Source organism: Streptomyces griseomycini (assembly GCF_014203535.1).
GTDB lineage: Bacteria > Actinomycetota > Actinomycetes > Streptomycetales > Streptomycetaceae > Streptomyces > Streptomyces griseomycini.
This window is the reverse complement of record NZ_JACHJI010000013.1, coordinates 1-201,340: the sequence shown is the minus strand read 5'-3', so window position 1 is coordinate 201,340 and position 201,340 is coordinate 1. Positions and strand designations below refer to the sequence as shown.

At 72.9% G+C, this 201,340-nt stretch carries 161 protein-coding genes and 8 pseudogenes; 97 read left to right on the top strand and 72 right to left on the bottom strand.

Going from position 1 to position 201,340, the window contains the following annotated elements; translation table 11 throughout:
• The 4 genes from FHS37_RS30205 to dpgC form a co-directional block, all read left to right on the top strand.
• Positions 1-3,119 (top strand): non-ribosomal peptide synthetase (locus tag FHS37_RS30205; RefSeq protein ID WP_184827020.1); only part of this gene is annotated, 3,119 nt, incomplete at its 5' end.
• A gap of 43 nt (positions 3,120-3,162) precedes the next feature.
• Entirely contained in the window at positions 3,163-4,269 is a 1,107-nt protein-coding gene (gene dpgA / locus FHS37_RS30200) for a 3,5-dihydroxyphenylacetyl-CoA synthase DpgA (protein ID WP_184827018.1), read from the top strand.
• Between the two features lie 22 nt (positions 4,270-4,291).
• Positions 4,292-4,963: an enoyl-CoA-hydratase DpgB gene (dpgB, locus tag FHS37_RS30195; RefSeq protein WP_184827016.1), complete on the top strand. Its 672-nt coding sequence runs from the start codon at positions 4,292-4,294 to the stop codon at positions 4,961-4,963.
• Positions 4,960-6,282 (top strand): (3,5-dihydroxyphenyl)acetyl-CoA 1,2-dioxygenase DpgC, encoded by a 1,323-nt coding sequence (gene dpgC, locus FHS37_RS30190; protein WP_184827014.1) that lies wholly within the window; start codon positions 4,960-4,962, stop codon positions 6,280-6,282. Before dpgB ends, dpgC begins: the two co-directional genes overlap by 4 nt.
• Before the next feature lie 549 nt (positions 6,283-6,831).
• Here the strand turns inward: dpgC and FHS37_RS30185 are convergent.
• The 19 genes and pseudogenes from FHS37_RS30185 to FHS37_RS30100 form a co-directional block, all read right to left on the bottom strand.
• Complete coding sequence (locus tag FHS37_RS30185; RefSeq protein ID WP_184827012.1) at positions 6,832-7,866, bottom strand: hypothetical protein; 1,035 nt, start codon at positions 7,864-7,866, stop codon at positions 6,832-6,834.
• A 421-nt stretch (positions 7,867-8,287) separates the two neighbouring features.
• Complete coding sequence (locus FHS37_RS30180; RefSeq protein WP_184827010.1) at positions 8,288-11,254, bottom strand: carbohydrate binding domain-containing protein; 2,967 nt, start codon at positions 11,252-11,254, stop codon at positions 8,288-8,290.
• A gap of 231 nt (positions 11,255-11,485) precedes the next feature.
• Positions 11,486-12,433: an aldo/keto reductase gene (locus tag FHS37_RS30175; protein ID WP_229890295.1), complete on the bottom strand. Its 948-nt coding sequence runs from the start codon at positions 12,431-12,433 to the stop codon at positions 11,486-11,488.
• Between the two features lie 159 nt (positions 12,434-12,592).
• Positions 12,593-14,098 (bottom strand): GMC family oxidoreductase, encoded by a 1,506-nt coding sequence (locus tag FHS37_RS30170; RefSeq protein WP_184827008.1) that lies wholly within the window; start codon positions 14,096-14,098, stop codon positions 12,593-12,595.
• Positions 14,099-14,275: 177 nt separating this feature from the next.
• A complete protein-coding gene (locus FHS37_RS30165) occupies positions 14,276-15,199 on the bottom strand; it encodes an SDR family oxidoreductase (protein ID WP_184827006.1) in 924 nt (307 codons plus the stop codon).
• Entirely contained in the window at positions 15,196-16,284 is a 1,089-nt protein-coding gene (locus tag FHS37_RS30160) for an ROK family protein (protein ID WP_229890296.1), read from the bottom strand. The genes FHS37_RS30165 and FHS37_RS30160 overlap by 4 nt, the downstream gene beginning before the upstream one ends.
• The gene (locus tag FHS37_RS30155) at positions 16,265-16,639 is read right to left on the bottom strand and encodes a cupin domain-containing protein (protein ID WP_077796411.1); all 375 of its coding nucleotides are present in this window, start codon (positions 16,637-16,639) and stop codon (positions 16,265-16,267) included. Before FHS37_RS30155 ends, FHS37_RS30160 begins: the two co-directional genes overlap by 20 nt.
• On the bottom strand, positions 16,636-17,802 hold the full coding sequence (locus FHS37_RS30150) for a sedoheptulose 7-phosphate cyclase (protein WP_184827004.1): 1,167 nt from the start codon (positions 17,800-17,802) through the stop codon (positions 16,636-16,638). The genes FHS37_RS30155 and FHS37_RS30150 overlap by 4 nt, the downstream gene beginning before the upstream one ends.
• Positions 17,783-19,876 carry a 4-alpha-glucanotransferase gene (malQ, locus tag FHS37_RS30145; protein ID WP_184827002.1) on the bottom strand — a complete coding sequence of 698 codons (2,094 nt, stop codon included), beginning with the start codon at positions 19,874-19,876 and terminating at the stop codon, positions 17,783-17,785. The genes FHS37_RS30150 and malQ overlap by 20 nt, the downstream gene beginning before the upstream one ends.
• A complete protein-coding gene (locus FHS37_RS41345; RefSeq protein ID WP_229890298.1) occupies positions 19,873-20,736 on the bottom strand; it encodes an HAD family hydrolase in 864 nt (287 codons plus the stop codon). The genes malQ and FHS37_RS41345 overlap by 4 nt, the downstream gene beginning before the upstream one ends.
• 1,023 nt (positions 20,737-21,759) lie before the next feature.
• A pseudogene (locus FHS37_RS41340) lies at positions 21,760-23,133 on the bottom strand (glycosyltransferase); the annotation flags it as partial.
• A gap of 13 nt (positions 23,134-23,146) precedes the next feature.
• A complete protein-coding gene (locus tag FHS37_RS30135; RefSeq protein WP_184826998.1) occupies positions 23,147-24,070 on the bottom strand; it encodes a carbohydrate kinase family protein in 924 nt (307 codons plus the stop codon).
• Positions 24,067-25,200 carry a sugar phosphate nucleotidyltransferase gene (locus FHS37_RS30130; protein ID WP_184826996.1) on the bottom strand — a complete coding sequence of 378 codons (1,134 nt, stop codon included), beginning with the start codon at positions 25,198-25,200 and terminating at the stop codon, positions 24,067-24,069. The genes FHS37_RS30135 and FHS37_RS30130 overlap by 4 nt, the downstream gene beginning before the upstream one ends.
• The gene (locus FHS37_RS30125; RefSeq protein ID WP_229890299.1) at positions 25,193-27,286 is read right to left on the bottom strand and encodes a glycogen/starch synthase; all 2,094 of its coding nucleotides are present in this window, start codon (positions 27,284-27,286) and stop codon (positions 25,193-25,195) included. Before FHS37_RS30125 ends, FHS37_RS30130 begins: the two co-directional genes overlap by 8 nt.
• A 2-nt stretch (positions 27,287-27,288) precedes the next feature.
• Positions 27,289-28,755, bottom strand: a complete 1,467-nt coding sequence (locus tag FHS37_RS30120) for a phosphotransferase (RefSeq protein ID WP_184826994.1) — start codon at positions 28,753-28,755, stop codon at positions 27,289-27,291.
• Between the two features lie 10 nt (positions 28,756-28,765).
• Entirely contained in the window at positions 28,766-29,566 is an 801-nt protein-coding gene (locus FHS37_RS30115; RefSeq protein WP_221500493.1) for an ABC transporter permease, read from the bottom strand.
• Positions 29,563-30,372, bottom strand: coding sequence for an ABC transporter permease (locus FHS37_RS30110; RefSeq protein WP_184826992.1), 810 nt, complete (start codon positions 30,370-30,372; stop codon positions 29,563-29,565). The genes FHS37_RS30115 and FHS37_RS30110 overlap by 4 nt, the downstream gene beginning before the upstream one ends.
• Entirely contained in the window at positions 30,369-31,415 is a 1,047-nt protein-coding gene (locus FHS37_RS30105) for an ABC transporter ATP-binding protein (RefSeq protein WP_184826990.1), read from the bottom strand. The genes FHS37_RS30110 and FHS37_RS30105 overlap by 4 nt, the downstream gene beginning before the upstream one ends.
• Positions 31,412-32,704, bottom strand: a complete 1,293-nt coding sequence (locus tag FHS37_RS30100; protein ID WP_184826988.1) for an aspartate aminotransferase family protein — start codon at positions 32,702-32,704, stop codon at positions 31,412-31,414. Before FHS37_RS30100 ends, FHS37_RS30105 begins: the two co-directional genes overlap by 4 nt.
• A 259-nt stretch (positions 32,705-32,963) precedes the next feature.
• Here FHS37_RS30100 and FHS37_RS30095 point away from each other — a divergent pair, with 259 nt between their 5' ends.
• Both FHS37_RS30095 and rfbB read left to right on the top strand, forming a co-directional pair.
• Positions 32,964-34,031 carry a glucose-1-phosphate thymidylyltransferase gene (locus FHS37_RS30095; protein ID WP_184826986.1) on the top strand — a complete coding sequence of 356 codons (1,068 nt, stop codon included), beginning with the start codon at positions 32,964-32,966 and terminating at the stop codon, positions 34,029-34,031.
• Positions 34,028-35,007: pseudogene (gene rfbB, locus FHS37_RS30090) on the top strand (dTDP-glucose 4,6-dehydratase). The gene FHS37_RS30095 and the pseudogene rfbB overlap by 4 nt, the downstream one beginning before the upstream one ends.
• 70 nt (positions 35,008-35,077) lie before the next feature.
• On the opposite strand, the gene FHS37_RS30085 reads toward rfbB, so the two are convergent.
• Positions 35,078-36,115, bottom strand: a complete 1,038-nt coding sequence (locus FHS37_RS30085) for a LacI family DNA-binding transcriptional regulator (protein WP_184826984.1) — start codon at positions 36,113-36,115, stop codon at positions 35,078-35,080.
• 243 nt (positions 36,116-36,358) lie between these two features.
• Between FHS37_RS30085 and FHS37_RS30080 the strand changes: the two genes are divergently transcribed.
• The 9 genes from FHS37_RS30080 to FHS37_RS30040 all read left to right on the top strand — a co-directional run bounded on the left by FHS37_RS30080 (position 36,359) and on the right by FHS37_RS30040 (position 53,880).
• A complete protein-coding gene (locus tag FHS37_RS30080; RefSeq protein WP_184826982.1) occupies positions 36,359-37,633 on the top strand; it encodes an extracellular solute-binding protein in 1,275 nt (424 codons plus the stop codon).
• A gap of 26 nt (positions 37,634-37,659) precedes the next feature.
• Positions 37,660-38,682 carry a carbohydrate ABC transporter permease gene (locus tag FHS37_RS30075; protein ID WP_184826980.1) on the top strand — a complete coding sequence of 341 codons (1,023 nt, stop codon included), beginning with the start codon at positions 37,660-37,662 and terminating at the stop codon, positions 38,680-38,682.
• Entirely contained in the window at positions 38,679-39,563 is an 885-nt protein-coding gene (locus FHS37_RS30070) for a sugar ABC transporter permease (RefSeq protein ID WP_184826978.1), read from the top strand. The genes FHS37_RS30075 and FHS37_RS30070 overlap by 4 nt, the downstream gene beginning before the upstream one ends.
• 26 nt (positions 39,564-39,589) lie before the next feature.
• Positions 39,590-41,275: a glycoside hydrolase family 13 protein gene (locus FHS37_RS30065; RefSeq protein ID WP_184826976.1), complete on the top strand. Its 1,686-nt coding sequence runs from the start codon at positions 39,590-39,592 to the stop codon at positions 41,273-41,275.
• The gene (locus tag FHS37_RS30060) at positions 41,263-42,321 is read left to right on the top strand and encodes a LacI family DNA-binding transcriptional regulator (RefSeq protein WP_184826974.1); all 1,059 of its coding nucleotides are present in this window, start codon (positions 41,263-41,265) and stop codon (positions 42,319-42,321) included. Before FHS37_RS30065 ends, FHS37_RS30060 begins: the two co-directional genes overlap by 13 nt.
• A 413-nt stretch (positions 42,322-42,734) precedes the next feature.
• On the top strand, positions 42,735-44,432 hold the full coding sequence (locus FHS37_RS30055) for a carbohydrate-binding module family 20 domain-containing protein (protein ID WP_184826972.1): 1,698 nt from the start codon (positions 42,735-42,737) through the stop codon (positions 44,430-44,432).
• A gap of 151 nt (positions 44,433-44,583) precedes the next feature.
• Positions 44,584-47,724: an alpha-amylase family glycosyl hydrolase gene (locus FHS37_RS30050; protein WP_184826970.1), complete on the top strand. Its 3,141-nt coding sequence runs from the start codon at positions 44,584-44,586 to the stop codon at positions 47,722-47,724.
• 101 nt (positions 47,725-47,825) lie between these two features.
• The gene (pulA, locus tag FHS37_RS30045; protein ID WP_184826968.1) at positions 47,826-53,129 is read left to right on the top strand and encodes a pullulanase-type alpha-1,6-glucosidase; all 5,304 of its coding nucleotides are present in this window, start codon (positions 47,826-47,828) and stop codon (positions 53,127-53,129) included.
• Positions 53,130-53,589: 460 nt separating this feature from the next.
• Positions 53,590-53,880 carry an alpha-amylase inhibitor gene (locus FHS37_RS30040; protein WP_221500491.1) on the top strand — a complete coding sequence of 97 codons (291 nt, stop codon included), beginning with the start codon at positions 53,590-53,592 and terminating at the stop codon, positions 53,878-53,880.
• Between the two features lie 559 nt (positions 53,881-54,439).
• Here FHS37_RS30040 and FHS37_RS30035 read toward each other — a convergent pair.
• The 3 genes from FHS37_RS30035 to FHS37_RS30025 form a co-directional block, all read right to left on the bottom strand.
• Entirely contained in the window at positions 54,440-54,640 is a 201-nt protein-coding gene (locus tag FHS37_RS30035; RefSeq protein ID WP_184826964.1) for a DUF397 domain-containing protein, read from the bottom strand.
• Positions 54,637-55,509, bottom strand: a complete 873-nt coding sequence (locus tag FHS37_RS30030; RefSeq protein WP_184826962.1) for a helix-turn-helix domain-containing protein — start codon at positions 55,507-55,509, stop codon at positions 54,637-54,639. The genes FHS37_RS30035 and FHS37_RS30030 overlap by 4 nt, the downstream gene beginning before the upstream one ends.
• Before the next feature lie 167 nt (positions 55,510-55,676).
• Positions 55,677-55,919 carry a hypothetical protein gene (locus FHS37_RS30025; protein WP_184826961.1) on the bottom strand — a complete coding sequence of 81 codons (243 nt, stop codon included), beginning with the start codon at positions 55,917-55,919 and terminating at the stop codon, positions 55,677-55,679.
• Positions 55,920-56,444: 525 nt separating this feature from the next.
• On the opposite strand from FHS37_RS30025, the gene FHS37_RS40880 reads away from it, so the two are divergent.
• From FHS37_RS40880 to FHS37_RS30005, 4 genes are all read left to right on the top strand, one after another.
• Complete coding sequence (locus tag FHS37_RS40880; RefSeq protein WP_229890085.1) at positions 56,445-57,296, top strand: MrfA Zn-binding domain-containing protein; 852 nt, start codon at positions 56,445-56,447, stop codon at positions 57,294-57,296.
• A 222-nt stretch (positions 57,297-57,518) separates the two neighbouring features.
• Positions 57,519-57,941, top strand: a complete 423-nt coding sequence (gene panD / locus FHS37_RS30015; protein WP_184826959.1) for an aspartate 1-decarboxylase — start codon at positions 57,519-57,521, stop codon at positions 57,939-57,941.
• 28 nt (positions 57,942-57,969) lie between these two features.
• Positions 57,970-58,320: a GNAT family N-acetyltransferase gene (locus FHS37_RS30010; protein WP_375372326.1), complete on the top strand. Its 351-nt coding sequence runs from the start codon at positions 57,970-57,972 to the stop codon at positions 58,318-58,320.
• A gap of 15 nt (positions 58,321-58,335) precedes the next feature.
• Positions 58,336-58,974 (top strand): aspartate/glutamate racemase family protein, encoded by a 639-nt coding sequence (locus FHS37_RS30005; protein ID WP_184826957.1) that lies wholly within the window; start codon positions 58,336-58,338, stop codon positions 58,972-58,974.
• Positions 58,975-59,549: 575 nt separating this feature from the next.
• Here FHS37_RS30005 and gnd read toward each other — a convergent pair.
• Entirely contained in the window at positions 59,550-60,989 is a 1,440-nt protein-coding gene (gene gnd / locus FHS37_RS30000; protein WP_184826955.1) for an NADP-dependent phosphogluconate dehydrogenase, read from the bottom strand.
• Positions 60,990-61,353: 364 nt separating this feature from the next.
• Here gnd and FHS37_RS29995 point away from each other — a divergent pair, with 364 nt between their 5' ends.
• Positions 61,354-62,625 carry a transglycosylase family protein gene (locus tag FHS37_RS29995; RefSeq protein WP_184826954.1) on the top strand — a complete coding sequence of 424 codons (1,272 nt, stop codon included), beginning with the start codon at positions 61,354-61,356 and terminating at the stop codon, positions 62,623-62,625.
• On the opposite strand, the gene FHS37_RS29990 is transcribed toward FHS37_RS29995, so the two are convergent.
• Positions 62,615-63,772, bottom strand: coding sequence for a DMT family transporter (locus FHS37_RS29990; protein WP_184826952.1), 1,158 nt, complete (start codon positions 63,770-63,772; stop codon positions 62,615-62,617). The two genes, FHS37_RS29995 and FHS37_RS29990, sit on opposite strands and share 11 nt — an antisense overlap.
• Positions 63,773-63,982: 210 nt before the next feature.
• On the opposite strand from FHS37_RS29990, the gene FHS37_RS29985 reads away from it, so the two are divergent.
• The 6 genes from FHS37_RS29985 to FHS37_RS29960 all read left to right on the top strand — a co-directional run bounded on the left by FHS37_RS29985 (position 63,983) and on the right by FHS37_RS29960 (position 73,308).
• Entirely contained in the window at positions 63,983-64,750 is a 768-nt protein-coding gene (locus FHS37_RS29985; protein WP_184826950.1) for a (2Fe-2S)-binding protein, read from the top strand.
• Between the two features lie 38 nt (positions 64,751-64,788).
• Positions 64,789-65,940: a glycogen synthase gene (gene glgA, locus FHS37_RS29980; protein WP_184826948.1), complete on the top strand. Its 1,152-nt coding sequence runs from the start codon at positions 64,789-64,791 to the stop codon at positions 65,938-65,940.
• 51 nt (positions 65,941-65,991) lie between these two features.
• Positions 65,992-67,212: a glucose-1-phosphate adenylyltransferase gene (gene glgC, locus FHS37_RS29975; RefSeq protein WP_184826946.1), complete on the top strand. Its 1,221-nt coding sequence runs from the start codon at positions 65,992-65,994 to the stop codon at positions 67,210-67,212.
• A gap of 199 nt (positions 67,213-67,411) precedes the next feature.
• Entirely contained in the window at positions 67,412-70,042 is a 2,631-nt protein-coding gene (locus FHS37_RS29970; protein ID WP_184826944.1) for a PA14 domain-containing protein, read from the top strand.
• Between the two features lie 231 nt (positions 70,043-70,273).
• On the top strand, positions 70,274-71,704 hold the full coding sequence (locus FHS37_RS29965; RefSeq protein WP_184826942.1) for a wax ester/triacylglycerol synthase family O-acyltransferase: 1,431 nt from the start codon (positions 70,274-70,276) through the stop codon (positions 71,702-71,704).
• Positions 71,705-71,814: 110 nt separating this feature from the next.
• On the top strand, positions 71,815-73,308 hold the full coding sequence (locus tag FHS37_RS29960) for an SDR family NAD(P)-dependent oxidoreductase (RefSeq protein ID WP_184826940.1): 1,494 nt from the start codon (positions 71,815-71,817) through the stop codon (positions 73,306-73,308).
• A gap of 27 nt (positions 73,309-73,335) precedes the next feature.
• On the opposite strand, the gene FHS37_RS29955 is transcribed toward FHS37_RS29960, so the two are convergent.
• Complete coding sequence (locus FHS37_RS29955; protein WP_184827043.1) at positions 73,336-73,785, bottom strand: hypothetical protein; 450 nt, start codon at positions 73,783-73,785, stop codon at positions 73,336-73,338.
• A gap of 474 nt (positions 73,786-74,259) precedes the next feature.
• Between FHS37_RS29955 and FHS37_RS29950 the strand changes: the two genes are divergently transcribed.
• Both FHS37_RS29950 and FHS37_RS29945 read left to right on the top strand, forming a co-directional pair.
• The gene (locus FHS37_RS29950) at positions 74,260-74,433 is read left to right on the top strand and encodes a hypothetical protein (protein WP_184826938.1); all 174 of its coding nucleotides are present in this window, start codon (positions 74,260-74,262) and stop codon (positions 74,431-74,433) included.
• Positions 74,434-74,486: 53 nt separating this feature from the next.
• On the top strand, positions 74,487-74,969 hold the full coding sequence (locus tag FHS37_RS29945; protein WP_184826936.1) for a GNAT family N-acetyltransferase: 483 nt from the start codon (positions 74,487-74,489) through the stop codon (positions 74,967-74,969).
• A gap of 14 nt (positions 74,970-74,983) precedes the next feature.
• Here FHS37_RS29945 and FHS37_RS29940 read toward each other — a convergent pair whose 3' ends face one another.
• Both FHS37_RS29940 and FHS37_RS29935 read right to left on the bottom strand, forming a co-directional pair.
• Complete coding sequence (locus FHS37_RS29940; protein WP_184827041.1) at positions 74,984-75,409, bottom strand: VOC family protein; 426 nt, start codon at positions 75,407-75,409, stop codon at positions 74,984-74,986.
• Between the two features lie 253 nt (positions 75,410-75,662).
• The gene (locus FHS37_RS29935; protein ID WP_184826934.1) at positions 75,663-77,006 is read right to left on the bottom strand and encodes an amidase; all 1,344 of its coding nucleotides are present in this window, start codon (positions 77,004-77,006) and stop codon (positions 75,663-75,665) included.
• A gap of 250 nt (positions 77,007-77,256) precedes the next feature.
• Between FHS37_RS29935 and FHS37_RS29930 the strand changes: the two genes are divergently transcribed.
• Positions 77,257-80,277: an alpha-mannosidase gene (locus FHS37_RS29930; RefSeq protein WP_184826932.1), complete on the top strand. Its 3,021-nt coding sequence runs from the start codon at positions 77,257-77,259 to the stop codon at positions 80,275-80,277.
• Between the two features lie 10 nt (positions 80,278-80,287).
• Here FHS37_RS29930 and FHS37_RS29925 read toward each other — a convergent pair whose 3' ends face one another.
• Entirely contained in the window at positions 80,288-80,989 is a 702-nt protein-coding gene (locus FHS37_RS29925; protein ID WP_184826930.1) for a FadR/GntR family transcriptional regulator, read from the bottom strand.
• 155 nt (positions 80,990-81,144) lie between these two features.
• Here FHS37_RS29925 and FHS37_RS29920 point away from each other — a divergent pair, with 155 nt between their 5' ends.
• From FHS37_RS29920 to FHS37_RS29905, 4 genes are read left to right on the top strand one after another with little or no spacing between them, the layout of a single operon-like run.
• The gene (locus FHS37_RS29920; RefSeq protein ID WP_229890084.1) at positions 81,145-82,491 is read left to right on the top strand and encodes an enolase C-terminal domain-like protein; all 1,347 of its coding nucleotides are present in this window, start codon (positions 81,145-81,147) and stop codon (positions 82,489-82,491) included.
• Positions 82,488-83,252, top strand: coding sequence for an SDR family NAD(P)-dependent oxidoreductase (locus FHS37_RS29915; RefSeq protein WP_184826926.1), 765 nt, complete (start codon positions 82,488-82,490; stop codon positions 83,250-83,252). Before FHS37_RS29920 ends, FHS37_RS29915 begins: the two co-directional genes overlap by 4 nt.
• Positions 83,249-84,241, top strand: a complete 993-nt coding sequence (locus FHS37_RS29910) for an aldo/keto reductase (RefSeq protein WP_184826924.1) — start codon at positions 83,249-83,251, stop codon at positions 84,239-84,241. The genes FHS37_RS29915 and FHS37_RS29910 overlap by 4 nt, the downstream gene beginning before the upstream one ends.
• Complete coding sequence (locus tag FHS37_RS29905; protein WP_184826922.1) at positions 84,238-85,077, top strand: amidohydrolase family protein; 840 nt, start codon at positions 84,238-84,240, stop codon at positions 85,075-85,077. Before FHS37_RS29910 ends, FHS37_RS29905 begins: the two co-directional genes overlap by 4 nt.
• On the opposite strand, the gene FHS37_RS29900 is transcribed toward FHS37_RS29905, so the two are convergent.
• Positions 85,065-86,486, bottom strand: a complete 1,422-nt coding sequence (locus FHS37_RS29900; RefSeq protein ID WP_184826920.1) for a lipase maturation factor family protein — start codon at positions 86,484-86,486, stop codon at positions 85,065-85,067. The two genes, FHS37_RS29905 and FHS37_RS29900, sit on opposite strands and share 13 nt — an antisense overlap.
• 267 nt (positions 86,487-86,753) lie before the next feature.
• Between FHS37_RS29900 and FHS37_RS29895 the strand changes: the two genes are divergently transcribed.
• Positions 86,754-88,868, top strand: coding sequence for a SpoIIE family protein phosphatase (locus FHS37_RS29895; protein WP_184826918.1), 2,115 nt, complete (start codon positions 86,754-86,756; stop codon positions 88,866-88,868).
• A gap of 218 nt (positions 88,869-89,086) precedes the next feature.
• Here FHS37_RS29895 and FHS37_RS29890 read toward each other — a convergent pair whose 3' ends face one another.
• The 3 genes from FHS37_RS29890 to FHS37_RS29880 form a co-directional block, all read right to left on the bottom strand.
• A complete protein-coding gene (locus FHS37_RS29890) occupies positions 89,087-89,740 on the bottom strand; it encodes an anti-sigma factor family protein (protein WP_184826916.1) in 654 nt (217 codons plus the stop codon).
• 160 nt (positions 89,741-89,900) lie between these two features.
• Positions 89,901-90,407, bottom strand: a complete 507-nt coding sequence (locus FHS37_RS29885) for a hypothetical protein (RefSeq protein ID WP_184826914.1) — start codon at positions 90,405-90,407, stop codon at positions 89,901-89,903.
• 136 nt (positions 90,408-90,543) lie between these two features.
• Positions 90,544-91,089, bottom strand: coding sequence for a sigma-70 family RNA polymerase sigma factor (locus FHS37_RS29880; RefSeq protein ID WP_184826912.1), 546 nt, complete (start codon positions 91,087-91,089; stop codon positions 90,544-90,546).
• 211 nt (positions 91,090-91,300) lie between these two features.
• On the opposite strand from FHS37_RS29880, the gene FHS37_RS29875 reads away from it, so the two are divergent.
• Positions 91,301-92,446, top strand: coding sequence for a CapA family protein (locus FHS37_RS29875; RefSeq protein ID WP_184826910.1), 1,146 nt, complete (start codon positions 91,301-91,303; stop codon positions 92,444-92,446).
• A gap of 26 nt (positions 92,447-92,472) precedes the next feature.
• On the opposite strand, the gene FHS37_RS29870 is transcribed toward FHS37_RS29875, so the two are convergent.
• Together FHS37_RS29870 and FHS37_RS29865 are read right to left on the bottom strand one after the other, a co-directional pair.
• Entirely contained in the window at positions 92,473-93,888 is a 1,416-nt protein-coding gene (locus FHS37_RS29870; RefSeq protein ID WP_184826908.1) for an amino acid permease, read from the bottom strand.
• Positions 93,889-93,994: 106 nt separating this feature from the next.
• Positions 93,995-94,456: a universal stress protein gene (locus FHS37_RS29865; protein ID WP_184826906.1), complete on the bottom strand. Its 462-nt coding sequence runs from the start codon at positions 94,454-94,456 to the stop codon at positions 93,995-93,997.
• A 166-nt stretch (positions 94,457-94,622) separates the two neighbouring features.
• On the opposite strand from FHS37_RS29865, the gene FHS37_RS29860 reads away from it, so the two are divergent.
• On the top strand, positions 94,623-95,462 hold the full coding sequence (locus FHS37_RS29860) for a polysaccharide deacetylase family protein (protein WP_184826904.1): 840 nt from the start codon (positions 94,623-94,625) through the stop codon (positions 95,460-95,462).
• A gap of 29 nt (positions 95,463-95,491) precedes the next feature.
• On the opposite strand, the gene FHS37_RS29855 is transcribed toward FHS37_RS29860, so the two are convergent.
• Positions 95,492-96,160 carry a class F sortase gene (locus FHS37_RS29855; RefSeq protein WP_184826902.1) on the bottom strand — a complete coding sequence of 223 codons (669 nt, stop codon included), beginning with the start codon at positions 96,158-96,160 and terminating at the stop codon, positions 95,492-95,494.
• A gap of 332 nt (positions 96,161-96,492) precedes the next feature.
• Between FHS37_RS29855 and FHS37_RS29850 the strand changes: the two genes are divergently transcribed.
• Positions 96,493-96,990, top strand: a complete 498-nt coding sequence (locus FHS37_RS29850) for a hypothetical protein (RefSeq protein ID WP_184826900.1) — start codon at positions 96,493-96,495, stop codon at positions 96,988-96,990.
• Between the two features lie 149 nt (positions 96,991-97,139).
• Here the strand turns inward: FHS37_RS29850 and FHS37_RS29845 are convergent, their stop codons facing one another.
• A complete protein-coding gene (locus tag FHS37_RS29845; RefSeq protein ID WP_229890083.1) occupies positions 97,140-97,904 on the bottom strand; it encodes a bestrophin-like domain in 765 nt (254 codons plus the stop codon).
• Positions 97,905-97,929: 25 nt separating this feature from the next.
• Positions 97,930-98,058: a hypothetical protein gene (locus FHS37_RS40620; protein WP_268254601.1), complete on the bottom strand. Its 129-nt coding sequence runs from the start codon at positions 98,056-98,058 to the stop codon at positions 97,930-97,932.
• 711 nt (positions 98,059-98,769) lie between these two features.
• On the opposite strand from FHS37_RS40620, the gene FHS37_RS29840 reads away from it, so the two are divergent.
• From FHS37_RS29840 to FHS37_RS29825, 4 genes are all read left to right on the top strand, one after another.
• Positions 98,770-99,705 (top strand): SCO0930 family lipoprotein, encoded by a 936-nt coding sequence (locus FHS37_RS29840; protein WP_184827036.1) that lies wholly within the window; start codon positions 98,770-98,772, stop codon positions 99,703-99,705.
• A gap of 341 nt (positions 99,706-100,046) precedes the next feature.
• On the top strand, positions 100,047-100,859 hold the full coding sequence (locus tag FHS37_RS29835; protein ID WP_184826898.1) for an SAM-dependent methyltransferase: 813 nt from the start codon (positions 100,047-100,049) through the stop codon (positions 100,857-100,859).
• Positions 100,856-103,000, top strand: coding sequence for a putative bifunctional diguanylate cyclase/phosphodiesterase (locus FHS37_RS29830; RefSeq protein ID WP_184826896.1), 2,145 nt, complete (start codon positions 100,856-100,858; stop codon positions 102,998-103,000). Before FHS37_RS29835 ends, FHS37_RS29830 begins: the two co-directional genes overlap by 4 nt.
• Before the next feature lie 51 nt (positions 103,001-103,051).
• Positions 103,052-103,498 carry a nuclear transport factor 2 family protein gene (locus FHS37_RS29825; RefSeq protein WP_184826895.1) on the top strand — a complete coding sequence of 149 codons (447 nt, stop codon included), beginning with the start codon at positions 103,052-103,054 and terminating at the stop codon, positions 103,496-103,498.
• Positions 103,499-103,640: 142 nt separating this feature from the next.
• On the opposite strand, the gene FHS37_RS29820 is transcribed toward FHS37_RS29825, so the two are convergent.
• Positions 103,641-104,525 (bottom strand): LysR family transcriptional regulator, encoded by an 885-nt coding sequence (locus FHS37_RS29820; protein WP_184826893.1) that lies wholly within the window; start codon positions 104,523-104,525, stop codon positions 103,641-103,643.
• A 119-nt stretch (positions 104,526-104,644) separates the two neighbouring features.
• Between FHS37_RS29820 and FHS37_RS29815 the strand changes: the two genes are divergently transcribed.
• The 7 genes from FHS37_RS29815 to FHS37_RS29785 all read left to right on the top strand — a co-directional run bounded on the left by FHS37_RS29815 (position 104,645) and on the right by FHS37_RS29785 (position 111,952).
• A complete protein-coding gene (locus FHS37_RS29815; RefSeq protein ID WP_184827034.1) occupies positions 104,645-105,316 on the top strand; it encodes a succinate dehydrogenase in 672 nt (223 codons plus the stop codon).
• Between the two features lie 2 nt (positions 105,317-105,318).
• On the top strand, positions 105,319-107,268 hold the full coding sequence (locus tag FHS37_RS29810) for a fumarate reductase/succinate dehydrogenase flavoprotein subunit (RefSeq protein ID WP_184826891.1): 1,950 nt from the start codon (positions 105,319-105,321) through the stop codon (positions 107,266-107,268).
• On the top strand, positions 107,265-108,014 hold the full coding sequence (locus FHS37_RS29805) for a succinate dehydrogenase/fumarate reductase iron-sulfur subunit (protein ID WP_184826889.1): 750 nt from the start codon (positions 107,265-107,267) through the stop codon (positions 108,012-108,014). Before FHS37_RS29810 ends, FHS37_RS29805 begins: the two co-directional genes overlap by 4 nt.
• 133 nt (positions 108,015-108,147) lie before the next feature.
• On the top strand, positions 108,148-109,173 hold the full coding sequence (locus tag FHS37_RS29800; RefSeq protein ID WP_184826887.1) for a hypothetical protein: 1,026 nt from the start codon (positions 108,148-108,150) through the stop codon (positions 109,171-109,173).
• Positions 109,174-109,358: 185 nt separating this feature from the next.
• Complete coding sequence (locus FHS37_RS29795) at positions 109,359-110,132, top strand: GNAT family N-acetyltransferase (protein WP_184826885.1); 774 nt, start codon at positions 109,359-109,361, stop codon at positions 110,130-110,132.
• Positions 110,129-110,965, top strand: a complete 837-nt coding sequence (locus FHS37_RS29790; RefSeq protein WP_184826884.1) for a lysophospholipid acyltransferase family protein — start codon at positions 110,129-110,131, stop codon at positions 110,963-110,965. The genes FHS37_RS29795 and FHS37_RS29790 overlap by 4 nt, the downstream gene beginning before the upstream one ends.
• Before the next feature lie 84 nt (positions 110,966-111,049).
• On the top strand, positions 111,050-111,952 hold the full coding sequence (locus FHS37_RS29785) for a DUF2382 domain-containing protein (protein WP_184826881.1): 903 nt from the start codon (positions 111,050-111,052) through the stop codon (positions 111,950-111,952).
• 45 nt (positions 111,953-111,997) lie between these two features.
• Here the strand turns inward: FHS37_RS29785 and FHS37_RS29780 are convergent, their stop codons facing one another.
• Positions 111,998-113,017 carry an LLM class flavin-dependent oxidoreductase gene (locus FHS37_RS29780; RefSeq protein ID WP_184826879.1) on the bottom strand — a complete coding sequence of 340 codons (1,020 nt, stop codon included), beginning with the start codon at positions 113,015-113,017 and terminating at the stop codon, positions 111,998-112,000.
• Between the two features lie 61 nt (positions 113,018-113,078).
• Here FHS37_RS29780 and FHS37_RS29775 point away from each other — a divergent pair, with 61 nt between their 5' ends.
• Positions 113,079-113,570: a phosphatase domain-containing protein gene (locus tag FHS37_RS29775; RefSeq protein ID WP_184826878.1), complete on the top strand. Its 492-nt coding sequence runs from the start codon at positions 113,079-113,081 to the stop codon at positions 113,568-113,570.
• Between the two features lie 41 nt (positions 113,571-113,611).
• Here FHS37_RS29775 and FHS37_RS29770 read toward each other — a convergent pair whose 3' ends face one another.
• Positions 113,612-113,827 carry a dodecin gene (locus tag FHS37_RS29770; protein ID WP_184826876.1) on the bottom strand — a complete coding sequence of 72 codons (216 nt, stop codon included), beginning with the start codon at positions 113,825-113,827 and terminating at the stop codon, positions 113,612-113,614.
• Positions 113,828-114,055: 228 nt separating this feature from the next.
• Between FHS37_RS29770 and FHS37_RS29765 the strand changes: the two genes are divergently transcribed.
• The gene (locus FHS37_RS29765) at positions 114,056-115,369 is read left to right on the top strand and encodes an extracellular solute-binding protein (protein ID WP_184826874.1); all 1,314 of its coding nucleotides are present in this window, start codon (positions 114,056-114,058) and stop codon (positions 115,367-115,369) included.
• Positions 115,370-115,433: 64 nt separating this feature from the next.
• On the opposite strand, the gene egtD is transcribed toward FHS37_RS29765, so the two are convergent.
• From egtD to egtA, 4 genes are read right to left on the bottom strand one after another with little or no spacing between them, the layout of a single operon-like run.
• Positions 115,434-116,396: an L-histidine N(alpha)-methyltransferase gene (egtD, locus tag FHS37_RS29760; protein ID WP_184826872.1), complete on the bottom strand. Its 963-nt coding sequence runs from the start codon at positions 116,394-116,396 to the stop codon at positions 115,434-115,436.
• On the bottom strand, positions 116,393-117,196 hold the full coding sequence (egtC, locus tag FHS37_RS29755) for an ergothioneine biosynthesis protein EgtC (RefSeq protein WP_184826870.1): 804 nt from the start codon (positions 117,194-117,196) through the stop codon (positions 116,393-116,395). Before egtC ends, egtD begins: the two co-directional genes overlap by 4 nt.
• Entirely contained in the window at positions 117,196-118,512 is a 1,317-nt protein-coding gene (gene egtB / locus FHS37_RS29750; RefSeq protein WP_184826868.1) for an ergothioneine biosynthesis protein EgtB, read from the bottom strand. Before egtB ends, egtC begins: the two co-directional genes overlap by 1 nt.
• A complete protein-coding gene (gene egtA / locus FHS37_RS29745) occupies positions 118,509-119,882 on the bottom strand; it encodes an ergothioneine biosynthesis glutamate--cysteine ligase EgtA (protein ID WP_184826866.1) in 1,374 nt (457 codons plus the stop codon). Before egtA ends, egtB begins: the two co-directional genes overlap by 4 nt.
• A 297-nt stretch (positions 119,883-120,179) precedes the next feature.
• On the opposite strand from egtA, the gene FHS37_RS29740 reads away from it, so the two are divergent.
• Positions 120,180-121,079, top strand: coding sequence for a TIGR02452 family protein (locus FHS37_RS29740; RefSeq protein WP_184826864.1), 900 nt, complete (start codon positions 120,180-120,182; stop codon positions 121,077-121,079).
• Here FHS37_RS29740 and FHS37_RS29735 read toward each other — a convergent pair.
• The gene (locus FHS37_RS29735) at positions 121,033-121,476 is read right to left on the bottom strand and encodes a type II toxin-antitoxin system PemK/MazF family toxin (RefSeq protein ID WP_184826862.1); all 444 of its coding nucleotides are present in this window, start codon (positions 121,474-121,476) and stop codon (positions 121,033-121,035) included. The two genes, FHS37_RS29740 and FHS37_RS29735, sit on opposite strands and share 47 nt — an antisense overlap.
• Positions 121,477-121,728: 252 nt before the next feature.
• Here FHS37_RS29735 and FHS37_RS29730 point away from each other — a divergent pair, with 252 nt between their 5' ends.
• Entirely contained in the window at positions 121,729-122,550 is an 822-nt protein-coding gene (locus tag FHS37_RS29730) for an aminoglycoside adenylyltransferase domain-containing protein (RefSeq protein ID WP_184826859.1), read from the top strand.
• Positions 122,551-122,610: 60 nt separating this feature from the next.
• Here FHS37_RS29730 and FHS37_RS29725 read toward each other — a convergent pair whose 3' ends face one another.
• The gene (locus tag FHS37_RS29725) at positions 122,611-122,814 is read right to left on the bottom strand and encodes a hypothetical protein (protein WP_184826857.1); all 204 of its coding nucleotides are present in this window, start codon (positions 122,812-122,814) and stop codon (positions 122,611-122,613) included.
• A 311-nt stretch (positions 122,815-123,125) separates the two neighbouring features.
• On the opposite strand from FHS37_RS29725, the gene FHS37_RS29720 reads away from it, so the two are divergent.
• Together FHS37_RS29720 and FHS37_RS29715 are read left to right on the top strand one after the other, a co-directional pair.
• A complete protein-coding gene (locus tag FHS37_RS29720) occupies positions 123,126-123,554 on the top strand; it encodes a VOC family protein (protein ID WP_184826855.1) in 429 nt (142 codons plus the stop codon).
• A gap of 137 nt (positions 123,555-123,691) precedes the next feature.
• Entirely contained in the window at positions 123,692-124,117 is a 426-nt protein-coding gene (locus FHS37_RS29715) for a CBS domain-containing protein (RefSeq protein ID WP_184826853.1), read from the top strand.
• A gap of 48 nt (positions 124,118-124,165) precedes the next feature.
• Here the strand turns inward: FHS37_RS29715 and FHS37_RS29710 are convergent, their stop codons facing one another.
• Both FHS37_RS29710 and FHS37_RS29705 read right to left on the bottom strand, forming a co-directional pair.
• Complete coding sequence (locus FHS37_RS29710; protein WP_184826851.1) at positions 124,166-124,618, bottom strand: YbhB/YbcL family Raf kinase inhibitor-like protein; 453 nt, start codon at positions 124,616-124,618, stop codon at positions 124,166-124,168.
• Positions 124,619-124,683: 65 nt separating this feature from the next.
• Positions 124,684-125,139, bottom strand: a complete 456-nt coding sequence (locus tag FHS37_RS29705; RefSeq protein WP_184826849.1) for an archease — start codon at positions 125,137-125,139, stop codon at positions 124,684-124,686.
• A 140-nt stretch (positions 125,140-125,279) separates the two neighbouring features.
• On the opposite strand from FHS37_RS29705, the gene FHS37_RS29700 reads away from it, so the two are divergent.
• Positions 125,280-125,927 carry a phosphoribosyltransferase gene (locus tag FHS37_RS29700; protein ID WP_184826847.1) on the top strand — a complete coding sequence of 216 codons (648 nt, stop codon included), beginning with the start codon at positions 125,280-125,282 and terminating at the stop codon, positions 125,925-125,927.
• 26 nt (positions 125,928-125,953) lie between these two features.
• On the opposite strand, the gene FHS37_RS29695 is transcribed toward FHS37_RS29700, so the two are convergent.
• A complete protein-coding gene (locus FHS37_RS29695) occupies positions 125,954-127,144 on the bottom strand; it encodes a CaiB/BaiF CoA transferase family protein (RefSeq protein WP_184826845.1) in 1,191 nt (396 codons plus the stop codon).
• 79 nt (positions 127,145-127,223) lie between these two features.
• Positions 127,224-127,460: a hypothetical protein gene (locus tag FHS37_RS29690; RefSeq protein WP_184826843.1), complete on the bottom strand. Its 237-nt coding sequence runs from the start codon at positions 127,458-127,460 to the stop codon at positions 127,224-127,226.
• 146 nt (positions 127,461-127,606) lie between these two features.
• Between FHS37_RS29690 and FHS37_RS29685 the strand changes: the two genes are divergently transcribed.
• Complete coding sequence (locus FHS37_RS29685; RefSeq protein ID WP_184826841.1) at positions 127,607-128,512, top strand: LysR family transcriptional regulator; 906 nt, start codon at positions 127,607-127,609, stop codon at positions 128,510-128,512.
• Positions 128,513-128,537: 25 nt separating this feature from the next.
• Here the strand turns inward: FHS37_RS29685 and FHS37_RS29680 are convergent, their stop codons facing one another.
• Positions 128,538-129,116: a TetR/AcrR family transcriptional regulator gene (locus FHS37_RS29680; RefSeq protein ID WP_184826839.1), complete on the bottom strand. Its 579-nt coding sequence runs from the start codon at positions 129,114-129,116 to the stop codon at positions 128,538-128,540.
• Between the two features lie 321 nt (positions 129,117-129,437).
• On the opposite strand from FHS37_RS29680, the gene FHS37_RS29675 reads away from it, so the two are divergent.
• Genes FHS37_RS29675 through FHS37_RS29660 form a run of 4 tightly spaced genes read left to right on the top strand, consistent with a single transcriptional unit; the run spans position 129,438 to position 134,275 of the window.
• Positions 129,438-129,995: a 2Fe-2S iron-sulfur cluster-binding protein gene (locus FHS37_RS29675; protein WP_184826837.1), complete on the top strand. Its 558-nt coding sequence runs from the start codon at positions 129,438-129,440 to the stop codon at positions 129,993-129,995.
• Entirely contained in the window at positions 129,992-130,984 is a 993-nt protein-coding gene (locus FHS37_RS29670) for an FAD binding domain-containing protein (protein ID WP_184826835.1), read from the top strand. The genes FHS37_RS29675 and FHS37_RS29670 overlap by 4 nt, the downstream gene beginning before the upstream one ends.
• A complete protein-coding gene (locus FHS37_RS29665) occupies positions 130,981-133,116 on the top strand; it encodes a xanthine dehydrogenase family protein molybdopterin-binding subunit (protein ID WP_184826833.1) in 2,136 nt (711 codons plus the stop codon). Before FHS37_RS29670 ends, FHS37_RS29665 begins: the two co-directional genes overlap by 4 nt.
• Positions 133,109-134,275: an XdhC family protein gene (locus FHS37_RS29660; protein ID WP_184826831.1), complete on the top strand. Its 1,167-nt coding sequence runs from the start codon at positions 133,109-133,111 to the stop codon at positions 134,273-134,275. The genes FHS37_RS29665 and FHS37_RS29660 overlap by 8 nt, the downstream gene beginning before the upstream one ends.
• A gap of 79 nt (positions 134,276-134,354) precedes the next feature.
• Here FHS37_RS29660 and FHS37_RS29655 read toward each other — a convergent pair whose 3' ends face one another.
• Positions 134,355-134,918, bottom strand: a complete 564-nt coding sequence (locus FHS37_RS29655; protein ID WP_184826829.1) for an NAD(P)H-dependent oxidoreductase — start codon at positions 134,916-134,918, stop codon at positions 134,355-134,357.
• A 121-nt stretch (positions 134,919-135,039) separates the two neighbouring features.
• Here FHS37_RS29655 and FHS37_RS29650 point away from each other — a divergent pair, with 121 nt between their 5' ends.
• Positions 135,040-135,702 carry a TetR/AcrR family transcriptional regulator gene (locus FHS37_RS29650; protein ID WP_184826827.1) on the top strand — a complete coding sequence of 221 codons (663 nt, stop codon included), beginning with the start codon at positions 135,040-135,042 and terminating at the stop codon, positions 135,700-135,702.
• A gap of 89 nt (positions 135,703-135,791) precedes the next feature.
• Positions 135,792-136,829 carry a LacI family DNA-binding transcriptional regulator gene (locus FHS37_RS29645; protein ID WP_184826825.1) on the top strand — a complete coding sequence of 346 codons (1,038 nt, stop codon included), beginning with the start codon at positions 135,792-135,794 and terminating at the stop codon, positions 136,827-136,829.
• A 246-nt stretch (positions 136,830-137,075) separates the two neighbouring features.
• On the opposite strand, the gene trxA is transcribed toward FHS37_RS29645, so the two are convergent.
• Complete coding sequence (gene trxA / locus FHS37_RS29640; RefSeq protein ID WP_184826823.1) at positions 137,076-137,471, bottom strand: thioredoxin; 396 nt, start codon at positions 137,469-137,471, stop codon at positions 137,076-137,078.
• A gap of 118 nt (positions 137,472-137,589) precedes the next feature.
• Here trxA and FHS37_RS29635 point away from each other — a divergent pair, with 118 nt between their 5' ends.
• Positions 137,590-139,035, top strand: coding sequence for a dihydrolipoyl dehydrogenase family protein (locus FHS37_RS29635; protein ID WP_184826821.1), 1,446 nt, complete (start codon positions 137,590-137,592; stop codon positions 139,033-139,035).
• 314 nt (positions 139,036-139,349) lie between these two features.
• Here FHS37_RS29635 and FHS37_RS29630 read toward each other — a convergent pair whose 3' ends face one another.
• Positions 139,350-140,225 carry an SGNH/GDSL hydrolase family protein gene (locus FHS37_RS29630; protein WP_229890081.1) on the bottom strand — a complete coding sequence of 292 codons (876 nt, stop codon included), beginning with the start codon at positions 140,223-140,225 and terminating at the stop codon, positions 139,350-139,352.
• Between the two features lie 168 nt (positions 140,226-140,393).
• Entirely contained in the window at positions 140,394-143,522 is a 3,129-nt protein-coding gene (locus FHS37_RS29625; RefSeq protein WP_184826819.1) for an amidohydrolase family protein, read from the bottom strand.
• A gap of 177 nt (positions 143,523-143,699) precedes the next feature.
• Between FHS37_RS29625 and FHS37_RS40875 the strand changes: the two are divergent.
• From FHS37_RS40875 to FHS37_RS40615, 3 genes and pseudogenes are all read left to right on the top strand, one after another.
• Positions 143,700-144,032 (top strand): annotated as a pseudogene (locus tag FHS37_RS40875) (hypothetical protein); the annotation flags it as partial.
• Positions 144,033-144,061: 29 nt separating this feature from the next.
• The gene (locus FHS37_RS29615) at positions 144,062-144,295 is read left to right on the top strand and encodes a hypothetical protein (protein ID WP_229890088.1); all 234 of its coding nucleotides are present in this window, start codon (positions 144,062-144,064) and stop codon (positions 144,293-144,295) included.
• 265 nt (positions 144,296-144,560) lie between these two features.
• Positions 144,561-144,683, top strand: coding sequence for a hypothetical protein (locus tag FHS37_RS40615; protein ID WP_268254600.1), 123 nt, complete (start codon positions 144,561-144,563; stop codon positions 144,681-144,683).
• A gap of 225 nt (positions 144,684-144,908) precedes the next feature.
• On the opposite strand, the gene FHS37_RS29605 is transcribed toward FHS37_RS40615, so the two are convergent.
• The 5 genes from FHS37_RS29605 to FHS37_RS29585 form a co-directional block, all read right to left on the bottom strand.
• Entirely contained in the window at positions 144,909-145,550 is a 642-nt protein-coding gene (locus FHS37_RS29605) for a carbonic anhydrase (protein WP_184826813.1), read from the bottom strand.
• A 563-nt stretch (positions 145,551-146,113) separates the two neighbouring features.
• The gene (locus FHS37_RS29600) at positions 146,114-146,758 is read right to left on the bottom strand and encodes a peptide deformylase (RefSeq protein ID WP_184826811.1); all 645 of its coding nucleotides are present in this window, start codon (positions 146,756-146,758) and stop codon (positions 146,114-146,116) included.
• A 152-nt stretch (positions 146,759-146,910) separates the two neighbouring features.
• Positions 146,911-147,258, bottom strand: a complete 348-nt coding sequence (locus tag FHS37_RS29595) for a tetratricopeptide repeat protein (RefSeq protein ID WP_184826809.1) — start codon at positions 147,256-147,258, stop codon at positions 146,911-146,913.
• Positions 147,259-147,299: 41 nt separating this feature from the next.
• Positions 147,300-147,791 carry a MarR family winged helix-turn-helix transcriptional regulator gene (locus FHS37_RS29590; protein ID WP_184826807.1) on the bottom strand — a complete coding sequence of 164 codons (492 nt, stop codon included), beginning with the start codon at positions 147,789-147,791 and terminating at the stop codon, positions 147,300-147,302.
• Positions 147,788-148,294 carry a MarR family winged helix-turn-helix transcriptional regulator gene (locus tag FHS37_RS29585; protein WP_184826805.1) on the bottom strand — a complete coding sequence of 169 codons (507 nt, stop codon included), beginning with the start codon at positions 148,292-148,294 and terminating at the stop codon, positions 147,788-147,790. The genes FHS37_RS29590 and FHS37_RS29585 overlap by 4 nt, the downstream gene beginning before the upstream one ends.
• Positions 148,295-148,428: 134 nt before the next feature.
• On the opposite strand from FHS37_RS29585, the gene FHS37_RS29580 reads away from it, so the two are divergent.
• Entirely contained in the window at positions 148,429-149,394 is a 966-nt protein-coding gene (locus tag FHS37_RS29580) for a pirin family protein (RefSeq protein ID WP_184826803.1), read from the top strand.
• A 171-nt stretch (positions 149,395-149,565) separates the two neighbouring features.
• Here the strand turns inward: FHS37_RS29580 and FHS37_RS29575 are convergent, their stop codons facing one another.
• Together FHS37_RS29575 and FHS37_RS29570 are read right to left on the bottom strand one after the other, a co-directional pair.
• Positions 149,566-150,144, bottom strand: coding sequence for a hypothetical protein (locus FHS37_RS29575; protein WP_229890080.1), 579 nt, complete (start codon positions 150,142-150,144; stop codon positions 149,566-149,568).
• A gap of 4 nt (positions 150,145-150,148) precedes the next feature.
• On the bottom strand, positions 150,149-150,712 hold the full coding sequence (locus FHS37_RS29570; RefSeq protein WP_184826801.1) for a hypothetical protein: 564 nt from the start codon (positions 150,710-150,712) through the stop codon (positions 150,149-150,151).
• Positions 150,713-151,108: 396 nt separating this feature from the next.
• Here FHS37_RS29570 and FHS37_RS29565 point away from each other — a divergent pair, with 396 nt between their 5' ends.
• Together FHS37_RS29565 and FHS37_RS29560 are read left to right on the top strand one after the other, a co-directional pair.
• Positions 151,109-151,660 (top strand): carboxymuconolactone decarboxylase family protein, encoded by a 552-nt coding sequence (locus FHS37_RS29565; RefSeq protein ID WP_184826799.1) that lies wholly within the window; start codon positions 151,109-151,111, stop codon positions 151,658-151,660.
• A gap of 146 nt (positions 151,661-151,806) precedes the next feature.
• Positions 151,807-152,541 carry a maleylpyruvate isomerase family mycothiol-dependent enzyme gene (locus tag FHS37_RS29560; protein WP_184826797.1) on the top strand — a complete coding sequence of 245 codons (735 nt, stop codon included), beginning with the start codon at positions 151,807-151,809 and terminating at the stop codon, positions 152,539-152,541.
• Positions 152,542-152,616: 75 nt separating this feature from the next.
• On the opposite strand, the gene FHS37_RS29555 is transcribed toward FHS37_RS29560, so the two are convergent.
• A complete protein-coding gene (locus FHS37_RS29555; protein ID WP_184826795.1) occupies positions 152,617-153,960 on the bottom strand; it encodes an ABC1 kinase family protein in 1,344 nt (447 codons plus the stop codon).
• A gap of 146 nt (positions 153,961-154,106) precedes the next feature.
• Here FHS37_RS29555 and FHS37_RS29550 point away from each other — a divergent pair, with 146 nt between their 5' ends.
• Entirely contained in the window at positions 154,107-155,303 is a 1,197-nt protein-coding gene (locus FHS37_RS29550) for a HEAT repeat domain-containing protein (protein WP_184826793.1), read from the top strand.
• Positions 155,304-155,414: 111 nt separating this feature from the next.
• Here FHS37_RS29550 and FHS37_RS29545 read toward each other — a convergent pair whose 3' ends face one another.
• A complete protein-coding gene (locus FHS37_RS29545) occupies positions 155,415-156,059 on the bottom strand; it encodes a winged helix-turn-helix transcriptional regulator (RefSeq protein WP_229890079.1) in 645 nt (214 codons plus the stop codon).
• 491 nt (positions 156,060-156,550) lie between these two features.
• On the opposite strand from FHS37_RS29545, the gene FHS37_RS29540 reads away from it, so the two are divergent.
• From FHS37_RS29540 to FHS37_RS29510, 7 genes are all read left to right on the top strand, one after another.
• Entirely contained in the window at positions 156,551-156,997 is a 447-nt protein-coding gene (locus FHS37_RS29540) for a DUF1428 family protein (protein ID WP_229890078.1), read from the top strand.
• Positions 156,994-158,271: an MFS transporter gene (locus tag FHS37_RS29535; RefSeq protein ID WP_229890077.1), complete on the top strand. Its 1,278-nt coding sequence runs from the start codon at positions 156,994-156,996 to the stop codon at positions 158,269-158,271. Before FHS37_RS29540 ends, FHS37_RS29535 begins: the two co-directional genes overlap by 4 nt.
• Before the next feature lie 94 nt (positions 158,272-158,365).
• Positions 158,366-158,872, top strand: coding sequence for an SRPBCC family protein (locus FHS37_RS29530; protein ID WP_184826787.1), 507 nt, complete (start codon positions 158,366-158,368; stop codon positions 158,870-158,872).
• 32 nt (positions 158,873-158,904) lie between these two features.
• Entirely contained in the window at positions 158,905-159,375 is a 471-nt protein-coding gene (locus tag FHS37_RS29525) for an SRPBCC family protein (protein WP_184826785.1), read from the top strand.
• Between the two features lie 37 nt (positions 159,376-159,412).
• Positions 159,413-160,147: an SDR family NAD(P)-dependent oxidoreductase gene (locus FHS37_RS29520; protein WP_184826783.1), complete on the top strand. Its 735-nt coding sequence runs from the start codon at positions 159,413-159,415 to the stop codon at positions 160,145-160,147.
• The gene (locus tag FHS37_RS29515) at positions 160,144-160,941 is read left to right on the top strand and encodes a class I SAM-dependent DNA methyltransferase (protein ID WP_184826781.1); all 798 of its coding nucleotides are present in this window, start codon (positions 160,144-160,146) and stop codon (positions 160,939-160,941) included. Before FHS37_RS29520 ends, FHS37_RS29515 begins: the two co-directional genes overlap by 4 nt.
• Before the next feature lie 16 nt (positions 160,942-160,957).
• Entirely contained in the window at positions 160,958-162,049 is a 1,092-nt protein-coding gene (locus FHS37_RS29510) for a ScyD/ScyE family protein (RefSeq protein WP_184826779.1), read from the top strand.
• A gap of 58 nt (positions 162,050-162,107) precedes the next feature.
• On the opposite strand, the gene FHS37_RS29505 is transcribed toward FHS37_RS29510, so the two are convergent.
• On the bottom strand, positions 162,108-162,860 hold the full coding sequence (locus FHS37_RS29505; protein WP_184826777.1) for a DUF899 domain-containing protein: 753 nt from the start codon (positions 162,858-162,860) through the stop codon (positions 162,108-162,110).
• A 258-nt stretch (positions 162,861-163,118) separates the two neighbouring features.
• Between FHS37_RS29505 and FHS37_RS29500 the strand changes: the two genes are divergently transcribed.
• The 6 genes from FHS37_RS29500 to FHS37_RS29475 all read left to right on the top strand — a co-directional run bounded on the left by FHS37_RS29500 (position 163,119) and on the right by FHS37_RS29475 (position 173,947).
• Positions 163,119-164,090 (top strand): DUF1702 family protein, encoded by a 972-nt coding sequence (locus FHS37_RS29500; RefSeq protein ID WP_184826774.1) that lies wholly within the window; start codon positions 163,119-163,121, stop codon positions 164,088-164,090.
• 64 nt (positions 164,091-164,154) lie between these two features.
• Positions 164,155-166,002: a CRTAC1 family protein gene (locus FHS37_RS29495; RefSeq protein ID WP_184827028.1), complete on the top strand. Its 1,848-nt coding sequence runs from the start codon at positions 164,155-164,157 to the stop codon at positions 166,000-166,002.
• A 5-nt stretch (positions 166,003-166,007) separates the two neighbouring features.
• Positions 166,008-166,979 (top strand): enediyne biosynthesis protein, encoded by a 972-nt coding sequence (locus FHS37_RS29490; protein WP_221500486.1) that lies wholly within the window; start codon positions 166,008-166,010, stop codon positions 166,977-166,979.
• Positions 166,976-172,831 carry a type I polyketide synthase gene (locus FHS37_RS29485; RefSeq protein WP_184826770.1) on the top strand — a complete coding sequence of 1,952 codons (5,856 nt, stop codon included), beginning with the start codon at positions 166,976-166,978 and terminating at the stop codon, positions 172,829-172,831. Before FHS37_RS29490 ends, FHS37_RS29485 begins: the two co-directional genes overlap by 4 nt.
• A gap of 76 nt (positions 172,832-172,907) precedes the next feature.
• Complete coding sequence (locus FHS37_RS29480) at positions 172,908-173,366, top strand: acyl-CoA thioesterase (protein ID WP_184826768.1); 459 nt, start codon at positions 172,908-172,910, stop codon at positions 173,364-173,366.
• Positions 173,363-173,947, top strand: a complete 585-nt coding sequence (locus tag FHS37_RS29475; protein ID WP_184826766.1) for a flavin reductase family protein — start codon at positions 173,363-173,365, stop codon at positions 173,945-173,947. The genes FHS37_RS29480 and FHS37_RS29475 overlap by 4 nt, the downstream gene beginning before the upstream one ends.
• Positions 173,948-173,970: 23 nt before the next feature.
• Here the strand turns inward: FHS37_RS29475 and FHS37_RS29470 are convergent, their stop codons facing one another.
• Positions 173,971-174,696, bottom strand: a complete 726-nt coding sequence (locus tag FHS37_RS29470) for a helix-turn-helix transcriptional regulator (RefSeq protein ID WP_184826764.1) — start codon at positions 174,694-174,696, stop codon at positions 173,971-173,973.
• A 949-nt stretch (positions 174,697-175,645) separates the two neighbouring features.
• Between FHS37_RS29470 and FHS37_RS29465 the strand changes: the two are divergent.
• Positions 175,646-175,816, top strand: a pseudogene (locus FHS37_RS29465) (pirin family protein); the annotation flags it as partial.
• 752 nt (positions 175,817-176,568) lie between these two features.
• Here the strand turns inward: FHS37_RS29465 and FHS37_RS29460 are convergent.
• Positions 176,569-177,174, bottom strand: a complete 606-nt coding sequence (locus FHS37_RS29460) for a histidine phosphatase family protein (RefSeq protein WP_184826762.1) — start codon at positions 177,172-177,174, stop codon at positions 176,569-176,571.
• 296 nt (positions 177,175-177,470) lie between these two features.
• Between FHS37_RS29460 and FHS37_RS29455 the strand changes: the two genes are divergently transcribed.
• The 4 genes from FHS37_RS29455 (at position 177,471) to FHS37_RS40870 (ending at position 182,157) form a co-directional block, all read left to right on the top strand.
• On the top strand, positions 177,471-178,136 hold the full coding sequence (locus FHS37_RS29455) for a response regulator (protein ID WP_184827024.1): 666 nt from the start codon (positions 177,471-177,473) through the stop codon (positions 178,134-178,136).
• Entirely contained in the window at positions 178,133-179,266 is a 1,134-nt protein-coding gene (locus FHS37_RS29450) for a sensor histidine kinase (protein ID WP_184826760.1), read from the top strand. Before FHS37_RS29455 ends, FHS37_RS29450 begins: the two co-directional genes overlap by 4 nt.
• 825 nt (positions 179,267-180,091) lie before the next feature.
• Positions 180,092-181,312, top strand: a complete 1,221-nt coding sequence (gene glgC, locus FHS37_RS29445; protein ID WP_184826758.1) for a glucose-1-phosphate adenylyltransferase — start codon at positions 180,092-180,094, stop codon at positions 181,310-181,312.
• 14 nt (positions 181,313-181,326) lie between these two features.
• Positions 181,327-182,157, top strand: a complete 831-nt coding sequence (locus tag FHS37_RS40870; RefSeq protein WP_308439502.1) for a DUF6086 family protein — start codon at positions 181,327-181,329, stop codon at positions 182,155-182,157.
• Positions 182,158-182,207: 50 nt separating this feature from the next.
• On the opposite strand, the pseudogene FHS37_RS41335 reads toward FHS37_RS40870, so the two are convergent.
• Positions 182,208-182,819 (bottom strand): annotated as a pseudogene (locus FHS37_RS41335) (transposase family protein); the annotation flags it as partial.
• Positions 182,820-183,202: 383 nt separating this feature from the next.
• Between FHS37_RS41335 and FHS37_RS29435 the strand changes: the two are divergent.
• The 5 genes and pseudogenes from FHS37_RS29435 to FHS37_RS29415 all read left to right on the top strand — a co-directional run bounded on the left by FHS37_RS29435 (position 183,203) and on the right by FHS37_RS29415 (position 189,660).
• On the top strand, positions 183,203-183,799 hold the full coding sequence (locus FHS37_RS29435) for a hypothetical protein (RefSeq protein WP_184826754.1): 597 nt from the start codon (positions 183,203-183,205) through the stop codon (positions 183,797-183,799).
• A 25-nt stretch (positions 183,800-183,824) separates the two neighbouring features.
• Positions 183,825-184,160: pseudogene (locus FHS37_RS29430) on the top strand (transposase); the annotation flags it as partial.
• A gap of 533 nt (positions 184,161-184,693) precedes the next feature.
• Complete coding sequence (locus FHS37_RS29425; RefSeq protein ID WP_184826752.1) at positions 184,694-186,361, top strand: multicopper oxidase family protein; 1,668 nt, start codon at positions 184,694-184,696, stop codon at positions 186,359-186,361.
• A 60-nt stretch (positions 186,362-186,421) separates the two neighbouring features.
• Positions 186,422-187,207, top strand: a pseudogene (locus FHS37_RS29420) (universal stress protein); the annotation flags it as partial.
• A 233-nt stretch (positions 187,208-187,440) separates the two neighbouring features.
• Positions 187,441-189,660, top strand: coding sequence for an MMPL family transporter (locus FHS37_RS29415; protein ID WP_184826750.1), 2,220 nt, complete (start codon positions 187,441-187,443; stop codon positions 189,658-189,660).
• 268 nt (positions 189,661-189,928) lie between these two features.
• Here FHS37_RS29415 and FHS37_RS29410 read toward each other — a convergent pair whose 3' ends face one another.
• The 3 genes from FHS37_RS29410 to FHS37_RS40610 all read right to left on the bottom strand — a co-directional run bounded on the left by FHS37_RS29410 (position 189,929) and on the right by FHS37_RS40610 (position 196,594).
• Positions 189,929-192,754, bottom strand: a complete 2,826-nt coding sequence (locus FHS37_RS29410) for a SpoIIE family protein phosphatase (protein ID WP_184826748.1) — start codon at positions 192,752-192,754, stop codon at positions 189,929-189,931.
• 194 nt (positions 192,755-192,948) lie between these two features.
• The gene (locus FHS37_RS29405; RefSeq protein ID WP_184826746.1) at positions 192,949-194,691 is read right to left on the bottom strand and encodes a VanW family protein; all 1,743 of its coding nucleotides are present in this window, start codon (positions 194,689-194,691) and stop codon (positions 192,949-192,951) included.
• Between the two features lie 688 nt (positions 194,692-195,379).
• The gene (locus FHS37_RS40610; RefSeq protein WP_184826744.1) at positions 195,380-196,594 is read right to left on the bottom strand and encodes a bifunctional class I SAM-dependent methyltransferase/NUDIX hydrolase; all 1,215 of its coding nucleotides are present in this window, start codon (positions 196,592-196,594) and stop codon (positions 195,380-195,382) included.
• Positions 196,595-196,955: 361 nt separating this feature from the next.
• On the opposite strand from FHS37_RS40610, the gene FHS37_RS29395 reads away from it, so the two are divergent.
• The 4 genes and pseudogenes from FHS37_RS29395 to FHS37_RS29380 form a co-directional block, all read left to right on the top strand.
• A complete protein-coding gene (locus FHS37_RS29395) occupies positions 196,956-198,137 on the top strand; it encodes an ROK family transcriptional regulator (RefSeq protein WP_184826742.1) in 1,182 nt (393 codons plus the stop codon).
• A 322-nt stretch (positions 198,138-198,459) separates the two neighbouring features.
• A complete protein-coding gene (locus FHS37_RS29390) occupies positions 198,460-199,983 on the top strand; it encodes a sugar ABC transporter ATP-binding protein (protein ID WP_184826740.1) in 1,524 nt (507 codons plus the stop codon).
• Entirely contained in the window at positions 199,980-201,014 is a 1,035-nt protein-coding gene (locus tag FHS37_RS29385; RefSeq protein ID WP_184826738.1) for an ABC transporter permease, read from the top strand. The genes FHS37_RS29390 and FHS37_RS29385 overlap by 4 nt, the downstream gene beginning before the upstream one ends.
• A gap of 102 nt (positions 201,015-201,116) precedes the next feature.
• A pseudogene (locus FHS37_RS29380) lies at positions 201,117-201,340 on the top strand (sugar ABC transporter substrate-binding protein); the annotation flags it as partial.

The window sequence follows — 201,340 nt, the reverse complement described above, 5'->3', positions numbered from 1 at the left end:
CCTTCGCGCACCAGGATCTGCCCTTCGAGCAGGTGGTGGAGGCCCTCAACCCGGTCCGCTCGCCGGCCCGGCACCCCCTGTTCCAGGTCATGCTCACCCTGCAGAACACAGCCCGTGACGCCCTCGAGCTGCCTGGTCTGCGGGTCGAGCCGGTGGCGCCCGGGGCGACCGCCGCGAAGTTCGACCTCTCCTTCGACTTCACCGAACGGTTCACGGCCGACGGCGCCCCGGCCGGTGTCGGGGGCGGCATCACCTACGCCGCCGACCTGTTCGACCGCACCACCGCCGAGGCCGTCGCCGACCGCCTCACCCGGCTCCTCGACGCGGTCGGCCACGATCCCGGCCTGCGGGTGGCGGGCGTGGAGCTGCTCACCGAAGACGAACGCGCCCGGCTGACGTCCGACGGCGACGGCGGAACCCTCCGGGTGCCGGCGGCCGACCGGGGCGTCGCGGAGCTGTTCGAGGAGCAAGTGGCCCGGACCCCACGGGCCACCGCCGTCATCGGCGAGCACGTCACCCTGACCTACGCGCAGCTCAATGCCGAGGCCAACCGGCTCGCACACCGCCTCATCGCCCACGGGGCGGGGCCCGAGGACGTGGTGGCGGTCGTCATGGAGCGCTCGGCGGAGCTCCTCGTCACGCTGCTCGGCGTGCTCAAGGCGGGCGCCGCGTTCCTCACCGTGGAGCCCCACCTGCCCGCCGAACGGATCGCGTTCATGCTCGCCGACGCCCGCCCGGTCTGCGGGGTGACCGGTCCCCCGGCGGCCGCAGCCGTGCCGGAGACCGGGCTGCCGTGCCTCGTCCTGGACGACCTTCCGCGCGGCGCTGACCGCGACCCGCTGGACGCGGGCCTGGCCCAGGACCCGGGCGACCCCACCGACGCGGCGCGCGTGAGGCCGCTGCGCCCCGCCCACCCGGCGTACGTGATCTACACCTCCGGCTCGACCGGCCGCCCCAAGGGCGTGCTGGTCCCGCAACGCGGCATCGTCAACCGTCTGTGCTGGATGCGGGAGCGGGCCCCGCTGGACGGCGCCGACCGCGCCCTGGTGAAGACACCGGCGAGTTTCGACGCGTTCGTGCCGGAGTTCCTCGGGCCGCTGATCGACGGGGCCGCCCTCGTGGTGGCGCGGCCGGAAGCGCACCGGGACCCGGAGCACCTGGCCCGGCTGACGCGGGACCGCGCGGTGACGACGGCGACCTTCGTGCCGTCGATGCTCCAGGCCTTCCTGGAGACGCGCGAGGCCGCCGAGTGCACCGCGCTGCGCCGGGTCCTCAGCGGCGGCGAACCCCTCGCGCACCGGACGGTCACCGCGTTCACCGACACGCTCGACGCGACCCTGACCAACTGTTACGGGCCCGCCGAGACGACCGTGGACGTGGTGGTCGGGGACTGCCACGGAACGTCGCACCGGAAGCGGGGCGGTGTGCCCCTCGGGAACCCCGTGCCGCACACCCGGGTGTACCTCCTCGACCGGCGCCTCGGCCTCGTACCGCCCGGCGTGGCGGGCGAGCTGTACGTGGCGGGCGCGCAGCTCGCGCGCGGCTACGTGCGGCGGCCCGGCCTGACGGCGGAACGCTTCGTGGCGGACCCGTTCGCGGCGGCGCACGGGCTGTCCGGTGAGCGCATGTACCGCACCGGCGACCTGGCACGCCGGACACCCGACGGGCGGCTGGAGTACGTCGGGCGCGCCGACGACCAGGTGAAGGTGCGCGGCTTCCGCATCGAGCCGGGCGAGATCGAGGCGGCCCTGCTCGGCCATCCGGACGTGGCGCACGCGGCGGTCGTCGTCCGCGAGGACACCCCGGGCGACGCCCGGCTCGTGGGCTACGTCGTGCCCGCGCCCGGCGCGCGGTGCGAGGCCGCCGAGCTCAGGGACCAGGTACGGGCCACCCTCCCGGAGCACATGGTGCCCGGCGTCGTCGTCACCCTCGACCGACTGCCCCGCACGGACGGCGGGAAGCTCGACCGCCGCCGCCTGCCCGCGCCCGGCCACGCCGCCTCCCCGGCGGGCCGCGGCCCGCGCACCGCACGTGAGCAGGCGCTGTGCGGCCTCTTCGCCGAAACCCTCGGCCTGCAAAGCGTCACGATCGACGACGGCTTCTTCGACCTCGGCGGACACTCCCTGCTGGCCGCGCGGCTCGTCGGCCGCCTGCGTGCCGTCCTCGGAGCCGAGGCGGACGTGCGGACCCTCTTCGAGGCGCCCACGGTCGAAGCCCTCGCCCGGCGCCTCGCCGGCTCGCCCCCGGCACGGGACGCCCTCGACGTACTGCTGCCGCTGCGCGCACCGGAGGCCGGCACACGAGCGGCGGGCGAGGCACCGCTGTTCTGCGTGCACCCCGGTGCCGGGCTCAGCTGGTGCTACGCGGGGCTGTTGCGGCACCTCGGACCCGAGGTGCCCGTCTACGGACTGCAGGCCCGCATGCTGTCGGAGGGCGGCGGGGCCCCGGCCTCCCTCGCGGACATGGCCGACGACTATGTCCGGCGCATCCGCGACGTGCAGGAGTCGGGACCGTACCGGCTGCTCGGCTGGTCCATGGGCGGCACACTCGCGCACGCCATGGCGACCCGGCTCCAGACGGACGGCGAGGAGGTGGAGCTGCTCGCGCTGCTCGACGCCAGGCTCCCGGACGACGCACCGCGGCCGACGGAACCCGGGCCGGGGGACGGCATCCGGGCGGCACTGCGCGAGGGACTGCGCGAACTCGGCCATGCCGTCGACGCGGGGACACCCGAGGTCGCGGCGGCAACCCAGGGCATCGCCGAGGCGGCCCGCTTCCTCATCCGCAACGACCCGGAGTTCGCCGGGATGCGGGAGGACACCGCCCGGGCGATGGTCGAGCTGACACTCGCCGGGAAACGGCTCGCACGCGAGCACCGTCCCGACGTGTTCCACGGCGACGTCCTCTTCTTCGAGCCCCTGGCCGACCTCGCCCAGAACCCCGCGCTGTCACCGGCGCAGGACTTCGCCCCCTACGTGGACGGGCGGATGACGACGTACCGGACGGACTGCGCCCACAAGGAGATGACACAGCCCGAACCGCTGCGCGCCATCGCGGCGCGAATCTCGCACCACCTGGGCGGCAGCGGAACGCCTCCGGAAGACGGAGCCGCCAAGTGAAGGGAAGGACCCACAAGTTGCTGTCCGACACGGTGGGCACGCGGTGAAGGCCGCCGAAGCACCCACAGGACTGCTGGCCGGAACACGGCCCCGCATACTCGACCTGGCCACCGCCACACCACCCCTGTCCTACTCCCAGTCCGAGGTGCTCGACCTCTACGGCATCTCGGACCCCCGGATCCGGTCGCTCTTCACCAACAGTGCGATAGACCGGCGCCACCTGACCCTGCCGCCGGTCGACCCGGACACCGGCAGGCCCCGCCCGGAGAGCCAGGGCGAACTCCTCGCCAAACACCGGGAGACCGGCGTCGCCATGGGCTCGGCCGCCCTGCAGGGCTGCCTGAAGAGGCTCGGCGCGTCCGTCGACGACGTCGGCTGTCTGATGTGCGTGACCAGCACGGGACTCCTCACCCCGGGACTCTCCGCGCGGATCATCCGCGAGACGGGGCTGCCGAGGACCTGCGCGCGCGCCGACATCGTCGGCATGGGCTGCAACGCCGGGCTCAACGCGCTGACCGCCGTGGCCGGTTGGACCGCGACCCACCCCGGGCAGCTCGCCGTCATGCTCTGCGTCGAGGCGTGCTCGGCCGCGTACGTCTTCGACGACACGATGCGCAGCGCCGTGGTCAACAGCCTGTTCGGCGACGGCGCCGCCGCCCTCGCGGTGCGGGCCGACGACAGCGGCCACCCGTCGGACGAAGCCGGCGGCGGTGCGCAGATCCTGAAGTTCGCCGGACTGCTCATCACCGAGGCGCTGGAGGCGATGCGCTACGACTGGGACGAAGAACAGGGGAAGTTCAGCTTCTTCCTCGACCGCGATGTCCCGTACGTCGTCGGAGCCCACGCCGAACAGGCCGTCGACGCACTGCTCGCCGGCACCGGGGTGCGGCGCGGCGACATCGCGCACTGGGTCGTGCACTCCGGCGGGAAGAAGGTCATCGACTCCGTCATGGTGAACCTCGGCCTGACGCGACACGACCTGCGGCACACCGTGAGCGTGCTGCGCGACCACGGAAACCTCTCCAGCGGTTCCTTTCTCTTCTCCTACCGGCGGCTCCTGGACGAGGACGTGGTGCGCCCCGGCGACCTCGGCGTCCTGATGAGCATGGGGCCCGGCTCGACCATCGAGACCGCGCTGGTGCGGTGGTGACACGGATGGATGTGAACAGACGATGACGACGCTGCGCACACGGCTCGACTCCGCGCCGGGCATGGCACGACTGACCAGGACGATCACCGCGTTCCGTGAGCGGGCCGAGGACGAGCGGGCCGCGGCGGCGGTGATCGAACTCGGCCCCGGCCACACGGACTGGCCGGGCTCCGTCGACGTCCACACGGTGAACAAGTGGGAGCGGGCCCTGCGGCAGTGGGAACGCCTGGACGCCGTCACCCTCGTGACCGCCTCCGGGGCGTGCGGCGGGCCCGCGTTCGACCTGCTCATGGCCACGGACATCCGGATCGCCACGCCCGACCTGCGGATCGCCCTGCCCACCGCGGCCGGCGGATTCTGGCCCGGCATGGCCGTCCACCGGCTCACCCACCGCATCGGCGTCTCCCGCGCCCGCAGGCTCACCCTGTGCATGTCGGGCGCGGGAGTGCTGGAGTCCTACCAGGCGCTCGATCTCGGCGTCGTCGACGAGATCACCGACACGCCCGACGACCGCGTGGCCGAGGCCCTGGCGGGCAGCCCTTCCGGCGTCGGGGCCCGACTGCTGCGCGGCCTGATCCTCGACGCCTCCGGGACCTCCTTCGAGGACGCCCTCGGCACCCATCTCGCCGCATGCGACCGGGCGCTGCGCGCCGCGGCCGGGGCCGCGACCCCGGCGACGGGGGACGAACGATGACCGCCGCTCTGACCGCGGCCTGGCGGGACCCCCGCGCCCTGGCCGTGCACGCCGAGGAAGTCCTGGCCGGCCTGCCGCACAAGGCCGATCGCACCCCCGGGCAGCGGGCACGCCTGGACGCCGCGACGGACGACGCGCGGCGCGGGCGCACCGCGTTCCTGGCCGAGCACGGTCAGGCCGTGTACGACGCCCTGACCGGGAACCGCACCCGTTACCTCTGGCTGGACGAACTCCTCGACGCAGCAGCCGAGTTGCTCGACGGGCTGGTGCCCACCCGCGAGCAGATGGCGGCCGAGGCCGGGCGCGCGCAGGCCGACAAGGAGGGGCGGGAGATCGACCAGGCCGTCTTCTTCTCCGGCGTGCTGCGGCACGAACGGGCCGGCCTCCACCTGATGGAGTCGCTGCTGCGGCCCACGGACCGAGCCCTGGCACTGCTGCCGGAGTTCACCGAGCGCGGCAGCGTCGATCTCGGCCGGCTGCACGTCGAACGCGTCGGCGACGCGGCCCACCTGACGGTCACCAATCCGGACGCCCTCAACGCCGAGGACAACGACCTGATCGCCGCCATGGACGTCGGTGTCGACCTGGCGCTCCTCGACGACCGCGTCAAGGTCGGGGTGCTGCGCGGAGGCGAGATGACGCATCCGCGCCACCGGGGCCGCCGCGTCTTCAGCGCCGGCGTCAACCTCCGCCACCTCGACGCGGGCCGGATCTCGTACACGGACTTCCTGCTGCGACGCGAGCTGGGCTACCTCAGCAAGCTGCAGCGCGGCCTGCTCCCGGTCGACGCGAGCGGCGACCCCGTCACGAGCCGGAAGGCGCACTGGTCCGCGCCGACCGTGCAGAAACCGTGGATCGCCGCCGTCGACAGCTTCGCCATCGGCGGCGGCATGCAGCTCCTCTTCGCCTTCGACCGGGTGATCGCCGCGTCCGACGCCTACCTCAGCCTGCCCGCCGCACAGGAAGGCATCATCCCGGGCGTGGCCAACCTGCGCCTGCCGCGGATCGCGGGCAGCCGCCTCGCGCGCCAGGTCATCCTCTCCGGGCGGCGCATCCACGCCACCGAGCCGGAGGCACGGCTGATCTGCGACACCGTCGTCGACGCCGCCGACCCCGCCGCCCTCGACACGGCGGTCGCGGCCGCCGTCGAAGAGCTGGCGGCCCCCGCGGTGCTCGCGAACCGGCGGATGCTGGGCCTCGCCGAGGAGCCGCCGTCCGTGCTGCGCGCGTATCTGGCGGAGTTCGCACTCCACCAGGGCCTGCGCCTGTACGCGCCGGACGTCCTGGCGAAGACGACGAAGTTCAGCGGGACGTCTTGATGCCCTCCTCCCGGAGCGCTCGAGGCCGCCAGTGGCCGGCCGCGAGGGCGGGGAGGAAGCACCGTTCACCGCCACCGCGCCAACCCGGACCGGGTACGGGGAGGGAGGCCGGGATCGCCCAGGCGTACGGCCGTACTGCCTCCGGCGGCGCCGGCAGCGGAGGGGCGGTGGCAGGACACGTTCGAGGACCGGGCCGAACACGACTGCGACGGCGGAACCCGGTAACGGCCGGCTCGAGGAATCGGTCGAAAGGCTTCCGGCCGGATCCATTGACCACCGGTGCTGACAGCATCGGCTCGGGACCGGTGCTGTCCCGGCGGCAGACGTCTGCCGGCAGAAGCGACATCATCCGGCCGTGGTAGTGCACCCCGTGCTCCGGTGCCACGGCCTCGCTCAGCGCCTTGTAGGTGTCGGTCCGGCCCTCCCGGGCCCACCCCTTCAGAATCGCTACCACGGCGTCCCGGGCAGCCATGTGGTCCGCATCTCCATCAGGTGTTTTGGCCGTCCGCCCAGAGGCCGTCCGGACGGACCTGTCGTCTCAGAGGCGCGTCAGCGAGACGAGCACGCGCAGGGTTCCTCGTTCTGCCCCGGCAGCAGTCGCAGGGCGAAGACGGAGCCGTCGGCGTGGACGGAGACGGGACCGCCCCAGTTCTTGTCGAAGGTGAGGCGGGGGCGGACGCCGCGGCTCGCGTGGACGAGGGCGCGGTACTCCCCGACATCGCCTCTGGCGAGAAGTCGGAAGACTTCCTTGTCCACGCCGGAGAACGCCTCGACGCGGGGGCCGTTCAGGCGGAAGACGTGGTCGGTGCCGACGTACTCGCTGCCGAAGAGGGTGTGGGCAGCATCTCGGACGCTCATGTCGGCCGCGTGTTCGGGGCCGGTGAAGCGCTTGCGGCCCTGCCGGTCGGTCAGGTGGCGGGCGGTGGCGCGGCCGGAGCCGGTGAAGGCCATGAGGCCCGCCGCCGTGGTGTGGGCCAGGGACTCCTGGAACCAGGCGAAGTCCTTCGGCTGCACGTGGCAGCCCCGTACAGGCTCCGGTGCCACCGGGCCCTCGGCGGGCGGGTGGATGTCCGGCATCACGTTCGCCTGGAACGGTGGGGCGTTCAGGTTCGGCTCACGGCCTTCCGCCGGGGACGGCCGGCCTCCGCTGCCGGGTGCCTGGAGGGCGTGGACGGTCATCGTGCCGCCGTCCGTCGGGATTTGTGTGCTGAACAGCAGGCCGGGGGTCTCGTTCCACGCGCCGATGTGGAAGGAGTCGTGACCGCCGGCCAGGGCCTGGGTGTACTTGAGTGAGCCCCAGTGCTCCGCCAGCCCCCGGCCCGCACCGCGCCACGACAGGGCAGTGGCCCGGGCGAGGGTGTGGAGCACGTTCCAGAGGGTCACTTCGAACTGCCGGGGCAGCTCCGTCTGCGGGATCGGGACGAGGATGGGCTTCCGGCGGAGCGGCTCGTCCTCGTTCTCCTTCCGTTTCTTGTCGTCCGCCGCGATGGCGGCCTTCACCTTCCCGACGAGCGCGTCGTCGGAGTGGACGGAGACGTTCGAGGGCTGGGTCAGGACCTGGAGCACTTCCTCGGTCGGCTTCAACAACTCTCCTTCACGGTGTGCGAGGGCGGTTCCTCATCGGCTGGACCGTACGGAAGGGGGGGAGCGGTGCACGCAAGTGCGCAGGGGCGCGTGACCTGGACTTCGGTCTGGCGGGCCGGTGTCGGCGCCCTGGCCCCGCCTCGCTCGCGCGTTCCACGCTGCTGAGGAGCCTCGGGCGGGCGGTGGTGCGTGGACGCACGTCGTCCGTATGCAGAGGGGGCTCCTGCACATTTGATGACCCACCAGGCAATTCGGCATCCGGTCGGCATGAGTCGCCGGGCGTCCCCGGAGGATTACCTGAACAGGTTGTCGGCGTCGGCGCGAAAGCCCAGGGAGGAAGCCGTCTCGCCTGACCGGAGCGATGTTCCCCGGTGGTTGAGGCGGCTCCGCCCGGTGATCCGTCGGCGTGAGCGGGATGTCGCTACTTCAGATAGGGGCCGTCCTTCCCGATCTTCCCGGTGCCGTTGAGGACGTAGACGCGGAGGTTGGCCTTACCGGGCGCCCCGACGGTGAGCCTGCCGTCGGAGACGATGCGGGTGTCACCGGTGACGGCGTCCCGGTAGGTGCCGTCGGGAATCCCCGTGTACGTGGCGGAGCCGGACACGGTGACGAGCGCGAAGCTGTCGGTGCCGCCGTCGGTGTACCGCCGCTTGAAGGCCATGCCGCCGGAGATGCCCTCCGTGGAGTACTGACCCATTTGGAGGGCCGGAACCGCCCGGCGGATCTGGTTCAGCCGCTGCAGGTGCTTCACCAGCGGTTGGTCCAGGGTGGTGGCGACCTCGCCGCTCGCGGACTCCACCGTGCCGAAGCCGGAGGCCGTGACAGAGCCGGCCAGGTGGTCGCCGTAGTAGGCGCGTCCCGTCGTGGCGAGGGGGCAGGTGGGGCCGCAGTCGATCTTCTTGCCCTTCTGGAACTCGATCTCCGACCCGTAGTAGAGGGTGGGGATGCCGCGGAAGGTCCACATCAGGGACATGTTCTCGGCCCAGACGTCGGTGCCGCCGGTGTAGCGCTCATTGCTCTTGTTGGGCCCGTAGTCGTGGCTGTCGACGTAGACGACGTTGTAGGTGGCGTCGTTGACGCTGTCGTCGGAGTCCTTGCCGTTACCGAAGGCGTTGTACGCGTCACCGAAGTTCATGTGCATGCGCATGTCGATGATGTTCATGCCGGAGAACTTGCTGTGGTCGGGCGCGTGGTAGGTGTTGCCGTTCAGGAAGGCGTTGTTCGAGGTCGGCTGGTTGCCCGTGCCCTGGCCGTTCTCGTAATCGTACTGTTCGAGCGCCGCCTTCCCGTCGTCGGCGCTGTACTCCTTGCGCTCCTTCCAGGTGTAGAACTGCGCCGAGTGGTTGACCGAGCCCCGGTTCCACTTGTCGTTGACGAAGGCGGCGACCTCGGCGAAGACGAAGAAGTTCTTCGCGGCCTCGGCCCCGAACTTCTGGGTGACGCGCTCCTGGACGGCCGGCAGGAAGTGGCGGTTCCAGGTGACGCGGGGGATGTGGACGGCCGTGTCGACGCGGAAGCCGTCGACACCCATGTCGATGTACTTGTTGTAGGCGCCGATCAGGTAGTTCTGCACGGGTACCGACTCGGTGCTGAAGTCGGCGAGGTCGTCGTGCAGCCAGCAGGAGCGGGAGTCCTCGCCCTCCCAGTTGCCGATCCAGCAGTTGTGGTAGTACGCCTTGGGGAACATGCCCGATGTGGGGTTCGGCCACTGGCAGTTGTAGATCGTGTAGCCCTCGGGGCTCTTGGCCCCGGTGGGTCTGCCCCAGTTCAGGCAGGTGTTGCCGGTCGGTTCGGCGGTCGACCAGAGGTCGCCGTTGTAGTACGACTTGCCGGACTTGGTCTCGACGGTCAGACCGTCGTACTCGAAGCCCGCGTTCTTCTCGTCGTAGAGCCAGCTCCACTGGTTGTCCCGCACGCCGTACACGGTCGGCGTGAACAGTCCCTTGGCGCCCCAGCGGGAGCTGTGGTTGTAGACGACGTCCTGGTAGATCTTCATGCCCTTGGCGTGGGCCGCGTCGATCAGGTCCTGGTAGGTCGCGCCGGCCGACTCCAGCCGGGCGTCGACCTCGTAGAAGTCGTAGCCGTGGTAACCGTGGAAGTCGTAGTCCGAGCGGTTGAGGACGACCGGGGTGATCCACACGGCGGAGAAACCGAGCGCCTTGATGTAGTCGAGCCGCTCGACCAGGCCCTTGAAGTCGCCGCGGAACATGGGGTCGTTGTTGGCGGCGTTGCCCGACTTCACGTGCTGGCTGCCGCCGCGGTTGTTGGAACTGTCGCCGTCGTTGAAGCGGGCGGTCATGACGAAGTAGATCGGGTCCTTGCGCGGGTCCGTCCCCAGCGGTGCGCCCGTGGGGGGCGCCGGCGGCTTCTTCCCGGTGGTGGCCGAGGCCGGGGCGGAGGCGGCCGAGGCGTTGCCGGCCGCGTCCACGGCCTTGACCGTGTAGGTGTAGGTGGTGTTCTCCTCCAGGCCGGTGTCGGAGAGCACGGTGGAGGTCACGTCGGTGACCGTGGTGCCCTCGGTGCCGCCGGTGCGGGTGACCTGGTACCTGGTCACGCCGGTGTCGTCGGTGGCGGCGTTCCAGGACAGGACCACGGAGGTGTCGGTCGCGCTCGCCCTGACACCGGACGGGGCGGTGGGCGCCTCGGTGTCGGGTTCCTCGGCGGCGCACGGGTCCTTCGCGTTCGCGGTGACGGTGTTGTTCTTCACCGTGCTGGTCCCGGAGGCCAGGGTGTAGTCCGAGCCGTTGTTGTTGTCCCAGACCCCGTTGCCGTTGTTGAAGGCCGCTTTCAGCGAGGTCGCGGAGCCCAGGCCGACCGTCCGCTTCCACCAGCCGGCGCAGGCGGCCTCCATGCCCACGCCGGGCACGGCGGTCCAGGAGCCGCCGGCGGGCTGGTGGTGCAGGTTGGCGGTGGTCCAGCCGAGGGTCTGGGTCGAGTAGTAGACGGTCGCCTCGTTGCCGGATCCTCCGGACCCGGCGCAGGGGTCGCTGTGCGCCACCGCGCCGTCCTTGACCGTGATGTTCCCGGTGCCCAGGGCGTAGTCCCGGCCGCCGTTGTTGTCCCAGACGCTCTTGCCGTTGTTGAAGGTGGCCTTCAGCCCGGCGGCGGATCCCAGGTCGACGGTGAGCTTCACCCAGTCCGTGCAGGCGGCTTCCATGCGCGTGCCGGGGGCGGTCGTCCAGCTTCCGCCGTCGGGGGCGTAGTGGAGGTAGTGGTCCGTCCAGTTCTTCGTCTTCGTGTAGTAGAAGACGGTGGCCGAGGCGGCGGTCGGGGAGGCCGGCGCTGCGGCGGCCTCGGGCGCGGTGGGAGTGGTCAGGGGCAGGACGAGGGTGCCTGCGGCGAGAGCTCCGGCCGCCCAGGGGCGGGCGAGGGAGCGGCGGCGTCTCATGCGCGTCTCCAGGATGCGGTGGGGGAGGGCCGGCTGCCGTGCGGACGCCGGCGGAGACCTTGACGCGCCTCGAGGCCTCCTGCGTCCGTGCCCGCGATGCGCCACCTGTCGGAAACTTGCAGCAACATCTTGCAGGCATCCAGAGATTACTCGCGCATGACAAGCGCGTAAAGAGTGCGGGCACTCTTTCGCTGCCCGGGCCGCTCACCGCCATCCGCCGGCGGGCGCCTCTCAGGGCAGCGGCGCGCCCCGCGCGGCGACCCACAGCTCGTACCACTCCTCATGGGACAGGTCGGGCGCCCGGTGCACAGCGTCACGGCAGGCCAGAATGCGCCCGGGCCGGGTGGTGCCCACGACCGGGACGACAGCGGCCGGATGGCGCTGGAGCCACCACAGCAGGACGGTTTCGGGGGTCGTCCCCTTGCGGAGCGCCAGGTCCGCGACCAGCCGGGCGGCCGGGGAGTCCGCCCCGCTCGTGAAGCGGCCCCGCGCCAGCGCCCCCCAGGCCTGCACCTGGATGCCGTGGGTCACGCAGTGCTCCACGGTCCCGTGCGGGAAACCGCCCGCCGCCCCGTCCGGGATGTTCAGCAGGACGCCCGACTCCACCCACTCGTGCCGGGCCAGGCTCATCTCCAACTGGTCGACCACCAGCGGCACATCCAGGTGCTTCTGCAGGAAGGTGATCTGCGCGGCGCTCATGTTGGACACCCCGAACTGCCGCACCGTCCCCTGCCCGTGCAGGGTGCGGAAGGCCTCAGCGATCTGCTCGGGGCGGGCCAGGGGGTCGGGCCGGTGCAGGAGCAGGACGTCGATGACGTCGGTGCGCAGCCGCGTCAGACTCTCCTCGACTCGCCGGAGGATCGTGCGCCCGCTCAGGTCGTAGGAGCCCACGCGGTCTCCGTCCGGCAGGGTGATGCCGCACTTGGTCTGCACGAGGATGCGCTCACGCAGCCCGGAGGACCGCGCCAGGATCTCCCCGAAGACCTCCTCCGACTTGCCGTGTCGGTAGATGTCGGCGTGGTCGAACGCCGTGATGCCCGCCTCCAGCGCGGCCTCGACGGCCGCTTCGGCGTGGCCGAGATCCGCCGCCGTCCACCGCTGCCGGTCCCAGCCCCCTCCCAGTCCCATGCAGCCGTACAGCAGCCGGACATCGCGTACGTCCGTGTGCGGGGTCGTCATGTGCCGTCGTCCTCTCGTGGGGTCGGCCCGGGCCGGGGCGCCCCGGCCCCGCGGGCCTGTCGTCCGTCGCGGGCGGCCCCGATCCGCGCGGCCGGCGCACCTCGGTGCGGAGACGCCTCGGCCGGGTGCCGTCCGCTGCCGTCGTGATGCCGCGTCGTCTCAGCGCCCGCCCGCCTCGGCCCGTATCGCGTCCGCCAGGAGTTCGGCTACGGCGAGGACCGGCAACTGGGTGTTGGCCGCCGGCACCGTCGGCAGCACGGAGGCGTCGGCGACCCGCAGGTTGGACAACCCGTGCACCCGGCCCGTCCCGTCGACCACGGCGTACGGATCGTCCGCGGGCCCCATGGCGCAGGTCCCCACCGGGTGCCAGTAGGTGCCCGTGCGGGCCTTGATCTCCTCGTCGGTGAGAGCGGCGGGGCGGCTGCCGAGCGGCTGGACCAGCTTTCCGAGCGCGGCCGTCGCCGCCATCCCGGCGACGAGGCCGAGCCCCCACCGGACCACGGACAGGTCGTGGCCCTCCGGGTCCGAGAAGAACCCGGGTCGGATGTCGAGAGCCTCGGTGGGGTCTGCCGAGCGCAGGGCGACCCGGCCCCGGGAGGCCGGTTTCATGAGGAAGGAGGAGATACCCGCCTCGTACCGGCCCGGCGGCAGGCTGCCGAAGAGCGGAGGGCCCGCCACGGGGAGGATGTGCAGGTCCCAGGAGCCGGGCGGGCACCGGTCGCTGGCGGCCCTGACCAGCATGCGGCTGACGTAGAGGTCGCCCGCCGCCTCCTTGCCGGCCAGCGCGGCCTCGAGTGCCTCGGTGGGTGCCAGCGGTACGAACACACCCGGCTGGTCCGACAGGTTGGCTCCGACGCCGCGCAGCTCGACCTCGGGCCGGATGCCGTGTCCCCGCAGGTGGTCCGCCGGCCCGAGGCCACTGCGCAGGAGCACGGCGGGAGACCCGTACGTCCCGCACGCGACGATGTAGTCGTCGGCGGCCAGGGTGGTCCGCTTCCCGCCGCGGACGATGTCGGCGCCCCGCACCCGGCCGCGCACGACGTGCAGCCGGTCGACGAGCGCCGCGTCGACGATCGTCGGATTCGGGCGCTCCCGCACCGGGTCGAGGTAGGCGAACGCCGCGTTCCAGCGCAGACCGTCGAAGGAGTTGATGAGCGGAGTGCCGTAACCGGGGGCGCCCGAGGTGCCCATGTCGACCGGCGGGTAGCCGAGTTCGCCGGCCGCATCGAGTGCTGCGCTGCTCCAGACGGAGAACTCGCTCTCCGGAACCGGCCGCAGCCCCATATGGTCCACCGCGGCCCGGCGGAAGGGTTCCATGGCCCGCGCCGACCACCGCTCGCCCCCCGCCCGTTCCCAGTCCGTGTGGTCCGCGTGGGCGCCCCAGGTGTTCCAGCACCCGTTGACGCACGAGGAGCCGCCGATGATCCGGGCCCGGACGCGGTGCGCGGCCGCGTGCCGCTCCCACACGTGGTCGCGCGGCAGGCGCCGCGCGTCGAGCACCGTGCGCGGCCATCCGTCGCCCTGCGGCCCGTAGTCCCGGCCGGCCTCGACCAGACAGACCGACCGGTCCGGGTCCTCGCTCAGCCGGGCGGCGAGTACGCACCCGGCCACACCTCCGCCGAGTACGACGACGTCGTAGCTCTTCACCGATCCTGTACGTGACATACGTCTGCTCCACCGTCTCGCCGCCGGACGGCGGCGGTCGTACGGGCCGGGCGGCGGCGGTCCGCCGCCCGGGCGGGGGTGACGCGCGCGGCCGCACGGTGTGCGGGGGCCGCGCGCGGGCCGGGTGTCCCGGCACGCTGTCGGACGTGCGGTCACCCGCGGCGCCGGGCGGGGTGTTCAGCGTGCCGTCGTGAACGCCGGGGCCAGGGACCGGGCGCCCTCCCGCACGCCCCGGACGGTGATCGCCCCGGTGGCCGGCAACCGGGCGAGACGGGAGCCGGTCAGGCACGCGTTCTCCGGCCGGGAGGCGTACCGCGTGGCCGCCCGCGGCACCGGCACGACCAGGTGCGCGGGCGCCCCCAGCGTCTCGGCGACGACCGAGGCCCAGGCGGCACGGCCCACGCGGTCCGGCCCGCCCAGATGGAGGACCGGCGGCAGGGGCGCGCCGGCGCCCAGCAGGGCCGCCGTCACCTCCGCGACGTCGTCCACCAGCACCGGGGTCGTCCACTGGTCCCGCGGCACCCTGACCTGCTCGCCGCGCCGCAGCCGGTGCGCGCACGCGGCGAAGAAGTTGAGCCATTTGCCGGCGTCCGCGGGCTCGTGCCCGTAGACCAGGCTGACCCGCAGCACCACCGCGTCCGCCGCCGCGTCGAGCACGGTCCGTTCCGCCTGCAGTTTCGCGCGGCCGTAGGCGTTGGCCGGGGAGACCGGGGCGTCCTCGGGGTTGTCGGGCCGGGATCCGTCGAAGACGTTGTCGGTGGAGATCATCAGCAGCCTCGCGTCCCCGGCCAGCGCGGCGAAGTGGGCGGCCGCGGCGGTGTGCGCCGCGACGGCCAGGTCCGGGTGCTCCTCGCACCACGTGACGTCGGACGGGCCGTGCACGAGGACGATGCGCCGCGGGTCCAGCCGGGCCACGAGCCGGCCGCACGCCGCGGAATCGGTGGCGTCCAGTGCGTGCCACCGGAACCCCGGGAGGTCCGGAAGGTGCTCCGGGCGGTGACGCGAGGTGACGGTGACCGGCTCACCGGCCGCCGCCAGCCGTCGCGCGATGCCCATGCCGACGAAACCGCTGCCGACGACGAGGGTGCCCCCGGCGCTCACCGGGCACCCGCCGGGGACGGCCGGGACATCCGGTCGGCCAGCAGTCTGCCGGCACCGATCAGGCCGTGGTCGTCGTCCGGTTCGCCGAGCGACACCATGGAGTCGACCGCGTCCGCGTCCAGACCGAAACACCCCAGTCTCACCAACTCGCCCACCAGCAGCTCCCGGTAGCGTTCGCCTACCGCCAGTGCGAAGCCGCCCATCACGATGTACCGGCACACCCCGACGGAGGTGAAGACGGCCCCGATCGCCTGCGCGAGATGCGTGAGGGTGCCGCGCAGCACCTGCGTGGTGAACTCGTCGCCCTCCCGCACCGAGGCCGCGACGGCCGGGTTGTCGATGCCGGGCACGCGGCCGCCGCAGCGCGCGGCCAGCCGGGACCGGGCGAAACCGGCCGGGTCGGCGTCCGCCGCACGGCGGACCGCGGCGAGCACCCCCCGCCCGGAGGCGACAGCACCGAGATGGCCGCGCGCACCGCAGTCGCACAGCGGTGCCCCCGGGGACGGATCGCACACCCAGTGCCCGAGTTCGCCCCCGTGCCCGTCCGCGTCCAGCAGCACCTCCCCGCCCCGGAAGACCTTGTTGCCGATGCCGGAACTGACGGTGATCAGACAGAACGGCTCGGTCTCGGTCGCCGCGTAGCGCCAGGCGGCGGCGGTCAGGTCGTTGACCACCACGACCGGTACGCCGGTCCGCTCCGTCAGGAGCTGCCCCAGCGGCAGCGGGTCACCGCGCCGCCCCCACACCGTGGGAGCGGCCAGCACCAGACCGCCGGCGGAGATCGGCCCGGCGAAGGCCACGCCGACGGCGCGCGGCGCCGTCCCCGCGGTGTGCCGGCCGACCTCGTGGACGATCTGGTCCACGACGCGGCGCTGCAGACCGGCCACCGAGTCCTCCGGATGACGGGCCATGCCCTCGACCGGCACCCGGCGCACGCGGGAGACGGCCGCCGTCACCGGGTCGTAGCTCCCGGTCCGCAGCGTCGTGCCTCCCACGTCGAGCACGGTGAAGACGTCGTGGGGCCGCCAGGAGTCCGCGCGGTGCGCCGGACCGGCGGGGGGACGGTCAGACCGCGGGATGGTCACGAAGCTCCTCCTCGAAGACCAGAAGCCACAGATCGGCGGCCGAGTCGTTGACGAGGCCGTGCTCGCCGTACGGGCGGTTGACGACGACGTCCCCGGCGCCGACGCGGAACTCGGCTCCGTCCCGGTACATCAGCCCGCTGCCGCTGAGCACGACGTACGTCTCACGGTCCAGGGCGTGCCGGTGGCGCCCTATGGACGTGCCGGGCGGCAGCACGGCGATGTCGACGAACTCCGCTCCCACGCCGCCTTCGGCGCGGGCGAACAGGCGGTGCGCGAGGATCGTGCCCAGCCCGCCGTGGTCGTGCTCCTTGCCGCGCAGGAGCGTGTCGAGGTTCACCACGTCGCGGGCGGTCACTCCGTGCCCCCGTCGCGCGCCAGCGCTTCCAGGGCGGCCCGCAGCACGTCGGCAGGCAGGTCCTCCAGCCGCTCCACGAAGTCCGCCTTGCCGATGCCGGTCGGCACGACGAGGTGCAGCTTGCGTCCCCGTCGCTGCCAGGAGGCGTGCAGGGCCTGCGTCATCAGCTCCGGCGTGCAGGTGGCCGGGTCGAACACGGGGAGACCGATGCGGCGCAGCAGCGTCACCACGCGCGCGCAGCTCTCCGCGTCGACGAGCCCCAGCAGCCGGGCCACATGTGCCGACAGGGCCATGTCGACGGCGACCGCCTCACCGTGTTCCAGGCGGTGGCCGCCGGCCGTCTCGATCACCGGGCTGAAGGTGTGCCCGAAGTCGACGAGCCGGGCGAGGTCGTGCTCGCGGAGGTTGGGGCAGAGCTCCTCCATCATCAGCCGCATCGAGGTGCGCAGCACGTACGTCTCCAGCGCGCCGTCGGAGGAACGCAGGAAGGCGTCCGGGTGCTCCTCCAGCGCCCGGAAGAGGTCGGAGTCGAGGATCACGGCCATCTTCACGATCTCCGCGAGGCCGCAGCGGATCTCCCGGACCGGCAGGGTGGCCAGCAGGGCCGGGTCGTTGAGCGAGGCGTGCGCGGGGTGGTAGGCGCCGAACATGTTCTTGGAGTCCAGGGCGTTGACGCCGGTCTTCACCCCGACGCCCACGTCCACCTGTCCCACCAGGGTGGTGTTGACCTTGATGTAGCGGATGCCGCGGGCGTACATCGAGGCCGCGAAGCCCACGACGTCCGCGACGATCCCGCCGCCCACGGCGAGCATCACCCCGTGCCGGTCCAGGCCGGACGCCTTGGCGACGGCGCACACCCGCTCCACCGACGTGAGGGTCTTGTTCCGTTCACCGCTGTCGATGGTGTGGACGCTCCAGCTGCCCGGCTCCAGCCGGGCGTCGAGGTAGGCGCGCAGCCGGTCGCCGTAGAGACGGTCCACCGTGGGGCCGACGAAGGCCACCACACGCCGTCCCGCCACGTAGCCCGCGAGGAGCGGGTTGCGGGGGTCGAACACCCCGTCGGTGACGTCCACACGGTAGCGCGTGCCGTCCGGCGCCAGCAGGTCGAAGCCTCCGGAGTCCTCGCGGACCCCCTCGAGCCGATCAAGGGCCTGGCCTGACATCTCTCTCCTCGGTCTTCGTTCCGTGCGGTTCACCGTCGGCGAACACGCGGGCGACGGCCTGTACACGGGGATGGCCGGGCAGGTCCTCCAAGGGCACCGGCCGGCCCTGCCCGTCCGCCACCGGCAGCCTCCAGTTGGGGTGCACGTCAGCGGTACCGGGCAGGTTCTGGGGCCTGCGGTCGCCGGTGGCGTCCGGCAGCCAGACCCCGAGCAGGGTGGACGGGGTGCGGGTCAGGAAACGGTGCAGGGCGACCAGCTCGCCGTCGGCGTCGGGCAGCAGGCCCTGCCGGCGCAGTTCCGCCAGCCAGCCGTCCCGCTCGGCCGCCGCCTGCGCCCTCTCCTCCGGTTCCGGGCGGGTCAGCAGCCCCAGCCGGGCCCGCAGGTCGACGTGTTCGCCGCTCAGCCATGCGGTGGTCGTCGGCAGGTCGTGGGTGGTCAGCGTGGCCAGGCAGTTCCTGCGCCACTGCCGCGGAGGCAGCGGACCGTGCCGTCCCTCGGAACCGCCCAGGTACTCGAAGCGCTGCACCGACGTGCCGAGCACGCCGCGCGCGGCCAGCTCCTCGCGGACACCGCGCTCCACCGTGCCGAGGTCCTCGCCGACCACCGCCGCCCCGGCCCGGTGGGCCTCCAGGAGCAGCACGCCGAGCATGGCCTCGGCGTCGTAACGGACGTAGGTCCCCTCGGACGGGGGCCGGCCCTCGGGCACCCACCACAACCGGAACAGCCCCATGACGTGGTCGACCCGCAGGGCTCCCGCGTGCCGCATGCCGGCGCGCAGCAGCCCGGCCAGCGGCCGGTACCCCTCGGCGGCCAGCGCGTCCGGCCGCCAGGGCGGCTGGCCCCAGTCCTGACCGAGCGGATTGAAGTCGTCCGGTGGGGCCCCGACGCTCATCCCGCCGGCCAGGCAGTGCTGCAGCGTCCAGGCGTCGGCCCCCTCGGGGGCGACGCCCACCGCCAGGTCGTGCACCAGGCCGATGTCCATGCCCGCTTCCTTCGCCACGCGCTGCGCGGCGGCGAGCTGCTCGTCGGTGATCCACGCCAGCCAGCGGTGGAACGCGACGGCTTCCGCCAGTTCCTCGCGGGCCTCGGCCACCCGCGGCGACCGCGGGTCGCGCAACCCCTCGGGCCAGGACCGCCAGGCGCCGCCGTGCACCTCGGCCAGCGCGGACCAGGTGGCGAAGTCCGTCAGGTCCCCGCCCTCGCGGGCGGTGAACGCCTCCAGGGCCGCACGGCGGCCGGGCGGGGCCGGCACCCGGTACACATGGCGCAGCGCCTCGAACTTGAGGGCGCGCACCACCTCCCGGTCGATCAGCGTCCCACCGCTCAGCACGCGCTCGTTGAGGGCCCGTGCCCGGGCGGCGCAGGAGTCCACCGCGCGGCGGGCCTCCCGGTCCAGGTACCGGTACTCCGGCACCTCCTCCACCCGGACGTGCATCGGGTCCGCGAACCGCCGCGAACTCGGCCGGTACGGCGACGGATCGGGCAGCGGACCCGGCTCCACCGCGTGCAGCGGCCCCAGCTGGAGGAAGCCGGCGCCCAGCGCGCGGCCGGACCAGGAGGCCAGCTCCGCGAGGTCGGCCAGGTCGCCCATGCCCCAGGACCTGCGGGAGAGCACCGAGTACAGCTGGACCAGGAAGCCCCAGCCGCGCCGCTCGGGCACGGGGATGCGCTCGGGCACCGACAGCAGCGGAGCGGACGCCCGCCGCCGGCCCGCCACGGCGTGCAGGACGTGCGCGCCCGGCGGCAGCGGGTCCTCGGGAGTTTTCTCGCCACCGTCCTCCAGGGCGACGCGGGCCTCGGCGCCGGGCGGCAGCCGCAGCCCCGCGGCCGATCCGGCACGGACGACCACGCAGGGCGGAAGCAGCCTGTCCGCGTCCGCCGCACGCCGGGCGGCCAGGGCCCGCCGGGCGGCGTCCGGGGTGCTCGCGTCCACGCCGCACGCGGCCAGGACCGCGACCAGGGTGTCCGCGGCGACGGTGACGCGGTCACCGCGGTCGGTGACGTACTCGGTGCTCACGCCGTGCGCGCGGGCCAGGTCCCGCAGGGACGAGCCGGGCGCGGTGGGGCGGGTCACGGACGGCCCCCTTCCGGCGCGAAGAGACGCTCGAGGACGGCGGCGACCCCGTCCTCGTCGTTGCCCGGGGCGACCTCGTCGGCCATGGCCCGCAGATCGTGGTGGGCATTGGCGACCGCCACGCCGTGAGCGGCCCAGGCCAGCAGCGGGATGTCGTTGGGCATGTCGCCGAAGGCGACGGTGTCGGCGCCGGTGAAGCCCAGCAGTTCGGCGGCCCGGGCCACACCGGCGCCCTTGTCGGTGCCCGCGGGCAGGACCTCCACCATGCCCTTGACCGAGTGCACGACGGTCACCTCACCGTCCGTCAGCCGTTGTGCGACGGCGGCCAGCCGGTCCTCGTCGACGTGCGGGTGGTGCAGGATCAGTTTGTCGATGGGCGCCGCCCACAGCCGGCCCGGGTCGGTGGTCACGTCCCAGCCGTGGCGGACCCGTTCCCCGAAGCCGGGGGTCACCTTGAACCGGCTCTCCGGCGGCGAGGTGACGACGCCGAGCTCGACCCGGCCCAGTTCGGCCTCGACCTTCGCGACGACGCCGCGGGCGAGATCACGGTCCAGGGACACCGAGGACAGCAGGCGGTCCGCACCGGCGTCGTACAGTTGCGCGCCCTGGCCGCAGACGGCCAGCCCTCGGTAGCCGAGGGCGTTCAGGAGCTGCCTGCAGGCCACCGCGGGGCGTCCGGTGACCACCAGGTGGTGGGCGCCGGAGGCGGCGGCCCGTTCCAGCGCCCGGCGGGTGCGCGCCGACACGGTCAGGTCGCTGCGCAGCAGCGTACCGTCGAGATCGGTCGCCACCAGCCGGAACGCGGGTGCGCGGGTCGGCACGGTGTCCCAGACCACCCGGCCGGAGCGCAGGGTCACCATGGCGACGGCGTGACCTCCGACGGGCGGCCCGTCCAGTGTCCCCGTGAACACGCCGTCGCCGTCGGCGGCGAGCGGCCGCAGTACGGCACCGCCGGAGGCGGGAGCCGGCTCGTCGGAGGCGAGGGCCTCGGTGACCGACTCCAGCGGGGGACGCGGGACGCCGGCTCCCGGCGCTTCACTGTCCGCGGCATCTGCGTCTGGGGAGGCGATGTCCGCGGAGCCCGTGTCCACAGCAGCCACGTCCGAGTGGGCCGTGCCGGCGGCAGCCGTGACCGCGGCGGTCATGACCGCGGGTGCCGCGGACGCGGTGGCCGTGCTCGGGGCCGGGGCGGCGGGTGCGGCGGGTGCGACGGGGGTGGTGGCCGTCGGGGCCCGGCCGGGGGCCGTGCCCGTCGTCGCGGATGCCTCGACCACCAGCTCGACCCGTTCCGCCTCGGCGTGCGCGTACCGCACGCGCCACGTGCCGTCCGGAGCGGCGGTGAGCCGGAAGCGGTCCGCCTGCCGGGCCCACAGGTCCGGTCGGCCCGCCCGCCGGGCCAGTTCGGCACAGCGGGTGAAGTCCCCCCGGCGGTGGGCCGAGGTGAACAACCGTTCCCAGTCGTCCGCTCCGAGGTCGTCGACGCCGCGCCCGAGAGCGCGGGCGAGGGCGGTGGCGTCACCGCGTTCCGTCGCCGCCCGCGCGATCAGCTCACGATGCTCGGTGCGGTCGGCGGGCGACAGCGCCTCCAGCCAGCCCCGCCCGACCAGTTCGCCGGCCGACGGCTGCGCGCGCTCGCCGCGCAGCAGACGTTCGTAGGCGGCCAGACGCAGGTCCGCGCTGCGGGCCCAGGTGAACGAGCGGCCCAGGCGCCGGGCGTTGCCCGAGAGCCGGGCGTAGGTGTCGGGTGCCGTGCGGAAGACCGTCACGGCCTCGCGTATTCGCCCGGCGAGGGCCCGGGCCAGCCCCGGGTCGTCGTCGCGGAAGGAACCGGGCACGGAGAAGCCCGTCGCGTCCGGGTCGTCGAGGGGCCGCCCGTGCCCGAAGTGGGAGGTCACCCGCTGGGCGGTGGCGATCGGCACCGCCCCGCAGGCCATCGCCTCGGCCTGGGCGATGAGGAAACCGTCCAGTTCGAACTTGGACGGATACACGCAGAAGTCGGCGCTCGCCGCCTGCTCGAACAACGTGTCCTCGTCGGCGAGCCGCCACTCCAGGCGGAGTTGTCCCGGAAAGCGGTCGGCGAGCCGCTGGAACGCGGCGTTCGCGACCGCCGCCGGCGCGTCACCGCCGCCCCCGGTCGAGCAGCGGATCACGAAACCCACCTCCGGATCTGCGGCCAGCACCTCCTCCACGGCCCGCATCAGCTCCAGTTGGCCCTTGTGGTGCACCGCGTAGCGGGCGGCGTGGTAGAAGACCGGACCGGTGCCCGTCAGACCGAGCGACCGGCGCACCGCGGCCCGGTCCACGGCCTCCGGGTCGCGCGCCAGCCAGCTGTCCGCGATGCCGCAGCCGCCGGCCAGCAGCCGGTCCGGCCGTTCCCGCAGCCGCCGCGCCACGGGCAGCGACCGGAACAGGGATTCGAACGGCGTGTCCTGCCAGGTGACGTAGTGGTCGCGCTGACCGGGGGACACGAAGTCGATCAGATCCGCGCGGTCGGCGATCAGCGGGAACACACCCACGTGGTCCGGCCCGTACTCGACGTGCATACGGGTGCCGGCCAGCGCCCGGGCCATGGTGGCCAGGGGGGAGTCCTCGGCGGGCGGTGGCCCGTCCAGGGCGTCGAGGTCCGGTCCGCGGACCCCGAAGAGCTCCAGCAGCCGTTCCACCTGCGGCCGGTACACCTTCTGCGTGACGGGGGCGTTCGCGGCGACCGTGCTCACCGTCCGGTACCGGTCGTCGTCGGCGAGGACCGCGGGCAGCAGGTAGTGGTAGGAGGGCTCGAAGCCGTGCACGACCGCCGGGCCGTCCGCCAGGTGGCGCTGGACGAAGCGCAGGCCGCCGACCTGGAAGACCAGCGGCTTGAGGTACGCCAGGTCCCGGCCCTCGAGGGCCGGAGGCGGGTAGAGCCGGTCCGGCAGCAGGTCCAGGAAGGCGTCGGACAGCAGGTAGACGTCCACGCCGTCCAGGCGTAACAGGTGGGCGCGGGTGTCGAGGGCGAGACCGGTCTCGGCGGGCCGGCCGGGCCACACCTTGGGGTCGAGCACCAGCGGCACCGTGTGCTCGTCGCGGTGGTCGAGCTCCCGGACGTCGAACCGCTCCCGCAGGGCCTGAAGGTGACCGTGCGCGGGTGTGACCAGCGAGACGCGGTGGCCGCGTGCGGCGTACTCACGGGACAGGTTCCACACGAGCGGGGACAGCCCGCCGCGCATCAGCCGGTTGTCGAAGCCGCCGCACTCGAAGGAGAAGGTGACGATGTGCACGCGCGGGGCTCCTTCACTCCGCCGCGGCCTGCGCGCGGGCGCAGGCCGCGCGCAGGCCGGGCAGGTCGATGAACTCGGTGTGGGTGCCGGCGGCACCGCAGGCGAAGGCCCCGGACACCGATCCGGCCAGGACGCACTCCTCCACCGGCCGCCCTTCGAAGTGGGCGTGGAGGAACGCGGTGACGAACGCGTCGCCGGCCCCGTTGGAATCGACGACGGGCCGCTCCGGCCGCACGGCCGGGAAGTGGCGCACCCCGGCCTCGCCCCGTACGAGCACGTGGCAGCCGTCCGCTCCGTCGGTGGCCACGACGAAGCGGGCCCGGCCCTCGTCGACGATGCCGTGCAGGACCTCCGGAAGCCGGTCGTGGACGGCCGCGGCGCTCATGAAGACGTAGTCGGAGGAGAGGGCGTAGGTGAGGTGGTGGGGGTCGACGCCGTCCCAGTCGTGCAGGTCGGTGGAGCTGGTCACCCCGAGCCGGTGGACGTCCTCGTACAGGTCGCGGTTGTGCCCCACGATGGAGAGGTGGACGTGGCGCGCCCGCTCCAGGTGGGGCAGGTAGAAGGCGCGGGGCAGCCGGAGGTCCGCGGGGTGCCGGGAGTCGTAGAAGGAGAACCGGCGGCCCCGCGCGTCGACCAGGTTGACGCCGCGCGGGGTGCCGTGCGGGGACACCAGGTGGCTGAAGTCCAGACCGTGCCCGGCGTACGCGGCGAGCACCGCGTGACCCTGGGGATCGTCGCCGAGGAAGTCGATGAACTTGGTGGTGAGGCCCAGGGCGTGCCAGCCGAGCGCCACGCCGTTGCCGGTGTGCGCGACGTAGTCGTACACCGGAGGCACGTGCAGCGAGTCGCCCGGGGGGACCTCCAGTTTCTCGACGCGGACGACGGTGTCCACGCCGGCTCCGCCGACCACCAGGACGTCGTAAGGGGACGGGCTCATGTACGGGCTCCTTCCGCGACGGCCGCGGGGTCCTCGACCCGCTGCACCTGTCCGTTCTCCAGGACCACCGCCGAGTCGATGTCCTGACCGGGGCCGACCGTGGCACCGGGCAGCAGTACGCTGCGCCGGACCCGGGCGCCCGCCCCGACGGTGACTCCGGGGAAGAGCACGCTGTGCTCCACCCGGCCCTCGTTGACGAGGTCCGCCGGGACCAACGAGGCGACCACGCCCAGGGAGTCGGCCACCCAGCCCCGGTCCACCCCGGGCCGGACGGTCCTAGGCATCCGTTCGACCGGGAGCCCGGCCCGCGGCCCGCCGGCCGCGAGCATCAGGTGCGCCCGGTGGTAGCGCTCGACGGTGCCGATGTCCTCCCAGTGGCCGGCTACCTCGTGGCCGCGGATGTCCTCGCCGCCCGCGAGCATCGCGGGGATGACGTCCCGGCTGATGTCGTGCTGCCAGTCGGTGCCGTCCAGCTTCTCCAGGTAGCGGTGCAGCACCGAGGCGTCGAAGACGCAGAACGCGGCGAACACCAGGTCGCTGGTCGGTTCGGCCGGCTTCTCCACGAACTCGGTGAGCCGGCCCGCCCGGTCGAAGCGGACCATCCCGAACAGGTGGACCCAGCGCCGCTCGATCCGCTGGTAGGCGACGGTCAGGGCGGCGCCGGAGGCCCGGTGCTCCGCGATCAGCGGCCGGTAGTCGAAGCGGTAGACGTGGTCCGCGTGCAGCACCAGGACCTGCTCGCGGTCACCGCCGAAGACGTGCCCGGCCTTGCGGATCAGGGCGTCCGCGGTACCGCGCTCGGCCGGCCAGGTACGTGCGGGCAGCTCGCGGGGGAGCCCGGCGCCCGCGGCCCGGTAGGCGTCGTCGTACGGCCCGAAGTGCACTCGGAAGCCCGGGTCGCGGTTCCACACCCGGTACAGGTCGTCCATCAGCCGGCGTTCCTCGTACTGGGACAGCAGCAGTACTTCCCCCAGTCCCGAGTCGCGCGCGTTGGCGAGGCTGAAGTCGATCAGGCGGCAGGCGCCTCCGTACGGGACGAGCGGCTTCAGGCGCCCCGCGCCCAGCGGCCCCATGCGCCGTCCCTCGCCGCCCGCCAGCAGCACCGCGCGCACCCCTCCCCGCTCAGCCATGACGGGCTTCGTCCCAGGTGACCCGGCCGGAGGACAGCGTCAGCAGCAGCCGCGCCCCCGGCCGCGGCGGCGGTCCCTCGAACACGCCGGGCGCGGTGCGGCGCAGCTCCCGCACCTCGGGCAGCGCCCGGACCGCCGGGCCGCGCGGGGCCGGGATCACCAGCTCCACCCGCTCGGCGTGCGGCAGCCGGTACACCAGCCCGCCGTCGCCGCCGACCGAGCACCGCTCCCGCAGGGCGCGCACCTCCTCGGCGGTCACCGCGGCCGGGTGGCGGTCCACGATCCGTTCGCATGTACTGAAGTCGGCCCGCTCCCAGGCCGCGTGGAAGAACCGACGGGCGACCGGGGCGTCGACGGGGGCGCGGCGCGCGTACGCCGCCGGGTCGCCGTGGGCGAGGGCCGCCTCCTCGGTGATCTCCTCGTCCTTCAGCAGGTCGAACCAGCCGTGCCGCAGGGCGCGTTCGGCGGGCAGCTCGGCCGGCTCGCCCCGCCACAGGCGGCCGAACGCGGCGAGATGCAGGTCCGCGCAGTGTTCCCAGGTGAACTGCCGGGCGACCGCCGCCGCGCGCCGGGACAGCTCGCGGTAGCGGGCCGGGTCGTCGGACCACAGGGCCACCGCCTCCCGGATGCGCGCGGCGAGCGCGGCGGTGAGCAGAGGGTCGTCCTCGGCGAAGGAGCGGTTGACGGCGAGGCCGGTGGTCTCCGGCTCGGGTCGGGCGTGCCGGAAGTGCGCCATGCCCTCCTGCGCCGTCGCGATGGGCACCGCCCCGCACACCATCGCCTCGCCCTGGGCGATGAGGAAGGTGTCCATCTCGAACTTGGAGGGGAACAGGCAGAAGTCGGCGGCCGACGCGTACTCGAACACCCGCCGCTCGTCCACCCGCTCCGACTCCAGGTGCAGCCGGCCCCGGTGCCGCTCGGCGACCTCGCGGAAGTAGGGGTCGTCGAGCGGGGCGCCGGAGATGCAGCGCACGACGAAGTTCGCGGCCAGGCCGTCGCCCAGCACCCGGTCGACGGCGCGCATCAGCTCCAGCTGGCCCTTGTGGTGCAGGGCGTAGCGGGCGTTGTGGAAGAACGTCGGCAGCGCGGGATCCAGTCCCAGCCCTTCGAGCACCGCCGACCGGTCCACCTCGCCCGGGTCCCAGGCGAGCCACCGGTCGGATATGGCGCAGCCCCCGACGAACATCTTGTGCGCGTTCTCCTTCACGGCCTGCGCCAGGGGCAGGTGCGCGAAGAGCGCCTCGAAGGGCGTGTCCCGGAAGGAGGCGTAGAAGTCGAGCTGGCCGGGCGAGAGGAAGTCGATCAGGTCGGCGTTCTCCAGGACCAACCGGTAGACGGCCACGTGGTCCGGCGGGTACTCGTAGTGCAGATGGGTCAGTTGCTGGTACTGGCGCACCGCTTCGAGGTCCGGCCCGGCCTGCGGGTGCTCCTGCGGCAGGCCGTCCGGTGTGCCCAGGAGCTCGAGCAGGCGCCGGACCTCGGGCGCGTAGACCTTCTTGGTGATCGGCATGTTGCTCTGCACCGTGCTGACGACGTGCTTCGTCGGGTCGTCGCGCAGCGCGGCCGGCAGCAGGTAGTGGTAGAAGGGCTCGTGGGCGTGGACGATCGCCCGCTCCCCGTCGAACCAGTGACGCAGGAAGCGCACGCTGTCCACCTGGAAGACCAGCGGCTTGAAGAAGACCAGGTCCCGGCCCTTGGCGGAGTACGGCGGGTAGAAGGTGTCCGGGAGCCGGTCGAGGTGCTCGTTGGACAGGAAGTACAGGTCCACGCCGTCGAGGCGGATGCGGTGCGCGGTGGTGCGCACGGGCAGTCCGGTCTCGGTGGGGAAGCCGTGCCACACCTCCGGGTCGAGGACCAGCGGCAGCACGTACTCGTCCGCGTAGCCGAGGTCCTCCACCTCGTACCTGCCGCGCAGGTCGTCGAGTCTGCCGTGTGCGGGGGTGACGAGGGAGACCCGGTGCCCGCGGGCGGCGAACTCCCGGGAGAGGTTCCACAGGTACACCGAGGTGCCGCCCTGCAGGAAGGTGTGGTCGAAGCCGCAGCATTCGAAGTAGGTCTCGATGATGTGCATCGGGGGCTCGGTCACGTTCACGTCCTTGCTGGGAGGGTCGGGGCCGGGGTGCGGGCGCCGAGCGCGAGGGCGTGGCGCAGGTCGATCGCGGCGTGGTAGGGGCGGGCGTGGTCGGTGTTGTAGGCGAGTTCGTGCAGCAGCCGGTCCAGGTACAGCAGCCGGCGCAGGGGGTCGTCCACCGTGCGTCCGAGGAGCAGCCGCAGCACGTGCGCCCGCCAGACGTCGGCGGCGTGGAAGACCGGGCGCAGTACGGAGCGCTGCCCGGGCGGCCGGTCGCCGGCGCCGTCCAGCGCGTCCCGCATCGTCTCCATGGAGTCGACGCCGAGGCGCCGTGCGCTCTCGAAGGCCGCCTCGTCGGCGGTGAAGTACTCCAGGGCGCGCTGGACGGCGACCAGGTCCTGGACCGGCGACTGCGCGGCCCAGCCCGCCTCGCCGGGGCCGAGGGCGGGGGTGGACATGTCGATGACGTTCATCGACCAGCCTCCGTCGTCGCGCGGCCGGCACAGCAGGTGGGACAGGTGCAGGTCGCCGTGGCACGGCCCCGAGGGGAACCCCGCCGGGGCGGCGTCGAAGGCGCTCCGCAGCGCGGCGGTCTCCTGCCGCAGGGCCGTGAAGGCGGCGGTGCGCGGGGCCTCGGGCAGGTCGATGTCCGCCGAGGCCAGTGCGTCCGTGCGGGCGGTGGCCCGGGCCAGCATCTCCCGTACCGGGTACGGCGGCACGGGACCCCGGCCGAGCCGGCCGGCCAGGTCGCGGTGGAAGCCGGCCAGGAAGCGCCCGGCGTCGCGCAGGTTGTCCGCGAGCGGGCGCAGGTGTGCCCGCACGACGTCGTCGAGTGAGCCGGGGGCCCGTCCGCCGGTCACCTTCGGCCACAGGGACCGCATGCTGTGTCTCAGCGGCAGGTCGATCCCGTCTCCGGGGGCGTACCGGTAGAACACGCCCAGCGGGCGGTGGGTGCCGTCCGCCGGGTCGACGTAGGCGTAGTCGCCCGCCCAGTCGGGGGTGCGGCCGGTCCCGTTCATCAGCCGCAGGAGTTCCGGCTCCCGGACGGTCTCGTCCAGCCGCCGGTAGGTCTTGTGGACGTAGGCAGTCCCGTCGTTCTCCACCAGGGACAGCACGTTGGAGGACCAGCCCCGCTCGAACGGCAGCCGGCGCACCGAGTGCGCGGTGAGTCCCGCACCGCGGAAGAGCACCCGGCCGCCGCGGGCGGTGGGCAGCCGGCGTCCGGCGCAGACCGCGTCCAGCACGGCGGAGTCGAACTCGACGCTTCCGTGCGCCTCTTCGGCGCCGTGCCCCGTGGGTGCGGACCGCACCGGCACGAAGTAGCGCCGTCCCGACGCCGGCCCGCCGACGGCGGCCACGACCAGCAGGCGGGCGGTGGCGCCGAGGTCCGCGTGGTCGACGCACTCGAAGCGCTCGGCCCGCCGACCGTCCTCGGGCATCCACGGGGCGGTGCGCAGTAAGGGGCCCAGATCGTCGTTTCTCATCATGTCAGGCTCAACTTCCGGTCATTTCGTAGCGGTTGACGCCGCGGCGCCAGACCGTCAGCGCGAGGGCCAGGGCGCCGGCGGTCACCACGGGCAGCCAGCCGAGCAGGCCGGTCCCGCCGCTCAGCAGGTAGACGCAGGGCACGTAGGCGGTGAAGGCGAAGGGCAGGACCCAGGTGAGCAGGGCCTTCAGCGAGGGGTGGTAGATGTCCAGGGGGTAGGCGGAGAACTCCGACACCTGGTTGGCCGCGTACATCGCGGGCATGCTCGTCACCGTCCAGAAGGACAGGGAGGCGAAGAGCAGCTTCACCGAGGTGTGCAGCAGCGCCCCGCACAGCACCAGCACGGGCGCCAGCACCCACTGCACGGGGCTGAGCGACAGGCCGAGCTCGCTCCCCGCGTATCCCACCAGGACGGCGCCGACGACGAGTTCGCCGAGCCCGTCGGGGTGGAAGAAGCGCTCCGACAGCAAGGAGAACAGCGGGTCGACCGGCCGGACGAGGTAGCGGTAGAACTCCCCGCGCTGGACCAGTTTGCGGCCCAGTTCCCACAACTGGTCGGTGAAGAGGTGGTCGAGCCCGCGCGGCAGCAGGGAGAACCCCAGCAGGAACAGCACCTCGTGGTACGACCAGCCGCCCACGGCGGGGACCTGCCGGAAGACGAGGCCGACGACCGCCGTCTGGATGCCGACCCGCACCAGGAAGGCGCCCGCGCCGAGCACGAAGTCCATGCGGTACGCGGCCAGCCGGTGCAGGCCCACCCCGCCCAGGAACCAGGCCAGCCGCAGGTACCGCATCATGGTGCGCGTCATCCGCCGAGCACCTCCAGCCGTCCCAGGGCGGCGCGCCACAGCGCGGCGCACAGCAGCGACAGCCCGGCCGCCCAGGCCGCCTGCTGGACGAGCACCCCGGCGGCGTCCGTCCAGCCGTCGTAGCGGCCGAGCAGCAGGGTCAGCGGACCGTCGACCATGCCGCGGAAGGGCAGGACCTTCGCGAGCGCGGCCAGCGGGCCCGGCATCAGCGCGAGCGGCACGAGCTGTCCGGCGAAGAAGGCGACGACGCTCTGCTTGACCATCCGCACGCCCCAGGTGTTGGTGGTGAGGAAACCGGTCATGCCGGTCAGCAGGTTCACACAGAACGCCAGCAGCACCGACAGGGCGGTGGAGACGGTGAACAGCAGCAGGTCCGCCGGCCGGGGCGCGGTGAGCGGGACGAGCAGCGCGAACAGGCCGAGGACCGGCAGGCCGACCAGGACGGCGTTGGCCCCCACCACGGGCAGGCAGGCGAAGAACCGCATCACCGGGTAGCTGACGGGGCGCACCAGCATGACCGCGACGTCACCCCGGTACACCTCGGCCGCGACCTCGTCGTCCACCCGGTTGGTGTGCAGCACCTGCAGGATCTGGGCCACCAGCAGGTAGGTGGTGATGTCCTCCACGGTGAAGCCGCCGGGTCCGCGGCCGGGTGTGCCCGCGTACACGGCGCGCCACAGGAAGACGGTCACCGCCGCGCCGGCGGCCGCGGTCATCGCGGTCATCGCGAACATCGAGCGGTACTGCAGCAGGGACTGCAGGCCGCTGGTGGCGAACGGCGTGTAGCGGCGCAGGCGGGCGGTCATGCGGCACCGTCAGGTGTACGGCCGGCCCCGTCGGGTGTGTCGCCGGGAACGCGTGCGCGGCCGTAGATCTTGCGGAGCACGTCCTCCAGGCCGGGTTCGGGGGCGTACCAGTCGGCGAGGTCGAAGTGGTCCAGGAGGAAGGTGAGGACCTGCCGGGAGGTGTAGCGGCCGGCCGGGTAGTCGACGCGGATGCGGCCGCCGTCGTCCGGTGTGGCGCGCACGCCCGGCAGACCGGCCTCGATGCGGGCGCGGACGGTACCGGCCGCGGTGCCGTCCCGGTGGTCGAAGACGACCGAGCGGTGGTCGGCGGTGCGCAGCAGGTCCTTCAGGGTCCCCTGGTGGACGACCCGGCCGTGGTCGACGACCAGGGCGCTGTCGCAGATCGCGCCGATGTCGGCGATGTCGTGGCTGGTGAGCACCACGGTGGTGCCCAGCTCCCGGTGGGCGCGGTTGACCAGGTGGCGCACCGCGTCCTTGAGCACCATGTCGAGGCCGATGGTGGGCTCGTCCCAGAACAGGACGGCGGGGTCGTGCAGCAGGCTCGCCGCGATCTCGGCGCGCATGCGCTGGCCGAGGCTCAGCTGCCGTACGGGGGTCGGACCCAGCGCGTCGATGTCGAGGAGCTCGCGGAACAGGTCGAGGTTGCGCCGGTAGACCGGCTCGGGGATGTCGTAGACGCGGCGCAGGATGCGGAAGGAGTCCGGCACCGACAGGTCCCACCACAGCTGGCTGCGCTGGCCGAAGACGACGCCGATGGTGCGGGCGTTGCGCTGCCGGTGCCGGTACGGCTCCAGGCCGGCGACCGTGCAGCGGCCGGAGGTGGGGGTCATGATGCCGGTCAGCATCTTGATCGTGGTCGACTTGCCGGCCCCGTTGGCGCCGATGTAGGCCGTCTTGGTGCCGGCCGGTATCTCGAAGGAGACGTCGTCGACCGCGCGCACCACGCGGTGGCGGCGGGTGAGGAGGGTGGAGAGGCTGCCGAGCAGGCCGGGTTTGCGTTCGGCCAGCCGGAACTCCTTGACGAGGCGCTCCGCCACGATCACGCGATCACCCGTTCGAGGGCCTTCTCCAACAGCCGCAGACCCTCCTCGAGCAGCGCCTCGTCGAGTGTGAACGGCGGGGCCAGGCGCAGGATGTGGCCTCCGAGGGAGGTGCGCAGTCCCAGGTCCAGGGCCGTGGTGTAGACGGCCCGGGCCGTCTCCGGCGCGGGTGTGCGGGCGGCGGGATCGGTGACGAACTCCAGGCCCCACAGCAGTCCGAGGCCGCGCACCTGGCCCAGCCGGTCGAAGCGGGACTCCAGGACGCGCAGCCGGTCCTCCATGATCTCGCCGAGGACGCGTACGCGGTCGATCAGCCGGTCGCGCTCGACGACCTCGAGCGTGGCGCGGGCGGCGGCGATGCCCAGCGGGTTGCTCGCGTACGTCGAGGCGTACGCCCCCGAGATGGCCGCTTCCGGCCTGCGCAGCAGCTCCGCACGGCCGGCGAGAACGGCGAAGGGGAACCCGCTCGCGGTGCCCTTGGACAGCATCGCCAGGTCCGGTTCGACGCCGAAGAGGTCACTGGCGAGGAAGGCCCCCGTGCGTCCGCCGCCGGTGAGCACCTCGTCCGCGACGAGCAGGACGCCGCCCTCCCGGCAGGCGTCCGCGATGCGTTCCCAGTAACCCGGCGGCGGCACGACGACCCCCGCCGCGCCGAGGACGGGTTCGAAGACCAGCGCGGAGACGTTGGGCTTCTCGGCGATGTGCCGGCGCACCAGCGTCGCGCAGCGCACGTCGCACGACGGGTACTCCAGCCCCAGGGGGCAGCGGTAGCAGTAAGGGCTGTAGCCCAGCACGCTGTTGCCGCTGAACGCCTGGTGGCCGATGTCCCAGTGCACGAGCATCCTGGCCCCCATGGTCTTGCCGTGGAAGCCGTGCCGCAGGGCGCCGATCCGGTTGCGTCCCGGCGGCGCGGTCGCCTGGACGACCCGCAGTGCGGCCTCGACCACCTCCGCGCCGGTGGAGAAGAACGCGTAGGTGTCGAGCCGTTCGGGCAGCAGCCTGGCGAGCAGGTCCAGCAGGCCGGCGCGGTCCGGAGTGGCGCTGTCGTGGACGTTCCACAGACGGCGGGCCTGGGCGGTGAGCGCCTCGACCACCTCCGGGTGCCCGTGGCCCAGGGACTGGGTGAGGGTGCCGGCGGCGAAGTCGAGGTACTGGTTGCCGTCGAGGTCGGTCAGCACGGGACCGTGCCCCTCGGCGAACACCCGGCGTCCGTGAACGGCTTCCTCGGAAGCGCCCGGCGCCAGATGCCGGGCCTCCCGTGCCAGGTGCTGGGTCTGCCGTAAACCTGTCATCGCTGTCCCTGCTCGTCGGACCGGCTGTACGCGATCACCGGCGAACTGCGGTGTGACACACCACGGTTGGCTGTTCGACTTGAGTCAAACACTTGAACACAGACGGCTGCAAGACTTTGCGGATCGTTTCAGAAAATTGTTGCGAGGGGGCGCGGCAGTCTGCTTGAGTCGATGTGCCCACGGCGACGCCACGCCTCTCATGCGAGGAGAGACCTGTGAGAAAACGCCCCCCGACCGGTCCGCCCCCGCGGAGGCCGAGGTGAAGGCCCTGGTCCTGGCAGGTGGAACCGGCAGCAGACTGAGGCCGTTCACGCACACCGGCGCCAAGCAGCTGCTCCCCGTCGCCAACAGACCCGTGCTGTTCTACGCGCTGGACTCCCTCGTCGCGGCGGGCATCCGGGAAGTCGGCGTCGTCGTGGGGTCGCACGGCCGCGAGATCCGCGAACTGGCCGGTGACGGTGCAGAGTTCGGGTTACGCATCACCTACCTGCAACAGTCCCGCCCGCTCGGCCTCGCGCACGCGGTGCGCATCGCCCGCGACTTCCTCGGCGACGACGACTTCCTGCTGTACCTGGGCGACAACTACCTCCCGCAGGGGGTCACCGACTTCGTGCGTCTTGCCGCCGCCGACGCCGCGGCGGCCCGGCTGCTGCTGACCCCCGTAGCGGACCCCTCCGCGTTCGGAGTCGCGGAGGTCGACGCCGAAGGGAACGTGCTGCGCCTGGAGGAGAAGCCCGACACTCCGCGCAGCGCGCTCGCCCTCATCGGCGTGTACGCCTTCAGCCCGGCCGTGCACGAGGCGGTGCGCGCCATCGCCCCCTCGGCACGCGGCGAGCTGGAGATCACCCACGCCGTGCAGTGGATGGTCGACCAAGGGCTGTGCGTGCGCGCCGAGACCACCACCCGGCCCTGGCGCGACACCGGCAGCGCGGAGGACATGCTGGAGGTCAACCGCCACGTCCTCGACGGGCTGGAGGGCCGGATCGAGGGCAAGGTCGACGCGCACAGCACGCTGATCGGCCGGGTCCGGGTGGCCGAGGGCGCGGTGGTGCGCGGGTCACGCGTCGTCGGCCCGGTGGTCATCGGCGCGGGCGCCGTCGTCAGCAACTCCAGCGTCGGCCCGTACACCTCCATCGGGGAGGACTGCCGGGTCGAGGACAGTGCCGTCGAGTACTCCGTCCTGCTGCGCGGCGCGCAGGTCGAGGGGGCGTCCCGCATCGAGGCGTCCCTCATCGGCCGCGGCGCCGTCGTGGGCCCGGCCCCCCGTCTTCCGCAAGCTCACCGTCTGGTGATCGGCGACCACAGCAAGGTGTACCTCACCCCATGAACGCAGCGATCCTCGTCACCGGCGGGGCGGGCTTCATCGGCTCCGCCTACGTACGCCACCTCCTGTCGCCCCGAGGACCCGGGGGCACGGCGGTGACCGTCCTCGACAAACTCACCTACGCCGGCAGCCTCGCACACCTCCACGCGGTGCGCGACCACCCCGACCTCACCTTCGTCCAGGGCGACGTGTGCGACGCGTCCCTGGTGGACGCGCTGGCCCGACGCCACGACCAGATCGTGCACTTCGCCGCCGAGTCGCACGTCGACCGTTCCATCGCCGACGGCGGCGCCTTCACCCGCACCAATGTGCTGGGCACCCAGGTGCTGCTCGACGCCGCGCTCCGCCACGGCGTGCGCACCTTCGTGCACGTCTCCACCGACGAGGTGTACGGCTCCCTCCCCCCGGGGGGGCCGCCAAGGAGAGCGATCCCCTGCGGCCCACCTCGCCGTACGCGGCGTCGAAGGCGGCCTCGGACCTGATCGCCCTGGCCCATCACCGCACGCACGGACCGGACGTCCGGGTGACCCGCTGCTCGAACGACTTCGGGCCCCACCAGCACCCGGAGAAGCTCATCCCGCACTTCCTGGCCCGCCTGCTGTCCGGCGGCACCGTCCCGCTCTACGGCGACGGACGGTACGAGCGCGACTGGCTGTACGTCGACGACCACGTCCGGGCCGTCGAACTCGTCCGCGTGTCGGGCCGGCCGGGGGAGGTCTACAACATCGGGGGCGGCACCCCGCTGTCCAACCTGGAGCTCACACACCGGCTGCTCGCCCTGTGCGGCGCGGGCCCGGAGCGGATCGAACACGTCGAGGACCGCAAGGGGCACGACCGGCGCTACGCGGTCGACCACGGCAAGATCACCGCCGAACTCGGATACCGGCCCCGCACCGACTTCGCGGCCGCCCTGGCCGAGACCGCCCAGTGGTACGAGCGCCACGCGGACTGGTGGCGTCCGCTGCTCGCGTCCGCGTGACGCCGGGCCGGACCGGGACCACGGGACCTCGGCCGCTCCGGGGTGTCGTGTCCGGGTGGTGGCCGGCGGGTCAGTGCCGGCCCGGCGGGCGCCGGCCGTCCCGCGGAGCGGCGGCGGTGGACCCCCGGACCACCAGTTCCGGCATGAGGACGAACTCGGTGCGCGGCGGCGGCGTTCCGGACATCTCCTCCAGCAGCGCGTCCACGGCGATCTGCCCCATCGCCTTGACGGGCTGTCTGATCGTGGTCAGCGGAGGGTCGGTGAAGGCGATGAGCGGCGAGTCGTCGAAGCCGACGACCGAGAGGTCGCCGGGAACCGCAAGGCCCCTCTGGCGCGCGGCCCGGACAGCGCCGAGGGCCATCATGTCGCTGGCGCACACGACAGCCGTGCACCCCCTGTCGATCAGCGCGGACGCCGCTGCCTGGCCCCCTTCCAGAGAGAACAGCGAGTGCTGGATCAGTTCCCCGGCCTCCTGCGCAGACAGTCCCAGGTGCTCGTGCATACCGACGCGGAAGCCCTCGATCTTGCGCTGGACCGGCACGAAGCGCTCCGGCCCGAGCGCGAGCCCGATGCGCTCGTGTCCCAGCTCGGCCAGATGCGCCACGGCCAGACGCATGGCGGCCCGGTCGTCCGGGGAGACGAAGGGCGCCTCGATCCGGGGGGAGAACCCGTTGACGAGCACGAAGGGCACCCGCTGCCGGTGCAGCCGGTCATAGCGTCCGGTGTCTGCGGTGGTGTCGGCGTGCAGCCCGGAGACGAAGACGATGCCGGCTACCCCGCGGCCCACGAGCATCTCGGTGAGTTCGTCCTCGGTCGAACCCCCCGGCGTCTGCGTGGCCAGGACGGGCGTGTACCCCCGGCGCGTGAGCGCCTGCCCCATCACTTCGGCCAGCGCGGGGAAGACGGGATTGTCCAGCTCCGGTGTGATCAGACCGACCAGCTCCGCACGCCGCTGCCGTGACGGGTACTCGTACCCCAGCGTGTCGAGTGCGGCGAGCACGGAGTCGCGGGTGTCCGTGGCCACACCGCGCGCGCCGTTGAGCACGCGGCTGACCGTGGCCTTGCTGACGCCCGCCTGGGCTGCGATGTCGGCGAGCCGCATGGTCATGGCAGGGCACTTTACCCGCCGGCCGCCGCTGTGCCCACTGCGTGGGGAAAACGACGGGGCTGCGCAGTACGCCTGTCCGCCGCCCGCACAATGGCTGAAAAAACTTGCAGCAAATTGCCGCAACATCTTTCGGCGTCCTTTCGTCCCTGTTACGTTCCTGGCAACCCCGGCGCCGCGCAGGAGCGGTTGGCGTGAGGCCTCGATGCCTCCGCCCAATTCCGGGAAGAAACAGGGGAGTTCACAATGCGGCGTGGCATTGCGGCCACCGCGCTGGTCGCGGCTCTGGCCATGACGGCTTCGGCATGTGGCGGGGACGACGACGGCCGGAACGGTGCCGGCGGGGGCAGCGGGGAGCTGTCGGGAACCGTCACCTTCTGGGACACCTCCAACGAGGCGGAGAAGGCGACGTACCAGGCCCTCGCGGAACGTTTCGAGAAGGAACACCCGAAGGTCGACGTCAAGTACGTCAACGTGCCGTTCGGCGAGGCGAACGCCAAGTTCAAGAACGCGGCGGGCGGCAACTCCGGTGCCCCGGACGTGATGCGCACGGAGGTGGCCTGGGTCGCGGACTTCGCCAGCATCGGCTACCTCGCCCCGCTCGACGGCACGGCCGCCCTCGACGACGCGTCGGACCACCTCCCGCAGGCCGCGGCCAGCACGAAGTACGAGGGGAAGACCTACGCGGTCCCGCAGGTGATCGACACCCTGGCGCTCTTCTACAACAAGGAGTTGCTGAAGAAGGCCGGCGTCCAGGCACCCGCCTCCGTCACCGAGCTGAAGACGGCCGCCGCCAGGATCAAGGAGAAGACCGGCGCGACCGGCCTCTACCTGCGGGGCGACGACCCGTACTGGTTCCTGCCCTACCTCTACGGCGAGGGCGGCGACCTGGTCGACGAGAAGAACAAGACCGTCACCATCGACGACGAGCCCGGCGTGGAGGCGTACCGGATCCTCAAGGACCTGGTGGACAGCGAAGCGGCCATCACGGACGCGTCCGACGGCTGGAACAACATGCAGAACGCCTTCAAGTCGGGCAAGGTCGCCATGATGCTCAACGGCCCGTGGGCCATCGAGGACGTCAAGGCGGGCGACCGGTTCAAGGATCCCGCCAACCTCGGAGTGGCCCCCGTCCCGGCCGGCAGCGCCGGCCAGGGATCACCTCAGGGCGGGTGGAACCTGTCGGTGTACGCCGGCTCGAAGAACCTCGACGCCTCCTACGCCTTCGTGAAGTACATGAGCTCCGCCGAGGTGCAGCAGGAGACCACCGAGAAGCTGAGCCTGCTCCCCACCCGCACCTCCGTCTACGAGGTGCCGGCCGTCGCGGACAACGAGATGGTGAAGTTCTTCAAGCCGGCGGTCGACAAGGCCGTGGAGCGGCCGTGGATCGCCCAGGGCAACGCCCTCTTCGAGCCGATCCGGCTGCAGATGGCCAACGTGCTGGCCGGCAAGACCAGCCCGGACGAGGCGGCGTCGAGCACCGGCGACGCCTACCGCAAGCTGCTCAAGGACTACAAGTAGGCCACGGGAAGGCGGACCGACGACCCATGGCTGTCGAGACCGGCCGGCCGGTGACGAAGGCCGCGGGCACACAGGGTGCCCGCGGCCGGGCCCACCGCACCGGCCACAAGAACCCCAGGACCCCGGGGCGGCTGCGCAGGGCCCTGGCCACCCACTGGTACGCCTGGAGCATGGTCGCCCCCGTGGTGATCGTGATCGGCGTGATCATCGGATACCCCCTCGCGCGCGGCGTCTGGCTGTCCTTCACCGACGCCAACGAGGCCAACGTCGAGCGCACCATCGGGGTCAACCACATCCCCGCGACGTACGAGCATGTCGGACTCGCCAACTACCGGGCGATCCTCAACGACGGCGTCTTCTGGGACCGGCTCGGCTGGACCGTGGTGTGGACGGTCAGCTGCGTGGCGCTCTCCTTCGCCCTCGGGCTGGCCCTGGCCGTCATGCTCAACCGCACCTTCAAGGGCCGCACCCTGTACCGCACGGCCCTGGTCCTGCCCTGGGCGGTGCCGGCGTTCGTCTCCGTGTTCACCTGGCGCCTGCTGTTCAACGAACGCAGCGGTCTGTTCAACGAACTGCTCACCGGCGCCGGGTTCGACCGGATCTCCTGGCTGAACGACCCCACCTGGGCGAAGATCTCCGTCATCGCGGTGAACGTCTGGGTGGGCGTGCCGTTCATGCTCATCGCCCTCCTCGGCGGCCTGCAGTCCATCCCCGGAGAGCTCTACGAGGCCGCGGAGATGGACGGGGCGGGCCCCTGGCAGCGCTTCCGCCACATCACCCTGCCCGGGCTGCGGTCCGTCTCGAGCACGGTCGTCCTGCTCAGCACCATCTGGACCTTCAACATGTTCCCGGTGATCTTCCTGCTGACCCGGGGCGGCCCGGGTGACGCCACCGAGATCCTGGTGACGTACGCCTACCGCCTGTCCTTCGTCATCAGCCCGCGGGACTACTCCACGTCCGCCGCCTGGGGCGTGCTGATCCTGCTGCTCCTGGCACTCGTCACCGCGGCCTACCGCCGCGCACTGCGCAAGCAGGGAGAGACCTGGTGACCGACACGATCACGCGCACCCCCGGGCGCACCGAGCCGCCGGCCTCCGCGCGCAAGCGCGGCGAGCGCGGCCCGCTGGCTTCGCTCGGACTGCACCTGACCCTGCTGACCGCCTCCGTCGTCGCGGTCTTCCCCCCGCTGTGGCTGCTGGCCACCTCCTTCAAACCGAAGACCGACGCGTTCGACACCTCACTCGTCAAGGACTTCACGCTCGGCAACTACAGCCACGTCGTACGCGACACCGACTTCCTGTCCTGGCTGCAGAACTCGCTGGTCGTCGTCGGGCTGACCACGCTGATCGGCGTCTTCATCTCCGCCACCACCGGCTACGCGGTGAGCCGTTTCCGCTTCCCCGGCATGCGCCCCCTGATGTGGATGCTCCTGCTCACCCAGATGTTCCCGGTGGCGGTGCTCATCGTGCCGCTGTACAACCTGCTCGCCGGCCTCGGGCTGCTCAACCAGCCGATCGGACTGGTCGTCACCTATCTCACCGTCGCCGTGCCGTTCTGCGCCTGGATGATGAAGGGCTACTTCGACGGCATCCCGGTCGAGATCGACGAAGCCGGCCGGGTCGACGGACTCACCCCGTTCGGCACGTTCTGGCGGCTGGTGCTGCCCCTGGCCAAGCCGGGGCTCGCCGTCACCGCCTTCTACACCTTCATCACCGGCTGGGGCGAAGTGGCCTACGCGTCCGCCTTCATGACCGGCGAGGAGAACCTCACGCTCGCCGGAGGCCTCCAGACGTTCGTCAACCAGTACACGAGCGACTGGGGCGCGCTGACCGCGGCCGCCGTGATCATCGCGGTCCCCGCCGCGATCGTCTTCGGACTCGTCCAGCGGCACCTCGTCTCCGGTCTGACCGCAGGCGCCACCAAGTCCTGACCGCCCCCGACGCAGGCAGGAGAACCATGACCCAGCACCTTGCCGAACCCGGCACCCGTACCCGACCCTCCGGCCCCGGCGAGCGCCCGGGCTGGTGGCGGGACGCCGTGATCTACCAGGTCTATCCCCGCAGCTTCGCCGACAGCGACGGCGACGGGGTGGGCGACCTCCAGGGCATCCGCTCCCGGCTGCCGTACCTGAGGGACCTCGGCGTCGACGCCGTCTGGCTCAGCCCCTTCTACGTCTCGCCTCAGGCCGACGGCGGCTACGACGTCGCCGACTACCGGGCCGTCGACCCCGTGTTCGGCACGCTGCTCGACGCGGACGAACTGATCCGCGACGCGCACGCCCTGGGGCTGCGCGTGATCGTCGACGTGGTCCCCAACCACTGCTCGGACCAGCACGACTGGTTCCGGCGCGCCCTGCGCGAGGGCCCCGGCTCCCCGCTGCGCGACCGCTTCCACTTCCGGCCGGGACGCGGGCCCGGGGGAGAGGAGCCCCCCAACGACTGGGAGTCCGTCTTCGGCGGCCCCGCCTGGACCCGCACGAAGAACCCCGACGGCACCCCGGGGGAGTGGTACCTCCACCTCTTCGCCCCCGAGCAACCCGACTTCAACTGGGAGCACCCGGCCGTGCGGGACGAGTTCCGCTCCGTGCTGCGGTACTGGCTCGACATGGGCGTCGACGGTTTCCGGATCGACGTCGCCCACGGCCTGGTCAAGGCCGCCGGACTGCCCGACACGGGCCGCACGGGGCAGTTGCGGCTGCTCGGCACCCAGTCACTGCCCTTCTTCGACCAGGACGGCGTGCACGAGATCTACCGGTCCTGGCGCAGGATCCTGGACGAGTACCCGGGAGAGCGCATCGGCGTCGCCGAGGCGTGGACGCCGAGCGCCGAGCGCACGGCCAACTACCTGCGGGCGGACGAACTGCACCAGGCGTTCAACTTCCACTACCTGGGCGCCGGCTGGGACGCCGGCGCCCTGCGCCGGGCCATCGACGACTGCCTCGACGCCATGCGCCCGGTGGGCGCCCCGAGCACCTGGGTGCTGTCCAACCACGACGTCGTCCGGCACACCACCCGCCTCGCCGCGGACGGTCCCGAGCAGGGGGTGCGCCGGGCCCGCGCGGCGACGCTGCTGATGCTGGCCCTGCCCGGGTCCGCCTACCTCTACCAGGGCGAGGAACTCGGCCTGCCGGAGGTGACCGACCTGCCGGACGAGGTGCGGCAGGACCCCTCGTTCTTCCGGGACAACGGGCAGGACGGGCTGCGGGACGGCTGCCGGGTACCGATCCCGTGGTCGGGGACCGAGGCGCCGTACGGCTTCGGACCCGTCGCGGGCGGACCGAGCTGGCTGCCGCAGCCGGAGAGCTGGAGGCACCTGTCGGTCGAGGCGCAGACCGGTGACCCCGGCTCGACGCTGGAGCTCTACCGCAGTGCCCTGGCACTGCGCCGGAAGCACCCCGCCCTCGGTGCCGGCGACGGCGTCGAGTGGCTGGAGGCCCCTGAGGGCGTCCTCGCTTTCCGCCGCACCGCACGGGGCCCGGGCGACCAGGCTCGGGACGGCGACCTGGTCTGCACCGTGAACCTGACCGGTGCGCCGGTGCGCTGGACCCCGCAGGGGCGGCCGCTGCTCAGCAGCTGCGAGCCGGTGATCGGGGGCGACGCGGCCGGACTTCCCGCGGACAGCACCGTCTGGTGGGCGGTGTGACCCTCTCCCTGACGCGGGGTGCCGAGCACGGCACCCCGCGGCTCACCGACATCGCTGCGCAGGCCGGGGTGAGTGAAGCCACGGCGAGCCGCGTGCTCAACGGGAAACCCGGCGTCGCCCCCGCCACCCGGCGGCGGGTGGTGGCCGCACTCGACGTACTCGGCTACGAGCGGCCCGTACGGCTGCGCCAGCGCAGCGCCGGCCTGATCGGGTTGGTGATCCCGGAGCTCACGAACCCGATTTTCCCGGCTTTCGCCCAGGTCATCGAGCAGGTGCTGGCCGGGCACGGATACACGCCCGTGCTGTGCACGCAGATGCCCGGCGGGTCCACCGAGGACGAACTGGTGGAGCAGATGGAGGACCGGGGCGTCACGGGCATCGTCTTCCTGTCCGGGCTGCACGCGGACACGACGGCCGACCCGGTCCGGTACCACAGACTCGCCTCCCGCCGCATGCCGTTCGTCCTGGTGAACGGCTACAACGAGCGCATCACGGCGTCCTTCGTGTCGTCCGACGACCGGTCCGCGGTACGGATGGCGGTGCGGCACCTGGCCGACCTGGGGCACACGAGGGTCGGACTGGCCGTCGGCCCCACCCGTTTCGTGCCGTCGCGGCGCAAGGCCGAGGGTTTCCTCGCGGCCGTGCGTTCCTTCTGCGGGATGCGGGCGGACGAGGCCGAGGCGCACATCGAGCGCACCCTGTTCACGGTGGAGGGCGGCCACGCGGCCGCGACGGCGCTGCTGGACAGGGGGTGCACCGGCCTGGTCTGCGGCAGCGACCTGATGGCCCTGGGAGCGATCCGCGCGGTGCGCGAACGAGGCCTGTCGGTTCCGCACGACGTCTCGGTGATCGGTTTCGACGACTCACCGCTGATCCCGTTCACCGACCCACCGCTCACCACCGTGCGCCAGCCGGTGCAGGCGATGGCGACCGCGGCGGTGGGGGCGCTGCTGGAGGAGGTCGGCGGAACCCCCGTGCAGCGGACCGAGTTCGTCTTCCAGCCGGAGTTGGTCGTGCGCGGTTCCACGGCGCGGCGCGGCGGGTGAGTGCACCGGCCCGGGGAGAGGCTCCGCAGCCGGCCCTGTGGTCGGGGCTGCGGGGCGGCATGAAGGCTGCGGAGCCCCGGCTGGAGCCCGGCCCGGCGGGCCGGGCGCGTGGGCTCCGACAGTTGCCGAGGCCTCCGGACCGCCGGGCCGGACGGTGTTTGAACGTAACACCTCTGAAACGCTTGCGAAACCCCTTGCAGAGAATCGATCGGCGCTCGAGTCAATGGCGTTGAGGTTCTCCGAGGGAAGTCCAGGAGTCCCGTCGTGAAGGGTTGACCGATGGTTGAGGGGCTCGTACGGTCTCGATCGCAACTACTTGCTGAGTGTTTCAGCAAGCCCCTCACAGGCCTGTCGGGCAAGGCGCGTTGCTGCGTGGAGGCCTCTCATCCGCATCAGGTGGATCAGGAGGAACTATGGCCAACAAGACCGTGGCCACTGCACTCGCCCTCGTGGCGGGAGCCGCTGTGGTCGTCACGGCACCCGGAACCGCGCAGGCGGACCCGCCCGGCGACAAGGACGTCACCGCCGTGATGTTCGAGTGGAACTTCGACTCCGTCGCCAAGGCCTGTACCGACGACCTCGGGCCGGCCGGGTACGGGTACGTGCAGGTGTCGCCGCCGAACGAGCGGGTCCAGGGCCCGCAGTGGTGGACCGCGTACCAGCCCGTCAGCTACAGGATCGGCACGAGACTGGGCGACCGCACCGCCTTCAAGAACATGGTCGACACGTGCCACGCCGCCGGCGTCAAGGTCGTCGTGGACACGGTGATCAACCACATGGCCAACAGCGCCGGCACCGGGACCGCGGGCTCCCCCTACAGCAAGTACGACTACCCCGGCCTGTACTCCAGGTCCGACATGGACGACTGCACGAGGGACATCGACAACTACGGGGAGAGCTGGAACGTCCACCACTGCGAACTGTCCGGCTTGCCCGACCTGGACACCGGCGAGGAGTACGTCCGCAGGACCATCGCCGGGTACATGAACGACCTGCTGTCCCTCGGCGTGGACGGCTTCCGCATCGACGCGGCCAAGCACATCCCGCCGGGGGACCTCGCCGACATCAAGGGCCGGCTCAGCGACCCGGGTGCCTACTGGAAGCAGGAGACCATCGGGGCGCCCGGCGAAGCCGTGCAGCCCGGTCAGTACACCGGTACCGGTGACGTCCAGGAATTCTCCTTCGCCAAGGACCTGAAGCGCGTCTTCTCCGGCGAGAAGCTGGCGTACCTCAAGAACATCGGCGAGGCCTGGGGGTACGTCCCCAGCGGCAAGGCCGCCACCTTCGTGGCCAACCACGACACCGAGCGCCACGACACGACGCTGACCTACAAGAACGGCTCCGCCTACACCCTCGCCCACGTCTTCATGCTGGCCTGGCCCTACGGATCACCGGACGTGCACTCCGGCTACGAGTTCAGCAACGACGCGGGCGGCCCCAACAACGGCCAGGTCGACGCCTGTTACACCGACGGGTGGAAGTGCCAGCACGCCTGGCGCGAGATCGCCGGCATGGTCGCGTTCCGCAACACCGCCGGCAGCGCCGGAGTGACCGACTGGTGGGACAACGGCAACAACGCCATCGCCTTCGGCCGCGGCAGCAAGGCCTACGTCGCGATCAACCACGAGTCCGGCTCGCTGACCCGCACCTTCCAGACGTCGCTGCCCTCCGGCACCTACTGCGACGTCCAGAGCGGCAAGGCCGTCACCGTGAACGGATCCGGGCAGTTCACCGCGACCCTCGGCGCCCACACGGCCCTCGCCCTGCACACGGGGGCGACCAGCTGCGACCCCGGCCCGGACCCGGACCCCGAGGTCGAGGCCGGCGCCTCGTTCAGCGTCGACGCCACCACCACCTGGGGCGAGAACGTCTACGTCACCGGCGACAACGCCGCGCTCGGCAACTGGAACCCCGCCGCCGCGCTCAAGCTCGACCCGGCGGCCTACCCCGTGTGGAAGCTCGACGTCGCCCTCCCGGCCGGCACCTCCTTCGCGTACAAGTACCTCCGCAAGGACGCCTCCGGCAAGGTCACCTGGGAGAGCGGCGCCAACCGTACCGCCACCGTCCCGACCAGCGGCAAGAAGCTGCTGAGCGACACCTGGCGCAGCTGAACCAGGGAAGCGCTCCGTCTCGCCGACCGAAGGACCGCCCGGTTCGCCCCCCCGAGGGCGCACCGGGCGGCCCGCCCCATCCGCGCCGGCTTCCCGCCGCCGCGGGCCGGGCGGACTGTCCCGTTCGACCGGTGAGGAGAAGAAAGGCCCCATGACCGGTTTACCGTCCCGACGCAGAACCGCCCGATTGTCGGCCGTCGCACTGATCCTGTCCGTGCTGTCGGCCCTCCCGTCCACCACCCCGTCCGCGGACGCCGCGCCCCCGCGACCGCCGTCCGATCACGCGCTCGCCCGCACACCGGCGCGCCCCGCCCCGTCGCGCGAGCAGTTCTACCTGGTGCTGCCCGACCGCTTCGCCAACGGGACCACCTCCAACGACGGGGGAGGCATGACCGGCGGCCGCTCGCAGACCGGCCACGACCCGACCGACAAGCACTTCTACCAGGGCGGTGACCTGAGGGGCCTGATCGAGAAGCTCGACTACATCAAGGACCTGGGCACCACCGCCCTCTGGATGGCGCCGGTCTTCAAGAACCGGCCCGTGCAGACCATGAGCGGCACCGAGATGGCCAGCTACCACGGCTACTCCATCACCGACTTCACCCGGGTCGACCCGCACTTCGGCACCAACGCCGAACTGGCGGAACTCGTCGACAAGGCCCACGCCAAGGGCATGAAGGTCTTCTTCGACGTCATCACCAACCACACCGCCGACACCGTCGACTACGCGGAGAAGACGTACCGCTACCGCTCCAAGGGAGCGTTCCCCTACCTGGACGCCGAGGGCCGCCCCTTCGACGACAGCTCCGGCATGCGCGAGGTCGACGAGGACGGCTTCCCGTACACGCCGCGCCCCCGCCCCGGCGAACACGACACCAAGGTGCCGGCGTGGCTCAACGACCCCACGATGTACCACAACCGGGGCGACTCCACCTTCGCCGGTGAGAGCGCCCTGTACGGCGACTTCAAGGGCAACGACGACCTGTGGACCGAACGGCCCGAGGTCGTCGAGGGCATGCGGCGGATCTACGAGACGTGGGTCAAGGACTTCGGCATCGACGGCTTTCGCGTCGACACGGCGAAGAACGTCAACATGGCCTTCTGGACCCAGTGGGCCACGGCGCTGGACGCCTACGCGGCCCAGCAGGGGAAGCGGGACTTCTTCATCTTTGCGGAGGCCTTCTCGGCCGACCCCGTCGTCATGGCGCCCTACCTGACCGAGGGCAGGCTCGACGCCACGCTCGATTTCCCGCTGCAGGCCGCGCTCCGCAACTACGCGTCGCGCGGCGGTCCCACGCGCGACCTCGCGCACGTCCTGGCCCAGGACCACCGCTACATCACGGACAAGGCCAACGCCTACGGCGAGGTGACCTTCCTCGGCAGTCACGACATGGGGCGCATCGGCAGTTTCATCAGCCAGGACAACCCGGGCGCGGGCGATGCCGAGCTGCTGCGCCGTGACCGGTTCGCGCACGAGTTGATGTTCCTGTCCCGGGGCAATCCGGTGATCTACGCGGGTGACGAGCAGGGCTTCACCGGATCGGCGGACGATGTGTACGCCCGGCAGACGCTGTTCGCGTCGAAGGTCCCGGAGTATCTGGACGACGACCAGATCGGCACGGAGCGTACGCATGCCTCGGACGCGTACGACCCGGCGCATCCGCTGTACCGGTCGATCGCGAAGCTGTCGGAGCTGACGAAGCGGCATCCGGCGTTGCGTGACGGTGTGCAGGAGGAGCGGTACGCCGACGACGGCCCGGGTGTGTATGCGTTCTCGCGCACGGATGCGGGGCAGCGGGTCGAGTACGTCGTCGCGGTGAACAACGCGGACGAGGACCGGACGGTCGGGGTGCCGACGTACTCGGCGGGGATGGACTTCCGTGGGGTGTACGGGTCGTCGGCGCGGGTGCGCAGTGGTACGGACCGGAAGGTGCGGGTGGAGGTTCCGCCGCTGTCCGCGGTGGTACTGAAGGCGGCCGGGCCGCCGGCCACTTCGGCCACCGGGCCGTCGGTGTCGGTGCGGGCTCCGGCGGCCGGTGCGACCGGTGACGTGGAGGTCTCCGCGGAGGTGGACGGTGGCGGGCTGAACCGGGTGGTGTTCGCCGCCCAGGTCGGCAACGGGCCCTGGCGCACTCTGGGTTCCGCCGACCACGCCCCGTACAAGGTGACCCAGCACCTGCCGGACACGGTGCGTGCCGGGACGCCGCTGCGCTACAAGGCCGTCGTCGTCGACCATGCGGGACACACCGCGAGCGACACCGCCGCCACCACCGCAGGACAACCCCCCGCCCCCGAGAAACCGACCGCGAAGCGACACCACGCGGTCGTCCACCACCGGCGCGCGGACGGCGACTACGACGGCCTGCTGCTGCGGACCGCCGACGGTACGACGGCCCGGTTCACCGGCCGCGACGCCTACGGGGCCTTCGCGTGGATCACCCCCGGCTCCGGTACCGGCGCCATCCGGTTCACCATCGAGAAGGACGGAGTCCCCGACGGACCCGAGCGCGTCCTCGACGTCGCCGTATCCGGCGAGGTGTGGACCGAACAGAACAACACGACGGTCCTGAAGGCCAGACCCAAGTCCGCCTACCCGCCCCAGGACGGCACCAAGGCCGTGCTGCACTACCACCGGCCCGACGGCGACTACGAGGGATGGGGCCTGCACACCTGGACGGGGTCCGCCGACCCGCCCGAGTGGAACGACCCCATCCTGCCGGTGCGCGAGGACCCCTTCGGGCTCGTCTTCGAGGTGCCGCTGAACGACGGAGCCGCCTCCCTCAGCTACATCCTGCACAAGGGGCAGGAGAAGGACATCCCCGACGACGAGGCCCTCGACTTCTCCCTCCACGGGCACGAGGTCTGGCGCGTGGCGGGCGACCCCACCTACCTGACGCCCTCTCCCGGTGGCGCCTTCGGCCTCGACCTGCGCGCGGCGGAGGCCACCTGGATCGGTGACGACACCGTCGTGTGGGCGGGTGAGGGCAGCGGCGTGGCCAGTCAGCAACTGGTGTACACCACCGAGGGCGACCTCACGATCGAGAACGGCGCACTGACCGACGAGGGACAGTGGCTGCGGCTCGTACCGACCGAGCTGACCGAGGCCCAGAGGTCCCGCTACCCCCAGTACACACAGGCCTCGGCGTTCCGCGTGGACCCGCGGGACCGCGACCGCGTCGGCCAGGCACTCCGCGCCCGGCTGATCGCCACCCAACGCGCCGACAACGGGGCCCTGCTGGGCGCCACCGGCGTGCGCATCGAAGACACCCGACCGGAAGGAACCGGCAAGTGATCGGCTCGCTCCCAGACCGAAGAGACCGAAGAAGACGAAGAGGCCGTCCCGGCGGCACGAACCACGGAACCGTGCCGGGACCCACGGCCGGCCCTACGACCATGGCCGCCGCGGTCGTCGTGGCCGCACTGCTCGCCACGGCGCTGGGCACACCCCAGCAGGCAGCCGCGGCACCGCGGCCTCCCGGTCCGCCGTCCGACGCCCGGCTCGCCGCCGAGCCGGCCCGCCACGATCTGACCCGGGAACAGGCGTACTTCCTGTTGCCCGACCGGTTCGCCAACGGATCCCGTGCCAACGACCGCGGAGGGCTCGGCGGCGACCGGACCGCGACGGGATTCGACCCGACGGACAAGGGCTTCTACCAGGGGGGCGACCTGAGGGGCCTGATCGAGAAGCTCGACTACATCAAGGGCCTGGGCACCACCGCGATCTGGATGGCGCCGATCTTCAAGAACAAGCCGGTGCAGGGCGGTGGCGAGTCCGCCGGCTACCACGGCTACTGGATCACCGACTTCACCCAGGTCGACCCGCACTTCGGCACCAACGCCGAGCTCGCTGAACTCATCGACAAGGCCCACGCCAAGGGCATGAAGGTCTTCTTCGACGTCATCACCAACCACACCGCCGACACCGTCACGAACGTCGAGAAGAAGTACGGCTACCGCTCCAAGGGTTCCTATCCCTACCTCGACACCCAAGGACGTCCGTTCAACGACAGCTCCGGTATGGGCAAGGTCGACCGGGACAGCTTCCCCTACACGCCCGTGGTGAACGAGGACGAGGCCGACGCCAAAGTCCCGGCATGGCTGAACGACCCCACGATGTACCACAACCGGGGTGACTCGACGTTCGTCGGCGAGAGCGGCCTCTACGGCGACCACACCGGTCTCGACGACCTGTGGACCGAACGGCCCGAGGTGGTCGAGGGCCTGGAGAAGATCTACCAGAGGTGGGTCAGGGACTTCGACGTGGACGGTTTCCGCGTCGACACGGTCCGCAACGTCGACATGCCGTTCTGGACGCAGTGGGCGACCGCGATCGACGCCTACGCCGCGAAGAGGGGACGCGAAGACTTCTTCGTCTTCGGCGAGACCCTCTCCTCCGACCCGGCCGTCACGGCGCCCTACGTGACCGAGGGCAGACTCGACGCCACGCTCGACTTCCCGCTGCAGAACGCCATCCGCGGCTACGCCTCCCAGGACAAGCCGGCGAGCACCCTCTCCGGCGTCCTGGCCCAGGACCACCGCTACACCAGCGACAAGGCCAACGCCTACGAGCAGGTGACCTTCCTCGGCAACCACGACATGGGCCGCATCGGCAGTTTCATCAGCCAGGACAACCCGGGTGCGGGCGATGCCGAGCTGCTGCGCCGGGACCGGTTCGCGCACGAGTTGATGTTCCTGTCGCGGGGCAATCCGGTGATCTACGCGGGTGACGAGCAGGGCTTCACCGGACCGGGCGGGGACAAGGGTGCCCGGCAGACGCTGTTCGCGTCGAAGGTCCCGGACTATCTGGACGACGACCAGATCGGCACGGAGCGCACGCACGCCTCGGACGCGTACGACCCGGCGCATCCGCTGTACAAGGCGATCGCTTCCCTTTCACAGCTGACGAAGCGGCATCCGGCGTTGCGTGACGGTGTGCAGGAGGAGCGGTACGCGGACGACGGTCCGGGGGTGTACGCGTTCTCGCGCACGGATGCGGGGCAGCGGGTCGAGTACGTCGTCGCGGTGAACAACGCGGACGAGGACCGGACGGTGGAGGTGCCGACGTACTCGGCGGGGATGGACTTCCGTGGGGTGTACGGGGCGTCGGCGCGGGTGCGCAGTGGTACGGACCGGAAGGTGCGGGTGGAGGTTCCGCCGCTGTCCGCGGTGGTGCTGAAGGCGGCGAAGCCGCTGGCCACTCCGGCCACCGGGCCGTCGGTGTCGGTGCGGGCTCCGGCGGCCGGTGCGACCGGTGACGTGGAGGTCTCCGCGGAGGTGGACGGTGGCGGGCTGAACCGGGTGGTGTTCGCCGCCCAGGTCGGCGACGGGCCCTGGCGTACTCTGGGTTCCGCCGACCACGCCCCGTACAAGGTGACCCAGCACCTGCCGGACACGGTGCGTGCCGGGACGCCGCTGCGCTACAAGGCCGTCGTGGTCGACCGTGCGGGACGCACCGCGAGCGACACCGCCGCCACCACCGCGGGACAACCCCCCGCCCCCGAGAAACCGACCGCAGTGGACCGACCCTACGCCGTGGTGCACTACCGGCGGACGGACGGCGACTACGACGGCTGGCAGCTCAAGTCGTCCGCCGGAACCGCGGACTTCACCGGCCGCGACGCCTACGGAGCCTTCGCCTGGGTGAAGCTGGACGACGGTGCCGGCGACGTGACCTACACCGTCGAGAAGGACGGCGACGCGGACGGTCCGCGGCGCACGCTCGAGGTGGCGAAGACGGGTGAGGTCTGGATCGAGCAGGGCGAGGACGGACAGGCGGTGACCGCACCCGAGGGCGCCTACCCGCCGCAGGACGAGAAGAAGGCCGTCCTGCACTACCACCGCGCCGACGGCGACTACGACGGCTGGGGCCTGCACACCTGGACCGGTGCGGCGAACCCGACGGACTGGTCGAAGCCGCTGCAGCCGGTCGGCAGGGACAGCTTCGGTGTGACCTTCGAGGTACCCCTCGCCGACGGCGCCACGTCCCTCAGCTACATCATCCACAAGGGTGACGAGAAGGACATCGCCAGCGATCGGTCTCTGGACTTCGCCACCTACGGCAAGGACGTCTGGCTGATCGGCGGAACCGCCGACCACCTGCTGCCGACCGTGGGCTCGGCCCCCGACCTCGACCTGGGCGCCTCGAAGGCCCAGTGGATCGACGCGGACACGGTGGTGTGGAACGTCAAGGCCACCGACGCCACCAGCCAGCAGCTCGTGTACGCCCCCAAGGGCGACATCACCGTCAAGGACGGCGCCCTCTCCCACGAGGGGCACTGGCTGCGTCTGGTGCCGACGACCCTCAGCGACGCCCAGAAGGCGAAGTTCCGGCACCTGAAGGACGGCACCGCCTGGTCCGTCGACCCGCGTGACCGGGACCGGGTGCGGGAGGCGCTGCGCGGCCAGCTCATCGCCACGCAGCGGGCCGCCGACGGCGCGCTGCTCGCGGCGACGGGTGTCCAGATCCCCGGCGTGCTGGACGACCTCTACGGCGCGGCGCGCAAGGCCCGCCTCGGGCCCGTCTTCGACCACCGGGGCAGGCCCACCCTGTCCGTCTGGGCCCCGACCGCCAAGAGCGTGTCCCTCGAGCTGGACGGCCGGCGCGTACCCATGCGCCGGGACAGCGACACGGGTGTCTGGTCGGTGACCGGATCCCGCGCCTGGAAGGGCAAGCCGTACCGGTACGCCGTCACGGTGTGGGCCCCGACGGTCCGCAGGACCGTCACCAACAAGGTCACCGACCCGTACTCCGTGGCACTGACGGCCGACTCCGCACGCAGTCTCGTCGTCGATCTGAAGGACAGGTCCCTGGCGCCCGCGGGATGGTCCGGGCTGGACAAACCCCCGGCCGTTCCGCTCAAGGACGCGCAGATCCAGGAACTGCACGTACGTGACCACTCCGTGGGTGACTCGACCGTCCCGGCGGCTGAGCGGGGCACGTACACCGCCTTCACCGAGAAGAACTCGGCGGGCAGCAGGCACCTCCGTGCTCTGGCCGAGGCCGGCACCTCGTACGTGCACCTGCTCCCGGTCTTCGACTTCTCGACCGTTCCGGAGAAGGCCGCCGACCGGGCCGCCCCCGGATGCGACCTGGCCTCCTACCCGGCCGACTCCGCCGAGCAGCAGGAGTGCGTGGCGAAGGCCGCCGCCAAGGACGCCTACAACTGGGGCTACGACCCCTACCACTTCACCGTCCCCGAGGGCTCCTACTCCAGCGACCCGGACGGGACGCGGCGCACGGTCGAGTTCCGCAGGATGGTCAAGGCGCTCAACGAGGACGGTCTGCGGGTCGTGATGGACGTGGTCTACAACCACACCGTCGCGAGCGGCCAGGCCGAGACGTCCGTCCTGGACCGGATCGTGCCCGGCTACTACCAGCGGCTGCTCGCCGACGGCTCGGTCGCCACTTCGACCTGCTGCGCCAACACGGCTCCCGAGAACGCCATGATGGGCAAGCTGGTCGTCGACTCGGTCGTCACCTGGGCCAAGGAGTACAAGGTCGACGGGTTCCGCTTCGACCTCATGGGCCACCACCCGAAGGCCAGCATCCTCGCCGTGCGCAAGGCCCTCGACGAGCTGACCCTCACGAAGGACGGCGTCGACGGCAAGAAGATCATCCTGTACGGCGAGGGCTGGAACTTCGGCGAGGTGGCCGACGACGCCCGCTTCGAGCAGGCCACGCAGGAGAACATGGCCGGCACCGGCATCGCCACCTTCTCCGACCGGGCCCGCGACGCCGTGCGCGGCGGCTCGCCCTTCGACGCCGACCCCGGCGTGCAGGGCTTCGCCTCCGGCCTCCACACCGACCCCAACTCCTCGGAGAACAACGGCACCGAGGCCGAGCAGAAGGCCCGCCTGCTGCACTACCAGGACCTGATCAAGGTGGGGCTGACGGGCAATCTCCGGCAGTACCGTTTCATCGACTCCAGCGGCAAGGAGGTCACCGGCTCCCAGGTCGACTACGACGGCGCTCCCGCCGGATACGCCGACGCCCCGGGCGACGCCCTCGCCTACGCCGACGCGCACGACAACGAGACCCTGTTCGACGCGCTCGCGTACAAGCTCCCGGCGGACACGTCCGCCGACGACCGGGCCCGGATGCAGGTCCTCGCCATGGCCACGGCCACCCTCTCGCAGGGCCCGACGCTCTCCCAGGCGGGCACCGACCTGCTGCGTTCGAAATCCCTGGACCGCAACTCCTTCGAGAGTGGTGACTGGTTCAACGCGATCCACTGGAACTGCGCGGACGGCAACGGCTTCGGCCGCGGGCTGCCGTCGGCCGCCGACAACGAGGCCAAGTGGCCCTACGCCAAGCCCCTGCTCGGTGCGGTGAAGGTCGGCTGCCCGCAGATCCAGGGCGCCTCGGCCGCCTACCGGGACCTGCTGAGGATCCGTACCACGGAGAGTGCCTTCTCCCTGGACACGGCCGCCCAGGTGCAGTCGGCGCTCTCCTTCCCACTCTCGGGCAAGGACCAGACACCCGGCGTGATCACCATGAGACTGGGTGACCTGGTCGTCGTCTTCAACGCCACGCCCGACCGGCAGTCCCAGCGGCTGACGGAACCGGGCGGAGGCACCTACCGGCTGCATCCGGTGCAGGCCGCCGGTGCTGACCGCGTGGTCAGGACGGCCACCTACACAAAGAGCACCAGCACCTTCGAGGTGCCGGGCCGCACCGTGGCGGTCTTCACGCGCTGACAGGAAATGGCCCACGAAGTGCCCGTACCGGCAGCCCGGTACGGGCACTTCCATGTGGGGGCCGGCACCCGGAACGGGGGAGGGACGACAGCTTTCGGTCTTGTCGCGGCTGCCTCACTGAGCGCGGCCATGTGTTCGTTTGTCGACGGCAACGCGGCCTGATGGCAGGAGTAAGACGTGCCGCTTCATCCGGCAGTAACCTCACTGGCTTCGCGGATTCATCCGTCCGGCTGTGTCCTGTCATCCTGCGGTGTGATGCCGGCTCTGGCCGCTGAGCTGCGTGTTCATGAGGAGCCGCGTCTCCCGGGTTCATTGAAACCGGCACCGCAAGTTGCTGGAACCTGCCGCAATGTTTTTCATGCCCCTGCCGGGCCCTCGTACTCTGAGGGCGTCCGTTCAGCAAGTGAAGGGGAGCACGCTGATGAAGCGGTTTGTGCGTTCAACTTTCGTGACGTGCGCGATGGCTCTGGCCCTGGGGACGCCCGCCACGGTGGCCCACGCCGAGTCCCAGGAGAGTGCGGGGACCCAGACCCCCGCGCCCGCGTGCCTGACGTACAGCCCGGGATGGCGCTACACGTTCGTGAGCAACGACTGCTCGACCGCCCACAGGGTGAAGGTCCTGTACGGCGACGGAATGGACGTCCCCTGCCAGGAGGTGGCCCCGCGGAACTGGTTCACCTTCCCGGGCTACGGAACCGAGGGGAACACGATCGAGGGCATCGTCCTGTGCGACCACGCCGACGGTGCCTGACCGCGCGGCGGCAAGGGCGAGCGCTCCCGGCCGGCCGGGAGCGCTCGCCCTTGCAGGGTGGTGCCGACGGTGTGTCAGGTGTCCGGAAGGTGTTCAGGAGCTGCCGGACCGGACGCCTGTCACTTGAGGCGGTAGGCGTGCATGACGCTCCGCGTGATGCTGCTGCCCGCGGAGTCACCGGCGGCGGTGCGCAGAGACACGAAGCCGGAAACCCTCCGGGCGTCGTACCAGGGTGGTCCAGCCCTGGTCGGCGGAGGACGTCCGGGCGGAGCGCCAGGTCGTGCCGTCGGCGCAGGGACTTCAACCGAGGGCTCCTTGATCCTCCCGCCGCCGGTCGACCTTGACTGGTGGTCCATCGCGAAGAGGAGCGTGAACGCCTTGAGTTCCTCATGGTTCTCAAAGGGGGCGGGGGTCCCATCCCGCTCATGAGCGTGCGAAAAGGCCCTCGGCCTGGAAAGAGGGAAAGCGAGGTGGCCGGTGGCGGGCCGGAGGGTGCCGGGCCGCCACCGGAGGGGAGGCCATGACAGAAGCGGAGCGTCACGGCCCCGGGCACGGCGGGTCAGGTCCGGTCCCGCTCCAGGCTCGCGACGAACCCGGACCATGCGTTCCGCGTGAACGCGAGCCGAGGGCCGCCGCGCTCCTTGGAGTCCCGTACGTGTATCGCGGCGACGTCGGCGGCGATCTCGACGCACTCGCCTCCTTCGTCACCGCTGTAGCTGCTCTTGAACCAGTTGAGCTGTGCGGACTGTTCGGTGTTCATAGGTCTCCCGGCATCTTCTCGAGCAGGTGCAAGGACTCGCGTGGGGTGAGTGCCTGCCCTCGGATGCTGCCATGCTTCGCGGCCAGGACACGCACCTCTTCCGGGTCGGTGATGAGGCGACTGAAGTGCTGGACCTCCAGATAGGCGACCTGCGGTTTGCCCTTCGGGGTGAGCAGTGTGAACGGGCCTCCCATGCCCGCATGTTCCTCGCTCATGGTCGGCATGACCTGGATTTCGACGTGACGTAACTGACCGATACGGAGGAACTGTTCCAACTGGCCGCGCCGTACGGCTGGGCCGCCGAACGGCTGACGCAGAATGGTCTCCTGGACGACGGCGCTCACGGTCGGCGGCGGCCACCGGGTCATCAACTCCTGCCGAGTCATCCTCGCAGCCACACGTTCCTCGATGGTTTCCTCGTCGAAGAAGGGCTGTCGACTGGCGAACACGGCACGTGCGTACTCCCGGGTCTGGAACAAGCCCGGCACCGCCTGATTGGCGAAGTGACGGAGCTCAACCGCCTCCGCCTCCAACCGCGCGTAGTCCCGGAACCACTCCGGATGCCGCACCCTGCGCCGGGTCTTCGCCCGTTCCACGTCCTCCGCGGCCGACGCCAGCAGGCCGCCGCAGTCCAGCAACCGGTCGACCGCGACCAGCAGTTCGGGCTGGGGCGTCCGCCGGGCCCGCTCGACCGACGAGATCGTCTCCTCGCCGTACCCGATCCGGTCACCCAGCTCCTTCTGGCTCAGCCCGGCCCGCTCCCGGGCGACCTTGATCTGCCGCCCCAGGGCCCGGAACAGGTCCGCGACCTCGTCCGTACCGTCCGCCCCGCCGCCCGTGGGGACCCCCGTGCCCGACTGTGCTGCCATGCCGTACCACCACCCTGTTCCCTGTACCGAGGACGAACCGGCGAGGGCCCGGCCGGGTCACGGCCGGACGCCCGTACACCACACCGTCCGCACCGGGACAGTCACCCTGCGTACCGCCCGGACCGCTCCTCACGGTAGGACGACTCGGTCACCCTCGGTGATGTGAATCAGGAAACCGTCACCGCACCCGGTGAACCGATCGTCGGCGCGGCCCATCCCTGTGCGCGCTGCTGCTCACGGCGCCGCTGCTGGCGTGCCTGTCCGGCGACCCGGCCTACGAGATCGACGAGTTGTACCCGGAGGAGAAGCAACTCCTCGATGAGATGGGGCAGTTCCTGGGAGGTGCCGGTACGGCGATCCTGGCCGGACACGAGGACCCCAGCGGCGCGGTTGGCCGGTTCGACGCCCACGTCCGCGTCCTCGACGAACTCCCCGAGATCCGGCAACAGGCCGTGTGGCGCACGGCGGGTGTCATACGAACTCGGCGTCGACGTGGGCGAACTTGCAGGCCGTCGTCCTGCGCAACATGCCGCCCTCCACCGCCAACTACGTCCAACGGGCCGGACGCGCCGGCAGGCGCGCGGACTCCGCCGCCCTCGTCCTCACCTACGCCCAGCGACGCCCCCACGACCCCGCACGGTTCGCCGAACCGCAGCGGATGATTGCCGGAGAGGTCCGGGCCCCGATCGTCCCCGTCGACAACGTCCGCATCGACCGCCGCCACGCCCACTCCATCGCCCTCGCCGCGTTCTTCCGCGCCATGAAGGAGGAACGGGGCCGTATCTGGCGTACGGCGGGCGAATTCTTCCTGCCCGACGACACCACCGGCGAGACCGCGGCCCACCTCGTGCGCGACTGGCTCAAGCCCGTCCCGGAGAGCGTGGAGGCCTCGATCCGCCGAGTGCTTCCCCCCGAGCGTCCAGGACGAGATCGAGGTGGAGTCGGGCGTCTGGGTCGACGAGCTGGACCGACTCCTGCGGGCTGCGGGGCAGATCCTCGAGCAGGACGTCACGGCTTACGGCGAACGCCGCGACCAGGCGGTGGCCGCCCGCAAGTACTGGCTGGCGGACACGTACCAGAAGGTCATCCGCAACCTGACGCAGCGCGAACTCCTCGGAGTCCTGGCCAACCGCAACGTCCTGCCCAAGTACGGCTTCCCCGTGGACACCGTCGAACTGCGCATCCCGCAGGACGGCGGCGGGGTGGCGGGCCAGCTCGAACTCACCCGCGACCTCAGCGCCGCCGTCCACGAGTACGCGCCGGGAGCCGAGATCGTGGCGGGCGGCCACCTGTGGGCGTCCGCCGGGGTCTACCGCCTGCCCGACCGTGAACTGGTCAGCCGCCACTACACCGTGTGTGGCACCTGCGGCCGCTACCGCGAGGCCACCGAGCCCGTCGATCCCACCTGCACCGCCTGCGGAGCGACGTCCACCGCAGCACCGCGCCGCTACGTCGAGCCGGTCTACGGCTTCGTCGCCGCACGCGGACCCCAGCGTCGGCCGGGGCGGACCCCGCCGCGCCGCTCCTGGTCAGGAGCCGACGGCATGCCCTCGCTGCTGCTCTTCGACACCACACCGGGCGGGGCGGGGAACGTGATCCGGATCGGCGAGCACCTCGAACCGGTCGTCGAGGCCGCCCTCGCACGCGTGGGCGGATGCGAGTGCGGACCGGAGAGCAGCTGCCACGCATGCCTGCGCACCTTCCGCAACGAGCGCTTCCACGAGTTGCTGAGCCGCGGTGAGGCCGTCGTACTGCTCGATGCCCTGGCGGGCAGAAGCACGAGCTGAACGGCAGGCACTTGCCTTGTGCCCTCCTCCTGTGCTCGGAACCGAGTGAGTGGAGCAGCCCGGTCCTCACCTGGTCATTCGTCAGGAAGGTCGGCAACGGGTCGGTGTGAGTCCTGAAACACCTGGCGACAGCTGACCGGACATGTGAGTGGTTGTACCCTGCGGAGACCGCCCTTGACCTGCAAGAAGCAGGCAGGGAGCAGACGAATCGGGAGTTTCTCCATGCTGCGCACCATGTTCAAGTCCAAGATCCACCGCGCCACCGTCACCCAGGCCGACCTGCACTACGTGGGATCGGTGACCATCGACGCCGATCTGCTCGACGCCGCCGACCTGCTGCCCGGCGAGCTCGTGCACATCGTCGACATCACCAACGGGGCCCGGCTGGAGACGTACGTCATCGAGGGCGAGCGGGGCTCCGGTGTCGTCGGGATCAACGGGGCGGCGGCCCACCTCGTCCACCCCGGTGACCTGGTGATCATCATCAGCTACGCTCAGGTCACCGACGCCGAGGCGCGGGCGCTGGAACCCCGGATCGTGCACGTGGACCGCGACAACCGCATCGTGGCCCTGGGCGCGGACCCGTCCGAGCCGGTGCCGGGATCGGACCAGGAGCGCAGCCCGCAGGCCGTCCCCACGGCCTGACCGGCGCAGACCGAGGCAGGAGCGTGACGTGGCCATGGGTGACACCGAGATCCGCGACGACCGGGCGGCCGGCCGGCTCGAGGCGGTGACGGGCGGCGAGGTCGTCGGCCGGATCGAGTACTTCGTCCTCGACACCCCCGAGCGCGCGCTCGTGCCGGTCCACACCGTCGTGGAGCCCGCCCACGAGGGCAAGGGCATCGCCGGCGGCCTCGCGCGCGAGCTGTACGCCGTCGCCGCGCGCGAGGACGGCGCGGTCGCCCCGCTCTGCCCGTACGTCGCCAAGTGGGCCGAACGCCACCCCGACCGGGCCCCGGCGGCCGGCCCGGAGCTGATCCGGGCGGCGAAGGAGTGGCTGGCGGCCCACCCCGGGCGCTTCTGACCCCCGGCCGCCCGCGTGCTCGCCCTCCTGCACACCTCACCCGTCCACGTCCCCGTCTTCGACGCGCTGCGCGACGAGGACCACCCCGGCCTGGAACTGCGGCACCTCGTCGCCGAGGACCTGCTGCACCGGGCCCGCCCCGACGGTCCCGCGGCGGTCGCCGAGGACGTACGGGCGAGGGTGCGGGAGGCCGTCGACGGCGGGGCCCGGGCCGTGCTGTGCACCTGCTCGACCATCGGCGGCGTCGCGGAGGCGGCGGCCGCCGGGGCGGGCGTTCCCGTGCTGCGCGTCGACCGGCCGATGGCGGGCGCGGCCGTGGCCGCCGGTCCGCGCGTCGTCGTCCTCGCCGCCCTGGAGAGCACCGTGCGGCCCACGGTGGCGCTCCTCGAGGAGGAGGCGCGGCGCGCCGGCCGCACCGTCGAGGTGCGCACCGTGCTGGTCGAGGGCGCCTGGACCCGCTTCGAGACGGGCGACCGGGAAGGGTACGTGCGCCGGGTCGCGGACGCGGCCGACGAGGTCACCGGCGCCGACGTGATCGTCCTCGCCCAGGCCTCCATGGCGCCGGCCGAGCGGCTCCGCACGACCACCGTCCCGGTGCTGTCCAGCCCGCGGCCCGGACTCGCGGCGGGCGCGGCGGCGGCGGGCGTCCGGTAGCACCGCCCGCGGCGGGGCGGGCGTTCCGCGGCGGCACCCGGAGTCCGTCGCCCCCTCCGCCGGGTGGGCCGTCCGGACCCCTCACCGTCCTGCGGGCGGGTGACTGAGGGCGCGGCCCCCGGGTAGGCGGGGGAGTAGTCCAGAGCCGACGTCGACCGACTGGCCGGAGGACACCCGCCATGACCGAGCCGTACCCGGACCCCGTCCAGCCGGGCCCCACTCCGGGGCCCGCCCCTGGCCCGGACCCCCAGCCCCACCCGGTCCCGCCCCCGGAGCCGCCTCCGGGCCCCGAGCCGCCTCCGGGCCCCACGCCTCCGCCTCCCCACCCCACTCCGCCGCACCCGGGCCCGCCCGAGCCCTCCCCCTCACCGATCCCGCCGGGGCCCGAGCCGGTGCCCAACCCGGAGCCCGGGCCGCCGCTGAGCTGAACGGCCCGCGCGCACGGGACGCGCACGGAAGAGCGGTGCACGACGAGGGCGGTGCACGACGAGGGCGGCGGACGACCGCCGGGGCCGTCCACCGCCCTTCGTCCTGCACCGTGCGGTGCGCCGCTCAGCGCACCCCACCGCGGTCCGTCACGCGGTCACCTCCGACCGGTCCCCGCCCCACAGCGTGTGGAACGAGCCCTCGCGGTCGGTGCGCCGGTAGGTGTGCGCGCCGAAGTAGTCCCGCTGGCCCTGGGTGAGCGCGGCCGGCAGGCGCTCCGCGCGCAGGGCGTCGTAGTAGGCGAGGGCCGCGGCGAAACCGGGGGTGGGCACGCCCTGGCGGGTCGCGGCGATCAGCACCTCGCGCCAGTCGTCCTGCGCGTCGGCGATCTCCCGCGCGAACGTCTCGTCGGACAGCAGGCTCGGCAGGTCGGGCCGCGCGTCGTAGGCGGCGCGGATGCGGTCCAGGAAGGCCGCCCGGATGATGCAGCCGCCGCGCCAGATCGCGGAGACCGCGCCGAGGTCGATGTCCCAGCCGTACTCCTCGCTGCCCGCGGCGATCTCGTGGAAGCCCTGCGTGTACGACACGATCTTCGACGCGTACAGCGCCTGCTCCACCCGGTCGGCGAACGCCGCCGCCTCCGCCTCGCCCAGCGGCGCGGCCTTCGGACCGGCCAGGCCGCGCGAGGCCTCGCGCAGCGCCGCGTGGCCGGAGAGGGAGCGCGCGAAGACGGCCTCGGCGATGCCGGACACCGGCACGCCCAGGTCGAGCGCGATCTGCACGGTCCAGCGGCCCGTGCCCTTCTGCTCCGCCTGGTCCACCACCACGTCCACGAACGGCTTGCCCGTGGCCGCGTCCACGTGGGAGAGCACCTCGGCCGTGATCTCGATCAGGTACGAGTCCAGCCGGCCGGTGTTCCAGGTGCGGAAGATCTCCGCGATCTGCGCGGGGGAGTACCCGGCGACGTCGCGCAGCAGCTGGTACGCCTCACCGATCAGCTGCATGTCGGCGTACTCGATGCCGTTGTGGACCATCTTCACGAAGTGTCCGGCGCCGTCGGGGCCGACGTGGGTGACGCAGGGCGCGCCGTCGGCCGCCTTGGCGGAGATCTTCTCCAGCATCGGGCCGAGCGAGTCGTACGACTCCTTCGGCCCGCCCGGCATGATGCTCGGCCCGTGCAGCGCCCCCTCCTCACCTCCGGAGACACCCATACCGACGAAGTGGATCCCCTTCTCGCGCAGCTCGCGCTCCCGGCGCCGGGTGTCGGCGAAATGGGCGTTGCCGCCGTCGATGATCATGTCGCCGGGCTCCAGCAGCGGGGCGAACTCCTCGATCACGGCGTCCGTCGGCTCACCGGCCTTCACCATGACGACCAGCCGCCGCGGCCGCTCCAGCGCCGCCACGAACTCCTTGGCCGTCTCGGCCGCCACGAAGTCGCCCTCGTTCCCGAACTCCTCCACCAGCGCGTGCGTGCGCGCCGCCGTCCGGTTGTGCACCGCGACCGTGTAGCCGTTGCGGGCGAAGTTGCGCGCGAGGTTGCGGCCCATGACCGCGAGCCCCGTGACGCCGATCTGCGCTGAACTGCTCATAGGGTTGGCTCCTAGTGACCTTGGTACCGGTACTGCCGGGGCGTCGGTGCTGCCGGTCGGTGCCCGTCAGCCCTGCCACCGACCATCCTGACGCCCCGCACTTCCGTCCGCACGCGCGGGTCGTACGACTCCGCGCAGGCACATACGCGCACGAGCCCCCGACGCACTCAGTCCGCGCACGCGGCCGCACGCCCGCGGAGGGACGCACTCGCCCGCGCGCACGGTGCACGGCGCGGCAGACGAGGCGCAACTGAGGGAAAGTTACCGGCCACTTGGCGCAACCGTGCGGCCGATACGCCTCTTGTCCCGGACAGTTCGCAACGCTTACTTTTGCCCCTCCTGACGCGTTGTCGAGGGGGATTCCATGGCCGTGCGCGGCCGGCACCGCCGGTACCAGCCGAACAGGATCAACCGCGCCTCACTCACCGTCACCGCGGGCGGTGCCGGAATGGCGCTCCCGCTGATGGGGACCGGCGCCGCCCAGGCCGCCGACGTGGAGACCTGGGACAAGGTCGCCGCGTGCGAATCCAGCAACGACTGGGACATCAACACGGGCAACGGCTTCTACGGCGGGCTGCAGTTCACCCAGTCCACGTGGGAGGCGTTCGGCGGCACCCGGTACGCGCCGCGCGCGGACCTCGCCACGAAGGACCAGCAGATCGCCGTCGCGGAGAAGGTCCTCGACGGGCAGGGGCCCGGCGCCTGGCCGGTGTGCTCGGGACGGGCCGGACTGACGCGGGGCGGCGACACCCCCGACATCCGGCCGGCGGCCGACAAGTCCGGCGGGGAGGGCAAGAAGGCCGACGGCAGGAAGACCGACCGGAAGAAGGCCGACGGCAGGAAGACCGGCCGGCCCTCCGTCGAGGACGTGAAGCCGCACACCACACCCCAGTCCCGCGCGGGCCGCGCCGAGATGTACACCGTGATCCGCGGCGACACGCTCTCCGGCATCGCGGCGGACGAACGGGTCCGGAACGGCTGGCGGGGCCTGTACGAGGCCAACCGCTCGACCATCGGCGCCGACCCCGACCTCATCGTGCCCGGCCAGCGGCTCGCCCTGCCCGAACCGTCGGACACGGCGGCGAAGGCACCGGCCCGGAAGCCGTCCGAGGCACCGCAGAAGCCGTCGAAGCGGGCCGGGTCGCCGGCCGAGCCGTCGGCCAAGTCGCCGGAGAAGAAGACCGCTTCACAGCGCACCGAGGACCGCGCCGACCGCGCGGACAAGACCGGCGGCACCCTGGTCGCCCCGGTCAGCGCCGCCCTCGGCACGCCGTACCACAAGGCCGGGTCCGCCTGGTCGAAGGGCTACCACACCGGGATCGACTTCCCCGTGCCCACCGGCACGTCCGTGAAGTCGGTCGCGGCGGGCCGCGTCGTCAGCGCGGGCTGGGAGGGCTCGTTCGGCTACCAGGTGGTCGTCCGGCACGCCGACGGCCGCTACAGCCAGTACGCGCACCTGTCGGCGATCTCCGTGAAGGACGGCCAGTCGGTCGTCGCGGGCCAGCGCATCGGCCGCTCCGGTTCGACCGGCAACAGTTCGGGCCCGCACCTGCACTTCGAGGTGCGGACGGGGCCCGGTTTCGGCTCGGACGTCGACCCGGTCGCCTACCTGCGGGCGGGCGGCGTCAGGATCTGACGCCCGTCCGGTGCCGGTCCACCACCGGCACCGGCACGTACGGACCGCCGTAGAAGGGCCCGTACGACACCAGCGGCACCGGGACGGGCTCCGTCCCGTCCGGCGTCCCGGGGGAGGGCACCGGGAGCGGTACGCGCACGTCCTCGGGGAGTTCGAGGCCGGCCAGCAGCCGCTCGGCGGGGTCGTCCTCCGGCTCCGCGGCCGGCACGGGCCGGGCGGCGGGGACCGCCTCGGGCACGGAGGGCGGTACGAAGGCGGGAGCGGCCGTGCCGGACGGGGTGCCCCCGTCCGGCACGGCCGCCGTCCGCCGCTGCTCGCGCGCCAGCCGTTCCGTCGTCAGCAGGATCAGCCCGCCGGCCGCGACCACGCCACAGCCCAGCGCGAGCACCGTGCCCGCCGTGCCGTGGCGGAAGGTCTCGCCGAACATCGTGATGCCGACCGCCGCCGCCACCACCGGGTTCACCACCGTCAGCGTCGCCAGCGGCGCCGCGAGTCCGGCACCCCGGTAGGAGGCCTGGGACAGGAGCATGCCGGCCGTGGCCAGGACGCCGATCACCGCCAGGGACGGCAGGTCCGCCGCCGAGATCCCGCCGGTCCAGTCGACCGCGACGGTCTTCGTGAAGACGGAGGACATGCCGAACGCGATGCCGGACGCGACGGCCAGCAGGATGCTGCGCACCGCGGGATGCCGGTGCACGGCCCGCGCCGCGATCATCAGCGCCACCACCGCGGCGGCCGTGGCCAGCGCCGCGGCCACCCGCTGGGCGGTGTCCAGCGACTGCGCGTCGGACGCGCCGACCAGGGAGAGCAGGCCGGCGAGACCCACGGTCGCCATGACGGCGCCGCGCCACGCGGTCGCCCCGGCCCTGCGGCCGACGAACAGCGCGGCCATGGGCAGCGCGAACACGATGGTCAGGGCGCCCAGCGGCTGAACGAGGCTCAGCGGGCCGTAGGCCAGCGCCACCACGTGCAGCAGCCCGCCGAGGCCGTTGAGCGCGACCGCCGCCCACCAGCCCGGCCTGCGCAGCGGTGCGTACTGCTGCGCACCGGGTGAGGACACCGCGACCTGCTCCTGCACGATCGCCCCGCCGGCGTACGCCACGGCGGACACGAACGACAGCAGCACGGACAACGCGAGGGCGCTCATCGGCTGCTCCTCTGCGTGGGGCCGGAGCCCGGGGCCCGGCGCGGCGATCGGTCGGCTTTCATGACCAACACGATGCCGTCCCGGGCTGTTCCCGTCGTCGTCCCTGAGCACTCAATGAGTCCTACTGCCGATGGAGTACGGCGACGGCCCCGTCATCCCCAGGGTGGGTGCGCCGAGGCGGCGGGCCCCTGATGGCTTCCCCTAGGGGACTTGGTACTACTGCACTTCGTGGACCTCGACCCTCGTCTCGACCCCCGTCTCGCCGCTCTCCGCCCGCTCGGCGGATTCTTCGTCCTGCGCGCGGCCGGGACAGCCGACCGGCCCCTGCCCACCCTCGCACAGGCATACGGCCCGGTGCGCCCGGATGTTCACGACGACCCCCTGGACGCCCGTGTCCGCAGGGTCGCCCACGCCCTGCGCACCCCCGAGGCGCGGGTCGCGGCATCCGTCGCCCAGCAGGGACTCGCCGCCCGCCTCTGGTCGGTCGCGCTCGGCTGCGCCGCACTCCACGGCTCGGTCCCGGACCTCGCTCCGGGCCTGCTGCGCTGGGACCCCGACGGCAGCGCCCCCGACGACCTGTGGCTGACCGAGGTGCGGCCGCGCGGGGCGGACGCCACGACGATCGCGGACCTGGTGCTGCACGGCCACCTCGAGCCCCTCGCCGTCGCCCTGCGCTCCCGCCACCGCCTCGCGCCCGGTCTGCTGCGCGGCAACGCCGCCTCCGCGCTCGCGGGCGCCGCCCGGGAACTGGACCGCTGGGGACGCGGCCACGGCCGTACGGACGTCGGCGCCCGGGCCGTCGGCCTGGCCGCCGAACTCCTTACGCACCCCCTGCTCGCCGGCGCCGGGACCCTCACCGGCACCGCGTTCCGGCGCCGCAGCTGCTGCCTGTACTACCGGGTCCCCGGCGGGGGCGTCTGCGGCGACTGCTGCTTCCCGCGACCGCCCCGCTCTTCCCCACGCGCCCCGTCTGGGTGACCATGAGGGGGACGTCCGCTCAGACAGGGGGTTCACGGGTGCGAGTGGGACTGCTGACCCGGGAGTACCCCCCGGACGTGTACGGCGGCGCGGGGGTCCACGTGGAGTTCCTCGCCCGGGAGCTGAGGCCCCTGGTGGACCTGGAGGTGCACTGCTGGGGCGAGGGCCGCGCGGACGGGGTGCTGCGCCACCGGCCCTGGACCGCGCTCGACGGCGCCAACGACGCGCTGCGCACCTTCTCCGTGGACCTCGCCATGGCCGCCGCCCTGCGGGACCGCGAACTCGTCCACTCCCACACCTGGTACGCCAACCTCGGCGGCCACCTCGCCAAGCTGCTGCACGGCGTCCCGCACGTGGTGACCGCCCACTCCCTGGAGCCGCTGCGCCCCTGGAAGGCCGAGCAGCTCGGCGGCGGCTACGCCCTGTCGAGCTGGGCCGAGCGCACCGCCGTGGAGGCCGCCGACGCGGTGATCGCCGTGTCCGGTGCCATGCGCGAGGACATCCTCGGCTGCTACCCGGCCCTCGACCCGGGCCGGGTGCACGTCGTGCACAACGGCATCGACACCGCCCTGTACCGCCCCGACACCGGCACCGGGGCCCTGGACCGGATCGGCCTGGACCGCTCCCGCCCCTACGTGCTGTTCGTCGGCCGGATCACCCGGCAGAAGGGGGTGCCCCAGCTGCTGCGGGCGGTGCGCGGCATCGACCCGGCCGCGCAGGTCGTGCTGTGCGCCGGGGCCCCGGACACGCCGGAGATCGACCGGGAGTTCCGCGAGCTGTACGAGGAGCTGAGCCGGGTCCGCGAGGGGGTGCACTGGATCCCGCAGATGCTGCCGCGCCCGGAGGTGATCCAGCTGCTGACGCATGCCGCCGTGTTCGCGTGCCCCTCGGTGTACGAGCCGCTCGGCATCGTCAACCTGGAGGCCATGGCGTGCGGCACCGCGGTGGTCGCCTCCCGCGTCGGCGGCATCCCGGAGGTCGTGGCGGACGGCTCGACGGGGGTGCTCGTGGACGCGGACGACGACTTCGAGGAAGGCCTCGCGCGGGCTCTCGACTCGGTCCTCGGCGACCCGGCCACGGCGCGGCGGATGGGCGAGGCGGGGCGGGAACGCGCGGTCGCGGAGTTCGGCTGGGACGCGGTGGCCCGGCGCACGGTCCTCCTCTACGAGGAGATCCTCGAACAGGCTTAGTCCCGCCCGTCCGGGGCAGTCTTGGGGAAATTCGGCGTGAGGGGAGCGGCCATGCGTCGTGGGGGTCCTTCGGTCCTGGGAATCGTGCTGGCGGGCGGCGAGGGCAAGCGCCTGATGCCCCTCACGGCGGACCGTGCCAAACCGGCGGTCACCTTCGGCGGCACGTACCGCCTGGTCGACTTCGTCCTGTCCAACCTCGTCAACGGCGACATCCTGCGCATCTGCGTGCTCACGCAGTACAAGTCGCACTCGCTGGACCGGCACGTCACCACCACCTGGCGGATGTCCAGCCTGCTCGGCAACTACGTCACGCCGGTCCCCGCCCAACAGCGCCTCGGCCCGCGCTGGTACCTGGGCAGCGCCGACGCGATCCTGCAGTCGCTGAACCTGATCCACGACGAACAGCCGGAGTACGTGGCGGTGTTCGGCGCCGACCACGTGTACCGCATGGACCCGCGCCAGATGCTGGCCCAGCACATCGAGAGCGGCGCCGGGGTCACGGTGGCCGGGATCCGGGTGCCGCGCTCGGAGTCCTCCGCCTTCGGCGTGATCACACCGGGTTCGGACGGGCAGACCGTGGAGCGCTTCCTGGAGAAGCCCACCGACCCGCCCGGACTCGCCGACGACCCCGAGTGCGTGTTCGCCTCCATGGGCAACTACCTCTTCACCACCAAGGCCCTCGTCGAGGCGCTCCAGCGGGACGCCGAGGACGGGAACTCGGTGCACGACATGGGCGGTTCGATCCTGCCCCAGCTCACCGACCGGGGCGAGGCCGCGCTGTACGACTTCAGCGCCAACCACGTGCCCGGCGAGACCAGCCGGGACCAGGGCTACTGGCGGGACGTGGGCACGCTGGACGCGTACTATGACGCGCACATGGACCTGATCGCCGAGCGTCCCGCCTTCAACCTCTACAACCGGCAGTGGCCCATCTACACGCACTCCGGACAGCTCTCCCCGGCCCGCTTCAACGCCGGCGGCATGGCGAGCGAGTCCATCATCAGCGCCGGCTGTCTGATCCGGGGCCAGGTCACGCGGTCGGTGCTGTCGCCGGGCGTGGTGGTCGACCCGGGGGCCGTGGTGCAGGGTTCGGTGCTGCACGACAACGTCCACGTCGGGCGGGGCGCGGTGGTGCGCGGGGCGGTGCTCGACAAGAACGTCGAGGTGCCGCCGGGCGCGACGATCGGCGTCAACCCGGAACGGGACGCGGAGCTGTACACGGTGTCCAAGGGCGGGGTGATCGCCCTGGGGAAGGGACAGCGGGTGCCGTAACCGTACGGCTGAGGGGCCCCGGGCGGTCGTCGTGACCACCGGGGCCTTTGTCATGTCCCTGGACGAGTGACGGAATCCGTGCTGTTATGACAAGTACTGTTCATGACAACGTTGTGCGGGCACATCCACCGCACACAACAGAACACGGGACGCACGTCAGTCAGCGAGAGCCGTCACCTTCCTCACCGACGGAGGATCCGTGCGCATCAGACGACTCAGAGACCGTTTCACGCTTCTGCTGGCCGCCGCGCTGGGAGTCACCGGACTCACCGCGGCCGGTCCGGCGGCGACCGCGGCGGAGGACGACCCGGTGGAGATCCACGGACTGAAGGGCGAGTACTACACCCAGTCCGCCCCCGGCGCCTTCGACTTCCACGAGCTCAGGACCACCGCCTTCGACCCGCACCTCGACTTCGACAACCTGGAGCCGCGCCTGAACGTCACCACCGGCCGGTCGGACGACGTCAGCGTCCGCTGGACCGGGAAGATCGTCCCGGAGAGGACCGGCGCCCACACCTTCTCGATCATCGGCGACAACGGCTTCCGCCTGTGGGTCGACGGCCGGCTCGCCATCGACCACTGGGTCGACGACTGGGACCGCGAACAGACCGCCGCGCCGATCGAGCTGACCGCCGGCCGGGCCCACGACATCAAGGTCGAGTACTTCGAGCACTACGGCGGCTCCAACCTCCACCTGCGCTGGACGGAACCCGGCGGGACCAAGGAACCCGTTCCGCAGTCGGCGTTCCGCCTCCCGGACGGCTTCGACTACGACGGCGCCCTCGCCGCCACCGTCCTCGCCTCCGGGCGCACCCTGAAGCTCGACTTCCCCCGGCCGCTCGCCACGCCCCCGGCCGGTCTCACCGACCACATCGACGCGGTGATCGGCGGCGCCGAGTGGCCCCTGAAGTCGGCGGAGCCGGACCCGGCCGACCCCAGGGCGCTGCTCGTCACGCTCGCCGAACCCGTCGTGGGCAACAGGACCGGCACCGCCCGCGGCACCGCCGACGTCCGCTACGACGGACGGGGCGGCCTGACCGCCGCCGGCGGCGACCCCGTGGACGCCTTCCTGAGCAGCGGCCCCAACCGCTCCACCCACGAACTGCGCACCCGGTGGGCCGACGAGGTGGGCCCGGACAACGCCCTCCCCGAGTACCCGCGCCCGCAGCTCACCCGCGAGAAGTGGCGCAACCTCAACGGCCGCTGGCAGTTCGCCGCCGCCGAGGAGGGCGAGCGGCCGCCCGTCGGCAAGACGCTGAAGGAGCGCATCCTCGTCCCCTACCCGGTGGAGTCCCGGCTCTCCGGGATCCAGCGGCACGAGGACCGCATGTGGTACCGCCGCACCTTCACCGTCCCCCGCGACTGGCGCATCGGCTCCGACCGGCGGCTGCGGCTGAACTTCGGCGCCGTCGACTGGCGCTCCGAGGTGTACGTCAACGGCACGAGGGTCGCCGCGCACGAGGGCGGCTACGACAAGTTCAGCGCCGACGTCACCGACGCCCTGAGGCCCGGCCGCACCCAGGAGCTCATCGTCGGCGTGTACGACCCCACCGACGCGGCGAACGGCGAGAACCCGCCGCTCGGCAAGCAGCGGCTGGACCCCAGCGGCATCTGGTACACGCCCAGCTCCGGCATCTGGCAGACGGTCTGGATGGAGCCGGTCGCCCGCGACCACGTCGACTCGCTCAAGCTGATCCCCGACGTCCCGGGCGAGCGGCTCACCGTGGAGGCGAAGGGCGTCCGGGACGGCGTACCGATCACGGCCACCGCGTACGACGGGCGGCGCGAGGTCGCCAAGGCCTCCGGCCGCACCGGCGGACCGCTGACCCTGGAGATCGAGGACCCGCACCTGTGGTCGCCCGACGACCCGTTCCTGTACCGGCTGAAGGTCACCGTCGGCGCCGACCGCGTCGGCAGCTACTTCGGGATGCGCTCCATCGCCGTCGAGCGGATCGACGGCGTGCCGCGCACGGTCCTCAACGGCGAGCCCGTCTTCCTGATGGCCACCCTCGACCAGGGCTTCTGGCCGGACGGCCTGCACACCGCGCCCACCGACGCGGCCCTCGCGTACGACCTGCGCATGCACAAGGAGCTCGGCTTCAACTCCGTGCGCAAGCACATCAAGGTCGAGCCGGACCGCTGGTTCTACTGGGCCGACCGGCTGGGGCTCCTGGTGTGGCAGGACATGCCGTCCATGACGGCCGGGGTGAACCCGAGCCCCGAGGCCCGCGCCCGCTACGAGCGCGAGATGAAGCAGATGATCGACGAGCACGTCAGCAGCCCGTCGATCGTCATGTGGGTCACCTTCAACGAGGGCTGGGGCCAGTACGACGTCGGCCGGATCGCCGAGCAGGCCAAGGCCTGGGACCCCACCCGCCTGGTCAACAACCAGTCGGGGCTCAACCTCGGCGCCGACGGGGGCGCCGGCGACATCATGGACGAGCACGGCTATCCCAGCCCGGCCCTCCCGCCCCGGCCGGACGGGAAGCGCGCCCTGGTCAGCGGCGAGTACGGCGGCCTCGGCCTCGCGGTGCCCGGACACGCCTGGCCGGTCCAGCAGTCGTACGTCGACGTCGACCCGGCGACCTACACCGACGACTACCTCACCAAGCTCGACGAGGTGCGCGCGCTGATGTGCCGGGGCGGCAACGGCGCCGTCTACACCCAGATCGCGGACGTCGAGGGCGAGCTGAACGGTCTGCTCACCTACGACCGGCGCGTCGTGAAGCCGGACGTGGCCCGGGTGAAGGCCGCGCACGAGGCCCTGATCCGGGACGCGTCCCGGGCGCGGCCCGCGGGCTGTCCGGCCGCGGAGGGCACCGCACGATGAGCGGCCCCCCCGGCGGCCCGCGCCCGTACGGGTGGCGTATGTCACCCGTGGAGGTGCCGACCGCGACGCTGTGACCCCGTCAGTCCCATGAGTCCCGCCCCTCCCGCCGTCCCGGTGGGAGGGGCGCAGTCGTAATCTGCTATTAACTATGCGTAGCCGGATCGTACTTGACCGTAATCGGCCGGGGCGGTTGACTGCTGGTCCGTCCCGTCGTCGATGCGAGGCAAGCCCTTGAACGCAGACCACCTGCTCGCACCCCTCGATCTGGCGTTCTGGAACATCGAGTCCGCCGATCACCCGATGCACCTCGCGGCGCTCGGCGTCTTCGCGGCCCGTTCCCCCGCCGCCGGCGCCCACGCGGCCGATCTGCTGGCCGCACGGGCCGCCGCCGTGCCCGGCCTGCGCATGCGGATCCGGGACGTGTGGCAGCCGCCCGCCCTGCGGCGGTCACTGGGGGCGCTGACCCGGCCGTGGCCGGCCGTCGGCCGGCCGCCGGCCTCCGCGCTGCGGGAACCGTTCGCCTCGGCCGTGCGCCGGTCGCTCGCCTTCGGCGGCGCCGCCCGCGAACCCGACCCCCGCTTCGACCCGCTGGACCACGTCCGGCTGCACGCCCCGGCCGCCGACTTCCACGCCGCGGCCGGCCGGCTCATGGAGCGCCCGCTGGAGCGCACCCGGCCGCCGTGGGAGGCCCATGTGCTGCCGGGGGAGGACGGCGTCTCCTTCGCCGTGCTGTTCAAGTTCCACCACGCCCTCGCCGACGGGCTGCGCGCGCTGACCCTCGCCGCCGCGCTGATGGATCCCATGGACCTGCCCACGCCGCGGCCCCGCCCGGACGAACCCCCGCGCGGACTGCTCCCGGACGTGCGCAGGGTGCCCGAGCTCGTCCGCGGCGCCCTGTCGGACGCGGGCCGGGCCCTGGACATCGGCGCCTCCGTCGCCCTCTCCACCCTCGACGTGCGCTCCTCACCCGCGCTCACCTGCCGGCCCAGCGGCACCCGCCGCACCGCCGGGGTGGTCGCCGACCTCGACGACGTGCACCGGATCCGCAAGAGCGTCGGCGGCACCGTCAACGACGTCCTGATCGCGGTCGTCGCCGGCGCCCTGCGCCGCTGGCTCGACGAACGCGGCGACGGCAGCGAGGGCGTCGCGCCCCGGGCCCTCATCCCCGTGTCCCGGCGCCGGCCGCGCACCGCCCACCCGCAGGGCAACCGGCTCTCCGGCTACTTGATGCGGCTCCCCGTCGGCGAGCACGACCCGCTCGTCCGCCTCGGCCTGGTCCGCTCCGCCATGGACCGCAACAAGGACGCGGGACCGAACCGCGGCGCGGGCGCGGTCGCCCTGCTCGCCGACCACGTGCCGCCGCTCGGCCACCGGCTCGGCGGACCCCTGGTCGGCCGGGCCGCCCGCCTCTGGTTCGACGTGCTGGTCACCAGCGTGCCGCTGCCCGGCTTCGGCCTGAGGCTCGGCGGCGACCCGCTCGGCGCGGTCTTCCCGCTCGCGCCGCTGGCTCCCGGGCACTCCCTGGCGGTCGCCGTCTCCACCTACCGGGGACGCGTCCACTACGGCCTGGTCGCCGACGGCACGGCGGTCCCGGACCTCGACCGGCTCGCCCGGGCCGTCTCCGAGGAGGTGGAGACGCTGATCGCGGCCTGTGATCCCTGACCGCCGCACGGCCCGGGTTTGGTGCCGGGGCCCGGCGCTCCGTAAAATCCCCCGTTCGAAAGCGGGCGCGAACGGAGCGCCGGGACGGCACACCAGGAGCGGCAGCGGCGATGACGGTGACAGAGGACGGCCCCCGGGCCACGGACGCGGTGGCACACGGGCCCGGCATCGACCCGGAGCGGCTCGCCGTCTGCCTCAGCGTGCTCGAGGAACTCGACAAGCTCGACGTCGACCACCCGGACGCGATCCTGGTCCGCCGGGCCACCTCGCACATCTACCGCTCCGTCAAGCAGCGCCGCCGCCAGGAGCGCCGGGCCGCCAAGACCGCCCACGACCGCGCGGTCACCGAGGCCACCGCCACCGGCTCCGCCGAGCGCATCGACGACGAGACGGAGGGCATCCTGCCGTCCTCCCGGGTCGAACCCGGCCGGATCGCGGGGATACTCCAGCGCCCGCGCTCCTGCTACGTCTGCAAGACCCGCTACGTCGAGGTCGACTACTTCTACCACCAGCTCTGCCAGAAGTGCGCCGCCGAGAACCGGGCCCGGCGCGACGCCCGCACCGACCTCACCGGCAAGCGGGCCCTGCTCACCGGCGGCCGTGCCAAGATCGGCATGTACATCGCGCTGCGGCTGCTGCGCGACGGCGCCCACACCACGATCACCACGCGCTTCCCCAAGGACGCCATCCGCCGCTTCAAGGCCATGGACGACGCCGCGGACTGGATCCACCGTCTGGAGGTCGTCGGCATCGACCTGCGCGACCCGGCACAGGCCGTCGCGCTGGCCGACCAGGTCGCCGAGCAGGGCCCGCTCGACATCCTGATCAACAACGCCACCCAGACCGTACGCCGCCTGCCGTCCGCGTACGCCGCGCTCGTCGAGGGCGAGAGCGCTCCCCTGCCGGCCGGTGAGCTGCCCGCCCACCACGTCATCGGAGCCTTCAACTCCGGCGCGGTCGACGGACTGGCCGCGCTGCCCGTCGGCGCCAGCGGACTCGACGCGCAGAAGGTGGCCGACCTCGCCCTGGTCGCGGGCAACGCCAGCGTGGTCCGGCACCGTGAGGGCACCGCCATCGACGCGGGCGGCCTGCTCCCCGACGTCGTCGACACCAACACCTGGGTGCAGACCATCGAGCAGATCTCCCCGGTGGAGCTGCTGGAGACCCAGCTGTGCAACTACACGGCGCCGTTCATCCTGATCAGCAAGTTGCGGCCGGCGATGGCCGAGGCCGCGCGCCGGGCGTCGGCCGGGCGCGCCTACGTCGTCAACGTCTCCGCGATGGAGGGCGTGTTCGCCCGCGGCTACAAGGGCGCGGGCCACCCCAACACCAACGCGGCCAAGGCGGCCATGAACATGGTGACGCGGACCAGTGCGCAGGAGATGTTCGACACCGACCGCATCCTGATGACCTCGGTCGACACCGGCTGGATCACCGACGAGCGCCCCCACTTCGACAAGCTGCGCCTCGCCGAGGCCGGCTTCCACGCCCCGCTCGACCTGGTCGACGGCGCGGCCCGCGTCTACGACCCCATCGTGCGCGGCGAGGCGGGCGAGGACCTGTACGGCGTCTTCCTGAAGGACTACGCGCCCGGCAAGTGGTGACGACGGCGGACGCGGTCCGGAGGCTCGTCAGTCGACCGCGCCCAGCCGCGCGTTGCGCGCCGCCAGCAGCTCCAGCACGGTGCGCCAGTCCTCCAGGACCCCGGCGTCGAAGCAGACGGTGCGGGCCTCCTCGTCCGCCGCGCGCAGGGTGAGCAGGTCGTCGTCGGCGGGGAGGTCGCTCCGGGGGTGGCGGCGGACCAGACCGGCGACCCGCTCGCCGAGCAGGGCCCGTACCGCGTCCGCCGCACGGTCGGCGCGTCCCGCCGGTTCGCCCGGCCACAGCAGCCGGCCGACGGGCCGCACCAGGCCCGCCACCTGGAGCTCCTTGTCCGCGGGCCGGCCGCGGCGCAGCAGCGCGGCGGTCCGCAGCGCGTGGTCGTGGGCGTCCACCGGAGCGCCGCCCCGGCCCGGTGCCTCCCGGGTGCCCCGGCACGCGTACAGCAGGTCCATCAGCTCCTCGACGGTGCGCAGCTCCATGCGCCGGTCCTCCCGGGGGACAGCCGTTGTCGTGCGGCAGCAGACCATGGTGAGCTTGCGCGTCGGCCAACGGGACCTGAACTTCGTCATGACCACGCGGTCTTCTCGAAAACGTCGACGCCGTGTAGTCCGAATGAGTGACCGGAGCTGAGCGTGCCGATCGCTAAATAACGGCATATGGAGGGGCGTTGAGCGCTGCTCGACGCATGATTGTCACCCCCGGTCCCGAGCCCCATCGAGCGGAGGGCCGCTCATTTGGTTACCCTGATGCGGACGGACAGCAGCAAAGGGTCCTACCCACACCCACGGTCCGTCATGGGACAAGCCGCTTCACAACGGCCTGCTCTCCCTCGAGTTACCGGCGCCACCGCGTCCGAACCGCTTTCGACCCAGGCCCGGGCGGACGTCGGGCGCACGGCGCGGCAGGACCGGCGCGGCACGTCCCTAGGGTGACCGACACATAAGGAGTGCGCGGTGACACCGGAGAAGACGAATCGCGAGCAGCGCCCCAAGGAACGCCCGGAGCGCGCGGGCCGACGGCCCGGGGAACTCGGCAGCCTGGACGTGTGGGCCCGGTCGGCCCCGATCCGCCTCGCGGGCTACGAGGACGACCTCGCCGAGCCCCACATCCTCCCCAGCGTCGACTGACGTCCGCCGCCCCTTCGCGATCTCCGGCCGCCCGGCGTGCCAGACTCGCACCCATGCTGATCAGGGAAGCGACCCCGGACGACTGGCCGCGCATCTGGCCGTTCTGGCACCGCATCGTCGCCGCCGGCGAGACCTACGCGTGGGACCCGGGCACCTCCGAGGAGGGCGCCCGGGCCCTGTGGATGAACCCGGCGAAACAGGTCTACGTCGTCGAGGACGACACCGGAGCCGTCGTGGCCTCCGCCTACCTCACCCCCAACTACGGCGGTCCGGCCGCCCGGATCGCCAACGCCGGCTTCATGGTCGATCCCGACCGCGCCGGGCGGGGCACCGGCCGGGCCCTCGCCGAGCACGTCCTGGCCGAGGCCCGGGCGGCCGGCTACCGGGGCATGGTGTTCAACGCCGTCGTCGAGACCAACCCGGCCGTGAAGCTGTGGACGTCCCTGGGGTTCGAGATCCTCGGGACGGTCCCCGAGGCGTACGAGCACCCCCGGCACGGCCGGGTCGGGCTGCACATCATGTACCGGGCGCTGTGACCGGGGCCCCGTCCCTACGGCCGGACGCGGGGACGGGTCATGATCTCCATGGTGTGGCCGTCCGGATCGTCGAAGTAGGCGCCGCGACCGCCGAACAGGTCGTTGACCCGGCCGGGCCCGGTGTGGCCGGGATCGGCGTAGTAGGTGACCCCGACCGCCTCCAGGCGGGCGATCATCGCGTCGAACCGCTCCTCGGGCACGAGGAACGCGTAGTGCTGCGGCTGGATCGGTTCGTCGCGCTTCTCGTAGCAGTCGAGCGTCACGCCGTTGCCGAGGCCGATGGGCAGGAACGGCCCGAACGGGGCGCCGACCCGCAGGCCCAGGACCGCGGCGAGGAACTCCGCCGACAGCCGCCGGTCGTGGGCGTGGACGACCGTGTGGTCCAACTGGACGGCCGTGGCGGGCGGTTCGGTCGTGCAGGAGTGCTGTGCTTCGGGCAGGGCCGGATTCGTCTCCGGGTGTCGTCTCCGTCGGGAACGCCGCGCGGGGGGCGCGGCGGAAGGAACGCGGAGAAGAGGGCGGAGCGCGTGCCCTTTCCGGCGCCCGGCTCCGTCCGGGCGGGGAGCACCCCGCCGGCCTCACACCGAGGCCGGGAGCGCCTTACGTGTACGGCCCATGACCGACCCGGCAGTCACCCGGCCGACCCCGGACGCCGGCCGAGGACCACGGCAACGTCGTTCTCCGGCCGGACCGCTACTCCAGGGGCGCGGTCCGCCGCCACGGGTGCCGCTGTTCCAACTGCCCGGCGACCTCCAGCAGATCGGCCTCGGACCCCGGACGGCCCACCAGCTGCACCGCGCAGGGCGCGCCGGACGGCAGGGTGCCGAACGGAACGGACATCGCGGGCCAGCCCGTCAGGTTCCAGGGCGGGGTCAGCGGCGAGTACGCCGAGTTGGCGGCCACGTTCCACAGCCAGCCCCGCTCGTGCCAGGGCGCGGCCTTGGGGGAGCGGCGGGCCAGCGCCGGGGTGAGCAGGACGTCGTACTCGGCGAAGAACGGCTCCAGCCGCCGCCTCAGCCGCTCCCGGCCGGTACCGGAGCGCACGGTGTGCTCGCAGCGCCGGCCGATCGCCGCGTGCACCCGGGTGCGCCGCGTCAGCAGGCGGGCGTCGACACCGCGTGCGTCCACGGCCGTTCCCGCCGTCCAGTGGGCCAGCGCGGTCGCGCCCAGCGACACCGGATACGGCGGATCGGCCCGCCGCACCTGGTGCCCCGCCTTCATCAGCACCCCGGCGGCCTCCCGGACGGCCGCCGTGTACGGCCGGGTCACGGTGACGCCGGCCAGCGGGCTGCGCAGGGACACGGCGATCCTGCGGGTGCCGGTTCCGGGACGGGGCGCGGTCCCGGTTCCGGCGAGGACCGCGAGCATCAGCCGGGCGTCCTCGACCGTCGTGGCGAGCGGCCCGTTCTCCGACATCCCGAACCAGTCGCCGTCCCCGATCCCCGCGGGCACGACCTCGCGGCCCGGTTTGATGGTGACCAGGCCGCAGTTGGCGGCCGGTATGCGCAGCGAGCCCATCCCGTCGTTGCCGAGGGCGATCGGCACCATCCCGGCGGCGACGGCCGCCGCGCTGCCCCCGGACGAACCGCCCGCGGTGCGCGCCGGGTCCCAGGGATTGCGCGCGGTGCCGTGGACGCCCTCGGTGGTGCCGAAGACGCACAGCTCCGGCACGTTCGTCAGCCCCACGACCACCGCGCCCGCCGCCCGCAGCCGGGCCACCGTCTCGTGGTCCCGCTCGGCCGGTGCGTCCGGGGTCGCGGCGGACCCGACGCGCATGCTCTCACCGCGCACGGCGAGGTTGTCCTTGACGGCCACGGGCACTCCGGCCAGGGGCAGTTCGTCCAGACCGGCGCGCGCGGCCACCTCGTCGGCCTCGGCGAGCGCGGCCCCGGCCCGTACCGTGCGGAAGGCCCCGACACGTCCGTCGAGCCGCTCGATCCGCGCGAGATGCTCCGCGACCACCTCCCGCGGCGTGACCCGCTTCTCCCGTACGGCGGCGGCGATCTCGACGGCGGTCCGGCCGACCCAACTGGTCACCTTCGGCTCCTCGTGGCGAGGGGACAGGACAGTGCGTACCGGCGAGTACGCAGGGAGAACTGTGCCCTGGCCGGGGCCGCGCGTCGAGAGCCCGTGCACCGGCCCGGACCGGGGGAGGCCGGACGTGGTTCGAACCGCGCGCGGCGGGGGAGCTGTACACCACGTCCGGACCCGTGACCCCGCGCCCACCTGTGACCACCGCCCTGAGCGGCCGACCCGCCCGCACCCGCCACCGCTACGGAGCACCCGCATGCATGACGACCGCACCCTGGTCGAAGCCCGCCTCAGGCGTGTCCTCGACGAGCGCGTCCGCCCCGCCGTGTACCCCGAGTCCGTCCCCCTCGAGGTCGCGGTGTGGCACGCCCCCGGAGAACCCGTCCCGGTCGCCGAGGGCCTCGCGGCCGAGCCCGAGCCCGTCGAGGTGGGCACCCGCTGGGGCGCCCCCTGGGGCACCAGCTGGTTCCGGGTCACCGGGACCGTCCCCGAGGCGTGGGCCGGGAGGACCGTCGAGGCGGTCCTCGACCTCGGCTTCGACGAGAACATGCCCGGGTTCCAGTGCGAGGGCCTGGTCTACCGGCCGGACGGCACCCCGGTGAAGGGCCTGAACCCGCGCAACCAGTGGGTGCGGATCGCCGCCCCCGCCGAGGGCGGCGAGGAGGTGCGCCTGCACATCGAGGCCGCCTCCAACCCCGTCATCCTCGGCCACCACCCCTTCCGGCCCACACCGCTCGGCGACAAGGACACCGCCGGCGGCGAACCGCAGTACACGCTCGCCCGGATGGACCTCGCCGTCCTCGACGAGCACGTCTGGCAGCTGGTGATCGACCTGGAGGTGCTCGGCGAGCTGATGGCCGAGCTGCCGGTGGAGTCGCCGCGCCGCTGGGAGATCCTGCGCGCGGTGGAGCGGGCCCTCGACGCGATCGACCTCCAGGACGTCAACGGAACGGCGCAGCAAGCCCGTTCACAGCTCACCGGCGCCCTCGCCGCGCCTGCCGTGCCCTCCGCCCACCGCATCAGCGCCGTCGGACACGCGCACATCGACTCGGCGTGGCTGTGGCCGCTGCGCGAGACCGTGCGCAAGGTCGCCCGCACGACGGCCAACATGACCGCGCTGCTCGACGACGCGCCGGAGTTCGTCTTCGCCATGTCGCAGGCCCAGCAGTGGGCGTGGGTGAAGGAGCACCGGCCCGAGGTGTGGGCCCGGGTCAAGAAGGCCGTGGCCGACGGGCGGTTCGTGCCGGCCGGCGGCATGTGGGTGGAGTCGGACACCAACATGCCCGGCTCGGAGGCGATGGCCCGGCAGTTCGTGCACGGGAAGCGGTTCTTCCTCGACGAGTTCGGCGTCGAGAACGAAGAGGCGTGGCTCCCGGACACCTTCGGCTTCGCCGCCGGACTGCCCCAGATCATCAGGGCGGCGGGCTCCAGGTACCTGCTGACGCAGAAGATCTCCTGGTCGCGGACGAACAGGTTCCCGCACCACACCTTCCGGTGGGAGGGCATCGACGGCACCCGGATCTTCACCCACTTCCCGCCCGTCGACACCTACAACTGCTCGATGAGGGGCGGCGAGATCGCCCACGCGGTCCGCAACTTCCAGGACAAGGGCGTCGCCCGGCGCTCGCTGGCGCCCACCGGCTGGGGTGACGGGGGCGGCGGCACCACCCGGGAGATGGTCGCCAAGGCGGCCCGGCTGCGGGACCTCGAGGGCTCGGCGACCGTGACCTGGGAGACGCCGGCCGCGTTCTTCGCGAAGGCCGAGGCCGAGTACCCCGAACCACCCGTCTGGGTCGGCGAGCTCTACCTCGAACTGCACCGCGCCACCCTCACCAGCCAGGCGAGGACCAAGCAGGGCAACCGGCGCGCCGAGCACCTCCTGCGCGAGGCCGAACTGTGGGCGGCCACGGCGGCCGTGCGGACCGGCTTCCCCTACCCCTACGGGGAGCTGGACCGGATCTGGAAGACGGTGCTGCTGCACCAGTTCCACGACATCCTGCCCGGCTCCTCCATCGCCTGGGTGCACCGCGAGGCCCGCGCGACCTACGACCGGATCGCCGGCGAGCTGAACGGCATCGTCGGGGCCGCCCAGCGCGCCCTGGCCGGCGAGGGCGCCGTCCCGCTCCTCTTCAACGCCGCCCCGCACCCCCGCGCGGGCGTCCCGGCGGGCGGTGCGCGCACCCCCGCGGAACAGGGGCGCGCGGAGCTGTCGGACCGTGCCGGCGGCGGGTACGTCCTGGCCAACGGGATCCTGCGGGTCGAGATCGACGCCCGCGGCCTGGTGGTCTCCGCCCACGACATCGAGGCCGACCGGGAGGCCATCGCCCCCGGGCAGGCCGGCAACCTCCTCCAACTGCACCCGGACTTCCCGAACATGTGGGACGCCTGGGACGTCGACGCGTTCTACCGCAACACGGTCACCGACCTGACCGACGCGGACGAGGTCGCCGCCGGGGCGGACGGCGCGTCGGTGCGGATCGTGCGCTCCTTCGGCGCCTCCCGGGTCACCCAGGCGCTGTCGCTCGCGCCGGGGGAGCGGCGGCTCGTGGTGGACACCGAGGTCGACTGGCACGAGACGGAGAAGTTCCTCAAACTCGCCTTCCCGCTCGACCTGCACGCCGAACGGTACGCGTCCGAGACCCAGTTCGGGCACGTCCACCGGCCCACGCACACCAACACCTCGTGGGAGGCGGCCAGGTTCGAGGCGTGCAACCACCGCTTCGTCCACCTGGAGGAACCGGGCTGGGGCGTCGCGGTCGTCAACGACTCGACGTACGGCCACGACGTGACCCGCACCGTCCGCACCGACGGCGACCGCGGGACGACCACCACCGTCCGGGTCTCCCTCCTGCGCGCCCCGCGCTTCCCCGACCCCGAGACCGACCAGGGCGTGCACCGCTTCCGGCACGCGCTGGTGCCCGGCGCGGGGATCGGCGACGCGGTGCGCGAGGGCTGGCGGATCAACCTGCCCCAGCGACGGCTCACCGGTGCCGGCGAGGTCGCCCCGCTGGTGACGGTCGACCGGGAGGCCGTGGTGGTCACGGCGGTCAAGCTGGCCGACGACGGCAGCGGCGACGTCGTCGTCCGCTTCCACGAGGCCCACGGGGGCCGTGCCCGCGCCACGCTCACCACCGGGTTCGCGGCCACGGACGTCCAGGTGACCGACCTGCTGGAACGCCCGCTGGCGGACCCGGCGCCACCGGCCCTCGACGGCGACCGGATCTCCGTACGGCTGCGTCCCTTCGAGCTGATGACGCTGCGGCTGAAGCGGGCCTGACGCCCGCCCGTCACGCCCCCGGCCGTGTGCGCAGCCACTCCTCCACCGCGCCCACGTGCGCGGCCGCCGCCGCCCGTGCCGCCTCCGGGTCGCGGGCGGCCAGGGCGCGGTGGATCGCGGCGTGCTCGCGCCGGGTGCGGTCGAGGGCGCCCTCCTCCTGGTGGCCGCGCCGGACCCGGGCCCGGAAGGTGCGCGAGGACAGGCCCTCCAGGATCGCGGCCATCGCCTCGTTGCCCGCCGCGGCGGCGATCTCGCGGTGGAACGCCAGGTCGTGGGCGAGGATCTCCTCCGGGTCGTCGGTGGCGTCCATCGCCGCCAGGTGCCTCGCGACCTCGGCCAGCCGCTCCGGCGTGATCCGCGCGGCGGCCAGCGCGGTCGCCGCCGACTCCAGGACGCGGCGCACCTCCAGCAGTTCCACCAGGCGCGGCCCGCGCGACAGACAGGCCACGACCCCGAAGGTCTCCAGCAGGTCCCCGGCCTCCAGCCGGGTGACGTAGACGCCCGAGCCGTGCCGGGCCTCCAGCACGCCCAGCACCGTGAGCGCGCGGATCGCCTCCCGCATCGAGCTGCGGGAGATGCCCAGTCGCGCGGCCAGGTCCCGCTCGGTGGGCAGCCGCTGGCCGGGCTCCAGCAGGCCCTCGCGGACCATCGCCGTGACCCGCTCGATGGCGCGCTGCGTCACCGTGCCCTTCCGCGGGGCCGTCTCCTCCACGCCACTCCTCCACTCACCGGATGCGCCGCAGTCTAACGACGGAAGTGGTCGGACCACTGTGGAGCGCATTCGGGGAAATCCCCGTCCGACGGGTGTTCTTCTCATCGAGTGGTCTGATAAGTATGCGGTCACCGTCACCCGGCGAAAGGCCCTCCGTGCCCCCGCACCCCGTCCGCGTCACCGCCGTCGACACGTACGACGTCCGCTTCCCCACCTCGCGCGGACTCGACGGGTCCGACGCGATGAACCCCGATCCCGACTACTCGGCCGCCTACGTCGTCCTGCGCACCGACGCCGCCGACGGCCACGAGGGGCACGGGTTCGCGTTCACCATCGGGCGGGGCAACGACGTCCAGGTCGCCGCCATCGAGGCGCTCCGCGGCCACCTGGTCGGACGGTCCGCCGACGAGCTGTGCGCCGACCCCTCCGTCCTGAACCGCGACCTGGTCGGCGACAGCCAGCTGCGCTGGCTCGGGCCCGAGAAGGGCGTGATGCACATGGCGATCGGCGCGGTCGTCAACGCCCTGTGGGACCTGGCCGCCAAACGCGCGGACAAGCCGCTGTGGCGGCTGCTCGCCGAGGCCGACCCCGCGTGGCTCGTCCGCCAGGTCGACTTCCGCTACCTCACCGACGCCCTCACCCCCGAGGAGGCCCTGGCCCTCCTGCGCCGCGGCCGGGAGGGCGCCGGGGAGCGCACGGCCCGGCTGCTGGAGCACGGCTACCCCGCGTACACCACCTCGCCCGGCTGGCTCGGCTACGACGACGACAAACTGGCCCGGCTCGCCGCGCGGGCGGTCGCCGACGGCTTCCGGCAGATCAAGCTCAAGGTCGGGGCCGACCTGGAGGACGACGTCCGGCGCTGCCGGGTCGCCCGCGCGGCCGTCGGACCCCACGTGCGCATCGCGCTCGACGCCAACCAGCGCTGGGACGTGGCCGAGGCGATCCGCTGGACCGGGGCGCTCGCCGCGTTCGACCCGTACTGGATCGAGGAACCCACCAGCCCCGACGACGTCCTCGGCCACGCGGCCGTCCGCCGGGCCGTCGCCCCGGTGCGGGTGGCCACCGGCGAGCACGTGCAGAACCGGGTCGTCTTCAAGCAGCTCCTCCAGGCCGGCGCCCTCGACGTCGTCCAGATCGACGCGGCCCGCGTCGGCGGCGTCCCCGAGAACCTGGCCGTCCTGCTGCTCGCCGCCAAGTTCGGCGTACCGGTGTGCCCGCACGCCGGCGGGGTCGGCCTGTGCGAGCTCGTCCAGCACCTGTCGATGTTCGACTACGTGGCCCTGACCGGCACCACCGAGGACCGCGTCATCGAGTACGTCGACCACCTGCACGACCACTTCCTCGACCCCGTGGTGATCCGCGACGGCCGCTACACGGCCCCGCGCGCACCGGGCTTCTCGGCCGCCATGCGACCGGAGTCCCTCGCCCGGTTCACCTACCCCGACGGCGCCTTCTGGGCCGCCGACCCGGACACGCAGAAGGAGAAGGAGCAGGCGGCATGAGCGACTTCGAGGGCCTGACGGCCCTGGTCACCGGCGGAGCCTCCGGCATCGGCCGGGCCGCGGCGGACCTCCTGGCGGAGCGCGGCGCCCGGGTGGCCGTCCTCGACCTGGACCCCTCGTCCGTCGGCGCGCCCCTCACCGGGTACCGCGCCGACGTCTCCGACGACGCCTCGGTGCGCGCGGCGGTGGCCGCCGCCGTGGACGGCCTCGGGGGCCACGGCGTCCTCGACGTACTGGTCAACAACGCCGGCGTCGGCGCGCGGGGCACCGTGGAGACCAACTCCGACGACGAATGGCACCGCGTCTTCGACGTCAACGTCCTCGGCATGGTCCGCACCGCCCGCGCCTGCCTTCCGCACCTGCGCGCCTCCGCGCACGCGGCGATCGTCAACACCTGCTCCGTCGCCGCCACCGCCGGCCTGCCGCAGCGGGCCCTGTACAGCGCCACCAAGGGCGCCGTGTACTCCCTCACCCTCGCCATGGCCGCCGACCACGTCCACGAGGGCATCCGCGTCACCTGCGTCAACCCGGGCACGGTCGACACCCCCTGGGTCGGCCGGCTGCTCGACGCGGCCGACGACCCGGCCGCCGAACGCGCCGCCCTCGAGGCCCGCCAGCCCACCGGCCGCCTGGTCTCGGCCGCCGAGGTCGCCGGTGCCATCGCCTACCTCGCGAGCCCCCTGTCCGGCGCCACCACCGGCACCGCCCTCGCGGTCGACGGCGGCATGCAGGGCCTGCGGCCGCGCCCGGCGGGCCGGTGAACCGGCGGCGGCTCGGCCGCAGCGGCGTCGAGGTCACCGGCCTGGCCTTCGGCAGCTCCGGGATCGGCAACCTGTACTCCGAGGTCGGCGAGGAGGAGGCGCACGAGGCGGTGCGGGCCGCCTGGCGGCGCGGCATCCGCTACTTCGACACCGCCCCGCACTACGGCATCGGCCTGGCCGAACGCCGCCTCGGCGCGGCCCTGCGCGAGCACCCGCGCGAGCGGTACACCGTGTCCACCAAGGTGGGCCGCCGCCTCGAACCCGCCCGTACCGGCGGCGACGACCTCGCCCACGGCTTCGCCGTGCCCGCCACCCACCGCCGGGTCTGGGACTTCAGCGCCGACGGCGTACGGCGCACCCTGGAGGCGAGCCTGGAACGCCTCGGCCTGGACCGCGTCGACGTCGTCTACCTCCACGATCCCGACGACCACGCCGAACAGGCCTTCCGGGAGGGTTACCCGGCCCTGGAGGAGCTCCGCTCCCAGGGCGTCGTCGGGGCGATCGGCGCCGGCATGAACCAGACCGCGATGCTCACCCGCTTCGTCCGCGACACCGACGTCGACGTCGTCCTGTGCGCCGGCCGCCACACCCTGCTCGACCAGAGCGCCCTGACCGCGCTGTTGCCCGCCGCCCGGGAACACGGCACGTCCGTCGTCGTCGGCGGCGCCTTCAACTCCGGTCTGCTCGCGGACCCCCGGCCGGGCGCCACGTACGACTACGCGCCCGCCCCCGCCGCGCTGCTGGACCGCGCCCTGCGCATCGGGGAAGCCGCCGCACGCCACGGCACCACCCTGCGCGCCGCCGCCCTGGCCTTCTGCGCCGCCCACCCGGCGGTCGCGAGCGTGCTGGTCGGCGCCCGCTCGGCGGCCGAGGTCCACGACTGCGCCGACCAGTTCGCCACCCCGGTGCCCGCCGCCTTCTGGCAGGAGCTGCGCGACACCGGCCTGCTGCCGCCCGACGCCCCCGTCCCCGCCGAGGAGCCGCCGTGACCGTCGACGCGCACCACCACGTCTGGGACCTGTCCGTCCGCGACCAGGACTGGATCACCGGCCCCGGACTCCGGCCCCTGCGCCGGAACTTCACCCCGGCCGACCTCGCGTCCGAGGCGAGGGCGGCCGGGGTCGAACGCACCGTCCTCGTCCAGACGGTCACCGTCCCGGAGGAGACCCCGGAGCTCCTGGCCCTCGCCGACGCGCACGAGCTGATCGCCGGCGTCGTCGGCTGGACGGACCTCACCCGCCCCGACGTCACGGACGAACTGGCCCGGCTGCGCGCACTGCCCGGCGGACGGTGTCTGAAGGGCATCCGCCACCAGGTCCAGGGGGAGCCCGACCCCGAGTGGCTGCTGCGACCGGACGTACGGCGCGGGCTCGCCGCCGTGGCCGACGCGGGGCTCGTGTACGACCTGGTGGTGCGGCCGCACCAGCTTCCGGCGTGCGTCCGGGCGGCCGCGGCACTGCCGCGGCTCACCTTCGTCCTCGACCACGCGGGCAAGCCCCCCGTCGCCTCGGGCACGCTCGAACCCTGGGCGTCCGGCGTCCGCGCCCTGGCCGCCCTGCCCAACACGGTGTGCAAGCTCTCCGGCCTGGTCACCGAGGCCGACCCGGCCTCCTGGCGCACCGACGACCTGCGCCCGTACGCCGACGTCGTGCTGGACGCCTTCGGACCCGGCCGGCTGATGTTCGGCTCGGACTGGCCGGTGTGCACCCTGGCGGCGGCGTACGGCGACGTCCTCGCCACCGCGCGGGCGCTGACCCGGGACCTCGGCGACACCGGGCGCCGACAGTTCTTCGCGACCACCGCCACCCGCGTCTACGGCCTCTGAGCCGCCTGGGCCAGCCGGGTCGGCGGCAGGAACTCCCGCACGTACGTCCGCTCCCAGCACGCGCCCGTCTCCCGCAGCTCCCGCCAGGTCGTGTACCGGTAGCGGAACAGGCGGGCGCGGACGTACCGGGGCGGCGCGTCCGGCGGGAAGGGGGAGCGGCGCAGCAGTCTCAGCGTGTCGCGGTCGTTCTCCAGCAGGCGCTCCACCAGCGCGCCGAACCACGGCCCGGCGTACGCGGGCGACAGCGCGGCGAACCACATCAGCCAGTCGAGCCGCAGGTGGTACGGGGCGAACTGGCGCGGCCAGCGCCGCGGATCGCCCGGCTTGCCCTTGAACTCGTACTCCCGCCAGTCGCCGTCCTCCCGGGCCGTCTCGTCCGCCGTGCCCTCGATCACCACCTCGTACCGGACCCGGCTGACGCTGCCGAACGCCCCGTAGGTGTTGACCAGGTGCAGCGGGTCGAAGGAGCGGTTCATCACCTGGCGGCGGGAGAGCATGTTGCGCACCGGCCGGTACGAGAGGCCGAGCAGCAGCGCGGACACCGCGAGGACGACCACCACGTACCACAGCGGCGCGCCGGGCACGTCCGGCGGATCGGCCGGGAACGCGATCGCCGACAGGGCCAGCACGATCGTGATCCAGTTCAGCCAGGCGAAGTTGCCCGACAGCACCAGCCACAGCTGGGTGACGATCATCAGCGCGGCGGCGGCCGTGGCGACCGGCTGCGGCGCGAACAGCAGGAACGGCACGACGAGCTGGGTGACGTGGTTCGCGGCCACCTCCACCCGGTGCAGCGGCTTCGGCAGGTGGTGGAAGAACCAGCTCAGCGGCCCCGGCATCGGCTGCGTCTCGTGATGGTGGTCCAGGCAGGTCAGCTTCCGCCAGCACGCGTCGCCGCGCATCTTGATCAGCCCCGCGCCGAACTCGACGCGGAACAGGATCCACCGCAGCAGGAACAGCACCACGACCGGCGGGCCCACCTCGTCGTTGCCGAGGAGGACGGCGAGGAAGCCGACCTCCAGCAGCAGCGACTCCCAGCCGAACGAGTACCAGGTCTGCCCGACGTTGACGATCGACAGGTACAGCGCCCACGGCACCAGCCACAGCAGCATCCCGCCCCACAGCGGAAGCAACGAGTCCAGCCCCGCGAGCAGCGCCGCCGACACCGCACAGCCGGCCCACGCGCACAGCGCGAAGAACCGGTCCGAGTAGTGCAGGTGGAACAGGCTCGGCGACCGGCGCGCCGGCACCCGCGCCGTGAAGCGCGGCACCGGCAGCATGCCGCGCTCCCCGATCAGCGCACGGAACTGCAGCGCCGCCGCCAGGAACGCGACCAGGTACAGCCCGGCCAGCGACCGCTGGAAGACCAGCCGGGCCAGCCAGTAGTCGGACGCGACGAACCACTCCACGGCACTGCGCTCCTTCCTCCATTGTCCCCCCGGACCCTCCGCGGACCCCGTGACCCTCCGTATACCACCGTGCGGCCCGTGCGACCCGCGTGGAGGAAGCGCGCAGAAGTGGCGCAGGAGTCGCACAGATCCCCGAAGGCCGTGACGGCGGGCCGCATCCTCGGAAGCCTCCGCGACGTCTTCCCTCACGGACGGCGGCCGTGCCGGGCACCCCGCTCTTTCGGCGCAGCGGTCGAGGAATCGGACGAATCCTGGCAAGGTGGGCCCATGGCTGATCGGGGAGCGAGCGCCCTGTCACTCCCGGACGACTGGCCGGACCACCCGGATCCGATCCTGGCGCTCAACCGCATGGGGAGCTTCGACTGGGACCTGGACACCGGGGTGATGCAGATGGACGCCCAGGCGCACGAGATCTTCGACGTGCGCCCCGACGAGTACGACGACCGCCCCGAGAGCCTGGGGAAGCGGGTGCCGCCGGGCGAGGCCCGGCGTCTGGACACCGCCGTGTCGCAGGCGCTGAAGGACGGCAGCGAGAACTACGGCGCCTACTTCCGGGTCCGCTGCCGCGACGGCTCCCTGCGCTGGACCCACACCCAGGGCTACATCCGCCGTGACGAGACCGGACGGCCCCGCCGCATCATCGGCATCGTCCGGGACGCCACCCGGGAACTCGGCGACAGCGAGGCCAGGCGCGAGCAGGCCGCCCAGGCGGACGCCCGCCGCCGGCAGACGAACGTCGTCCAGCTCACCACCGCCGCCCTCGCCCACGCCCGTACCGTGCAGGACGTCATCGACGTCCTCAAGGACACCCACGGGCTCACCCACCTGGGTGCCACCAGCCTGGTCATGGGCCTGGTCGAGGCCGGCCGGATCCGGCTCGTCGCGGACGGACCCGAAGGCAGCCACGTGCCGGGCACCGAGATCACCCGGATCGACGAGCCGTACCCGATGAGCGAGGCGGTGCGCACCCTCAGCCCGCGCTTCATCGAGTCCCCGGAGGAGTTCGCCGAGCACTACCCGCAGCTGTGGCAGGGCATCACCGGGCTGAACATCACCTCCGCGGCCTACCTGCCGCTCATCGTCCAGGCCCGCCCCATCGGCGGCGTGGGCCTGCTCTACAGCGACCGGCGCGGCTTCTCCGCCGAGGAGCGCAACATCCTGGTCGCCCTGGGCAGCAGCATCGCCCAGAGCCTGCAGCGCGCGATGTTCTACGAGCAGGAGATGGACCTCGCCCGGGGCCTGCAGCAGGCCATGCTGCCGCGCACCATACCCAGCGTGCCCGGCGCCGACGTCGCCGTGCGCTACCGGGCCGCCACCATCGGCGGCTCCGTCGGCCGGGACATCGGCGGTGACTGGTACGACCTGATCCCGCTGCCCGGGGGCACCCCCTCCGGGGGAGGCCGGGTCGGCGCCGTCATCGGCGACGTCCAGGGCCACGACACCCACGCCGCCGCCGTCATGGGGCAGCTGCGCATCGTGCTGCGCGCCTACGCCGCCGAGGGGCACCCGCCGGCCACCGTGATGGCCCGTGCCTCCGTCTTCCTGCACGAGCTCGACACCGACCGCTCCGCGACCTGCCTCTACGCCGAGGCCGACCTGTCCACCGGAGTGCTCCAGGTGGTCCGGGCCGGCCACATCGACCCGCTGGTACGGCGCACCGACGGCTCCTGCCACCGCGTCTCCGTCCCCGGCGGGCTGCCGCTCGGCCTGTCCGCCGAGTTCGGGCAGCTCGACTACCCGGTCGCCACCATGGAGCTCGACCCCGGCGACACCCTGCTGCTGTGCACCGACGGGCTGGTCGAGCAGCCCGGCGCCGACCTCGACGACGGCATGGAGACCCTCGCCGCGCTCATCACCGCCGGCCCCGGCGACGTGCGCGAGCTCGCCGACCGGCTCATCGACGTGGCCGAGGAACGCCGCGGCGACGACGACGTGGCCCTGCTCCTGCTGCGCCGCCGCGCCCTGGACAGCCCGCGCTCCGGCGGCCGGCTCCAGCAGCACGTGGCGCCCGGTGACCCCGAGGCCCTCTCCGAGGCCCGGCGCATGATCCGTACGGCGGTCGGCTCCTGGGGCGCGCAGGACCGCGCCGACGAGGTCGAACTGGTCGCCGACGAGATGATCACCAACGCCCTGATGCACACCGAGGGCGCCGCGGTCGTCACCCTCAGGGCCCTCACCGGCAGCGAGCGGAGGCTGCGCGTGGAGGTCGAGGACTCCTCCAGCGCCCTGCCGCGCCGCCGCGAGGCGGGGGAGTCGGGCGTCTCCGGCCGGGGCCTGCTCCTGGTCGAGACGCTCACGGACGTGTGGGGAGTGGAGGCGCGCGGCGGCGGCAAGTGCGTGTGGTGCGAGTTCGTCGTCGCCGAGGAGCCCGACCCGGCCTGACCGGGGTGGCCCGCCCCGCCCGGGCGGGGGCCCGTCACGCCGCGCGCGGTGTCAGGGGACCGGCGCGGGCTGCGGTCCGGCGACGGGCCCGGAAGCGGCACGCGGCGTACGCCGCGGCCGGCCCCGCGGGGGTCGCGGGCGCCGCCCGGCCCGCCCCGGATCCGCCGTCGGGCCACGGGACGTCCCGGCCGCCGGAGCGGGGGCGCACCGGTCCCGGTTCACCGGGGCCGCAGGGTCACCAGGTGCTCGCCGTTCGCCGTGCGGACCTCGTAGCGGGCGATCTCCTCGGGGTGCAGGGCGGAACCGCCCAGCATCGTGTTGGGCCGGGCGTCGTGACGGGGCACGCTCCAGCTGGCCGCGGTCTCCTCGGAGCCGTCGCGGCCGATCACCACCAGGCGGCAGGCACGGGGACCCGCCCCGTCCTTGACCTTCAGCTCCACCTGGCTGCCCCAGGCCTCGTCCTCCGTCGTGACCTGGGCCCACACCCCGGACCGCTCGTCGGTCGCCGCGATGCTCACGGCGGCCCCGTCGCCGTCGTCCGTCACCATCGCGATCGCCGGCGCGGACACCGTGCAGACCACCGAGGCGGCCAGGGCGAGCAGCATCCTGCGGCGTCCCGCCCGGTTCCGGGCCGCCACCTGGGACAGCAGCCGGTCCAGCATCCCCGGACCCGGCTCGGCCAGCGGGTGCACCAGCCGCGGCGTCGAACGCCGGTACAGCATCAGCTGCCGTGCGGTCGGGCCGAACTCGGTCACCTGGGCAGCGCAGCTGGGGCACTCCATGAGGTGGTCCTCGAAGCGGAACGCCTCCGCCTCGTCCAGCACGCCGAGCGCGTAGGCGCCGACGTCGCGATGCCTCTCCAGGGACCTCATGCCGAATCCTCGTACCGTTGGGTGCGGGTGGGGTTACTCCTTGCTCCCACCGGTACGCACCAGGCGGCCGAATCACTCAAGCGGCGTGCCGAATCGTAACCAAGGCATTCGGAGCCCTCCGGCCCGCGGATTGGTCGGATTCCCCGGTTTCCCGAGGGATCTAGAAGAGGTGGATGGCGAGGTGGCCGAGCGGCAGCCCCAGCTGCCAGGCCGGCGTCCACACCTTGGGCCCCTCGTCCTCACCGGCCACCGTGCCGCCGCCCGGCACCGCGTTCAGATCGGGCGCGAGCAGCTCCGTCTCCTGCAGCCAGCGCCAGGCCTCCCGGGCCAGCGCCAGGTCCGCTCCGGGCGCGGCGGCGTCCGCGGTCAGGCCGGCCAGGCGCTCCTCGACCCACTCCTGCCACGGCTGGTCGTACGCGGTCAGCGACAGCCAGGTCTCCAGCTGGGTGATCACCCGGATGCCGGACAGCTCGCCGTCGGCGTCGGACAGGAAGACGGTCAGCGCCAGCGCGTCCCGGCCGGCCCGGAACTCGAAGGACGTCGGCGGCATGAGATCGCCGCCGCGCAGCAGTTCGTCGGCGATGTACTCGGCGTACAACCAGGCCATGGGGACGGTCAGTTCACCGTCGCCGGAGCCGTCCGTGCTCTCTTGACCTCTGTGCAGCATCCCTTCCTGCCTTCCTCCGGTACGTGCGCGTCGCCCGACCCCGGCCCCCCGGTCCGGAACACGGATGAGGACAGCCGATTACTCAACCGGGGTCATAGGCAAGGCGCTTTACGGAGGTTTGACCCGACGTCCGGTTTCACCGCAGGTCGGCGGCGTATCCCGGAAGCACCCGGCGCAGGGCACGCAGCGCGTAGTACGCGCGGGACTTCACGGTACCGGGCGGGATCCCCAGGGCCGCCGCGGCTTCCGCCACACTCGCCCCTTGGAAGTACACGAGCACCAGTACTTCACGGTGCTCCGGAGTGAGTGTCTTCACAGCCTCGCGGACGTCGAGCATGGCCGCGGCCCGCTCGGCGTGGTCGGAGATCACCCGTGCGTTCTCCAGCACGGCGTCCCCGACCTCGGCCGGCCGCGCCTGCCGGGCCCGGCGGGCGTCGATCGCGAGCCGCCGCGCCACCGTGAGCAGCCAGGGCCGCACGGAGTCGAAGTTCTCGGCGCGCAGGGCCTCGGGATGCTGCCAGGCGCGCACCAGGGTCTCCTGGACCAGGTCCTCCGCGCGCTGCCGGTCTCCGTCGCAGAGCCGGAGCAGCAGCGCGAAGAGGGGCCGGCCGTGCTCGCGCTGCAGTGCGGCGAGCTCGTGCTCGGCGGTGGTCCCGTTCGGGAGTGTGGTTCCGGCCGTCATGGCCGTATGGCAGCGCACGGCGTCCCGCGGGGACAGGGCGCGTGCAGGGATGTGCGGCGGACGGTCGATCGCGTCGACGAACGGTTCGACGAACGGTCGGGGCGGCGGTTCCCGCACGCCGGACGGCCTAATGAGCGTGTCGGAGCATCGGCGACCCGCAGTCGGATTCTTACCTGTTTAGCGGTAAATACGACTACAGCGGGATGAAGTGATGATCACACGCAGTCGACAGGTGGCCGTGGTCCTGACCGTCGTCCTCACCGCGGGCGCCGCCTGCCAGGCCCGGGACCACCGACCACCGGAATCCGCCCGTCCGGCCCCCTCCGCCCGAGGCTTCACCCTGGTCGCCTCGGGGGACGTGCTGCCGCACGACTCGGTCATCGAGCGCGCCCGCTTCGACGCGGGCGGCACCGGTCACGACTTCCGGCCGATGCTCTCCGGCATCCGCTCCGTCGTCGCCGGCGCCGATGTGGCGCTGTGCCACATGGAGACCGTGTACGGCGTGGATGGTGACTACACCGGCCACCCCGTCTTCAAGTCGCCGCCCGAGGTGGCCCAGGCCCTCGCCGCCACCGGCTACGACGGCTGCTCCACCGCCTCCGAGCACACCCTGGACGACGGTCCGGAGGGCATCCGCCGCACCCTGGACGCCCTCGACGGCGCGGGCCTGAGACACGCCGGATCGGCGCGCACCGAGCAGGAGGCCCGCACGGCGGCCGTCCTGCGCGCGGGCTCGGCGCGCGTCGCCCACCTCGCCTACACCCACGGCACCGACGGCCTTCCGCTGCCGCCGGACCGCCCCTGGGCGGTGAACCTCGTCGACGAGGCGCGGATCATCGCCGACGCCCGGGCCGCCCGGAAGGCCGGAGCCGATGTGGTCGTCGTCTCCCTGCACTGGGGCACCGAGTGGCAGGAGGCCCCCGACGAGCAGCAGATCACCCTGGCCCGCTCGCTCACCGCCTCCCGCACCGGGGACCGCCCCGACATCGACCTGATCCTCGGGACGCACGCGCACGTCCCGCAGGCGTACGAGAAGGTCAACGGCACCTGGGTGGTCTACGGGATGGGCGACCAGATCGCCGGTGAGATGTTCAACCACGAGGGAGTCCAGGACCCGCGCGGCAACCGGTCCACGCTCGGCCGCTTCACCTTCGCCCCGCCCGCCCGGCCCGGCGAGCGGTGGCGGGTGACGAAGGCCGAGTTCGTCCCCCAGTGGTTCGACGTGGACGCCGGCCGGGTGGTCGACCTCAACCGCGCGCTGGACGAGGGCGCGGAGGTGGGCTCCGTGCGGGACCGCATCCGCGACGTGGTGCTCAGCCGCGGCGCGGCGCAGGACGGGCTGGTCATGGGGGAGTAGGCGGGACCCCCCTCCTCCCGGGCGCCCTACGGACGCCGCGCCAGTTCCGAACGCCGGTAGGAGTACGCGAAGTAGATCACCAGGCCCAGCGCGAACCACACGGCGAACCGCGCCCAGGTCTGCCACTGCAGGAACGTGATCAGCCAGATCGAGAAGACCACACCCACCGCCGGCACCACCGGCATCCACGGCGTGCGGAAGGTGCGCGGCAGGTCGGGCTGCCGGTAGCGCAGCACGATCACCGCCGTGCACACCACCACGAACGCCAGCAGGATCCCGATGTTGGTCAGCTCGGCCGCCTCGCCGATCGGCAGGAACCCGGCGATGGCGGCCGACCCCACCCCGACGATCCAGGTGACCCGCGTGGGCACGTGCCGCGTCGGGTGGGTCTTGGCGAACCAACGGGGCAGCAGCCCGTCCCGCGACATGGCGAACCAGACACGCGTCACACCCAGCATGAACGTGAACATCACCGTGAGGATGCCGATGATGGCGCCCACCGCGATCACGTCCGCGAGCCCGCTCAGCCCCACCGACTCGAACGCCGTGGAGAAGCCGCTCTCGGGATCGATGTCCTTGTAGTCCTGCATGCCCGTCAGCACCAGGCAGGCCGCCACGTACAGGACCATCGAGATCACCAGCGAGTAGATGATCGCCTTCGGCATGTGCCGCTGCGCGTCCTTGGACTCCTCGGCCGCCGTCGACATCGCGTCGTAGCCGAACACCGCGAAGAACACCGTCGCCGCACCGGTGAACGCGCCGCCCACCCCGTACGGGAAGAACGGGTTGTAGTTGGCCGTGTCGATGTGGAAGACGCCGACCGCGATCACCAGCAGCACGACCAGCACCTTCAGCACCACGACCACCGTCTCGAACCGGGCCGCGTTCTTGATGCCCTGGTTCAGCAGGAAGGCGATGAGCAGGCACAGCAGCGCCGCGAACAGGTCGACGCGGTGACCGTCGCCGGTGCCGGGCGCGCCCAGCATCCAGTTCGGCAGGTCCGCGCCCATCGAGTCCACCAGGAAGCTGAAGTAGCCGGAGATGCCGATCGCGACCACCGCCACGATCGCGGTGTACTCCAGCAGCAGGTCCCATCCGATGAACCAGCCCGCGAGCTCGCCCAGCACCGCGTACCCGTAGGTGTACGCCGAGCCCGCCTTCGGGATCAGGCCCGCGAACTCCGCGTACGACAGCGCGGCGGCCGCGCTGGCCACACCGGCGATGAGGAAGGAGATCAGCACCGCGGGCCCGGCCGTGCCGTTGGCCACGGTTCCCGCGAGCGTGAAGATGCCGGCGCCGATGATGCCGCCCACGCCGATCGCGGTCAGCTGCCCCAGGCCCAGGCTGCGCTCCAGCCGCGTGCCCTCGCCGACTTCCGTCTCCTCGATGTGTTCGATGGGTTTGCGGCGGAGAACGCCCTCGCCCATCCGGAGCCCGGCCATGCGCCTCACCTCTTCACGATCGGCAAACGGCTGACGGCGGATCATGATGCCCCCGCCGGGCCGCCGACGGAAGACGCCACGCACGTCCCCGGGCACGCTTCGAAAACTACGGCACCACCGTCACCGGCCACCGCCCCGCCTTCACCAGCCGGATCGCGACCGACCCGACGAGCCGGTGGCCCGCCCGTTCGGAGGCGCCCACCACCACCGCGTCCGCCTTGAGGTCGTCCGCCGCCTTCACCAGGCCGTTGTAGGGATCGCCGCGGAACGTGTGGAACCGCCAGCGGATGTCGGACAGCCCCCTGAGCCGCTCGGCCGCGTCCCTGATCTGTGCCGCCAGGTCCTCGGCGATCTCCTGGGTCGCGTCGGCGACCGGCGCCCCGAGCGCGACGCCCGCGGCCATCACCGGCCGCACGTACACCGCCGCGAGCAGCGCGCCCTGGCGCCGGGCCAGTCCGGCGGCGTACGCCGCCGCGCGCAGCGAGGAGTCGGAGCCGTCCACCCCGACGACGATCACCTTGGGACCGTCCGTGCCCCGCTCGAACCGAGGGGAGGGCTGTTGCGTCACACCGTCGAGGCTATCGGACACCACCGCACCGACCGGTGCGCGCCCGGGTCGCGGCGGCCCGTCCCCGCCGGCACCGCGGCCGATCGGTGGGCCGGGCGGGTGGAATCGTGCCGCCGCCCCGGTACCGCTGGGGTGCGGCGGTCCTCGACGGGGCGACTGATGAGTCATGCAGATGGATCAGTTGCTCACACGGCGCAGGGCGTTGATCGCCGGCGCCGCCGCCATGGGCGCGGCCGGTGCGGCCGGAGTGTTCGCGTCCGTCACCGGGGACCGGGCCGCCCGCCCGGCCGCGCCCGCCGCCGGCGCCCGGGCCGCCCGCCGCCCGCTCAGGCCCTCCGCGTACCGCCTCCAGCCCCTGACCGGCTACGGTCCGCCGCCCACCGTGGCCGGCCGGATCCCGGTGCGCGCCGAACCCCTGCTGCGCGTGTCCGGGCGCGGCCGCGTCATGGTGCTGACCTTCGACGACGGCCCCGACCCCCGCTACACCCCGGACATCCTGGACACGCTGGCCCGGTACGAGGTGCGGGCGATGTTCTTCGTGTGCGGGGAGATGGTGGTCCACAACGGGGACCTGCTGGCCCGGATGGCCGACGAGGGGCACGTCGTCGGCAACCACACCTGGTCCCACCCCCTGCTCACCAGCCTGGGCCGCGGCCGGATCCGCTCGGAGATGGAACGCACCTGCGACGTCATCGAGACGGCCTGCGGCGAACGCCCCGAATGGTTCCGCGCGCCGTACGGGGCCTGGAACCGCGCCGCCTTCCAGATCGGCGCCGAACTGGGTATGGAGCCCCTGGCCTGGACGGTCGACACCCTCGACTGGACCGAGCCCGGCACCCGCACCATCGTCGACCGGGTGGAGGACGGCGCCGCCCCCGGCGTCGTGGTGCTCTCGCACGACGCCGGGGGCGACCGCTCCCAGAGCGTGCGGGCCCTGCGCACCTATCTGCCCGAACTGCTGGACTCCGGGTACCACGTCACCGTGCCCCGCCGGCAGTACGTCTGAGCGGCCCCGCCCGCCCGGAGGGGGACCGCTCAGCGCACCTCGACCAGGCGGGCGAAGGCGACGACGTTCCCGTCGTAGCCGTTCTGCTCGGAGAAGGCACCGCCGCAGGTGATGACCCGCAGTTCCGCGGTTCCCTTGGAGGCGTAGACCCGGTCGCCGGGAAAGTTGTTCTTCGCGAAGACCTCGATGCCGTAGACCTCGAACACGGCCGTCTTCGCGTCCTTGCGGGCGACCTCGACGAGCTGTCCCTTCTTCAGCGCTCCGAGTCCGTAGAACACGGCCGGCCCCTGGTGGTTGTCGACGTGGCCGACGACGACCGCCGTGCCCTTCTCGCCGGGCGCGACGGCACCGGTGAACCAACCCGCCAGATTCGGGTCCTGGGGCGGGGGTGCGTCCACCCAGCCCTCCGCGTCCAGCCCCACCGGCATGATCGGCGCGTCGACCTGGATCGCCGGGATCCTGACCCGGTCCGGCACCGCGTACGGCAGTGGCTGGACCGCACCGGCCGCGGTGCTGTCGGGCGCATGGCTGTCGGCGGCGGCCGCGCTGGCCGGCTGCGGCGGACCCACGTCGAATTCCCCCGAACCGTTCCGGATGAGCGCGAGGCCGGTGAGCAGAACCAGCGCTATCACGCCCCAGGGGGCGCGCTTTTTCCGCGGCGCCTCCTCCTCGGCTTCGGCCGGCCAGAAAGCAGACATTCGCCTTCCCCTCTCGACACGGCCGTCACCGCGTCGCTCGCGCATATCAGAACGCTAAGCGCCGCGCGCGGAACCGGCGACGGGGTGGTGGCGAACGGGTGGCCGCGGCGGCGCCGGGTGCGCCATCCGAGGCGGCACCGGACGAAGATTTTCTGACGGCCCGTGACCTGCGGCGATATCCGCCTCCCGCGATTTTCCGCGGCCGCGGTCTCACCGGGACGGACCATTCCCGAAATGCGGGGCCGGGCACCGCAACTGAGGGTCTTTCCGGGAGACGCTTTCTCGCCGATCGACCGGGTACGGGACCCGGGGCGTCTTCCGCGGAGGATCACATGCGCAACTCACGTGCCCTGGCGGCCGCGGGCGCCGCGGTCGCCGTCCTCGGGGTCGCCGCCCCGGCGGCCGTCGCGGACGCCGGGCGGGTTCCCAGTCCGTCCAACATCGTCGCCCTGCCCAGCGTCATCGCCCGCGGCGGCCAGCTGACCATCACGGTCGACGGCTGCCCCAACGGCGGCACGGCGACCTCCAACGCGTTCCCGAGGACCAACCTGACGCCCATCCGCGGTGGCAACGACACCGCGAAGGGCACCGCCACCATCGACGACAACGCCCGCGCCGGGTCGTACGACATCACGGTCCACTGCTCCGGCAGGAGCCTGACCCGGCCGGCCGCCTTCACCGTCCTCGGCGGTGTCCGCGGGGGCATCGGCGGCAGCGTCACCAGCGGGGCGACGCCGACGGACATCGCCATCGGCGGCGGGCTGGTGGCGGCGGCGGTCCTCGGGGGTGGTGTCTTCTGGATGCGCCGTCGCGCCGAGAAGCACATCTGAGCCCCCGTTCCGCTCCGGGCGGCCGTTTCCCGCGTGACGAGAGGACCTCGCCCCGGATTCCCGCCGGATCCGGGGCGAAGTGCCGCGCCGCGCGGTGGTCCGGCGACCGGCGGCGGACGCCCCGGCCACCGGTCCCCGGCCGTCGGCGCTCAGTCCCCGACGTGCGGGAAGAGCCGCAGGAACGGGTCCGTCGACGCGGCGATGCCCCGGCCGTAGGGCGCGTCGAAGTCCCAGATGAGGAAGAGCAGGAAGGCGATCAGCGCGGAGAACAGCCCGGCGAGGACCAGCTCGCGGGAGGTGCGCCGGATCTGCAGCGCGAAGATCATCCCGATGGTGACGACGGCCCCGGAGATCAGGCCGAACCACACCACGCCCGGCATGGTCTCCCCGGTCGACTCGGCCCGAGCGCTGCGGGCCTGGTCGGCGGCGGCGACCTGGTCCACGAGCGGCTGGTAGGCCTGCGCCTCGAAGTCCGTCCGCGGCTGGTAGTCGGTGACGTCCCGGCGGACGCGGTCGAGCAGTTCGGTGCCGCGCTCGGTGATCCGGCCGTCGTCCGCCATGGTCCGCCACTCGGTGGTGACGACGTGTCCGACATAGGCGTTGACATCGTCCCGGATGCGGTCGCGCACCTCGGCGGGGTAGACCCGCACCCGTTCCGAGATCTCGTGCAGCGCCACCGCCTCCGCCCGTACGTGCTCCTGGGCGGCGCTGCGCCCCTCCCAGACACCGGCGATGGCGAGGCCCAGGACGATGGCGTAGACCACACCGATCCACATCGTCATGTACTCGATGACGTCCGGGGTCTCGGTGGGATCCTCGTCGTCGGCCGCCCGGCGGTGCCGCACGAGGGTGATGATGACCACGACGACACAGGCGGCCAGCATCAAAAGGGTGAGAACAAGCCATTCCGGCAAGAGGTGCCTCCAGAAGCAGTCGGGTTCAGCGAGGGCGCAGCGCGGCGACGGCGACCACCGCGGGCACCGTGATGAGCAGGACGAAGGTGAGCGGCGACGTGGCGCCGCCGGAGGGCTGCCGGACCGGGGCCGGCCGGTACCGCGGGTAGTGCACGGGCGTCGCGGACGGACGCGGCTCGGGCGTGGCCGAGGGGGCAGGAGGTGGCGAGGGGCGCGACGGTGGGGGAGCGGGCGCCGGCCGGGCGGGGGGCGGCGCCGGGCGGGCCGCCGGCGGGGACGACGGGGGCGGCGGCTCGGGCTCCGCGGTGGGGCGGGGCCTCGGCGGCGGGGCCGGATCCGGTGGCGGGGTCGGCGTCGGCGTCGGCTCCGGCGGGGGTGGGGGCGGCGGTGCCGGAGTGGGCGTGGGACCGGGCGGAGGGCTGGGGGTGGGCGTCGGCTCCGGCGCGGGTGGGGGCGGTGCGCAGGGCGGGGGCAGCGGCCAGGCGGCGCTTCCCGCGACCGCGACCGCCTCCGTGCCGCCCGGCCCCGTCGAGGCGTAGGCGCAGGCGTCGGCCACCGCCGCGCCGGATGCTCCGGCGAGTGACCAGATCAGCGACGTCACGGCCAACACGCGGGCGGCGAAGCGGGATTGGGTCGGTACGAGTGCTTGCACGACGAGGATCATGAGGCGCGATCCGCAGGGGCACGCCCGGGGGCCGGATGATTACCCCGAAGGAGTTACCTCCGGCGGATTCCGGTGGAATCGCAGATTCCGGAAAGAAATCCGGGCCGCCGTTGAACACCACCGGTGCTCCCGTGCGTACCCATCGTCGAGCGGCGGCACAGCAGGGCGCTGCAACACCCTTGCGATGATGTGGAGTTGACGATGAAGACCACCTGGCGGACCGCCTCGCTCGTGGCGAGCGCCGCGGCGGTGCTGGCCCTGACGACGGCGTGCGGTCAGGACGCTCCTCCGCAGGCGAGCAGCCAGAACGTCGGCGCCACGGCGGGAGCCGGGGACTACGCCGGCATCGGCGCCGGGGCCGACAAGGCGGGCGGCGGCGCCCAGTCCTCGCAGAGCCCGTCCGGCACGGCGGGCGAACTGGCCGTCTCCACCAACGCCGAACTCGGCGAACTGGTGACCGACAGTCTCGGTCTGACCCTGTACCGCTTCGACCAGGACACCGCGGAGCCGCCCAAGTCCAACTGCGACGGCGACTGCGCCAAGACCTGGCCGCCGGTGCCCGCCGACGACGCCACGGCGGGCGAGGGGATCGACGAGTCGCTGCTCGGCGAGGTCGTCCGGGCCGACGGCACCAAGCAGCTCACCATCGGCGGCTGGCCGGCCTACCGCTACGTCAAGGACGTCAACGCCGGTGACGTCAAGGGCCAGGGCGTGGGCGGCAAGTGGTACGCGCTGAACCCCGAGGGCAAGAAGGCGCAGGCGGCCGAGCGGCTCGGCCTGTCCACCCGCGAGGACCCGAAGCTCGGGGAGATCGTCGTCGACGAGAACGGCATGACCGTCTACCGCTTCATGAAGGACGAGGCGTGGCCGAAGCCCGTGTCGGCCTGCACCGGCGCCTGCCTGGAGAAGTGGCCGGTGGTGTCACCGGTCGACTTCGCGGACACCAAGGGCATCCAGGAGAAGGGCTACATGACCTTCACCCGCCCGGACGGCGCCGAGCAGCAGACGATCAACTGCTGGCCCATCTACACCTTCGCCGGTGACAAGGCCCCCGGCGACACCAACGGTCAGGGCGTCGGCGGCACCTGGTACGCCGTGCGGCCCGACGGAAAACCGGTCGGCGCGCCGGAGAAGTAACAACCTCCCCAGGGTGTCGTCCGCTCCGGCGCGCCGACCCGGGTCCGCCCCTCCGCAGCCCGCGGAGGGGCGGACCGTTTTGCCGTGGTTCACCGGAACTCGTGGAATTATCGGCGCTCTTCTCCTCGTACCGCCGGGTGCTCCCGGGTAATCCCGGGCGTGCCGGAACTCTCCGGAATGCCACGGGCACTTTTCGTGGGCATCCGCCGAGGGGCCAATTCGGCACGTGCCACTGGCAGTGACCGGGAACGGACGGTCAATTTCCGGTTGGGGTCGCTCCCTTGGCGGGCGGTCAGTAGCCTCTCCTCGAACACCGGACCGCCTACGCCTCGGAGAGATACATGGAACGTCCCGCCTGGGCCCCACGGAGCATCGACATCTCGGTGCCGAGCGTTTCCCGGATGTACGACTACTACCTGGGCGGTTCGCACAACTTCGAGGTCGACCGGGAAGCGGCCCGCAAGGCCATGGAGTTCATGCCGGGACTGCCCAAGATCATGCAGGCGAACCGTGCCTTCATGCGGCGGGCGGTGCGCTTCGCGGTCGACGAGGGCGTCACCCAGTTCCTGGACATCGGCTCCGGCATCCCGACCTTCGGCAACGTCCACGAGGTGGCCCGGGCGGCCGACCCGGGCGCGCGCGTCGTGTACGTCGACCACGACCCGGTGGCAGTGGCGCACAGCCGGGCCGTCCTGGAGGGCGACGACGGCACGGACGTCGTGGCCGCGGACCTCCGCAAGCCCCGGGAGATCCTGGACAGTCCCGAAGTGCGGCGGCTGATCGACCTGAATCGGCCAGTGGCGCTGCTCCTCGTTGCCATACTTCACTTCGTGGAAGACGCGGACGACCCGTACGCGGCGGTGACCGAACTGCGCGAGGCCCTCGCGCCCGGCAGCCTGCTCGTGCTCACCCACGCCTCGTACGAGGGGATCCCGCTGCCGCCGGACCGGGCCGAGGGCGCGGTGGACGTGTACAAGGACATCCGCAACCCGCTGATCATGCGCTCGCGCGAGGAGATCGCGCGGTTCTTCGAGGGGTACGACATGGTGGAACCCGGACTGGTGCCGATGCCGCAGTGGCGGCCGGACACCGCACCGGAGGACGAGGATCCCTACGCCTTCTCCGGCTTCGCGGGCGTGGGGCGTACGGCGTGAGCGCGGAACCGGACGGGCCGGAGGACAGACTGCGCCGGTTCGCGACGATCTGGAGCCGGGCGGTCTTCCCGGTGACCTCGACGTCGTCGACCCGGCCGGAGTTCGAGGCGCGGCTGCTGCCGCTGGCCCGGCTGCTGAGCGAGGCGCTGCGGGCCCGGTCCTTCGACCCGGGCGCGGGCAGGGCGGTCGGCGCCGCGCTGGTGGAGGAGCACTGCACCGACCCCGAGGCGCTCAGCCGGACCCTGGACTGCGTGGACGCCTACCTGGTGCTGTACTGCGGCGGGGACGGCGACCGCGAGGACCTGCGGGCGCGCTCCGCCAGGCTCCAGCACGCCATGGCCGCCGGGTACGCGCAGGCGCTGCGGCAACGGACCCTGGCCGAGCAGGAGTCCATCGCCCGGGCCGCGCTGCAGGCGCAGGGAGTGGTGGCGCAGGCGCTGCACGCCACCGAGGCCAGGTTCCGCGCGGTCTTCGAGGGCGCGGCCATAGGGATCGGCATCGCCGACCTGGACGGCAACGTCCTGCAGGTCAACGGCGCGCTGCGGCGCATGTTCGGGCTGTCCGAGCAGACCCTGCGCGGCCGCAACGTCACGGAGTGGACCCACGCCGACGACGCCCCGCAGACCTGGAAGCTCTACGAGGAGCTGGTGCGCGGCGAGCGCGAGCACTACCACCTGGAAAAAGCGTTCAACCGTCCCGACGGAACGGTCCTGTGGACCAACCTGACGGTGTCCCTGCTGCGCGACGCCGACGGCGCCCCGCAGTACCAGCTCGCCCTCATGGAGGACACCACCGAGCGGCGGCTGCTCAACCTCCGGCTGCGCTACGAGGCCACCCACGACGCGCTGACCGGGCTGCCCAACCGCACGTTCTTCTTCGAGCGCCTGGAGAAGGCGCTGAACGCCGGCGAGGGCCAGCGGTTCGGCCTGTGCTACCTCGACCTGGACGGCTTCAAGACCGTCAACGACAGCCTCGGGCACGCGGCCGGGGACCGGCTGCTCGTCGAGGTCGCCGACCGGCTCCAGTCCTGCGCCACGGCGCCCGGGGAGATGGTGGCCCGGCTCGGCGGCGACGAGTTCGTGGCGCTGACCACCGGCCCCGACACCCGGCGCACGGTCGACGAGCTCGCCGCCCGCATCATGAACGCGCTGCTCGCCCCCATCAGCGTCGACGGCCGGGAACTGACCGTGCGCGGCAGCATCGGCATCGTCGAGGGACCGGCCGGGGAGCGCAGCGCGGCGGAGGTGCTGCGCAGCGCCGACATCACCATGTACCGGGCCAAGTCGGCGGGCGGCAACCGGTTCGAACTGGCCGACCCGGAGGCCGACGCCCGCGCCATCACCCGGCACGGGCTCACCACCTCGCTCCCGACGGCCCTGGACCGGGGCGAGTTCTTCATCGAGTACCAGCCGCTGGTGCACCTCGGCGACGGGAGCGTCCGCGGCGCCGAGGCGCTGGTGCGCTGGCTGCACCCGCAGCACGGCGTGCTGTCCCCGGACCGGTTCATCCCGCTCGCCGAGCACACCGGGCTGATCGTCCCGCTGGGGCGCTGGGTGCTCGAGCAGTCGGTGCGGCAGGCCCGCGCGTGGCGGGAACGGCACGGCGGCGAGGAGGCCGTGGGGTCCCTGCGCATCAACGTCAACCTCTCGCCCTGCCAGCTCACCCACCCCGGGCTGGTCCAGGACACCGTGGACATCCTGGAGCGCACCGGTGTGGAACCCGACGCGCTGTGCCTCGAGGTGACCGAGTCGGCGCTGATCGGAGCCGACGACGACCTGCTGAAGCCGCTGCGCCGGCTCGCCGAGATGGGCGTCGACATCGCCCTGGACGACTTCGGCACCGGCTACTCCAACCTCGCCAACCTGCGCCGGCTCCCGGTGAGCGTGCTCAAGCTGGACCGTTCGTTCACCCAGAGCATGCAGCGGTTCCCGGCCGACCCCGTCGACCTCAAGATCGTCGAGGGGATCGTCGCGCTGGCCCACAGCCTCGACCTGGCGGTGACGGTGGAGGGCGTGGAGACGGGAGCCCAGGCGGAGCAGCTGCGCATCCTCGGCTGCGACACGGCCCAGGGCTGGTACTACGCCCGCCCGGGACCGCCGGAGCGGCTGCACGAACTGGCCCTGGTGGACGCGACGGGGTGAGGACCGCAACCCGGTTGCGGGGGTGGCGGGGGCACGGGCGACCATGTGCGGATGAGTCATGAAGCAGAAGCGGTGAGGGCGGCGATCGAGGGCGAACTGAGCCTCCTGGACCCCGCCGTGCGCTCCTCCCGCACCGAGGCCGTGCGCCTGCTGGACCCCGAGTTCACCGAGGTGGGCGCCTCGGGCCGGCGCTACACGTACGAGGACACGGTCGCGGGGCTGCCCGACAAGCCGGGCAGCTCGACGGACGGCCCGGTGTACGAGCCGTCGGAGATCACCGGCGTCCTCCTCGCGCCCGGTCTGGTGCACCTCACGTACGAGACCCGCTTCGACGGCCGCCACGCCCGCCGCAGCTCCCTGTGGCGCAAGCGCGACGAGAAGACGGGCTGGCGCATGTACTACCACCAAGGCACCCCGGTGCCGCCGGAGGCCGACCAGGGGGCGTCGCCCGGACCGGGACCGGAAGCGGGGCGCGGGGGACCGCGGCCCGCGGCGTGACCCGGACGGCGGTCCCCACGCCCCGTCCCGGGCGGCGTCGGCCACCGCCGTCGCCGCCCGCACGAGCGCCGCGGTCGTGGTGGAACGGGACCGCCGCGCCCGCGCGCGGTGGCCGCTCACCGCGCCCGCGCACGGCGTCCGCTCACCGTTCCAGCAGCATCCGCTGCAGTTCCCGGGCCGCGCGGGGCGGAGCCACGTCGCTGCGGTGGGCCAGGGCGATGGCACGGTGCAGGCCGGGACGGGCGAGGGGGGTCACCCGCAGCCCGTGCCCGGACCGCGCGGCCACCATGCGGGGGACGACGGCGACGCCCAGTCCCGCCCGCACGAAACCCAGCACCGCGTCCATCTCACCGCCCTCCACCGCGAACTCCGGCTCGAAGCCCTCCGCCCGGCACGCCGCCACGGTCAGCTCGCGCAGGTCGTAGCCGTGCCGGAACATCACCAGGCGTTCCCCCTCCAGGTCGGCGATGCGCACGGCGCGCCGCCCCCGTCCCGGTTCCGGGACGTCCGGGGAGGACACCACCACCAGGTCCTCGCGCAACAGCTCCACCGTGGTGAGCGCGGGGGAGGGCGTCGGCAGGGGCAGGACGACCAGGGCCAGGTCCAGGGCACCGCGGGCCAGCTCCCGCACCAGATCGTGGGAGCCGCCCTCCTCGACCAGCAGCCGGACGCCCGGGTAGCGGTCGTGGAAGGCGCGCAGCACGTCCGGCAGCAGGCCGGTGCACAGGCTCGGGGTCGCGCCCAGCCGCACCCGGCCGCTGCGCAGCTGCGCCACCTCCTGCACCTCGTGCCGGGCGGTGTCCGCGTCGGCCAGGATCCGCCGGGCCAGCGGCAGCAGCGCCTCGCCCGCGTCGGTCAGCGTGATGTTCCCGCGCGCCCGGCGGAACAGATCCGCCCCCAGCTCCCGCTCCAGCGCCTTGATCTGCTGCGACAGTGACGGCTGCGCGACATGGACGGTCTCCGCCGCCCGGGTGAAGTGCCGGGTCTCGGCCACGGCCACGAAGTACTGGAGCTGCTGGAACTGCATGCCCCCACCATAGGGCTTCCCTATCGAAACCAGCCGCACCATGTCTTGGACCGATGGGGCCTTCCGGCCCTAGCGTCTGAAGCATGGCTCTGGCAACGCGGACGGACCGACGGCCGTCCATGGCGCGCACCGTGTGGGACTCGACCGTCGGCAAGAAGACAGTGATGGCGGTCAGCGGCCTGATCATGCTGCTGTACCTGGTCGTCCACATGATCGGAAACCTGAAGATCTTCTTCGGAGCCGGTGAGTTCAACCACTACGCGCACTGGCTGCGCACCGTGGGTGAGCCGTTCATGCACTACGAGTGGACGCTCTGGCTGGTCCGCGTCGTGCTGGTCGTCGCGGTCGTCGCCCACGCCGTCTCCGCGTACCAGCTCAGCCGCCGCGACATCAGGGCGCGGCCCAGCAAGTACGTGCACAAGAAGCCGCGGGCCAGTTACGCCACGCGCACCATGCGCTGGGGCGGGATCATCCTCGGCCTGTTCATCGTCTGGCACGTCCTCGACCTGACCACCGGCCATGTGCACTCCGGCGGCTTCGAGACGGGCAAGCCCTACCAGAACGTCGTGGACACCTTCTCCACCTGGTACGGCAACGTGATCTACATCGTCGCGATGCTCGCCGTCGGACTGCACATCCGGCACGGCTTCTGGAGCGCCGCCCAGACCCTCGGCGTCGGCAGCCGCACCCGCGACCGCGCCCTGAAGACCACCGCCAATGCCCTCGCGCTGCTGCTCACGGCCGGTTTCCTCGCCGTGCCCGTGGGCGTCATGACCGGAGTGGTGAGCTGACCATGACTTCCTACACCGAGTACGCGACCGGTGCGCCGGTCGTCGACACCAAGGCCCCCGCCGGCCCGATCCACGAGCGCTGGGACAAGCGCCGCTTCGAGGCCAGGCTGGTCAACCCGGCCAACCGGCGCAAGCACACCGTCATCGTCGTCGGCACCGGTCTGGCGGGCGGTTCCGCCGGGGCCACGCTCGCCGAACAGGGCTACCACGTCGTCCAGTTCTGCTACCAGGACTCTCCGCGCCGGGCCCACTCCATCGCCGCGCAGGGCGGCATCAACGCGGCGAAGAACTACCGCAACGACGGCGACTCCGTCCACCGCCTGTTCTACGACACGGTCAAGGGCGGCGACTTCCGCGCCCGCGAGTCCAACGTGCACCGCCTCGCGCAGATCTCGGTGGAGATCATCGACCAGTGCGTGGCGCAGGGGGTGCCGTTCGCCCGCGAGTACGGGGGACTGCTGGACACCCGCTCCTTCGGCGGCGTCCAGGTCTCCCGCACCTTCTACGCCCGCGGCCAGACGGGCCAGCAGCTCCTGCTGGGCGCCTACCAGGCGCTGTCCCGGCAGATCGCCGCCGGCAACGTCGAGATGCACCCGCGCACCGAGATGCTCGACCTGGTCGTCGTCGACGGGCGGGCGCGCGGCATCGTCGCCCGGGACCTGATCACCGGGAAGATCGACACGTACTTCGCGGACGCGGTGGTCCTGGCGAGCGGCGGCTACGGCAACGTCTTCTACCTGTCGACGAACGCCATGAACTCCAACGCGACCGCCGTGTGGCGGGCGCACCGGCGCGGCGCCTACTTCGCCAACCCCTGCTTCACGCAGATCCACCCGACCTGCATCCCGCGCACCGGCGACCACCAGTCCAAGCTGACGCTGATGAGCGAGTCGCTGCGCAACGACGGCCGCATCTGGGTGCCCAAGGCCAAGGGCGACGACCGTCCGCCGCACCGGATCCCCGAGGACGAGCGCGACTACTACCTGGAGCGCATCTACCCCTCCTTCGGCAACCTCGTGCCGCGCGACATCGCCTCCCGCGCCGCGAAGAACGTGTGCGACGAGGGCCGGGGCGTGGGCCCCGGCGGCCAGGGCGTCTACCTCGACTTCGCGGACGCCATCAAGCGCATGGGGCGCAAGGCCGTCGAGGCCAAGTACGGCAACCTCTTCGACATGTACCAGCGGATCACCGACGAGGATCCGTACGAGGTGCCGATGCGGATCTACCCGGCCGTGCACTACACGATGGGCGGCCTGTGGGTCGACTACGACCTGCAGACCACCGTCCCGGGCCTGTTCGCGATCGGCGAGGCCAACTTCTCCGACCACGGAGCCAACCGCCTCGGCGCCTCCGCGCTGATGCAGGGCCTGGCCGACGGCTACTTCGTCCTGCCGGCCACCATCAACGACTACCTGGCCCGCCACCCGCACCAGGGCGAGGTCGCCCCCGACCACCCGGCGGTGCAGGAGGTGCTGGCCGAGACCGAGGACCGGCTCAACCTGCTGCTGTCCGTCGACGGCGACCGCACCCCGGACTCCTTCCACCGCGAACTGGGCGAGCTGATGTGGGAGTTCTGCGGCATGGCCCGCTCCGACTCCGGCCTGCGCAAGGCGCTGGAGCGCATCCCGCAGATCCGCGAGGAGTTCTGGCGGCGCATCAAGGTGCCCGGCACCGGCGAGGAGTTCAACCAGTCGCTGGAGAAGGCCAACCGCATCGTCGACTACCTCGAGCTCGCCGAGCTGATGTGCCTCGACGCGCTGCACCGCACCGAGTCCTGCGGCGGCCACTTCCGCGAGGAGTCCCAGACTCCCGACGGCGAGGCCGCCCGCAAGGACGAGGAGTTCTCCTACGCGGCCGCCTGGGAGTTCACCGGCACCGGCGAGGCTCCCGTCCTGCACAAGGAAGACCTGGTCTTCGAGTACGTCCACCCCACCCAGCGGAGCTACGCATGAAGCTCACCCTGCGCGTCTGGCGGCAGAAGAACGCCGACGCCGACGGCGCCATGTCCACGTACGAGGTGGACAACATCTCACCCGACATGTCCTTCCTCGAGATGCTCGACACCCTCAACGAGGAGCTCATCCTCAAGGGCGAGGAGCCGGTCGCCTTCGACCACGACTGCCGCGAGGGCATCTGCGGCGCCTGCTCGCTCGTCATCAACGGCGACGCCCACGGCCCCGAGCGCACCACGACCTGCCAGCTGCACATGCGGTCCTTCGAGGACGGCGACACCATCGACGTCGAGCCGTGGCGGGCCGCCGCCTTCCCGGTGATCAAGGACCTGGTGGTCGACCGGTCCGCCTTCGACCGGATCATCCAGGCCGGCGGCTACGTCACCGCCCCCACCGGCTCCGCGCCCGAGGCCCACGCCACGCCCGTGCCGAAGCCGGACGCCGACTTCGCCTTCGAGCACGCCGAGTGCATCGGCTGCGGCGCCTGCGTCGCGGCCTGCCCCAACGGCGCGGCGATGCTGTTCACCTCCGCCAAGATCAACCACCTCAACGTGCTGCCCCAGGGCGCCCCCGAGCGCGAGACCCGGGTGCTGGACATGGTGGCGCAGATGGACGAGGAGGGCTTCGGCGGCTGCACCCTCACCGGCGAGTGCGCGACGGCATGCCCCAAGGGCATCCCGCTCATGTCCATCACCGGCATGAACAAGGAGTGGCTGCGGGCCACCCGGAAGGCCGCGAGGAAGTAGCGGCGGTCCGTCCAGGAGAAGCGTTCGCCGACAGTGGGCGGACGGGCGGGGCCGGGAGTGGTGCTCATCCCCGGCCCCGCCTCGCGTCCCCGGGGGCGACCGGTTGTCGCACCCCGTCGGTGGTCTTCGCCGCATGATCTTCGAACGTAAGGGGAGGGAGCGGTTCCTCGACGCCGTCGCCGGTTTCGAGACCGCTGTGCGCGAGCGGGACGGTGACCGCTCGACGCGCGCATTCCAGGACATCCACCGGCACTTCGGCTCCGCGTCGGACCACGACGTCGCCGAGGGCGGGCCGCGCCTCGCGGCGCTGCTGCCCGAGGTGCCCGCGGGCCCGCGCGGCGTGCTCGCCGTGGTGGTCGGCGCCTGTGTGGAACGGGGTGCCGACGCGGCCCGCTGCGCACCGCGCGTCTTCGACGGACTCGCCGAAGCGCTCGACGGCGCGCGGGAGTTCGCCGGCCGCTGGGCGGCCACCGGCGGCGCGGAGTTCCCCGATCCGGACGCCGGCGACCCGGACCCCGCGGTCCTCGAACGCACCGGGCCCGACGCGGCCGCGGCCTGGTGGTCGCTGCCCCAGTGGGAGACGGCCTCCGTCGCGATGCTGAACCACCCCGAGGTGCGCACCTCCCTCGCCGACGACCGGCGGGCCGGGCTGCTGCGCGCGCTGGCGGCGGTGCGTGAGGCGTCCGGCCACGACTTCAAGTGCCTCGCCTACGTCCTGCTGGTGCTGGACGACGAACCGCTGGTCGCCCTGCACCGCCCGAGCGGCACCGGTTACGCGTTGCGCATGTCCGGCATCGGCGACAGCTTCCAGCTGCACACCCTGCTCGCCGACGTCCTGGTCGGCGGCGGGCACATAGCGGGCAGGGCCCCCTCCGCCGAGGAGGCGGCGGTGTGCCGCGACGCACCGGGCCAGGTGCCGACCACCGGCTCCTTCAACCTCGTCACCCCCGGCGGGGCATGGGTGTGGAACGAGGGGACGCCCACCGACATCCCCGTCGTCGACGGCGTACGGCTGCTCGTCCTCGACCCGCCGCCGTACGAGCGCGGCTGGCCCGCGGGCCGGTTCTTCCCCGGGATGCGGGGCGATCTGGTGCTGGAGCGGGTGCTCGGCGCGGAGGAGACCCGGCAGTGGCTGGCGAGGTGCGCACCGGCGGAGTGACCGCGGTGCGCCCGGCCCGCGGACCGGCCGCGCCCCGGGCGCACGTCGTTCAACATCCTCACATCCGCGCTCCCGGCACAGGTCACGCGGGCGCCAACCGGCATCGGAAGAACAGGAGCGGCGGGCCGCACGTCCCCCGGTCCGCCTCCGCTGCGCCGAACCCGGCCCGTGCCCAGGAGTCAGCCATGACCGGCGTCACCACCCTCCACCGCCCCCCGCAGCCCCCGGCCCCCACCCGCTACACCGTCGCCCTCGCCCGTGACGAGGAGGACGTGCGCGCCGCCCAGCGGCTGCGGCACGACGTCTTCGCGGGGGAGATGGGCGCCCTGCTGTCCACCCCGCAGCCGGGGCTGGACATCGACCCCTTCGACGCGTACTGCGACCACCTGCTGGTGCGCGAGGAGGTGAGCGGGCAGGTCGTCGGGACGTACCGGCTGCTGCCGCCGGAGCGCGCCGGGATCGCCGGGCGGCTGTACGCGGAGGGCGAGTTCGACCTCTCGGCGCTCGACGCGATACGTCCGGACCTCGTCGAGGTGGGCCGTTCCTGCGTGCACCCCGACCACCGCGACGGCGCGGTCATCGGGCTCATCTGGGCCGGTATCGCCCGCTACATGACCGACCACGGCCACGCCTGGCTGGCCGGCTGCTGCTCCGTCCCCCTCGCCGACGGGGGTGCGCTCGCCTCCGCCACCTGGGACCGGGTGCGGGCGAAGCACCTGGCGCCCGAGGAGTACCGCGTGCGCCCGCTGCTGCCCTGGCGGCCGAAGAGCGCGGGACCCGCCGCTCCCGCGGGGCTGCCCGCCCTCCTGCGCGGCTACCTCCGCCTCGGCGCCTGGGTCTGCGGGGAGCCCGCGCACGACGTGGACTTCGGCGTCGCCGACCTCTACGTGCTGCTGCCGATGCACCGGGTCGACCCCCGCTACCTGCGGCACTTCCTCTCCCTCGTCCCGGCCCGATGAGCCCCTGGCTGCCCGGCGCGCCCTGCACCCCGCGGGACTGCGTGGAGCCGACGGCGACCGCGGCGGTCGTGCCACGGGCGGTGCGGGCGGTGCGGGCGGTGGTACGGCTGACCGCGGTCGGTCTGCTGGTCCTCGCCGGGATCGCGCTGCTGCCGTTCGGGCGGTGGATCCCCGCCCGCCCGGTGCGCCGGTGGTGCCGCTGGATCGTGCGGGCCGCCGGTGTCCGGGTCCGCGTCGTCGGGGCCGCCGCGCCCACGGGCGGGCTGCTGCTCGTCGCCAACCACGTCTCCTGGCTGGACGTGCCCCTGCTGGCCGCGGTCCGTCCCGCCCGCATGCTGGCCAAGTCCGAGATACGGCGCTGGCCCGTGGCGGGGCCGCTGGCCGCGCGCGCCGGCGTCCTCTTCATCGACCGGGACCGGCTGCGCGCCCTGCCGGACACGGTCGCCCGGATCGCCGGGACCCTGCGCGGGGGCGCGGCGGTCGCGGCCTTCCCGGAGGGCAGCACCTGGTGCGGCCGGGCCCGGGGACGCTTCCACAGCGCGGTCTTCCAGGCCGCGCTGGACGCGGCGGTTCCGGTTCAGCCGGTCCGCATCCGCTACCGGACCGCGCGAGGGGCCCCGGTGACCGCGGTGGCCTTCGTCGGCGACGACACCCTGCTCGCCTCGCTGTGGCGCGTGGCCTCGGCCCGCGGAGTGATCGCCGAGGTCGAGGTACGGGCCCCGATCCCGCCGGAGGGCCCCGCCGACCGCCGTGCCCTGGCCGCCGCCGCCCAGCCGGAGGTCGGCCCGGAGTACGGGGGCGGTGTCCACGAGCGAGCACTGTGGACAAAATAGTGCTTTTTGTACCCCATGCACCGTTTTTGGTCGATCGGTGCGGAGAACCGGAGAGGAGCGACCCCGAAGGGAGAGTGATGCAAGATGATCACCCGCGAAGAGATTGCGACCCTGCTGGACCACCCCGTGTACGACGGGGACGGCAACAAGATCGGTGACGCGAAGCACGTCTTCCTCGACGACGTGAGCGGACGGCCCGAGTGGGTGGCCGTCAGGACGGGTCTGTTCGGCTCCAACGAGTCGTTCGTCCCCATCCGCGACGCCTCCCTGGTGCAGGATCACCTCGAGGTCCCGTACCGCAAGGACAAGGTCAAGGGCGCGCCCAACGTCGACGTCGACGCGGGCGGCCACCTGTCGGCGGACGAGGAGCACCGCCTCTACGACTACTACGGCATCGACTGGGACAGCGTGCTGGCGGAGCCGGACCGGCCGGGCGGCCGTGACGGGACCACCGGCACGGGCACGGCGGGAACGACGGGCACGGCGGGAACGACGGGCACGGCAGGAACAGCGGGTGCGGCCGGAGCGGCGGGTGCCGCCGGCCGGCGCGGCGAGGCGCGCACGGGTGCGCGCGGCGACGACGCCATGACCCGCTCCGAGGAGCAGATGCACGTCGGCGTCGAGCGCCACCCGACCGGACGGGCCAGGCTGCGCAAGTACGTGGTCACGGAGGAGGTCCAGCAGACCGTGCCGGTGCGCCACGAGGAAGTGCGCGTGGAGCGGGAGCCGATCACGGACGCCAACCGCGGCGAGGCCATGTCCGGCCCGGACATCACCGAGGCGGAGCACGAGGTCACGCTGCACGCGGAGCGTCCCGTCACGGAGACCGAGGCGGTACCGGTGGAACGGGTACGGCTCACCACGGAGGAGCAGGCCGCGAACGAGACCGTGCGCGGTCAGGTCCGCAAGGAACGCATCGAGGCCGAGGCCGAGGCCGAGGACGACACCCGGCCGGGCCGCGACGTCCCGAAGCGGGGCCGGGAGTAGCCCGCGCAGGCCACCTCCCCGTCCACAGCGCGCCGGTGCGCGTCGTCACCGGCGCGTCGTCCTGCCGTCGAGCCCCGCGAGCGCGGCGAGCCGCCGGTAGGAGTCCAGCAGGGCTTCCCGGTCGTGGGTGCTGGTGGTGACGAGCACCTCCTGGGCGCCCGTCTCCTTCAGCACCGACTCCAGCGCGTGCGCCACCTGCTCCTCGGTGCCCGCCAACTGGCCGGTGAGCCCGGACTCGTAGAGGCCGCGCTCCCTGGCGGTCATCGCGAGCGACTCGACGCGCTCGGCGGGCGGCAGCGGGGGGAAGGTGCCGTGCGTGCGGGAGTGCGCCATCGACCAGGCCTCCGGTACCAGCAGCCGCCGGGCCTCCTCGGGCGTGGCGGCCACGGCGACCGTGCCCGAGACGACGACGTACGGCTCGCTCGCCCAGACCGAGGGGCGGAAGCGGTCGCGGTAGTGGTCGATGCCGCGTCGCATCCGGTCGCGGTCGCGGAGGTCGCCGATGACCATGGGCAGACCCGCGCGGGCGGCGATCGCGGCGCCCTCTCCCATGGCCAGCACGAACGGCGGCACGGTCAGTCCCTCGGCCGGACGGGCGTGCACCCCGGTCGGGGAGGTGCCGCGGAACCAGCCGAGCAGTTCCTCGAGCTGGGCCGCGAAGTCCTCCGCGTCGCCCTTGTCGCGCCCCAGCGCCCTGCGCACCCCGTCGGTGAAGCCGACCGAGCGGCCCAGACCCATGTCGACGCGTCCCGGGAAGAGCGACTCGAGCACCCCGAACTGCTCGGCCACCACCAGCGGCCGGTGGTTGGGCAGCATGACCCCGCCGGTGCCCACGCGGATGGTCCGGGTCGCCCCGGCGACGGCGGCCGCCAGTACGGTCGGCGCCGAACCGGCGACCCCCGGTACCCCGTGGTGCTCCGAGACCCAGAACCGGTGGTAGCCGAGCCGTTCCGCCTCCCGCGCCAGGCGCACGGTGTCGCGCAGCGCCTCGGGGCCGGTGTGCCCCTCGCGGATGCGGGAGCGGTCGAGGACGGAGAAGCGGGCCGAGGCGATCAGGGAGCTCATACCCGGTACAACACCCGGCGGGCCACAGGATTCCGCGCGACCGGTGTCTAGGCTGGGTCGGGTGACCGACAGCGACAAGCGCCCCGTGGCCGTGTTCGACCTCGACAACACCCTCGCCGACACGGCGCACCGGCAGCGGTTCCTGGAGCGCAGGCCGCGCGACTGGGACGCCTTCTTCGCCGCGGCGCCGGAGGACCCGCCGCTCGCCGAGGGCATCGCCATGCTGCGGGAGAGCGCGCGGGAGTGCGAGATCGTCTACCTCACCGGGCGGCCCGAGCGCTGTCGGCGCGACACGCTGGACTGGCTCGCCGCCCAGGGACTGCCCGAGGGGAGCGTGTACATGCGCGGCAACGCCGACCGCCGGCCCGCGCGCCGCACCAAGCTGGAGATCCTCCGGCGCCTCGCCCGCACCCGGGACGTCCGCGTCCTCGTGGACGACGACGAGCTGGTCTGCGAGGACGCCCGGCGGGCGGGCTTCACCGTGGTCCGGGCCCGCTGGACGGCCCCGTCCGGTGAGCTGGAGGCGGCGCAGGAGCGGGAGGGGCGGACCTGACGTCCGGTGCGCCCCGGTCCTGACCGGCGGGCGGCGCGGACTCAGTCCGCGTCCTCCAGGCGGAAGCCGACCTTCAGTCCCACCTGCCAGTGCGCGATCCGCCCGTCCTCGATCTGGCCCCGCACCTGGGTCACCTCGAACCAGTCCAGATTGCGCAGGGTCTGCGAGGCGCGCTCGATGCCGTTGCGCACGGCCCGGTCGACGCCGTCGGGCGAGGTGCCGACGATCTCCGTGACCCGGTAGGTGTGGTTCGACATGCGGGTGCTCCTCTCCCTGGCGGCGCCCGCCCGCACCGGGCGGCGCCTGTGTCGCACGTCACTCCACCGTGCCCCACGTGACGGCCGCGCGCGAGGCGTCGGCACCGTTCGCCTGACCCCCTTGACCTCCGCATTGGTCCATACCAAGATGCAGGGACCCGTAGGAGCTCCCGCTCTCCCCCCACGTCGGGCCCCGCCCCTGTTGGTCGGACAGAAACAGGACCCCTCGTGAAACGCCGCCTGCTCGCCCTCGTCTGCGTATCCGCCTCCCTCCTCACCGGCTGCGGCCTGATGCCCGGCAGCGGGACCGAACGGCACACGGTCACCGTGTGGCTGATGCGCAACAGCGCCTCCCAGGAGTTCCTGGACCGGTTCACCGAGGACTTCGAGCGCACCCACCCCGACCTCGACGTCGACATCCGCATCCAGGAGTGGACCGGGATCGGCGAGAAGGTGCAGGCGGCCCTGGAGACCGCGAGGAAGGACGGCACCGACGGCACCGACGGCACCGACGGCACCGACGGCACCGACGGCACCGACGGCCCGGACGTCATCGAGGTCGGCAACACCCAGGTCGCCCAGTACGCGGAGGGCGGTGAACTGCTCGACCTCACCCTGGAGTCGATGCGCGACTGGGGCCGCGACGACTGGCTGCCCGGCCTCGCCGAACCGGGGAAGTGGGGGACCCAGCAGTACGGCATCCCCTGGTACGCCGCCAACCGCGTCGTCATCTACCGCAAGGACCTCTTCCGGCAGGCCGGCATCACCGCCCCGCCGAAGACCCGGGAGGAGTGGCTCTCCGCCACCGAGAAGCTCGACACCGGCGGGAACCAGGGCATCTACCTGGCCGGGCAGGACTGGTACACGCTCGCCGGATTCATCTGGGAGGAGGGCGGGGACCTCGCCAGGGAGCGGAACGGCGTCTGGCGGGGCACCCTGGACAGCCCCGAGGCGCTGCGCGGGATGGACTTCTACCGCCGGCTGCAGGCCCTCGGCGACGGACCGGTCGACGCCGACGAGGAACACCCGCCCCAGGCGGAGGTGTTCGCCGAGGGCCGGGTCGCGCAGATCGTGGCCGTTCCCGGGCAGGCGCGGGCCATCGTCAAGCAGAACCCGGACCTCGCGGACGAGCTGGGCTACTTCTCCATCCCCGGCAGGACCGCGGACAGGCCCGGTGCCGTCTTCACGGGCGGCTCCGACCTCGTCGTCCCGGTGAACACCGACAACAGGGAGGGCGCCGTCGAGGTCGTCGCCGCGCTCACCGGCGCCCGGTGGAACACCGACCTGGCCCGCACCATGAACTACGTCCCCAACAAGGCGGAGCTCGCCCACTCGGTGAAGGGGGAGGAGGGGGTCGCGGCCATGGCGGCCGGAGCCGCACAGGGCCGGGCGACCCCCATCACGCCCGAGTGGGGCGCGGTCGAGGCGGACAACCCGATCAAGGAGTACATGACCAGGGTGCTCACCGGGGCCGACCCGGCGACGGAGGCCGAGCGCGCCTCACGGCGCATCACCGAGGCCCTCGACTTCGAGCCGGGGTGAGGGCCTCCGGGCGAGGCCGCCGTCAGCGCACGACGCCCGGCGTGCGTCGCCCGGCGTGCGTCGCTCAGCGCACGACGCTCAGCGACAGCGCGAACCGCCCCGCGTCGTCCGTCCACCACCGGGCCAGCTCCAGCCCCGCGGCCGCCAGTTCGGCGCGCACCCCCTCCTTCCGGAACTTCGCCGACACCTCGGTGCGCAGCTCCTCGCCCGCCGCGAAGTCGACGGCGAGGTCGAGGGCGGGGACCTTCACCGTCTGCGCGGGACGGGAGCGCAGCCGCATCTCGATCCACTCGTGCCGGGCGTCCCACAGGGCCACGTGGTCGAAGGAAGCGGGGTCGAAGTCGGCGCCCAGCTCCCGGTTGAGCACGGTCAGGACGTTCTTGTTGAAGGCGGCCGTCACCCCGGCCGCGTCGTCGTACGCCCGCACCAGCACCCGCTCGTCCTTCACCAGGTCCGTGCCCAGCAGCAGGGCGTCACCCGGCGCGAGCAGGCCACGGACCGAGGAGAGGAAGGCGGCGCGCTCGGCGGGCAGCAGATTGCCGATCGTGCCGCCGAGGAACGCCACCAGCCGCGGACCCGGGGTCCTCGGCAGCGTCAGGCGGGCGGTGAAGTCGGCGACCAGCGCGTGCACGTCCAGCCCCGGCCGCTCGGCGACGAGCGCCTGCCCGGCCCGGGTGAGGGCGCTCTCGCTGACGTCGACGGGCACGTAGGTGCGCAGATCGGTGAGGGCGTCGATCAGGTACCGCGTCTTCTCCGAGGAACCGGAGCCCAGTTCGACCAGGGTGCGGGCGCCGGCGGCCGCGGCGATCTCGCCCGAGCGGGCGACGAGGATCTCGCGTTCGGCGCGCGTCGGGTAGTACTCGGGCAGCGCGGTGATCCGCTCGAACAACTCGCTGCCGTGCGCGTCGTAGAACCACTTCGGCGGCAGCGTCCTGGGGCTGCCGGTCAGGCCCTCGAGGACGTCGGCGCGCAGCGCGGCGCCGGCGGCGTCCTCGGGCAGCGTGCGGGTGAGGAGGAACGGACTCACGTGAGGGGCTCCTTCGCGGGTGCGGGTGCGTCGACGGACGTCACGGCGCCGCCGGGTTCCCCGATCGGGGTCAGCAGCACGTCCGTGCGGCTCGCCGTCAGCAGGGTGCGGTCGGGGACCTCGCACCAGTGCGGATCGTCGTCGTACGGCTCGGAGGCCACGACGGTGCCGCCGCCGGGCCGGGAGAGGTGCCACAGCGTGTCGCCCCAGGCCGTCGCGGTGACGGTGTCGCCGTCGGTGAGCAGCAGGTTGAGCCGGGAGCCGGGGGCCGCCACGGCGACCTCCAGGACCGTGCCGGCCAGCGCCCGCTCCTGCGGGACACCGGCGCGCAGGCGGGCGAGCACGAGGGCCCACACGAACGCCGAGTCGTTGCGGGCCTCCAGCGACAGCACGTCCTCGGCGGCCAGGGCCGGCACGAGGGGCGCGAGCGAGCCGGGCCACCCCGGTACCGCCCCGTTGTGGCTGAACAGCCACGTCCCCGCGGCGAACGGCGCCGCCGCGGCCTCCGCGTCCGCGCCCGACAGCGTCGCGTCCCGTACGGCGGCGAGCAGCGCCCGGGTCCGGACCACCCGGGCGAGATCGGCGAACGACAGGTCCGCCCAGACCGGCCCGGCCCTGCGGTACCGGGCGGGCACCGGATCGCCCGGCGCGTACCAGCCCACGCCGAAGCCGTCGGCGTTGACCGTCCCGTGCCGCTGCCGCCGGGGGGCCCAGGACTGGCGGTAGAGGCCGTGGGCCGGCTCCACGAGCAGTCTGCCGAGCGGCTCCTCCGGCCCCACGTACGCCACGTGACGGCACATCAGGCGTCCTCCGAGCGCGCCGTGCGGAACCCGGAGAAGATCTGCCGCCGGACCGGCAGGTCCCAGTTGCGGAACGTGCCCCGGCAGGCCACCGGGTCCACCGCGAACGAACCGCCGCGCAGCACCTTGTACCCGGGCCCGAAGAACACCTCCGAGTACTCCTTGTACGGGAACGCCCGGAACCCCGGGTACGGCAGGAAGTCGCTCGCCGTCCACTCCCACACGTCGCCGATCAGCTGCCGCACGCCGAGCGGCGACTCACCGGCCGGATAGCTCCCGGCGGGCGCGGGGCGCAGGTGCCGCTGGCCGAGGTTGGCGTGCTCGGGCCCGGGGTCGGCGTCCCCCCAGGGGTAGCGCGTCGAACGGTCGCCGGCCGGGTCGTACCGGGCCGCCTTCTCCCACTCGGCCTCGGTGGGCAGCCGCCGTCCGGCCCAGCGGGCGTAGGCGTCGGCCTCGTACCAGCACACGTGCAGCACCGGCTCGTCGGGCGGCACGACCTCGGTGACACCGAACCGGCGGCGCAGCCACTGCCGGCCGTCGCGGCGCCAGAACAACGGCGCGGTGAGGGAGTTGCGGCGGACGTGGGCCCAGCCCCGTGCCGTCCACCAGCGCGGGTCGTCGTAGCCGCCGTCCTCGACGAACGCCTGGTAGGCGGCGTTCGTCACCGGGGTGGTGTCGATGAAGAAGGGCGGCACCTCGCGCCGGTGCGCGGGGCGTTCGTTGTCCAGCGCCCACGGTTCGGCCGAGGTGCCCATGGTGAACGGGCCGCCCGGAACGAGGACTTCGGACGGGCCGGTGAACAGCGGCACCGGGTCCGGGTCGGGAGCGGTCAGGGCCTGCGGCCCCTTGCGCAGCTGATGGGTGATCAGCATGGTCTCGTCGTGCTGCTGTTCGTGCTGCGCGATCATCCCGAAGACGAAACCCGCCTCCGTCAGCCGCGTCCCGCGGAACGCGGTGCTCTCCAGGACGTCCAGCGCCCGGCCCCGCACGTCCGCGGCGTACCGGCGGGCCTCGTCCGGCGGCAGCAGCGGCAGCTTCGGGCGTTCGGCGCGCGGGTGCTCGAAGGCGTCGTAGAGGCTGTCGATCTCGGGCCGTATCGCCTCCTGGCCGGCGACGGCCCGCAGCAGCCACTGCTCCTCCTGGTTGCCGATGTGCGCGAGGTCCCACACCAGCGGTGACATCAGCGGCGAGTGCTGCGCGGTCAGGTCGGGCTCGTCCACGCAGCCGGTCAGCAACGTGGTGCGGTCCCGCGCGGTGACCAGCGAGGCGACCGCACGCCCGCGCAGGGCTTCGGCGTCGAGGGCGAGGTCGGTCATGAGCGGGTGTCCTTCCCGTGCGGGTGCGTGCCGTGCGGATGCCGGGCAGGTGCGGGGGCGCCGTCGGTGCCGCGGGCCGCCTCGTGCGGACGGCCGTCGAACAGGCCGTCGCGCAGGCCGTCGAGCAGGTCGTCCGCCGGACAGCGGCCCCGGGCGACGTAGCGGTCGTGGTACGCCGCGACCGCGTCCGTGACGGCGGTGGTGGCGCCGAGCCGGGGCAGGGCCCGCAGCGCCGCCCCGAAACAGGTGGCGGCCACCTCGCGCAGCTCCGGGTCGGCCAGCCCGGAACGGGCCGCGTCCCGCCACAGCGGATTGTGCGGCGCGGGCATGCCGTGGGTCCGCTCGGCCAGTGGTTTCACCGCCCGGTAGGCGGTCTCGGTGGCCTCCGGGTCGTCGAACAGCGCCGCCGTCACGGCCAGCGGCACGATCCAGCCGTCGTCACCGGGCTGCGCGTCGATCATGCGCAGCTCCAGGTGACCGCGCGGCCTGACCGGCGGGAACAGCGTCGTGACGTGGTAGTCGAGGTCCTCCCGGGTCGGCGGCCTGGGCACGCCGGACCTGACCCACTCCCGGAAGGTCAGCCCCTCCGGTACGTCCCACGGCCCGCCGTCCCGCCGTACGCACATCACCGGCGCGTCCAGGACGTGCCGGGCCCAGGCGCCGCGCGGGTCGGTGTCCAGTGCGGGGCCGCCCGCCCGGCCGGCGCCGATCTGCGCCCAGCGCAGCTGCCGCGTGGACAGCCACCCGGTCGGCCGGTGACCGGCGATCGGGGAGTTGGCGAACACGGCCACCAGGACCGCGCCCAGCTGGTGCGCCAGCCACCAGCGCCGTACGTGACCGAGGGGACCGGGCTCCTCGTGCCCGGCGTCCAGGCACACCTGCACGGAGGCGGAGGTGCACATCATCGCGCGGCCGGCGGGGCCGGTGCGGTCGAGGCAGGTCTCCATGGCGTCGTAGCGCGCCTCGCGCAGGAACCGGCGCGGCGCCTGCCAGGGGTCGTGACCGAGGCCGACGAGCACCAGGCCGTCCTCGCGCAGCACCGCACGGGCGGCGTCGAGGTCGGCGGAGACGGTGCCGATGCACTCCATCAGCGAGGCGGCGGGCGGCGAGCTCAGTTCCAGCTGGCCGCCGGGCTCGACGGTGAGCGCCGACCTCAGGGGCACGGTCCGCAGAGCGGCGTAGGCCGCTGCGAGCCGTTCGGGTGACACGGGGAGCCGCGGGTCGCGCAGCTCGTGGACCAGCCACTCCACCTCGACCCCGAGGCGGCGCGGCGGTCCGGTCTTGAAGCAGATGCCCCGTACCAGGGCTTCCGCATCGGTTTCCGTGACGGCGGTCCGTGGCTGGAGGCAGCCACCTGCCGGATCGGACATGTCGGGATCCTCCTGAGATTCCACCATGTCGCCGGCCCGGAGCGCGGTGATCCGGGCCGGCCCAACGCGTCCACCCAAAGCCCTCACGGCGCTCGGCACAAGGGCGCCTGGCGGCGCGTTCCGGACGGACGATTTCTCCGTTGCGCCCGTTCCCCAGGGCTTTTCCGCCCGTTCTCCGGGACCCCGGACGGAGAAAACTCCGTTGCGCCGCCTCACCAGCATCGCTCACGATGCCTGCATGAGCACGACGGGGGAGATCGCGCGACGCGCGGTCACGACGCGTACGGGGGTCGCGGCGTGAGCGCGCGCCTGCGGGGCATCGCCCGCGAGACCGAGCGGATCGTGGCGGAGGGCGGCTACCGCGCGCCGGACGGGCGCGAGGTGTCCCTCCTGGCGGCGATCGAGGCCGCGCGGGACGGTACGCGGACGTACGGGCCGGATCCGGTCCCGTTCCCGGAGTTCCGGCCGGTGGACACCCGGATCGAGGTCACCGGCGAGAGCAGTCTGGAAGCCGCGCGACGGCTCGCGGACGGGCCGTCCGCCCCCGGCGGCGGACCCGCCGTGCTGAACTTCGCCTCCGCCCGGAACCCCGGCGGCGGCTACCTCAACGGCGCCCAGGCCCAGGAGGAGGCCCTGTGCCGCGCCTCCGCGCTGTACACCTGTCTGCTGCGGGCCCAGGTCCCCTACTACGACCACCACCGCGCGCACCGCGACCCGTTCTACACGGACCGGGTCGTCCACTCGCCCGCCGTGCCCGTCTTCCGCGACGACCGCGGCCGTCTCCTGGACGAGCCGTTCACGGCCGGCTTCCTCACCTCGCCCGCGCCCAACGCGGGGGTCGTCCTGCGGACGGCGCCGGAGCGCGCGGGAGAACTGCCCCGGGCCCTGGCCGTACGCGCCGAGCGCGTGCTGGAGACCGCCGTGGCCCACGGCTACCGGCGGCTGGTGCTCGGCGCGTGGGGCTGCGGGGTCTTCCGCAACGACCCGGCCCGGGTGGCGGCGGCGTTCCGCTCGCTGCTGGAGCCCGGCGCGCGCTTCGCGGGCGCCTTCGAGCACGTGGTCTTCGGGATCCTGGACCGCACCCGCGGGAGCGCGGTCCGCGCCGCGTTCGAGCGGACGTTCGCCGACCTCGTGCCGGAGGCTGCGGGGGTCAGCTCCAGCCGTACCGCTCCCGCAGCCGCTGACGCACGAGGTTGAACCGCATCCGGTCCAGGGCGCACGCCTCCCGGCGCATGCCCTCCTCGTGCAGCCGCAGCACCCGGTCGACGGCGACCCACGACTCCCGGCCCGACCGGTCCCACGGCCCGCTGCCGATCGGCACCCGGTCCCGCCCGTCGCGCCGCTTGCTGGTCAACTGCACGGCGAGGACGGTCCCGGCCGGCTCGCGGGCGACGACGAGCACCGGACGGTCCTTGCCCCGGCCGTCGTTCTCCTCGTAGGGCACCCAGGTCCAGACGATCTCCCCGGGATCGGGGTCGCCGTCGTGGGCGGGCGAGTACTCGGTGCGCACCCGGCCCACCGTGCGGGGTGCGGCCTCGGCGGTGGCGAAGGGGCCGTGGCGGCCCGGGGCGTCCTCGGGGCTGTAGGCGGTCACGGGCGTACCGTACGGGACGCCCGTGGCGCCTCCGCCGGCCGCCCCGGACGCCGGGGGACCGGGAGCGGCCCACGCGGCCGGGCCGTGGGACGCCGGCGCCGCCGCGGTCACCCGTGAGGAGAGGAGGACGGCACGCGGAAGCCGCCGACGCGGAGCGCCACAGGGGCCGGACAGGCCGCTGCCGACTGCATCCGCCCCGCCGAGGGGGCGCGACACGGGCGCGCAGGTGCGCGACGGGACGACACTGGCCCCATGAACCCTGCTGCCGCCCCGCCCCGCGAGGTCCGCGCCTACCTGGACGAGCTGGCCCACCGCACCCGTGCCGTCTGCGGCCCCCACCTGGTGAGCGTCCTCGCCGTCGGCTCCCTCGCGCTCGGCGACTACCGGCACGGACGCAGCGACGTCGACGTGACGACGGTGGTGGACCGCTCCCTTCCCCGGCGGGCGCTGCCCGAACTGGCCGGGGCACTGGCCCACCCCGCCCTGCCCTGCCCCGCGGCCGGGCTGGAACTGGTCGTGTACCCGGCCGACTTCACCGCCCGCCCGTCCGGGGAGGCGGGGTACCTGATGGACCTCAACACCGGCCCGTCCCTGCCCGAGCGGGTCAGCTACGACCCGGGGGAGTCACCGGCGTTCTGGTACGTCCTCGACCGCTCCATCGCCCACCAGAGCGGTCTTCCGCTGTTCGGCAGACCGGTGCGGGAGGTGATCGCCGCACCGGAGCGGCCCGCCGTGCTCGCCGCACTCCGGGCCTCCGTGCGGGAACACGCCGCCGGCGAGGGGCACGTCGCCGACAACCGCGTGCTCAACGGCTGCCGTTCCGTGGTGTACTGCCGCACGGGACACTGGTTCGCCAAGCGCAGGGCGGCCGAGGCGGTCGCCGCCTCCGAGGAGGCGTTCCGGCCGCTCGTCGAGGCCGCGCTGCGCAGTTTCGAGCGGCCCCGGGAGTCCGCGCTCCCGCTGCCCGCGGCACGGGTGCGGGAGTTCCTGGCCTGGGCGGCCGAACGCGTCGACGAGGCCGTCGGGGCCGTCGGATCCGCCGAGCCCGAAGGCGGGCACACCGGTTCACGGTGACGCCGGGCGAGGGCGGTGCCCCGTCCGTGTGCCGGCCCGGGTGCCGACCGCCGTGCCGGATCAGGCGGCGTGCCGGCCCCGATGGGCGTGGCGCCCGCTCGTCGACGAGGACCTGGCGGACGGACCGCCCCCGCCCCCCGGCAGAACGCGCAGGCGGGGCGGACGGGGCGAGTCGTCCCTCCCCAGCAGACGGTCCTCGACGTGTGTCATGAGCATCAGCAGCAGGCCCAGCCCGGGCAGCAGCAGGAACGCGACGGTGAGCACGGTGTCCCTCCCCTGAGGCGGTGTGCCGTTCGGGTGCCCCGGAGAACGGGAACCAGCCCCATCGCGTCAGGGCCCGGTGACCGACGGAACCCGCCCCTACGATTTCTGCGACCCACCGGGGGAGCCACCGTGGAAACGATCGTCGTCCGGTTGCCGGGACCCGTCCGGCCGCCCGTGGACGCGGCGGCGCCGGGAAACCGGTCGACGGGTGCCGGGGAGGCCGCCTAGGCTCCGGTGTGCGGCATCGCGTGTCGGTCACCGGCCGGGTGAGGCATGGAGGTGCCGCGGATGCCCCCGGAGGCATTGACACCATGTCAGTCGAGTTCAACCACACCATCGTTCTCACCCGTGACCGCGAGAAGTCCGCCCGTTTCCTCGCGGAGGTCCTGGGACTGGAGGTCGGGGAACCGGCCGGGATGTTCCTGCCGGTGACGACCGCCAACGGCGTCACCCTGGACTTCGCGACCGTCGACGCAGACATCCCCGTGCAGCACTACGCGTTCCTCGTCTCCGAGGACGAGTTCGACGCGATCCTCGCCCGGCTCGTGGACGCCGGGGTCCCCCTCCAGGCCGATCCGCACGGACGGCACCCCCGTCGGATCAACCGCAACGACGGCGGACGCGGCGTGTACTTCCGGGACCCGGCCGGGCACGGCCTCGAGGCCATCACACGGCCGTACGGCAGTGATCCGGCCTCGCCGCTGAACGGCACGACGGAGGAGGTCCCCGGGGCGGTGTAGGGCGGACCCGGTCGGCCTCCGTCCGCCCGCCGGGGCGGGCGGACGGAGGCCGACCGGCGACCGGTTTACGCACCGCGCTGCGGGCTACGCGGCGGACACGGAGGAAGACCCGTCCGACCAGTTCCCCGGAGGTGCCCATGACCCGGCGGATACGGGACGTGATGTCACCGGACACCGCGTCCGTGGAGCCCATGACCACGGTGGCGCGGGCGGCGCGCCTGATGCGCGAGCGGGACGTCGGCGACGTGCTGGTGGCGTACGACTGCGATCTCTTCGGCGTGCTCACCGACCGCGACATCGTGCTGCGGGCCGTCGCCGAGGGACACGACCCGGAGACCACGACGGTCGGTTCCCTGTGCACGCGCCCGCCCCTGGTGACCCTCGCCCCCGAGGACACCACCGATCACGCCGTCGAGCTGATGCGGCGGTACGCCGTGCGCCGGCTCCCGGTCGTCGAACGCGGCGGATGCCCCGTCGGCGTGGTCAGCCTCGGCGACCTCGCCGCCACCGAGGACCCGCACTCCGCGCTGGCGGACATCAGCAGGGCGGCCCCGACCCACTGACGCACGCCCCCGCCGCCGCCCTTTCCGGGGCGGCGGCGGGGGCGTGCGTCAGCGCTGGTAGAGGCCCACCAGCGTGCCGCTGGCGAGCTGCGCCCGGTCGACCGCCTCGTGCACCTGCTCCGCCCGGGGCGCGTCGGGCAGGACGCACGGCTCGGAGAGGGCGTAGAGCCGGAAGAAGTAGTGGTGCGCGTCGTCCCCCGGGGGAGGGTGCGGCCCGCCCCAGCCGCGCTCGCCGTAGCCGTTGACGAGTTCGGTCCCCCGCGGGGGACTCTGCCCCGCCGGGACCCCGTCGCTGCGGGGGTCGATCCCCACCACGATCCAGTGCACGAAGGTGCCCGACGGCGCGTCGGGGTCCTCGCACAGCAGCACCAGCTCCGCCGCGTCGTCCGGTACCCCGCTCCAGGTCAGCGAAGGAGAGACATTGGCTCCCTCGTACGCGTACCGGCGTGCGATGAAGGCGTGGTCGTTGAAGGCGTCACTGCCGATGTCGATGCCGCTCATGCGCCCCGGAGTACCCCGGCGCCCCCGGGGGCATGCGACGCGCGCCGGGGCACCGGCGCCGTCGCTCAGCCGTCCACCGTGACCACACAGGACCAGCCGTACGGTCCCGGCCCGATCCGCGACTCCTCCCAGACCACGGCCGTCGGCAGGGCCCCGGTGACCCGCACGTCCGCCAGCCCGGCGACCGCCAGCCGCACGTCCAGCCCGCCCTCGGCCTCGTCCGCCTCCACGTCCACCGGAACCTGCCCGTGCGCCTGGAGCCGGTAGAGGATCTCGTCCAGCAGCGCGGTCAGCAGGTCGTCGTCACTGGCCTCGCCCAGCCGGATGCGGCCCACGCCGGTCGGGCGCACCCCGGAGACGTCGGCGAAGCACTCCACCACCGCCGCCACGGCCTCCGCCAGACAGTTCTCCCGGCTCCCCGCCCACGCCTCGATGCGGACGTCGTCCTCCTGCGGCACCGCCCGGTGCCCGCTGTCACCCGGCTGCCGCACCTGCCCGTAGTCGCCCGTGTCACCGACCATGCATCTCGCCTGCCCGACGGCCGCCCACCCATGCAGGGCCGCCCCGGCGAACGGCGGACGTGCGCGCTTCGGTCGCCCGGGAGCGGGGTACGCGGGTGCCGGACCAGGTGCCGTCCCCGTGCGGAGGGAGGCCATCCGCCATGCGGTTCCGTGATCGCCGGCAAGCCGGCCGCGAACTGGCCGAACGGCTGCGGACGCGTCAGGACGAGGGGGCCCTGCCCGACCCCGTCGTACTGGCCCTGCCCCGCGGCGGCGTCGCCGTGGCACAGGAGGTCGCCCGGGCGCTGGACGCCCCGCTCGACGTCCTCGTCGTCCGGAAGGTCGGCGCGCCCCACCACGAGGAGTTCGGCGTCGGCGCGATGGCCGGCGACGGGGTGCCGCTGTTCGACGCGGACTCCCTGCGCCGACTGGGTCTGAGCGAGGCCGACCTCGCCCCCGTCGTCGAGCGCGAGCGCACCGAACTGCGCCGCCGCGAACGGCTCTACCGTCAGGACCGGCCCGCTCCCGACCTCCGGGGACGGACCGTGGTCGTCGTCGACGACGGACTGGCGACCGGCTCCACGGCCCGCGCCGCCCTGCGCTCCCTGCGGCGGCGGGACCCCGCCCGGGTCGTGCTGGCCGCCCCGGTCTGCTCACCGGAGGGCGCCGCGCTCATGCGCGCCGAGGCCGACGAGGTGGTCTGCCTGCACGAACCGGCCGCGTTCATGGCCGTGGGGCAGTGGTACGACGACTTCGGGCAACTGACGGACGAGGACGTGCTGGCGGCGCTGCACCAGCGGCAGGGGTAGGGACCTCCGTCCGGACCGGGGCCGGCTCAGACGACGGAGTCCGCGCGCAGCGCCTCGATGTCCCCGGGGGAGTGGCCCAGCTCCGTCAGGATCGCCTCCGTGTGCTCGCCGACGGCCGGTACCGGGTCCATGCGCGCCGGCAGACCGGCGAGGTCGGCGGGCGGCAGCAGCGCCTGGACGGTCGCGCCCGGCACCCCGACCTCGCGCCAGCGGTCGCGGGCGGCGAGGACCGGGTGGTCGAGGAACGCGGCGACGTCGTTGACCCCGGCGCAGGCGATGCCGATCGCCTCCAGGTCCGCGAGCAGCTCCTCGGCGTCGGAGCGGGCGAAGCGCTCGGCGACGATCGCGTTCAGCTCCTCCCGGTGGGCCACCCGGTCGGAGCCCGTGGCGAAGCGCGGATCGCGGGTCAGTTCGGGCCGGCCGAGGAACTCGGCGCACAGGGCCGCCCATTCGCGATCGTTCTGGACGGAGAACAGCACCTCGCGGCCGTCGGCGGCCCGGTAGGTCCCGTACGGGGCGATGGTGGCGTGCTGGGTGCCCAGGCGCGGGGGCTGGCTGCCGCCGTAGCGGGTGTAGTAGGCGGGCTGGCCCATCCACTCGGCCAGCGCCTCGAACAGCGACACCTCCACCGGATGGGCCGTGCCGGTGGTCGCGCGGGCGTACAGGGCGGTGAGCACGCCGCTGTACGCGTACATCCCGGCGGCGATGTCGGCGACGGAGATGCCGGTGCGCGCGGTCCCGTCCGCCGTCCCGGTCAGCGACACCAGACCCGTCTGGCACTGCATCAGCAGGTCGTACGCCTTGCGGTCCGCCCAGGGCCCGGTCGTGCCGTAGCCGGAGATCGTGCACGGGATCAGCCGCGGGTAGCGGCGGGTGAGCTCCTCGGCTCCCAGGCCGAGGCGGGCGGCGGCGCCCGGCGCGAGGTTCTGCACGAACACGTCGGCGTCCGCGAGGAGCCGGTGCAGGATCGCGCGGCCCCGCGGATCCTTCAGGTCCAGGGTGAGGGACTCCTTGGAGCGGTTGATCCACACGAAGTAGCTGGAGTGGCCGTGGACGGTCGTGTCGTAGCGGCGGGCGAAGTCGCCCTCGCCCGGCCGCTCCACCTTGATCACCCGGGCGCCGAGATCGGCCAGCTGCCGGGTGGCGTAGGGCGCGGCCACCGCCTGCTCCAGGCTGACCACCGTGATCCCGGACAAGGGATGTCTCTGCACGTCCACGCCTCCTGCCGGGCCCGGGGATCACCGGCCTCGATTAGTACGACCGGGGCGGGCCGCCTGTCAACGGCCGCCCGCCCGGTCACCGGCCCGCCCGGCTCCACGGAAGGCCGGCGGGCCTGCTGCGGGACACGATGCGCACGCCGCGGTCGTCGACGGCACGGACCTGGAGCGAACCGCAGCCGCACCGGGTCCACACGGTGCTGCCCGTCGCGGTGCCGTGCCGGGAGACCACCTGGAACGGCTCGGCGTCGTCCGGCCACCCGCAGTACGGGCAGACGGCTCCGGTCGTACCCGTGGTGCCGGTCGTGCTGGTCATGGTGACTCCTCGCTCCCTCGTGGCTTCCCCGTGCGCTTCCCCGCGCGCCGGGTGCTCGTCGACCGCCGCGACACAGCAAGGGTGCGACGGAACGTCCGTACACGTCCAGGTTGACTTTCCGCACGCCAACGTGAAGCGTGGGCTTCATGATTGACCTGCGCCGACTGCACGTCCTGCGGGCGGTCGCCCACTACGGCACGGTCACCGCGGCCGCCCGCGCCCTGCACTTCACCCCGTCCGCCGCCTCGCAGCAGATCCGCCAGCTCGCCCGCGACCTGGACGTCGAACTGCTGGAACCGCAGGGGCGCGGGGTACGGCTCACCCCGGCCGCCGAGAGCCTGCTCGCGCACGCAGACGCCATACAGGCGCGTTGGGAGCAGGCGGAACTGGACCTGCGGGCCGACCACGGCGCCCCGGCCGGGCCGCTGCGCGTGACCGGGTTCCCGGTGGCGGTCTCGGTGCTGCTGGCGCCCATGGCCGCCCGGCTGGGCGAGCGACACCCGAAGCTGTCGGTGCGGATCGCCGAGGCCGGGGTACCGCAGAGCTTCGACCTGCTCTTCGAGGGGGCCGCCGACCTGGCCGTCGTGGAGTCCACCCCGCACAACCCGCCGCTGGGCGACACGCGGTTCGACCAGCAACCGCTGCTGGACGACCCGTTCGACCTGGTGGTCCCCCGGGGGCACCCCCTGGCCCGGCGCGAGCGGATCGACCTCGCCGAGGCGGCGCGCGAGGCGTGGATCGCGCCGGTGCCGGAGAGCCCCTGCCGGCTGCACGTGATGTCCGCGTGCGGCGCGGCCGGATTCGCCCCGGACGTCGTCCACCACGCCCTCGACTGGAACGTCACCGCCCACCTCGTCGCCCACGGACTCGGCGTCGCCCTGATCCCGCGCCTGGCCCAGCTGACCCCGCACCTGCCGATCACCCGCGTCCGCTGCGCCGGCGACCCGCACCGCAAGCTGCTGACCTGCACGCGCGGCGGCGGCCACGTCCGGCCGGCGGTTCAGGCCGCGCTGCGGGAACTGCGGGAGCTGGCGCCGACGGCGGTCGCCTGAGGGGCGGGGGAGCCGGCGGGGGAAGCTACCGCCCGCGCGCCCCCGCGCGCAGCCCGTCCATGACGATGTCCAGCAGCCGGGTGGCGCGCGGCTGCCAGTCCCCGTCCGGGTCGATCTGCCAGAGGCCGGCGATGGCGAGGTAGAAGTCGTCCGCGGTCACCCCCGGGCGGATGGCGCCGGCCTCCTCGCAGGCGCGCAGCAGGAGTTCGGCCGCCTCGGTCACCGCGTTGTGTCCCGGCTTCGCCGGGCTCCCCGGCCCGCTGGTGGCCTGCCGGATGGCGTCGGCCAGCCCGGCCTTGGCCATGGCGAACCGGGCCAGCCGGTCCATCCACTCGCGCAGGGCCCGGTCGGGCTCCCGGGCCGCCAGCAACCGGGCCGCGCTCTCGGCGACCTGCCGCATCTCGTGCCGGTAGACCTCCAGGACGAGCGCCTCGCGGCTGGGGAAGTTCCGGTAGAACGTGCCCTGTCCGACGCCCGCCTTCCTGGCGATCACGCTCAGCGGGGCGTCCGCCGAGCGCGTGAGTTCGGCCAGGGCCACGTCCAGGATGCGCTCGCGGTTGCGCTGCGCGTCCGCACGCAGGGGTGCGTCCTTCTTCTCCCGCACGCGTGACTCCTCCCGGGCCGTGGCCGAAACCCGTTCTTGTTGACCGGACAGCTGTCCACTAACTTCTTCCGGTAGCGGACAGCTGTCCGCTTCGCCTCATCGTATCGGCGGGCGCGGACGGCGTGGAACGGCCGGCGCCGCGGCCCGCGCGACCGGTGCCCCGGCCCCCGCGTCCCGCATGACCGTCCGCCCGTGCCCCCCTCCGTACGTCCGCATGGTTCCCGAACCGCGCCCGCCCGTACAGCCCCCGCGTCACCGACCCCGCACACCGTCCGGAACGCCGTCCCGGAACGCCCCCGGATCCGCGAAGGAAGGCTGCCCATGGCCCCCTCGACGTCCAGCACCGTCACCCTGGACATCAACGGCGAGAAGCACACGCTGTCCGTCGACCACCGCACCACCCTGCTCGACGCCCTGCGCGAGCGACTCGATCTGACCGGCACCAAGAAGGGCTGCGACCAGGGACAGTGCGGGGCCTGCACCGTCCTGGTCGACGGCCGCCGCACCGTGTCCTGCCTCCAACTGGCCGTCGCGGCCGAGGGACGCGAGATCACCACCGTGGAGGGCGTGGCCGAGGGCGGGCGGCTGCACCCGGTGCAGCAGGCCTTCCTCGACCTGGACGGCTTCCAGTGCGGCTACTGCACGCCCGGTCAGATCTGTTCGGCCGTCGCGGTCATCGAGGAACACGCCGCCGGCTGGCCCAGCGCCGTCACCGACGACGTACGGCCCGAAGCGGGACCGCCACCGCTGACCCCCGAGGAGATCCGGGAGCGGATGAGCGGCAACCTCTGCCGCTGCGGCGCCTACGCGCCGATCGCCGAGGCCGTCGCCCGCGCGGCCGCGCAGGCCCGGGCCGGGGCCGGGGAGGCGGTGGCATGAGGGAGTTCGACTACCGGCGCGCGGACGACGTCCCCGGTGCCGTGGCGCTGCTCGGCGCCGACCCGGACGCCCGCTACCTCGGCGGCGGCACCAATCTCGTCGACCTGATGAAGACCGGCGTCGAGCGCCCCGCCCGGCTCGTCGACGTCCGCGGGCTCCCGCTGGACCGGATCGAACCGGCCGACGACGGCGGGCTGCGCATCGGCGCCACCGTCACCAACAGCGACCTCGCCGCCCACCCCGAGGTCCGCCGCCGCTACCCGGCCCTGGCCCAGGCGGTGCTCGCCGGCGCCTCCGGGCAACTGCGCAACATGGCGACCGTCGGCGGCAACCTGCTCCAGCGCACCCGCTGCGGCTACTTCGCCGACGTGACCCAGCCCTGCAACAAGCGCGCGCCCGGCAGCGGGTGTCCCGCCGTCGCCGGCGAGCACCGCAACCACGCAGTCCTGGGCGCCTCCGACCACTGCGTGGCCGTCCACCCGTCCGACATGGGCGTGGCGCTGACCGCCTTCGACGCGGTCGTCTCGTACGAAACGGCCGACGGCCCGGGGCGGTTGCCGCTCGACGGCTTCTACCTGCCCGTGGGCGACACCCCGCACCTGGAGACCGCCCTGCCGCCCGGCGCGCTCGTCACCGGCGTCACCCTGCCGCCCGCGCCGGCCGCCGCCCGCTCCCGCTACCGCAAGGTCCGCGAACGCGCCTCGTACGCCTTCGCGATCGGCTCGGTCGCCGCCGCCCTCGACGTCCGCGACGGAGTCGTGCGCGAGGCGCGCCTGGCCTTCGGCGCGGTGGCGTCCCGGCCGTGGCGGGCCCGGGCGGCCGAACGCGTCCTGACCGGGGCCCCGGCCACCGCGGAGTACTTCGCCGCGGCCGCGGACGCCGAACTGGCGGCGGCCAGGCCGCTGCCCGACAACGGATACAAGGTGACCCTCATGCGCAACCTCGTGGTGGCCGTGCTGTCCGGACTCGCCGAGGAGGCCGCCCGATGACCACCGCCCCCACGACCGGCCGCACGCCGGTGACCGGTGCCGTCGGCACCGCGCACATACGCGTGGAGGGCCGCGACAAGGTCACCGGGGCCGCCCGCTACGCCGGCGACGTCCCCTTCGCGGACCTCGCCCACGGGCGCCTGGTGCTGTCCACGGTCGCCCGCGGCCGGATCCGCTCCGTCGGGGCCTCCGGCGTGCTCGGCATGCCGGGCGTGCTCGCCGTCCTGCACCACGGGAACGCCCCGCGCGTCGACACCGACTACACCGGCATCCTGGGCGTCCCGCCGGACCCGACCGCCGCCGTCTTCCAGCACGACCGGATCCCGCACGCCGGGTGGCCCGTCGCGCTCGTCGTCGCCGAGACCCCCGAACAGGCCCGCGAGGCCGCCGAGGCGCTCGTCGTCACCTACGAACGGCAGCCGCACGACATCGCGTTCCGTGCGGACCGCCCGGACGCGTACCCGGTGGACGGGCACATGCCCGCCGCGACGGAGAAGGGCGACCTGGAGGCCGGACTCGCCGCCTCCGCCCACGTGGTGGACGCGGAGTACACCACGCCCGAGGAACACCACGCCATGATGGAGCCGCACGCGGCGACCGCCCGGTGGGACGGCGGCCGGCTCGAGGTCGTCGACTCCAACCAGGGCACCACCTGGGTCGCCGACGAACTCGCCAGGATGTTCTCCCTCGAACCGTCCGCCGTGCGGGTGCGCTCCGAGCACGTCGGCGGCGGCTTCGGCAGCAAGGGCCTGCGGGCCCACCAGGTGTCCGCCGTGATGGCCGCGACCGCCCTGCGGCGTCCGGTGCGCGTCGTGCTGACTCGCCGTCAGATGTTCTCGCTCACCGGCTACCGCAGCCCCACCACCCAGCGGATCCGGCTCGGCGCCGACGCCGACGGGCGGCTGCGCGCCCTGGAGCACCGCTCGCTGAACCAGACGTCGACGGTGTGGGAGTTCGTCGAGCCGGGCGCCGGGCCGGCCCGGGTGATGTACGACGCCGACGCCCACCGCACGGTGAACGAGGTCGTACGGCTGGACGTGCCCTCCCCGACGTGGATGCGCGCGCCGGGCGAGGCGCCGGGATCGTTCGCGCTGGAGGCGGCCCTCGACGAACTCGCCGAGAAGTGCGGCGTCGACCCGATCGAGCTGCGGCTGCGCAACGAGCCCGAGCGGGGCCCGGTCTCCGGGCTGCCGTTCGCCGGCCGCAACCTGGCCGCCTGCTTCCGCGAGGGCGCCCGCCGCTTCGGCTGGGCCGGCCGCGACCCGCGCCCCGGCGTGCGGCGCGACGGGCGCTGGCTGCTCGGCACCGGCACGGCCGCCGCCTCCTTCCCCGCGGGGGCCCTCCCGTCGACGGCCGCGGTGACCGCCGAGGCGGACGGCACCTTCACCGTGCGGATCGCCGCGGCCGACATCGGCACCGGGGCCCGTACGGCGCTCACCCTGGTCGCCGCCGACGCGCTGCGGGTGGCGCCCGACCGGGTCCGGGTGCGGATCGGCGACAGCGACTTCGGGCCGGCGGGGCTGGCCGGCGGCTCGATGGGCACCCGGTCCTGGGCCTGGGCGGTCACCGTCGCCGCCGAGGAACTGCGGGACCGGCTCCTGCCGGGCGTCGCCGTGCCGCCGGAGGGCGTCACCGTGCGCTCCGACACCACCGCCGCCCTCGGCGCCCTCGCCCAGAAGGAGCGGCACTCCTTCGGGGCGCAGTTCGCCGAGGTCGCCGTGGACGTCACCACCGGTGAGGTGCGGGTGCGCCGGATGCTGGGGATCTTCGCGGCGGGCCGGATCGTCAACCCGCTCACCGCGCGCAGCCAGCTCGTCGGCGGCATGACCTGGGGCATCTCCATGGCCCTGCACGAGGAGGCGGTCCGCGACCACGCCTCGGGCGGCGTCCACGGCGCCGACCTGGCCGGCTACCACATCGCCACCCACGCCGACGTGCCGGCGATCGAGGCGGACTGGGTGGACGACCCGGACCCCGACGACCCGGTCGGCATCAAGGGCATCGGCGAGGTCGGCATCGTGGGCGCCGCGGCGGCCGTCGCCAACGCGGTCTGGCACGCGACCGGCGTACGCCACCGCGACCTGCCCATCCGCCCGGACCGGGTGCTGCGGGCGGGAGGGCCGCGTGTCTGACGTCGCCGGTGAGCTGTGCCGATGGCTGGACGAAGGCAGGGAGTTCGCCGTGGCCACGGTCGTGTCCGTGAACGGCAGCGCACCGCGCGGCCCGGGCGCCGCCCTCGCCGTCGACCGCGAGGGCACGGCGATCGGCTCGGTCTCCGGCGGCTGCGTGGAGGGCGCGGTGTACGAGCTGTGCGTGCGGGCGCTCGAGGACGACGGGACGCGGGTCGAGCGGTTCGGCCACAGTGACGAGGACGCCTTCGCGGCGGGCCTGACCTGCGGCGGCGTCATCGACGTCCTGGTGACCCCGGTCGGCGCCCGCGCCCCCGTCCGGCAGGTGCTCCGATCGGCGCTCTCGGCCGCCGTCCGGGGCGAGCCGGGGGCCCTCGCCCGGGTCGTCCGGGGCCCGGCGGACCTGCTCGGCGGGGCCCTGTTCGTCCGCCCGGACGGCTCCTGCGAGGGCGGCCTCGGCGGGGACCCGGAGCTGGACCGGACGGCGGCGGCCGAGGCCCGGGCCCTGCTGGACGGCGGGCGCACCGGCACGGTCGACCTGTCCGCGGACGGTTCCCGCTGCCCCGGCGGACTCACCTTGTTCGTCGAGTCCTCGGTACCGCCGCCCCGCATGATCGTCTTCGGTGCGATCGACTTCGCGGCGGCCCTGGTGCGGGTGGGCAGGTTCCTCGGCCACCGTGTCACCGTCTGCGACGCCCGCCCGGTCTTCGCCACCCGGGCCCGGTTCCCGGAGGCCGACGAGGTCGTGGTCGACTGGCCGCACCGCTACCTGCGCGGCACCGCGACCGACGCGCGCACGGTGCTGTGCGTGCTCACCCATGACCCGAAGTTCGACGTCCCCCTGCTGAAGGAGGCCCTGCGGATGCCGGTGGCCTTCGTGGGGGCGATGGGGTCGCGCCGTACCCACGCCGACCGCGAGCGGCGGCTGCGCGAGGCGGGCGTGGGGGAGCGGGAGCTGGCCCGGCTCAGGTCCCCGATCGGCCTCGACCTCGGCGCCCGTACGCCGGAGGAGACCGCCCTGTCCATCGCGGCGGAGATCGTCGCGGCCCGCCGGGGCGGCACGGGCGCGCCCCTGACCGGCTCGGACGTGCCGATCCACCGCGACGACCGGGACGACCGCCACGACCGCGACGTCGAGCGGAGCGCGGCGGGCGCCGCCTGAGCGACGGGCACGCGCACGGCGCGGGGGCCGGAGCCGTGCAGGCTCCGGCCCCCGCGGGCGTCGGACGTGTCGGCCGTGATCAGGCCGCGGCCGGCTCCGCGGCGTGGTCGCGCAGACGGGCGACGACCTCGGTCAGCTGCTCGGCGACCTCGGCGTCGTCGGCCGGGTGGAGCTCGGCGAAACGGGTCACGGAGCCCGGGATGGCGAGCTTGACGTCCTCGATCACCCTGCCGCCCGCGATGCCCACGGCCTTGCGGGCCTCGTCGTGCGCCCAGACGCCGCCGTACTGCCCGAAGGCGGTACCGATCACGGCGACGGGCTTGCCGCTGACGGCGCCGGTGCCGTAGGGGCGGGACAGCCAGTCGATGGCGTTCTTCAGGACGGCGGGCATCGTGCCGTTGTACTCGGGCGTGAAGAGCAGCAGGGCGTCGGCGCCGGCGGCGGCCTCGCGGAGCCGGACGGCGGCGGCCGGGACGCTGCCCTCGACGTCGATGTCCTCGTTGTAGAAGGGGATCTCCGCGAGCCCCTCGTAGAGCGCCACCTCGGAGCCCTCCGGAGCGATCTTGGCTGCGGCCTCGGCGAGCTGGCGGTTGTGCGAGCCGGCGCGGAGGCTGCCGACGAGGGCGAGGATGCGGACAGACATGGCGAACTCCAGGGAAGGGGGGAAGTGCTGCGTCTACGATCCGGACCGAGGTCCGTTTCTCTGTTGTAGCACTCTAACCGGACCGCGGTCCAGTTTCTTCCCGATGCTTTACGCTGTCTTCATGTCCGCAGTGCCGTCGCCCATCCCGACGCCCCAAGAGCCCGGCGAGCCGCAGGAGTTGCTGCAGCTCGGTCTCGACGTGGACGAGCCCTGCCTGCGCGCCGACGCCGCGCGCAACCGGGCCCGGCTGCTGGAGGCGGCCGCGCGGCTCGTGGCCGAGCGCGGCGCGGACAGCGTCACCATGGAGGCGGTGGCCGCCGCCGCCCGTGTGGGCAAGGGCACGGTCTTCCGCCGCTTCGGCGACCGCACCGGACTGCTCACGGCGCTGCTCGACCACTCCGAGAAGAAGTTCCAGGCCGCCTTCCTCACCGGGCCCCCGCCCCTGGGACCGGGCGCGCCGCCCGCGGAGCGGCTGCGGGCGTTCGGCCTCGCCGTGCTCCGCCGGACCGCCGACGAACTGGAGCTGCAGCTGGCGGCCGAACCGGAGGCCGGCCGCCGCTTCACCAGCCCGCCCCGCCGGGTGCTGCGCCACCACGTCACCCTGCTGCTGCGCGAGGCGGTGCCGGACGCGGACTGCGAGATCCTCGCCCACACCCTGCTGGCCCAGCTCGACCCCGCTCTGATCCACCACCTGACCCGGCAGTGCGGCATGCCGCCGGAGCGGCTGGAATCGGCGTGGGTGGACCTGGTCGACCGGGTGACGGGCCGGACTCCCTCCCGCTGATCCGACGCCCGGGACCGCGGTCGTCCGCGGGGCCCTCAACTCACCCGGTCGAGAGCCCCGTTCCGCCTTCTGCAAGGATGCGGTACGTCATGGTGCAGATACCGAAAACGCCCCCGCCCGCGTCCCCCGCACCGACGCGCTCCGTTCCCACGAGCGCCGATGTGGCCCGCCTGGCCGGCGTCTCGCGCGCGACCGTCTCCTACGTCCTGAACAACGCCGGTGCCGTCCGGATCAGCGAGCCCACCCGGCGCCGGGTCCGCGAGGCCGCGAAGGAACTCGGGTACGTGCCGCACGCGGCGGCCCGCAGCCTGCGCGCCGGGCACACCCGCATGGTGCTGATGCCCGCGCCGGCCTTCCCCGTCGGCCCGCTCTACAGCCAGTTCATCAACGACCTCCAGGGGGCGCTCGGCCGCCTCGACTACACGGTCGTGCAGTACGGCACCGTCGGCCCGCAGGACGACGAGGCCGCCCGTGCCTGGGCCGAACTGCGGCCCGTGGCGGTCCTGGTCCCCGGTTCCGGGCTCGGTCCGCAGGGTGTCGAGGTGCTCAAGCGCTCCGGGGCGCGGGCCGTCGTCACCCTCGGTCCCGAGTCCGTCGAGGGCGCGCACGCCCTGCTCATGGACCACGACGTCGTCGGTCACAGCGCGGGCGCCCACCTCTTCGACCGGGGCCGGCGCCGGATCGGCGTCGTCGTTCCGCGGGAACCCGGTCTGGAGGCGTTCTCCGCGCCCCGCCTGGCCGGGGTGCGCGAGGCCCTGCGCGGTACGGACGCCACGGTCACCGAGCTGCCCCTCGCCCACGACGAGGGCGCCGCCGCGCGGCTCGCCGCCCGCTGGCGCGCCCTCGGCCTCGACGCCGTGTTCACGTACAACGACGAGTACGCGATGCTCCTGATGCGCGCCCTCCAGGACGAGGGCATCCGCATCCCCGAGGAGACCGCCGTGATCGGGGCGGACAACCTGATGCTGGGCCGGTTGCTGCGGCCCCGGCTGAGCACCGTCCACCTCGAACTGCCGTCGGGCCGTGAGCTCGCCGAGCTGGTCGACCGCGCAGTGCACGACCCGGCCGCCGGGCCCGAGGCGCACAAGGTGCTGGGGGCGTCGGTGGTGCCGCGCGAGTCCAGCTGACGGGGCCGAGGGCGGCGGGCGGGTCCGGGGCCCGCGCGGCGGGCGGTGCCGAGCCCGCCGCGGGCGGCGCCGGTACGGACCCCCGCCGGGCATCGCCTCCGGGATCCGGCCCGCGGCCCGGACCCGGCGGAGCGCGTCCGGCGGTGACACCGGCCCGGAGCCCCTCACCGGCGTGCGGCGGACGACGGCGTGCGCGCCACCCGTTCCCGGGCCGGCCGCCGCCGTGCCCCGTGCCCCGGGGAGGGCCTACTCGCCCTGGCCCGGAGCCTGGCCCTGCTGTGCCTGCTGCTCGGCGATCTGCTTGCGGACCTCGTCCATGTCCAGCTTGCGGGCCTGTCCGATGACGTCCGTCAGGGCGGCCTCGGGCAGGGCACCCGGCTGGGCGAACACGGCGACCTGGTCGCGGACGATCATCAGCGTCGGGATCGACTGGATGCCGAAGGCCGCGGCCAGCTCCGGCTGCGCCTCGGTGTCCACCTTGCCGAACACCAGGTCCGGGTTCTCCTCCGCCGCCTTCTCGTACACCGGCGCGAACTGACGGCACGGACCGCACCAGGCCGCCCAGAAGTCGATCAGGACGAACTCGTTGTCCGTGACCGTCCGGTCGAAGTTCTCCTTGGTGAGCTCCACGGTGCTGCTCATGGCGTGTTCCCTCTTCCTGGTGTCGGGTCGGGCCGTCGGCACAACACGGCCGACCGGTCACGTATTCCGCGCCCCTACCCATGTGGCCACCGCGCACACCACCCACCAGACTGACGCCATGACGGAAACGCAATCGACGCGAACGGAACCCATCGCCTACGACGTCGTGGTGCTCGGAGCCGGGCCCGTGGGGGAGAACGTCGCCGACCGCACCCGCGCCGCCGGGCTCACCACCGCGGTCGTGGAGAGCGAGCTGGTGGGCGGCGAGTGCTCCTACTGGGCCTGCATGCCCAGCAAGGCCCTGCTGCGCCCGGTGATCGCCCGGGCCGACGCCCGCCGCACGCCCGGCCTGAGCCGGTCGGTCCAGGGCCCCCTGGACGTCGCCGCGGTGCTCGCCCACCGCGACTCCTACACCTCCCACTGGAAGGACGACGGCCAGGTCCGGTGGCTGGAGGGCATCGGAGCCGACCTCCACCGCGGCCACGGACGGCTCACCGGCCCGCGCACCGTGACCGTCACCGGCCCCGACGGCGGCCGGCGGGTCCTCACCGCCCGGCACGCCGTCGCCCTCTGCACCGGCAGCCGCGCCCAGCTGCCCGACCTGCCCGGACTCGCCGAGGTCAGGCCGTGGACCAGCCGGGAGGCCACCAGCTCCCGGTCCGTGCCCGGCCGGCTGGTCGTGGTCGGCGGCGGGGTGGTCGCCGCCGAGATGGCCACCGCCTGGCAGGCGCTCGGCTCGCGGGTCACGGTCCTCGTGCGCGGCAGCGGCCTGCTGTCCCGCATGGAGCCCTTCGCCGGGGAACTGGTCGCCGAGGCCCTCACCGAGGCCGGCGCGGACATCCGCACCGGCACCTCGGTGAAGTCGGTGACCCGGGAGAACGGCACCGTCCTGGTCGTCACCGACGGCGGTGACCGGATCGAGGCCGACGAGATCCTCTTCGCCACCGGCCGCGCCCCGCGCACCGACGACATCGGCCTGGAGACGGTCGGCCTGAGGCCCGGCGTATGGCTCGGCGTGGACGAGAGCCTCCGGGTCTCCGGCTACGACTGGCTGTACGCCGTCGGCGACATCAACTACCGCGCCCTGCTCACCCACCAGGGCAAGTACCAGGCCCGGATCGCGGGCGCCGCCATCGTCGCCCGGGCCGCCGGCGAGCCCGTGGACGCGGAGGACTGGGGCGCCCACACCGCCACCGCCGACCACGCCGCCGTCCCCCAGGTCGTCTTCACCGACCCGGAGGTGGCCGCCGTCGGCCTCTCGCTGGCCGAGGCGGAGCAGGAGGGGCACCGCGTCCGCGCCGTCGACGTCGACCTGTCCACGGTCGCCGGCGCCGGCCTGTACGCCGAGGGCTACAAGGGCCGCGCCCGCATGGTCGTCGACCTCGACGACGAGATCCTGCGCGGCGTCACCTTCGTCGGCCCCGGCGTCGGCGAACTCCTCCACTCCGCGACCGTCGCCGTCGCCGCCGAGGTCCCGGTCGGCCGCCTGTGGCACGCGGTCCCCTCGTACCCGACGATCAGCGAGGTCTGGCTGCGGCTGCTGGAGGCGTACCGGGACGCCTGAGCCCCACCCGGCCCGGCCACGGCCGCGCAGGGCCGCTGGCCCCGGCGAGGGCCGCGTCGTGGATCACCGCGTCGCGTCCGGCGACCGCCCGGGAGACCGCCTCCGGATCCCGCTGATCGCCCGGCAGCAGGGGGCCGCCCGGCCGTCCGGGCACGGGACCGGGCGCGTTCCCGGCGAACGGAGCAGCCGCCCGCCGTCCCCTCGGGCCGGGCGGACCGGACGCCGACGACGTCCTCGCCCCGGGACCGGTCCGCCCCCGCGGGAACCGGCACGGCACGCCGCCGGTGTGCCGTGCCGGTGCGCGGTGCCGCCGGTCAGCCGGTGCCGGCAGCGGAGCGGACGGCTGCGGCGAGTGTCCGGCCGATCGCCTCCGAACCGGCGGCGTTGGGGTGCAGGGGGGCCGGGTCGCGGGCGGGGACGAAGCCCTCGATGTACCGGTCGGCGGGGGCGGCGCACATGTCGTGGCCGATCCCCGGTCCGTAGGTGTCGACGAAGACGGCGCCGTGCCGCTGGGAGGTCCTCCTCAGCGCGGCGTCGAGGTGGCTGACCGCGCCCTGCAGGTAGTCGGCGTCGACGTCCCAGACGGGCTGGGTGGGGAAGCAGCCGCCGGGACGGACGGCGTTGCCGTATCCGACGACGAACACCTGGGCGTGCGGCGCCCGTTGGCGGATCCGGTCCAGGACGTCGGCGAACGTCGGCGCCCAGGCGTCGATGGCGGCCTTCACCGTGTCGACGCCGCCTCGGGTGTTCCTGGCCGCGCAGCTGACGCCCAGAGGCTCGGGGAGGAGGTTGACGCAGCCGAGGGCCATGGTGAACAGGTCGGTGTCGTTGCCGCCGACGGTGATGCTGACGACATCCGTGTCCTGGGACAGGGCTTCGTACTGGGGCCTGGTGCCGGGGTGCTGAGAGGTGCCCAGGTGGTCGGCGGTGGCACCGGTGCAGCTGACGTCCGTCAGCCCCGCGCCCAGTTCCTCGGCGGCGACGTGCGGGTAGTTCGCCAGCGAGCGCAGGCACAGCGGGTTCGACGGATCGGCCGGGGTCACCAGGGGACCGGCGGCGAACGAGTCGCCGAGAGCGACGTAGTCGAGCGGCTCCTCGGTGGCGGCGAAGGCCGCGGGTGCGGCGGCCGGAGAGGAGAAGACCGCCGCGGCGGCGGCGGTGGCCAGGACGGTCCTCATGCGGGAGGGCACAGAGCGGCTCCTTGCGGTGGTGGGTGTGTCCGGTGCGTCCGGTCGCCGCACGGCGCACGGCGCACGGCGGCCGGACACGGGCGGAAGGCCGTGGGCGGGAGGGAAGCGGGAGGCCGGCGTGCGCTGCGGCGTCGGCGGCTGGGCACGGGGGCCGGGGCCGGGGCGGCATCAGGAGCTCTGCCGGAGGGTTCGGGCGAGGCCGTGCCAGGGGGCCGGGTCGGTGACCGGTGGATGGACGGCGGTGAGGTCGCTCCGGTGGTGGGGGACGCCGTCGCGCAGTACCAGGGGGATGTCGACGAGGGTGGTGAAGTCGGTGAAGGGGTCGCCGTCGACGACGGTGAGGTCGGCGGCCTTTCCCGGCTCGACGGTGCCCAGGTCGGTGTCGAGGCCGAAGAGCCGGGCGGGGACGGCGGTGGCGGTGCGCAGGGCCTGGGCGGGGGTGAAGCCGTGGGCGTTGAGGGCGCGCAGGGCCAGGTGCAGGGAGAGGCCGGCGGGGACGAGCGGGGCGTCGGTGCCCAGGGCGAGGGTGGCGCCGTGGGCGACGAGCCGCCGGTAGTTGCCGATCTCGGTGGCCAGGGCTCGTCGCTGCTCGGCGGTGGGGGCGGTCGTGGCGCGTTCGTGGACGGCGGCGACGTCCCAGGGCGGCAGGAGGGTGCGGACGCGCGGGTCGTCGGCCAGGGCGGGATCGGCGGCGAGCAGGAGTTGGGCGGTGAACGGGGTGACGACCAGGGCGAAGGCGCCGTCGGCGTACTGCTGGAGGAGGTCCTGGTGGAGGTGGCCGGTGGGGGTGGTGGCGTGGCCGTGGGGCAGACGCTGGGTGGCCTGCAGGTGGGTGGTCAGGTCCTGGCCGGCTGCCCGGCCCGGGAAGCACAGGTGGCTGCCGCAGGGGACACCGAGGCGGTGGGCGGCTTCGGCGGCCCGGGCCATGGTCCGGCCCGGGGCGCGTACGTAGGTCTTGACGAAGTCGACGTCCAGCGCGGTGACGCGGTCGAGGGTGCGCCGTACGCCGGCGCGGGTGCGGTGGGCGCGGCCCTTGGCGTAGGCGGTGCGGGGGCCGTCGATCAGTTCCGCGCAGGCCAGCATGCGCGGGCCGGTGCTGTGGCCCGAGGCGAGGGACTCCCGCAGCCGGACCGCCTCGTACAGGGACGCACCCATGCAGGCGGTGGTGGTGATCCCGTAGGCGAGCGCGGCGAGGTGCTGGCGGGCCCCGTAGGTGGCGCTGTAGGGATGGGTGTGGCTGTCGAACAGGCCGGGGACGACGGTGCGGGTGGAGGCGTCCAGGGTGCGGTGGCCGGGACGGCGCGCACGGTGGGGTTCGACGGCGGTGATCCGTCCGCCTTCCACCAGGATGTCGACGTCCTGGCGGGGTGCGGTGCCGGTGGCGTCCCACAACTGGCCGGCGTGGATGCGCAGCGGCTCGCGGTCGTGGGACGGGCGGCGCCGGACGGTCAGCGGGACGGGCAGCGTGCGCGTGCGCGCCGGTGCCCGGCCGGCGTCGAGGGTCATCAGGCGCAGGCGGCCGGAGGAGAGATAGAGCAGGGTGTTCGCGTCGCCGGCCCAACTGGGGTGGTCGGCCGGCTCGTCGGTGAGCCGGCGCACCGGACCGGCCGGGGTGCCGTCGGTGGTGACGGGCAGCAGGCACAGGGCGGATTCGGCGACCAGGGCCATCCAGCGGCCGTCGGGGGACCAGACGGGTCCCGCGGCGGCGCGGTCGGACAGCGACTGGTGGGCGGCGGGCAGGTGACGGCGTTCGGTGCCGGTGCGGGTGTCGAGGACGCGGATGAGGTGGTAGCCCTCGCGGAAGCGGTGGTTGAGCCGGTTGCGGTCGCAGAAGGCCACGTACCGGCCGTCGGGCGACCAGGTGGGCGCGCCGGGCGGCCCGTCGGTGGCCATCGGCCGGGCCAGCACCCGTTCGGCGCCCGTGGCCAGGGTGCGCAGCAGCAGGTTCCCGGCGACGTCCTGGCAGGCCAGCAGGGAGCCGTCCGGGGACGGCGCCGGACACAGACGGCCCTGGCCGGTGATCGGCTCGTCACGGCCGCCGTCCAGGTGCAGGCGGCGGACGGCCGTCAATCCGCCCTGGTCGGTGCAGTACAGCAGGCTGCGCCCGTCCGGAGCCCACGCCGGCGTCTGCAGGTGGTGGACGCCGGAGGCCTGGACGAGCTTGCGGGGCGTGCCGCCGACGTCCATCAGCCACAGCGCGTTCAGTGCCGCGAACGCCACGCTCCGCCCGTCCGGGGACAGGGCGGGCAGGTGGATGCCGCGCACCGGGACCGGCCCGGCCGGGTTCCAGGCCCGCGCCTTGGGCCGCCAGTGCGGCCGGGGAACCGGCATGCGGGCGGTGAAGGGGATCTCCTCCACCGACGGCGTACCCAGGGTGCGGACGCGGATGCGGCCGTCGGCCACGTACAGCAGCCGGTCCTCGCCCAGCCAGCACGGCGGGGCCGCCGCCAGGTCCTCGTCGGCCGCGACGACCTGGCCGTCGACCATGAGCACCGCCGCGGCGGCGGGCAGGGACGGCGAGTCGCCGGTGCCGGACAGACGCAGGTAGGCGATCCGTCCCGAGGGGGAGACCGACGGGCACAGCAGCCGTCCTTCGGCGACCGTGCGCACCGTCCGCGCCGCACCGCCCGCGGCGGGCACCCGGACGAGGGACCGGCCGCCGTCGCTCGCGCCGTCCGGGGTGTGGGCGGCGCGGACGCACACCACCGACCGCCCGTCCGGCCACCATGCGGCATCGAGGTCCTCGAAGTCCCCGCCGGTCAGCTTCCGCACGTGGCCGTCGCGCACGTCGAGGGTCCACAGGCCGAAGGCGCTGCCGGCCACCGCGTCGCCGCCGCGTTCGGAGGAGAACACCAGGCGGGTGCCGTCCGGTGACCAGGCCGCCCCGCGGTCGTCCCAGGGGCCGTCGGTGAGCCGGCGCAGCCCGCCGCCGTCGATCCGCATCGCCCACAGCCGGAAGGCGCCGCCGCGGTAGCCGCACAGCGCCACCGTCGCGCCGTCGGGCGACAGTGCCGGACCGGTCGCCTCCAGTTCCCAGTCCGTCAGCCGCACCGCCGCGCCGCCGCCGCGGGGGACGCGCCACAGCACACCCTGCACCTCGGCGACCAGAACGCGTCCGTCACCGGAGGCGGTGACCGAGCCTCCGGTCATCTCCCGGTACTCCAGCACGTGTTCCCCTGCGGCGGTGGGGGCGGGAGGGGCCGCCGCGGTGCGGGCCCCGGCCGGGGACGCCGCCGCCGTCGGTCCGGCCGCGGACGCTCCCGGGAGGACGCGGCGGCCGGCGGCGTCGAACTCCATCCCTGTCTCCTCTCCGGCGGCTTCCGTGCGGGCCGTCGGGCCGGTGCAGCGACGGACGGAGCCCGGACCGGTGCCCGGGTCCGGGGCCGTCAGGGCGGCCGGTTCCGCAAGCGCTGCCCGTATCCATTCCTTCCCGGTCCCGGCCGACCACCCGCCGTGCCGTAAAGGACTCCCCCGGTGGCGGCCGATCGGAGCAGCGCACACCACCGCCACGGGGCGTGCGCCGAGCGCGCCGACAGGCGCACTGTCGCGCGGGGAAGGTGCAGCGGCCCGCCCGTGGCGCACCGTGCCGTGGGCGGGGCCTCCGTCGGACAGGAGCGGTGCCCGTCCGGTCGCGCGCCCGCCTCGGAGGAACGACCGGACGCGGGTGCGACGCACCCGGACGGACGCCCCCGACGCTCATCCGGCCGCCGTCCCGAGCCGGAGGCGGTCAGGACCGCGCTCGCGGGCGCTCGCCGGCTGTGCGGGGGCTCGGTCGAGGCGTGCGTCGGACACGCCGAGGCGGCTGCCGGAGTGCTCGGCGTGATCAAGGCCGCACGGTGCCCGCGTCACCGTCGCATCCCCGGCAGCCGGACGTCGCCGCCGCCGTGCCCGTGGCGGAGGAGGAACTCGTGCGCGCCGTCGCCCGCTTCGGGCACCGCTTCGCGTACGACCGGCTGACTGCGCCGGGGACACCGGCCGCGAGCGAGGAGACCCCCGCGGGCGAACCCGCCCCCGCGCTCGACGTCGGCGCGCACCACCCGTTCAGCTCGACCGTCCCGCGCAAGCGGTGACGGGGAGGGGAGAACCTGACGATGCCGCGGACCGAGCAGGAGGCGGTGGCCTTCGTCGAGCACCACATCGAGGTGCGGAACGAGCACGACCTGGAGGAGATCCTCCGGCTGTGCACCGAGGACGCCGAGCCGGCGTCGCCGTTCGCGGGGCAGGCGGCCGGCAGCGACGTGGTGCGCGGCCGGGAGGGCCCGCGCGAGTACGCCGGCACCGCGCCGGCCAGGAACCCCCGGCCCTCGGTCCGAGACCGTCGACGTACTGCGCTGCGTGGACACCGCCACGGTCTGCACGCGCGGCGTCGGCGGCCGCATGGTGGCCGAGGCGCTGTTCGTCGACGACGGGGGACTGACCAGCGAGGTACTGGCGCACTGCACCTGTTCTGCGGCGTGACCCCGGTCATGCCGCCCGAGCCCGCCCGGGCGGCCGGGGAACCGGTGCCTGTCGCGCACGGGTACGGGCTCGTCGCGGGAGCCGGACCGGAGGGACCGGCCCGTCGGAACGGCACGGGAAAGCCGCCTCCGGACGGCGACGCCGGTCACGGCCGGCGTGGTGAGCGGCGGTGGTGGCGGACGCCGACCGCGGTGAACCCACGCGGGACCGCCGCTGCCGGGGCGGTCAGGACGCGGCGGGGACCGCCGCGTCGAGGCCGCGGGACGCGACGAGTTGCGCACTGCCGTCGGCCAGGCGGTAGGACAGACCCACCACGGCGGCCCGGCCGGCGGCCACTCGGTCGGCCAGGACGCGGGAGCGTTCCAGCAGCAGGTCGACGGTGTGCCGGATGTGCTCGGCGAGGATCTCCTCGGGCTGGTCGCGTCCGGCGGCGCGGGCCGCCAGCACACTCGGGGTCACCCGCTCGACGACGTCCCGGACGAAGCCGGCGGGCACCTGGCCGCCGTCGGCGGCGGCGCGGGCCGCCGCGATGGCCCCGCACGAGTCATGACCCAGCACCACGACCAGGGGGCAGTCCAGCACGCTCACGCCGTACTCGATGCTGCCCAACGCCTCCGCGCCGACGACGTGCCCGGCGGTGCGCACCACGAACAGGTCCCCCAATCCCTGGTCGAAGATGATCTCGGCGGCCAGCCGGGAGTCGGAGCATCCGAACAGCACGGCGAAGGGCTGCTGGGACGGTGCGATCTCGGCGCGGCGGGTGGCGTCCTGGTTGGGGTGCTCGGGGGAGCCCGTGACGAAGCGCTGGTTACCTGCCAGCAGCAGCTCGAAGGCGTCGCGGGGCGTCAGGTCCTGGATCTCGGTCATGGACGCAGCCTACGACCCGGCCCCGGCTGTCGCACCGCTCGGACCCGCCGGGAGGACCTGCCATGTGAGGCGTTCCATCCGGGGGGTGAGATCCACGCCACCACCTCCCACACGTTCCCCCCTCCCGGGGCATCGGCGTCCCGGTGCCGATCGCCGACCACGACGACCTCCTCCACGCGTTCACCGTCGGCTCCGGAAGCGAACGCGACCTCTCCTGCCCGCACCCCGGAACCGGGCCCGACCCCGTCCGTCCGCCCGCGCACGCGGCAGCTCCCGTGCCTCGCCGGACGCGAGGTCCGGGGCGGCCGCCACCTCGCGCCGGGCGGCGCCCCGCTCCGTGCCCCGGCGGATCTCCCGTGCCTTCCCGCGGCGTGCTCGTCGGTCGGCACCGCCCTGGAGCACCAGGGTCTCTCGTTTGGATCATGCCGGGCTCGCGGGCCCCGGCACCGTGCCTCGCCGCGTTGTCGTCGGCCGGCGGGGCTCCGCCCTGCCGCCCTCCTCCGCCTCGCGAGGCACGGCACCGGACCCCGCTCCCTGATCCGGCCCGGTCCAAACGAGAGACCCTAGGGCAGCTCGAAGCCCAGCGCCCGCGCGGCCCGCTCGGCCGTCGGCTGCGACCAGTGCTCCGCCACCGCCTGGTGGGACGACAGCGAGCGCGGCTCGGCGCGGTCGAGGTACAGGGTGCCGTCGAGGTGATCGGTCTCGTGCTGCACGATCCGCGCGGGCCACCCGGTGAACACCTCGTCCAGCGCCCGTCCGTGCTCGTCCTGCCCGGTCAGCCGCACCTCGGCGGGCCGCGCCACCACCGCCTGGTACCCCGGCACGCTGAGGCACCCCTCGAAGAAGGCGACCCGCCTCGCTCCGACCGGCTCGTACGACGGATTCACCAGGACCCGGAACGGCTGCGGCACCCTCCCGCGCGTCAGCCGCACCTCCTCCGGAACCGGTGCCGGATCCTCGATCACCGCGATCCGCAGCGCCACCCCGACCTGCGGCGCGGCCAGCCCGACCCCCGGCGCCGCGCGCATCGTGATCCGCAGCGCCTCGACGAACCGGGCCAGCAGCGCGGGTTCCAGCTGACCGTCGAAGGGTTCGGTGCCGCGCCGCAGCACCGGGTCGCCGGCCGCGACGATGGGCAACGGTCCGCCCGTGGCGAGGAGTTCCTCGACCTGCTCGGCCAGGGGTACGTGATCGTTCGGAGTTCCCATCGCGCCAGGATGCCACGCGGGGGAAGGACGTGAGCCGTGGTCGTGCCGGTGCCCGGCTCCCCGAGGGGAACCGGGCACCGGCCATGCCGACGACGGGGCGACAAAGCGACAGGGCGACAGGGCGACAGGGCGACAGGGCGACAGGGAGCGCCCTACTCCTCGTCGAACCGCCCCGCCAGCGCGGAGGCGATGCGCAGATGCGGCTGGGCCTCCTCGTGCCGCCCCTGCCGCTCGAGCGTGCGGCCGAGCATCAGCCGGGCGTAGTGCTCCACCGGGTCGCGCTCCACGATGACGCGCAGCTCTGCTTCCGCGCGGCGCAGTTGGGCCGAGTGGTAGTAGGCCCGCGCCAGCAGCAGCCGCGGCCCGGTCTGCTCCGGCACCTCCTCGACCAGACCGTCCAGGACGCGCGCGGCGGCGGCGTAGTCCTTGGCGTCGAAGAACATCCCGGCCCGCTCCCAGCGCTCGGCCGGTGTTCCGTGGTCGTAGTACGTGGTGTCCACTCGTACCTCCTTCGGGGCCGACAACGGTCTCGGGCGGCGTCCTATTCCGCTCCGTGTTCCCCTCCGCGGATCCCCCGGGGGGCCGCGTCGGCCGTGGCGGCCAGTTCCGCGTCGGCCCGCTCGGTGACGAGGGTGAGCACCCGTCCGGCGACGGCCAGGTCCTCGGCGGGGATGCCGCTGTAGATCCGGGCGGAGATCACCCCGGTCTCGGCCGAACTCCGTTCGTGCACCTCCCGTCCGGCGTCCGTGATCCGCACCCCGGACGGCTCGTGCGGGGCCAGCAGCCCCGAGGCGATCAGCTCGTCGACCACGCCGTCGGCCTCCGCCGGGGGGATCTTGAGGGAGCCGGAGACGTCCCCGGCGAGGCGGGCGCGGTCGACCGGGCCGGGGCCGGACACGACGACGGCCCGGAGGGCGACGGACTGCTGGAAGGTGACGCCGTGGCGGACCAGCACGCTCTCGAGGACCGCGCGGCCGGCGTAGTGGGCCAGGCCGATGACACGGCCGTTGACAAGGGGCGGGGTGGTGGTCATGACTGCTCCGTCTCGTGCTCGCTCGCGTGATCGGCTGAAGGGTCGAGAGGTGTGGCGAGAGGTGTGTCGAGCAGGGTCGTCAGATCGTGCATGAACGCCCGGGTGCGCGCGCCGTCGAGACCGCCGAGCGGTTCCAGCAACTGGCGCAGGAGTTCCTGGACGATCTCGATCGCCCGTCGGGTGACCTCGACGCCCCGCTCGGTGAGCGCCAGTTGCACGGCGCGCGGGTCACGGGGGTCCCGGGTGCGCTCCAGGAGGCCGGCGGCCTCCAGGGCGCGGGCGAGCTTCGACACGTAGAGCGGCTCGAGTCCCGTGTGGTCGGCGAGGCGGCGCTGGCTGGGCCGTTCACCGGAGCGCCGCATCCCGTGCAGCGTCGCCACCACGGAGTACTGCGCGTGCGTCAGGCCGAGCGGGGCCACCGCGCGGTCGACCGCCACGCGCCATTTCATGGACAGCCGCCAGACCAGGAATCCGGGCGTCGCGCCCTCGTATGCCGAGCTCATGACGAATACCGTACATGGCTATCATAGCCATGGCTACTGTTTTCGGACGGACTCCACCGCCGGTATCCGGAACCACCGCCACGGGCGGGGCGACGGACTGACGCACGGTGCCCCGCGGGGCTAGGTTGTCCGGCATGAGCAATCTTGAGCGCGAGGCGGTTCCCTCCCCGTGCGGCGGCCGGGGCTTCGTCGTGGCGGAACCCGTGCGGGAGCTCCTCAGCCCTCGGCACGTCAAGCTCGGCGAGTCCGGCGAGGTCCGGCGTCTGCTGCCCAACCTGGGGCGTCGCATGGTCGGCGCCTGGTGCTTCGTCGACCACTACGGCCCCGACGACATCGCCGACGAACCCGGCATGCAGGTGCCGCCGCACCCGCACATGGGGCTGCAGACGGTGAGCTGGCTGCACGAGGGGGAGGTGCTGCACCGTGACTCCACGGGCAGCCTCCAGACGATCCGCCCGCGCGAGCTGGGTCTGATGACCTCCGGCCGGGCGATCAGCCACTCCGAGGAGAGCCCCCGCTCGCACGCCCGCTTCCTGCACGGCGCCCAGCTGTGGGTCGCGCTCCCGGACGGCCACCGTCACACCGAGCCCCGCTTCGAGCACCACGCCGACCTGCCGGTCGTCACGGCGCGGGGCCTCGAGGCCACACTGGTCCTCGGCGACCTCGACGGGGCCACCTCGCCCGGCACGGCGTACACCCCGATCGTCGGCGCCGACCTCGCCCTGACCCGCGGCGCGGACGTCCGCCTGCCGCTGGAACCGGACTTCGAGTACGCCGTGCTCTCCATGTCCGGCGAGGCCCACGTCGACGGTGTACCGGTGCTCCCCGGCTCGATGCTCTACCTCGGCTGCGGCCGCGGCGAACTCCCGCTGCGCGCCGAGTCGGACGCGGGCCTGATGCTCCTGGGCGGCGAGCCGTTCGGGGAGGAGCTGATCATGTTCTGGAACTGGATCGGACGGTCGCAGGAGGAGATCGAGCAGGCCCGTCGGGACTGGATGGAAGGGACGCGGTTCGGGGAAGTGAAAGGGTACGACGGGCCCCCGCTGCCTGCTCCGGAACTCCCGCCGGTCCCCTTGAAACCACGGGGAAGGACACGCTGACCTGCGGAAACGACTGAGTGGGTTGCGGACCTGAGTGGGGGTGGCGGGCGATTCCGTGGTGCGGCCGTCTGCGAGTGGCTGTGGTGGTGCTTCTGCTGACCTGACGCTGACTTCCTTGACACCTCGTCAGGTCCGCTGCTCGGCCCGCAACAGCGGAAACAATCCCCTGCCTCATCGGCGTCGGTGACCTCCGAGCGGAGGAGGAGAGGGGAGCGGGACTGAAGCTGTTTCGCGTGGGTCTCGCCCGTTGTCCGGGGACGACCCGTCCGTGGTGTACCCCTCACGGATCGTCGGTGGGCTGCTTCTCTTCTCCCGGGGGAGCGGGGGAGGCGTGAGGTGCCGGCGGGCCACGACCGCGAACAGGATGTAGGCGAGTACTGCCAGCACGGCCGTGATGATCCATGCGTGCGATCCGGTCGGACTGTAGACCCGCCCCGCGTGGCCCACGTCCACGGCGGGCGCCGTCTGTCCGGCCTCGAACGTGTCACGGCCGCTGCCGTACAGCTTGACGCCCTCGAGCTCCACGGTGCCGTCGTCGGACCGGAACGTTCCTGTCCACTCGCAGGTGGTGTGTCCGGCGTGCCCGAAGCACATGAGACGGGCCGCGGTGAAGGTGCCCCGCGGCCCGTCCGCCGTGGCGGCCCTGGCGGCGGTGCCGAGGTTCGGCACCGACATCCAGAACAGCAGGACTCCGGCCAGCAGGAGCAGCAGGGAGACGAACCCGGAGGGTTTTCTCCCGCTTGTGTTCATGCCGTCAATCCTTCGGCGCGCAGGCGCACCGCGCGGTGGCGTTGTCCGGCCGGTCCGCGCGGGTGTGGAGGTACATCGCCACCACCATGGGGACCGTCACCAAGGTGTTGTAGAAGAGGTGCAGTTCCACCCGGGGCATGATCAGCTGAACCAGGCTCGTCGGAGCGGCCTTGCCCGGCAGGTGCGCGCCCGCGAGCGCCTGGACCAGGAGCAGCAGATGCTCCAGGTGGTGCCACACCTGGATGCCGAGCGACACCTTCCACCAGGTGCCCGAGCGGCCGGCGAAGCCCGGGAGCAGGAGGAACAGGCCGACCATCATCACCAGGGCGTAGCCGTAGTGCATCCATTCCGAAGTGACGAGCCACGGGAACGGAATCCCGAGCACGCCGCGCGCCTCCGGGATCGTCCAGCCCAAGACGTAGATCTGGTACGCCTGGACCAGGTGCTCCGCCCAGTGCGCGACGACGATGACCACGAATACGCGCAGACCGAGTTGGTGGTGACGGCTGTTGAGGGAGTCGAGCCCGCCCCGCAGGGTGTGCGGTAACGCTCCCGTGCTGATGGCCATGCCTGAACCTCCGCGCTCAGGGAAAGGTGGCTCATTACACCAGGATCGTGCGCGGGAGGGCTTCTTCCCTCGTGCTCTCCTTGTGGGGGCCGGTCCGTGGATGCCCGCGCCCCGCCGACCGACCCGGTGGCCCGCCTGCGGTGTGCCCGGTGCCCGCCGTCCCGTCCCTCACCGAACGGACCCCGCTGCTCGGGGGCTTGATCGCAGAAGGGCCAGTCGTCCCGTCCCCCCCCGGCGGTCGGAGGTCCGGCCACGACACGGGAAGTTCCCCCCGCTCCCGCGGGCTGTTGCCACCGACGGGACGGTTCATTAGCTTCCTGGCAGCACGAGGCCCCGTCGTTCCGCGCCCCCGTCCCTCACCGGTCGTCTGTCTCCCCTTCTCCCGGAGGAAGAGCCATGCCCCATATCGCACTGAACAACGACCTCCCCGGAATCACCGGCCTGATGGTCCACCGCCCCGACACCGGCGGCCCGCTGGGCGACCTCGCGGACGCTCTGCTGAGGGCGCCTTCCTCGCTCGAACCGGGAGAGCGCGAGCTGATCGCGGCGTACGTCTCACGTCTCAACGGCACCGAGTTCTGCGCCTCCTCGCACGGGGCCTTCGCCGCCGCGCAACTGACGGGCGGTCGGGAACTGGTCCGGGACGTGCTGGCCGACCCCGGCACCGCACCGGTCAGCGGCCGGCTGCGTGCGCTGCTGGCCGTGGCGGCCGAGGTCCAGAGCGCCGCGCGGCCGGTCTCCGACAAGACGATCGCGGCGGCCCGCGCCGAGGGCGTGGACGACACGGACCTGCACGACACCGTTCTGATCGCCGCGGCGTTCTGCATGTACAACCGCTACGTCAGCGGCCTCGCCACGGAGCTGCCCGAGGACGATGCGTACTACCAGCACGCCGCTCGACGGATCGTGGCCGACGGCTACCGGGCGGGGATCGTCGAGGGCGACTGACGCCACCCACCCGGGAGGAGACGACACGGGGGCACCCGCCGCAGGTGTGGCGCGGACGGCGGTCCGGAACGACGCCACGGCGCCGGCCACAGCGCGAGTCCCCGCCGGTGGCCGCCGCGCCGCCGCCCCCGAGAGGAGTCTGCTGTATGACCGGCACGACCGCCGAACCGCTACCGGACGCCGTCCACCACCTCACCTACCGCGCCTGTCGGGAGAACATCACCCGGCTCGTCACCTCGTGCCCGTCGGTCGCGGAGCTCCCGGTGCCGGCCTGTCCCGGCTGGAGCGTGCGCGATCTCGTGGGACATCTCGTGCTGGTCTGCCGGTTGGCCGTCGACGAGGACCCGGGTGAGATCAGCGAGCCGCCGCCCCCGCCTCCGGGGATCCCTGTCGACGAACTCGTCACCACCTGGGCCGAGTTGGAGAAGGAGCTGGCAGGGGTGCTGCCACGCGCGGACTGGCTGCGCCGCCGCATCCTTCCGCTGGACGCGTTCTCGCACGAGCTTGATCTCCGTTCCGCCCTCGGCGTACCCCCGCCCGACTGCCACCCCGCCCTCGCCGACGCGCTGGATCTCGCCGTCACGGGCTTCACCCTGGCGCTGCACGAGCACGGCCTGCCCGCGTTGCACGTCCGGACGCCCGACCGGGTGTGGGTGGCCGGGAAGGGCGAACCGGCCGCCACGTTGGGCGGAGGGAGCAGGGAGGTCTTCCGCGCGCTGACCGGGCGGCGCACGGCCCGGCAGATCGGCGAGCTGTCCTGGAGCGCGCCGCCGGCGACGTGGCTGCCCGCGTTCACCTGGGGTCCGTTCACGCCGCCACCGCACCCCGTCGAGGAGGCGGCGCCCACCGTTCCGGCGCTGGAGCGGCACCCCCGTGACTGACGATCGTCGCCACCCGGGAGACCGGGTGGCGACGATCGTCAGAGCCCGGGGCCGCTTCTTCGCGTCGGCTTCCGCTCAGCCCGCGGTCTCCAGCCGACGGCGGCGCTCACCGGCGGGGCGGCCCGACGCCGCGCGGAAGACGATGGGGCGGGCGATGGCCTGGAAGTCCACGTCCGGGTCGAGACGACGGACCGTCTGCTCCACCATGAGGAGCGCGAGGAGGGGGAACACGAACTCCGACGAGGCGTAGATGCCGTTGCGCCGTTGGCTGGCGAACAGTTCGGTGGAGAACGCGATCAGGTCGAAGTCGCGGGCGGTGGTGCCGCCGTACCGGTCGACGAGGCGGGTCATGTCCGCGGTGAAGGCAGCCGTGTCGCTGTGCCGGTCGACCTGTTCGGCGCTGGCCAGCACCGCTTCGGCGCACCGGGGGCCGTTGCGGAAGCCGAGGTTGAGGAAGAACAGGGCCAGGTTCTCCCGTACGACTTCGGGGACGCGGTAGACGAACCCGGCGTCGAGGACGACCACGGAGCCGGTGCGGGTGAGGCGCAGGTTGCCGGGGTGCAGGTCGCAGTGGACCAGCCCGGTGCAGAACAGCATCTCGAAGACGGCCCGGAGCGTCTGGTCGGCGAGCACCCGGCGGCGCTCGGTGCTCAGTTCGGCCACCTCGACGTGGTCGCGTACCCCGGGCACGAAGTCCATGACGACGCAGGACTCTCCGCACAGCTCCGTGACGGGTGCGGGTACGGCGATGAACTCGAGGGTGGAGAGGTCGTCCCGGAGCAGGGCAAGATTCCGTGCTTCGGCGTCGAGGTCGAGTTGGCGGAGCACGCTCGCCCCCACGGCGTGCGCCATGTCGGCGAGCGGGGCTCCGCGGAGCCCCGGCAGGCGTCCGGCGAGCGCGAAGACCGTGCTGAGGATGGCGACGTCGCGGCGGACCGTGTCGGTGAGGCCGGGCCGGCGGAGCTTGACGGCGACCTGGGTCCCGTCGCTCAGACGGGCCGGGTAGACGCAGGCGATGCTGCCCGACCCCAGGGGTTCGGGATGGAAGTCCGTCAGCGACTTCGCCCGTTCGGGGCCGAGATGCTCCGTCAGCGCCTGGTGGACGTCCTGGGGCCGCATGGGTTCGACGTTGTCGTGCAGGCGTCTGAGCGCCGCGCAGGCGCGGGGCGGCAGGACGTCCTCACGGGTGCTGGCGATCTGGGCGAACTTGATGAAGGCAGGGCCCAGTCGCTCGACGATCCGGGAGAGCTCCTCGGGCCAGTCCGCGGCGGTGGTCGGTCGTCCCCCCAGACGCCGCCAGGCGTGTCGCACCAGGTGGCGGGTGGTGCCCGCGGAGACGGTCGACAGGATCCGGCCGAGGCGCAGCAAGGCGGCGGTGGTGGTCACGGAGGGCAGATCAGGACGTTCAGCTCGTTCCATATGGCCACACGTTCCTTAAGTAGATGATCTACAGTCCCCAGTATCCGCCAAGGGATTCCCGGATGCATCGTGCTTGACAGGTAGAGGTGACTTAGTTTTCATATAACTACCTCGCATGGGGTGCACTGCCTATCTGCGGAGGAAACATGACCCAATCGATCGAATCCCGGATGAAGGAAGGGCTGGTGGCCCTGACGCCGCCGCCGGCCGCCCGGTACAACGACCCGGCGGAGTACCTGGACTTCGCCCGGCCGATCACCGAGAAGTTCCTGCCGTACGACACGCGTAGCGACAGCGAGCTCCGGGAGGTCTCCGAAGGGCACGAGAGCCCCCTGGAGCGCGAGCGCGCGCTGTGGGAGCTCGCCGACCGCAACCCGGAGGAGAGCCTCGCGTTCATCTCCGACACGATCGGTACCGAGAAGGACCGCCTGGTCCGCTCGGGGGCCCTGTGGCTGGCCCTGCGTTCGGCCGGCCCGAGGGCTCTGGGTGTCCTCGAGAAGTACGCGACGGACGACGATCCCGAGGTCGCCGACTGGGCGCGCGTGCTCACCGGCGACATCACGGGCGCGAAGCCGCAGCGGGTGTACGGCGAGGCCGAGGTCGAGGAGACCGGGTACTTCGACCAGACGGTGCCGCTCATCATCGGCGGCCGGGTCGTCATCATGACCCCCGGCGTCGGCGCGGTCCGCGCGGTGCTCTCGCCGCTGTGGTTCGACTCCATCCTCGGCCGCGTGCTCGCGAGCACCAACGTCTCGACGATCCGCACCGACCTCACCGTCGAGAAGGAGCTCAAGGGCCTGAACGAGGACGGCTCGTGCCACTACGAGATCTTCCCGTTCCGCGGGCTGAGCGTCGAGTACGACGGCAACCACCTGGAGCACAACTACCTCTCCGAGACGCTGCGGCCGTTCTACCCGAGCGGCTTCGTCGGCAAGGGCGAGATGGTCGAGGTGCCCGTGTCGCTCGGCCGTATCGCGCTCACGTCGCTCGCCCGCAAGGGTGAGGTGGCCATCCACGGCGACGGTCCGCGTGCGCAGCGCCTGCGCGACGCCGACATGCCGTTCGTGGAAAGCGTGCGCGGCCGGTACTACGGCTGGGCGGCGGTCAACCTGGACCGCACCTTCGACCGCGGCACCGTCGGCGCCGGCGACGTGCAGCTGTCGAACCCGACGGACCCGATCGCGGGCCCGATGACCAACGCGAAGCTGTACGGCACGTTCCGCGGCAAGTCGGGCGACTACACCGGCGCCGGCCGCTACACGCTCAACTCGATCAAGTGCCACGGCCGTCCCGACGGCAGGATCGACGTGGTCCAGGGCGGTGCCGAGCTGGCGGCCGAGTGACCTGGGTCGTGACATGACGGTGCGCCCCCACGCGGGTGGGGGCGCACCGTTGCGTCGTGCCCCGCACCGCGTGGGGCGACGAACGACGAAACGGGGGGCCTGCCGGCTGGCTCAGTCCAGGCCGAGCATCCGGGAGCAGCGGAGCACGGCCTCCGGGTCGCCCTTGATGCGCACATCCCCGGTGGCGATGGCGTGGAACGGGGACAGCATCCGTGCGCCCACCCGGACGAACGTACCGGCGTCGCACTCGATGGTCAGCGCGGGCTCCGCCACCGCGCCGCGCTCGAAGGACACCCGGCCGCCGCGCACCAGGATCTGGAAGGTCTGCTCGCCGACCCTGAACTCGTAGACCTCGTCCACCTCGGGGACGGCGTCATCCACGATCATCGCCTGCACGGCGAGGAAGCCCCACTCGGCGCGGGTCGCCCCGTCGGCGTCCGACTCGTCGAGGAACTTCAGGCCCCAGCGAGCGAGCGTGAGGACGGGCTCCCGCAGCTCCTGTCCGGACTCGGTGAGCCGGTAGAGCCGGGCGCGCCCGTCGTCGGCCACGGACGTCTGCTCCACCAGGCCGTGGTCGCCGAGCATCCGCAGCCGGTCGGTGAGCAGGTTGGGACCGATGCCGGGAAGGTTCTCCAGCAGGCTCTTGAAGCGGGCGGGACCGATCAGCAGCTCCCGCACGATGAGGAGGGTCCACCGCTCACCGATGACGTCCAGCGCGGCGGCCAGACCGCAGAACTGTCCGTACTCACGTTTCACAGCGGCCTCCTTTACTCTCGTTGTCGATAGTAACATTCGTGGTCTTTGCAAGGGAGTGCGGAGAGGCCGGCGAACCGGCCGGTCGGCCGGGCCGTGCCGGACGGGCGGAGCGCGGCGGGGACGGGGCCGCGAGGCCGTGTCGGCCGGGCGCGCGGATCAGGCCCGGACCCCGGCGCCCCGATCGCCTGCGGAGGAAGTCCGTGGCCGCCAACGCCCCTATTGAAAAAGGCAGTTCGGAAGTCGACCGAGGATTCCGTGCCCTCCGTGTCCGGTGCTCCGCAGCGACCCGGGACGGCGGCCTCCTCGCCGGTCCGCCGCAGTGCCGGCATGCGGCGGCGGCACGTCGGTGGCGCGCGGAGCCGGGGCGGATCCGGCGCCGCGCGGGGCGTGGGCGCCCGACGTGATCCTTGCCGTTCACTACGTATTCGTATAGCCTCCTGCCGGACAGCTCGATTCGCAGGCCCCCTTTCCCGGGGCCCAGATCTCGCTGGGTGGTGGATTCCGTGTATTTCATCTGGTTCCTGCACAGGGTGCCCAGGTCACGCGAAGAGGATTTCCGCACCGTCGTCTATGACGCCGTCGAAGTGTTCCGCCGGCACGGCGCCATCGGGGGCACTGTCATGGAAGTGAGCGACCCGGCGGCGAAATACGGCTGCTCGGACATCGAATCCGGCGTCGACGTGGCGGCGGACGAGGTGATCTACGCCGAACTCACCTACTTCCACGACCGCGCGCACTACGACGAGGTCATGCCGAAGGTCGACGCCGACCCCGAGTTGGCGGAGCTCTACGAAAAGCTCGTGGAGACAGTCGATGTCTCGAGAATTCTGCGCAGCGAGATGAGCACCGTATTCGAGTTGATGAACACCGACGAGTACGCCAAGTACCGGAGTACTCCGCACAGGCAGTGGCATCCGGCGCACCGGGAGACAGTGTGACGACTGAGCACCAGGAGGAGGCCGGTTCGGCGAAAGCCGAACCCACGTGGAACTTACGGGCCGTCACCTGGCTCTCCGGGGCCCAGTTCTTCATGTTCGGCATCGCCATCGGCGTGATGACGGTCGCCTGGGCGGAGGTCATCCGCTCCCTCGATCTGAGTGACGGGTTCTTCGGCACCGCGCACCTGCTGCTGCCGGTCGTTGGACTGCTGACCCTGCTCGCCGCCAAGCGGATCTACCGCTACCTGGATCACCGCTGGATCGGCATCTACGGCCAACTCGCCCTCATCGGGCTGCTCGTGATGCTGGCCGTGAGCGACCACTTCGTGGGCCTGCTGATCGCCTTCGTCCTCGCCGGCCTCGGATCCGCACTGGTCGACACCGCCACCAACAGCGTGTTCATGGAGATCCAGGCCCGCAGCGGCCGCGAAGTGATGAACATGATGTACGCGATCAACAGCGGCGGCACGGTCATCAGCGCCCTCGGCGCGGGTGCGCTGATCAGCCTGGACATGAACTACCGCTGGGTCGCCGTGCTGTTCGTCGCCATCATGGTGCCGGTGCTCCTCGCCTCCTTCGTCATCAGGTACCCGCCGGTCAACCGGGAAGAGCCCGAGGAGGCGCCGAGCGGCGCGGAGGCGGAGGGCGGCACCGGACTCGTCAAGCTGATGCGCAACCCGCTGTTCCGCGTGGTCTTCGTGATGACCGTGCTCGGCATCGCGGTCGAGAGCATCGTGCAGGTCTGGTCGGTCATCTACGTCGACCAGCTCCTCGACGCCCCCATCGTCTACGGCGGCGCGGCCTTCGCCCTCTTCAGCCTCACGATGATGATCGGCCGGATGATCAACGCCTGGCTGGTGGCCTCCCTGGGCATCCGCAGGTCGTTCCTGATCTCCGCGGCGGGAACCGCCCTCTCCGGCGCGCTGCTGATGGGCGCCTTCGACCTGTGGTTCTCCGTCTTCGCGTTCCTGCTCATGGGCATCGCCATCGCCGGCGTACAGCCCACCTGCCTCAGCGCCGCGGCCCGGGTGGCGCCCAGCCGCGTCAACATCGTCGCGGCGGCCATGATGGTGCCCGCGTACGCCGCGTTCATCGCGACGCCGACCGTTTACGGGTGGCTCTCCGACGCCACCTCCCTGAACACCGCCATGGTGCTCGTCGTGGCCGCAGGCGTCGGGGTCGGCGTGCTGGCCCTGGGCCGCCCGATCGCGGAGGCCGACCGGGCGGCGGAGCCGGCCGAGTCCGGGGATCCCACGCTCATCGCCCGGGCCTGACCGGCCCGTCCGCGCCGCGCACCGCCGGCGCACTTCCATCACGCCCGGCCCCGTGCACTCCTCTCCCCGCCCACGCACAGAAGCGGAGTTCATGATGAGCGGATCGCTCAGCGCCCTCGGAACGGCATCGCGCACGGCACGCACGGCGAGGCTCGACCGGGTCCTTCCGGCGACACCCGACGAGGTGTGGCGGGCCTGGACCGAACCGGACCGGCTGCCTCACTGGTTCGGTCCGGTCCTCAAGGGCGTACCGGGGCCCGATGCGGAGTACGTCCTCGAGGGCCGCGGCGAGCACGGCGACACCATCGTCTGCCGCGTCCTGGCCTGGGAGCCGGCCAGCCGGCTGCGGGTCACCTGGCGCTACACCGGCGAGAGCGAGTCCGAGCTGCAACTGGACCTGTCGCCCACGGAAGACGGCGGTACCCGACTGCTCCTCGAGCACGTGGGGTTCGGCCCGGAGGCCGACCCGGTCGACTACGCGGCCGGCTGGCATATGTACACCGACAACCTGGAAGCACACCTCGCCGGCACGCCCGGGGTGGCGGACTCCGACGCGCGCTGGAGGGAACTGATGCCCGTCTACGCCGCATCCGCCGACTGAGTTCGCAGAACAGAGCAAGGAGAGAGCACGGCATGAGCACCACCGACGAGAACGGCACCCCCCAGGGCGCCGTTCAGGTCCCCGACATCCTGCACTCCACGCTGGTCCGCGTGGCGCCCGACGTCGTGTACGACCTGCTGTCCAGCGGCACGGGCTGGGACAAGTGGTTCACCGACGGCTCGGCCTTCGGCCCGTCCGAGGGCAGCCCGGTGCACCTGGTCTGGCGCGGGTGGACCGACGACGGCAGCGATGTCACCGACGACGGGGTGGTCAAGGAGTGCGTGCCGAACGAACGCTTCGCGTTCACCTGGGGCACACCGCCCTCGCTGGTCACCTTCACCACCGCCGAGCACCCGGACGGCACCTGGCTCACGGTGGTGGAGACGGGACTGCCGCAGACCGCGGCCGGTCTCGCCCGGTTCGGGGAGTGCGCGACCGGATGGGGCGAGGCCCTGACCCTCCTCCGCTGCTACGCCGAACACGGAATCCGCCTGTCCACCTGAGCGGGCACCGCCCCCGCCGACACAGGAGCTGATGTTCATGACAGACCCCCGCACCCCATCACGTGTCGCTCTGGTCACCGGCGCCAGCACGGGCCTCGGCGAGACCATCGCAGAGTTCCTCGGCGGCGCCGGCTGGCAGCTCGTGCTCACCGCGCGGACCGAGTCCGATCTGGCGGCGGTCGCCGAACGGCTCACCGACCGGGGCGTCACCGTCGTCGCGGTGGCGGGGGACGTGGGGGAGGCCGCGCACCGGGAGCGGCTGATCGCCGAGGCCGGCTCGCTCGGACGCCTCGACTGGCTGGTGAACAACGCCTCCCAGATGGGGGTCAGTCCGATCAGGCCGCTCCTCGACCACCCGGTGGACGTCTTCGAGAAAGTGCTCCGCACCAATGTGGTCGCTCCCGTGGCCCTGGCGCAGCTCGCGCTGCCGCTGCTGCGGAAGACCGGCGGACTGGTGGTCAACCTCTCCAGCGAGGCGGCCGTGGACGTGTTCCCGTGCGCGGGCATCTACGGGGCCAGCAAGGCCGCCCTCGACCAGGCATCGCGCATCATCGCGGCGGAGCTGACCGACACCGGCGTGGGCGTCACCTGCGTCGATCCGGGAGGGATGCGCACGCGCGGCTACGCCGAGGCGGAGCCCGACTTCGACCTGTCGGGCGTGCCGGCACCGGACGTGACACTGCCGTTCTGGAAGTGGCTGGCACAGACCTCCTCCGGGGAGGTCTCCGGCCAGCGGTACATGGCGCAGGCCGGCCCCTGGGACACCCGATGAGCCCCCGGCCGGAGGCGGACGACGGGTACGGGGCTCCGTACAGCGCGCTCGCCCAGGTCTACGACCGCTGGATGGCCGCCGACCGCGTCCCGTACGACCAGTGGCTCAGCTTCGCGAAAAGACGATTTGCCGAATCCGGCCTCGAGGTGCGGAGCGTCCTCGACGTGTGCTGCGGCACCGGTATGACGATCAAAGCGCTGCAGGACCACGGCTACGAGGTCACCGGGGTCGACGCGTCCGCCCCGATGCTGGACATCGCCCGGACCCGCACCGCCCCCGGCACCGAACTGCTCTGCCTGGCCGTGCCCGACGAGCGCCTCGCGGAGCTGGGCCCCTTCGACGCGGCCCTCGTCTGCTTCGACGGGGTGAACTACCTGACGGGAGGAGACGCCCTCACCGCCACCCTGCACCAACTCGCCCGGGCGCTCAGGCCCGGCGGGGTGCTCGTCTTCGACCTCAGCACCCGGCGCGCCTTCGAAGAGATCGCCGCCCTCGGCGAGTTCGGCGAGGACTTCGGCGACTTCGCCTACATCTGGAAGACCCGGCACAAGCCGGACACACCCGCGTACGAATACCTCGTCTCCCTCTTCGTACCCGAGGGTGAGCTGTTCCGGCGATCGGTCGAGCAGCACGCGCAGCGCCACTTCACCCGCGACGAGGTCGGGAACGCGCTGCGCGCCACCGGATTCACCGACATCGCCGTCTCGGACGACTACACCGAGCGCGAAGCGACCGACACGACCCGACGGGAGACCTGGAGCGCCCGCCGCACGATCGGCTCCACACCACGATGACGCCCAGGAGGCCCTGATGCTGCGCCGTTTGTGCACCGCCACGCTCGCCACTGCCCTGTTCTGCGGACTGATGACCGGCACCGCCTCGCAGGCCGGGGCCGACGGACGGCTCGACGTGGTCGCCGAGAACCTGGTGACCCCCCGCGGGCTCACCTGGGACGCCCACGGCGGGCGCGTCCTGGTCACCGAGGCCGGCCGGGGCGGACCCGGCCCGTGTGCGCCCGGCGTGGGCGGGTACCCCGTCTGCTTCGGCGCCACCGGGGCCGTCACCTCGTACACCCCGGGGAAGAGGAAGACCGAGCGCATCGCCACCGGTCTCCCTTCGGTGATCAACGAGTTCAGTGTGCTCGGGCTGCACGACATCGACGCGAGCCGTGGGCGGATCTCCGTCGTCTTCGGCCTCGGCGGCGAGACGGCCACCCGCAACGGTCTGGGCCCGGCCGCGCGGGGGCTCGCACAGACCGGCACCATCGACAGGAAGGGCCGTCTTCACCCGGTCGGGGACCTCCTTGCGTTCGAACAGCGGTACAACCCGCACCGCGCGGACGTCAACGCCAACGCGTACGGGATCGCCCGGGTGCCGGGCGGGACCCTGGTGGCGGAGGCCGGCGGCAACAACATCCTGTCGGTCACCGACAACGGATCGGTCCGCATGGTGGCCCTGATGCCCGACCAGGTCGTCGACGGCAAGCCGCTCGAGTCGGTGCCGTCGACCATCGTGAAGGGGCCCGACGGAGCCTTCTACATCAGTGAGTACAGCGGCGAGCCGACCCAGCCGGGGAAAGCCCGGATCTGGCGCATGGCGCCCGGACGGAAGCCGGTCGTCGTGACGAGCGGGTTCACCGGCATCATCGACCTCGCCTTCGACCGCCAGGGACGGATGCTGGTGCTCGAACTGGCCGAGAAGGGCTTCGACTCGCCCGACCGCACCGGCCGGCTGGTGCGCGTCGAGCGGGACGGACGGCGGACGGTCCTGGCACGCGAGGGACTGGAGCACCCCGGCGGGGTCACCGTGGCCCCCGACGGTGACATCTACCTGACCAACCGCACGACCTCGCTCGGCGAGGCCGACGGCCAGCTGCTGCGACTGCGTCCGGGCCGGTCGTGAGGCCAAGGGGCGCCGGGGACGGGCCGACCGTCCCCGGCGCCCCCGGTCGCGGGCGGCGTCAGCCGTCGCAGTGGCCGCAGCCCTCCCGGCCGCTCCGGTCACCGTAGTCGTCGTGGTGCCGGACCCAGTTCATGATCCCCGCCTCTTCCTGGCGCCCGAGCGGGGTGAGATCCAGGTAATTGAACGTACCGTTGAGGAGATCGGTGCCGCGCGAGTAGGTCGAGTATGTATGGAACACCCTCTCGTCCTCGCGGAGGAAAACGCTCAGACCATGCTGCTCCCCGCTCAGGGCCCAGGAACCGATCCCGGCCTCCTGTAACTCCTCCTTCGTGCGGAAGTTGAAGAGAATCGGTGCCACGGATTCATCCATGGTGACGTGGAAGTCGTAGTTGAACGACGTCCCGTGGGACGAGAACCAGGGGAATGACCACCCCATGCGCTCGCGGAATTTCGTGATGGTTGCGAGCGGCGCACGGGAAACCGCGGCAAACGATGTGCGGGCCGCGTGCAGATGCGCCAAGTGGCCGATATTGTCGGCGAGGAGCGAGCACCCGGTGCAGCCGGCTTCCCAGTCGGGGTCCAGCATGAAGTGGTAGACGATGAGTTGACGACGGCCGTCGAACAGGTCGAGGAGGGTGGACGAGCCGTTCGGTCCGTCGAAGACGTACGGCTCGGTGATCTCGACCATCGGCAGTGCCCGGCGCCGGGCACTGAGTGCGTCCCGTTCCCGGTCGAACTGCTTCTCTCGTGCCAGCAGTTCCTTGCGGGCCGCCAACCATTCTTCTCGGGACACAATCGCTGGACTGCTCATTTCCGGGCCTCGCCTTCGTCGTGTTCTCCCAGCAGGGGAACCCTACCGGAAGCGCGGCGGCCGCAGCGTTCGACGCCCGTGGTGGCACTCGGTGCATTCGCGCTCTCCCGGGGGTCGAAACCCGCGCTCCCGCGATCCGGCAGTTCGGGCCGGGAATAGGGAGCGCACATTTCGAGTAGACAGCGGCCCCGAACCGCCGGGTACATTCGGCAGGTCTTTCCGTACCGCTTGAGGTACCCAGACGAGGGGGACCGCACAGTGACGGCTGCATTGCGCGCGCTCCGGCGCCGAATACTGACCCCGGCCTTGTCCAGTACGAGTCTGGAAGTCCGCGGATTCCGGAGAAAGGATCCGGAGGCCCAGGAACTGCTGGAGACTATCGGACGCAGCTTCCTCGAAGGCTACGGACAGATCGTCGAAGCACCGGATCCGCAAGCCGCGGAGCCCCGACTGGAAGCGGTTCCCCGGCGGTTCCGGGGTTTCGCCTACGAGGGCGCGGCCATGGGCTGCTCCATCATGGACGCGCTGCCCGGCAGCGGGGGACGACGCCTCAGCGGCCTGCTGGCAGGGCGCGGAGGCGCGCACACGTACATGGCCTACATCGGCGTCGGCTGGGCCATGGCGCGGCTGCCGCGGATGCTGCACCCGGACGTCCAGGAGACGGACCCGCTCCTGAGGTGGCTGATCCTGGACGGATACGGCTTCCACCAGGCGTACTTCCACACCGACCGCTACGTCCACGGGCAGCACCGCGAGCGGAAGCTGCCGTGGCCCCAGGACCAGGCATCGTACGCGCACCGCGCGGTGGACCAGGGGATCGGCCGGGCGCTGTGGTTCGTCGGCGGCACCGACGTCAACGCTGTCCTGGCGCTCGCCGGAGCCTTCGCCCCGGCCCGGCGCGGCGACCTCCTCAGCGGGGTGGGACTGGCCGCGACCTACGCCGGCGGGGCCGGCGCGGACGAACTGCGGCGCCTGCGGGACGGTGCCGGGGAGCACCGGCCGCAGCTCCTCCAGGGTTCGGCGTTCGCCGCGGAGGCGCGCGAACGCGCCGGACTGACGGAGCCCCACACCCGGCTGGCGACCGAGGTGCTGTGCGGCGTGGAACCGCCCGAGGCGGCACGCGTCTGCCGGGAGACACGGCCGGGCGCGTCCGACCGCGTGGACACGCCCGCGTACGAGACATGGCGTCAACGCATAGCCGGAGCACTCGTTTCCGGGGGAAGGTGCTAGCCACGTGACCACCGTGCGATCCCGTCTCCACCTGAAGCTCCCAGGAATCGTCGCCGTCCTCCTCATGGTGGTGACCTACATCGTGGTGCGTCCCGCGACGCCGTCCAACGCGCAGACCGACGAGCGGGCGAGCGCCTTCGCGTTCACCCCGAAGACCATCGCCATGCCCGCCGGCTACGACCAGCAGGAGATCCGCAAGGTCAACAAGTCCTACCGGCACATCGAGGCGTGGATCTCCTCGGTGGGCGCCGGCATCGCGATGAACGATGTCGACGGCGACGGCTTCTCGAACGACCTCTGCGTCACCGATCCCCGGATCGACGAGGTCGTCGTGACGCCCGCGCCCGACGAACGCGGCGACCGTTACGCGCCGTTCGTCCTCGATCCCGCCCCGCTCCCCATGGACGACGTGATGGCCCCGATGGGCTGCGCAGCCGGTGACTTCAACGAGGACGGGAACAGCGACCTGCTCGTCTACTACTGGGGCCGCACCCCGATCATCTTCCAGGCCCGGTCCGGTGGGGACGGCATGACCGCCGACGCCTTCGAACCCGTCGAGCTGGTCGCCGATGTGGGCAGGGCACGCTACACGGGGCCCCGGTGGCACAGCAACGCGGTGACGATCGCCGACTTCGACGGAGACGGCCACGAAGACGTCTTCATCGGCAACTACTTCCCCGACAGCCCTGTCCTCGACCCCTCCGTGCGGGGCGGCGTGGTCATGAACGACTCGCTCTCCAACGCCCTCAACGGCGGCGAGGACCACATCCTGCGCTGGACCGAGGACGGCTTCGTCCAGGCCGAGGACGTCATGCCCCGGGACATGCGCGTCGGCTGGACGCTCGGCGCCGCCGCCACCGACCTGGACGGCGACCACCTGCCCGAGCTCTACGTCGCCCACGACTTCGGCACCTCGCGACTGCTGCACAACAGGTCGGAGCCCGGCAGCATCAAGTTCGGCGAGGTGAAGGGCGCGCACCACCCGATGGTTCCCAAGTCCAAGCGCATAGGCGCGAGTTCCTTCAAGGGGATGGGCATCGACTTCGGGGACCTGAACCAGGACGGGCTGCACGACATGTTCGTCTCCAACATCACCACCTCCTTCGGTCTCCAGGAGAGCAACTTCGCGTTCATGAGCACCGCCGACGGCACGGACGACGTGCGCGCCCGGATGAGCCGGGGCGAGGCGCCGTACGTGGACCGCAGCGGCGGCCTCAACCTCGCCTGGTCGGGCTGGGGCTGGGACGTGAAGATGGGCGACTTCGACAACGACAGCCAGCTGGAGATCACCCAGGCCACCGGCTTCGTCAAGGGCCGGAACAACCGCTGGGCCCAGCTTCAGGAACTGGCCACCGCCAACGACGGCCTGGTCGCCCACCCCGGCTGGTGGCCCCACGTCAGGAAGGGCGACGACCTGGCCGGCTCCCAGACCATGCGGTTCTTCGCCAGGACACCGGACGGCGACTACGCGAACCTGTCGGACAGGCTCGGCCTGGCCGTGCCCGTCCCCACTCGCGGCATGGCCGTCGGGGACTCCAACGGCGACGGCAGGCTCGATCTGGCGGTGGCACGGCAGTGGGGCGAGCCCGGCTTCTACCTGAACGAGAGCCCGGCAGCCGGCGACTTCCTGGGCCTGAAGCTGACCCACCCCACCGGATCACCGGTCGTCGACGCCCAGGTGTCCGTGACCCTGCCCGACGGCACCCGGAGAGTCAGCCGGGTCGATGGCGGCGGCGGCCACTCCGGCAAGCGCAGCCACGACGTGCACATCGGTCTCGGCGAGCAGGGCGACGCACCCCTGCGGGTGCGGCTGAAGTGGCGCGACCGCTCCGGCGCGGTCCACGAGAAAGACCTGAGGCTCGCCCCCGGCTGGCACGACCTCCAGCTCGCGTCCGACGTCAAGGAGAAGTGACCGACATGACCGAGGCACCCACCACACCCCCACGGCACGACCCGAAGATCGTCACCGCGCTGCGTCGGTTCGCCATCTCGATCACCGTGCTCAACATAGCCGGGTACACCGTGCTCGGTTTCGAACAACCCTGGCTGTGGCCCTTCATCGCGGTCGCCGTCGGCTACTCCGTCGAAACGGTCCTGGAGTTCATCGGGGCCTGGGTCGAGGAGCGCCGGCCGCGCTTCGCCGGGGGCGGGGCGAAGGGCGTCCTGGAGTTCCTGTACCCCAGCCACATCACCGCGCTCGCCGTCAACATGCTGCTCTACGTGAACGACCGGCTGTGGGTGATGGTCCTCGGGGTCGTCATCGCGGTCTCCGCCAAGTGGGTCCTGCGCGCGCCGGTGCGGGGCAAGCCCCGGCACTTCATGAACCCGTCGAACTTCGGCATCGCGGTGGTGCTGCTGCTGTTCCCCTGGGCCAGCATCGCGCCTCCCTACCAGTTCACCGAGTACACCGGCGGGGTGGTCGACTGGATCATCCCCGCGGTGATCGTCGTCCTGGGGACCCTGCTCAACGCAAAGCTCACCGGACGCATGTGGCTGATCGGCGGATGGCTGGTCGCCTTCGTCCTCCAGGCCGTGCTGCGGGGGCTCCTCTTCGACACCGCGATTCCGCCCGCCCTGGGGATGATGACAGGGGTGGCCTTCGTCCTGTTCACCAACTACATGGTCACGGACCCCGGCACCACACCCTCGCGGCCCGTCGCGCAGGTCGCCTTCGGCGGCGGCGTCGCCGTGACGTACGGGATCATGACCGGGCTGGGCATCGCGTACGGGCTGTTCTTCGCCACGGCCGTGGTCTGCCTCGTGCGCGGCGGCTACCTCTGGCTGGTGCACCTGCGCACCGAGCCGGTCAGGACGGAGCCGGCGTCGGCGCCGGCCGTCAAGACCCGGGACGTCTCCTCGGGCACCGGGAAGGAACCGGTGGCGGCATGACTCGCGTAGCGATCGTCGGCATGGCCTGCCGGTTCCCCGACGCCGCGTCCCCCCGGGAACTGTGGGAGAACGCGGTGGCGGGCCGGCGGGCCTTCCGCCGCATCCCGGACGTACGGATGCGCCTGGACGACTACTGGGACCCCGACCCGGCCGCCCCCGACCGGTTCTACGCGCGTACGGCCGCCGTCCTGGAGGGCTACGCCTTCGACCGCGTCGCGCACCGGGTCACCGGCAGCACCTACCGCTCCACCGACCTCACGCACTGGCTCGCCCTGGAGACCGCCGGCCGCGCGCTCGCCGACGCCGGATTCCCGGAGGGCGGCGGGCTGCCGCACGCCCGGACCGGTGTCGTCGTCGGCAACACCCTCACCGGGGAATTCACCCGGGCGGGCGGCATGCGGCTGCGCTGGCCGTACGTACGCCGCGTGCTCGCGGAGGCGCTGCGGGGGCAGGGCTGGGACGACGACCGGCTCGCCGTGTTCCTCGACGGTGTCGAGAAGACCTACAAGCAGCCGTTCCCCCCGATCGACGAGGACTCGCTGGCGGGGGCCCTGTCGAACACCATCGCGGGGCGGATCTGCAACCACTTCGGACTGGGCGGCGGCGGGTACAGCGTCGACGGCGCCTGCTCCTCCTCGCTGCTCTCGGTCACCACGGCCGCCGGTTCCCTGCTGAGCGGAGATCTCGATGTCGCCGTCGCCGGGGGCGTCGACCTGTCCATCGACCCGTTCGAGATCGTCGGCTTCGCCAAGACCGGCGCCCTCGCCCGGTCGGAGATGCGTGTGTACGACCGCGGCTCCAACGGGTTCTGGCCCGGCGAGGGCTGCGGCATGGTCGTGCTGATGCGTGAGGAGGACGCCCGCGCGGCGGGTCTGCGCCGTTACGCGACGATCGCGGGATGGGGTGTCTCCTCGGACGGGCAGGGGAGCATCACCCGCCCCGAGTCGGGCGGCTACCGGCTGGCCCTGGCACGCGCCTACGAACGGGCCGGGTTCGGGATCGACACGGTGCCGTTCTTCGAGGGGCACGGCACCGGCACTCCGGTGGGCGACGCCAACGAACTCGGCGCCCTCACCGCCGCCCGCGCGGAGGCCGACCCCCACGCACCGGCCGCCGCCATCGGCTCCGCCAAGGCGATGATCGGCCACACCAAGGCCGCCGCCGGGGTGGCCGGACTGATCAAGGCCGTGATGGCGGTGGACGCGGGGCTGCTGCCACCCACCATCGGCTGCCATGAGCCGCACGAGCTGCTCACCGGAGCGGGAGCGGGTCTGCGCGCGCTGCGCACCGCCGAGCCGTGGCCCCGGGACATGCCGCTGCGCGCCGGGGTCACCGCGATGGGCTTCGGCGGCATCAACACCCATGTCGTCCTCGAGAAGGAGGCGCCGCCGCGCCACCGGGCGCCCAGTCGGCACCACATCGCGCTCGCCGGTTCCCTCCAGGACTGCGAGCTGCTCCTCCTGGACGGGGCATCACGGACCGAGCTGCACGAGCGCCTGACCAGGGTGGCCGATCTCGTGCCCCGGCTGTCCTACGCGCAACTCGCCGACCTGGCCCACACCCTCCAGCGCGACCTGCGGGAACTGCCGTGGCGCGCGGCCGCGGTGGTGACCTCGCCGGAGGACGCCGAGCGCCGGCTGCGGCAGTTGACCGACGCGCTGGATCAGGCCCCCGGCCCGCTGGTCACCGTCGACGACCGGGCCTTCATCGGGTGCGCGGGAGGCGGGGCTGCGCGTATCGGCTTCCTCTTCCCCGGCCAGGGTTCCGGCCGGGGCACCGACGGCGGCGCGCTCCGCCGGCGCTTCGCCCAGGCCGCCGAGGTGTACGAACGGGCAGGGCTGCCCGATGCCGGCGACCCGATCGCGACCGATGTGGCGCAGCCGCGTATCGTCACCGCCGCCACCGCTGGACTGCGCGTGCTCGACTGGCTCGGCGTGGAGGCCGAGGTGTCGGTCGGGCACAGCCTGGGCGAACTCGTCGCCCTGCACTGGGCGGGAGCCCTGGACGAGGCGCTGTTGTCGCAGGCGGCCCGGGTGCGCGGCGAGGCCATGGCCGCGCACAGCGAGCCGGGCGCCATGGCGTCCCTGTCGACGGACCCCGAGCGGGTACGGGCGCTGACCGGCGGCCTCGACGTGGTCATCGCCGGGTACAACGGGCCCGAGCGGACGGTCGTCGCCGGTCCGGCCGACTCCGTGTCCGCCGTCGTCGAGCGGGCCGCCCGGGAGGGGGTCGCCTGCACGCCGCTTGCGGTGTCCCACGCCTTCCACTCCCCGCTGGTCGCACCGGCCGCCGACGTGTTCGGGGGCTGGCTGGACGACACGCGGTTCGGGCCGGTGCGGCGCCGGGTGCTGTCGACCGTGACCGGGCAGGAACTGGCCGAGGACACCGACCTCCGCAAGCTGCTGCACCGGCAGATCACCGAGCCTGTGCTCTTCACCCGGGCGGTCCAGGAGGCGGCCCGGGGCGCCGACCTGTTCGTCGAGGTGGGGCCGGGGCAGGTGCTCAGCTCCCTGGCCACCGGTGCGACCGGCGTACCGTCCGTTGCGCTGGACACGGACGAGCGGTCCTTGCGCGGTCTGCTCCGGGTCGCCGGGGCCGCGTACGTGATCGGAGCCCCGCTGATGCACGAGCGGCTGTTCACGGACCGGCTCACCCGGCCCCTGGACCTCGACGCCGAGTTCGACTTCCTGGCGAGCCCGTGCGAGAGCGTCGTGCCCGACGGGCCGGCGGCCGTGCCGCCCACAGGGGTGCGGGAAGCGGACGGAGCCCCCTCGCCCGGCGGGAGGAGGCACGCGTCCGGCGACGGAGGGGCGGCCGGCGCCGGCGAACCGGTGGACGGCCAGGGGCAGTCGGCCGTCGAAGTGCTGCGCGCCCTGGTGGCCGAGCGGACCGAACTCCCCGCGGAGCTGGTACGGGACGACAGCAGCCTCCTGGACGACCTGCACATGAGCTCCATCACCGTGGGGCAGATCGTCAACCAGGCGGCCACCCGTCTCGGACTCGCCACCGCACACGCCCCGGCCAACTTCGCCACCGCCACCCTTGCCGAACTCGGCGAGGCCCTGGACTTGCTGGCCGCCACCGGCTCCGGGGGCAGTGCCGGGGCGCCCCCGGCCGTGCTGGGTGCCGCCTCCTGGGTGCGAGCCTTCACCGTGGACCTGGACGAGGAGCCGGTCCCAGCGATGCGGGCCGAAGCGTCCGACGGCGAATGGGAGTTGTTCGCCGCGGAGGAGCACCCGTACGCCGAGGAGCTGCGGAGCGCACTGCGCGGCGCACGAGTGGGGCCCGGCGTCCTGGTGTGCCTGCCGCCGCGGTGCGCCCGCGACCGGCTGGCGCTGGTGCTCGACGGTGCGCGCCGGGCCCTCACGGGCGAGGCCGGGCAGCGGTTCGTGCTGGTCCAGGAGGGCCTCGGCGCGGCCGGTCTCGCCAAGTCCCTCCACCTGGAGGCACCGCACCTGCGGACCACGGTCGTGGACACCCCGGCGGCCGAGGGCGTCGTGGACAGGATCGTCGCCGAGGTGGCGGCGACCACGCGGTTCACGGAGGCGCGCTACGACGCCGCCGGGACCCGCCGGGTGCCCGTGCTGCGGGTGCTGCCGGTACGCGGCGAGCGCACCGACGAGGTCCTGGACTCCACCGACGTCCTCCTGGTGACCGGGGGCGGCAAGGGCATCACCGCGGAGTGCGCGCTCGCCGTGGCCGCCCGGACCGGGGTCGCCGTGGCGGTCGTGGGCCGCTCCGACCCGGCCCACGACGAGGTCCTCGCGGCGAATCTGCGGCGCATGGCCGACCGGGGCGTCCGGGTGGGCTACGCCCGCGCAGACGTCACCGACCCGGAGCGGGTGAGGGCAGCGGTCGCAGAACTGACCGCCGAACTGGGGCCCGTCACCGCGGTGCTGCACGGCGCCGGACGCAACGAACCCGCCGCACTCGCCGATCTGACCGAGGAGGACTTCGAGCGGACCCTGGCGCCCAAGGTCGACGGGCTGCGGGCCGTCCTCGCGGCGGTCGACCCCGGCGCCCTGAAACTGCTGGTCTGCTTCGGCAGCGTGATCGGGCGTACCGGACTGCACGGCGAGGCCCACTACGCCACCGCCAACGAACGGCTCGCCGACCTCGCCGAGCGGGTGGCCGATGCGTCGCCGCACTGCCGTGTGCGGTGCGTGGAGTGGTCCGTGTGGTCCGGTGTCGGCATGGGCGAGAAGCTGTCCGTCGTCGAGTCCCTGGCCCGCCAGGGCATCACGCCGATCTCCCCGGACCAGGGCGTGGGGGTACTGCTGCGGCTGATCTCCGATCCGGACGTCCCACCGGTCACCGTCGTCACCGGCCGTACGGGAGAGACGGACACGCTGCGCCGTGAGCGCCCCCCGCTGCCTCTGCACCGGTTCACCCTCGCCCCGCTGGTCCGCTACCACGGCGCCGAGCTGGTCACGGAGGCGGAGCTGAACGTGGGCACCGACCCGTACCTCGGCGACCACCTGCTCGACGGCAACCTGCTGCTCCCCGCCGTGATCGGCATGGAGGCGATGTGCCAGGTGGCCGCCGCCGCCACCGGGTGGAGCGGCGTCCCGGTCCTGGAGGACGTGAGGTTCCTGCGCCCCGTCGTGGTGCCGCCCGACGGCACGGCCCGGGTGCGGATCGCCGCCACCGTCACGGACGCGGACACGGTGGAGGTCGTCCTCCACGCGGAGGAGTCCGGGTTCGTCGCCGAGCACTTCCGGGCACGGTTGGTGTTCTCCGGCCCACCGGTACCCGAAGGGCCGCCCACGCCGAGCGGACCGGGCCTCGGGGACGTACCGCTGGAGCCGGCGACGGACCTCTACGGCGACGTGCTCTTCCAGGGCGACCGCTTCCGGCGGCTGGGCCGGTTCCACCGCGTCTCGGCGCGGCACGTGGACGCCGACCTGTCGGTGGCCGAGGCGCCGGACTGGTTCGCTCCCTACCTCCCGGGCGGGCTGCTGCTGGCCGATCCGGGGATGCGGGACGCGCTGATGCACGGCAACCAGGTGTGCGTGCCCGATGCCACCCTGCTGCCGTCGGGCGTCGACCGGTTGTACCCGCTCGCCGCGGGCGCCGACGTACCGAAGGAGCTCCGCTACTGCGCGGTCGAGCGGGAGCACGAGGGCAACACGTACGTGTACGACATCGCCGCCTACGCCCCCGACGGACGCGTCGTGGAACGGTGGGAAGGATTGCGCCTGACGGCGGTGCGCCGGGGGGTGCGCAGCGGCCCGTGGGCCGCGCCCCTGCTCGCCTCCCACCTGGAGCGAACCGTGGAGGAACTGACCGGGCAGCGGGCGGCCTTCGCGGTGGAGCCGGACGGGGGACGGGGGACGGACGGGGCTTCGGCGGACGGTGCGGTGCGCCGTTCGCCGACGGCGCGGGCCGCGAGCCGTGCCCTGGGTGCTCCCGCCGTCGTCACCTACCGGCCGGACGGCCGACCCGAGCTGCCCGGCGGCATGGCGGTGTCCGCCTCCCACACGGCCGGGTGGACGCTGTGCGCGGTGGCCGACGCCGCCGCCGTGGGGTGCGACATCGAACGGGTCGTGGCCCGGCCGACGGCCGAGTGGGAAGGGCTTCTCGGCGATCACGCCCCGCTGGCGGCCATGGCCGCAAAGGAGACGGGAGACAGCTACGACACCGCGGCGACCGCCGTGTGGGCCGCCCTGGAGTGCATGCAGAAGGCCGGCCTCACCACGCACGCCCCCCTCTCGCTGACACCGCGCACCGTCGAGGGCTGGACGGTGTTCGCCTCGGGCGGGCTTCGCGTGGCGGCCCTGACAACCCGGGTCAAGGGCGTGCCGGAACCGGTGGCCGTCGCGGTCCTCGTCGCCGCGGAGCCCGGCCCGTGACAGCCGTCCCGCACTCGCGAGCACTGCCGCACCCGTGCCGCAGGTACCGCACCGCTCAGGAAGGAAGGACAGGTTCGTGGCGGACCACTTCGAGTACCGGCATGTCGTCGGCTTCGAGGAGACCAACCTCGTCGGCAACGTCTACTACGTCAACTACCTTCGCTGGCAGGGGAGGTGCCGCGAGATGTTCCTGAGCACCCACGCCCCGGAGGTGCTCGCCGACATCCTCGCGGATCTCAAGCTGTTCACCTTGAAGGTCGACTGCGAGTTCTTCGCCGAGATCAGCGTGTTCGACGAGCTGTCCATCAGGATGAGACTGACCGAACTCCGTCAGACACAGCTGGAGTTCACCTTCGACTATGTCCGACTCGACTCCGGAGGGTCCGAGCGGCTGGTCGCCCGGGGCAGACAGCGCGTCGCCTTCATGCGGGGCCCGAACACGGCCACGGTCCCGGCTCCCGTACCCGAACCGCTGGTCCGGGCGCTGGAGGCGTACGCTCCGTCGTCCCGGCCCCGGACCGGGTGGAGCACATGACCGGCCTTCGCGAGACCTCACCCCCGCTGCCGGCGCGGCGCGACACGGACGCGAAGGAGCTGCGTCGCGCGTTCGCGGAGTTCGCCACCGGGGTCACCGTGGTGACGGTGGGCGAGCCCTCCCCGCGCGGAATGACCGCGAACTCCTTCACCTCGGTGTCCCTGAACCCGCCGCTGCTGCTCGTCTGCGTCCACAACGACGCTGTCATGCAGCAGGCCCTCCACCCCGTGCGTCACTTCGGGGTGTCGGTGCTCGGCGCCGCCCAGGAGGCCGAGGCCCGGCACTTCGCCGACCATTCCCGCCCCGCGGGCCTGCAGCAGTTCGACGCGGTCGGGTGGTCCCCCGGCGCCACCACCTCGGTACCCCTGATCGACGGTGCGCTGGCGCGCTTCGAATGCGAGAAGTGGCGGGTGTACGACGGCGGCGACCACACGATCCTCGTCGGCGCGGTGGTCAGTTGGAGTCGGGCGTCGGCGGTGGACGCGGGGGCTGCGGAGGCGGGAGCGGGCAGGAATGCTCTGCTGTACTTTCGCGGCCGGTTCCAGCAGCACGGCTTTGTGGCCGAGGGGCCGCCCCGGTGAAGCACGAGCCGGGGCGGGGCGTGTCACGAACTGACCGGGGCCGGACGCTGTTCCCGGTGCGGCACCGAGCCGAGACGAAGGGCGGCCGGATTCACCTGGTGCAGACGGATCGCGACCGGGGCCGGCGCGTGGTCCGCGGACGTGGTGATCGGTCCGACGCCGCCGACCGTCGGGGCGTGCCCCACCGGTCGCCCTTCGCCGGTCCTCTGTGTCACGGAACGTGCCAGCACATGCCAGCTCCCCGGAGGCACATTGTCGAGCACGAAGGCCCCGGGACGGGGCAGCACCGTGCAGCGCACCGGGTGGCCGTCCGGAACGGCGGAGGGGAAGAGCCCCACGAAGACCACCCCGGACTGATCCGCGGCGGGTGCCTGCACGTGTCCGTGAAGCGGCACCGGTGCCGTGGGGATGCCCTCTGCCGGCTGCGGGCCCGTCGGGGGGAGAGGGTCCGCCGAACGGAGCCGCCGGTACGCGGACGGGGTGACGCCCGTGTAGGACTTGAAACATGAGCTGAAGGTCCCGACGCTGCTGTATCCGACGGTGTGGCTGATCTCGGCTATGTTGAGCTGGGAATGAGAGAGGAGCCGCTTCGCCTCCTCGAAGCGGAGGGCTCTGAGGAAACGTCTGGGAGAAACACCTATGAGGTGTGTGAACTCTCGGGTGAAGTGGAATCTGCTGAAGCCGACCGCCTGGGCCACGCCGTCTATGGTCAGCTCTTCCCTGAAGTTGTGACGCATGTCGGCTATCACGCGGACGACGGCACGCGTAATTGCAGTCTCCATAACCTCTCCCTCACCAGGAAATGCAGTCATCGAAGATCTTGTTGTGCAGGAAAAAAGGGGGGTACGAGCAGGTGGAGCGACTGGACGGGGCCAGTCGCAAGGGGGATGCCGTCACGCCCGGTTGAGCGGCCCACCCCCAGGCGAGGCAATTGAGGTCTGAATATCTGATGCCCGACTGAAAAAACACAGGAGTTTCCGATCGATTCCGTTCTCTGCACCCGGCTTCGTCGATGCGATCACTCAAGGCTCTAACATCGTGACCGGGTCGGATCGGCGGCGACAGGCTACCTCTTGGCCGTTGGCTGATTTCGGTGGGTTCTGCGCCCGGCTCGCCCTGATACGTGATGGGGATTGGCTTGGAATTGCCGTGATGCGGAGCCTCCGAGGGTTTTATGCCCAGGTGTCGAGAGGGGCGGATGTGATAGGTGAGGCGGAGGAGTGGAGTGGACTGCCGAATGCGTCAGCCGATGCGAGGGCGACTGCCCCCTGTCCTCGCGGTGGCGAGAGGACTTTCTGAGGGTGACGGTCGCTGGCGTGAGCCGGGGTCCGTCTTCGAACCGGCGGCGTACTCCTCGAACCGCATCGCCCCGTACCCCGCGGTCCGGTCCGCCTTCGCCTGGCCCGCGGCGCGGCCTTCTCGGCGTTGTGGATCTCCGTCACACGCGTGGTCGCCTTGTCCTGGGTCGCAAACCCGGACTCCTTCACCTGCCTCCCGGCCGCGGGCCGGTACCGGATCCTGCACGGGGGCGGCGCTTCGACCACCGCGGCCGTGGATGCTCACGCTCCTTGAAGGCGACCCCATCCCACGAACCGGCGAACCCGAGGACATGGACTGCCGACCCCCGGCGACCGATGCTGACGGTTTGCTGACCAGCAGAGGGCGGAACACTGCCGACCTGCACTGATGCGCGCACGGCTCGCTGTGTTCCGGAACTGGATCGGCCGGACCCAGGAGGAGGTCGAGCAGGCCCGCCGGGACTGGACGGAGGGCACGCGGTTCGGCGAGGTGAAGGGCTGCGACGGGGACCCGCTGCCGGCCCCCGAACCGCCGGCGACACCACTGAGGCCGTGGGGAAGAACCCGCTGACTCGCGAGAACGGCTGGGTATGCCGAAGGCCTGACCTCTGGATCCGGGCGGTCCCCGGGGCCGGCCGTCCGCGGGCGGCTGTGGCAGGGCTCTTGCCGACCCCTTGCTCACTCCACTGACGCGTCACCGGTTCTCCGCAGGGGGTTCGTGCCCTGCTTCGCGAGGGCGGGACGACCCTTGCGGACCGGATGGCCACTGGACGGATTCCGACCTGACGGGCGAGCGGGTCACGCCCTGGTACGGGAACCTGGCGCCCGGTCTGGCGTCCTGCGGAAGTCATCCAAGGCGAGTGGCCGTGGTGGCGAGCGTTCCCGGACCGCTTCCTGGAGGGGCACGGCAGGGCGGAGTGCTCCCGGCAGGTTCTTCGTCCGCTGGTGGTGCAGGGGGCAACGCATCACCGACCCGCGCACATGGCGGCCATGGGAAGCTCGTCGGAGTCGCTGGCCCGGGAACGGCCCGGATCCTGCTTTGCCCTGGCTGCCGCCGACACGGGTCCGTCCTGCCGGTGCCTGCCCCCTTCGGCCGGTCGTCGCGGAGTGCTGGTGGGCTCGGAGGGCGGGGAGCCGATCCGGACCTCGGGCACCGTTCTGTTGGTGACCTGCCGGTCCTCCGCCCGAGACCGGCCTGTCGCCGCCCTGGGGTACGAGGGGCGCGCCATTGGTTCCCCGTGACCAGCGTCGGTCCGACGCCCCGACAGCGCTCCGCGACATCGCCGCACAGCTCCCGGCCCGATGGCCGCCGGTGCGACCCAGTCAGACACTGGTCAGGTGATCCCAAGGCGTGCGGCCTGTCCCGATCCGAGGCGTGGGGCCGAAGCGCACGTTCCCGTAGTCGTCCTGCGAGCGCAGAGTCACCGCGGCCACCGGAGGCACCGTGATGTGCCAGAACGCGCTCACCGGATCCGACAGAGCGTGGATCAGCGCGGCTCGAATCACAGCCGGTTCGGTGATGGCCACTGCGTGCCCCCTGCGTGGCGGCAGGCTGCTGAGCCAGTCCTTGATCCGTCGGCAGAGCTGGCGCACGGATTCGCCCCCGTGGGGCACGGCATCCGGGTCCGTCAGCAAGGCGGAGAGCCCGTAAGGATCGGTAGCGGCGATCTCGGCAACGGTACGGCCGTGCCACTCGCCGTAGTCGAAGTCGCGCAGCGCAGGCTCCACCTCGGCCGTGACGGCGAGGGCCTGAGCGGTGCGCGCGCAGCCGGGGGAGGGCCCCCGGACGGCCACCGAGTATCCGGGCAGGGCTGCCCCGAGGACGTCTGCTTCAGGCAGGCCGGGCTCGCTCACCGCAACGTCACCGAAGATCGGCCTGCTCATGTCGTTCGCGGCAATCGCACAGAGAAAAGTGAGGGAGACCGGCATCCGGCTCGTCTCCTTTCTGCCCGGCAGCGGTTTGAAGACCGACTGTGACGGAGCGGTCGGCTGAGCCTGCAGCCAGTCGATCAGGCACGCGGCCGGGACAGCGGGAAGGGACTTCGTCCGCTGCCTCCACGGTCGGGCAAGGCCGCCTGTGAACCCATCCGGCACATGTCCGGTGTGTCCCCGCCGACCGGCTGGAGGGGCCCCGCCGCCCGGCGGCTATCGGTCCCGGTAGCGGGAAGCACGCCCGGCGGTGGGTACGAATCGGACAGTGGGACCCCATGGCGAGTGGAGCACGCATGATCCGGGTGATGGTGGTCGACGACGAGGCCCTGATCCGTACGGGCTTCCGGCACATTCTCGAGGCGGCAGACGACATCGAGGTCGTGGCGGCGGTTCCCGGCGGCCAGGCGGTCCGAACGGCACAGGAACGACGCCCCGCCGTCGTACTGCTGGACATCCGGATGCCTGACGTGGACGGTCTCAGCGTTCTGGCCGACCTCCGCGGACTGCCGGACCCTCCGGTGGTGGCCATGCTCACGACGTTCGGGATGGACGAGTACGTCGCCGCGGCACTTCACTCGGGCGCCGCCGGCTTCCTGCTCAAGGACACCGACCCGGAGCACCTGCCCTCCCTGGTGAGGACTCTGGCGGACGGCGGCACGGTTCTGTCGTCCGAGGTCACCCGGACTGTCGTGGACGGCTACCTGAACGCCGGCCCGCAGCAGGACGCCGTCCGCAGTCTCGACCGGCTCACCGATCGCGAGCGTGCCGTGCTCGCAGCCGCTGCCGAGGGCCTGACCAACGCCGAGATCGCCGCCCGGATGCACCTGAGCACCGGCACGGTCAAGGACCACGTGAGCGCCATCCTTGCCAAGCTGGAGGTGGGCAGTCGCATCCAGGCCGCCCTGCTCGCGGAACGCGCCGGCTTCTTGAGGCCACCGCGGGACCAGGAGGAACCATGAGCATCCGCCGCCCGCCCGCTCCGCTGCTGGACGCAGCCCTTGTCGCAGCGTCATTGTTCGATGTCTGGGTCCACGCCGATGCCTCCGAGCCGCTGCGCATGGCCTGCGCCCTGGCCGCCGCCTTCGCCCTTCTCCTGCGCCGGCGCCTGCCGAGACTCACGTTCCTGCTCACCCTTCCTGCCGTTCTCCTCTCCGACGCGGTCTTCGCCGCCCTGGCCGCGCTGTACACGCTCGCCGTGCTCACCCGCGGCCGCACTCTGCTGGTCGTCTGCGCCGTGGCGTTCACTTGCAGCAACCTGATCTCGCTGCTGTCGCCCGGATTCGGCTTCTCGATACCGTCGACCTTCATCGCCCTGGGCTACACGGCGGCGACAGCGGCCGCGCCGGTCTTCCTCGGCCGGCTCGTGCAGGCCCGGCGCGATCTGTCGTTGCGACTCGCGGAGATCTCCCGGGCACGCGACCATGAGCGGCAGCTGACCGCCCAGACCGTACTGGCCAGGGAACGCACGACACTCGCCCGCGAAATGCATGACGTCGTCGCTCACCAGGTCAGCCTCATCGCGGTGCGAGCCGGGGCACTCCAGGTCGGCAGCCGCGACGCCGAAGTGAAACAAGCCGCAGCCACGATCCGGAAGCTGAGCGTGCAGACGCTGGAAGAGCTGCGGCACATGGTCAGCGTCCTGCGCACCGCCGGCGGCAGTCCTGTGGAACTGATTCCGCAGCCCTCCCTCGCCGATCTTCAGCGGCTGGTCGACAACAGTGACATCGAGACCGAGCTGCGGACAGACCTGTCGGGCAGCCTGCCACCCCCGGTCCAGCGCGCCATCTACCGCACCGTCCAGGAGGCGCTGACCAACGTGCGCAAGCACGCACCCGGCGCGAGAGCGGCCGTGCGCATCCGCCACGAGCACACAACGGTCCGCGTCACCGTCACCAACTCGCCGCCGACGCGACCCACCCTGTCCCTTCCCAGCGCCCACTACGGCCTGGTCGGCCTGCGCCAGCGTGCCGAGCTGCTCGGTGGCACCGTCACCTGTGGCCCCACAACGGACGGCGGTTATCAGCTGTGTCTGACACTCCCGGTCGCCGGCACACGGGGACGATGCGAGCCGGGCGCGCAGCGGCGTTGAGGCTGCCCGTCCGGCACCGCCGTCCGCGCCCCTGCGCCTACGCCGCACAGTCCTCGGCCCAGTCCTCGGCCGCGAGGACGAGCAGGTCCCGTCACGCTGCGTGCCGCGTCCCGGCTGGGTCCTCGGACAGCACGACCGCGGTTGTGACGCACTCCCTCACGGGCTCACGGCGGACCTCGACGCTGCCGCGAAGCCGTCCCGCTCCCCAGGCCGTGCTGTCCGGGCCGGCGGCAGGGCCGGACCGGTGTCCCACCCGCCGCGATCGTCACCGCGGCACGCGAGCGGGGACTCCGGACCAAGCCGGTGGCGGACTTCGGCTCCACGCCCGGCGCCGGAGTGAAGGCCACGCTCGACGGGCGCCTGGCCGAGGCCGGCACCCCGGCCCGGCCGCCGCGCGGGGCGACGATGCGGCCCCGGCCCGCGCGGCGGCCCTGGCCGGGGAACTGGGGGAGGGAGGCCGGACCGTCGTCCTCGTCACCCTCGACGGTGCACCGGTCGGTGTCCTGGGCATCGCCGACCGGCTGCGTCCGGCCGCGGCCGCCGCAGCGGCGGTGAAGGGGCCCGAAGGTGTCAGGCGGCGCGTCCGACGGCCGGCCCGGTGGGCGCGTGTCGCAGCACATGCCGAATACCGCTGGGCAGCGGAAAATCGAACAAGAGGCAGACCGGGAACGGAGCCGGCGGACATCCGGCCGACAGGCCGGGGTCACAAGTCGTCGGACAGGCTGCGGGCCGGGCTGACCGCTCCGCCCCGGGCGGCCACGGCCCGGGGCGGAGCGGGACACGAAAACGGCCGCATGCAGCCGTGGAGGCGGGAAAGGGGCAGCGATGCGAGGCGGACCTCGGGTGCTGGGAATCGTGCTCGCGGGCGGCGAGGGCAAGCGGCTGATGCCCCTCACGGCGGACCGCGCCAAACCGGCGGTCGTCTTCGGCGGTTCCTATCGCCTGGTCGACTTCGTCCTGTCCAACCTGGTCAACGGCGACATCCTCCGGATCTGTGTCCTCACCCAGTACAAGTCGCACTCGCTCGACCGGCACATCACCACCACCTGGCGGATGTCCAGCCTGCTGGGCAACTACGTCACCCCCGTCCCGGCACAGCAGCGCCTCGGCCCACGGTGGTACCAGGGCAGCGCGGACGCCATCATGCAGTCGCTCAACCTGATCCACGACGAGCGTCCCGACCACGTCGTGGTGTTCGGCGCCGACCACGTCTACCGCATGGATCCGCGCCAGATGCTCGCCCAGCACATCGACAGCGGCGCGGGGGTCACGGTCGCCGGCATACGGGTGCCTCGGGCCGAGTCCTCCGCCTTCGGCATCATCACGCCCGGCTCCGACGGCGTCTCCGTCGAGCGCTTCCTGGAGAAGCCCGCCGACCCCCCGGGCCTGGCCGGTGATCCCGACCACGTCTTCGCGTCCATGGGCAACTACATCTTCACCGCCCGGGCCCTGGTGGAGGCACTGTTCGAGGACACGGAGAACGAGGACTCCGCACACGACATGGGGGGCTCGATCCTGCCCATGCTCACCGCGCAGGGCGAGGCGCAGCTGTACGACTTCGGGGAGAACCGCGTGCCCGGCGCGACCCCGCGCGACCACGGCTACTGGCGCGACGTCGGCACCCTCGACGCGTACTACGACGCCCACATGGACCTGATCGCCGAGCGGCCCGCCTTCAACCTCTACAACCGTAGCTGGCCCATCTACACCAGCCCCGGCAGCCAGCTGTCGCCCGCCCGGTTCAATGCGAGCGGCATCGCGAGCGAGGCGATCATCAGTCCCGGATGCCTGATCCGCGGACAGGTCTCCCGCTCGGTGCTCTCACCGGGGGTGATCGTGGAGGAGGGGGCCGTGGTCCAGGGCTGCGTACTCCACGACAACGTCCGGGTCGGGCGCGGGGCGGTCGTCAGGAACGCCATCCTGGACAAGAACGTCGACGTGCCGCCCGAGGGGACGGTCGGCGTCGACCTGGAGCGCGACAAGAAGTTCTACTCCATCTCCGAGAACGGCGTCCTGGCCCTCGGCAAGGGGCAGCGCGTCCCCTGACGTCACCCGGACCGGTGCGCGTGCCGCGGCAGCCGCACGGGAGGCGTCGGCCGTGTGCGTCGGGGCGTCCGCCCCGGTGGCCGTCGGCCGCCGGCCTCGCCGACGGGCCCCCGCCGACCGCTCCTGCGGTCCGCTGCTGGTCGGCGCGGCCGGTGGACGCCACCCGCCGCGTACGGGCCCGGCCCACGGCGTCCGAAACGCCGCGGCGCGGCCTGCCACGCCCGGGCTCGCCCGCGCCCGCCCCGGCCCGCATCGCCGACGCGTGGTGGTGGCACGGACCCGGCCACCACCACCTCGGACACGCCCCCAGGTCCGGGGCCCCCCGAGGAGAGACGGTCGCCGCCACCATCCGCACCGCCTTCGTGTGGACCACCGGCGAGCAGGTGCGCACCCGGCTGAACGTGGTCACCGACAGGTTCGGACGACGGTTGCCGCAGCCCAGGCGGTGCCGCTGGACGCGGCGACGGTGGAACCCGTCCAGCGGGGCGTCGCGGCTGTTCACGAGCCAGGTCGCCGTCTGTCAAGCCGAACCGGGGCTGCCGTCCGGCATCGGCCCCATGGAAGCCGATGGGTGTCAGATCGACCCCATCGCATCGGCGGCGTTCGCCGACGCCCTGCTCGCCTGGCACAGCAGGACCAGGCACGCCGTCGTGGCCACCCTGTGCGAGGGGTTCGTTGCCACGGTGCCGGCCTTGGCTGAGACAGCGAACATCGAGGCGAGCCGGCAGGCGGCCAGGCACGCCGGGAGCCACCGCCTCGAGGCGGCTTCGGATCCCCGTGCAGAGGAGTGGACGGCCGCACCGCGGCAGAAGTCACGGGAGCTCGTCCGACACATGGCGCCCTGAGCCTCGTCCGCCGGCGCCTCTGGCGACTCGGGAACGGAGCCCTCCGTGTGGAGCAGGACACGCTTGCGGAGGCGATCGAAGCCGGCTCGGCCGAGCATCCGGCGTTTGGGCATCTCGATTCGGTTGACGCGTCCTCCAACAACACCGGAACTCCAGGACAGGGTGAGGCCGGTGACGACGGCGTCGAGCCACCGCGGGAGCCGTTCGCCCTGGCGCTCGGCGACCAGCCGCAGCACGGTGCTGCGGCTGACGGGCACTCCGAAGACCCGGGCCGTCCGTGCACCGGCCCGCCCTGCGAGCGCGAGGCCGACCGCGGCCGGCGCCCGGCGCAGACGCTTGCTCCGCCGACCGTGCGGTCGGATCAGCCCCGGCACCTGCTCGACGAACGTCAGCCGTCCGCACGAAGCGTCCGGGCAGAGGAACCGGCGGACGTGCAGACAGACGACCACCCGCCGCCCCGCGGCAGGCACATCGGCTGGGGACCGCGGGCAGGAGCCGTGCACCCGGTTCGACCAGCTCCCGCAGCCCGGACACTCCGGGCCGATCGTCGTCACGCGGGCCTCGATGCGCACCGCCTCGTCGCTCACGTCCGCCGACAGCACCGCCACGTCCGCGATCGACGGGAACAGCAGTTCCTTCAGCCGCAGCGCCGTCTCCTCCATGACGCCGAACTGTCAGCCGCACCAAGGTCACCAGTGGTTGTTCCCGGGCGACGTCCCGGCGGCTCGTCCTCACGGAGAGCGAGCCGGAACCGCAGTGGTGACGTCGCCTGCCGATGGGTCTGGAAGGCACCCCGCTCCACAGGCGCGCGGTGCCGACGAGTTCGGGAGGCGCCGGGTCCCCTGCCGGGGCGGCGGTGGATGCTCCTGGTGAAACATGCCGGTCATGCGGCAGACGGGCACTGCGGTCATCCGCCGGTCGCACCACTTCGTCAGCCGTCGGACGGAGCCGGGTCAGCTCTCGGAGCGATGCCCGGGGCTCCCGGGACCGGCATCTTCGTCATTGAACGGACCGGACAGCAGTTCACCGAAGCCGAGGACCGCCCATGCAGCAGCTCCTGCACGCCGAAGAACCCGCCACCTCCCACCCCGGACGGTTACGCGTCGCGTGGCGGGCGGCCCACGAGCCCGTTGCCGGGGTGTCACGACGGATGCGGCTGGTGGCCTACGCCGTTCCGTTGACCGTCCTTCCTTCCAGCGTCTGGAGGCTTCCGGCCGCGTTCGGCGACGGCCTCGGACTCGGCGAACGGGCGTACGTCGTCCTCCTGTCGGTTCTGTCCGAAGCCTTCGCGTTCACCGCGATCGGTCTGATCGCCCGCTGGGGTGAGGTGTTCCCGCGCTGGATCCCGTTCCTCCGTGGCCGCCGGGTCCCGCGAAGGGCAGCCGTGCTCCCGGCCGCCATCGGGGCCGCGGGCCTCACCCTCCTGTTCACCCTTCTGTTCGTCGTCTCCGAGATCAGGGGCACCACCATCCGGGGCGGCGACCTGCCGGCCGACTACCCTAGCCAGGCCGGCGGCTGGGAAGCCGCCTGGTTCTCCTTCTGCTACGCGCCGCTGACCCTGTGGGGGCCGCTGCTGGGCGTGCTGACCGTCGCGTACTGGAAACGCCGCTCCGCGGCCGGGAGGACACCCGTGGCGGCGTGAGGTCGCCGTCGGCTTCCGAACGTCCGGCACGCGGTTCCCCGAGGTGGAGGAGATGCTGCTGGAGGCGAAGGACGACCTGACCGCCTCCGCCGCCTTCCCGGGGCGGCACCGGAAGAAGATCCAGTCCACCGACCCGCTGGAGCGGATCAACCGCGAGGCCAGGCGCCGCACCGACGTCGTCCAGGTCTTCCCCGGCGGCGACGCGCTCCTGCGGCTGGTCACCGCCGTGCTCTTCGAGCTGCACGACGAATGGATCGCCTTCCCCCGCCGCCACGCGGCACAGGCCACCCGTGAGACGACCCTGGTCCCAGCCGGACGGAGGGGGCGCGGGTACGGCGGGACCGGGAGCCGGAGGACCTGATCGAGGTCAGGACGCCGCTCGAAGACGACACGAAGCGGGTGCGGAACGATTCCGGGGCGACCCGGACCGGTGCGCGCGGCGTCCGCGGTGGGGCGGGCGAGAACGGTGCGGGGCCCGCACCGTGCCACCCCGTGCCGGTGGCCGCTGTGCCGGGCGTCGACGCCCGGCACCGAACACGTCGCATCGTGTCGATACGACTCATATACCCGGATTATATGCCTGGTGGGGGTAGGGTTCCCCACATGACGACCGACCCGAGGGCCAGGCACGGGCGTGGCTTGCACGAACGGCACGTGCCGTTCGGGGCCCTGCCGCTCGGGATATCCGCACGGCCGCTCTGAGCGGCGGACCGGACACCGACGGGAACGCCCGCCGCCGTCCGTACGGCCGGTTCCGCCACCCGCCGGATCGTGCTCACCACCTCGTCGGTACCTCGCCAGGAGGAGCGCCTCCGGCTGTCCCGTCCTGCCCGGGCGGCGGTGGCAGATCCACGCCTTCACCTGCCTTCACCCACCAGCGAGGTGCACCCAGTCATGCGCACGGACCACACCAGTCAGACCTCTCCCACGCGTCGCGCCGTGCTCGGCGCCGGGATCGCGGCCGCGGGCTCCGGGCTGCTCGCCGCCTGCTCCAGCGGCGGCGAGCACACCCGCGGCAACCCCGGCGCGCCCGCGGCGGACGCCCCCGGCAGATCCGCCGCGCCGAGCGGCAGGGGGGTCGACGAAACGCATTCGGCCCCTGCCGAACTGCTCCGCAAGCACACCTTCAGAGCCACCCCGTCGCCGGTCGAGCTGGGCGCCGGACGCACCTTCAAATCCTGGACGTACGAGGGACTGTTGCCGGGACGGGAGGTGCGGGCCACCGCGGGCGACACCCTGGCGCTGACGCTCGCCAACAATCTGCCGGAGGCGACGACCGTGCACTGGCACGGCATCGCGCTGCGCAACGAGATGGACGGCGTGCCCGGCGTGACGCAGTCGCCGGTCAGACCCGGCGAAACCTTCGACTACCGCTTCACCGTGGCGCACCCCGGCACCTACTGGTTCCACCCCCACATGGGGGTGCAGATCGACCGCGGTTTGTACGCGCCGCTGATCGTCGACGACCCGAGGGAACCGCTCAGGTACGACCACGAGTGGATCGTCATGCTGGACGACTGGGTCGACGGCGTGGGCGGATCCACCCCCGACGACGTCCTCCACCAACTCCGCCGGGGCAAACCCACGATGGGCCACGGCGAGGGACCGGAGGGGCCGGTGGGGGCCGGCGGCGGGGCGTTGGCGGACGCCGCGTCCGGGGGGAGGAACGACGGGAAGGGGCCCGGGAGGGCACCCTCGCCGTCGCCGTACCGGAGGACGGGGCCGAACCGATTGGTGTCGGGCGCCACCAGCAGGCTGCTCGGCGGCCACGCGGGAGACGTCGCCTACCCCTATTACCTGATCAACGGGCGCACGGCGGACGACCCCACGCAGTTCAGGGCCAAGCCCGGCGACCGGATCAGGCTGCGCATCATCAACGCCGGCGGGGAGTCGGCCTTCCGGGTGGCGCTCGGCGGGCACCGGATGACCATCACCCACAGCGACGGCTTCCCCGTGCAGCCCTACGAGACCGACGCGCTGGTCATCGGCATGGCCGAGCGGTACGACGTGCTGATCACCGCGAAATCCGGGGTCTTCCCGCTCGTCGCGCTCGCCGAGGGCAAGCGGGGCCGGGCCATGGCCGTCCTGCGCACGGGCGCCGGAGCGGTTCCCAAGCCGTCCGCGCACCCCGTGGAGCTGGACCGCAGGGTGCTGGTGTCCGCCCACCGGCTCCGGCCGGACGAGTCGGTCGCGCTGCCCCGCCGCGGGTACGACCGCCTGCTCAAGATCAAGCTGACCGGCAGCATGAAGGAGTACGACTGGGGGATCGACCACAAGCCCTACGACCCGGACACGCTCCACTGGGTCGAACGGGGCGAGCGGGTGCGGCTGGTCGTCATGAACGCCACCCACATGTGGCACCCCGTGCATCTGCACGGCCACACGTACTCCCTCGCCGGCGCCGACTCGAACGGCGCCCGCAAGGACACGTCGATCGTGCTGCCGTACGACACACTGGTGGCGGACTTCGACGCGGACAACCCCGGACTGTGGATGCTGCACTGCCACAACATCTACCACTCGGAGTCCGGGATGATGACGACCCTCGCGTACCACAAGTGATCCGGCCCGTTCCGGAACGCCGCCCCGCTCCCGCCCCGCTCCCGCTCCGCGGTCGAGGCCGGTGATCGGCACACCGCCGCACAGGTGCGGGCCCGCCTCGCCCACCGCCATCCGCACCTGCGGATCACCGCGGAACAGGTCGGCGGCCACACCGTGCCGGGGCTGCTGAGGGCGGCGGGGGAGGCCGAGCCGCTGGTGCTGGGGTCGCGGGGGCTGGGCCGTGCGGCCGGGTTCCTGTTCGCCTCCGTCGCGTCGGCCGTCGTCGCCAGGGCCGTGCGGCCGGTGGTCCTCGCGGGCGGACCGCACGAACCTCCGACCGCGCCACCGGAGGACGGAAGCAACCGGTGCCGCGACGTCGTGCTCGGCCTCGGCCCGCACGGCCCGCACGACGCCCTCCTCGACTTCGCCCCGGACGCCGCGTCCCGGCGCGCCGCCGCCCTCCGTGTCGTGCACGACGGGAGCACCCCACCGGAGCACCTGTCCGACGGCCTGCGGCCCTGGCGCGAGAGGTACCCCGACGTGGAGGTGACCGACGAGCGCGTGATCGGCCGGCCGGGCACCCACCCCGTCCGCGGACCCGGCGTGCGTCCAGGGCTCCGCGGCCAGGGGATCTGCCGGTGCCGAGGCCCGGGACTCGTCCAGCAGGTCCGGCGCGGCGAGCTCACGCCGGTGCGAGGCGTCGACGACGGCGGCGGGGCCCGCCGCCCACGTCCGCCGTGCCGGCGCCAGGTCCGCGGTCCGCTGCTGGGACGGCGGTTCCGACGGGCCTGGACGGATCCGGGGCCGTGCCCTCGCCGGACGGTTCGCCGCGGTCCCTGCGGCGGCGCGGCACCGGTGGCGGAGTGACCGCCGCGGCGGCCCGCCGGAGAGGATGCGGCGTACACCCATCGTCGTGGGCTCCACCCGGGGGAGAGGGGCAGAGGGAGCGCAGTACACCCGATGCAGTACGCCGGTCCAGCCCCAGGGAGGGATCAAATGCAGGAGATCCCGGGTGAGCATGAACGAGTACCCCGGTCAGAACTCCTGCCTCCCCATGTGCCGGGTCTCGTCCTGCCCGAAATACAACGGATTGGTCCCAGGTGGCTACGTTTCTTTATCGACTCGGCCGACGCGCGTTCCGGCGCCGCGGCCTCGTCGCCCTGTTGTGGGTGGCCATACTCGTGGGCGCCGGCGTCGCCGCGTCCACCGCGCCCGCCCCGCCCGAAGACTCCTTCTCCATGCCCGGCACCGAGTCCCAGAAGGCGTTCGACCTGCTCGATGAGCGTTTCCCGGCGGCCAGTGCCGAAGGCGCCACGGCGCGCGTCGTGATCCGCGCCCCCGAGGGCGGGAAGATCTCCGACCCGGCCGGCAAGGCCACGGTCGAGGAACTGGTCACCGCCCTCGGAAACGGCCCGCAGGTCGCCTCGGTCGCCGACCCGTTCGAGGCGGACGCCGTGAGCCGGGACGGCACGACCGCGTACGCCTCGGTGACGTACGAGGTCAACTCCATGGAGCTGACCGACCAGGCCCGCGAGGCGCTCACCGCGGCCACCGACGACGCGCGCAGCGACGGCTTCACCGTCGAGACCGGCGGCGACGCGGTCATGGCCGAACAGGAGATGGGCGGCACCGCCGAGCTGATCGGCATCGGTGTCGCCGCCGTCGTGCTCCTGCTGACCTTCGGCTCCCTCGTCGCGGCCGGCATGCCGCTGCTCTCGGCGATCATCGGTGTCGGCATCGGCATCTCCGGTATCGGAGCGCTCGGCAGCACGCTGGAACTGTCCGCCACGACCTCCACGCTCGCCATGATGATCGGCCTCGCGGTCGCCATCGACTACGCCCTGTTCATCGTCTCGCGCTACCGCGCCGAGATCTCCGAGGGCCGCACCCCCGAGGAGGCCGCGGGACGCGCGGTCGGCACCGCCGGCTCCGCGGTCGTCTTCGCCGGACTCACCGTCATCGTGGCCCTGGCGGGGCTCGCGGTGGTCAACATCCCGATCCTCACCAAGATGGGCCTGGCCGCCGCCGCCACGGTCGGCATCGCCGTGCTGATCGCGCTCACCATGACCCCGGCCCTGCTCGGCTTCGCCGGCAAGAAGGCGCTCAGCCGCAAGGACCGCAGGGCGGCCGCCGGACAGCGGACGGTGCCCGCAAAGCCGAAGCTCGGCACCCGCTGGGCTCGCTTCGTCCTGCGCCGTCCGGTGACCGTGCTGCTCACCGCGGTGATCGGCCTCGGCGCGGTCGCCGTGCCGGCCACCAGCCTGGAACTGGGCCTGCCGGACGAGGGCAGCTCGGCGCCCGACACCACCCAGCGCAAGGCCTACGACATGCTGTCCGAGTCCTTCGGCGCCGGGTTCAACGGCCCGCTGATGGTCACCGTCGACACGCGGGGCGCGGACGACCCCAAGGCCACCGCCGAGACCGTCGGCAAGGAGATCACCGGCCTGGGCGAGGCCGCGGCCGTCACCCCGGCGAACTTCAACGAGCAGGGCGACACCGCCGTCCTCACCGTGGTGCCCAGGACCGGGCCGAGCGACGCGGCCACCGAGGAGCTGGTCAAGGACATCCGCTCGCTGTCCGGCGGCATCAAGGCCGAAACCGGCGCGACCGTGCTGGTCACGGGCATGACCGCGATGACGATCGACTTCTCGCAGACCCTGGACGACGCGCTGGTCCCGTACCTGGCCCTGGTCGTCGGCCTCGCCTTCCTGCTCCTGATGCTCGTCTTCCGCTCGGTCCTCGTCCCGCTGAAGGCGGCCCTGGGCTTCCTGCTCTCGGTGGCGGCGGCGCTCGGCGCGGTGGTCGCGGTGTTCCAGTGGGGCTGGCTCGCGGACGTGTTCGGCGTGGACCAGCCGGGTCCCATCATGTCGATGATGCCCATCTTCATGATCGGCGTGGTCTTCGGCCTGGCGATGGACTACGAGGTCTTCCTCGTGACCCGCATGCGTGAGGCCTACGTCCACGGGTCGTCCGCCGCCGAGTCCGTCATCACGGGCTTCACCCACGGCGGCCGGGTCGTCGCGGCGGCCGCGATCATCATGATCAGCGTCTTCTCCGGCTTCATCATGGAGAACGACGACATGATCAAGATGATGGGCTTCGGCCTCGCGATCGCGGTCCTCTTCGACGCCTTCGTCGTCCGCATGGCCCTCGTGCCCGCGGTGCTCGCCCTGCTCGGCACCAAGGCGTGGTGGCTGCCCAAGTGGCTGGACCGCCTCCTGCCGAACGTCGACGTCGAGGGCGAGAAGCTCCACGAGGAACTCGGCGACACCACCACGTCCGCGGAGCCCACGCGCGAGTCGGAGGCGGCCGGAGTCTGACCCCCACGTGCATGGCCCCGGCCCCGGTGACCTGGACCTCGAGGCCACCGGGGCCTTCGCGCGCCGGGACTTCCGACGGCAGCGGGCGGGGACGGCCGGCCCTCGACGACCGACGCCGACGGTTCGCCGACCGGCAGGGGCCCGGAACAGCGCCGACCTGTTGCCGACTCCGCCGGCACGTCGCCAGGCGCGGCGGGGGCACCCTTCCCGCAGTCCGCCGCGCGCGACGGCCCTTCCACCGGTGGGCCCCGTGTCGTCGGCCGGCGGGTCAGCCGGAGTCGTCGAACATGGCCAGCAGCGCCTGTTCGTCCATCTCCGACGCAGGCTGCTCCGGCTGCGGAACCTGCTCGGCCCACACCGTCTTGCCCTGGGGCATGTAACGGGCACCCCAGCTCTTGGTGAACTGCGCCACCAGGAACAGCCCGCGACCGCCCTCCTCGGTCGTGGCCGCCCGCCGGATGCGCGGAGAGGTGTTGCTGCGGTCGGAGACCTCGCAGATCAGCGAGTCGTCGCGCAGCAACCGCAGGCACACCGGTCCCCGGCCGCCGTACCGCACGGCGTTGGTGACCAGCTCGCTGACCACCAGCCCGGTGTTGAAGTCCAGCTCCGACATGTTCCAGGCGGCGAGCTGAGCGCGGGTCAGCTCCCTGGCCCGCGCCACGACCGAGGAGTCGGACGGGAACTCCCAGGACACCACCCGGTCCTCGGACAGCGCGTGCACACGGGCCAGCAGGAGGGCCACGTCGTCGTACGGGCCGCCGGACAGGAGGGTGTCCGTGACCCGGTCGCAGATGTCCTCCAGCGCCGGACCGGCGTGGTCCAGCGAGGCCAGCAGCCGCCCGGTGCGCGCGTCGGTGCTCCCGTAGCCGCGGTTCTCCTTGAGCAGGCCGTCGGTGTACATCGCCAGCAGGCTGCCCGCGGGCAGGTCGACGGTGGCGGACTCGTACGGCTGGATCCCGCCGAGCCCGAGCGGCGGACCGGCCGGCAGGTCGATCAGCCGCGCCTCCCCGCCCGGCGTCAGCAGAGCGGGCGGCGGGTGCCCGGCCCGTGCGGCCGTGCAGCGGCAGGACACCGGGTCGTACACCGCGTACAGGCAGGTCGCCCCGGTCGCGGGGTCCTGTTCGCCGAAGGATTCGTCGGGGGTGCGGCTGACCAGGTCGTCCAGATGGGCCAGGACCTCCTCGGGCAGCAGGTCCAGCCCGGCGAGCGTCCGCACCGCCGTGCGCAGCCGGCCCATGGTCGCCGCCGCCTGCAGACCGTATCCGGGCACGTCCCCGACGACCAGCGCCACGCGCATCCCGGACAGCGGGATCGCGTCGAACCAGTCCCCGCCCACGCCGGCCCTGGCGTCCGCGGGCAGGTACCGGGCGGCGAGGTCGACGGTGCTCAGCCGGGGCAGGGCGTGCGGCAGCAGGCTGCGTTGCAGGGTGAGGGAGGCGTGGTGCTCCCGGCGGTAGCGGCGGGCGTTGTCCACGCTGATCGCGGCACGGGCCGCCAGCTCGCCCGCCAGTGTCAGGTCGTCCTGCTCGTACGGCCTCGTCCTTCCACGGCGGTAGAACCCCGCCAGGCCCAGGACGGAACCCCGCGCGGACAGCGGAGCGCCCAGGTAGGAGTGCACGCCCTCACCGAGCAGGCCGACGGGGTGCACCCGGTCGCCCTGCTCGGTGAGGGCGGCGGTCAGCACCGAGTCCGTGACCGGCTGCCCGGTCCCCAGGCACCGGGCCTGGGGTGTGCCGGCGGGGTAGCCGGCCGGATGGTCCACGCCGCCGATCGGGGTGTCGCGGGAGCCCTCACCGGCCCAGGCCGCCACCCGGCGCAGTGCCACGTCGGGGGGCAGCCGTCCGGGCGGCGGCTCCTCGCCCGCCAGGACGCCCTCCACCAGGTCGACGACGACCAGGTCGGCGAAGCGCGGCACGGCGATCTCCGCCAGTTCCTCGGCGGTACGCCGCATGTCCAGGGTGGTGCCGAGCCGGGTGCCCGCTTCGTTCAGCAGGGACAGCCGCCCGCGCGCCTCGGCGGCGAGCCGGCCGACGCCCGGCTCGCCCACCAGCAGCAGCCACGCGTCGGTCGGCCCGGCGGCGTGCGGTTCCGGCGTCGTGTCGGGCGTGCTCGCCGCCTCCGCCGCGGCGGTGGAACGGTCCAGGAGCGGCACGTGACGACCGTCGGGGGCGGTCGCGGTCGCCGGGCCCGGTGCACCCGTGCCGCGGGCGTTCTCGAAGCTGACCTCGACCGCCGCACCCTCCGCGTCGCCGTGGCGCAGTTCCCGGCGGCGCAGCACGGCCACGCGACCGCCCGCGAGGGGGACCTCGGTGAACGTCTCACCGGTCGAGGAGATCAGCTCGACGGCGCGCTCCAGCAGTATCAGCCGCTCCTGCGAGGCCAGCCGGGGCGCCGGCCCGCCGAGCCGGGACAGATCTCCCGAGCCGAGGTCCAGCTCGGCGTGCCCGCCGCGCTCCCTGGCCCGCTGGAAGGAACGCATCAGGTCGAGCTCACGGGCCGTGCCCAGCTCCAGCAGGCGTTCCCCGATGCGTTCGGTGGCGTCCTGCAGGGCCAGCGCCATGCCGGGTTCGGCCAGCATCCGGGGCACGGAGAGGTTCACCGCGCCCCGCACGGCGCCGCCCACCGGGTCGCGCACCGGCGCGGCCATGCAGGTCAGCTCCTTGAGGTCGTGCAGGAAGTGCTCGTGGCCGACGACCACGAACGGCGCCCTGGTGCTCAGCACCATGCTGACGCTGCTGGTCCCCATGAACCGCTCGTCGACGTTGGCGCCGGGCACCAGGGAGGCGGCGTCCATCAGCTTCAGCCCCGTCGGGTCGCCCCGCCGGTCCAGGATGTTCGCCCGTGAGTCGGCCAGCGCCACGGTCACCGGCACGCCCGAGAACCGATGGCACAGGCGGTCCAGCACCGGCGCGGCGGCCCTGATCAGCCGGGAGTCGGGATCCAGGTCGCTGTCGATCGGCAGGGCCGCCCTCTCGCGGTCGATGCCGAGCGACTGCGAGCGCTGCCAGGAGGCGAGGATCTCCGGGCGTACGCCGGCGTCCGGCGGCGTACGGTCGCCGTGACCGGTGCCCGGAGGAGTTGGATGCGACTCCATAAAGTTAGGGTAATCGGACGAATAGGGCATCTGCTTGATGTGGGTGCCCTTTCGCGCGTGTTCCTCCGGGGTGACCGGTCGGACTCCTCGGACCCCGCCGCCCCGCCTCGTTGCGGACGGCGTCGCCGTCGAGACGGGGCGGCGGGGTCCGGGTGACGGGGGCGACGGCACGCCGGACGGACCGACGGGGGGCCTCAGGGCCGGCGCTCGCCCGGTGCCTCTTCGCAGACGATCTCGTCACGCGGGGTGTAGTGGGTGCGGAACGGTTCCCGCTTCACCTCCCGGCCGCCGTCGTGGAAGACCCGTTCCACGGTGACGTCGAAGCCCTCGAGCGGGGTCTGCGGCACGCACTGCTCGTCGGTGCTCACCTTCGTCTCCGGCTGCTGCACATGGGTGCGCGGCCCCTTGACCGACGTGATCTCGTCGTACTTCTTCGTGCCGAGGAAGCTGACGGTCAGCGAGGTGTCGGTGGACTCGGCCTGGATGTAGACGGCCTTGCCGGAGTCGTTGGTGAACCTCAGGTCGAGGCTGCCCCAGGCGACCGTGGCCTCACGGCCCTCGGGGTAGCGCTCGATGTAGAAGGAGTGGGCGCCGTGCTCGACGGGCTTGACCCCGGCGAAGAACATCGCGTTGAAGACGGTCGTGGCCACGGCGGAGACACCGCCGCCGGGCGCCTTGGTGTACTGGTCGTCGAAGATCATGATGCCGTCGACGAAGCCGTTGGCCTCGGTGCGCTCGCCGACGGTCCGGTTGAAGCTCCAGGTCTCGTTCGGCATGACGACGGAGCCGTTGATGAGTTCCACGGCCCGGCCGACGTTCGTCGTGCGGTAGGCGGCCGGTTCGAACTCGACGGTGAAGGAGGACATCTTCTCGGTCAGCCCCAGGCGCGCCGCGTTCTCGCGGGTCACCTCCGGCTGGATCCGCCGCGTCTCCACCTCGCCGGTGCGGGCGGTGCCCGACTCGGTGAGCAGGGGCAGGACGGCCTTGCCCAGGGCCTTGTCGGTGACCTCCACGCCGGGCCTGGCGTCGGCGGTCACCACGACCTCGTCGCCCTCGAGCCCCAGCCGGGCGTTCCGGGGCGTGGCGGGGAGGCCGTTCAGGGCGCCGGCCACCGCGGGCGTGGCGCGCAGGCCCTTGCCGTCGAGGTCCGGGGCGAGCCTGCCGGCGCCGTCCGGCCGCATCGTCAGGTGCTCGCCCAGCACGGCCGGGGTGATCGTGAACCGCTTGCCGCCCGCGGTGAGCGCGACCGGCGCCGACATCGCCGGCTGCGCGAACTCGCGCACCGCCCGCCGTACCTCTTCCGCGGTGACCTTCGGCCTGGTCTCGTGTGCGGGCAGCACCGTGACCGAGTCCGCCGCGCCGCGCAGGAAGGGGGCGCGCAGGGCGCCGATCGCGGCGTCCGCGTCCAGCGCGTACCCGGTGCGCGGGGCGGTCTGCTCGACCCGGCCGCCGGCGAAGGAGACGGCGCCGTCGCGGACCCGCTGGTCGAGCGTCTCCGACAGCTTCCCGAGGGTGGCGCGGGCCTTGTCCTCGTCGACCCGCACGACCGGCTCGATGTCACCGCCCGAGCGGAACAGCCCGCCGATCACGCCGACCGGATCGGCGCCGGTGGACGCCGCCCGGTCGAGGGTTTCCCGGACGTCGAAGGCGAACCCCGCCTGCCGCGGGTCGACCGTGCCCCTGCGGTCGCCGACCTTCACCGCCAGCTTCCGCGGGCCGGCCGCCACCAGGTGCTGCTCCAGCTTCCGGGCGGCCTCCTCGCGGGTCAGGCCCCCGATGTCCACGCCGCGCACCGTCGTACCCGCCTCGATCTCACCGCCGGTGAGCAGCAGCCCGGCGAGGTACAGACCGCCGATGCCCACGGTCAGTGCGCCGCCCGCCAGGGCCACGGGCGGGAGGGAGGCTGTGCGGGGGACGAAGGGTATTCGAGGGCGCATGGGTCTCCTGAACGATCGCTGTGACGTGCCCCCGATGTCACGGCGCTGTGCGGGAGCAGTCGGTCAAGCTACGCGAAACCGGACGCCAAAGGGTATATCCCAGGTCACGTCGGACGTTCTGGATCAGCGGCCTGACCGACGGGCGGAGCGGCACCCGGCGTGCCCGGCGGTCGTGCCGCTCGTTCCTCCTGCCGGGCCTCGATCCCGGTGACGAGGGCCTCGACGCGGGTCCTGGTCCCGTCGCGGACGGGACGGACGGCTTCGGCGCCCCGGAACCGGCCGGACCGGCGGCTGCTGCGGCTCGTGACCGGCCTCGGCACGGGTGTCCTCCGTCCGGTCCGGACCACCGGGTCCGCTCCCGGTGCCGTGAGCCCGCTCGTCGTGGCCGCGGCGGCGAACCCGCCCGCGCTGACCGCGGTCACCCTCGCCGGCGGACTCGCCCCCACCGTCCCCGCACCCCTGACCGCCCTCCTCACCCCCGTCACCGCCGGCGCCGCGGACGGCCCGGGACGAGTGGCGCATCGGGGCCGTCGCGGGGAGGGGACCGGTGGGCAGGCCCCGAGCCCGGGGAAGGCGCCGGGCGCCTCACGCTGCGCGGAGGCGGTCTCGTCGGCGTGGTCGACGGTCGACGCCGGAGGAGCTGCACTCCGCCGTGGAGGCCCTGCTCGCCGAACCGTGACCCGCGCCGTCACGCCTCGCTCCGGCCGCGGAGACGGTGGACCCCCTCCGCGGACGTGCGGTGGGCGTAGGGGGTGAAGTGCGCGGGGGCGTGGTCGACGGGCAGGTCGGGGCGCCAGGCGGTGAGGATCTGGGCACTGCACACGAACAGGCCGTCCGGCAGCCGGTCCAGGGGGTACCAGGCCCAGTCGCCGACGCTCTCGTGCGGCTGTGTGGCCGGCTGCCCCTGCCAGGCGGTGACGAGGGCGCCGACGGTGATCCGCACGACGTCTCCGACGTGGTCGACGAGCGTGCCCAGCAGGGTGACGTCCTCGGGCCGGACGGTCAGGCCGGTCTCCTCGGCGAGTTCGCGGACCACGGTCTCCTCCAGGGACTCCCCGGCTTCGACGGTTCCGCCGGGCAGTTCGAGGGTGCCGTGACGGTGGCGGCCGAGGAGCACGCCCCGGTCGCCGAGGACGACGGCGCCGACGCCGACGGCCGCGTGCGGTGCGGGCGGCCGTGTGGTGCGGGGCCGGCTGGTGACGCGTGCGCGACGGTCCGGGAGGCGCCGGGCGCGGATGAGCTGCTGCACGACGGGGACGCTCTCGTCGGGGTGGTGCAGGAGGTCGACGGCCTCGACGCGGAAGCCGTGCTCGATGAGCAGGTCCTCCCACAGCCGGGGCGCCAGGACCCACATCCGGACGGGCAGCGGCGGATCGTCCCGGAGCCTGATCGTCTGCTCGCGTGGCGCGACCGTCGTGGACGGGCCGTGGCCGTGCAGGTCGGTGTGGAGGAGCGAGAGGACCAGCGGTGCGCCGGGGCGCAGGCCGGCGCGCAGTGCGGGCAGGACGCGGTGCGGGTCGATGAAGGCGAGGCTGTTGACGGCGTACGCGGCGTCGAAGGGGGCGGTGGTGCTCAGGTGGTCGACGACGTCGCCCGGCACGAACCGGACGCGGGGAACGTCCGCGTGGGCGCTGACGGCACGCTGGTGCTGGGTGGGTGACAGCTCGACCGCGGTCACGAGCGCGCCGTGGGCGCGGGCCAGGTGCACGGCGTGGTGGCCGGCCCCGGACCCGATGTCCAGAACGCGTTTGCCGGCGATGTCGCCGAGGATCTCGGCCCCGGGGCCGACGCCGGCCCACGGGGTCCAGTTCAGCTGCTCCGGGACGGGCGGCACGTACCGCCGGTCCAGTTGGCGCCGGCCGTAGACGGTCCAGGCGTCGGCGTTGAGGTCCTCGACGGTCACGGGAAACTCCTGGGGAGGGACGGCGGGGCGGCTGGGTGATCGCTGTGCGCCACGGGCCGGTCACGAGGTGGTGCGGGCCCCGGCCGCGGCGCGCACACCCGATTCTCCTCGGCCGCCCCGCGGCGCGCGGTCTCCAGCGGGTGTTCGTCGGCGATCCGAAGGAAGGCGGCGTGCCCGTCCGGGGTTCCCGTCCAGACTTTGTCCTGCGTGTGGAAAAAGTCGCACCGAGTCGTGCGCAACTTCTTCCCAGTCCGGTGAATCGTTGCTACGTTCCTCATCGAAAGCCTGACGACTCAGCCGACGGAGACAGGCGCCGGGTCCCCAGCCGTGGGCGAGGGGAGGGGAGGGGTTCGTGAGACGGATGACTGCTCGACCTGAGAACGCGCACCAGGCGCGGCTGCTTCGTTTACTGCGTGACAGCGGGCCCAACTCCCGTGCCCAGCTGGGTGATCTGGTGGACCTGTCCCGCTCGAAGCTGGCCGTGGAGGTGGACCGGCTGCTGGAGACGGGGCTGGTGGTCGCGGACGGGCTCGCCCCCTCACGGGGCGGCCGGCGCTCGCACAACATCCGGCTCGCACCTGCGCTGCGTTTCCTCGGTGTCGACATCGGTGCCACGTCGATCGACGTCGCCGTGACGAACGCGGAGTTGGAGGTCCTGGGACACCTGAATCATCCGATGGACGTCCGGGAGGGTCCGGTGGCGGTCTTCGAGCAGGTGCTGTCGATGGCCGCCAAGCTGAAGGCCTCCGGTGTCGCGGAGGGCTTCGACGGCGCCGGCATCGGCGTCCCCGGCCCGGTCCGCTTCCCGGAAGGCGTGCCGGTCGCGCCGCCGATCATGCCCGGCTGGGACGGCTTCCCGGTGCGGGAGGCGCTCAGCCAGGAACTGGGCTGCCCGGTCATGGTCGACAACGACGTGAACCTGATGGCGGTGGGGGAGCAGCACGCGGGCGTGGCACGTTCCGCGGGCGACTTCCTGTGCGTCAAGATCGGGACCGGCATCGGCTGCGGCATCGTCGTCGGCGGTGAGGTCTACCGCGGTACGACGGGCAGCGCCGGCGACATCGGCCACATCCAGGTGGAACCGGCGGGCCGCGCGTGTGCGTGCGGCAACCGGGGCTGTCTGGAAGCGCATTTCAGTGGTGCCGCCCTGGCCCGTGACGCGGAGGAGGCCGCACGTACGGGCCGGTCGGGGGAGCTTGCCGTTCGGCTGGAGACGGCCGGGCGCCTGACGGCCGCGGACGTGTCGGCCGCCGCGGCAGCGGGCGACACGGTGGCTCTGGAACTGATCCGGGAGGGCGGCAGGCGCCTGGGCCAGGTCATCGCCGGACTCGTCAGTTTCTTCAATCCGGGGCTGGTGGTGATCGGCGGTGGCGTGACCGGGCTCGGGCACACCCTGCTGGCCAGTGTCCGGACCCAGGTGTACCGGCAGTCGTTGCCGCTGGCCACGGGCAACCTGCCGATCGTGCTGGGTGAGTTGGGACCGGCCGCCGGAGCCATCGGCGCGGCCCGGCTCATCAGCGACCACGTGTTCTCACCGGCCTGACCGATGCCGGGCCCCGCCGGCCACGGACCACCACGAGCGCGCCACCGCACCCCCGTGGCGCCACCGCGACGCCCGGAGCACCGCCGTGCCACCGCACGGCGCCTCGACGGCCGGCTCCGACCACCGCACCGGTCGCGGGCCGTCGGACCCGCCTTGCTCCGCCCCGCCCTGTCCTGCCGCGTCCTCTCCTGCCCTGACATGCCCTGATCAGCCCGTACGCCCCGGCGCACACGACGCCAGGGGCCCCCGGAGCTGCCCACGTACCCGAACCGCCCTGTCCGGCCTGCCCGCTCACGGCCCGCACCCGCCGAGGGGATTCCTCATGGCACCAGAACCACCGCTGCTCAGCATGACCGGCATCACCAAGTCGTTCCCGGGCGTCCGCGCCCTGGACGGTGTGGACCTCGAGGTCCAGGCCGGCGAAGTCCACTGCCTGCTCGGCCAGAACGGCGCCGGCAAGTCCACGTTGATCAAGGTGCTCGCCGGGGCTCATCAGCCCGACGGCGGTGAGATCACCTGGCGGGGCGAGCCCGTGACCCTGGGGTCGCCGGTCGCCGCCATGCGTCTGGGCATCGCCACCATCTACCAGGAACTCGACCTGATCGAGGGGCTGTCCGTCGCGGAGAACGTCTTCCTCGGACACGAACCCACGTCCGCCGGGTTCGTCGTGCGCGGCTCCACCGCCCGTACGGCGACCGCTCAGTTGCTGAAGCGGCTCGGGCACCCGGAGATCGACCCGGCCCGCCCGGTCGGGGAGTTGTCGGCGGCGCAGCAGCAGATCGTGTCGATGGCCCGGGCGCTGTCCCACGAGGTCCGGCTGATCGTGATGGACGAGCCGTCCGCCGCGCTCGACCCGGACGAGGTCGACAACCTCTTCCGCATCGTCGCGGACCTCACCGCGGAGGGGGTGGCCGTCGTCTACATCTCGCACCGGCTCGAGGAGATCCGGCGCATCGGCGACCGGGTGACGGTGCTGAAGGACGGCCGGGCCGTGGCCGGCGGGCTGCCCGCGGAGTCGACACCGACCCGCGAGGTCGTGGCCCTGATGACGGGACGCAACGTCGAGTACGTCTTCCCCGAGCGGCCCCGGGCGGGGTTCGCCACGGGACGGGAACCGGTGCTGAAGGTCGAAGGACTGACCCGGCGGGGCGAGTTCGCGCCCGTCGATCTGGAGCTGCGGCCCGGTGAGATCGTCGGTCTGGCCGGGCTCGTCGGGTCCGGACGCAGCGAGATCCTGGAGACGGTCTACGGGGCGCGCAGGGCCGACGGCGGTCGTGTCCTCGTCGAGGGCACCCCGCTGCCCCCCGGCAGCGTCCGCGCGGCCGTCCGCGCCGGCATCGGCCTCGCCCCCGAGGAACGCAAGGCGCAGGGCCTGCTGATGCTGGAGTCCGTCAGCAGCAACGTCTCGATCTCCACCCTGTCCCGGTTCGCCCGCGCGGGCTGGCTCGACCGGCGCGCCGAGCGCGCCGCGGCGCACCAGGCGGTTCGGGAGCTGTCCCTGCGGCCGGACAACCCCGACGCCGCGATCAGGACGCTGTCCGGCGGCAACCAGCAGAAGGCGGTGCTCGCCCGCTGGCTGTTGCGCGGCTGCAAGGTGCTGCTGCTGGACGAGCCGACCCGGGGCGTCGACATCGGAGCCCGGGCGGAGCTCTACGCCGTGATCCGCCGGCTGGCCGACGAGGGCCTGGCCGTACTTCTCGTGTCCAGTGAGGTGCCCGAAGTCCTGGGGCTCGCCGACCGGGTGCTGGTGCTCCGTGAAGGCAGCGTCGTGCACACGGCGGACGCCCGGGAGCTCGACGAGCACCGTGTACTCGATCTTGTGATGGAAGGGAACCCGACGCCATGACGCAGCCGGCCACCACGGCGCAGAAGGAAGCGCCGACGTCCGCCGCCGAGTCCGCGGCGGACAAGGAGAGTTCGCGCCGACCGCTCGGTCTGCGATGGGACGTGCGCAGTCTGTCGCTGCTCGGTGTCCTCGCCGTGCTCGTCGCGGTCGGCGGGATCACCGCACCGGACGAGTTCCTGGCGACGAGCAACCTGCAGCTCGTCCTCACGCAGGCGTCCGTGATCGGTGTCGTCACCGTCGGCATGACCTTCGTCATCGTCTCCGGCGGCATCGACCTGTCGGTCGGCGCGATCGTGGCGCTCGCCTCGGTGTGGGCGACCACGGTCGCCACGCAGGAGTTCGGCTTCGGCGGCATCCTGTTCACCGCCGTCGCCGTCGGAGTGGGCTGCGGCCTGGTCAACGGCGTGCTCATCGCCTACGGCAGGATGGTGCCGTTCATCGCGACGCTGGCCATGCTGGCCTCCGCCCGGGGACTGGCGCTGCAGATCACGGACGGCCGGACCCAGATCGTGACCGTCGACAGCGTCCTCGACCTCGGCGTCCGGGACGCCTACGTCCTCGGCATCCCGCCCCTGGTCCTGGTCTTCGCCGCGGTCACCGTCATCGGCTGGCTGGTGCTCAACCGGACCACCTTCGGCCGTCGCACCGTCGCCGTGGGCGGCAACGCCGAAGCGGCGCGGCTCGCCGGCATCGACGTCCGCCGCCAGCGCCTGTACCTGTACCTGCTGTCCGGGCTGTGCTGCGGCATCGCCGCGTTCATGCTGATCGTGCTCGCCGGCTCGGGCCAGAACACCAACGGCAACCTCTACGAGCTGGACGCCATCGCCGCGGCGATCATCGGCGGCACCCTGCTCAGCGGCGGCCGCGGCACCATCGTCGGCTCCGTCCTCGGCGTGCTGGTCTTCACCACGATCACCAACATCTTCGCCCTGAACAACCTGGAGACCGCTGTCCAGCAGATCGCCAAGGGCGCGATCATCGTCGCCGCGGTCCTGGTCCAGCGCCGTTCACTGCGCGGCGGCGACGCCTGACGCCGTGCGGCACACCGCCGGACGGCGGGTCCTGACCCCGCCGTCCGGCGCCCCTCCCTCCTCCGTCCCCCGCACACCACCCAGTCGAAGGGTCGATCCGCCATGGCAAGAATCCCGGCCACCAGCCGCAGAGCACTGCTGTTCGGTTCCGCAGCCGTTTCCGCCGGCGCGCTGCTCACGGCGTGCACCAGCAACGAGCCCAGCGGCAAGCAGCAGGACACGAGCAACGCCCCGGTCGCCGACGACAAGCCGGGCAAGCCGGTCACCATCGGCTTCGCCGGGCCGCAGGCCGACCACGGCTGGCTCAACGCGATCAACGAGAACGC

Excerpts from the sequence above, each read along its gene's own strand:
- FHS37_RS30100 (WP_184826988.1), bottom strand. The coding sequence starts at position 32,704 with ATGACAGGTTTACGGCAGACCCAGCACCTGGCACGGGAGGCCCGGCAT.
- FHS37_RS29880 (WP_184826912.1), bottom strand. The coding sequence starts at position 91,089 with ATGACGGCCGGAACCACACTCCCGAACGGGACCACCGCCGAGCACGAG.
- egtA (WP_184826866.1), bottom strand. The coding sequence starts at position 119,882 with ATGTCCGATCCGGCAGGTGGCTGCCTCCAGCCACGGACCGCCGTCACG.
- FHS37_RS29555 (WP_184826795.1), bottom strand. The coding sequence starts at position 153,960 with ATGGAACGAGCTGAACGTCCTGATCTGCCCTCCGTGACCACCACCGCC.
- FHS37_RS29600 (WP_184826811.1), bottom strand. The coding sequence starts at position 146,758 with ATGGGAACTCCGAACGATCACGTACCCCTGGCCGAGCAGGTCGAGGAA.
- FHS37_RS29625 (WP_184826819.1), bottom strand. The coding sequence starts at position 143,522 with ATGGAGTTCGACGCCGCCGGCCGCCGCGTCCTCCCGGGAGCGTCCGCG.
- FHS37_RS30130 (WP_184826996.1), bottom strand. The coding sequence starts at position 25,200 with ATGGCTGAGCGGGGAGGGGTGCGCGCGGTGCTGCTGGCGGGCGGCGAG.
- FHS37_RS29800 (WP_184826887.1), top strand. The coding sequence starts at position 108,148 with ATGATCTTCGAACGTAAGGGGAGGGAGCGGTTCCTCGACGCCGTCGCC.
- FHS37_RS30170 (WP_184827008.1), bottom strand. The coding sequence starts at position 14,098 with ATGTCACGTACAGGATCGGTGAAGAGCTACGACGTCGTCGTACTCGGC.
- FHS37_RS29710 (WP_184826851.1), bottom strand. The coding sequence starts at position 124,618 with ATGAGCGGCATCGACATCGGCAGTGACGCCTTCAACGACCACGCCTTC.
- FHS37_RS29730 (WP_184826859.1), top strand. The coding sequence starts at position 121,729 with ATGAACCCTGCTGCCGCCCCGCCCCGCGAGGTCCGCGCCTACCTGGAC.
- FHS37_RS29960 (WP_184826940.1), top strand. The coding sequence starts at position 71,815 with ATGACGGTGACAGAGGACGGCCCCCGGGCCACGGACGCGGTGGCACAC.
- FHS37_RS30055 (WP_184826972.1), top strand. The coding sequence starts at position 42,735 with ATGGCCAACAAGACCGTGGCCACTGCACTCGCCCTCGTGGCGGGAGCC.
- FHS37_RS29460 (WP_184826762.1), bottom strand. The coding sequence starts at position 177,174 with ATGCCGGTCTCCCTCACTTTTCTCTGTGCGATTGCCGCGAACGACATG.
- FHS37_RS29915 (WP_184826926.1), top strand. The coding sequence starts at position 82,488 with ATGAGCGACTTCGAGGGCCTGACGGCCCTGGTCACCGGCGGAGCCTCC.
- FHS37_RS29580 (WP_184826803.1), top strand. The coding sequence starts at position 148,429 with ATGAGCAATCTTGAGCGCGAGGCGGTTCCCTCCCCGTGCGGCGGCCGG.
- FHS37_RS29945 (WP_184826936.1), top strand. The coding sequence starts at position 74,487 with ATGCTGATCAGGGAAGCGACCCCGGACGACTGGCCGCGCATCTGGCCG.
- FHS37_RS29490 (WP_221500486.1), top strand. The coding sequence starts at position 166,008 with ATGACCGAGGCACCCACCACACCCCCACGGCACGACCCGAAGATCGTC.
- FHS37_RS29955 (WP_184827043.1), bottom strand. The coding sequence starts at position 73,785 with ATGGAGCTGCGCACCGTCGAGGAGCTGATGGACCTGCTGTACGCGTGC.
- FHS37_RS29690 (WP_184826843.1), bottom strand. The coding sequence starts at position 127,460 with ATGACCAGCACGACCGGCACCACGGGTACGACCGGAGCCGTCTGCCCG.
- FHS37_RS30115 (WP_221500493.1), bottom strand. The coding sequence starts at position 29,566 with ATGACGCGCACCATGATGCGGTACCTGCGGCTGGCCTGGTTCCTGGGC.
- dpgB (WP_184827016.1), top strand. The coding sequence starts at position 4,292 with ATGACGACGCTGCGCACACGGCTCGACTCCGCGCCGGGCATGGCACGA.
- FHS37_RS29450 (WP_184826760.1), top strand. The coding sequence starts at position 178,133 with ATGAGCATCCGCCGCCCGCCCGCTCCGCTGCTGGACGCAGCCCTTGTC.
- FHS37_RS29530 (WP_184826787.1), top strand. The coding sequence starts at position 158,366 with ATGAGCGGATCGCTCAGCGCCCTCGGAACGGCATCGCGCACGGCACGC.
- FHS37_RS29850 (WP_184826900.1), top strand. The coding sequence starts at position 96,493 with ATGCGCAACTCACGTGCCCTGGCGGCCGCGGGCGCCGCGGTCGCCGTC.
- FHS37_RS30085 (WP_184826984.1), bottom strand. The coding sequence starts at position 36,115 with ATGACCATGCGGCTCGCCGACATCGCAGCCCAGGCGGGCGTCAGCAAG.
- FHS37_RS29780 (WP_184826879.1), bottom strand. The coding sequence starts at position 113,017 with ATGAGCTCCCTGATCGCCTCGGCCCGCTTCTCCGTCCTCGACCGCTCC.
- FHS37_RS30030 (WP_184826962.1), bottom strand. The coding sequence starts at position 55,509 with ATGGCAGCACAGTCGGGCACGGGGGTCCCCACGGGCGGCGGGGCGGAC.
- FHS37_RS29720 (WP_184826855.1), top strand. The coding sequence starts at position 123,126 with ATGTCAGTCGAGTTCAACCACACCATCGTTCTCACCCGTGACCGCGAG.
- FHS37_RS29385 (WP_184826738.1), top strand. The coding sequence starts at position 199,980 with ATGACGCAGCCGGCCACCACGGCGCAGAAGGAAGCGCCGACGTCCGCC.
- FHS37_RS29570 (WP_184826801.1), bottom strand. The coding sequence starts at position 150,712 with ATGGCCATCAGCACGGGAGCGTTACCGCACACCCTGCGGGGCGGGCTC.
- trxA (WP_184826823.1), bottom strand. The coding sequence starts at position 137,471 with ATGAGCAGCACCGTGGAGCTCACCAAGGAGAACTTCGACCGGACGGTC.
- FHS37_RS29810 (WP_184826891.1), top strand. The coding sequence starts at position 105,319 with ATGACTTCCTACACCGAGTACGCGACCGGTGCGCCGGTCGTCGACACC.
- FHS37_RS30120 (WP_184826994.1), bottom strand. The coding sequence starts at position 28,755 with ATGAGAAACGACGATCTGGGCCCCTTACTGCGCACCGCCCCGTGGATG.
- panD (WP_184826959.1), top strand. The coding sequence starts at position 57,519 with ATGCTGCGCACCATGTTCAAGTCCAAGATCCACCGCGCCACCGTCACC.
- FHS37_RS29475 (WP_184826766.1), top strand. The coding sequence starts at position 173,363 with ATGACCGGCCTTCGCGAGACCTCACCCCCGCTGCCGGCGCGGCGCGAC.
- FHS37_RS29510 (WP_184826779.1), top strand. The coding sequence starts at position 160,958 with ATGCTGCGCCGTTTGTGCACCGCCACGCTCGCCACTGCCCTGTTCTGC.
- FHS37_RS29855 (WP_184826902.1), bottom strand. The coding sequence starts at position 96,160 with ATGTCTGCTTTCTGGCCGGCCGAAGCCGAGGAGGAGGCGCCGCGGAAA.
- FHS37_RS29785 (WP_184826881.1), top strand. The coding sequence starts at position 111,050 with ATGATCACCCGCGAAGAGATTGCGACCCTGCTGGACCACCCCGTGTAC.
- egtB (WP_184826868.1), bottom strand. The coding sequence starts at position 118,512 with ATGACCGACCTCGCCCTCGACGCCGAAGCCCTGCGCGGGCGTGCGGTC.
- FHS37_RS29820 (WP_184826893.1), bottom strand. The coding sequence starts at position 104,525 with ATGCAGTTCCAGCAGCTCCAGTACTTCGTGGCCGTGGCCGAGACCCGG.
- FHS37_RS29425 (WP_184826752.1), top strand. The coding sequence starts at position 184,694 with ATGCGCACGGACCACACCAGTCAGACCTCTCCCACGCGTCGCGCCGTG.
- FHS37_RS29515 (WP_184826781.1), top strand. The coding sequence starts at position 160,144 with ATGAGCCCCCGGCCGGAGGCGGACGACGGGTACGGGGCTCCGTACAGC.
- FHS37_RS30075 (WP_184826980.1), top strand. The coding sequence starts at position 37,660 with ATGGCTGTCGAGACCGGCCGGCCGGTGACGAAGGCCGCGGGCACACAG.
- FHS37_RS29860 (WP_184826904.1), top strand. The coding sequence starts at position 94,623 with ATGCAGATGGATCAGTTGCTCACACGGCGCAGGGCGTTGATCGCCGGC.
- gnd (WP_184826955.1), bottom strand. The coding sequence starts at position 60,989 with ATGAGCAGTTCAGCGCAGATCGGCGTCACGGGGCTCGCGGTCATGGGC.
- FHS37_RS29575 (WP_229890080.1), bottom strand. The coding sequence starts at position 150,144 with ATGAACACAAGCGGGAGAAAACCCTCCGGGTTCGTCTCCCTGCTGCTC.
- FHS37_RS29485 (WP_184826770.1), top strand. The coding sequence starts at position 166,976 with ATGACTCGCGTAGCGATCGTCGGCATGGCCTGCCGGTTCCCCGACGCC.
- FHS37_RS30175 (WP_229890295.1), bottom strand. The coding sequence starts at position 12,433 with ATGACGACCCCGCACACGGACGTACGCGATGTCCGGCTGCTGTACGGC.
- FHS37_RS29590 (WP_184826807.1), bottom strand. The coding sequence starts at position 147,791 with ATGACCACCACCCCGCCCCTTGTCAACGGCCGTGTCATCGGCCTGGCC.
- FHS37_RS29395 (WP_184826742.1), top strand. The coding sequence starts at position 196,956 with ATGACTGCTCGACCTGAGAACGCGCACCAGGCGCGGCTGCTTCGTTTA.
- glgC (WP_184826758.1), top strand. The coding sequence starts at position 180,092 with ATGCGAGGCGGACCTCGGGTGCTGGGAATCGTGCTCGCGGGCGGCGAG.
- FHS37_RS30040 (WP_221500491.1), top strand. The coding sequence starts at position 53,590 with ATGGCTCTGGCCCTGGGGACGCCCGCCACGGTGGCCCACGCCGAGTCC.
- FHS37_RS29805 (WP_184826889.1), top strand. The coding sequence starts at position 107,265 with ATGAAGCTCACCCTGCGCGTCTGGCGGCAGAAGAACGCCGACGCCGAC.
- FHS37_RS29670 (WP_184826835.1), top strand. The coding sequence starts at position 129,992 with ATGAGGGAGTTCGACTACCGGCGCGCGGACGACGTCCCCGGTGCCGTG.
- FHS37_RS29435 (WP_184826754.1), top strand. The coding sequence starts at position 183,203 with ATGCAGCAGCTCCTGCACGCCGAAGAACCCGCCACCTCCCACCCCGGA.
- FHS37_RS29585 (WP_184826805.1), bottom strand. The coding sequence starts at position 148,294 with ATGAGCTCGGCATACGAGGGCGCGACGCCCGGATTCCTGGTCTGGCGG.
- FHS37_RS30050 (WP_184826970.1), top strand. The coding sequence starts at position 44,584 with ATGACCGGTTTACCGTCCCGACGCAGAACCGCCCGATTGTCGGCCGTC.
- dpgC (WP_184827014.1), top strand. The coding sequence starts at position 4,960 with ATGACCGCCGCTCTGACCGCGGCCTGGCGGGACCCCCGCGCCCTGGCC.
- FHS37_RS29995 (WP_184826954.1), top strand. The coding sequence starts at position 61,354 with ATGGCCGTGCGCGGCCGGCACCGCCGGTACCAGCCGAACAGGATCAAC.
- glgC (WP_184826946.1), top strand. The coding sequence starts at position 65,992 with ATGCGTCGTGGGGGTCCTTCGGTCCTGGGAATCGTGCTGGCGGGCGGC.
- FHS37_RS29650 (WP_184826827.1), top strand. The coding sequence starts at position 135,040 with ATGTCCGCAGTGCCGTCGCCCATCCCGACGCCCCAAGAGCCCGGCGAG.
- FHS37_RS29520 (WP_184826783.1), top strand. The coding sequence starts at position 159,413 with ATGACAGACCCCCGCACCCCATCACGTGTCGCTCTGGTCACCGGCGCC.
- FHS37_RS29990 (WP_184826952.1), bottom strand. The coding sequence starts at position 63,772 with ATGAGCGCCCTCGCGTTGTCCGTGCTGCTGTCGTTCGTGTCCGCCGTG.
- FHS37_RS29390 (WP_184826740.1), top strand. The coding sequence starts at position 198,460 with ATGGCACCAGAACCACCGCTGCTCAGCATGACCGGCATCACCAAGTCG.
- FHS37_RS30065 (WP_184826976.1), top strand. The coding sequence starts at position 39,590 with ATGACCCAGCACCTTGCCGAACCCGGCACCCGTACCCGACCCTCCGGC.
- FHS37_RS29410 (WP_184826748.1), bottom strand. The coding sequence starts at position 192,754 with ATGGAGTCGCATCCAACTCCTCCGGGCACCGGTCACGGCGACCGTACG.
- FHS37_RS29715 (WP_184826853.1), top strand. The coding sequence starts at position 123,692 with ATGACCCGGCGGATACGGGACGTGATGTCACCGGACACCGCGTCCGTG.
- FHS37_RS30150 (WP_184827004.1), bottom strand. The coding sequence starts at position 17,802 with ATGTCAGGCCAGGCCCTTGATCGGCTCGAGGGGGTCCGCGAGGACTCC.
- FHS37_RS29455 (WP_184827024.1), top strand. The coding sequence starts at position 177,471 with ATGATCCGGGTGATGGTGGTCGACGACGAGGCCCTGATCCGTACGGGC.
- FHS37_RS29890 (WP_184826916.1), bottom strand. The coding sequence starts at position 89,740 with ATGAGGTCCCTGGAGAGGCATCGCGACGTCGGCGCCTACGCGCTCGGC.
- FHS37_RS29405 (WP_184826746.1), bottom strand. The coding sequence starts at position 194,691 with ATGCGCCCTCGAATACCCTTCGTCCCCCGCACAGCCTCCCTCCCGCCC.
- FHS37_RS29815 (WP_184827034.1), top strand. The coding sequence starts at position 104,645 with ATGGCGCGCACCGTGTGGGACTCGACCGTCGGCAAGAAGACAGTGATG.
- FHS37_RS30035 (WP_184826964.1), bottom strand. The coding sequence starts at position 54,640 with ATGAACACCGAACAGTCCGCACAGCTCAACTGGTTCAAGAGCAGCTAC.
- FHS37_RS30110 (WP_184826992.1), bottom strand. The coding sequence starts at position 30,372 with ATGACCGCCCGCCTGCGCCGCTACACGCCGTTCGCCACCAGCGGCCTG.
- FHS37_RS29835 (WP_184826898.1), top strand. The coding sequence starts at position 100,047 with ATGGAACGTCCCGCCTGGGCCCCACGGAGCATCGACATCTCGGTGCCG.
- FHS37_RS29665 (WP_184826833.1), top strand. The coding sequence starts at position 130,981 with ATGACCACCGCCCCCACGACCGGCCGCACGCCGGTGACCGGTGCCGTC.
- FHS37_RS29885 (WP_184826914.1), bottom strand. The coding sequence starts at position 90,407 with ATGCTGCACAGAGGTCAAGAGAGCACGGACGGCTCCGGCGACGGTGAA.
- FHS37_RS29840 (WP_184827036.1), top strand. The coding sequence starts at position 98,770 with ATGAAGACCACCTGGCGGACCGCCTCGCTCGTGGCGAGCGCCGCGGCG.
- FHS37_RS30080 (WP_184826982.1), top strand. The coding sequence starts at position 36,359 with ATGCGGCGTGGCATTGCGGCCACCGCGCTGGTCGCGGCTCTGGCCATG.
- FHS37_RS29635 (WP_184826821.1), top strand. The coding sequence starts at position 137,590 with ATGACGGAAACGCAATCGACGCGAACGGAACCCATCGCCTACGACGTC.
- FHS37_RS29790 (WP_184826884.1), top strand. The coding sequence starts at position 110,129 with ATGAGCCCCTGGCTGCCCGGCGCGCCCTGCACCCCGCGGGACTGCGTG.
- FHS37_RS29685 (WP_184826841.1), top strand. The coding sequence starts at position 127,607 with ATGATTGACCTGCGCCGACTGCACGTCCTGCGGGCGGTCGCCCACTAC.
- FHS37_RS29675 (WP_184826837.1), top strand. The coding sequence starts at position 129,438 with ATGGCCCCCTCGACGTCCAGCACCGTCACCCTGGACATCAACGGCGAG.
- FHS37_RS30180 (WP_184827010.1), bottom strand. The coding sequence starts at position 11,254 with ATGAGACGCCGCCGCTCCCTCGCCCGCCCCTGGGCGGCCGGAGCTCTC.
- egtC (WP_184826870.1), bottom strand. The coding sequence starts at position 117,196 with ATGTGCCGTCACGTGGCGTACGTGGGGCCGGAGGAGCCGCTCGGCAGA.
- FHS37_RS29550 (WP_184826793.1), top strand. The coding sequence starts at position 154,107 with ATGACCCAATCGATCGAATCCCGGATGAAGGAAGGGCTGGTGGCCCTG.
- FHS37_RS29705 (WP_184826849.1), bottom strand. The coding sequence starts at position 125,139 with ATGGTCGGTGACACGGGCGACTACGGGCAGGTGCGGCAGCCGGGTGAC.
- FHS37_RS29825 (WP_184826895.1), top strand. The coding sequence starts at position 103,052 with ATGAGTCATGAAGCAGAAGCGGTGAGGGCGGCGATCGAGGGCGAACTG.
- FHS37_RS29505 (WP_184826777.1), bottom strand. The coding sequence starts at position 162,860 with ATGAGCAGTCCAGCGATTGTGTCCCGAGAAGAATGGTTGGCGGCCCGC.
- FHS37_RS29930 (WP_184826932.1), top strand. The coding sequence starts at position 77,257 with ATGCATGACGACCGCACCCTGGTCGAAGCCCGCCTCAGGCGTGTCCTC.
- FHS37_RS29770 (WP_184826876.1), bottom strand. The coding sequence starts at position 113,827 with ATGTCGAACCACACCTACCGGGTCACGGAGATCGTCGGCACCTCGCCC.
- FHS37_RS29655 (WP_184826829.1), bottom strand. The coding sequence starts at position 134,918 with ATGTCTGTCCGCATCCTCGCCCTCGTCGGCAGCCTCCGCGCCGGCTCG.
- FHS37_RS29870 (WP_184826908.1), bottom strand. The coding sequence starts at position 93,888 with ATGGCCGGGCTCCGGATGGGCGAGGGCGTTCTCCGCCGCAAACCCATC.
- FHS37_RS29700 (WP_184826847.1), top strand. The coding sequence starts at position 125,280 with ATGCGGTTCCGTGATCGCCGGCAAGCCGGCCGCGAACTGGCCGAACGG.
- pulA (WP_184826968.1), top strand. The coding sequence starts at position 47,826 with ATGGCCGCCGCGGTCGTCGTGGCCGCACTGCTCGCCACGGCGCTGGGC.
- FHS37_RS29565 (WP_184826799.1), top strand. The coding sequence starts at position 151,109 with ATGCCCCATATCGCACTGAACAACGACCTCCCCGGAATCACCGGCCTG.
- FHS37_RS30135 (WP_184826998.1), bottom strand. The coding sequence starts at position 24,070 with ATGAGCCCGTCCCCTTACGACGTCCTGGTGGTCGGCGGAGCCGGCGTG.
- FHS37_RS41345 (WP_229890298.1), bottom strand. The coding sequence starts at position 20,736 with ATGGTGACCCTGCGCTCCGGCCGGGTGGTCTGGGACACCGTGCCGACC.
- FHS37_RS29495 (WP_184827028.1), top strand. The coding sequence starts at position 164,155 with ATGGTGGTGACCTACATCGTGGTGCGTCCCGCGACGCCGTCCAACGCG.
- FHS37_RS29895 (WP_184826918.1), top strand. The coding sequence starts at position 86,754 with ATGGCTGATCGGGGAGCGAGCGCCCTGTCACTCCCGGACGACTGGCCG.
- FHS37_RS29560 (WP_184826797.1), top strand. The coding sequence starts at position 151,807 with ATGACCGGCACGACCGCCGAACCGCTACCGGACGCCGTCCACCACCTC.
- FHS37_RS29875 (WP_184826910.1), top strand. The coding sequence starts at position 91,301 with ATGATCACACGCAGTCGACAGGTGGCCGTGGTCCTGACCGTCGTCCTC.
- FHS37_RS29605 (WP_184826813.1), bottom strand. The coding sequence starts at position 145,550 with ATGACCGAGATCCAGGACCTGACGCCCCGCGACGCCTTCGAGCTGCTG.
- FHS37_RS29645 (WP_184826825.1), top strand. The coding sequence starts at position 135,792 with ATGGTGCAGATACCGAAAACGCCCCCGCCCGCGTCCCCCGCACCGACG.
- FHS37_RS29525 (WP_184826785.1), top strand. The coding sequence starts at position 158,905 with ATGAGCACCACCGACGAGAACGGCACCCCCCAGGGCGCCGTTCAGGTC.
- FHS37_RS29795 (WP_184826885.1), top strand. The coding sequence starts at position 109,359 with ATGACCGGCGTCACCACCCTCCACCGCCCCCCGCAGCCCCCGGCCCCC.